The 223,487-nt window shown below is 63.2% G+C and carries 217 protein-coding genes and 3 pseudogenes (1 of these 220 running past the window's edge); 93 read left to right on the top strand and 127 right to left on the bottom strand.

What is annotated here, in order from left to right:
* Positions 1–2,448: beta strand repeat-containing protein (locus C5P05_RS19215; RefSeq protein ID WP_157979397.1), on the top strand; the 2,448-nt coding region annotated here is incomplete at its 5' end.
* A 56-nt stretch (positions 2,449–2,504) separates the two neighbouring features.
* Here the strand turns inward: C5P05_RS19215 and C5P05_RS19220 are convergent.
* Positions 2,505–4,433: an EAL domain-containing protein gene (locus tag C5P05_RS19220; RefSeq protein ID WP_114971450.1), complete on the bottom strand. Its 1,929-nt coding sequence runs from the start codon at positions 4,431–4,433 to the stop codon at positions 2,505–2,507.
* Between the two features lie 25 nt (positions 4,434–4,458).
* On the bottom strand, positions 4,459–5,190 hold the full coding sequence (locus C5P05_RS19225; protein ID WP_232834583.1) for a transglutaminase-like cysteine peptidase: 732 nt from the start codon (positions 5,188–5,190) through the stop codon (positions 4,459–4,461).
* A 176-nt stretch (positions 5,191–5,366) separates the two neighbouring features.
* On the opposite strand from C5P05_RS19225, the gene C5P05_RS19230 reads away from it, so the two are divergent.
* Positions 5,367–7,199 (top strand): TolC family outer membrane protein, encoded by a 1,833-nt coding sequence (locus C5P05_RS19230; protein ID WP_114971452.1) that lies wholly within the window; start codon positions 5,367–5,369, stop codon positions 7,197–7,199.
* A gap of 142 nt (positions 7,200–7,341) precedes the next feature.
* Here C5P05_RS19230 and ssb read toward each other — a convergent pair whose 3' ends face one another.
* Positions 7,342–7,839 carry a single-stranded DNA-binding protein gene (ssb, locus tag C5P05_RS19235; protein WP_114971453.1) on the bottom strand — a complete coding sequence of 166 codons (498 nt, stop codon included), beginning with the start codon at positions 7,837–7,839 and terminating at the stop codon, positions 7,342–7,344.
* Between the two features lie 73 nt (positions 7,840–7,912).
* Positions 7,913–9,109 carry an MFS transporter gene (locus C5P05_RS19240; RefSeq protein WP_114971673.1) on the bottom strand — a complete coding sequence of 399 codons (1,197 nt, stop codon included), beginning with the start codon at positions 9,107–9,109 and terminating at the stop codon, positions 7,913–7,915.
* A gap of 202 nt (positions 9,110–9,311) precedes the next feature.
* On the opposite strand from C5P05_RS19240, the gene uvrA reads away from it, so the two are divergent.
* On the top strand, positions 9,312–12,362 hold the full coding sequence (gene uvrA, locus C5P05_RS19245; protein WP_198674791.1) for an excinuclease ABC subunit UvrA: 3,051 nt from the start codon (positions 9,312–9,314) through the stop codon (positions 12,360–12,362).
* Positions 12,363–12,380: 18 nt separating this feature from the next.
* Here the strand turns inward: uvrA and C5P05_RS19250 are convergent, their stop codons facing one another.
* Positions 12,381–16,019, bottom strand: a complete 3,639-nt coding sequence (locus C5P05_RS19250) for an EAL domain-containing protein (RefSeq protein ID WP_198674792.1) — start codon at positions 16,017–16,019, stop codon at positions 12,381–12,383.
* Between the two features lie 148 nt (positions 16,020–16,167).
* Entirely contained in the window at positions 16,168–17,865 is a 1,698-nt protein-coding gene (locus C5P05_RS19255; protein WP_114971456.1) for an AMP-binding protein, read from the bottom strand.
* A 166-nt stretch (positions 17,866–18,031) separates the two neighbouring features.
* On the opposite strand from C5P05_RS19255, the gene C5P05_RS19260 reads away from it, so the two are divergent.
* Positions 18,032–19,600 carry an ATP-binding protein gene (locus C5P05_RS19260; protein ID WP_114971457.1) on the top strand — a complete coding sequence of 523 codons (1,569 nt, stop codon included), beginning with the start codon at positions 18,032–18,034 and terminating at the stop codon, positions 19,598–19,600.
* A 5-nt stretch (positions 19,601–19,605) separates the two neighbouring features.
* Here the strand turns inward: C5P05_RS19260 and C5P05_RS19265 are convergent, their stop codons facing one another.
* The 4 genes from C5P05_RS19265 to pyrF all read right to left on the bottom strand — a co-directional run bounded on the left by C5P05_RS19265 (position 19,606) and on the right by pyrF (position 23,432).
* Positions 19,606–20,580, bottom strand: coding sequence for a succinylglutamate desuccinylase/aspartoacylase domain-containing protein (locus C5P05_RS19265; protein WP_114971458.1), 975 nt, complete (start codon positions 20,578–20,580; stop codon positions 19,606–19,608).
* 2 nt (positions 20,581–20,582) lie between these two features.
* Positions 20,583–21,560: a Bug family tripartite tricarboxylate transporter substrate binding protein gene (locus C5P05_RS19270; protein WP_114971459.1), complete on the bottom strand. Its 978-nt coding sequence runs from the start codon at positions 21,558–21,560 to the stop codon at positions 20,583–20,585.
* 93 nt (positions 21,561–21,653) lie between these two features.
* Positions 21,654–22,544, bottom strand: a complete 891-nt coding sequence (locus tag C5P05_RS19275; RefSeq protein ID WP_114971460.1) for a LysR family transcriptional regulator — start codon at positions 22,542–22,544, stop codon at positions 21,654–21,656.
* 30 nt (positions 22,545–22,574) lie between these two features.
* Positions 22,575–23,432 (bottom strand): orotidine-5'-phosphate decarboxylase, encoded by an 858-nt coding sequence (pyrF, locus tag C5P05_RS19280; protein WP_198674793.1) that lies wholly within the window; start codon positions 23,430–23,432, stop codon positions 22,575–22,577.
* A 100-nt stretch (positions 23,433–23,532) separates the two neighbouring features.
* On the opposite strand from pyrF, the gene C5P05_RS33785 reads away from it, so the two are divergent.
* Together C5P05_RS33785 and C5P05_RS19285 are read left to right on the top strand one after the other, a co-directional pair.
* The gene (locus C5P05_RS33785; RefSeq protein ID WP_157979398.1) at positions 23,533–23,697 is read left to right on the top strand and encodes a hypothetical protein; all 165 of its coding nucleotides are present in this window, start codon (positions 23,533–23,535) and stop codon (positions 23,695–23,697) included.
* Positions 23,698–23,756: 59 nt separating this feature from the next.
* Entirely contained in the window at positions 23,757–24,716 is a 960-nt protein-coding gene (locus C5P05_RS19285; protein ID WP_114971462.1) for a cation diffusion facilitator family transporter, read from the top strand.
* A 16-nt stretch (positions 24,717–24,732) separates the two neighbouring features.
* Here C5P05_RS19285 and C5P05_RS19290 read toward each other — a convergent pair whose 3' ends face one another.
* The 9 genes from C5P05_RS19290 to C5P05_RS19330 form a co-directional block, all read right to left on the bottom strand.
* Entirely contained in the window at positions 24,733–25,701 is a 969-nt protein-coding gene (locus tag C5P05_RS19290) for a PDR/VanB family oxidoreductase (RefSeq protein WP_114971463.1), read from the bottom strand.
* Positions 25,702–25,710: 9 nt separating this feature from the next.
* Entirely contained in the window at positions 25,711–26,787 is a 1,077-nt protein-coding gene (locus tag C5P05_RS19295; protein WP_114971464.1) for an aromatic ring-hydroxylating oxygenase subunit alpha, read from the bottom strand.
* A 139-nt stretch (positions 26,788–26,926) separates the two neighbouring features.
* Positions 26,927–27,403 carry a MarR family winged helix-turn-helix transcriptional regulator gene (locus tag C5P05_RS19300; protein ID WP_114971465.1) on the bottom strand — a complete coding sequence of 159 codons (477 nt, stop codon included), beginning with the start codon at positions 27,401–27,403 and terminating at the stop codon, positions 26,927–26,929.
* 12 nt (positions 27,404–27,415) lie between these two features.
* Positions 27,416–28,021, bottom strand: a complete 606-nt coding sequence (thpR, locus tag C5P05_RS19305) for an RNA 2',3'-cyclic phosphodiesterase (RefSeq protein WP_114971466.1) — start codon at positions 28,019–28,021, stop codon at positions 27,416–27,418.
* The gene (locus tag C5P05_RS19310) at positions 27,981–28,190 is read right to left on the bottom strand and encodes a CsbD family protein (protein ID WP_114971467.1); all 210 of its coding nucleotides are present in this window, start codon (positions 28,188–28,190) and stop codon (positions 27,981–27,983) included. The genes thpR and C5P05_RS19310 overlap by 41 nt, the downstream gene beginning before the upstream one ends.
* A 119-nt stretch (positions 28,191–28,309) precedes the next feature.
* Positions 28,310–29,254, bottom strand: coding sequence for a uracil-DNA glycosylase (locus C5P05_RS19315; RefSeq protein ID WP_114971468.1), 945 nt, complete (start codon positions 29,252–29,254; stop codon positions 28,310–28,312).
* An 18-nt stretch (positions 29,255–29,272) separates the two neighbouring features.
* Positions 29,273–29,740: a ribosomal protein S18-alanine N-acetyltransferase gene (rimI, locus tag C5P05_RS19320; RefSeq protein WP_114971469.1), complete on the bottom strand. Its 468-nt coding sequence runs from the start codon at positions 29,738–29,740 to the stop codon at positions 29,273–29,275.
* A 10-nt stretch (positions 29,741–29,750) separates the two neighbouring features.
* Complete coding sequence (tsaB, locus tag C5P05_RS19325; protein ID WP_114971470.1) at positions 29,751–30,533, bottom strand: tRNA (adenosine(37)-N6)-threonylcarbamoyltransferase complex dimerization subunit type 1 TsaB; 783 nt, start codon at positions 30,531–30,533, stop codon at positions 29,751–29,753.
* A gap of 66 nt (positions 30,534–30,599) precedes the next feature.
* Complete coding sequence (locus tag C5P05_RS19330) at positions 30,600–31,631, bottom strand: DMT family transporter (RefSeq protein ID WP_114971471.1); 1,032 nt, start codon at positions 31,629–31,631, stop codon at positions 30,600–30,602.
* An 80-nt stretch (positions 31,632–31,711) separates the two neighbouring features.
* On the opposite strand from C5P05_RS19330, the gene dacB reads away from it, so the two are divergent.
* From dacB to C5P05_RS19355, 5 genes are all read left to right on the top strand, one after another.
* The gene (dacB, locus tag C5P05_RS19335) at positions 31,712–33,130 is read left to right on the top strand and encodes a D-alanyl-D-alanine carboxypeptidase/D-alanyl-D-alanine-endopeptidase (RefSeq protein WP_114971472.1); all 1,419 of its coding nucleotides are present in this window, start codon (positions 31,712–31,714) and stop codon (positions 33,128–33,130) included.
* A complete protein-coding gene (locus tag C5P05_RS19340; protein ID WP_114971473.1) occupies positions 33,130–33,393 on the top strand; it encodes a GGDEF domain-containing protein in 264 nt (87 codons plus the stop codon). The genes dacB and C5P05_RS19340 overlap by 1 nt, the downstream gene beginning before the upstream one ends.
* Positions 33,394–33,428: 35 nt before the next feature.
* Complete coding sequence (locus C5P05_RS19345; RefSeq protein ID WP_114971474.1) at positions 33,429–33,683, top strand: SemiSWEET transporter; 255 nt, start codon at positions 33,429–33,431, stop codon at positions 33,681–33,683.
* Between the two features lie 145 nt (positions 33,684–33,828).
* Positions 33,829–35,388 carry an alpha/beta hydrolase family protein gene (locus C5P05_RS19350; protein ID WP_114971475.1) on the top strand — a complete coding sequence of 520 codons (1,560 nt, stop codon included), beginning with the start codon at positions 33,829–33,831 and terminating at the stop codon, positions 35,386–35,388.
* 20 nt (positions 35,389–35,408) lie between these two features.
* Positions 35,409–36,107 carry an OmpW/AlkL family protein gene (locus tag C5P05_RS19355; RefSeq protein WP_114971476.1) on the top strand — a complete coding sequence of 233 codons (699 nt, stop codon included), beginning with the start codon at positions 35,409–35,411 and terminating at the stop codon, positions 36,105–36,107.
* A 12-nt stretch (positions 36,108–36,119) separates the two neighbouring features.
* On the opposite strand, the gene C5P05_RS19360 is transcribed toward C5P05_RS19355, so the two are convergent.
* The 6 genes from C5P05_RS19360 to C5P05_RS19385 form a co-directional block, all read right to left on the bottom strand.
* Complete coding sequence (locus tag C5P05_RS19360; protein WP_114971477.1) at positions 36,120–37,034, bottom strand: pirin family protein; 915 nt, start codon at positions 37,032–37,034, stop codon at positions 36,120–36,122.
* Between the two features lie 21 nt (positions 37,035–37,055).
* Entirely contained in the window at positions 37,056–37,448 is a 393-nt protein-coding gene (locus C5P05_RS19365) for a RidA family protein (protein WP_114971478.1), read from the bottom strand.
* Positions 37,445–39,103, bottom strand: a complete 1,659-nt coding sequence (locus C5P05_RS19370; RefSeq protein WP_114971479.1) for an AMP-binding protein — start codon at positions 39,101–39,103, stop codon at positions 37,445–37,447. Before C5P05_RS19370 ends, C5P05_RS19365 begins: the two co-directional genes overlap by 4 nt.
* 129 nt (positions 39,104–39,232) lie before the next feature.
* A complete protein-coding gene (locus tag C5P05_RS19375) occupies positions 39,233–40,465 on the bottom strand; it encodes an acyl-CoA dehydrogenase family protein (protein WP_114971480.1) in 1,233 nt (410 codons plus the stop codon).
* Between the two features lie 4 nt (positions 40,466–40,469).
* The gene (locus tag C5P05_RS19380) at positions 40,470–41,324 is read right to left on the bottom strand and encodes an enoyl-CoA hydratase family protein (RefSeq protein WP_114971481.1); all 855 of its coding nucleotides are present in this window, start codon (positions 41,322–41,324) and stop codon (positions 40,470–40,472) included.
* Positions 41,321–41,818 carry a MarR family winged helix-turn-helix transcriptional regulator gene (locus tag C5P05_RS19385; protein ID WP_114971482.1) on the bottom strand — a complete coding sequence of 166 codons (498 nt, stop codon included), beginning with the start codon at positions 41,816–41,818 and terminating at the stop codon, positions 41,321–41,323. Before C5P05_RS19385 ends, C5P05_RS19380 begins: the two co-directional genes overlap by 4 nt.
* A 261-nt stretch (positions 41,819–42,079) precedes the next feature.
* Here C5P05_RS19385 and C5P05_RS19390 point away from each other — a divergent pair, with 261 nt between their 5' ends.
* From C5P05_RS19390 to C5P05_RS19400, 3 genes are read left to right on the top strand one after another with little or no spacing between them, the layout of a single operon-like run.
* Positions 42,080–44,434, top strand: coding sequence for a bifunctional salicylyl-CoA 5-hydroxylase/oxidoreductase (locus C5P05_RS19390; RefSeq protein ID WP_114971483.1), 2,355 nt, complete (start codon positions 42,080–42,082; stop codon positions 44,432–44,434).
* Positions 44,435–44,439: 5 nt separating this feature from the next.
* Positions 44,440–45,219, top strand: a complete 780-nt coding sequence (locus C5P05_RS19395; protein ID WP_114971484.1) for an SDR family NAD(P)-dependent oxidoreductase — start codon at positions 44,440–44,442, stop codon at positions 45,217–45,219.
* A gap of 41 nt (positions 45,220–45,260) precedes the next feature.
* The gene (locus tag C5P05_RS19400; RefSeq protein WP_114971674.1) at positions 45,261–45,695 is read left to right on the top strand and encodes an acyl-CoA thioesterase; all 435 of its coding nucleotides are present in this window, start codon (positions 45,261–45,263) and stop codon (positions 45,693–45,695) included.
* Here C5P05_RS19400 and C5P05_RS19405 read toward each other — a convergent pair.
* The 19 genes from C5P05_RS19405 to C5P05_RS19495 form a co-directional block, all read right to left on the bottom strand.
* Positions 45,686–47,344 (bottom strand): ATP-dependent acyl-CoA ligase, encoded by a 1,659-nt coding sequence (locus C5P05_RS19405; RefSeq protein WP_232834585.1) that lies wholly within the window; start codon positions 47,342–47,344, stop codon positions 45,686–45,688. The two genes, C5P05_RS19400 and C5P05_RS19405, sit on opposite strands and share 10 nt — an antisense overlap.
* Positions 47,334–48,062 (bottom strand): ABC transporter ATP-binding protein, encoded by a 729-nt coding sequence (locus C5P05_RS19410; RefSeq protein ID WP_114971486.1) that lies wholly within the window; start codon positions 48,060–48,062, stop codon positions 47,334–47,336. The genes C5P05_RS19405 and C5P05_RS19410 overlap by 11 nt, the downstream gene beginning before the upstream one ends.
* Positions 48,059–49,858: an ABC transporter permease subunit gene (locus tag C5P05_RS19415; protein ID WP_232834586.1), complete on the bottom strand. Its 1,800-nt coding sequence runs from the start codon at positions 49,856–49,858 to the stop codon at positions 48,059–48,061. Before C5P05_RS19415 ends, C5P05_RS19410 begins: the two co-directional genes overlap by 4 nt.
* Positions 49,855–50,910: a branched-chain amino acid ABC transporter permease gene (locus C5P05_RS19420; protein WP_114971488.1), complete on the bottom strand. Its 1,056-nt coding sequence runs from the start codon at positions 50,908–50,910 to the stop codon at positions 49,855–49,857. Before C5P05_RS19420 ends, C5P05_RS19415 begins: the two co-directional genes overlap by 4 nt.
* 75 nt (positions 50,911–50,985) lie before the next feature.
* On the bottom strand, positions 50,986–52,146 hold the full coding sequence (locus C5P05_RS19425; RefSeq protein ID WP_114971489.1) for an ABC transporter substrate-binding protein: 1,161 nt from the start codon (positions 52,144–52,146) through the stop codon (positions 50,986–50,988).
* Between the two features lie 40 nt (positions 52,147–52,186).
* A complete protein-coding gene (locus tag C5P05_RS19430) occupies positions 52,187–53,338 on the bottom strand; it encodes an ABC transporter substrate-binding protein (RefSeq protein ID WP_114971490.1) in 1,152 nt (383 codons plus the stop codon).
* Positions 53,339–53,414: 76 nt separating this feature from the next.
* A complete protein-coding gene (locus C5P05_RS19435) occupies positions 53,415–53,915 on the bottom strand; it encodes a V4R domain-containing protein (RefSeq protein ID WP_157979400.1) in 501 nt (166 codons plus the stop codon).
* A gap of 27 nt (positions 53,916–53,942) precedes the next feature.
* Positions 53,943–54,428, bottom strand: coding sequence for an aromatic-ring-hydroxylating dioxygenase subunit beta (locus C5P05_RS19440; protein ID WP_114971492.1), 486 nt, complete (start codon positions 54,426–54,428; stop codon positions 53,943–53,945).
* The gene (locus tag C5P05_RS19445; RefSeq protein ID WP_114971493.1) at positions 54,425–55,750 is read right to left on the bottom strand and encodes an aromatic ring-hydroxylating dioxygenase subunit alpha; all 1,326 of its coding nucleotides are present in this window, start codon (positions 55,748–55,750) and stop codon (positions 54,425–54,427) included. Before C5P05_RS19445 ends, C5P05_RS19440 begins: the two co-directional genes overlap by 4 nt.
* Positions 55,751–55,784: 34 nt before the next feature.
* The gene (locus C5P05_RS19450; RefSeq protein ID WP_114971494.1) at positions 55,785–56,516 is read right to left on the bottom strand and encodes an SDR family oxidoreductase; all 732 of its coding nucleotides are present in this window, start codon (positions 56,514–56,516) and stop codon (positions 55,785–55,787) included.
* Positions 56,513–57,316: a cyclase family protein gene (locus C5P05_RS19455; RefSeq protein WP_198674794.1), complete on the bottom strand. Its 804-nt coding sequence runs from the start codon at positions 57,314–57,316 to the stop codon at positions 56,513–56,515. Before C5P05_RS19455 ends, C5P05_RS19450 begins: the two co-directional genes overlap by 4 nt.
* 18 nt (positions 57,317–57,334) lie before the next feature.
* Entirely contained in the window at positions 57,335–58,588 is a 1,254-nt protein-coding gene (locus C5P05_RS19460; protein WP_114971496.1) for an SDR family NAD(P)-dependent oxidoreductase, read from the bottom strand.
* Entirely contained in the window at positions 58,585–59,760 is a 1,176-nt protein-coding gene (locus C5P05_RS19465) for a thiolase family protein (protein ID WP_114971497.1), read from the bottom strand. The genes C5P05_RS19460 and C5P05_RS19465 overlap by 4 nt, the downstream gene beginning before the upstream one ends.
* Positions 59,761–61,407 (bottom strand): AMP-binding protein, encoded by a 1,647-nt coding sequence (locus C5P05_RS19470; RefSeq protein WP_114971498.1) that lies wholly within the window; start codon positions 61,405–61,407, stop codon positions 59,761–59,763. It lies immediately after the preceding gene.
* A gap of 8 nt (positions 61,408–61,415) precedes the next feature.
* A complete protein-coding gene (locus tag C5P05_RS19475; RefSeq protein WP_114971499.1) occupies positions 61,416–61,898 on the bottom strand; it encodes an aromatic-ring-hydroxylating dioxygenase subunit beta in 483 nt (160 codons plus the stop codon).
* The gene (locus tag C5P05_RS19480; protein WP_114971500.1) at positions 61,895–63,253 is read right to left on the bottom strand and encodes an aromatic ring-hydroxylating dioxygenase subunit alpha; all 1,359 of its coding nucleotides are present in this window, start codon (positions 63,251–63,253) and stop codon (positions 61,895–61,897) included. The genes C5P05_RS19475 and C5P05_RS19480 overlap by 4 nt, the downstream gene beginning before the upstream one ends.
* Positions 63,254–63,288: 35 nt before the next feature.
* Positions 63,289–64,296, bottom strand: coding sequence for a PDR/VanB family oxidoreductase (locus C5P05_RS19485; protein WP_114971501.1), 1,008 nt, complete (start codon positions 64,294–64,296; stop codon positions 63,289–63,291).
* Between the two features lie 15 nt (positions 64,297–64,311).
* Positions 64,312–65,814 (bottom strand): indolepyruvate oxidoreductase subunit beta family protein, encoded by a 1,503-nt coding sequence (locus tag C5P05_RS19490; protein WP_114971675.1) that lies wholly within the window; start codon positions 65,812–65,814, stop codon positions 64,312–64,314.
* 13 nt (positions 65,815–65,827) lie between these two features.
* On the bottom strand, positions 65,828–68,023 hold the full coding sequence (locus C5P05_RS19495; protein WP_114971502.1) for a thiamine pyrophosphate-dependent enzyme: 2,196 nt from the start codon (positions 68,021–68,023) through the stop codon (positions 65,828–65,830).
* A 162-nt stretch (positions 68,024–68,185) separates the two neighbouring features.
* Here C5P05_RS19495 and C5P05_RS19500 point away from each other — a divergent pair, with 162 nt between their 5' ends.
* Together C5P05_RS19500 and C5P05_RS19505 are read left to right on the top strand one after the other, a co-directional pair.
* Complete coding sequence (locus C5P05_RS19500) at positions 68,186–68,635, top strand: MarR family winged helix-turn-helix transcriptional regulator (protein ID WP_114971503.1); 450 nt, start codon at positions 68,186–68,188, stop codon at positions 68,633–68,635.
* A 93-nt stretch (positions 68,636–68,728) separates the two neighbouring features.
* Positions 68,729–70,795 carry a 3-hydroxyacyl-CoA dehydrogenase NAD-binding domain-containing protein gene (locus C5P05_RS19505; RefSeq protein WP_114971504.1) on the top strand — a complete coding sequence of 689 codons (2,067 nt, stop codon included), beginning with the start codon at positions 68,729–68,731 and terminating at the stop codon, positions 70,793–70,795.
* Here C5P05_RS19505 and C5P05_RS19510 read toward each other — a convergent pair.
* The 3 genes from C5P05_RS19510 to purE are packed head-to-tail and all read right to left on the bottom strand — an operon-like array spanning position 70,792 to position 73,579.
* A complete protein-coding gene (locus C5P05_RS19510) occupies positions 70,792–71,877 on the bottom strand; it encodes an L-threonylcarbamoyladenylate synthase (RefSeq protein WP_114971505.1) in 1,086 nt (361 codons plus the stop codon). The two genes, C5P05_RS19505 and C5P05_RS19510, sit on opposite strands and share 4 nt — an antisense overlap.
* Before the next feature lie 14 nt (positions 71,878–71,891).
* Positions 71,892–73,088 (bottom strand): 5-(carboxyamino)imidazole ribonucleotide synthase, encoded by a 1,197-nt coding sequence (locus C5P05_RS19515; protein ID WP_114971506.1) that lies wholly within the window; start codon positions 73,086–73,088, stop codon positions 71,892–71,894.
* A complete protein-coding gene (gene purE, locus C5P05_RS19520; RefSeq protein WP_114971507.1) occupies positions 73,085–73,579 on the bottom strand; it encodes a 5-(carboxyamino)imidazole ribonucleotide mutase in 495 nt (164 codons plus the stop codon). Before purE ends, C5P05_RS19515 begins: the two co-directional genes overlap by 4 nt.
* A 38-nt stretch (positions 73,580–73,617) precedes the next feature.
* Here purE and trxA point away from each other — a divergent pair, with 38 nt between their 5' ends.
* Together trxA and C5P05_RS19530 are read left to right on the top strand one after the other, a co-directional pair.
* Positions 73,618–74,526 carry a thioredoxin gene (gene trxA, locus C5P05_RS19525; protein ID WP_114971508.1) on the top strand — a complete coding sequence of 303 codons (909 nt, stop codon included), beginning with the start codon at positions 73,618–73,620 and terminating at the stop codon, positions 74,524–74,526.
* Positions 74,527–74,683: 157 nt separating this feature from the next.
* Positions 74,684–76,219 (top strand): alpha/beta hydrolase family protein, encoded by a 1,536-nt coding sequence (locus C5P05_RS19530; protein WP_114971509.1) that lies wholly within the window; start codon positions 74,684–74,686, stop codon positions 76,217–76,219.
* 68 nt (positions 76,220–76,287) lie between these two features.
* Here the strand turns inward: C5P05_RS19530 and C5P05_RS19535 are convergent, their stop codons facing one another.
* On the bottom strand, positions 76,288–77,304 hold the full coding sequence (locus C5P05_RS19535; protein ID WP_114971510.1) for a LysR family transcriptional regulator: 1,017 nt from the start codon (positions 77,302–77,304) through the stop codon (positions 76,288–76,290).
* A gap of 180 nt (positions 77,305–77,484) precedes the next feature.
* Between C5P05_RS19535 and C5P05_RS19540 the strand changes: the two genes are divergently transcribed.
* Genes C5P05_RS19540 through C5P05_RS19555 form a run of 4 tightly spaced genes read left to right on the top strand, consistent with a single transcriptional unit; the run spans position 77,485 to position 84,380 of the window.
* Positions 77,485–78,393, top strand: a complete 909-nt coding sequence (locus tag C5P05_RS19540; protein ID WP_114971511.1) for an alpha/beta hydrolase — start codon at positions 77,485–77,487, stop codon at positions 78,391–78,393.
* A 24-nt stretch (positions 78,394–78,417) separates the two neighbouring features.
* Positions 78,418–79,638 carry an efflux RND transporter periplasmic adaptor subunit gene (locus C5P05_RS19545; protein WP_114971512.1) on the top strand — a complete coding sequence of 407 codons (1,221 nt, stop codon included), beginning with the start codon at positions 78,418–78,420 and terminating at the stop codon, positions 79,636–79,638.
* A 50-nt stretch (positions 79,639–79,688) separates the two neighbouring features.
* Entirely contained in the window at positions 79,689–82,931 is a 3,243-nt protein-coding gene (locus C5P05_RS19550) for an efflux RND transporter permease subunit (RefSeq protein ID WP_114971513.1), read from the top strand.
* 27 nt (positions 82,932–82,958) lie between these two features.
* On the top strand, positions 82,959–84,380 hold the full coding sequence (locus tag C5P05_RS19555; protein ID WP_114971514.1) for an efflux transporter outer membrane subunit: 1,422 nt from the start codon (positions 82,959–82,961) through the stop codon (positions 84,378–84,380).
* A 61-nt stretch (positions 84,381–84,441) separates the two neighbouring features.
* Here the strand turns inward: C5P05_RS19555 and C5P05_RS19560 are convergent, their stop codons facing one another.
* The 23 genes and pseudogenes from C5P05_RS19560 to C5P05_RS19670 form a co-directional block, all read right to left on the bottom strand.
* Positions 84,442–84,921, bottom strand: a complete 480-nt coding sequence (locus C5P05_RS19560; protein ID WP_114971515.1) for a hypothetical protein — start codon at positions 84,919–84,921, stop codon at positions 84,442–84,444.
* Positions 84,918–85,241, bottom strand: coding sequence for a (2Fe-2S) ferredoxin domain-containing protein (locus C5P05_RS19565; RefSeq protein ID WP_114971516.1), 324 nt, complete (start codon positions 85,239–85,241; stop codon positions 84,918–84,920). Before C5P05_RS19565 ends, C5P05_RS19560 begins: the two co-directional genes overlap by 4 nt.
* 10 nt (positions 85,242–85,251) lie before the next feature.
* On the bottom strand, positions 85,252–85,551 hold the full coding sequence (locus C5P05_RS19570) for a ferredoxin family protein (protein ID WP_114971517.1): 300 nt from the start codon (positions 85,549–85,551) through the stop codon (positions 85,252–85,254).
* A complete protein-coding gene (locus tag C5P05_RS19575; RefSeq protein ID WP_114971518.1) occupies positions 85,548–86,858 on the bottom strand; it encodes an FAD-dependent monooxygenase in 1,311 nt (436 codons plus the stop codon). The genes C5P05_RS19570 and C5P05_RS19575 overlap by 4 nt, the downstream gene beginning before the upstream one ends.
* 20 nt (positions 86,859–86,878) lie before the next feature.
* Complete coding sequence (locus C5P05_RS19580; RefSeq protein ID WP_114971519.1) at positions 86,879–87,988, bottom strand: electron transfer flavoprotein subunit alpha/FixB family protein; 1,110 nt, start codon at positions 87,986–87,988, stop codon at positions 86,879–86,881.
* A complete protein-coding gene (locus tag C5P05_RS19585; protein WP_114971520.1) occupies positions 87,985–88,833 on the bottom strand; it encodes an electron transfer flavoprotein subunit beta/FixA family protein in 849 nt (282 codons plus the stop codon). The genes C5P05_RS19580 and C5P05_RS19585 overlap by 4 nt, the downstream gene beginning before the upstream one ends.
* A 22-nt stretch (positions 88,834–88,855) precedes the next feature.
* Positions 88,856–89,194: a nitrogenase stabilizing/protective protein NifW gene (gene nifW, locus C5P05_RS19590; RefSeq protein WP_114971521.1), complete on the bottom strand. Its 339-nt coding sequence runs from the start codon at positions 89,192–89,194 to the stop codon at positions 88,856–88,858.
* Positions 89,195–89,199: 5 nt separating this feature from the next.
* Positions 89,200–90,000 (bottom strand): serine O-acetyltransferase, encoded by an 801-nt coding sequence (gene cysE, locus C5P05_RS19595; protein WP_114971522.1) that lies wholly within the window; start codon positions 89,998–90,000, stop codon positions 89,200–89,202.
* A complete protein-coding gene (gene nifV / locus C5P05_RS19600) occupies positions 89,997–91,166 on the bottom strand; it encodes a homocitrate synthase (protein WP_114971676.1) in 1,170 nt (389 codons plus the stop codon). Before nifV ends, cysE begins: the two co-directional genes overlap by 4 nt.
* A gap of 260 nt (positions 91,167–91,426) precedes the next feature.
* On the bottom strand, positions 91,427–91,834 hold the full coding sequence (locus C5P05_RS19605) for a hypothetical protein (protein WP_198674795.1): 408 nt from the start codon (positions 91,832–91,834) through the stop codon (positions 91,427–91,429).
* A gap of 48 nt (positions 91,835–91,882) precedes the next feature.
* On the bottom strand, positions 91,883–92,239 hold the full coding sequence (locus C5P05_RS19610) for a bleomycin resistance protein (RefSeq protein ID WP_114971524.1): 357 nt from the start codon (positions 92,237–92,239) through the stop codon (positions 91,883–91,885).
* Between the two features lie 34 nt (positions 92,240–92,273).
* Positions 92,274–92,705: a GNAT family N-acetyltransferase gene (locus tag C5P05_RS19615; RefSeq protein WP_114971525.1), complete on the bottom strand. Its 432-nt coding sequence runs from the start codon at positions 92,703–92,705 to the stop codon at positions 92,274–92,276.
* Positions 92,706–92,892: 187 nt separating this feature from the next.
* Complete coding sequence (locus C5P05_RS19620) at positions 92,893–93,297, bottom strand: GNAT family N-acetyltransferase (protein ID WP_114971677.1); 405 nt, start codon at positions 93,295–93,297, stop codon at positions 92,893–92,895.
* Positions 93,298–93,351: 54 nt separating this feature from the next.
* Positions 93,352–93,549 (bottom strand): annotated as a pseudogene (locus C5P05_RS19625) (DUF1737 domain-containing protein); the annotation flags it as partial.
* A 9-nt stretch (positions 93,550–93,558) separates the two neighbouring features.
* Positions 93,559–93,879, bottom strand: coding sequence for an antibiotic biosynthesis monooxygenase family protein (locus tag C5P05_RS19630; RefSeq protein ID WP_114971526.1), 321 nt, complete (start codon positions 93,877–93,879; stop codon positions 93,559–93,561).
* A gap of 110 nt (positions 93,880–93,989) precedes the next feature.
* Complete coding sequence (locus C5P05_RS19635) at positions 93,990–94,472, bottom strand: cupin domain-containing protein (RefSeq protein WP_114971527.1); 483 nt, start codon at positions 94,470–94,472, stop codon at positions 93,990–93,992.
* A gap of 38 nt (positions 94,473–94,510) precedes the next feature.
* The gene (locus tag C5P05_RS19640) at positions 94,511–95,230 is read right to left on the bottom strand and encodes a CPBP family intramembrane glutamic endopeptidase (protein WP_114971528.1); all 720 of its coding nucleotides are present in this window, start codon (positions 95,228–95,230) and stop codon (positions 94,511–94,513) included.
* Between the two features lie 345 nt (positions 95,231–95,575).
* Complete coding sequence (gene fdx / locus C5P05_RS19645) at positions 95,576–95,911, bottom strand: ISC system 2Fe-2S type ferredoxin (RefSeq protein ID WP_114971529.1); 336 nt, start codon at positions 95,909–95,911, stop codon at positions 95,576–95,578.
* Positions 95,912–95,959: 48 nt separating this feature from the next.
* Positions 95,960–97,834 (bottom strand): Fe-S protein assembly chaperone HscA, encoded by a 1,875-nt coding sequence (gene hscA, locus C5P05_RS19650; protein WP_114971530.1) that lies wholly within the window; start codon positions 97,832–97,834, stop codon positions 95,960–95,962.
* 37 nt (positions 97,835–97,871) lie between these two features.
* Positions 97,872–98,195, bottom strand: a complete 324-nt coding sequence (gene iscA, locus C5P05_RS19655; protein WP_114971531.1) for an iron-sulfur cluster assembly protein IscA — start codon at positions 98,193–98,195, stop codon at positions 97,872–97,874.
* Between the two features lie 11 nt (positions 98,196–98,206).
* The gene (gene erpA / locus C5P05_RS19660) at positions 98,207–98,539 is read right to left on the bottom strand and encodes an iron-sulfur cluster insertion protein ErpA (RefSeq protein ID WP_420130764.1); all 333 of its coding nucleotides are present in this window, start codon (positions 98,537–98,539) and stop codon (positions 98,207–98,209) included.
* Positions 98,540–98,633: 94 nt separating this feature from the next.
* A complete protein-coding gene (gene iscU, locus C5P05_RS19665; RefSeq protein WP_114971533.1) occupies positions 98,634–99,068 on the bottom strand; it encodes a Fe-S cluster assembly scaffold IscU in 435 nt (144 codons plus the stop codon).
* Positions 99,069–99,118: 50 nt separating this feature from the next.
* Positions 99,119–100,363 (bottom strand): IscS subfamily cysteine desulfurase, encoded by a 1,245-nt coding sequence (locus tag C5P05_RS19670; RefSeq protein WP_114971534.1) that lies wholly within the window; start codon positions 100,361–100,363, stop codon positions 99,119–99,121.
* 334 nt (positions 100,364–100,697) lie between these two features.
* Between C5P05_RS19670 and nifA the strand changes: the two genes are divergently transcribed.
* The 28 genes from nifA to C5P05_RS19800 all read left to right on the top strand — a co-directional run bounded on the left by nifA (position 100,698) and on the right by C5P05_RS19800 (position 122,247).
* Positions 100,698–102,404: a nif-specific transcriptional activator NifA gene (gene nifA / locus C5P05_RS19675; protein WP_114971535.1), complete on the top strand. Its 1,707-nt coding sequence runs from the start codon at positions 100,698–100,700 to the stop codon at positions 102,402–102,404.
* Between the two features lie 366 nt (positions 102,405–102,770).
* Positions 102,771–103,256 carry an SRPBCC domain-containing protein gene (locus C5P05_RS19680; RefSeq protein ID WP_114971536.1) on the top strand — a complete coding sequence of 162 codons (486 nt, stop codon included), beginning with the start codon at positions 102,771–102,773 and terminating at the stop codon, positions 103,254–103,256.
* Positions 103,257–103,383: 127 nt separating this feature from the next.
* Positions 103,384–103,857, top strand: coding sequence for a methyltransferase family protein (locus C5P05_RS19685; protein WP_114971537.1), 474 nt, complete (start codon positions 103,384–103,386; stop codon positions 103,855–103,857).
* 30 nt (positions 103,858–103,887) lie between these two features.
* Positions 103,888–104,187, top strand: coding sequence for a hypothetical protein (locus C5P05_RS33790; RefSeq protein WP_157979401.1), 300 nt, complete (start codon positions 103,888–103,890; stop codon positions 104,185–104,187).
* A gap of 133 nt (positions 104,188–104,320) precedes the next feature.
* Positions 104,321–104,776: a hypothetical protein gene (locus C5P05_RS19690; protein ID WP_198674796.1), complete on the top strand. Its 456-nt coding sequence runs from the start codon at positions 104,321–104,323 to the stop codon at positions 104,774–104,776.
* A gap of 127 nt (positions 104,777–104,903) precedes the next feature.
* The gene (gene nifB / locus C5P05_RS19695) at positions 104,904–106,499 is read left to right on the top strand and encodes a nitrogenase cofactor biosynthesis protein NifB (RefSeq protein WP_114971678.1); all 1,596 of its coding nucleotides are present in this window, start codon (positions 104,904–104,906) and stop codon (positions 106,497–106,499) included.
* Positions 106,500–106,537: 38 nt separating this feature from the next.
* Entirely contained in the window at positions 106,538–106,732 is a 195-nt protein-coding gene (locus tag C5P05_RS19700; protein ID WP_114971538.1) for a 4Fe-4S dicluster domain-containing protein, read from the top strand.
* Between the two features lie 28 nt (positions 106,733–106,760).
* The gene (locus C5P05_RS19705; protein ID WP_114971539.1) at positions 106,761–107,168 is read left to right on the top strand and encodes a HesB/IscA family protein; all 408 of its coding nucleotides are present in this window, start codon (positions 106,761–106,763) and stop codon (positions 107,166–107,168) included.
* A 17-nt stretch (positions 107,169–107,185) separates the two neighbouring features.
* Positions 107,186–107,755 carry a hypothetical protein gene (locus C5P05_RS19710; RefSeq protein ID WP_114971540.1) on the top strand — a complete coding sequence of 190 codons (570 nt, stop codon included), beginning with the start codon at positions 107,186–107,188 and terminating at the stop codon, positions 107,753–107,755.
* The gene (locus tag C5P05_RS19715) at positions 107,755–108,585 is read left to right on the top strand and encodes a 4Fe4S-binding leucine-rich repeat protein (protein ID WP_114971679.1); all 831 of its coding nucleotides are present in this window, start codon (positions 107,755–107,757) and stop codon (positions 108,583–108,585) included. The genes C5P05_RS19710 and C5P05_RS19715 overlap by 1 nt, the downstream gene beginning before the upstream one ends.
* Positions 108,578–108,940, top strand: coding sequence for a nitrogen fixation protein NifZ (locus tag C5P05_RS19720; protein WP_114971541.1), 363 nt, complete (start codon positions 108,578–108,580; stop codon positions 108,938–108,940). Before C5P05_RS19715 ends, C5P05_RS19720 begins: the two co-directional genes overlap by 8 nt.
* A 5-nt stretch (positions 108,941–108,945) precedes the next feature.
* Positions 108,946–109,224: a nitrogen fixation protein NifZ gene (locus C5P05_RS19725; protein WP_114971680.1), complete on the top strand. Its 279-nt coding sequence runs from the start codon at positions 108,946–108,948 to the stop codon at positions 109,222–109,224.
* Positions 109,225–109,226: 2 nt separating this feature from the next.
* Positions 109,227–109,574 carry a hypothetical protein gene (locus C5P05_RS19730; protein WP_114971542.1) on the top strand — a complete coding sequence of 116 codons (348 nt, stop codon included), beginning with the start codon at positions 109,227–109,229 and terminating at the stop codon, positions 109,572–109,574.
* A gap of 20 nt (positions 109,575–109,594) precedes the next feature.
* Positions 109,595–110,743: a cysteine desulfurase family protein gene (locus tag C5P05_RS19735; protein ID WP_114971543.1), complete on the top strand. Its 1,149-nt coding sequence runs from the start codon at positions 109,595–109,597 to the stop codon at positions 110,741–110,743.
* Positions 110,744–110,785: 42 nt separating this feature from the next.
* Complete coding sequence (nifT, locus tag C5P05_RS19740) at positions 110,786–111,013, top strand: putative nitrogen fixation protein NifT (protein ID WP_114971681.1); 228 nt, start codon at positions 110,786–110,788, stop codon at positions 111,011–111,013.
* Positions 111,014–111,015: 2 nt separating this feature from the next.
* Positions 111,016–111,276 carry a hypothetical protein gene (locus tag C5P05_RS19745; RefSeq protein WP_114971544.1) on the top strand — a complete coding sequence of 87 codons (261 nt, stop codon included), beginning with the start codon at positions 111,016–111,018 and terminating at the stop codon, positions 111,274–111,276.
* A gap of 2 nt (positions 111,277–111,278) precedes the next feature.
* Entirely contained in the window at positions 111,279–112,445 is a 1,167-nt protein-coding gene (locus tag C5P05_RS19750) for a DegT/DnrJ/EryC1/StrS family aminotransferase (protein ID WP_114971545.1), read from the top strand.
* Positions 112,446–112,455: 10 nt separating this feature from the next.
* The gene (locus C5P05_RS19755; RefSeq protein WP_114971546.1) at positions 112,456–113,313 is read left to right on the top strand and encodes an SIR2 family NAD-dependent protein deacylase; all 858 of its coding nucleotides are present in this window, start codon (positions 112,456–112,458) and stop codon (positions 113,311–113,313) included.
* A gap of 48 nt (positions 113,314–113,361) precedes the next feature.
* Positions 113,362–113,691, top strand: coding sequence for a 2Fe-2S iron-sulfur cluster-binding protein (locus C5P05_RS19760; RefSeq protein WP_114971547.1), 330 nt, complete (start codon positions 113,362–113,364; stop codon positions 113,689–113,691).
* 8 nt (positions 113,692–113,699) lie between these two features.
* Positions 113,700–115,361, top strand: coding sequence for a flavin monoamine oxidase family protein (locus C5P05_RS19765; RefSeq protein ID WP_114971548.1), 1,662 nt, complete (start codon positions 113,700–113,702; stop codon positions 115,359–115,361).
* A gap of 6 nt (positions 115,362–115,367) precedes the next feature.
* Positions 115,368–115,733, top strand: coding sequence for a hypothetical protein (locus tag C5P05_RS19770; RefSeq protein WP_114971549.1), 366 nt, complete (start codon positions 115,368–115,370; stop codon positions 115,731–115,733).
* Between the two features lie 2 nt (positions 115,734–115,735).
* On the top strand, positions 115,736–117,238 hold the full coding sequence (locus tag C5P05_RS19775; protein WP_232834595.1) for a protein adenylyltransferase SelO: 1,503 nt from the start codon (positions 115,736–115,738) through the stop codon (positions 117,236–117,238).
* Between the two features lie 364 nt (positions 117,239–117,602).
* A complete protein-coding gene (locus C5P05_RS19780) occupies positions 117,603–118,166 on the top strand; it encodes an amidase family protein (RefSeq protein ID WP_114971551.1) in 564 nt (187 codons plus the stop codon).
* Between the two features lie 24 nt (positions 118,167–118,190).
* Positions 118,191–118,925, top strand: a complete 735-nt coding sequence (locus C5P05_RS19785; RefSeq protein WP_114971552.1) for a GntR family transcriptional regulator — start codon at positions 118,191–118,193, stop codon at positions 118,923–118,925.
* A 7-nt stretch (positions 118,926–118,932) separates the two neighbouring features.
* Positions 118,933–120,594 (top strand): MASE1 domain-containing protein, encoded by a 1,662-nt coding sequence (locus tag C5P05_RS19790; RefSeq protein WP_114971553.1) that lies wholly within the window; start codon positions 118,933–118,935, stop codon positions 120,592–120,594.
* On the top strand, positions 120,566–121,240 hold the full coding sequence (locus tag C5P05_RS19795) for a response regulator (RefSeq protein WP_114971554.1): 675 nt from the start codon (positions 120,566–120,568) through the stop codon (positions 121,238–121,240). The genes C5P05_RS19790 and C5P05_RS19795 overlap by 29 nt, the downstream gene beginning before the upstream one ends.
* Before the next feature lie 211 nt (positions 121,241–121,451).
* Positions 121,452–121,679, top strand: a complete 228-nt coding sequence (locus C5P05_RS33795) for a hypothetical protein (RefSeq protein WP_157979402.1) — start codon at positions 121,452–121,454, stop codon at positions 121,677–121,679.
* A gap of 181 nt (positions 121,680–121,860) precedes the next feature.
* Positions 121,861–122,247 (top strand): hypothetical protein, encoded by a 387-nt coding sequence (locus tag C5P05_RS19800; RefSeq protein ID WP_114971555.1) that lies wholly within the window; start codon positions 121,861–121,863, stop codon positions 122,245–122,247.
* 38 nt (positions 122,248–122,285) lie between these two features.
* Here C5P05_RS19800 and C5P05_RS19805 read toward each other — a convergent pair whose 3' ends face one another.
* From C5P05_RS19805 to C5P05_RS19815, 3 genes are all read right to left on the bottom strand, one after another.
* A complete protein-coding gene (locus C5P05_RS19805; protein WP_114971556.1) occupies positions 122,286–122,732 on the bottom strand; it encodes a hypothetical protein in 447 nt (148 codons plus the stop codon).
* Between the two features lie 74 nt (positions 122,733–122,806).
* The gene (locus C5P05_RS19810) at positions 122,807–123,109 is read right to left on the bottom strand and encodes an antibiotic biosynthesis monooxygenase family protein (RefSeq protein ID WP_114971557.1); all 303 of its coding nucleotides are present in this window, start codon (positions 123,107–123,109) and stop codon (positions 122,807–122,809) included.
* Between the two features lie 20 nt (positions 123,110–123,129).
* Positions 123,130–123,774, bottom strand: coding sequence for a glutathione S-transferase family protein (locus C5P05_RS19815; protein ID WP_114971682.1), 645 nt, complete (start codon positions 123,772–123,774; stop codon positions 123,130–123,132).
* A gap of 140 nt (positions 123,775–123,914) precedes the next feature.
* Between C5P05_RS19815 and C5P05_RS19820 the strand changes: the two genes are divergently transcribed.
* The gene (locus C5P05_RS19820) at positions 123,915–125,471 is read left to right on the top strand and encodes a DUF2779 domain-containing protein (protein WP_157979403.1); all 1,557 of its coding nucleotides are present in this window, start codon (positions 123,915–123,917) and stop codon (positions 125,469–125,471) included.
* Positions 125,472–125,477: 6 nt separating this feature from the next.
* Positions 125,478–127,304 (top strand): thioredoxin domain-containing protein, encoded by a 1,827-nt coding sequence (locus C5P05_RS19825; RefSeq protein ID WP_114971559.1) that lies wholly within the window; start codon positions 125,478–125,480, stop codon positions 127,302–127,304.
* A 142-nt stretch (positions 127,305–127,446) separates the two neighbouring features.
* On the opposite strand, the pseudogene C5P05_RS34635 reads toward C5P05_RS19825, so the two are convergent.
* Positions 127,447–127,605, bottom strand: a pseudogene (locus tag C5P05_RS34635) (NIPSNAP family protein); the annotation flags it as partial.
* A gap of 184 nt (positions 127,606–127,789) precedes the next feature.
* Between C5P05_RS34635 and C5P05_RS19835 the strand changes: the two are divergent.
* Positions 127,790–128,212 (top strand): VOC family protein, encoded by a 423-nt coding sequence (locus C5P05_RS19835; protein WP_114971561.1) that lies wholly within the window; start codon positions 127,790–127,792, stop codon positions 128,210–128,212.
* On the opposite strand, the gene C5P05_RS19840 is transcribed toward C5P05_RS19835, so the two are convergent.
* The gene (locus C5P05_RS19840; RefSeq protein ID WP_114971562.1) at positions 128,140–130,941 is read right to left on the bottom strand and encodes a diguanylate cyclase domain-containing protein; all 2,802 of its coding nucleotides are present in this window, start codon (positions 130,939–130,941) and stop codon (positions 128,140–128,142) included. The genes C5P05_RS19835 and C5P05_RS19840 overlap by 73 nt on opposite strands.
* Positions 130,942–131,146: 205 nt before the next feature.
* Here C5P05_RS19840 and C5P05_RS19845 point away from each other — a divergent pair, with 205 nt between their 5' ends.
* From C5P05_RS19845 to C5P05_RS19855, 3 genes are read left to right on the top strand one after another with little or no spacing between them, the layout of a single operon-like run.
* The gene (locus C5P05_RS19845) at positions 131,147–131,602 is read left to right on the top strand and encodes a nuclear transport factor 2 family protein (protein ID WP_157979404.1); all 456 of its coding nucleotides are present in this window, start codon (positions 131,147–131,149) and stop codon (positions 131,600–131,602) included.
* The gene (locus C5P05_RS19850; protein WP_198674797.1) at positions 131,599–132,234 is read left to right on the top strand and encodes a methylamine utilization protein; all 636 of its coding nucleotides are present in this window, start codon (positions 131,599–131,601) and stop codon (positions 132,232–132,234) included. Before C5P05_RS19845 ends, C5P05_RS19850 begins: the two co-directional genes overlap by 4 nt.
* Positions 132,235–132,236: 2 nt before the next feature.
* On the top strand, positions 132,237–134,573 hold the full coding sequence (locus tag C5P05_RS19855) for a putative bifunctional diguanylate cyclase/phosphodiesterase (protein ID WP_114971564.1): 2,337 nt from the start codon (positions 132,237–132,239) through the stop codon (positions 134,571–134,573).
* 22 nt (positions 134,574–134,595) lie between these two features.
* Here C5P05_RS19855 and C5P05_RS19860 read toward each other — a convergent pair whose 3' ends face one another.
* Positions 134,596–135,786, bottom strand: a complete 1,191-nt coding sequence (locus tag C5P05_RS19860; RefSeq protein ID WP_114971565.1) for an MFS transporter — start codon at positions 135,784–135,786, stop codon at positions 134,596–134,598.
* Positions 135,787–135,860: 74 nt separating this feature from the next.
* Between C5P05_RS19860 and C5P05_RS19865 the strand changes: the two genes are divergently transcribed.
* Both C5P05_RS19865 and C5P05_RS19870 read left to right on the top strand, forming a co-directional pair.
* A complete protein-coding gene (locus C5P05_RS19865; RefSeq protein ID WP_114971566.1) occupies positions 135,861–136,589 on the top strand; it encodes a glutathione S-transferase family protein in 729 nt (242 codons plus the stop codon).
* Positions 136,590–136,618: 29 nt separating this feature from the next.
* Positions 136,619–137,524, top strand: coding sequence for a YihY/virulence factor BrkB family protein (locus C5P05_RS19870; protein ID WP_114971567.1), 906 nt, complete (start codon positions 136,619–136,621; stop codon positions 137,522–137,524).
* Between the two features lie 39 nt (positions 137,525–137,563).
* On the opposite strand, the gene C5P05_RS19875 is transcribed toward C5P05_RS19870, so the two are convergent.
* The 9 genes from C5P05_RS19875 to C5P05_RS19915 all read right to left on the bottom strand — a co-directional run bounded on the left by C5P05_RS19875 (position 137,564) and on the right by C5P05_RS19915 (position 144,268).
* Positions 137,564–138,001 carry an Ohr family peroxiredoxin gene (locus tag C5P05_RS19875; protein ID WP_114971568.1) on the bottom strand — a complete coding sequence of 146 codons (438 nt, stop codon included), beginning with the start codon at positions 137,999–138,001 and terminating at the stop codon, positions 137,564–137,566.
* Between the two features lies 1 nt (position 138,002).
* A complete protein-coding gene (locus C5P05_RS19880; RefSeq protein ID WP_114971569.1) occupies positions 138,003–138,254 on the bottom strand; it encodes an FmdB family zinc ribbon protein in 252 nt (83 codons plus the stop codon).
* 17 nt (positions 138,255–138,271) lie between these two features.
* Complete coding sequence (locus C5P05_RS19885; RefSeq protein WP_114971570.1) at positions 138,272–138,700, bottom strand: ArsC/Spx/MgsR family protein; 429 nt, start codon at positions 138,698–138,700, stop codon at positions 138,272–138,274.
* Between the two features lie 11 nt (positions 138,701–138,711).
* On the bottom strand, positions 138,712–139,584 hold the full coding sequence (locus C5P05_RS19890; protein ID WP_114971571.1) for an ankyrin repeat domain-containing protein: 873 nt from the start codon (positions 139,582–139,584) through the stop codon (positions 138,712–138,714).
* Complete coding sequence (locus tag C5P05_RS19895) at positions 139,577–141,304, bottom strand: nitroreductase family protein (protein WP_114971572.1); 1,728 nt, start codon at positions 141,302–141,304, stop codon at positions 139,577–139,579. Before C5P05_RS19895 ends, C5P05_RS19890 begins: the two co-directional genes overlap by 8 nt.
* Entirely contained in the window at positions 141,297–142,226 is a 930-nt protein-coding gene (gene draG, locus C5P05_RS19900) for an ADP-ribosyl-[dinitrogen reductase] hydrolase (RefSeq protein WP_232834587.1), read from the bottom strand. Before draG ends, C5P05_RS19895 begins: the two co-directional genes overlap by 8 nt.
* Positions 142,219–143,067 (bottom strand): NAD(+)--dinitrogen-reductase ADP-D-ribosyltransferase, encoded by an 849-nt coding sequence (locus tag C5P05_RS19905; RefSeq protein WP_114971574.1) that lies wholly within the window; start codon positions 143,065–143,067, stop codon positions 142,219–142,221. Before C5P05_RS19905 ends, draG begins: the two co-directional genes overlap by 8 nt.
* Positions 143,068–143,195: 128 nt before the next feature.
* A complete protein-coding gene (locus tag C5P05_RS19910; protein WP_114971575.1) occupies positions 143,196–143,804 on the bottom strand; it encodes a hypothetical protein in 609 nt (202 codons plus the stop codon).
* Entirely contained in the window at positions 143,801–144,268 is a 468-nt protein-coding gene (locus C5P05_RS19915) for a group II truncated hemoglobin (protein ID WP_114971576.1), read from the bottom strand. The genes C5P05_RS19910 and C5P05_RS19915 overlap by 4 nt, the downstream gene beginning before the upstream one ends.
* A gap of 377 nt (positions 144,269–144,645) precedes the next feature.
* Here C5P05_RS19915 and nifH point away from each other — a divergent pair, with 377 nt between their 5' ends.
* The 10 genes from nifH to C5P05_RS19965 all read left to right on the top strand — a co-directional run bounded on the left by nifH (position 144,646) and on the right by C5P05_RS19965 (position 153,523).
* Entirely contained in the window at positions 144,646–145,533 is an 888-nt protein-coding gene (gene nifH / locus C5P05_RS19920; protein ID WP_114971577.1) for a nitrogenase iron protein, read from the top strand.
* Between the two features lie 87 nt (positions 145,534–145,620).
* Complete coding sequence (gene nifD / locus C5P05_RS19925; RefSeq protein ID WP_114971578.1) at positions 145,621–147,084, top strand: nitrogenase molybdenum-iron protein alpha chain; 1,464 nt, start codon at positions 145,621–145,623, stop codon at positions 147,082–147,084.
* 94 nt (positions 147,085–147,178) lie between these two features.
* On the top strand, positions 147,179–148,735 hold the full coding sequence (nifK, locus tag C5P05_RS19930; protein ID WP_114971579.1) for a nitrogenase molybdenum-iron protein subunit beta: 1,557 nt from the start codon (positions 147,179–147,181) through the stop codon (positions 148,733–148,735).
* A gap of 74 nt (positions 148,736–148,809) precedes the next feature.
* Positions 148,810–149,157: a 2Fe-2S iron-sulfur cluster-binding protein gene (locus C5P05_RS19935; RefSeq protein WP_114971580.1), complete on the top strand. Its 348-nt coding sequence runs from the start codon at positions 148,810–148,812 to the stop codon at positions 149,155–149,157.
* A gap of 2 nt (positions 149,158–149,159) precedes the next feature.
* Positions 149,160–149,477 (top strand): hypothetical protein, encoded by a 318-nt coding sequence (locus tag C5P05_RS19940; protein ID WP_114971581.1) that lies wholly within the window; start codon positions 149,160–149,162, stop codon positions 149,475–149,477.
* Positions 149,478–149,505: 28 nt separating this feature from the next.
* On the top strand, positions 149,506–149,757 hold the full coding sequence (locus C5P05_RS19945; RefSeq protein ID WP_114971582.1) for a hypothetical protein: 252 nt from the start codon (positions 149,506–149,508) through the stop codon (positions 149,755–149,757).
* A 12-nt stretch (positions 149,758–149,769) separates the two neighbouring features.
* Positions 149,770–151,494, top strand: a complete 1,725-nt coding sequence (locus tag C5P05_RS19950) for an AAA family ATPase (protein ID WP_114971583.1) — start codon at positions 149,770–149,772, stop codon at positions 151,492–151,494.
* An 11-nt stretch (positions 151,495–151,505) separates the two neighbouring features.
* Positions 151,506–151,985, top strand: coding sequence for a ferritin-like domain-containing protein (locus C5P05_RS19955; RefSeq protein ID WP_114971584.1), 480 nt, complete (start codon positions 151,506–151,508; stop codon positions 151,983–151,985).
* Between the two features lie 24 nt (positions 151,986–152,009).
* Positions 152,010–152,396: a NifB/NifX family molybdenum-iron cluster-binding protein gene (locus C5P05_RS19960; RefSeq protein WP_114971585.1), complete on the top strand. Its 387-nt coding sequence runs from the start codon at positions 152,010–152,012 to the stop codon at positions 152,394–152,396.
* Between the two features lie 383 nt (positions 152,397–152,779).
* A complete protein-coding gene (locus tag C5P05_RS19965) occupies positions 152,780–153,523 on the top strand; it encodes a hypothetical protein (RefSeq protein WP_114971586.1) in 744 nt (247 codons plus the stop codon).
* Between the two features lie 79 nt (positions 153,524–153,602).
* Here the strand turns inward: C5P05_RS19965 and C5P05_RS19970 are convergent, their stop codons facing one another.
* Positions 153,603–155,639 (bottom strand): spermidine synthase, encoded by a 2,037-nt coding sequence (locus tag C5P05_RS19970; protein WP_114971587.1) that lies wholly within the window; start codon positions 155,637–155,639, stop codon positions 153,603–153,605.
* A 254-nt stretch (positions 155,640–155,893) separates the two neighbouring features.
* On the opposite strand from C5P05_RS19970, the gene nifE reads away from it, so the two are divergent.
* The 8 genes and pseudogenes from nifE to C5P05_RS20010 all read left to right on the top strand — a co-directional run bounded on the left by nifE (position 155,894) and on the right by C5P05_RS20010 (position 161,352).
* Positions 155,894–157,321 (top strand): nitrogenase iron-molybdenum cofactor biosynthesis protein NifE, encoded by a 1,428-nt coding sequence (nifE, locus tag C5P05_RS19975; protein ID WP_114971588.1) that lies wholly within the window; start codon positions 155,894–155,896, stop codon positions 157,319–157,321.
* Positions 157,322–157,323: 2 nt separating this feature from the next.
* Positions 157,324–158,724, top strand: a complete 1,401-nt coding sequence (gene nifN / locus C5P05_RS19980; protein WP_114971683.1) for a nitrogenase iron-molybdenum cofactor biosynthesis protein NifN — start codon at positions 157,324–157,326, stop codon at positions 158,722–158,724.
* A 25-nt stretch (positions 158,725–158,749) separates the two neighbouring features.
* A complete protein-coding gene (gene nifX, locus C5P05_RS19985; protein WP_114971589.1) occupies positions 158,750–159,160 on the top strand; it encodes a nitrogen fixation protein NifX in 411 nt (136 codons plus the stop codon).
* Positions 159,157–159,645 carry a NifX-associated nitrogen fixation protein gene (locus tag C5P05_RS19990; protein WP_114971590.1) on the top strand — a complete coding sequence of 163 codons (489 nt, stop codon included), beginning with the start codon at positions 159,157–159,159 and terminating at the stop codon, positions 159,643–159,645. Before nifX ends, C5P05_RS19990 begins: the two co-directional genes overlap by 4 nt.
* A 2-nt stretch (positions 159,646–159,647) precedes the next feature.
* Entirely contained in the window at positions 159,648–159,848 is a 201-nt protein-coding gene (locus tag C5P05_RS19995) for a CCE_0567 family metalloprotein (protein WP_114971591.1), read from the top strand.
* Between the two features lie 26 nt (positions 159,849–159,874).
* Complete coding sequence (fdxB, locus tag C5P05_RS20000; RefSeq protein WP_114971592.1) at positions 159,875–160,183, top strand: ferredoxin III, nif-specific; 309 nt, start codon at positions 159,875–159,877, stop codon at positions 160,181–160,183.
* Positions 160,184–160,252: 69 nt separating this feature from the next.
* Positions 160,253–160,615 (top strand): annotated as a pseudogene (locus C5P05_RS20005) (nitrogen fixation protein NifQ); the annotation flags it as partial.
* Positions 160,612–161,352: a YkgJ family cysteine cluster protein gene (locus C5P05_RS20010; protein ID WP_114971594.1), complete on the top strand. Its 741-nt coding sequence runs from the start codon at positions 160,612–160,614 to the stop codon at positions 161,350–161,352. The pseudogene C5P05_RS20005 and the gene C5P05_RS20010, both read left to right, overlap by 4 nt.
* Before the next feature lie 91 nt (positions 161,353–161,443).
* On the opposite strand, the gene iolB is transcribed toward C5P05_RS20010, so the two are convergent.
* The 7 genes from iolB to C5P05_RS20045 form a co-directional block, all read right to left on the bottom strand.
* On the bottom strand, positions 161,444–162,253 hold the full coding sequence (gene iolB, locus C5P05_RS20015; protein ID WP_114971595.1) for a 5-deoxy-glucuronate isomerase: 810 nt from the start codon (positions 162,251–162,253) through the stop codon (positions 161,444–161,446).
* Position 162,254: 1 nt separating this feature from the next.
* Positions 162,255–163,166 carry a myo-inosose-2 dehydratase gene (gene iolE, locus C5P05_RS20020; RefSeq protein WP_114971596.1) on the bottom strand — a complete coding sequence of 304 codons (912 nt, stop codon included), beginning with the start codon at positions 163,164–163,166 and terminating at the stop codon, positions 162,255–162,257.
* Between the two features lie 50 nt (positions 163,167–163,216).
* Entirely contained in the window at positions 163,217–165,085 is a 1,869-nt protein-coding gene (iolD, locus tag C5P05_RS20025; RefSeq protein WP_114971597.1) for a 3D-(3,5/4)-trihydroxycyclohexane-1,2-dione acylhydrolase (decyclizing), read from the bottom strand.
* A gap of 13 nt (positions 165,086–165,098) precedes the next feature.
* Positions 165,099–167,042, bottom strand: a complete 1,944-nt coding sequence (locus C5P05_RS20030; RefSeq protein ID WP_114971598.1) for a bifunctional 5-dehydro-2-deoxygluconokinase/5-dehydro-2-deoxyphosphogluconate aldolase — start codon at positions 167,040–167,042, stop codon at positions 165,099–165,101.
* Between the two features lie 7 nt (positions 167,043–167,049).
* The gene (locus C5P05_RS20035; RefSeq protein ID WP_114971599.1) at positions 167,050–167,835 is read right to left on the bottom strand and encodes an ATP-binding cassette domain-containing protein; all 786 of its coding nucleotides are present in this window, start codon (positions 167,833–167,835) and stop codon (positions 167,050–167,052) included.
* Between the two features lie 18 nt (positions 167,836–167,853).
* Complete coding sequence (locus C5P05_RS20040) at positions 167,854–169,011, bottom strand: ABC transporter permease (RefSeq protein ID WP_232834588.1); 1,158 nt, start codon at positions 169,009–169,011, stop codon at positions 167,854–167,856.
* Between the two features lie 61 nt (positions 169,012–169,072).
* Positions 169,073–170,110 (bottom strand): sugar ABC transporter substrate-binding protein, encoded by a 1,038-nt coding sequence (locus tag C5P05_RS20045; RefSeq protein WP_114971601.1) that lies wholly within the window; start codon positions 170,108–170,110, stop codon positions 169,073–169,075.
* Positions 170,111–170,331: 221 nt separating this feature from the next.
* Here C5P05_RS20045 and C5P05_RS20050 point away from each other — a divergent pair, with 221 nt between their 5' ends.
* The 3 genes from C5P05_RS20050 to C5P05_RS20060 are packed head-to-tail and all read left to right on the top strand — an operon-like array spanning position 170,332 to position 173,252.
* On the top strand, positions 170,332–171,201 hold the full coding sequence (locus C5P05_RS20050) for a MurR/RpiR family transcriptional regulator (RefSeq protein ID WP_114971602.1): 870 nt from the start codon (positions 170,332–170,334) through the stop codon (positions 171,199–171,201).
* A gap of 21 nt (positions 171,202–171,222) precedes the next feature.
* Entirely contained in the window at positions 171,223–172,218 is a 996-nt protein-coding gene (gene iolG, locus C5P05_RS20055) for an inositol 2-dehydrogenase (RefSeq protein ID WP_114971603.1), read from the top strand.
* Positions 172,219–172,229: 11 nt separating this feature from the next.
* A complete protein-coding gene (locus C5P05_RS20060; RefSeq protein WP_114971604.1) occupies positions 172,230–173,252 on the top strand; it encodes a Gfo/Idh/MocA family oxidoreductase in 1,023 nt (340 codons plus the stop codon).
* A gap of 124 nt (positions 173,253–173,376) precedes the next feature.
* Here the strand turns inward: C5P05_RS20060 and C5P05_RS20065 are convergent, their stop codons facing one another.
* From C5P05_RS20065 to pyk, 8 genes are all read right to left on the bottom strand, one after another.
* A complete protein-coding gene (locus tag C5P05_RS20065; RefSeq protein WP_114971605.1) occupies positions 173,377–174,216 on the bottom strand; it encodes an inositol monophosphatase family protein in 840 nt (279 codons plus the stop codon).
* Positions 174,213–175,289: an ABC transporter ATP-binding protein gene (locus C5P05_RS20070; RefSeq protein WP_114971606.1), complete on the bottom strand. Its 1,077-nt coding sequence runs from the start codon at positions 175,287–175,289 to the stop codon at positions 174,213–174,215. Before C5P05_RS20070 ends, C5P05_RS20065 begins: the two co-directional genes overlap by 4 nt.
* The gene (locus C5P05_RS20075) at positions 175,286–177,559 is read right to left on the bottom strand and encodes an ABC transporter permease (protein WP_232834589.1); all 2,274 of its coding nucleotides are present in this window, start codon (positions 177,557–177,559) and stop codon (positions 175,286–175,288) included. The genes C5P05_RS20070 and C5P05_RS20075 overlap by 4 nt, the downstream gene beginning before the upstream one ends.
* The gene (locus C5P05_RS20080; RefSeq protein ID WP_114971608.1) at positions 177,531–178,556 is read right to left on the bottom strand and encodes an ABC transporter substrate-binding protein; all 1,026 of its coding nucleotides are present in this window, start codon (positions 178,554–178,556) and stop codon (positions 177,531–177,533) included. The genes C5P05_RS20075 and C5P05_RS20080 overlap by 29 nt, the downstream gene beginning before the upstream one ends.
* 105 nt (positions 178,557–178,661) lie before the next feature.
* Positions 178,662–179,690: a LacI family DNA-binding transcriptional regulator gene (locus tag C5P05_RS20085; RefSeq protein WP_114971609.1), complete on the bottom strand. Its 1,029-nt coding sequence runs from the start codon at positions 179,688–179,690 to the stop codon at positions 178,662–178,664.
* Positions 179,691–179,714: 24 nt separating this feature from the next.
* On the bottom strand, positions 179,715–180,632 hold the full coding sequence (locus C5P05_RS20090; RefSeq protein WP_114971610.1) for a phosphoribosylaminoimidazolesuccinocarboxamide synthase: 918 nt from the start codon (positions 180,630–180,632) through the stop codon (positions 179,715–179,717).
* A 108-nt stretch (positions 180,633–180,740) separates the two neighbouring features.
* Entirely contained in the window at positions 180,741–181,805 is a 1,065-nt protein-coding gene (fba, locus tag C5P05_RS20095; RefSeq protein WP_114971611.1) for a class II fructose-bisphosphate aldolase, read from the bottom strand.
* 113 nt (positions 181,806–181,918) lie between these two features.
* Positions 181,919–183,352, bottom strand: coding sequence for a pyruvate kinase (gene pyk / locus C5P05_RS20100; protein WP_114971612.1), 1,434 nt, complete (start codon positions 183,350–183,352; stop codon positions 181,919–181,921).
* Between the two features lie 265 nt (positions 183,353–183,617).
* Here pyk and C5P05_RS20105 point away from each other — a divergent pair, with 265 nt between their 5' ends.
* On the top strand, positions 183,618–184,979 hold the full coding sequence (locus tag C5P05_RS20105; protein WP_114971613.1) for a CHASE3 domain-containing protein: 1,362 nt from the start codon (positions 183,618–183,620) through the stop codon (positions 184,977–184,979).
* Between the two features lie 11 nt (positions 184,980–184,990).
* On the opposite strand, the gene C5P05_RS20110 is transcribed toward C5P05_RS20105, so the two are convergent.
* The 14 genes from C5P05_RS20110 to C5P05_RS20175 form a co-directional block, all read right to left on the bottom strand.
* Positions 184,991–185,431 (bottom strand): CBS domain-containing protein, encoded by a 441-nt coding sequence (locus tag C5P05_RS20110; RefSeq protein WP_114971614.1) that lies wholly within the window; start codon positions 185,429–185,431, stop codon positions 184,991–184,993.
* Positions 185,432–185,568: 137 nt separating this feature from the next.
* The gene (locus C5P05_RS20115) at positions 185,569–186,153 is read right to left on the bottom strand and encodes a hemerythrin domain-containing protein (RefSeq protein ID WP_114971615.1); all 585 of its coding nucleotides are present in this window, start codon (positions 186,151–186,153) and stop codon (positions 185,569–185,571) included.
* Between the two features lie 16 nt (positions 186,154–186,169).
* Positions 186,170–187,756 carry a methyl-accepting chemotaxis protein gene (locus tag C5P05_RS35010; protein WP_114971616.1) on the bottom strand — a complete coding sequence of 529 codons (1,587 nt, stop codon included), beginning with the start codon at positions 187,754–187,756 and terminating at the stop codon, positions 186,170–186,172.
* A 3-nt stretch (positions 187,757–187,759) separates the two neighbouring features.
* Complete coding sequence (locus C5P05_RS20125; protein WP_114971617.1) at positions 187,760–188,596, bottom strand: SDR family NAD(P)-dependent oxidoreductase; 837 nt, start codon at positions 188,594–188,596, stop codon at positions 187,760–187,762.
* Positions 188,597–188,611: 15 nt separating this feature from the next.
* Positions 188,612–189,520, bottom strand: a complete 909-nt coding sequence (locus tag C5P05_RS20130; protein ID WP_114971618.1) for an NAD-dependent epimerase/dehydratase family protein — start codon at positions 189,518–189,520, stop codon at positions 188,612–188,614.
* Positions 189,521–189,539: 19 nt separating this feature from the next.
* Positions 189,540–189,950 (bottom strand): 5-carboxymethyl-2-hydroxymuconate Delta-isomerase, encoded by a 411-nt coding sequence (locus C5P05_RS20135; RefSeq protein ID WP_114971619.1) that lies wholly within the window; start codon positions 189,948–189,950, stop codon positions 189,540–189,542.
* A gap of 8 nt (positions 189,951–189,958) precedes the next feature.
* Positions 189,959–191,149, bottom strand: coding sequence for an ABC transporter substrate-binding protein (locus tag C5P05_RS20140; protein ID WP_114971620.1), 1,191 nt, complete (start codon positions 191,147–191,149; stop codon positions 189,959–189,961).
* A 67-nt stretch (positions 191,150–191,216) separates the two neighbouring features.
* Positions 191,217–191,921, bottom strand: a complete 705-nt coding sequence (locus C5P05_RS20145; RefSeq protein ID WP_114971621.1) for an ABC transporter ATP-binding protein — start codon at positions 191,919–191,921, stop codon at positions 191,217–191,219.
* Entirely contained in the window at positions 191,918–192,637 is a 720-nt protein-coding gene (locus C5P05_RS20150; protein WP_114971622.1) for an ABC transporter ATP-binding protein, read from the bottom strand. The genes C5P05_RS20145 and C5P05_RS20150 overlap by 4 nt, the downstream gene beginning before the upstream one ends.
* A gap of 13 nt (positions 192,638–192,650) precedes the next feature.
* Positions 192,651–193,631: a branched-chain amino acid ABC transporter permease gene (locus C5P05_RS20155; RefSeq protein ID WP_114971684.1), complete on the bottom strand. Its 981-nt coding sequence runs from the start codon at positions 193,629–193,631 to the stop codon at positions 192,651–192,653.
* Between the two features lie 17 nt (positions 193,632–193,648).
* Positions 193,649–194,500 (bottom strand): branched-chain amino acid ABC transporter permease, encoded by an 852-nt coding sequence (locus tag C5P05_RS20160; protein ID WP_114971623.1) that lies wholly within the window; start codon positions 194,498–194,500, stop codon positions 193,649–193,651.
* Positions 194,501–194,531: 31 nt separating this feature from the next.
* On the bottom strand, positions 194,532–195,344 hold the full coding sequence (locus C5P05_RS20165) for an SDR family NAD(P)-dependent oxidoreductase (RefSeq protein WP_232834591.1): 813 nt from the start codon (positions 195,342–195,344) through the stop codon (positions 194,532–194,534).
* Between the two features lie 147 nt (positions 195,345–195,491).
* The gene (locus tag C5P05_RS20170; RefSeq protein ID WP_114971625.1) at positions 195,492–197,255 is read right to left on the bottom strand and encodes an FAD-dependent oxidoreductase; all 1,764 of its coding nucleotides are present in this window, start codon (positions 197,253–197,255) and stop codon (positions 195,492–195,494) included.
* Between the two features lies 1 nt (position 197,256).
* Positions 197,257–198,051, bottom strand: a complete 795-nt coding sequence (locus C5P05_RS20175) for a shikimate dehydrogenase family protein (protein ID WP_114971626.1) — start codon at positions 198,049–198,051, stop codon at positions 197,257–197,259.
* A 140-nt stretch (positions 198,052–198,191) separates the two neighbouring features.
* Here C5P05_RS20175 and C5P05_RS20180 point away from each other — a divergent pair, with 140 nt between their 5' ends.
* The 7 genes from C5P05_RS20180 (at position 198,192) to C5P05_RS34060 (ending at position 206,295) form a co-directional block, all read left to right on the top strand.
* On the top strand, positions 198,192–199,019 hold the full coding sequence (locus C5P05_RS20180) for an IclR family transcriptional regulator (RefSeq protein ID WP_114971627.1): 828 nt from the start codon (positions 198,192–198,194) through the stop codon (positions 199,017–199,019).
* Positions 199,016–200,719, top strand: coding sequence for an FAD-dependent oxidoreductase (locus tag C5P05_RS20185; protein ID WP_114971628.1), 1,704 nt, complete (start codon positions 199,016–199,018; stop codon positions 200,717–200,719). Before C5P05_RS20180 ends, C5P05_RS20185 begins: the two co-directional genes overlap by 4 nt.
* 73 nt (positions 200,720–200,792) lie before the next feature.
* The gene (locus C5P05_RS20190) at positions 200,793–201,419 is read left to right on the top strand and encodes an NIPSNAP family protein (RefSeq protein ID WP_114971629.1); all 627 of its coding nucleotides are present in this window, start codon (positions 200,793–200,795) and stop codon (positions 201,417–201,419) included.
* A gap of 135 nt (positions 201,420–201,554) precedes the next feature.
* The gene (locus C5P05_RS20195) at positions 201,555–202,391 is read left to right on the top strand and encodes a sugar phosphate isomerase/epimerase family protein (protein ID WP_114971630.1); all 837 of its coding nucleotides are present in this window, start codon (positions 201,555–201,557) and stop codon (positions 202,389–202,391) included.
* Positions 202,392–202,569: 178 nt separating this feature from the next.
* The gene (locus C5P05_RS20200; RefSeq protein WP_114971631.1) at positions 202,570–203,742 is read left to right on the top strand and encodes an acyl-CoA dehydrogenase family protein; all 1,173 of its coding nucleotides are present in this window, start codon (positions 202,570–202,572) and stop codon (positions 203,740–203,742) included.
* Positions 203,743–203,752: 10 nt separating this feature from the next.
* On the top strand, positions 203,753–205,339 hold the full coding sequence (locus C5P05_RS20205) for an acyl CoA:acetate/3-ketoacid CoA transferase (protein WP_114971632.1): 1,587 nt from the start codon (positions 203,753–203,755) through the stop codon (positions 205,337–205,339).
* Positions 205,340–205,974: 635 nt separating this feature from the next.
* On the top strand, positions 205,975–206,295 hold the full coding sequence (locus C5P05_RS34060; RefSeq protein WP_232834592.1) for a DUF4145 domain-containing protein: 321 nt from the start codon (positions 205,975–205,977) through the stop codon (positions 206,293–206,295).
* Between the two features lie 355 nt (positions 206,296–206,650).
* Here the strand turns inward: C5P05_RS34060 and C5P05_RS20215 are convergent, their stop codons facing one another.
* Genes C5P05_RS20215 through C5P05_RS20225 form a run of 3 tightly spaced genes read right to left on the bottom strand, consistent with a single transcriptional unit; the run spans position 206,651 to position 209,605 of the window.
* The gene (locus C5P05_RS20215; RefSeq protein ID WP_114971633.1) at positions 206,651–207,001 is read right to left on the bottom strand and encodes an NIPSNAP family protein; all 351 of its coding nucleotides are present in this window, start codon (positions 206,999–207,001) and stop codon (positions 206,651–206,653) included.
* Positions 206,998–208,716 (bottom strand): FAD-dependent oxidoreductase, encoded by a 1,719-nt coding sequence (locus tag C5P05_RS20220; protein ID WP_114971634.1) that lies wholly within the window; start codon positions 208,714–208,716, stop codon positions 206,998–207,000. Before C5P05_RS20220 ends, C5P05_RS20215 begins: the two co-directional genes overlap by 4 nt.
* Positions 208,709–209,605, bottom strand: a complete 897-nt coding sequence (locus C5P05_RS20225) for an SDR family NAD(P)-dependent oxidoreductase (protein ID WP_114971635.1) — start codon at positions 209,603–209,605, stop codon at positions 208,709–208,711. The genes C5P05_RS20220 and C5P05_RS20225 overlap by 8 nt, the downstream gene beginning before the upstream one ends.
* 107 nt (positions 209,606–209,712) lie before the next feature.
* Here C5P05_RS20225 and C5P05_RS20230 point away from each other — a divergent pair, with 107 nt between their 5' ends.
* Positions 209,713–210,639, top strand: coding sequence for a helix-turn-helix domain-containing protein (locus C5P05_RS20230; protein ID WP_114971636.1), 927 nt, complete (start codon positions 209,713–209,715; stop codon positions 210,637–210,639).
* A gap of 29 nt (positions 210,640–210,668) precedes the next feature.
* On the opposite strand, the gene C5P05_RS20235 is transcribed toward C5P05_RS20230, so the two are convergent.
* Positions 210,669–211,520 (bottom strand): endonuclease/exonuclease/phosphatase family protein, encoded by an 852-nt coding sequence (locus tag C5P05_RS20235; RefSeq protein WP_114971637.1) that lies wholly within the window; start codon positions 211,518–211,520, stop codon positions 210,669–210,671.
* A 222-nt stretch (positions 211,521–211,742) separates the two neighbouring features.
* Here C5P05_RS20235 and C5P05_RS20240 point away from each other — a divergent pair, with 222 nt between their 5' ends.
* Both C5P05_RS20240 and C5P05_RS20245 read left to right on the top strand, forming a co-directional pair.
* Positions 211,743–213,248 (top strand): CHAD domain-containing protein, encoded by a 1,506-nt coding sequence (locus C5P05_RS20240; protein ID WP_114971685.1) that lies wholly within the window; start codon positions 211,743–211,745, stop codon positions 213,246–213,248.
* Positions 213,249–213,279: 31 nt separating this feature from the next.
* Positions 213,280–214,530 carry an MgtC/SapB family protein gene (locus tag C5P05_RS20245; RefSeq protein WP_114971638.1) on the top strand — a complete coding sequence of 417 codons (1,251 nt, stop codon included), beginning with the start codon at positions 213,280–213,282 and terminating at the stop codon, positions 214,528–214,530.
* A gap of 91 nt (positions 214,531–214,621) precedes the next feature.
* On the opposite strand, the gene C5P05_RS20250 is transcribed toward C5P05_RS20245, so the two are convergent.
* The 6 genes from C5P05_RS20250 to def all read right to left on the bottom strand — a co-directional run bounded on the left by C5P05_RS20250 (position 214,622) and on the right by def (position 219,211).
* Entirely contained in the window at positions 214,622–215,167 is a 546-nt protein-coding gene (locus tag C5P05_RS20250) for a phasin family protein (RefSeq protein WP_114971639.1), read from the bottom strand.
* Positions 215,168–215,362: 195 nt separating this feature from the next.
* Positions 215,363–216,577 (bottom strand): phosphoglycerate kinase, encoded by a 1,215-nt coding sequence (locus tag C5P05_RS20255; RefSeq protein WP_114971640.1) that lies wholly within the window; start codon positions 216,575–216,577, stop codon positions 215,363–215,365.
* 78 nt (positions 216,578–216,655) lie between these two features.
* Positions 216,656–217,006, bottom strand: coding sequence for an AzlD domain-containing protein (locus C5P05_RS20260; protein ID WP_114971641.1), 351 nt, complete (start codon positions 217,004–217,006; stop codon positions 216,656–216,658).
* The gene (locus tag C5P05_RS20265; protein ID WP_114971642.1) at positions 217,003–217,734 is read right to left on the bottom strand and encodes an AzlC family ABC transporter permease; all 732 of its coding nucleotides are present in this window, start codon (positions 217,732–217,734) and stop codon (positions 217,003–217,005) included. Before C5P05_RS20265 ends, C5P05_RS20260 begins: the two co-directional genes overlap by 4 nt.
* Positions 217,734–218,705 (bottom strand): methionyl-tRNA formyltransferase, encoded by a 972-nt coding sequence (gene fmt, locus C5P05_RS20270; protein WP_114971643.1) that lies wholly within the window; start codon positions 218,703–218,705, stop codon positions 217,734–217,736. The genes C5P05_RS20265 and fmt overlap by 1 nt, the downstream gene beginning before the upstream one ends.
* Positions 218,702–219,211 (bottom strand): peptide deformylase, encoded by a 510-nt coding sequence (gene def / locus C5P05_RS20275; protein WP_114971686.1) that lies wholly within the window; start codon positions 219,209–219,211, stop codon positions 218,702–218,704. The genes fmt and def overlap by 4 nt, the downstream gene beginning before the upstream one ends.
* A gap of 304 nt (positions 219,212–219,515) precedes the next feature.
* Here def and C5P05_RS20280 point away from each other — a divergent pair, with 304 nt between their 5' ends.
* The 3 genes from C5P05_RS20280 to C5P05_RS20290 all read left to right on the top strand — a co-directional run bounded on the left by C5P05_RS20280 (position 219,516) and on the right by C5P05_RS20290 (position 222,639).
* Positions 219,516–220,745, top strand: coding sequence for a LysM peptidoglycan-binding domain-containing protein (locus C5P05_RS20280; RefSeq protein WP_114971644.1), 1,230 nt, complete (start codon positions 219,516–219,518; stop codon positions 220,743–220,745).
* Between the two features lie 65 nt (positions 220,746–220,810).
* Entirely contained in the window at positions 220,811–222,040 is a 1,230-nt protein-coding gene (gene dprA, locus C5P05_RS20285; RefSeq protein ID WP_114971645.1) for a DNA-processing protein DprA, read from the top strand.
* 89 nt (positions 222,041–222,129) lie between these two features.
* Positions 222,130–222,639 carry a DUF494 family protein gene (locus C5P05_RS20290; RefSeq protein WP_114971646.1) on the top strand — a complete coding sequence of 170 codons (510 nt, stop codon included), beginning with the start codon at positions 222,130–222,132 and terminating at the stop codon, positions 222,637–222,639.
* Between the two features lie 11 nt (positions 222,640–222,650).
* On the opposite strand, the gene C5P05_RS20295 is transcribed toward C5P05_RS20290, so the two are convergent.
* Positions 222,651–223,487: the 3' portion of a DUF1631 family protein gene (locus C5P05_RS20295; RefSeq protein ID WP_114971647.1), read on the bottom strand. The gene runs 1,608 nt beyond the window's last position; only the last 837 of its 2,445 coding nucleotides appear in the window; the start codon falls outside the window, past its right edge — the gene reads right to left on this strand; its stop codon occupies positions 222,651–222,653.

Below are 223,487 nucleotides of genomic sequence, written 5' to 3' on the forward strand. Positions count from 1 at the left end.
GTGCCCGCAGGCGTCACCGGTTTTGCCGTCACCGTGCCAACCCTGACCGACTCCATCAATGGTGAGCCGATCGAGACCCTGGGCCTGACCATCGGCGGCGTCCAGGGCATCGGCGGCATCGTCGATATCGATCGTCCACCGGTCAACACCGTCCCCGCGGCACAGACGACGCTGGAAGACACCAACCTGGTGTTCTCGGGTGCGAGAACCATTACGGTGGCCGATGTCAATGGAGGCTCGTTGACGACGACTATCTCGGTAGGCAATGGCACCCTACTGGCGGTGACCGGTGGTGGCGCCACGATCACCAATAACGGCACAAGCACGGTGACAATCAGTGGCACGGCAGCGCAGATCAATGCAGCGCTGAACGGGCTGGCTTACAGGCCGACCGCTGACTACAACGGTCCAGCAACATTGACGGTTGCGACCAGCGACGGCACAGCAACGGACACCGATACCGTGGCTATCACGGTATCGGCAGTGGTGGATATTGCGAGCGACACGATCACGACGCTCGAAGACACTCCCATCACGTTTAACCCGATCACGGGCACCAACGGGGCCAGCCCAGACAATTTCGAGAATGCTGGACGTGCGGTTTCCGCCATCAACGGGACAGCAATTACAGTGGGCGGCTCAGTAGTGGTGACCGGCGGCACGGTGACGCTCAACGCAGACGCGACACTGACCTACACGCCGAACCTGAACTACAACGGCGCCCCAAGCTTTACTTACACCGTTTCCTCCGGTGGCGTAAGCGAGACGGCAAACATCAATGTCACCGTGGCTGCTCGTGTCGGTCTGAGCGTGCAGGACGTCCAACACTGGACCTTCAACGAAGGCAGTGGCACGACGACCACCAACATCTATCCGACGCCGGATCAAACTGGCACACGCACAGACGGCATCGCTGGCGGTACGAACCTCAGCCCTATCTTCACCTCCAGTGGTCACGAAGGCTCCGGCATGCAGTTCAACGGCATTTGGTCCAACACCAGTAGCACACGGGACGGAGGTTACGTAGCCTTGCCCACTTCCGTGACCAACCCGCTGCGCGGCGACGGCGCCGGGGCGGGTAGCGCGTCCCTGGTTTTCTGGATCAACACCACACAAACAGGTGGGACTATCGGATGGAACTCACCCAGCGTGATTGGCATGGAGAACAACGGTGGAACTGTCGACGTGCAATGGGGCTGGTTGAACAACACAGGGCGCATCGGATTCGGAATGGCCGACGATGCGGGCATCATGAGCACCAACCCGGTGAATGACGGCGCATGGCATAACGTGGCAATCAACCATAACTTCCAAACCGGCGCAACCGAAGTGTGGGTAGACGGAATTCTCAACAGTACAGGCACACTCCAGGCTGGCGCAATCATGCCGAACAACTTCCTGGGCTTCGGTGTCACGGCAGACGATGGTGCAGCCACCGATCGCTACTTGAATGGCAAACTTGACGACGTGCGCATCTACAACCGCGTGCTGACATCGTCGCAAATTCAGGCCATCTATGCGGTTGAAAGTACCAACTTGGGCGCCAGCGCCGTGCTCGACAATGATGGCGGTCCTGTACGATTCACCGTCACGGCGACCGACTATTCGCAAATCACCGTCAGCGGGGCTCCCATAGGGGCTACTTTGACCGACGGAGGCACTCACTCGACCCTCATCACAACGACGGGACAGGTGGTTGACATCACAGGCTGGGTTCAATCGGAACTGGCGGTAACCGGTCTTGGCACGACCTCTGCCATGCTTGAGGTCACAGCCACCGGCGTAGTGGCGGGCGACTCGACCACTCAGTACATCAACATCGTCACCGGTAGCACCGTATTTAACGGCAGCGCCGCCGCCAACACCCAGACTGGAACTGCGGCATCGGAATTCTTCTCGGGCATGGGCGGGAACGACACCATCAACGCGGGCGCCGGCGATGACCGCGTCTTTGGCGGTATTGGCAACGACACCATCAGTGGAGGCACCGGCAAAGACGTCATCGTCGGTGGCGTGGGTAACGACACCATGACGGGCGGCATCGTCGGCACCGCCGATTCTGATTCAGACGTATTCATCTGGTCTCTTGGCGACGCGGGAACTACGGCTACACCTGCCGTCGACACCCTTAATTTATTCACCACAGGCACTGCAGCCTCAGGCGGTGATGTGCTTAATTTAAAGGATTTGTTGACCGGCGAAGCAAACAACGGGACAAGCCTGGACAACTACCTGCACTTCAACTTCGCCGGCGGCAACACAACGCTGTATGTAAGTACTACGGGTGCATTTGGTGACAACAACCTGGTTGCGACCAACCCAGCAACAGTGACCAATAATGATGTCCAACAAATCGTGTTTACCGGTGTAAACCTTACATCAGGCTTCACATCGGATTCACAGGTCATCAATGACCTGATCAGCAAAGGGAAGCTGATTACGGACTGATGTATCGCTAAGTCATGCGCTCCAAGGAGTGGCCTGCTTGTGCAGGCCACTCTTTTTTAATCGGCTATGTCGCGAATAGCGGGGCCGGTTGCACCATCAAAACCCAAGACCTTTAGCGCTTCACGTTCTGCCAGGGTTGCCACGCCTTCAGCAATCACCTGCAGACCAATATTGTGGGCAATGCTGCACAGTCCTTTAAGGAATGCCTGGTTGCCGGCATTGCTATCGACGCCTCGAATGAAACTTGAATCCACCTTCAGATAGTCCAAGCCCAGATCATGCAGCAATCCAATCTGGTCGAAGTGATATCCAAAATGTTCAAGGCCCACGCGGCAACCAAAGACTTTAAGTTGACGACACAAATTACGAAAAACGCCGAGATGCTTCAATGCCCCGGTTTCAGCCACCTCTATCCACAGGCGAGGCGTCTCATTTCGTTGCGAACCCAGCAATTGCAAAAGTCTTGGGAGAAATTCTGGATCGGCCATCGAACTGCCAGAAAGATTGATGGCCAGGCCAACCAGTTCCGGATGTGCGTGCAACTCCTGAAGCCCCAGAGAAACAGCGACCAAATCAAGTTCGGGTGTCAGCCTGAGGCGCTCCGCAACAGGCAGAAAACGGCTCGCAGGCAACCAGTCGCCTTTTCCATCAAACATCAATCGGAGCGGACATTCACGGTGCATCAGTCCACCTGTTAGCCCTGCGACGGGAAAGGAAACAAGGCGCACCCAACGCTCGTCAAGCGCCTGACGGATCATTGTTGACCATTGCTGGGCCGTCAGAGGGAGCTGATCATCCTCGACCTGCACCTCGCAAACAGCATTAACCCCACCCGCTTGAGCACTGGCCAAAGCCCCGTCAACACGGGCAAGAAGGGTTCCGAGCTCCATCCCGTGGCCAAATTGTCCAACGCCGATCCACGCGGATGCATCATTTTGAACAAAGGGAGCAGCGACCTCGATCAGGTCTTTCAACAAGGCTTCGGAGATGGTCAGGCCATGCTCCTCGCCCGGAAGCATCACAGCAAAATCAGCGCCATTGAGCCGCCCACCCAGGCCCCCGCTGTACCCGGCAGTCCATCGACGGATGGTTTCAGCCGTACGCACCAAGAAGTCATCTGTGGCAGCCCGACCCAGGCGATGGTTGACGCCAGTCAGGTCAGCAAGGCGAACCAGAAGAAGTGCCCCCCCTGAAGCGTCTTCTGCATCCTCGACATCAAGTGATTGTTGCAATCGGGCCATGAAATGACTTCGATTGGCCAACCCGGTCAATGCATCGCAATTGGCCTCGCGGCGCATCACCTCCAGCCTTGCCGCCTCCTCGTCAAACATGGACTTCAATCTGCTGACTGTCGCGTTCATGGCCACCGCCAGTTGCCGAAGCTCCGGCACTTCCGGCTCCTCAATCGTGACGAAGCGCCTCTGGCTGATCGCGTTGGCTTGCCCAATGACGGCATCCAGAGGACGACGCAAACGACGCAACACCAGCGAGCCAAGATAGCCCCCGACGAGCCCGGCCAAGGTCAGGGCCATGACCATTTCATACGCACTCTTCCAAAGTGCACCGTAAGCAAAACGGCTGTGGCTGGCCAGCGTCACCATCCCCACCTGCTTCCAGCCATTGCTGATCTGGGCCTGACCAGACTCAGCCTTGATCGGCAGCATCCGTGCAAACCAGTCGGGCGCATCCGTCGCCCCCGCGGGTGCAACTCTCTCGACCACGACTTTACCTACAGGATCGGTCACACGAATCCACTCATAATGCCCGCCGTCAAACAACGAGGCAACAGCCAGCTCGACCATCGTGACATCCGGGTTGCTCAGACTAAGGGACAGCGCCAGCGCCGTGGCGTTGTCTGTGTTCTTGATGGAAAGCTGGGATTCAAGATAGCTGCGAGCACTCACAAGCGACGCGAGCAGCCCCCCACCCAGCGCCAGCAACATGCTGGTAATGATGGCAAGCCAAAGCTGACGATACATCGACATGGTGTTAATCCTCAATCAAACATCTTCATTCAAATCCTTCAGCGCGAGCGCGCTTCAACAGATCTTCCCAACGTGACAAACGACCGATGCCACCTATCTTCACATCACCTTTGCCAGGCGCACCCGTGAACACGCCTTCATTGTTAAAGCTGAAAACGGGTGAGAGATCAGGCCGACGGGATGCTGGCCGTATCTCGCTGATCAGATTGTCCAGTACCAGAGGCTCGGCATCCGGTTGCGCGTAGTACGCCAACACCATATGGGCCTGGGCGGACGCCACGTCCCCCGTGCCGGTCCGCGCGCGGACATAAACCAGGCGAAGTTTTTCGGGCGCCACGCCCACAAGGCGAAGCGTGAAGTACTTGGCGATCACGAAATCCTCGCAATCGCCGCGACCCAGGCCCAGCGTTTCCAATAGGGTTGCCCAGTAATCGGGTTGCCCCCAGATGACGGGGTCGTCCCCAAACGCAATCTGTCGGTTGAAGAATTCATTAACCCGTGTCATGCGCTCAACATCGGTTCCGCCTCCGCCTGCCGCGACCAAACTACGCCAACTCTGAAATCGCTGTGCCGCCACGTTGCCGCCGCGCTGGACGACCACCTCAAGCATCCGGTCAAAATCTGGCGCGGAATAGGACCACGATCCAAGCAGCAAGGCCAGCACAGTTCCCAGCAGCCATGACCTCACCCGGCCCCCGATGATCCCTACCGCAAGTCCTCGCCGAAAAAGGTGACCACTCAAAAGGCTTTCGTCCAATCAATCGTAAAAAATATGCAAAAAGGGGAATACCGTGGAGAAAGTCGCTGATTTACAGAGACATATTGTTACGTGTCACTCTATACTTCTTGCGATTAGCCCCTTGACAGACTGGTACTACACGCCAATCACAGCATGTAACTCCATGGGCATTGATAAATATCCATTGGACCAACATGATCTTAAAGCCATATCTACTCGCATTTGCCGCCGTTGGGCTGACTTTTGGGCAGGCCTCGGCACAGGCCCCCGGCACACTCAAAGACGCCGTCGAACGGGCCGTTTTGCAGAACCCAGAGGTAAAACTCAAGTATCAAAACCTGGAAGCGGCCCGAGGTGAACAGGATGCGGCCAAGGGAGGCTGGCGTCCCCGCGTCGATGTGGAAGTGAGCACCGGTCGACAGAGCACACTGACCCCAGCTTTGTCGTCCTCTCTCTCCTACACAGGATCCACTGCCTCTATTCAGCTGCGCCAAACCCTGTTTGACGGGTACGCAACCGCCAGCGATGTTCGTCGGCTCGGCCACAACCGGCAGGTCGCCTACTATGAACTGCTCAGTGCGAGTGATCGGCTCGCGCTTGAAGCGGCCCAGGCCTATCTGGATGTTCAGCGCTATCGCGAAACGCTGGCGTTGGCACGGGACAACTACGCCACCCATGCGGATGTTCATCAAAAGATCGGTAGCCGTGTTTCAGCAGGCGTGGGCCGTCGCGTGGATCTGGAGCAGGCTTCAGGCCGCATGGCCCTGGCCGAGTCCAATTGGTTGACGGAAGCCAGTAACTTGCATGACGTATCGGCCAGGTACCAACGATTGACCGGCGAAATCCCGGCCCTGGACCTGGCTCCCGGCCCCTCCCTGGATAAATTTTTGCCCGCTCGCACCCATTTATTGGCCGACTCCATTGCGAACAACCCGGATTTTCTGGCGTCTGTCTCCACCATCCGTGCATTTCGGGCCGATGCCGATTTACGCCGTGCAGCCAACTGGCCCACACTGGAGCTGCGCGCCCGCCAAAGCCTGGAGCGTAATCAAAGCGGCATTGCTGGCGACTACCGTGACAGTGCACTGCAACTGGTTCTGAATTACAACCTGTACCGAGGCGGGGCGGACAGCGCGCGGATTAACCAGTATGTGGCGAAACTCAATGCCGCTTACGAACTGCGGGACAAAGCCTGCCGGGATATTCGACAAACCAGCCAAATTGCCTACAACGACATTGGACGTCTGGAACAGCAGATTACTTTTCTTGCACAACACGAATTGTCGACGTCCAAAGCGCGGGAAGCCTACCGCCAGCAGTTTGACATTGGCCAGCGTTCACTGCTGGACTTGCTGGACACAGAAAACGAGCTGTTCCAGGCACGCATTGCACTGACCAAAGCCGAGTACGACCTTCGTTTGGCAAAAATCAGGGTCCTCGCCACCTCTGGCACCTTGTTGAATGCCTTGGAGCTTCGCCCTATCGACAACGAAGCCCCGCCGGCACCCGGCGGCAATGACAACGATGACGATCTCATGCGCTGCAGCACCGAGCTACCCGCCATGACCGTGCTCGACAAGGCAAGCCTCCCCAAGGTTGAAGTGGCGCAAGCCATTGTTTTGCCCCCCGCCCCGCGCGTTACGCCGGCCACTCCCACGCCAACAACCATGGGAGACTGCAAAAAAGTCCCTCAAGCCGTTGATGGATGGGTGGACGCGTGGAATCGCAAGGACGTCAATGCCTACTTGGGCGCCTACAGCAACAAATTTATTCCCGCCAAGGGCATGAGCCATGCCGCCTGGGCGGACTTGCGAAAGAAACGAATCAGCAAGCAAGGCGACTTCAAGGCCGTTCTCGGGAATGTTCGACAACTTCGTTGTGAAGCCAATGCAGCCGAAGTCGCATTTACACAAACATACGGCTCGGTCGACTACAAGGATGTTGTTGAAAAAACACTTTCGCTTGAGTTCACCAACGGCGCCTGGCGCATCACCCGCGAAACGGTCACCCAGGGCAAGACGTATTGACCAAGACCAAACCTGGGTTTTCCCCGTAAAAAAGCCCGCAACGTTGGACGTTGCGGGCTTTTTTACCGATGTACACACAAAAATGAAGGGCCTCAGCACTGAGGCTGCGACCCTTTATTTAAGAATCCTGGGTAACCTGCTCTCAGAACGGGATGTCGTCATCCATATCGTCAAAACCACTCGAAGGCTTGGCCTGCGCCGGCGCCTGACGTTGCGCCGGGGCTGCCGCTGCAGGCCGTGACGCCGGTGCGGGGCGCGAATAACCGCCGTTAGAGCTTCCATCATCGCCAGACGGTTCGCCCATGCCCTCACGGCCACCCAGCATCTGCATTTCATTGGCGATGATGTCGGTCGCGTACTTCTCGACACCATCCTTGTCAGTGTACTTGCGCGTCTTGATGCGGCCTTCCACGTACACGGGACGGCCCTTCTTCAGATACTGACCGACGATCTCAGCCAGCTTGCCGAAGAAGGTCACGCGGTGCCATTCGGTCTCCTCGACCATCTCGCCGGTCTTTCCCTTGTACTTGCTGCTGGTGGCAATCGTGATATTGGCCACCGGCTCACCGCTGGGCAGGTAACGGATTTCGGGGTCGCGCCCCAGATTGCCGACCAGAATGACTTTGTTAACAGATGCCATGGTTTTTCCTTACTCTTAATCAGTTGAGGACAGCGCGGGAAGTCTGTCCGGCAATTTACGCCAATTTGATTGATTATCCCGCCTTTGCTGCCAGCGCTGACGCGCCAGCCAGCGGAGCCCGCATGGGCCAGGCCACGAGCAGCCACAGCAACATAACGCCGGTACAGACCGCGAACAGGCCCTGCGCGCCCAAGTGCTTGACCAGCCAGCCGCCCATCGCGCCACCCACAAAAAAGCCCAGCGACTGCAGCGTGTTGTAAACCCCCATGGCCGCGCCGCGGGCATGAGCCGGCGCCACGCGCGACGCCATGCTCGGCTGACTGGCTTCCAGCACATTAAAGCCGCAGAAAAACACAAACAGCAGGCCCGCTAACGCGCCAACGCTCGGTTCGCCCGAAGCCACCACCCAAAAACCCGCCTGCACGAGCGCGATCAGACCGACGGCTGACAAAAATACCGCTCGCAGGTAGCCCCGCTTCTCCAGTGGGAACAAACTGGCGCCCATCACAAAAAATGACGCCAGCACAGCGGGCAGATAAACCCACCAGTGGTGCTCACGCGAAAGGCCAGCCTGCACCAGCAGGGCCGGCACGGCCATCCACATGGCCAGCTGCACCGCGTGCAGCACAAACACGCCAAAATTCAGGCGCAGCAAGGCGGGCAATCGCAAGACGTCCATCACACGGCCACGCGGCAGGTTTTTATGCTGCAGTGGCTCGGGCGGCACCCACCAGATCACCACGGCAACGCCCGCCAGCGCCAAGCCACCGGTCATGGCAAACAAGCCGGCAAGTCCGGTATGGGCCACCAACAAAGGGGCCACGACCAAGGAGAGCGCAAACATCAGCCCGATGCTGGCACCCACCAGCGCCATGGATTTGGTGCGCACCTCGTCGCGGGTTTGATCCGCCAGCAAAGCCGTCACCGCCGCCGAGATGGCGCCTGCGCCCTGCACGGCACGGCCGATGGCCAGCCAGGTCAGGCTGGGCGCCAGGGCCGCCACAAAACTGCCGACAGCGAACACCGCTAGGCCAAATACGATCACGCGTTTGCGCCCCAGCCGGTCAGACGCCAGTCCGAACGGGAATTGCAGCAGGGCCTGGGTCAGGCCATAAATACCCATGGCCAGGCCAATCAAGGCAGGATCGTCACCGCCGGGGTACTTGCCGGCTTCAATCGCGAATACCGGCAAAATCAGGAACAGCCCCAGCATGCGCAGGGCAAAAATAGTGGCCAGTGAAAAACTGGCGCGCCGCTCGACGGGCGTCATCACGCTGGCAACCGCGGCGCTTTTTCCAGCCAAGGGGGGATCAACTTGAGGCAAAACAGGGTTCTCCAACACACAATGCCGCGAACGACCACGGCAGCTGATGGACTGAATTGTCCCCGATCTGACCCACGCCCGAACCCGCCCGCGTGCCGACGTGGCTATCTTTCACTATCATGGTAGGTTTTCCCGAGCACATTTCACCTTGAACTCTCCCTCCGACGGCACCTACCTCGCGGCAGCCTTGCAGCAGCAGAGCATCAGCATTCGCGGTGCACGCACCCATAACCTCAAGAATATTGATCTTGATATTCCGCGCAACCAGTTGGTCGTCATCACCGGCTTGAGTGGGTCCGGCAAGTCCAGCCTGGCGTTTGACACCCTGTACGCCGAAGGCCAGCGCCGCTACGTGGAAAGCCTCTCGACCTATGCGCGGCAGTTTTTGCAGCTGATGGACAAGCCCGATGTGGATGTGATCGAAGGTCTGAGCCCGGCCATCTCGATCGAGCAAAAAGCCACCTCGCACAACCCGCGCTCCACCGTGGGCACGGTGACCGAGATTCACGATTACCTGCGTTTGCTGTTTGCCCGCGCCGGCACGCCCTTCTGCCCCGAGCACGATCTGCCGCTGCAGGCCCAAACCGTCAGCCAGATGGTGGACGCGGTGCTGGCCCTGCCCGCGGAGACCCGACTCATGATTCTGGCGCCGGTGGCGCGTGAAAAGAAGGGCGAGTTTCTTGACGTGTTTGCCGACATGCAGGCGCAGGGCTACGTGCGCTTTCGGGTCAATGGCCAAGCCTACGAATTTGACAACCTGCCGCAGCTCAAGAAAACCGAGAAGCACGATATTGACGTGGTGATCGACCGCATCAAGGTGCGCCCGGACAGCGAGCTGCAGGCCAGAGACCAGCTCCGCCAGCGCTTGGCCGAGAGTTTCGAAGCCGCCCTGCGGGTGGCCGGCGGTCGCGCCATTGCCCTTGAAATTGATAGCACCCCACGCAATGACGACGAGGGCTACAGCCCAAAAGAGCACTTATTCAATGCCAAATTCTCGTGCCCGGTGTGCAGCTACTCCATCAGTGAGCTGGAGCCGCGCCTGTTTTCCTTTAACTCGCCGGTGGGCGCCTGCCCGTCCTGTGACGGCTTGGGCATGCAGGAATTTTTCGACCCGACACGGGTGGTGGCCTTCCCAACGCTCAGTCTGGCCAGCGGCGCCATCAAGGGCTGGGACCGGCGCAACGGCTACTACTTTGCCTTGCTGGAGAGCCTGGCCAAACACTATAAATTTGACATCGACCAGGCGTTTGAATCGCTGCCGGGCGAGGTGCAAACCGCGGTGCTGCAGGGTTCGGGCGAGGAGGACATCAAATTCAGCTACGTGATGGACTCGGGCGCCTCCCAAGGCAAAAAGGTCAGCAAAAAACATCCGTTTGAAGGCATCATCCCCAATATGCAGCGGCGCTACAAGGAGACCGACTCGGCCCTGGTGCGCGAAGACCTGTCGCGCTACCGCAGCACCCAGCCCTGCCCCGAGTGCGCGGGCTCGCGGCTGCGGCGCGAGGCCCGGCACGTCAAAATTGGCGACGGCGCGCAAGCCCGCGCTATTTTCGAGATCAGCCGCTCCACCCTGCGCGATGCGCACGCGTACTTCAACAGTCTGCAGATGCAGGGCGCCAAGGGCGAAATCGCCGGCAAAGTGGTGCGTGAAATCGGCTTGCGCCTGAAGTTTCTCAATGACGTGGGCCTGAACTACCTGAGCCTGGACCGCAGCGCCGAAACGCTCAGCGGCGGCGAGTCGCAGCGCATTCGCCTGGCCTCGCAAATCGGCTCCGGCCTGACCGGCGTGATGTATGTGCTGGACGAACCCAGCATCGGCTTGCACCAGCGCGACAACGACCGCCTGATCGACACCCTGAAACACCTGCGCAACATCGGCAACAGCGTGCTGGTGGTCGAGCACGACGAAGACATGATGCGCGCCGCCGACCACATCATCGACATGGGCCCCGGTGCCGGGCTGCATGGCGGACGCGTGATGGCGCAGGGCACGTTTGACCAGGTGAAAGCCAACCCGAACTCACTCACGGGCCAGTACCTAGCACAAACGCTGAAAATTGCGGTGCCCAAGCGCCGTACACCCTGGCTGCCCACGGTTCATGCGGCCCATTCGGGCGACAAATACAAGTCGGCCCACCATGCACCCAGCCCGGCGGCCGCGCGCCGGGCCGAGCGCGAGGCCAACCACCTGGCCACACAAGGCGACATGCAATGCCTGCGCGTCATCGGTGCCAGCGGTCACAACCTGCGCGGCGTGACGGTTGAATTCCCGGTCGGCCTGTTCACCTGCGTGACCGGCGTGTCCGGCTCGGGCAAATCCACCCTGGTCAATGACACGCTGTACACGGCGGTGGCCCGCACGCTGTACCGTGCGCACGACGAACCGGCAGCACACGAAGCCATCGAAGGCATCGAGCATTTCGACAAGGTCATCAACGTCGACCAATCCCCGATTGGCCGCACGCCACGCTCCAACCCGGCGACCTACACCGGCCTGTTCACGCCGATTCGCGAACTGATGGCCGAAGTGCCGATGGCGCGCGAACGCGGCTACGGCCCGGGGCGCTTCAGCTTTAACGTGACCGGTGGCCGCTGCGAAGCCTGCCAGGGCGACGGCATGGTGAAGGTGGAGATGCACTTTTTGCCCGACGTCTACGTGCCCTGCGACGTCTGTGCCAGCAAGCGCTACAACCGCGAAACGCTGGAAGTACTCTACAAGGGCAAGAACATTGCGCAAATCCTCGACTTGACGGTCGAGGCTGCCTACGAATTCCTCAAGGCCGTGCCGACCATCGCGCGCAAGCTGCACACGCTGCTGGACGTCGGACTAAGTTACATCCGCTTGGGCCAAGCCGCCACCACGCTCTCCGGTGGTGAAGCCCAGCGCGTCAAGCTGGCGCTGGAGTTGAGCAAACGCGACACCGGCCGCACACTCTATATCCTGGATGAACCGACCACCGGCCTGCACTTTGCCGACATCGACCTGCTGCTGCGCGTGCTGCACCAGTTGCGCGATGCCGGCAACACCATCGTGGTGATCGAGCACAACCTGGACGTCATCAAAACCGCCGACTGGCTGATTGACATGGGGCCCGAGGGCGGCGCGGGCGGCGGCCAAGTGGTGGGCGTGGGCACGCCGGAAGACATTGCCGCCAACCCGGCCAGCCACACCGGGCGCTATTTGAAGCGCTTGCTGTGAGGATTGACAGAACGGCCCTTATGCCACTTGATACTGCCGCACGTACGCTTCAAAGCGCTTGGCCGGCAAGGGCTCACTGAAAAAGTAACCCTGCACTTCGTCACAGCCCTGTTCCCGCAAAAAGTCCAGCTGCCCCTGCGTCTCAACCCCTTCGGCAATGGTCGTGAAACCCAGACTACGGGCCAGCGCGATGATAGCGACGACGATGGCCTTGTCATCCGGGTCGTCAGTGATGTCGCGCACGAACGACTGATCAATCTTGAGCTTGTACACCGAGAAGCGCTTGAGGTAGTTGAGCGACGAGTAGCCGGTGCCGAAGTCGTCAATCGACATGCGCACGCCGAGCTGGTGCAGATTGTTCATGACAGCCATCGCGCCCATGGGGTCGTTCATCGCCACGCCCTCGGTCAGCTCAAGCTCCAGGTAGTGCGGCGGCAGCTTGGTCTCGGCCAGGACCTGCTTCACCAGATCCAGCAGACTCTCCTGACGAAATTGCACGGCCGAGAGGTTAACCGCCATCTGTTGCACCGGCAGGCCAGCATCCAGCCACACCCGCATCTGCTGCGTTGCAGTCCTGAGCACCCATTCACCGATCGGCAAAATCAAGCCGCTGTCTTCCGCGATCGGGATGAATTCGGCCGGCGATACCGTCCCCAGCGTGGGATGCTGCCAGCGCAACAAGGCCTCCATGCCGACCACGCGGCCATCATGCAGCGACACCTGCGGCTGGTACACCAGATGCAACTGCTGCAACTCCAGTGCGCGGCGCAAACCATTTTCCAGTTGCAGGGTGCGGGAAGATTGCGTCTGCATCTCCGGCGTGAAAAAGCGGTAGGCGTTGCGGCCGGCCTGCTTGGCACGGTGCATGGCGGTGTCAGCGCTCGTCGACAGCGTCTCAAAAGAATCGCCGTCCGTGGGGTAGAGGGCAATGCCGATGGAAAAGGTCATGGCCAGTTCTTGTTGATCGATGAGGTAGCGCTGCGATGTGATCTCCAACACCTTGCTCGCCACATGCGCCGCCCCCATCGCATCCACGTCGGGACACAGCAACACAAACTCGTCCCCACCCAGGCGGCACACGGTATCCTGCTCGCGCAGCACCGATTTCAGACGTTTCGCCACCTGGACCAGCAGCTCGTCGCCGGTGTGATGGCCCAGTGAGTCGTTCACATTCTTGAACCGGTCCAGATCCAGGAACATCAGTACCAGCGGTTCACCCTGGCGCTGCGCATGGCTCAACGCGCTGACGACCCGATCCCGCAACAAGCGCCGATTGGGTAGCCCGGTCAGCGGATCAAAATCGACCAGTAACCGGATACGCTCCTCATCTTTTTTATGCTTGCTGATGTCCGTGGCAACGGCAACATAGTTCGCCACCGCCCCGCTGCTGTCGCGCAGCAAACTGATGGAGAGCAACTCCGGATAGTGGGTTCCGTCCTTGCGACGGTTCCATATTTCGCCCTGCCACTGGCCATGGCCATGGAGGGACGCCCACATGCTCCGAAAGAAGTCCGCTTCATGCCGTCCCGAGGCCAGCATGCTCGGATTGCGACCCCGAGCCTCAGCCTCGCTATAACCCGTGATTTGGCTGAAGGCATGGTTGACCCGCACGATATGGCCCTGACTGTCCGTGATCACGATGGATTCGCTGCCTTGCTCAAACACCTTGGCCACGAGCTGCAGTTGCACCTCGGCGCGCTTGCGCTCGATGGCAATGGCCGTGAGGTGGGCCGCCATTTCAATCAGCGCAAGCTCATGGGCTTGCGGCATGGCCGGCGCCCGGTGGTAGATCGCAAAGGTACCGAGCACCTTGTTGCTGCCGGACCGAATCGGTTCGGACCAGCAGGCGGCCAGCCCCGCCCGCTGCGCAAGGTCCTTGTAATCAGCCCAGTAGGGATGCGTGGCGATATCACCGACGATGACACGCTGGCCGGTATAGGCGGCGGTGCCGCAACTGCCGGTCTGTGGCCCAATCGTCACCCCGTCGATGGCCGCGTTGTAGAAGTCGGGCAAATGGGGGGCCACGCCCGAACCCAGGTGCAGGCCGTCTTCATCCAGCAGCAAAATGGAGCACAGCGCGCCAGGCAGGGTGTCTTCAATTTTGAGGACGAAATCTTTCAAAACTTGCTCCAGCGGCACGTCGCTGGCCAATCGCTCCAGCATGAAGCTGCGCAAGGCATCCATTTGCTGGGTTTGCGCGCGCAGCGCCAGATCCAGCACGCGTGCCGCCTCGCGATCAAAATTCCTGAGCGCGTGGTCTATGTCTGACGCCATTTCAAGCATCAGTTTTTGCGCCGGCTCATCAAAGGCGTTGACCACGCCGAAATGCACATTGAACGCACCGACGACCCTGCCATCGCGGTGCAGCGGCAAGGCGGCCGACGCGGCCCAACCAAACTGCCGGGCCAATGGATGCCACAAGGCCGTGACGGGGTCGTTCAGGTAGTCCTGGCACCAGAACGGCTGGCCACGGCGCATGGCATCGCTCACCGGCCCCTGGCCTGATGCATCGTCAGCATCCATCGCGATATGGATGTCGCCCAGGCATTCAACGCCCACGCCATACGAAACCGTCGGCATGATCCTGCGGTCTTGCGGGTTCATCAGGCCGATCCAGGCCATGGTGGCGCCCCCGTGTTCAACGGCCGCCCGGCAGATCTGCTCAAACAGCTCGTGTTCCGTGACACAGCGCACGATGGCCTGATTACAGTCACTCAGCGCTGCGTAAAGTCCGGCCAGGCGCTTGAGTTGGGCCTCAGACACCTGGTGCGCGCACTCCATCTCATTGAGCTGGCGCTGCGTCTGGGCCAGCCAGCCCAGCACACTGTTCTCCATGCCCGGCGCGAGGCCAATGGCATGCGTAAAGTTGCCCTGACCGATACGGGCGATCTGCCCATGAACCTCATCCACAGACCCGCCCAACGTGGCCTGCAGGGTCTTGAAAGTACGCCAGAGCGACGCCAGCAGGCCCAGGCCCAGGAGCACAAAGGCGATGCGCAGCAGGATGGCGTTGTTTTCGGCTTCCTGAACGCCCAACAGGGTACGACGATCCACCGACTCCAGAAAGTCCTTGATGGGCCGCATGATGTCGGCCTTGAACTGGTGGTAAAAATCGTCATGCAGCATCTGGCTGGCCCGCAGACGCCGGGCATCCAGATTGGGACCGGCCGATTCAAACAAGGCCATGGCCGCGAACTCGATGGCCGTCAAGGTTTCCGAATCGGCCTTGGCTTTAGCCAAGCGGCTGAATTCGTCTTCTGTAAAACCCGCCTGCTGCATCATCGCCAGCAGCGCCACCTTGGCGCCACCGTTGGGCGCCGGGGGTTTGCCATCGGCCGTGGCCAAGTCCCAATAAATACCGTCGTAATTGAGCGGCCGCGGCTTTCTGCCGTCGCGGATGTCCAGAATCTCGAGGTAATGCTGCTTGTAGACGGCATTGCCGGTCAGCACGTAGGTGCGGACCATGCGGGTCAGATCATCGGAGGACTGTCGCAGCTCGGCCGCGAGCAGGCGCGACTGGTAACGTCGCGCATTGGCATGGTCAACCTGATCTTCCGAGTAAACGTAGGCGGAAAACACGGCGATCAGCGCACAGGCCAAAACCACAGCCATCCGCAGGCTGCGTGAAAAAGGGGACGTCGTGGTGGGGTGGATCATGAGGACGTGCTGGACAAACGAATGCCTGCACATTATCCACCGCTCAATATGACCAAACGATCAGGTTTTTCTCATCCCTTTATTTGCTATATATTTAATAGCTAATAACGCATATCGTACGAGGGCTATCGCCCTATTTCACTTTAAATTACGAGACCAAGCCCGCCGCAGCCGGGGCGGGCGCCTCGCGCAGCTGCCGGCGCAGGATCTTGCCGAGGTTGGTCTTCGGCAAGGGTTCTGTACGGAATTCGACGATCTTGGGCACCTTGTAGTCGGTCAGGTGTTGCCGGCAATGCGCGATCAAGGCGTCTTGCGTCAGCGCCGGATCGCTCTTGACCACGACGATCTTGACGACCTCGCCGGACTTCTCGTCGGGTACGCCGATGGCAGCCACTTCCGCCACGCCCGGGTGCATCGCCACCACATCTTCGATCTGATTCGGAAAGACCTTGAAGCCCGAGACCACAATCATGTCCTTCTTGCGGTCCGTGATCTTGAAGTAGCCGCGCTCGTCCATGAACCCCATGTCGCCGGTGCGCAGCCACTCGTCGCGGGTGAACACCTTCGCCGTCTCGTCAGGCCGGTTCCAATAGCCGGGCATGACCTGCGGACCCCGGATGCAGATCTCGCCCACCTCGCCAATCGGGAGTTCGTTGTCGCTGTCGTCAAGAACAGCGGCCTGCGTTGATGGAAACGGCATGCCGATGGTGCCGGTCCAGTCGGTGATGTTCAGCGGGTTGCAGATCGCACCTGGCGAGGTTTCCGTCAAACCGTAGGCTTCGATGATGGGCACGCCGGTCGCCTTCTTCCATCGCTCGGCCACCACGCGCTGCACGGCCATGCCGCCCGCACAGACAACTTTCAGGCCGTGCGTGTCAACCTCGGCGAATTCAGGCGTATCAAGCAAGGCCCGGTACAGCGTATTGACGCCGATGATGGCGGTGAAGCGGTATTTCTTGAGATCATGAATGAAGGCATGCATGTCCCTCGGATTGGTGATCAGGATGGTGTGTGCGCCGATCTTCATGAACACCAGGCTGGAGTTCAGCGCAAAGACGTGGTACAGCGGCAGCGGGCAGACCAGTGTCTCCTTGCCGTCCAACAGGTCGTGCGCGATCCATGCCCCCACCTGCTGCAGGTTCGCCACCATATTGCCGTGCGTCAACACCGCCCCCTTGGCAACGCCGGTGGTGCCACCGGTGTACTGCAAAAAAGCAATGTCGGCGTGGCTCAAGGGCACGTGATGCAAGGGCTGCGCACGCCCCGCGCGCAAGGCGGCGTTGAATTCGGTTGCGCCGTCTATCTTCCATTGCGGCACCATTTTTTTGACGTACTTGACCACCACATTGGTCAGCAGCTCCTTGACCACCGGAAACATGTCGCCGACTTCGGTGGTGATCACGGTCAGGTGCAGCGTCGGGTTTTTTTCCAGCACCAATTGCAGCGTGTGGGCAAAGTTCTCCAGCACCACGATGGCGACGGCGCCCGAGTCCTTGAGCTGGTGTTCCAGTTCGGGCGCGGTGTATTGCGGATTGACATTCACCACCACCAGACCGGCCCGCAACACGCCGAACAGCGCCACCGGATATTGCAGCAGGTTGGGGCTCATGATGGCCACGCGCTCGCCTTTGTTAAGCCCCAGCGTGTTTTGCAGATAGGCGGCGAAGTCGCGGCTGGCCTGATCCAGCTCGGCGTAGGTGATGGACGCCCCCATATTGCTGTAAGCGGGCAGCGGGGCGAAGCGGTCACAGCTGTGCCGCAGCACGTCCCGAAGCGATGCGAACTCGTGCAGTTCCACCTCGGCCGCAATCCCCGGCGGGTAATTCTTCAACCAGATTTTTTCCATGCTGAGCTCTCCTTTGGCTGGCCGGTGCCCCCCGACCGCGCAAGACTTTGAGTCTAGAAAGAAGGCACAGCATACGCTTGAGATTTCTCAACGCCGCCAATCGGCTCCGTCCGCAAGGCCAATTTGCATGACAATGCATAAAAAACACCTCAAATGGAGTTCGACCATGCAATTTGAAGATTTTGGATCGAACCGCCAGACCTCACCTGCGCGCCCGACGGCCGAATTAACGCCCCAAGACGCGCCCCAAGCCCCGAGCCCCGCTTCCACCAACGAGCGTTTTCTGACCCTTTGCACCGCCGTGGAAGCGGCCATCCAGGGCGACTTCAATGCCCCCTTGCCCCTGCAGGGGAACGACCGGCTGACCCGGCTGACGCGGCAATTACAACAGTTGTTCGGTCAGCTTCAGGACACGTCTGCGGCAACGACAACGGCGCTACCCGCAGCAGGCAGCACCGGGGGCGCGGCCCAGCCGGAACTCCACCGGGAAAACGCGCGCCTGAAATACCTGATCGCCAACACCCCGGCCATCATCTACAGCAGCGTGCCAACCGGCGATGGCACCATGACCTTCGTCAGTGACAACGCCTTGCGCGTGCTCGATTACCGGCCCGAGGAAATGGTGGCCGACCCCAGCTTCTGGTTCGATCACATCCACCCCGATGACGTGCCCACCATCTTCTCCAGTTTCGCCCTGATCTTTACCGAAGGCCAGCAAGCCTATGAATACCGTTTTCGCGCACGCGACGGTCGCTACCTGTGGATGCACGACACACTGCGCCTGATTCGCGACGCCGACGGCAATCCGCTGGAGGTGGTGGGCTCGCTGACCGACATCACGGACCGCAAGCTGATGGAAGCGGCCTTGCAGAAAAAGGGCGAGGAGCAACAGCAACTGATCAACCAGCTGCAGGAAGCACAGGCCCAACTGCTGCAATCCGAAAAAATGGCCTCCATCGGCCAGTTGGCGGCCGGCATTGCGCACGAGATCAACAATCCGATTGGCTTTGTCAACTCCAACATGGGGGCACTCAAGGGCTATGTGGACACCTTGTGCGAACTCACGGACAGCTTTAACCAGAGCGTGCAGGGCAGGTCGGGGCAAGAGGAATTGAAGGCAGAAATTGCCCAGCTCAGGAAACAGGCCGACTATGAATTCCTGAAGGACGACGCGGCCGACCTCGTCAAGGAATCGCTGGATGGACTCAAAAGGGTCAAGGACATCGTCCAATCCCTCAAGGACTTCGCCCACATCGGTGAGACGGATTGGCAACTGGCCGATCTTCATGCCGGCATTGACAGCACGCTCACGATTGCCGCCAACGAATTCAAGTACAAGGCCACGTTACAAAAAGCGTATGGAACGATGCCTCAGGTGAAATGCCTGGCCTCCCAGCTCAACCAGGTGTTCATGAACCTGATTGTGAATGCGGCGCACGCGATCCAGGACAAGGGCGTAATCACCATCCGCACGGGCAGTGAGAACGACTGGGTTTGGGTGGAGATTGGGGACAATGGCTGCGGCATGCCGCCCGAGATCATGAACCGGATTTTCGAGCCCTTCTTCACCACCAAGCCGGTGGGCAAAGGCACCGGCCTGGGGCTTTCACTGTCCTACAACATCGTGGCCAAACACGGTGGGCGCATTGAAGTGGCCAGCGAACTGGGCACGGGCACGCGCTTTACGGTGCATCTGCCCGTTAACCAGATTGTGGCGACTTCAGCCGCCGCCTGACGCCATTACAGCGGGCGGCGGCGCGCAAAGCGCACCACCGTGACCCCGGCACGCGCCTGGCGTGTGGACGGCATGACCAGCACACAGTCGTCATACGGTGTCACCACCGGCTCGCCGTCGTTCCAGCCGATCACGCTGCCGGCCCGCTCGATGATTTCCAGCCCGGTGTAGGGCGCGGCAAAGCGAAAATCGCTGCTTTTGGCCACCACCGGCCCGGTCACCTCCAGCGCCCACTGGCGTGGCGCATCGGACTGCCGCCAGCCCGGCAACAGGCGCTGCACGGCGGCGGCATCCAGCGTGCCGGCCGCGTGCAGAAAGCGCGCACACTGGTCCTGCGCCACCGTGCGGCTGGCCGGGTCGCCATGAAAACCGCACTCCACCAGCAGCGAGCGCGTGCCGTTGTCGGCATCGCTGGCGCCTTCGCCGAAGCGGCCAAAGTCGCGCATGCGCACGCCGTCCTGGTGGCCGGCGTCGATGACGATGTGCTCGGGCGCGCGCATCTGCCGCGCCAGCGCCAGGTTGCGCGCCTGCATGCCGGTCAGCAGCAGCGGCGCCGAGGGTTCGTGCATCGAATGCAGGTCCAGCAACCAGTCGGCCGGCTCGACAAACGGGCGCAGTGCCCCGGCGCGGCGCCGCTCCAGGGTGTCGGCCGCCGTCATGCGCTCCACGAGCCACTGGCGGTTCAGATCTTCCTCGACCAGGCGCGATGCATCCGGGTTGGCCGGGTCGAAGCGGTCGAAGGCGTCGAGGTTGCAGAAGGCCAGCGTCAATGCGCCCTGCTGCGGCCGCACACCAGCCTCCAGCAAACCCTTGAGCGCCCAGGCGCCGCAGAGTTCGTTGCCATGCACCAGCGCGCTGATCATGACGTGGCGCCCCGCCACACCGGAATCGAACCGCCAGACCCCGGGCGTGCCGGTGTTGCCCTCGCGCCAAGCCGAAATATCGGGGCAAGCCAGCGCAAAAGTCAGGGTATCGCCCACGCTTACTCCTTGATTTTGGCGAAAGCCACGATCTTTTTGTACTTGGCCGTCTCATCCACCAGGAACTTCGCCATGTCCACATGCAGCGGCGCAATGGCCGAGCCGGAGTCTTCGAGTTTTCTGCGCAAATCGGGCGATTGCAGCGCCTCGGCCAGCGCCTTGTTCAGCTTTGCCGCCACGGCTTCGGGCAACTTCGCCGGCGCCATCAAGGCAAACCAGGTGCTGATGTCGATGCCGCTGAGGGCGGGATTTTCAGCCAAGGCCGGAATATCAGGGCTCGCCGCCGAGCGCTTCTTCTCGGTGGTGCCCAGCGCCAGCACCCGGCCGCTCTTGATATGCGGCAGGCCGCTGGAGAGCACGAACACGCCGAATTCGATGTTGTTGCCCACCAAATCGTTGGCCAGCGGCGCCACGCCGCGATAAGGAATGTGCGTCATGAACAGGCCGCCCTGCGCCTTGACCATTTCACCCGCCAGGTGCAGCGAGGTGCCCACGCCCGAACTGCCGAAGCTGAACTTGCCAGGATTGCTCTTCACCAGGCTGATGAACTGGTCGACGTTCTTCACCCCGCTCTTCATGGAAGCCACCAGCACCATGGGCTGCGAGGCGATCAGGCCGATGGGCGTGAAGTCTTTCAGCTCGTACTTGACGGTGCTCGACACGAGGCGGTTGATGGCGATCTCGTTGTTCGCGCCGACCAGTAGCGTGTAGCCGTCAGGTGCGGCGTTCGCGACCTTTTGCGCGCCGATGCCGCCACCGGCACCGCCCACGTTCTCGATCACCACCGGGACACCGAGCCGGGTGGACAGTTCGGCGCCGAGCGTGCGCGCCGTCAGGTCCGTGCTGCCGCCCGGCGGGTAGCCGACCACGATGGTGATGGGTTTGGACGGGTAGTTGGCCTGGGCCCAGGTCGGAGCGCTGACCAGCAGGGCCAGGCCGCACAGAACGGCAGCGAAAGGGGGGCGGTGGAGCAGTTTCATGGCATGAATCCTTGGTGGAGTTCACTGAATTATGCGAAGTCCAGCAAACTCACTGGTGCTAAAACTGCACCAAGTCGTGCTATTTCGGCACCGTCATCCACTGACAAAGGCCTGCCAGACCCGCTCGGCCAGTGGACTCAGGCGCCGCTTGGGCCGGTACAGACGCACATCAAAACGCACCTCCATGCGCCGGTCGCCCGCCACGGCGAGTCGGCCGGCCTTGCAGTCGGCATGCACCATGGACCAGGGCAGCCAGGCCACGCCCAGTCCTTTGAGCACGTATTCGTACAGCGCGTCGGCCGAATCGCACTCGACACAGCGCTGCAGACTGGGCGCATGCGGGTTCTGCGACAAGTGGTCTTCCACCAGGCGCCCCAGCGCCAGACTGTGCGCGTAGGCGAGGTAAGGGGCGGCCTTGTCGCCAAAGGCATGCAGCGGCTGGCCCTGCACGTCGGCGCGCGCTACCGGCACCAGTTTGTCAGAGGCCAGCGTCAGGTGACTGAACTGCCGCGCGTCCATGCGCAAGGCCAGCGCCGGGTGATGGTAGATCAGCGAAAAATCGGCCTCGTGGCGTTCCAGCAGCAGCACCGTGTCGGCCAGCGCGCGCGTCACGATGCGCACCTCCGCGTCGAGCACCAACGGGCGCAGGCGCACCAGCCAATCAGCCACCAGGGTGCGCGCGAGGGTACGACCGGTGGCCAGGGTCACCGTGCGGGTCTGGCGCCCGACCACGCTGCGCAGTTCCTCCCGTGAGCTGTCGAGGTTGTGCAGCATTTGCTGCGCGGTCTCCAGAAAGCTCTCGCCGGCCACCGTCAGCCGCACCGGGCCGCTGCCGCGCTCCACCAGCGGCGTGCCGGCCCAGGCTTCCAGCGCCTTGATGCGGCGACCAAAGGCCGGATGGGTGACATGGCACAGTTCGGCCGCACGCGTGAAGCTGCGCGTCTGCGCCAGCGCGGCAAAGTCCTCCAGCCATTTGAGTTGCATGGCGGTGCGCCCCAGCAGGCTTGACCGGATTTACACGCGGGCCGCTTGCAGCAGGTCGCGCGTCTTGCTGGCCTCGCGGCGCGCCGCCTGCGCGAAGTCTTCGCCCGACGAGGCATACAGAATGGCGCGTGACGAGTTCACGATGATGGGCGCCAGGGTTTCGCCCACCGCACCGTTAGCACCCACGACCCCGCGCCAGCCGGCCTTGACCGTGGCCACGGCGTCGCCGCCCTGCGCACCCACGCCGGGAATGAGCAGCGGCAGGGTCGGCGCGACGACCCGCACCCGCTCAATTTCTGCCGGATAAGTCGCACCCACCACCAGCCCCAGCTGGCCATTGAGGTTCCAGGGACCTTGCGCCAGCCGCGCCACATGCTCATACAGCAGGGGCGACCCTTCGATGCTGGAGAGCCGCTGGTTCTGCAAATCGTCGCCGCCCGGGTTGGAAGTGCGGCACAGCAAAAATGCGCCTTTGCCGTGGTAGGTCAGGTAAGGCTGCACCGAATCAAAACCCATGAAGGGCGACAGCGTGACGGCGTCGGCCCCGTAACGCTCGAAGGCTTCAATGGCGTATTGCGTGGCCGTGCTGCCGATGTCGCCGCGTTTGGCATCCAGAATGATCGGCACCTGGGGCGCGGCGCGGCGCATGTGCGCCATCAGGCGCTCCAGCTGGTCCTCGGCGCGGTGCGCGGCGAAGTAGGCAATCTGCGGCTTGAAGGCGATCACCAGGTCGGCCGTGGCGTCCACTATTGATGCGCAAAAGTCGTAGATCTTGCTGGCGTCGCCTTTGAGCTTGCCAGGAAACTTGGTGGGTTCGGGGTCCAGCCCCACGCACAACATGGAACCGTTTTGGCGCTCGGCAGTGCGCAGCATGTCTAGGAAGGTCATGCCCGTATTGTAAGAAACACCGGCCCGCACCTGCTAAGCCGCCCTTAAGGCGAGGCCGCGAAGATAAGCCTACCGATTCACTTTACCCAGGAGCTTCCCCATGGATTCATCCCTCCAACTCTTCATCCGCCAGTTCGCTGGCGTCGTACTGGCCACCCTGGTGCCCGTCATCCTGATCGCGTTCATGTCGATTCCGGTCACGCTGGGCGGGCATCCCGGCGAGGCGAGCGCCGCCAATGCACCGTTCACGCAACACATGACCTGACGCCCATCGCGTCACCAACTCTGCCTACACTTGGTACTTCCAGACTCACCTCTCCGCCCATGAAATTCACCGAACTGGCCGATGACGCCGAAGATGCCCAGCACACCCCAGCCGAGCGCGCGGCCGCGGCCTCGCGCAGCACCTGGGTCAGCGTCGGTGTCAACCTGGTCCTGACCATCACCCAGATCGCTGTCGGCGTCGTGGCCAAGTCACAAGGCCTGATCGCCGACGGCATCCATTCGCTGTCCGACCTGGTGGCGGATTTTGTGGTGCTGTTCGCCAGCCACCACAGCCAGAAGGACGCCGACGAGGACCATCCCTACGGCCACCAGCGCTTCGAGACCGCCGCCTCGTTGGTGCTAGGCACGCTCCTGCTGGCGGTTGGCGTTGGCATGCTGTGGTCGGCTGTTCGGAAACTGGAAGCGCCCGAGACCGTGCAAACTGTCCATATCATGGCGCTGTGGGTCGCCGGTGGCGCGCTGGTGGCGAAAGAACTGCTGTTTCGCTACATGCTGGCCGTGGCCAAGCGCGTCAAGTCGAGCATGCTGGTGGCCAATGCCTGGCATGCGCGCTCGGACGCGGCGTCCTCACTGGTGGTGGGCCTGGGCATCATCGGCAACCTGGCGGGTTACCCGATCCTGGACCCCATCGCCGCGCTGATCGTGGGCTTCATGGTCGCCAAAATGGGCTGGGAATTCGGCTGGGACGCGCTGCACGACCTGATGGACCGCGCCGTGGATGAACAGGAAGTGCTGGCGATTCGCCAAACACTGATCGAAACCCCGGGCGTCAGTGACGTGCACGACGTGCGCACCCGCAAGATGGGCGACATGATCGTGGTGGACGCCCACATCGAGGTCGATGCCGCCATCACGGTCGAGGCCGGTCACGACATTGCCGTGGCAGCGCGCCAGCGGGTGCTGCAGCGCCATCGCGTGCTGAACCTGATGACGCATGTGGACCCGTGGCGCCGGCCGGATCTGGACCATGCAACGCCCGTGGCGCCTGCCAGCTTGTAACGGCTTTAGCAACGCCTCAGAGATCGAGCACCAGCAACGGTGTTTTGGAGCGAGAACAACACGGCGTGAACTGGTCGTTGGCGGCCTGCTCCTCGGGCGTCAGGTACATGTCCTTGTGGTCCGGCAGACCTTCGAGCACGCGCGTCAGGCAGGTGCCGCACACGCCCTGCTCGCAGGAAGTCTGCACTTCCACGCCCGCGGCGGACAGCGCCTGGGTCACCGTCTGGTCCTTGGGCACCCTGATGATCCGGCCCGAGCTGGCCAGTTTGACCTCGAAACTCGCGTCGCTCTCTGACTTGGCCACTTCGGCGGCGAAGAACTCGTAGTGCAATTGACTCTCGGGCCAGCCCTGCGCCCGCGCCGTGCCCAGCACCGCGTCCATGAAACCCTTGGGGCCGCAGACATACAGGTGCACACCTATTTGCGGCGCCACCAGCAAGGCGGCGAGGTCCAGCTTCTGGTCGGCACCACCGTCGTCAAAATGGAAATGCACCTGGGACGCGTAGGCGGACGAGGCAATGCGCTCATAAAAAGCCATGCGCTCGCGCGAGCGCGTGCTGTAGTGCATCTCGAAATCAGCGCCGGTGATGGCCAGCCGTTCGGCCATGCACAGGATCGGCGTCACGCCAATGCCGCCGGCCAGCAGCAGGCTGCGTGTGGCATCGTGCGCCAATGGAAAGTGGTTCTTCGGCGCGCTGATTTGCAGCAACTGCCCCTCCCCTACCTGCTCGTGCATGGCCTGCGAGCCGCCGCGCGAGGCCGGGTCGCGCAGCACGCCGATCAGGTAGCGGTGGGTTTCCTTCGGGTCATTGCACAGCGAATACTGGCGCGTCAGGCCATTGGGCAGCGCCACGTCCACATGCGAGCCGGCGGAAAAAGCCGGCAGCGGCCCGCCATTCACGTCGACCAGCTCGAAGGTGCAGATGTCGGCGGCTTCCGTCGCCTTGCGCGCCACGCGGACCGATAAGGTTGACAAAGCGTTCATGGTGAATCCTCAGGCGCTGGCGGCGGTAGTTGCGGTGGGAGTGGCGGTGGCGCTGGCACCCGACTGCTCTTGCGCCATCAGGCGGTCCAGGATCTTGCGCGACTGGACGCCACCGGCATCGATGTTGAGCATGAGCAGGGCGCGCTCGGGGTACGCCAGCAGGTTTTTCTGCTGCAGTTCCAGCATCTGCAGGTCTTCGCTGAAAATCTTGCCCTGGCCTTCGCGGATGGTGGCGGTGAGCGCCTTGTCCTTGGGGTTGAACTTGCGCGCCATGCCCCAGAAATAGTGGATCGAGGTTTCGGTCTCAGGCGTGATGAAGTCCACCACCACGGCGTAAGCCTTGTGCTCGGCCGGCGCGTCGTAGCCGCCCTTGCCTTCGTGCGCCACGCCGACTTCGATCATCACGTTGCTCGGTGGCGTGAAGCGGCAGATCTGCCAGCGGTCGACCGGCACGTCATCGGCCAGGTTATTGCTGCGCAGCGCCAGCCGCCAGAATGGCGGCGCCATGATGTTCTCCATGAAACGGCTGGTGATGACCTGCTCGCCTTCGACCCGGGTCTTGCAGGGTACTTCGTCGATTTCCTTCTGGCCGATGCTGGTGGAATGCACGTAAGTTTCGTGCGTCAGGTCCATCAGGTTATCGATCATCAGCCGGTAATCGCATTGGATGTGGAACAGGCCGCCGCCATAAGCCCACTCGGGGTTGTCGTACCAGTCGAGGTGGGGGATTTTGTCGGCATCGGCCAGAGCGGCATCGCCCGGCCAGACCCAGATGAAGCCGTAGCGCTCGACCACGGGAAAGCTGCGAATCGCGGGGAAGCCGCGTACGCGCTGGCCCGGCATGGAAACGGTCTTGCCGTCGCAACCCATCGCCAGTCCGTGGTAACCGCACACCAGCTTGCCTTCGGACACCGAACCCAGCGACAAAGGCGCACCCCGGTGCGGACAGAAATCCTCGACCGCGGCGACCTTGTTTTCTTCCCCTCGATAGAAGGCAATACTCTCGCCGCAGATTTTGCGACCCAGCGGCTTTTCGTCGATTTCATTGGGGGTGCAGGCGACGTACCAAGTGTTTTTCGGGAACATGATGATGACCTCATTCGGTTAAAAAATCCTGCGGCAGGCCCTGCAGGTGGGTTCCAGGCTCCGATTCAATATTCAGCATACTGAATGTAAATCATTGTACGGAATGACTATCCGCAATGGAAGTCAAAAAATCTAGGTATTAACCCTTGGCATCGGCTTCGTCCGGCTTGTTCTGCTGGTCATTCATATGCACGAACTTGCGCAGCAGGCGCATGAACTCGCGCTGCTCCGTTTGATCCAGGTTGTCCATCATGCCGAGGTACATGACTTCCACGCCCGGCCTGAGTTTCTGCAGCACCGCCTCGCCCGCTGGCGTCAGCGAGAGGCGGCGCTGACGGCGCGGCAGCACCTCGCGCAGGATCCAGCCCTTGGCTTCCAGCCGGGTGGCGATATCGGCCGTGCTGGAGGTGTCCAGCGCAATCAGCTGGGCCAGTGTCACCTGGTCGACGCCCGGCGTTTCATGCAGCGTGCGCAAAACGGCATACTGGATCGGCGTGACATGGCGACCATGCACTTCGTGAAATTTGGACACCGCAATCTGCTGGGCGCGGCGAATCAGATGGCCCGGCTCGTCGGAAAGCGCGAAGGTAGGCGGGGTGTCGGTGGTTGGGGTCATGGGTGGCGGCAATCAAAACAGATGGCGGGATTTTGCACCCGTGTCGCCGTACCGCTGCAATACCCGGTAGCGCTGGCGCACATCGCCGGTGGAGGCCATCAACACATAAGCCTCGACCTGCCAGTCCAGCGCCGGATGCAACAGCGGCGCCCGGGCTTGCGCCGCATGCCGCGCCAGTGTGAGGTGGGGCCGGAAGCGGCGCGGATCGGTGCGCAGACCCAAGCCCAACACAGCGTACCCCAAGTCGGCATACAAGTGCTGCAAGGCCTCCGGCACCGCCTCGGGGCACAACACCGCCAGCCCGTGCGGCCAGAGTTCGGGCAAGCCCAGGCGCAAATCGAACGGTGTGAACGGGACGGCCAGCCCGGCGCGCAATTCATCCAGCCGCTGGTGTGGCACCGACCCCATGAAATGCAGGGTGATATGCCAGTCCACGGGGGCGTAGCGGGCCGCATCGGCGGGCCAGTGCCACTGCTCGCAGTGCTTCGCCAAGCCGGCCTTCATCGCCTCGCCGGGCATCAACGCCAGGAACAGCCGCGCGGTGCCGGACGTTGGAGACAGATGGACGCGGGCAGTCTCAGGTTTTTTTAACGGCACGCTTGAGGGCGTCTTTGGCATCCTTGACGACTTCCTTGACGTCCCCAAGCACCTTCTCGGCTTTGCCCTCGGCCTGTTTTTTCAGGCCTTTCGCCTCTTGCTCCTTGTTGCCGACCAATTTCCCGGCTTCCTCCTGCACTTTGCCGGCCGCGTCTTTGATTGCGCCCTTGATTTGATTCTTGTTGACCATGGTTACTCCTTCAGTGATGTGGGCTGGACAGCCCAAACGGGAATCCAATCCACAGAATGAAGCCTGCCCATGGCGTGCACATTGAGAGAACGCAAAGACCAACAAACTGGTGGGCCGGTTCACCCCGCCTGTCGTATCACATCCAGCGCCAGACACAGGTCAGCCCAGGCGCGGGCCTTGTCCTGCGGGGTGCGCAGCAGGTAAGTCGGGTGGTAGGTCACCACCACCGGAATGCCCTGGTAGCGGTAAATTTGCCCGCGCAGCTTGCCAAACGGGATCTTGCTGCCTTCCGCCAGGCTGCCATGCAACAAGGTTTGGGCGGCAAAACGACCCATGGCCAGAATGACTTTGGGCCGCACCAGGGCGACTTCGCGGCGCAGGTAGTTTTCACAGATCGCGAGCTCCAACGCCGAGGGGTTGCGCACCACGGCGGGCCGGCATTTGACGACGTTGGTGACATACGCGGCCTGGGCCGCGCTGAGCACCGATGCCGCGTCGTCCGGGCCACGCCGGCTCACGCCGACGGCCTTGAGCATGTTGTCCAGCAATTGGCCGGTCTGATCAGCAAACGGCGCGCCCAGGCGCTCTTCGGCCTCCTCCGGGGGCTCGCCCACCACCAGCCAGTCCGCCTGAGCGGGAGCTTCGGCAGCGCCAAACACCGGTGCCCGCCGACCGATGCACAGCTGGCAGGCCTGGCAGCTGTGCACGGCGTCGGTTAGGGTCGCCCAATCCATGGCGGCAATGCCGTCGGCCAGCCCGGTGGACGCCCTGGTGTCAGTGGCATCAGACGGCGCGGCAGCGGCCCTGCCCACGCCTTGCGTTTTTAAGTATTTTTGACCTGCAGCCCCCGTGGACAGTGCGCTGACAGCTATCTCTTCAATAGCAGCGGCAGAGCGCACCTGAACTGCGGGCGGGGGCACCTCGATGACGGGGCGGGAAGTCTGGGCGACGCTTTGAGGGGCGTCAAGCACTGCCGGCTCGTCGGCCACGGCCTGTGGCAGCCAGACGCGCACACCCATTTCCTGCAGGATGGCGCGCTGGCGGGTGTCGAGGTCAAGACTCATGGGTGCATTCTTACAGACTCACAGCCGCAGGCTCATCACGACCGCGTGTTCGCGCTGACCCTGGACGGCGGGGTAATAGTTCTTGCGCAGGCCGACCCGACGATAGCCCTGGCTTTCGTACACTTTCATCGCGCGCAGGTTGCCGACCCGTACCTCCAGCCAGAGCCAGTCCGCCGCCTGCCCTTTGGCCCAGATCGCCAAGGCATCGAGCATGACGTGCGCCCAGCCTTGGCGCTGATAGTCGGGCGCCACCGTGATGTTGAGCAAATGCACCTCGTCCACGCCGTTCATGGCGATGAAATAGCCCAGCAGGGTCTCGTCCGCCATGAGCAGCTGGCCCTCGTAGCCCGAGGTGAGCGTGTCCAGAAAGTTGTCACGCGACCAGGGGTGGGCGTAGGCCTGTTGTTCCACCTGCAACACCGCATCCAGGCGCTGCAAGGTCAGCGGTTCAAACCGGACTTCGGCGGGTTTCGGGAGGGCACTCATGGATTGCAAGTCAGGTGGCCAGTGCGGCGGCCTTCTCGGCCGCGCGCTCGACCGTAGTTTTAGCCACTTTGTCGCGAATGTAAAGCGGCAGGGCCTGGTCCGCACGTACGGCAGCACCGGCCGCCAGCAGGGCGGGCGCCAGCCGCAGCATGGCGCTGGCGCTGGGCAAGGCATGGATCCGCTGCGTCACGGCGCTGGCGCCAGCGCCGGCCTCGACGGGGGCTGGCGGGGCGCCTGCAGGCCCGGGCAAACGCGCACCATAGGCCGCAAACACATTGCCGGCCAGGACCGAACCCGGCTCGTACACCAAATCTTCGGGGCAAATCAGGCTGTAGCCCCCGATCTGCCTCCACTGTCCGCTACTGTAAACATAGCTGCCGGCATACATCTCGTCCATGCGGGCATCCAGCAAGGCCATGACCTGGTAGGTCTCCAGCGCGGCCGCGTGCTGCCAGCGCGCCTCTTCGGCCACGCTGAGCAGGGTGTCGACTGGCAGCACGGGAACGTTCACGCCGAAGGCCAGCCCCTGCGCCACCGCACAGGCGGTGCGCAAGCCGGTGAAGGAGCCGGGGCCGCAGCCAAAAACAAACGCATCCAGCTGTCCGAACTGCAGACCGGCTTGCGCCATCAGCCGCTGGATGGTGGGAATGAGATGGGCCGAGGTCTGCGCGCCACCGGCGGCGGTTTCCTGCCACACCCGGGGCGACTCAAGCGCCTGGCCCGCGCCGTCCACCGTGCGCTGCACGGCGATGGACATGGTTTCGGTGCTGGTGTCAAAGGCGAGCAGGTTCATGGCGCGCCCTTGCGGCCGGCTCGTGCGTCATCCTTCAACACCGCAGGTTCAAAAAATATCATCAAATCAGCCTCCAGCCCTCACTGCATCTGCGCAAGTAGCTTCTTTTTTAATAGCAACAGGCACAACCGCCCGCACGCCGAACAAGATCCCCATCGTCACCAGCGCCAGGCCGGCCGCCAGGTTCCAGTGCAGGGGTTCACCCAAAAACAGCACCGCGCCCAAGGCCGAGAGGCCGGGCACCAGCGCCGTGATCATGGTGGAGCGCACCGGACCGTAGTGCTGGATCATCTTGGTGAAAGTGATGCCGGAGATCACCACCGAGCCCCAGCCCTGAAACACCGTCTGAAACATGAGTTCGCGCAGCGGCGCCGTGAACACATGGCCCTGCACCACCTCGCCCAGCAGCAGCGCCGCATACACCGGCACATAGGTTACAAAGGAAAAGGCCGTGATGGCGATGGTGGCGCGCACCGCATCCAGCGCATGGCGGCGCGCCAGCACGCTGTAGGTGGCCCAGCACAGCGCGGCGGTCATGAACAGCAGATCGCCCTTCCAGACCACGCCGCCATCAAAGGCGTGCAACAGGCTGGCGCCGCCCACCATCAGGTCGCCCAGCACGATCAGGGCCAGGCCCAGAGCGCGTAGCGGCGTGATGCGGTCGTGCAACACGATCATCGCCAACAGCGCCGTCCACAGCGGCAGACTGCCGGGCATCAGCACCGAGGCATGCACCGCCGGGGCAAACACAAAGCCGCTGTAGGCCAGCAGCGCATACAGCAGCCCGCCAAACAGGCCAACCGTGGCGGTCACCTTGAGCGAGAGCGGCGACAGGCCGAACAATGAGGAATGCCCCACGCCCTGCGCCCGGTCCCGGGATACCAGCCAGGCGCCCCAGGGCAGCAAGATCAGGCTGGCGCCGACGATGCGGCAAAAAGCAATGTCAAACGGGCTCAAGCTGCCACCGCGCGCCGGGTCGGCCGAGGCGCGGGCGATGATGATGAAGGAAGTCCAGATCAGCACCGTAACGATGGCGGCGGCCAGGCCGATCGTGCGGGGCGAAAACCTGCCGGACGCCGGTTGTAAAGAAGAAGGCATGGCCCGATTATCGGGGGCCGGCACGCACGACGCTACCGGCCGGGGGCAAAGGCCGGCAGAGGCGGCTTGATAATCGGGCCATGTCTTTACCGCATCGCCTGCTGGGCGTCGTGGCTGCTCTCGTCTGTAGCCTGACCCTGGCGCAACCCCTGCCCCCTGAAGTGGACGCGGCCCTGGCCCGCGCCCGGATCCCGCGCGACGCCGTCACCTTGCTGGTCGCCGACGCCGAGGGCCAATTGCCGCCGCGCCTGAGCCACCGCGCCGACATGCCCGTCAACCCGGCCTCCGTCATGAAGTTGGTGACCACTTATGCGGCGCTTGAGCTGCTGGGTCCGGCCTACAGCTGGCGCACGCCGGTGTATGTGAACGGCACGGTGCGCGATGGCACCTTGTTTGGCAATCTGTACATCAAGGGCCTGGGCGACCCCAAGCTGGTGGCCGAGCGCCTGTGGCTGCTGCTGCGCCGCGTGCAGGGCCTGGGCATCGGCTCCATCGCCGGCGACATCGTGCTGGATCGCAGTGCTTTCGAGCCTCTGGACGCGGACCCGGCCAGTTTTGACGGCGAGCCGCTGCGCCCCTACAACGCCGCGCCCGACGCCCTGCTGCTCAACTTCAAATCGGTGGTCATGACCTTTGTGCCGGACCTCGGTGCCAACACCGCCCGGGTGCAGTTCGAGCCGCCGCTGGCGGGGGTGCAGATGCAAAGCAGTGTGCCGCTGTCGTATGGCGCCAATGGGATGAATGGCGTCTGTGGCGACTACCGCGCCGCGCTCAAGGCCGACTTCTCCGACGTCTTGCGCATCCGTTTCGACGGGGCTTACCCGGCCAGCTGTGGGGAGAAAGTCTGGCCGGTGGCCTATGCCGACCCCGCCAGTTTCAGCGCGCGCGCCGTGGAAGGCCTGTGGCGCGAGATGGGCGGCAAGCTCGCCGGCACGGTGCACGAAGGCCGCGTGCCGACGCTGGCGCCGGTGTTGCTGCCGGCGTTTGAGATGAGCTCGCCCGCGCTGGCCGAAGTGATCCGCGACATCAACAAGTTCAGCAACAACGTGATGGCGCAGCAAGTTTTTTTGAGCTTGAGCCTGCCCACCGCCTCCCGCGAAGCCTCGCGCGAAGTGGTGCAGCGCTGGTGGACGCAGCGCATAGCCCCGAACGACGCGCCGACGCTGGACAACGGCGCGGGCCTGTCGCGCAACGAGCGCATCAGCGCCCAGGCCCTGGCGCGCCTGCTGCAAACCGCCTACCGCTCCCCCCTGATGCCGGAGCTGATGTCCTCGCTGCCCATCACCGGCGTCGACGGCACGCTCAAACGCAGCCGCACCCTGGCCCAGGGCAGTGCCCACCTGAAAACCGGCAGCCTGCGTGATGTGGCGGCGGTGGCCGGCTATGTGCACACGGCCAGCGGCAAGCGCTACGTGCTGGTCGCCATCGCGAACCACCCGAACGCCAATGCGGCACGCCCGGCATTTGAGGCTCTGATAGAGTGGGCGGCACGGGAATAATGAACCCGACCACTCGGCCCGACGTGACCCCCGACACAAAAACGCCCGAGCAATGGCGCGCCGACTTTGCCGTGGCGACGGTCCTGTTCGACTCGCTCCCGCTGCAGGCCACGCTGTCCGTTGGCGTCGCCAACTACCCCTACCACGGCAACTCGCCGGAAGAGCTGATCCGCTGCGCCGACCAGGCTCTGTACCGGGCCAAATCGGAGGGCCGCAACCGGGTTGTCCTGTTTGCGGCAGAATCTCCCGCCGTGCTTGCCTGAAGAGCGTCCGGCCTTGCTGCCCTATTGAAATCCATATGCCACTCCTCGATCTCATCGGTTTCGTCGCCGCCGTCCTCACCACCGCCAGTTTTGTACCGCAGGTCTGGCACACGTTTCAAACCCGGGACGTGCGCGGCATCTCGCTGGGCATGTACAGCGCCTTCACCGCTGGCGTGGCCTGCTGGCTGGTCTACGGACTGCTGCTGGGCGCCTGGCCGATCGTGATTGCCAATTGCATCACGCTGACCCTGGCGGCGGCCATTCTGGTGATGAAACTGCGCTACCGCTAACTTTCACGTCACATCCCCGGCAGGGGTTTACACCCCCCCTGCAATCTCCACGTTGATTGAGAATGAGCAACAAAGCAGAAAATAGCGCGGTCAGACTATTTTTTGCGTTGCTGGCTTTCCGCCTCAGCGATTCTGGAGACGGTGAATGATTTATTTCAAAGCTTCATGGGCCGCCTTGGGCGCGGCGCTTCTGGTCGTATCTTGCGGTGGCGGCGATGGGGACGCCCTGGGGACACAGAACACCAACCCGGCGCGTGGCGAACTGATGCAGACACCGCCGCCGCGCATCACCTCGATGAGCGCCGCTGACTTCACCGCCAAACTGCAGGCCAGCATGTCCGGCCTGGGCCTGCTGCAACTCGCGGGCACGCCGGTTTGCGGCGTCGATGTGCAGTACATGAAATACGGCACCGTGGGTGGCGTGAATGAAGCCACCAACGCCTCGGGCGCCTTGATGGTGCCCACCGGCAGCGCCCCCCAGTGCAGCGGCGCACGCCCGATCGTGTTGTATGCCCACGGCACCAACATCACCAAGCGCTACAACCTGGCGGACTTTGTTGACAACACGAACCCGGCCTATTCCGAAGGCCAGTTGCTGGCCGCCCTGTATGCGGCCCAAGGCTATATTTTGGTCGCCCCCAACTACGCCGGTTTCGACAGTTCGCCACTGAGCTACCACCCCTACCTGAATGCCGACCAGCAGTCCAAGGACATGATGGATGCGCTGTCCGCGGCCAAAAAGGCGCTGCCCGTCCTGCTGTCGCCCACCAGCGCCAGTGCCAAGCTGTTCATCACCGGCTACTCCCAGGGCGGCCACGTCGCCATGGCCACGCACCGCGCCATGCAGGCAGCCGGCATGCCAGTCACCGCCTCGGCTCCCATGTCCGGCCCCTATGCCCTGGCCGCCTACACCGATGCCATCTTCTACGGCAGCGTGCCCGCCGGCAGCACCTTGTTTGCGCCGCTGTTGGTGAACAGCTATCAAAAGGCCTACGGCAATCTGTACACCGCCGCGTCCGACTTTTATGAAGCCACCTATGCCACCGGCATCGAGTCGCTGGTGCCGGGGATTTATGACTTCACCACCGTCGTGACTAATGGCAAGTTGCCGCAGTTGACGCTCTTCAACAGCACGCCCCCCACGCCGGCCTTCGCGGCCATCACACCGCCGACCGGAACGGGCACGCCGCCCGGCGCCACCGACCCCTTGTTCGCGGCCGGCTTTGGCACCGCCAACCTGATCAGAAACACCGTTCGTTTGGGCTACCTGCAGGACGCTGCGGCCAACCCCGACGGGGTGCTTCCCGCGTTCACGACGGGGGCCACGGCGGCCAATCCGCAAAACCCGATTCGCCTGGCGGCAAAGCGCAACGACCTGCGTGGCTGGACGCCGGCCGCCCCGGTCCTGCTGTGCGCCGGCAGTGGCGACCCCACGATCTTCTACAGTCTAAACACCCAGGTCATGGCGGCTTTGTGGGGGCCCCAAGTGTCCGCGCAACTGGTCACGGTGCTGGACGTTGATTCGCCTACCACGGGTCCCAACGATCCGTTCGCCGCCGCCAAGGCAGGATTTGCCGCCGCCAAGGCCGATACCGCCAACGCCGCCGGCGTCAATGCCGTGGCGGCCGTGACCGCGGCCTACCATGGCGGCCTGGTGCCCCCGTACTGCAATGCGGCAGCGCGTGGCTTCTTCTCGCAGTTTTAGTCCGACGGAGGCCACAGCCCATGAAAGCAGCACTTCTCCCCTTGTCCATCGCGCTGGCACTGACTTGGGGTGCCTCTGGCAGCGCCCTCGCCCAATCCACCACTCTCAAGCTGGGCGGGCTGTGGCTCGATCCCCGCGCGTCGACCTCGACGCTATCGGGTCCGTTCACGCCCGTGGACGCCCTCAGCCTGAAATTTCCGAGCCAGACCACGCTGTATTTGAGTGCCGCGCGGGACATCAACGAGCACTGGGAGGCCGAGCTGGCCTTGTCTGCGCCCACGCTTGACATGACCCTGGTGGTGCTCAAGCCGGCGGCGCTGTCCGGTAGCACCGCGGCCCTGGACGGCGCCGTCGTCGCCAAAGTCCGGCAGGTGTCACCCACCTTGTTCGTCAACTACAAGCTGGGTGACAGCAGCAATCCTTTTCGCCCCTTTGTGGGCCTGGGGGTCAACTACACTTTTTTTGACAATGCCGACTCCACCGGGGCCTACGATTCCGTCAACGGCGGACCCACGAGCTTGAAGCTGGACGACTCGCTGGGCCTGGCGCTGCAACTGGGCGTTACGGCCAAGCTGGGCGGGCCGTGGTCGATCACGGGCTCATGGTCCACGGCGCAGGTCAAGACCAAGTTGACCACCAATACCCTGGGCCTGCAGCGCACCATGGACATCACGTTCCGCCCCTCCGTGTTCATTATTTCGGCCGGCTACAGTTTCTGAGCGGCCCGGGATCTACTCTGGCAAGGGAATGAACTCGATGTCGTCGCCCGGCACCTTGGGAAAGCATCCCGCCTTCCAGTCGCGCTTGGCCTCATCAATACGCGCCTGGCGACTGGACACGAAGTTCCATTCGATGAAGCGCTGACCCAGGTGCTCGCCGCCAATGATCGCGATGCGCGATTCCTTGGTGGCCTCCAGGACCACGCCCCGCGCGTCAGAAAAAACCGCCATGGCGTGCTCGGGAACGAGCGTGTCCCGCGCTTTCAGACTGCCCTGCGCCACATAGACCGCGCGCTCGTCGGCTTGGGGCAAGACGAGGGTTTGTCCGGCCTGCAAATGGGCTTCCACATACAGGGTCTCGGCAAAGACTTTGACCGGCGAGCTGACGCCAAAGGCCGTGCCCATCATCACGCGCACGGCCACCCCCTCTACGCTGATGGCTGGAATGACCGCTGCGGGATAGTGATGGAAGGCGGCATCGATCTCTTCGTCCTTTTCCGGCAGCGCCAGCCAAAGCTGCAAGCCATGCAGACGGTGCGGCACGGCCGTGACTTCCGGGCGCTCGCGCTCAGAATGCACGATACCGCGGCCCGCCACCATCAGATTGAGATCGCCGGGACGAATCGTCTGCAGGCTGCCGAGTGAATCCCGATGCAGGATTTCCCCTTCGAAGAGGTAGGTGACGGTCGCGATGTTGACATGCGGGTGCGGCCGCACGTTGATGCCTTGGCCAGCGGGAAATTCCGCCGGCCCCATGTGATCAAAGAAAATCCAGGGTCCCACCATCTTGCGCTGCGTTGTCGGCAAGCACCGGCGCACCGAGAATCCGCCCAGGTCCTTGTCGCGCGGCTGGATGATGAGTTCGACCGCGTCGCAGCCTTGCACTGCCGTGCAGTCCATCTCCACCTGTGTCGTGATATTGCTCATGGCTCACCTCCTGCCTTACGTTCAGTCCGGCAACACGGCCGTGACTTCAATCTCCACTTTGGCCCGCGCCTCCATCAGGGCGGCCACCTGCACGCAGCTCATGGCCGGGAAATGTCGCCCCATGACCTCGCGGTACACCGCCCCCAATTCCTTGAGGCGGGCGTTGTACTCGACGCGGTCGGTGATGTACCAGGTCATGCGCACCATGTGCTGCGGGCCGGCTTGCGCCTCTTCCAGCACGGCCACGATGTTGCGCAGGGTTTGCGCCGTCTGCGCAATGAAGTCGTCGGTTTCGAACTGCTGCTGCGCGCTCCAGCCGATCTGGCCGCCGACAAAAATCTGCGTGCCGCGGGCGGCGATGCCGTTGGCATAGCCCTTGGCGGGCGCCCAGCCCGGTGGTTGAAGTGTTTTCATAATTTGAGTTTAAAGCGCTGCAGTTTGCCGGTTTCGGTGCGAGGCAGCGCGGCCAGAAACACGATCTCGCGCGGGTATTTGTAAGGGGCAATGCTCGCCTTGACGTGATCCTGCAGCACCTTCACCAGGGCCGCGTCGCCCGTGAAGCCGGGCTTGAGCACACAAAAGGCCTTGACGATCATGCCGCGTTCGCTGTCGGGCTGGCCGATCACGCCGCACTCGGCCACCGCCGGGTGGCTGAGCAAGGCGTCTTCCACCTCGGGCGCGCCGACGTTGTAGCCGGCGGTGATGATCATGTCGTCGGCGCGGGCCTGGTAGAAAAAGTAGCCATCCTCATCCTTCCGGAAGGCGTCGCCGGGGTAGTTCCAGCCGTCCTTGACATAGTTGGCCTGACGCGCATCGTCCAGGTATTTGCAGCCGGTCGCGCCCTTGACGGCGAGGCGCCCGACCGTGCCGCGCGCCACTTCCTGGCCTTGCTCGTCCACCACCTTGGCGACGTAGCCCGGAACCACTTTACCGATGGCGCCGCGGCGCACCTGCTCCGGTGGCGACGAGATGAAGATATGAAACATCTCGGTGGCGCCGATGCCGTCCAGCAGCTCAATACCGCTGGCCGCTTTCCAGAGCTGGCGCGTGGCGTCGGGCAGTGCCTCGCCGGCGCTGACGCACAGGCGCAGACGCGGCGACTGCCCTCGTTTGCGTGCCTCGTCCGTCATGAAGGGCGCCATCTGGCGGTAAAACGTGGGTGCGGTATAGCAGATGGTGGCGCCGGTCTCAAAGATCAGCTGCGCCATGGCCTGCGGCGTGTAGGGAATGTCCGGGAAATAGACCGAGGCACCGGCCCACATCGGAAAAATCAGCAAGCCGCCGAGGCCGAAGGTGAAGGCCAGCGGCGGCGAGCCCATCACGATGTCGTCCGGCCTGGCCTGCAGCACCTGGCGCGGCCAGGTTTCGCAGGCCGCCAGCACGTCACGGTGGGTGTGCACCGCCGCCTTGGGCTTACCCGTGGTGCCCGAGGTGAAGGCCAGCAGGGCAATGTCGTCGCCGGACGTGGGACAGGCCTGGAACCGGCCGTCTTTCTGCGCGGCCAGCGCCTCCAGCGTGCCGGCTTCGCCGGTCCCTTCGTCTACCCACTCGCTGGTCCGGTGGAAAGGCACGATGGTCTTGAGCCCCGGGTATTGCACTTGCGCCAGTTGCAGCTCGGCCAGCAAAGCGGCGTCGCACAGAGCCACAGCCGGCTGCGCCTTGGCAATGATCTCGCCCAGTTCCTTGGCGCGCAGCAGCGGCATGGTCGCCACCGCAATCAAGCCGGCCTTCACCACCGCCAACCAGGCCAGCGCCATGCCGATCGAGTTGCCGCCGCGCAGCAGCACCCGGTTGCCGGGGACCAGGCCGAGGTCGCCCACCAGCACCTGGGCGATGCGATCCACGCGTGCTTTGGTCTCGGCATAACTCAGCGTCAGGCCGGGTGAGCGCAGCAGCGGGCGATCGGCAAAACCTTTGTCTACCGCTTTGTCCAGCAGCTCAGCCACCAGATTGAGCTGCGGCGTTTGCTGCAACGCCAGCAACTCGGGTAATTCGTAACGCAGCTCGGGCCACTGCCCGGCGGGCGGTAGACGGTCATGCACAAAGCGGTCGGTTTGGGCGGAACTCATGGGCAACCTCTCATTCCAGTTGGCAAGAAGGGCAGGAAGCCAAACTCTTCATTCGGCTTGTACCGAGCATCCTGTTCTCGCCCAGCCTCACGGCGAAGGCCAGGATCACAGACGATGCGGGTGGGGGCTTCATGACTTCAGCACCGCTTTGCCAATGATCAGTTGCTGCACTTCGGTTGCGCCTTCGTAAATGCGCAGCGCGCGGATGTCGCGGTACAGGCTCTCGATCTTGGTGCCGACCTTCACGCCCATGCCGCCGTGCAGCTGCAGCGCCATGTCGATCACGCGCTGGGCGTTCTCGGTGGCGGTCATCTTGGCCATGGCGGCGGCCACGGAATAAGCCTGCGCCTGGGCCGGCGTGGTCGTACCGACGCAGTCACGCAGCCAGGCGGCGCGGTAGGTCAGCAGCGCGCCGGCGTCGACCAGGGCCGCCATCTCGCCCAGCCTGGCTTGCGTGAGCTGAAAGTCGGCCAGGCGCTGGCCGAACATGGGACGCTGCTGGACGTAGGCCACCGCCTCGGCCAGGGCCCGGCGCGCCATGCCCAGCGCGGCGCCGGCTACCGAGGCACGGAAAATATCGAGCGTGCGCATGGCCAGCTTGAAGCCGCCGGTCAATTCGCCCAGTTGCGCGCTGGCCGAGAGGCGGCAGTCGACAAACTTGAGCGTGGACAGCGGGTGCGGCGCCATCACCTCGATGTGCTCGGACGCATCCAGCCCCGGCGTGTCGGCATCGACGATGAAGGCACTGATGCCGCGCGTGCCGGCGGCGGGCTCGGTCTTCGCAAACACGCAATAGAAGTCGGCGATGCCACCATTGCTGATCCAGGTCTTGCTGCCGTTCAGTGTGACTGCCGCCGTCTCTTTTAAGCCATTTTGGCCTCCAGCCCCTGTGGAATAAGCGTAAGTAGCTACTGTTTGCATAGCACCCACATCCGAGCCGGCTTCCGGCTCGCTCAAGGCAAAAGCGGCTATCTTGTCGCCGCGCGCCACCGCCGGCAGGTAGGCGGCCTGCTGTTCCGGTGTGCCGGCCAGGGTGATGGCGCCGCTGCCCAGGCCCTGCATGGCAAACGCAAAATCGGCCAGCGGCGAGTGATAAGCCAAGGTCTCGCGCAGGATCACCAGCGCGCGTGAGTCGAGCTGGTCGAGCGCGCCGCCGAACTGCGCCGGCACGCAATAACGCAGCCAGCCGGCCTCGCCCAAGCGGCGCACCCATTCCTTGCAGGCGCTGCGGTCGTCGCGCTCGTCGACCTGTTGTTGCGGCACCCAGTCACGCAACGCCTCGGCCAGGTTTTGATGCGCGGCGTCGAAGAACGGCAGAGTCAGGTGCGACGTGGGCGCACAAGGGGCTGTGGGCTGGGTCATGGCGTCAGTTCCCCTCAAAATGCGGCTTCTGCTTGGCGGAAAACGCCTCGTAGGCGCGCCGGAAATCCTGTGTCTGCATGCAGATCGCCTGCGCCTGCGCCTCGGCCTCGATCGCCTGCTCGATCGTCATGGCCCATTCCTGTTGCAGCATGGTTTTGGTCATGCCTTGGGCGAAGGTCGGGCCGACCGCCAGCTCGGCTGCCATGGCCTGTGCCTTGGCCAGCAGTTCGGCCGGCTCGTGCAGCGCGTTAAAAAAGCCCCAGGCCAGGCCTTCTGCGCCACTCATGGCGCGGCCGGTGAACAGCAGTTCCGACGCGCGGCCCTGCCCGATGACGCGCGGCAGCAGGGCGCAGGCGCCCATGTCGGCCCCGGCCAGGCCGACGCGGGTGAACAGGAAGGCGGTTTTGGTGTTCGCCGTGCCATAACGCATATCGCAGGCCAGGGCCATCATGGCGCCGGCGCCGGCGCAAATGCCGTCGATGGCGCCAATGATGGGCTGCGGGCAGATACGCATGGTCTTGACCAGATCGCCGGTCATGCGGGTGAACTCCAGCAGCTCGGGCATGCTCATCTTCGTCAGGGGGCCGATGATCTCATGCACATCGCCGCCAGAACAGAAATTGCCACCGGCGCCGGTGATAACCACCACCTTCACGTCGGTCGAATATTTCAAGGCCTCAAACAAGTTGCGCAACTCGGCATAGGAGTCAAAGGTCAAGGGATTTTTGCGCTCGGGCCGGTTCAGCGTGATGGTGCCGACACCCTCGCTGAAGCCCCAGGCAAAGTGCCGGGCCGCGTAGGTCGCGGTGGCGTCAAACTGGGGGCGCATGGGGTTGCTGGCGCCAATAAAGTGTTTCATGCGAGCTCCACGGCAGCGTTCGCCGCGTTTTGGGTGTGTGCCTTGACCTTTCCCAGGAGGCGGTGCAAGGTGGCGATTTCCTTGTCGTTCAGGCCGGCGAAGGCGTCCACGATCCAGGCTTCGTGCTGCAGCGCCATGTCGCGAAACTGCGTGCGCCCGATGGCCGTGAGCTTGACGCGAAAGGCGCGCCGGTCGCCCGGCACAGCCACCCGCTCTACCAGGCCTTCGCTGACCAGCTGGTCGGTGATGCCGGTGACGTTGCCGCCGGTCACCATCATGCGGCGCGACAGCTCGTTCATCTTCAGCCCCTCGGGCGCGCGCTCCAACTGCGCCAACAGGTCAAAGCGCGGCAAGGTGGTGTCGAACTGCTCACGCAGATGGGCGCGCACCTCGGTTTCGATCAGCTGGGTGCAGGTCAGCATGCGCAGCCACAAGCGCAGCGCCTCGGGGTGTTCGGCCGCGGTGGTGCCATGTAGGCGGGCTTCTTTGTCCATTTGAATAGTCTCCCTGTCTGTTATTGCTTGGAGTCGAATGAGACCCTGGCCGCTGGGGCCGCCGTTTGCACAAATTAGATTCAATGTCGAATATTTTAAGTCTAAACTATTTTTTGTCAACGCGGGTTTTCGGCTTGACGGCGCCTGACCGATTTGCTAAATTACTTTACGGTTAAATAATTGAAATTTAATTTAATTGATCGCAGCGATGCGCCTTCTGTTGGCACACCTCATTTTTTTACCCACTTCACGGGAGCATGTATGAACATTGTTTGCATCGGCGGCGGCCCCGCCGGCCTCTACTTCGGCCTGCTGATGAAGCTGCAAAATCCAGCCCACGACATCACGGTGGTCGAGCACAACAAGCCCTACGACACCTTCGGCTGGGGCGTGGTGTTCTCCGACGCCACCATGGACAACATGCGGCTCTGGGACCCGGTGACCGCCGCCGAGATCCAGCTCGCCTTCAACCACTGGGACGACATCGAGCTTGAATTCAAGGGCCAGGTCACCCGCTCGGGCGGCCACGGTTTTGTCGGTATCGGCCGCAAAAAACTGCTCAACATCCTGCAGCATCGCTGCGAGCAGCTCGGCGTCAAACTGGGGTTCGAGACCCACGTCGAATCCGACACCCAGTACCCGGACGCCGACCTGATCATTGCCAGCGACGGCATCTTCTCCGGCATTCGCGGCCGCTACGAGGAGGTCTTCAAGCCCGAGATCGTGGTGCGTCCGAACCGCTACATCTGGCTCGGCACGAACAAGCTGTACGACGCCTTTACCTTCCTGTTCGAGAAGACCGAGCACGGCTGGTTCCAGGCCCATATCTACAAGTTCGACGAGAACACCACCACCTTCATCGTCGAGTGCCCCGAGCAGGTCTGGCTGGCCCATGGGCTGGATCAGGCGGACCAAGCGCAATCCATCGCTTTTTGTGAACAGCTGTTTGCGGCCAACCTGCAGGGTGAGCGGCTGATGACCAATGCGCGCCATCTGCGCGGCTCTGCGTGGCTGAAGTTCCAGCAAGTCAAGTGCCAGCAGTGGTCGCACTTCAACGGGCGCAACCATGTCGTGCTGATGGGCGACGCCGTGCACACCGCGCACTTCGCCATCGGCTCGGGCACCAAGCTGGCCATCGAGGACGCGATCGAATTGACCCGCCAGTTCGGTGAACTCGGCGACACGCCCGTGCACATCCCGGCGGTGCTGGAGCGCTACCAGGCGCTGCGCAACATCGATGTGCTGCGTTTGCAAAATGCCGCGTGGAACGCGATGGCGTGGTTCGAGGTCTGCGGCGAGCGCTACTGCGACCAGTTCGAAGCACCGCAATTCATGTACTCGATGCTGACGCGCAGCCAGCGCATCAGCCATGAGAACTTGCGCTTGCGGGATTCGACCTGGCTGGGCGGCTACGAGCGCTGGTTCGCCGAACGCGCCGGGGTGACGGTGCCAGCCGGTCAGTCCGCACCGCCGCCGATGTTCACCCCCTACACGGTGCGCGGCCTGACCTTGAAGAACCGCGTCGTCGTCTCGCCCATGGCGCAGTACTCTGCGGTCGATGGCGTGGCCGGTGACTACCACCTGGTGCATCTGGGCGCGCGGGCCATGGGCGGCGCCGCGATGGTGTTCGCCGAGATGACCTGTGTCAGCGCCGAAGGTCGCATCACCCCGGGCTGCCCCGGTCTGTACACGCCCGAACATACCGTCGCCTGGAAGCGCATCACCGACTGGGTGCATGCCAACAGTGACGCCAAGTTCGCCATGCAGATCGGCCACGCCGGTGCCAAGGCGTCCACGCGGCTGGCCTGGGAGGGCATCGACCAGCCCTTGCCGGCGGGCAATTGGCCGATTGTCTCGGCCTCACCGCAGCAATACCTTGAGGGCATCAGTCAGACCTCGCGGGCCATGACGCGTGCCGACATGGATTTGGTTGTGACCCAGTTCGTCGCCAGCACGTTGGCGGCCGCCGAGATCGGGGTCGACTGGCTGGAGCTGCACTGCGCTCACGGCTACCTCCTGTCGAGCTTTATTTCGCCGCTGACCAATCAGCGGACCGATGAATATGGCGGCAGTCTGGCCAATCGCCTGCGCTATCCCCTGGAAGTGTTCTCGGCCGTGCGCGCGGCGTGGCCAGCCGAGCGTCCGATGTCGGTGCGCATCTCGGCCCATGACTGGGTAGAAGGCGGCATCACGCCCGACGATGCGGTGAAGATCGCACGGGCCTTCAAGGCCGCCGGCGCCGACCTGATCGACTGCTCTTCCGGCCAGGTCAGCAAGAAAGAAAAGCCGGTCTTTGGTCGCATGTTCCAAACCCCGTTTGCCGACCAGATTCGCCAGGAAGCCGGCATCGCCACCATTGCGGTGGGGGCCATCAGCGAGGCCGACCATGTCAACAGCATCATTGCCGCCGGTCGTGCCGACCTGTGCGCGGTGGCGCGCCCGCATCTGGCCAACCCAGCCTGGACACTGACGGAAGCCGCCAAAATTGGCTACAGCCGCGTCAACTGGCCCAAACAATACAGCTCGGCCAAGCCCCAAATGGAGGCGAACTTTCAGCGCGAAAAAGCCCAGGCCACCGCTGCGGCGATGTCGTCGGCCCGCGCTGAAAAGGTTTGAGAACCATGACAGCGTCATCGGGCTTGCAGGGGCATCATGCGCTGGTGACCGGTGGCGGTCGCGGCATAGGCGCGGCCATCACGCGTCAACTGCTCGCCGCCGGGGCGACGGTTACCGTGTTGGGCCGCCGCCTCGACGTCGTCCAGGCCCTGGCGGCCGAGCAGCCTGAGCGCCTGCATGCCGTCAACGCGGATGTGTCCGATGCGACGCAGGTGGCCGCGGCCTTCGCCAGCGCGCGTGAGCGCTTCGGACCCTTGGCCATCCTGATCAACAACGCGGGCCAGGCCGGCAGCGCGCCGTTTCTGAAAACCGATGTGCAACTGTGGCAACAGATGCTGGCGGTGAACCTGACCGGCACGCTCTTGTGCACGCAGGCGGCGCTGCCCGACATGCTGACAGGGGGCTGGGGACGCGTCGTCAACGTCGCCAGCACCGCAGGCCTGACCGGCTACGCCTACGTGTCGGCCTACTGCGCCGCCAAGCATGGCGTGATCGGCCTGACGCGGGCGCTGGCACTGGAGGTGGCGAAGAAGGGGGTGACCGTCAACGCAGTTTGCCCCGGCTACACCGAAACCGACATTCTGCTGGAGAGCATCGCCAACGTGGTCGCCAAGACCGGCCGCAGCTTGGAGACGGCACGGGCCGGGTTCGCCGCCGGCAACCCGCAGGGCCGCCTGGTGCAACCGGACGAGGTCGCCGACACCGTGCGCTGGCTGTGCGGCGAGGCGGCCTCGGCCATCACTGGGCAGTCCATCGCGGTTTGCGGTGGCGAGGTGATGGTCTGATCATGGCGCCCGATACCCAGAGCATCAAGGTGCAGCCAGACATGTCACAAACACCCCCCGTATTCAGTCGCGATCGGCTGATTCGCTTTTCCGACTGCGATCCTGCCGGCATCGTTTTCTACCCGCAGTATTTCGTCATGTTCAACGGGCTCGTAGAAGACTGGTTCAACGAAGGGCTGGGCCTGGGCTACCAGCGCACGGTGATTGAGCGCCGCATTGGCCTGCCCACCGTGCGCCTTGAAGCCGATTTCAAGGCGGTTAGCGCCATGGGGGATTGGGTGACGCTGTCGCTGGAGGTTGAACGCCTGGGGGGGAGTTCTCTGACGCTGCAACTGCGTTGCGTTGGCAGGGAAGACGCCAGCCTGCGCATGACGATGCGCCAGGTGATCGTCACGACGTCGCTTGACACCCACCGCGCTATGGAGATTCCTGCAGATATGCGTGCGGCCATTTCACGACAAGGCCCTCAGCGCTGAGGCCGCTGAGGCGAACGTCCAGGCGCCGCCGGCTGCCGGTCCCAGGTGCTGGCGCTAACCCCCTGCTCGCGCAGTTTGTACTTCTGCACCTTGCCGTTCTCGGTGCGCGGCAAATCAGTGACGATGTCAATGTAGCGCGGAATCGCGAAATACGGCAAACGGCTTTCGCAATACTGGGTCAGCTCGGCCGGATCCAGGGCCCGACCCGGGCGCGCTACTAGGGCCACCATGACCTCATCCTCGGCCAGTTCAGAACCTACCGGAAAGACCGCGGCCGTGGCCACATCCGGGTGACTCAGCAGAACTTGCTCGACTTCGTACGATGAGATGTTTTCACCGCGGCGGCGGATCGCGTCCTTGATGCGGTCGATGAATCGGAACGCGCCATCGGCCTCGCGCACCACCCGGTCACCGGTGTGAAACCATAAATTGCGCCAAGCCTCTATCGTCTTGTCCGGCATGCCGAAGTAGCCGCTGGCGAAGGCGAAGGGTTCGTCGGCGCGCAGCAGCAGTTCACCGGCCGTGCCGTCCGGCAGGCCGACGTCTTGCGCATCGACCACCCGTGCCTCGAAGCCGGGCTGTAGCCAGCCCATCACGCCGCGTCGCGGTGTGACGCCATCGTCCTTTGCGTGCCGCGTGGCGATGACGAAGTTGGTCTCGGTGGAACCGTAGCCTTCCAGCAGGTGCACGCCGGTGCGAGCGGCAAATGCTTCGCCGGCCGCGGCCGGAACACCGGGTCCAAGGCCGATGCGAACGCGGTGCGCCCGTTCTCCCGCACCTGGCGGCTGCGCCAGCAGGATCGGAACCATCGCGCCCAGCAGGTAGACCACCGTCGCCCCGCGCTGCTGCATGGTGGGCCAAAAACCCGAGGCAGAAAAGCGCGTCTCGAACACCACGCTGCAGCCGGTGATCATGGCCTGCGCCAGCGTGTTCAGGGCATTGATGTGAAACAGCGGCAGTGTGGTGCACAGCACATCGTCCGGCTGCAAGCCAAGAACTGCGGCACTGTTGACACCCCACCAGTAGTATTGCGCGTGCGAACAGATCACGCCTTTGGCGGGCCCGGTGGTGCCGGAGGTATAGATCAGGGCCACCGTGTCGCCGGGTAGCACCGCTGCGGGCGTTTCCTCGGCGGTGTCGGCGGTCGCCACCGGGTAAGCCTGGCAGGCGACACCGTCTATCGTCTCAGGCAGGGCCTGTCCGGCACCCACGACCCAAATGGATTGCAACGCCGTGGCTGACAGATGGGCCTGGGCCAGCCGGTCCAGGAAGCTTTCTTCGATCACCAGCAGGCGCGCGCCGCTATTGGCCAGAAAGTAGCCAATTTGCGGCCCCATGGAGGCCGTATTGATCGGCACGTTAACAGCGCCGAGCCAGGCCGAGCCGAGAAAGGCTTCCAGCAGCTCGATGCGATTGGCAGTCATCAACGCGACACGCTCACCGTACCCGATGCCGGCCGCTTGCAGCAGAGTGGCGTGGCGTGCCGCCACCTGGGCCGCCTCGTCATGCCGCCAGGCCTGCGTACCAACTTGCAAGAGCGGACGCGCGCCGAACTCGCGGGACTGCGATTGCAGCATCGCCACGACGGTTCGACTCGCCGGCGGCTGCCGGTTGTAGCTCGCTACGCTGGTATGGAGATCAGTCATCATGGACGCCACTGCCAAGGTAGGTGGCCTGAACCCGCGGATCGCTGGCCAGTTCGTGGGACGGGCCGGCCAAGGCGATCTCCCCGGTTTCGAGCACATAACCGTGATCCGAGCTGTCCAGCGCAGCGCGCGCGTTTTGCTCGATCAGCAGGATGGACACGCCCTCCTTGCGCAGCTCGCGCACAATGGCCAGGATTTCCTGCACGATCAGGGGCGCCAGGCCCAGGCTGGGTTCATCGAGCATCAGTAGGCGCGGCGCCGCCATCAGCGCGCGCCCGACGGCCAGCATCTGACGCTCGCCGCCTGACAGCGTTTCGGCACGCTGGGCGCGCCGCTCCGCCAGGCGGGGGAAACGCGCATACACCGCATCCAGGCGCTGTCGCATCGCGCTCCCAGCCAGCCGTTTTGAATAAGCGCCAAGCTGCAGGTTGTCCAGCACGGTCATGGCGCCGAACAGCTCGCGCCGCTCCGGCACCAGGCAGATGCCGCGCTCGACGCGGGCCTCGACATCGAGCCCGGCCAAGTCCTCGCCTTCAAAGCGCAGCGTCCCGGTGGACGGCAGCAAGCCCATCGCCGCCGCCAGCAGCGTGGTCTTGCCCGCCCCGTTGGGCCCGATGACCGAGACGATCTGGCCACGCTGCAGCGAGAGGGAGACCCCGCGCACCGCCTCGACCTGTCCATACGCGACGTGCAGATCGGAAATTTCCAACATGGCTGTCATACGCCATCTCCCAGATAGGCGGCTTGTACTTGCGGGTCGGCACGCACCGCCGCCGGCACGCCCTCGACCAGCTTGGCGCCAAAGTTCATCACCACCAAGCGGTCCACCAGTTTCATCACAAAGTCCATGTCATGTTCGACGATCAGGATCGTCACGCCTTCGTCGCGCAGCTTGCGCAGCAACTCACCCAAGTCCTGCTTTTCCTTGCGCCGCAGGCCGGCGGCGGGCTCGTCAAGCACCAGCAGCACCGGGTCCGCAGCCAGCGCGCGGGCGATTTCGAGTATGCGCTGCGTGCCCAGCGGCAGGCTGCCCGCCAGTTCGTCACCGCGCTCACCCAGGCCAATGCGTTCCAGCTGCGCCTGCGCCTCGGCGAAGATTTGGCGCTCCTCGGCGCCGTCGAGTCCGAGACCGGCGAGCAGCATGCCGCAGTTGGCGCGGGCGTGGGCACCGAGCGCCACGTTGTCGAGCAGACTCATGTGCGGGCGCAGCTTCACATGTTGAAACGTGCGCGCCATGCCCAGCCGGGCGATTTCGCGCTGCGAGCGACCCGTCACATCCTGGCCCAGAAACTGCACCCGGCCCGCGCTCATCGGCGCGGTGCCGGTGAGCAGGTTGAACATCGTCGACTTGCCGGCGCCATTGGGGCCGATCAGGCCGATGATCTCGGCGGCGTTGACGGCGAAGCTGACATCATTGACGGCGACCAGTCCGCCAAAACGCTTGACCGCCCGCTCCACGCTCAGCACCGGGGTGCCCCGCGACGGCAGTTGACGCCGCGCCAGCGGGGTCGCGGGAGCCTGTCGCGGCACTGCTTGAGGCTGGCGCGCGGTACGCCACTGGCGCCAGCGCGTCACGAAACCCATCAGGCCGCCGCGTGCATGGTGCAGCAGCAGGATGAACAGGGCGGCGAACACCACGGTCTCAAGCTGCGCGCCACGCTGGCTCAACAGCGGTAGCACATCCTGCAAACCATTCTTGAGCAGCATCACCAGCGCCGAGCCCACCAGCGCGCCGGCCAGCTGGCCCAGGCCGCCGGCCACGGCCATCAGCAGGTACTCGATGCTGGCGCGCACATCGAACGGCGAGGGACTGACAAAGCGGTTCATGTGCGCATACAGCCAGCCCGCCAGACCCGCCAGCAAGGCCGCCATGACGAACAAGCTGAGACGGACACGGAATGCATCGGCACCGACACTCGCCAGCAGCGTCGAGCCGCCGCGCAAGGCACGGATGGCGCGCCCCGCGCGGGATTGCAAAACGTTGTGGCTGAACAGGCAGGCCAGTCCGACCAGCGTCCAGATCAGGTAATAAATCGAGCGCGGGTCAGCCAGCGACCACGGCCCCAAGGCCAGAGGCGAAATATTCGACAAGCCGCTGTGCCGGCCCAAGGCCTCCACGTTGCCGAACAACAAGGCGATCGACAAGCCCCAGGCAATGCTCGACAAAGGCAGATAGTGGCCACTCAAACGCAGCGTCAGCGCGCCAATGGCAAACGCCGCCAGGCCGGTAAGTAGCAGGGCGAACAGCAGACCCAGCCACGGCGAAACACCCTGAGTGGTGGTGAGCCAGGCCGTGCCGTAAGCACCAATGCCAACGAAGGCGGCCTGGCCAAATGAGGTGGCGCCGCCCACGCCGGTCAGCAACACCAGGCCCAGGGCGACCAGCGCACCAATGCCAATGTCATTCAACAGCGAGATGCTGAAGCTGCCGAACACCAGGGGCAGCAGCGCCAGCGCGAGCACCACCAGCACCAGCATATTCCGGGAGTTAAAAATAGTCACAGGGGCGGCTTTCATTGGTCAATCTCCTCGGTCTCTTCCTCGGAATGCGTGGCCATGAACGAGCGCAGCATCAGCACCGGGATCAGCAGACTGAATACGATCACGTCTTTCAGCGCGCCGCTCCAGAACGAGGCAAAGCTCTCCAGCAAGCCGACCGCCAGGGCACCGATGGCCGTCAGCGGATAGCTGGTCAGCCCGCCAATGATCGCGGCCACAAAAGCCTTCAGGCCAATGATGAATCCGGAGTCGTAATACATGGTCGTCACCGGCGAGATCAGCACGCCGATCAGTCCCGCCAGCAGCGAGGCGCAGCCATAAGCCAGCAGCGCGGTGCGCGCCGGCCGGATGCCCACCAGGCGCGCGCCGATCCGGTTCACCGCGGTGGCACGCAGGGCCTTGCCCATCACCGTGCGCTCGAAGGCCAGGAAGAAGAGCCCGCTCAACACGATTGCGGAGGCGATCATCAGAATCACCTGGCCACTGACCGAGAAACCATCGCCCAAGGTGAGGGCCTGGCTGGTCAAGGGCGCGGTGCGCGAGCCCTCGGGTCCGAAGAAAAGCAGACCCAGTCCGGACAGCAGGAAGTGTAGCGCCAGCGCCGCCATCAGCAAGACCAGCGGCGAGGCATCGGCAATAGGCTGCAGCGCGATGCGCGCGATCAGCGGCGTGATCGGCACCACCAGGGCGACCGAGGCAATGATCTGCACCACGGGCGGCAGCGACTGGGCGGACAGGGCCCACGCCGCCAGACAAGGCAAGGCGGGCAACACGCCCCAGCCCAGCACCGCCATCGGGATGCGGCTGGCTTCGCCGCGCCGCAGCAGCGCGATCACCTCCACCAACACCGCCAAAACGGCCAGCGTCAACACCAGCCAGATGGTGGGTGGCAGACGGCCGGCCTCGAACGCCGCCAGCGTCAGTGCGGCGAACGCGGCAACGTCGCCGAAGGGGACAAACACCACCCGGGTCACTGAAAAAATAAGCACCAGACCCAGCCCGGCCAGCAGGTAGACCGACCCGTTGGCCAGTCCATCGATGGACAGGATGAGCGCCACGTCCCAGGTCATGATTGATTTCTCCTGCAGCCAGGCGGGAAAGAGTCCCGGGTCGGGTGTCGGTTCAGGGTGTTGGAGATAGACATGTCAGGGCGCCAGCTTCCACTGGCCTTTGTCGAGTTTGATGATCACGCGCGAGCGCTCGTCCAGTCCATAGCGTTCGCCGGGCTTGAAGTTGTAAACACCATGCGTGCCCACCAGTTCACGCGTCTGCGTCAGGGCCTCATACAGGGCGACCCGGAACTGGGGCGTGCCCGGCTCGCTCTTGCCCTTGACCCGGGCGACCGCATCGGCGAACAAGAGCCACGCATCAAAGGTGTAAGCCGCGAAGGCGTCGCTTGGCAGCGCCTGGTATTGGCGTTGATAGGCGGCACGAAACCCGGTGGCGACACGGCGGATCGGATTGTCCGCGGACAGCTGGTCGGCCACCATCACCGGACCGCTGGGCACCGACAAACCGTCGACCGAGGCGCCACCGACCCGGACGAAATCGGGGTTGATCAGCCCATGGGTGCCATAGAGTCCGCCGCGGTAGCCACGCTCGGTCAGCGCCAGATACGGCAGTGCGCCGGGGGTGCCGGAGTTGCCGGCGAACACCGCATCGGGCCGGGCCGCGACGATCTTCAGCACCTGGCCCACCACCGACGCATCCGAGCGTGCGTAGCGCTCGTTGGCCACGATCTTGATGCCGGCCGGCTCGGCCGCCTTCACCAGGGAATCGTAGGCCAGGTCACCCAGCGCATCGGAGAAGCCGATGAAGGCCACCGTCTTGACGCCCGAGCGCTTCATGCGCTCGACCACCGCCGTGACCATCAAGGGGAAGGGCTGCGACACGGTCACGGTCCAGAGCCCCTCCTCACCCGGCAGCGAGACCGGCGTCGGCGAGATCAAGGGCGTGCGGGTTTCGCGCGCCACGGCGGCAATGGCCATGGCCCCTGGCACGCCCGAGGTGCCGATCAGCACATCAACCTTGTCCTCGTTGACCAGCTTGCGCGCATTGCGCGCGGCGGTGGTCGGGTCGGACGCGTCGTCCATCACGATCAGCTGGACCTTCTGGCCGGCAATCGTCGTGTGCAGCGACGCGGCAACACGGATGCCCTTCTCGTAGGGGATCCCGAGCGCCGCAATGGGACCGGACAGCGAGCTGATGAAGCCGACCTTGAGGTCGGTCGCCATGGCGGGGGCTGCGACGGTCGCCATCGCAACGGCGGTCACCGCGATGGGCAAGATGTGGGACAAGATTTTCATCTGGGGGGTCACCGGGTAGGGTTGGATATGGGCAGGGGATTCAGGGCACGAGTTTCCACTGGCCCTTGTCCAGCTTGACCATCACGCGGGCGCGTTCGTCAGCACCGTAAGGCGTGCCGGGTTTGAAGTTCAGCACGCCGTGGGTGACGGCCAGTTCCTTGGTCGAAAGAACGGCATCGCGCAACGCAGCGCGGTACGGCGGCGACCCCGGCTCCATCTTGGGCGCGACGCGGCCAGCGGCATTCAGGAGCACCAGCCAGGCATCGAAGGCGTAGGCCGAGAAACCATCGGTGGTCGGTGCCTTGTGCACGCGTTCATAGGCGGCACGGAAGTCCAACGCAATCTTCTTGCTCGGATGGCTGGCGGGCAACTGCTCGGCCACGATCACCGGCCCGGTCGGCGCCAGCAAGCCCTGCGCCGATGCGCCGGCCACGCGGACAAAGTCCGCATTGATCAAGGCATGCGTGCCATAGATCGGACCGCGAAAGCCGCGTTCGGTCAGCGCCAGATAGGGCAGTGCACCGGGCGTGCCGGAGCCGCCGGTCATCACCGCCTCGGGCCGCGCCGAGACCAGCTTGATCATCTGGCCGGTCACCGAGGCATCGGTGCGCGCATAACGCTCGTTGTTGAGAACCTTGATGCCGGCAGGCTCCACGCTCTTCAGCAAGCCGTCGTACACCAGGTCGCCCCAGGAGTCAGAAAACCCGATGTAGCCGACCGTCTTGACGCCGGAACGCTTCATGGACTCGGCCACCGCGGCGATCATCAGCGACACCGGTTGCGCCGTGGTGACGGTCCACGCACTGTCGTCGCCAACCAGCGTCAGCGGCGTGACCGCCAGCATCGGCGTCTTGCTCTCGCGCGCCACGGCGGCAATCGCCATGGAGCCGGGGACGCCCGAGGTACCGATCAGCACGTCCACTTTTTCATCATCGACCAGCTTGCGGGCATTGCGCGCCGCAGTGGAGGGATCGGAAGCATCGTCCAGCTGGATCAACTGGATGGTGCGCCCGCCCACCGCGGCCTGGTAGGCGAAGGCGGCCTGAATGCCTTTGGCATACGGAATGCCGATGGAGGAACCAGGCCCCGACAAGGAGGTGACAAACCCGACCTTCAAGTCGGCCGCACTGGCATAGGCCGCAACACTCATGGCGAGGGACAAGCCGGCGAACTTTAGGAACTTTGACTTCATGATTTTCCTTTGGGTGAACAGTCAGACGACTGAGGGTTGGTGATACGGATAGGGAACTTGGGAGAGAACGATTAACTCAAGCCGGTACGGCTTCAAAGAAACAGGCGCCATTGCCGGCTTGCGCAGCACAAGACAACTCACGGACCTTGGCGCCGCCTGGATAGAGAGTTGAAATCAGGCCCTTGAACATCCCGGTGATGGCATGACAGACAGGCTTACCACGCTGCGCGGTACCGGCCACAAACGGACTATTGCGCACTGTGAGCTGCAATCCATTCGATGTTCGCTCGAACTGCCAGCAGCCCCAGCCCAAGGACGCTGCGGCGTCCTGCATGGTGCTTAACAACGTTGATTCATCGACGCCGGCTTGTGCCGCGTAAGCACGCACGCTATCGCTTCCGAAACGCGCCACAGATTGGCCCAGCGCCCGCAAGGCCTGCTCCCGGGTCTCTTGCGGCAAGTTGTCAAACAGGCCCATCAGCACATCGGTGCGCATCAGCAGGTATCGGCGCGACTGATCCAGCACCTGGCCGTTGGCGGTGTCGAAATGGAGCTTCTCATGCAAGGGAGTCGTCATGACCGGGTCCTCCAAGGTGTTGGCCATTCAGGGGAAGAGCTGGATCGCGACATGGGCCGCCTGCGCGTTCAGCAAGTCCACCCGCTTGAGCACGATGCGTAATTGGCCCTGCTCCAGCCGCAGCTGGTGGCGCCAGGCGCCGGTCAGCAGGGTTTGCTGCTCGCCGCGTGCCTCGGCGTAGAAAAATGGCGTGTACAACTCATAGACATTGCCACCGTGGTCCACAAGATCAACCTGCGGAAGTTGCAGCACATGCTGGCTGCGACTCACCGGCTGCTGGGAGAATGCCCTTGGGTTTTTCAGCCGCTCGATGCGTAAGGACAGCAGCAGCCGGTCCTCGTAGGCAATCGAGTTGTGATGCTGCGCATCGACCTGCTGCGCGCCTTGCAGCGGCACCCAGTAGTGACCGTCTGGGGCAAACAGGGCCAGCCATTCGTCATGGCGGCCGGCATTGAGCAGGCGCGCCTCGGCATGGACAAAGTCGATCAATTGGGCATGACTGGGCTGGCTCATGATGCCTCCTTCATGTCCAGGGTCATGTAGTGCGACCAGGCCCGAAACTGATTGCGCATCAGCAACTCGTTGGTGCCATTGGTGGTGATAGTGCTCTGGCCGATTTCAGCGGGATCGAATCCCCGGTGCAGGCTAACCCACTCGTTGCCGGGGGAGCGCAGGCCGTCCTGAATCGTCTCGAACAGATGGGCGTCGTCATGCGCCACCACCGACATGGGCGAAAACACCAGGCGGTTGTAGGTCAGTGCGCGTTCGAACAGCAAGTCCGGTGCGCCCATCGCCCGAAAACTCCAGGCTTCGATCAGGGTCCGGTCCACGCCTAGCGGCCGGATGACGCGAATTGCCAAGGGTGATCCCTTGACCGCCAGGCTGGGGAATAAAACGGCGTTCTGGGGCGAGTGGTCCAGCACCTCACGCGTGCGTGTCTCGCCGTGTGCCGCCACCATGGCCGCAACGTAATCCGGCGGCGGCTCGTAGCCGGAGTGAATGCTGAAGTTCACGCCCAGCAGGCTATGGCCATTGGCATAGACACGCCCGCCCATGCTGTCAAAAAAATCGTAGCTGGCGCCAAACGGAAGTATTTGTTCCATCGACATGGGCTTCGGGCTACCCTCGGGCTGGCCCGTCCAGACTTTTTGTGCCGCATGCACGGCCGACTCGTGCGTGGAGACCGGATGCACCGTGTCGTTGATGTTTTCCAGGTACATCTTCCAGTTGCAATGGATGACGTTGCGCAACACGCCGCCCTCCACCTGCAGCTGACCCGTGGGTGAGCGATCCACCATATTGTCAATGGCGTCCAAGGCATCGCCAAAGTACGCTTTGAAATCCGGGCCGCCATCGTTGAGTTTGACAAAGACGAAATCCCGATAGACCTCAACATGCTGCAACGCGGTCATGCCGCGGCCCGATTCACACTGCTTCAGGCCGGTGCCCTCATACCCGCTCTTGAGGGGCACGGCCAGGGGCGCCCCGTCGAGCTTGTAGGTCCAGGCGTGGTAGGGGCAGCGCAAGAATTTTCCCGCGTTGCCGCAGTCCTCGCCGGCCACCTTGGCGCCCTTGTGGGCACAACGGTTGTAGAGCACGCGAATGCTGGCGTCAGCCTGGCGTATCACCAACAAGGAGCGGCCCGCGATGTCCAGCGTGATGTAGTCGCCCGGCTGGGGCAACTGACTGGCGTGTGCGATGAAGGTCCAGGTGTTGGCAAACAGATGCTGCTGCTCCAGCGCAAACAGTTCGGGGCTCAGGTAGACGTCGCGGTGCACGCGGTCCGGCTCCACCAGTTGGCGAATTTCCTGAGGTTGATCGGCGTAAGACTTCATGCGCAAAGCTCCATGGGTTGACTGGTTCGCGTGGCTAGAGATTCAGACTGCCGACACTGGTGCCGCCGCAGACATAGAGCACCTGGCCAGTGACAAAACTGTTCAATGGATCGATAAAGAAATTCACGGCGCGCGCCACGTCGGCGGATTCGCCGAGGCGTTTGACGGGAATCGCCGCGGTGAGCGCCTGCTCCTTGTCGCTGCCGGCTGGCACCACGTCGTGAAACATATCGGTGCGGATCGGGCCGGGCGCGACCACGTTGACGGTGATGCCCTGCGGTGCCAGTTCCAGCGCCCAGGTCCGCGCCATGCCAAGCATGCCGGCTTTGGTGGCCGAGTAGCTGGTGCGCGTGGCCAGGCCGAGCGCGGCGCGCGAGGACAGCAACACCAAGCGGCCGAATTGCGCGGCACGCATCGCCGGCAGCGTGGTCTGCACGAGCTGAATCGCGCAGCCCAGGTGCAGATTGACCAGGGCATCCAGATCGTCGAGTTGGACGTCGGCCAAGAGGGCCGGACGAATCACGCCGGCGTTGTGGACGACCGTGGTGACCTCGAAGCGCCGCGCCAACTCCACCATGGCCTGGGCGGTGGCGGCACGGTCGCACAGATCGACCTCGATGCTGTGCAGACGCGCGTGTTCAAAGTCGCAGGCACGTCGAGCCAGCGACACCACCTCGTAACCCTGCGCCAGCAGATGCTCGCAGATGGCCTTGCCGATGCCCGCGCTGCCACCGGTCACGACAGCAACTTTGTGCGCGGGCGTCATGGCGCGCTTTCCACCAGCGCCAGCACGCGCAAGGGGCTGCCGCTGCCCTGTTCGATCTTCAAGGGCGCGCTGAAAATCAGGGCGCCGGTGGGCGGCAGCTGGTCCAGATTGGTCAGGCACTGCAGGCCATAGCGGCCGGCGCCGTGCATCAGGCTATGGCAAGGATAGGGCGGGCGCAGGTGGTAGCCCTGACCGGCATCGGTGCCGATTGCCTCGGAGCCGAAACCCAGCACACCGCGCTGCTCGACCATGAAACGCACGGCTTCGGTACTCGGGCCCGGTGTGTGCTGGCCAGCCTCGTCAAAATTTTGATAGGCCTCGGCGTCCTTGCCGACCGACCAGCGTTTAGACCAGTCCGTGCGCATCAGCACCCAGGCCCCGGCCGGGATCTTGCCGTGCGCGGCTTCGAAGCACTCAATGTCTGCCACGGTCATGAGGTAGTCGGGATCGGCCGCCGTCTGCATGCTGCAGTCGATCACGCAGGCGGGCGCGACGAAATGCTGCACCGGGATGGTGTCCACCGCGTTGTTGGGTAAGTCACGGCCCGAAATCCAGTGGATCGGTGCGTCGAAGTGGGTGCCGGTGTGCTCGCCGCAGGTGAAGTTATTCCAGTACCAGCCCGGGCCGCGTTCGTCGTAGCGTGACACTTCCTCAATGCGGAATGGCGAGCACTGGCCCATTTCGGGCGGCAGCGCGATTTGCGGGAATTCAGGGCTCAGCGTTTGCGTCAGGTCGATGACCTTGATCTGGCCGCTGGAGAGCGCGACGGCCAAACTGGCGAGAAGTGATGTGTTTTTCATGCTCATGCTCCGTTTCTGTCAGTTGCCACCCAAGGCCAGTTCACGTTCGAGGACCTTGGGGTTGTCGCGCCAGCGCTGCAGCCACTCCTGGGCGATGTCACCGGGGTAAACATCCTCCACGCCGTCACGCAAGGCCTTGACGATGGCGGCGGCCAGGGCCGCCGGCGTCAGCTTGGGCTGCGGCATCTGCTGGTTCCACTCCTCGTTGATCGGGCCGGGAAAGACATTGACGACCCGGATGCCGGCCGGCCGCATCTCGGCGCGCAGGCATTGCGCCAGGGAATGCGCCGCCGCCTTGGAGGCCGAGAAGGTGCCGTGCGCCGGGTAGTTGGCCAGGGCGTAGATCGACAGCACATTGACCCAGGCCGTGGCATGCGTCGCCCCGTCGTTGGCGCGGCCTCTGAGCGCCGGACCGAAGGCCTGCGCCAGCCGTAAGAGCCCGAAGTAGTTGATCTCCATCTCCAGCTTGGCGACATCGGTACCGCGCCGCGCGCTGATGCCGAAGGTGCGGTGCACTTCGGCGGTGTTGATCACGATGTCCACCTTGCCGCCAATCTGCCCGGCCAGTTCGCTCACGGAGCGCTCGTTGCCCACATCCAGCGGCACCAGGGTGACCTGCGGCAGCGCGGCGATGGCGTCGAGCCCCACCACCTTTTTCCAGGGCTCGGCATGACCGACCCAGATGATGTCGGCGCCGGCCTTGACCAGCGCCTGCACGACCGCCTGGCCGACCGCGCTCTTGCCGTCCGTCACCAGCACCTTGCGAAATTGAGGGTCGCTGGCCATCTCGCGCAGCAATTTATCGTCTGTCATGTGAACACTCTCCTGGTCTGGAAATCCAATCAATACCGCTTGCCCGGCGCGGTCAAGCCGCGCGCCGACGCGTACCCGCTGCGGCGCATCGCCGACGTCGCCATGCAGATGCACCATCACCGACGGGCCGGCGTCGAGCTGCACCATGCCGAGTCGCCACGGCAGGCGTTCGCTGAAGTACAGGTCGTTGCTGTGGTGCAGCGTGGTACTGGCCAGCAAGCGGCCCGCACCGGTTTGCTCGCGCCATTTCAGCTGCGGCGACAGGCAGCGGTGGCAGGCCTCGCGCGGCGGGTATTGCACGGCAGCACAGGCCTCGCACACCTGCAACTCGAAGCGCCCTTCGGCAGCGGCGGCGGTAAGGCCCAGCGCCACCCGACCACGTGCGCTGGGCGGCAGATTGAGCTGCGGCGTGCGCAGCACCGGGTTCTTGCGCGGCGGCTTCATGAACGGCGGGCTCATACCGATCTCCCCAAAATGACCGCGCCGGTACACAGGCAACGGTCGTAGGTCACCATGCCAAAGCCGGCGACCAGGCCCAGCTGGGCATCGGGCACGGCGCGCGCCTCGGCCGCATCGGTCAACTGGCGAATCGCCTCGACCAGGCCGAGAAAACCGCCCGCCGCGCCGGCCTGCCCGACCGACAGCTGTCCGCCGCTGGTGTTGTTGGGGAAGCTGCCGTCATGCGTCATGGTGTGCGAGCGCACGAAGCTGGCGCCCTCCCCTTTCTCGCAAAAGCCCAGATCCTCGAACTGCATCATCACGATCACCGGGTAGTCGTCATAGGTCTGCACAAAGTCGATGTCCGCCGGCGTCACCCCCGCCTGCGCATACAGCTCGTCGCGGTCCACGCGCCAGCCGCCGCGCAGCATCACGGGATCGGCGGCAAAGGCGTTGTGGCGTTCGATGGCGCCGCGCAGCAGCACGTGCTTGAGACCCAGCTCGCGCGCCTTGGCCTCGCTCATCACCAGAAAAGCGTCGGCGCCGGCACAAGGCATCACGCAGTCGAACAGATGAATCGGGTCGCTGATGGCCTTGGCCGCCAGGTACTCGTCCAGGCTCAGCGGCTTCTTCATCAGCGCGTTCGGATTCTTGAGCGCGTTGCTGCGCTGGTCCACCGCGATGCGGCCAAAGTCTTCACGCTTCGCGCCGTAGCTCTGCATGTAGTGGGCAGTGATGAAGGCAAACATCGAGTTCGGCCCACCGGCGCCATAGGGGTAAGTGGCGTCGCGCGCAAAGTCGCTGAAGGAACCCAGGGTCTGGCGGAAGGAATCGACGTGGTTGGTGTCGGCGCCGATGCAGGCGACGATCTCGGCATCGCCTGCCTGCACCGCACGCGCGGCGCGGCGCAAGGCCATCACGCCCGAGGCGCCGCCGGTGGGAATGTGATCCAGCCAGCGCGGGCTCAGGCCCAGGTGCTGGGTGACGCCCACCGCCGTGTCAGGGGCCATCGAGAAGCTGCTGATGGTCAGGCCGTCGATCTGCTCCTTGGCGATGCCGCTGGCCTGCACCAGCGCCTGCAGCGCCTGGCCGATGAACCAGTGCGCGCCGTGGATTGAATAGCGTTGGTAGGGGACCGTGACCGGCACCGCCACGGCGATGCCTTCGTAGGATTTGCGTTGCTTCATCGTCATTCAGCCCTGGCGCTTTTTCATGGCGCTGGTATCGACGCAGTTCGGCTGGCCGAGCACCTGGGATGCCAGGACTCGCAGCTCGCCGCGCTGCACCTTCTGCGAAGCGGTCAAGGGCAAGGCCTCGACAAAGGCCACATGACCCGGCGCCTTGTAATAGGCCAGGCGCGCCAGACACCAATTGACGATGTCCTGCGCCGCGGCGAGGCGCGCGGCCGGATCCGACGCCACGTCGGGCGCCACGACACAGGCCAGCACCTCGTCGCCGCGCACCGGATCGGGCACCGCGGCGACCGCCGCCGTTCGCACCAGCGGGTGCTGCAGCAACACGCTCTCCACCTCTACCGCCGAGATATTCTCGCCACTGCGCCGGATCACATTCTTGCGCCGGTCAATGAAGTGCAAATGCCCGCCGGCATCGCGCTGGACAATGTCGCCGGTGTGAAACCAGCCGTCAGCCCAGGCCTCACTGGTAGCGGCCTCGTCTTTCAGGTAACCGGCGAAGAAGCCGTACCGTGGATCGGCACCGGCATGGCGCACCAGCAATTCACCCGGCTCGCCCGCCTTGGCCTCGCTGCCGTCGTCCGCGACCAGCCGGACTTCTATCCCGGCGCCCTCCCGGCCGAAGCAGCTGCTGCCGATCAAGCGCGGCTCCTGGCTGGCCATCACCACCGCGCCGGCGCCGGTCTCGGTCATGGCCCAGGCCTCCAGCAGGGGGAAGCCGAAGCGCTGCTCGAAGGCGGCGTGCAGGCTGCGATCGACCCCGGCGCCAAACCCGAAACGCACCTGGCGCGCGCGGTCGTCGGCGCTGGCCGGGGCCTTCATCAGCATGGCCGGCATCACGCCGAGGTAGTGCACCACGCTGGCACGGGATTCACGCACGCTGCGCCACCAGCTTCTGGGGTGGAAGCGATCAAGCGGGATCAGGCAACCGCCGGTCAGCACCATCGCCATGGTCGAGTAGGCCATCGCGTTCATGTGCACCAGCGGCAGCGGCGTGATCATGCGCTCCAGCCCGGGGCGCAAGGCGGCCAGGCCGCCAACGCTGGCATACCAGCGCCCGGCTTCCAGAAAATAGCGGTTCGGCAGTATGCAGCCCTTGGGGCGCCCGGTGGTGCCCGAGGTGTAGAGCAGCGCGCACTCGCTCAACGCGTCCGGTGCGCGGCCAACCTGGGGCGCCGGGTAAGGCGCTACGGCGGGTTCCTCGCCATCTGCCATCACGAACAGCGAGCGCCCGGCGGCGGCGGCGGCCGCGCGCAGGTCGGCGTGGCGCGGCATCAGTGCCACGGCCATCGCGATCTCGGAGTGACCGATCAGGTACTCCAATTCGGCGGCGCGCAGATCGGGGTTGATAGGCACCACCGACACCCCCAGGCCGTTGAGTGCAAACCAGTGCACAAAGAAGGCGGGCCGGTTCTCCAGCAGCAGGCCGATCCGATGGCCGTGACCGTAACCCGCCGCCGCATACTGCGCACGCAGCGCGACAATGCGCGCCTGGGCCTGGGCATAGGCCAGCTCACCCGCGGGCACACCGTAGATATCCGCCGTCTCGGGCAACATGCAGAGAAAGGGTTGCGGCCCCCAGGTGGCGGCCGTGGCGGCAAAAGCAGCGGCGACGGTCACGGCGGGAGGAGTCACGGAAGAGGGCATGGCGGGACTCACATGAAGAGGTTAATGTTGGCAAAGGCCGCGTCGCTGTTGAGCAGATCGACCCGCTTGAGCTGGATGCGCAGGCTGTTCCCCTCGCTCACCAGCTCATGGCGCATCCAGCCGACGAACAGGGTCTGCTCGTCACGCCGGGTCTCGACATAGTGAAACGCGGTGCGCAGCACCCAGCGGCCGGCAGCCGGGTCGGCCGACTCGAGGGTGGGCTGTTGCAGCAGGTGGTGGCAGCGGCTCTTGGGTTGCTGCGAGAAGGTGCGCGCACCGCTCAGGCGTTCGATGCGCACGCGCAGCAGCAGCTTGTCTTCATACAGCAGCGAGGTGTGCAGGCGGGCGTCGGTCTGCCCGGGCTCCAGCGGCATCCAGTAATGGCCGTCGTCGGTGAAGAGCTGCAGCCAGTCGTCGAAACGCTGCTCGTCCAGCAGGCGCGCCTCGGCGTAGACAAAATCGGTCAATTGCTGGTCGGTGAAGCTGCTCATGCCGGGTTCTCCTGCGTTTGCAGATCTGTTGGTGTCGCCGCCGCCATGAACTTGGCCCAGGCGCGGTATTGGTTGCGCATCTGCAACTCGTTGGTGCCGTTGGTCGCCACGTTGACCTGGCCATGCTCGGCCGGGTCATACAGCCGGGACACGTTGATCCAGTCGCGGCCCATCGATTGAAGACCCTCCTGGGCACGCTCGTACATCTCCAGGTCATCGTGGCCGACCACCGAGGTGGGGGCGTTGACCAGCCGGTTGTACATCAGCGTGCGTTCCAGCAGCATGTCGGGTGCGCCCACCAGGCGGAAGGTCCAGCTCTCGACCAGGGTCTTGTTGGCCGCGATCGGCTTGAACAGGCGCAAGGTCTGGATCGGCCCCTTGACCATGATGTTCGGAAAGTACACCGTGTTGTGCCGTACATCGCCGAGGATGGCCTTGGCGCGCTCCTCGCCATAAGCGGCGACCATTTGCTCGCGATAGCCGGGCACGGCCGAGTAGTCGGCGTGAATCGAATCGGATACACCGGTGTGGCCGTGACCATTGTCCCAGACCCGAATGCCCATGTTCTCGAAAAATTCGTAGGGGTTCATGAAGGGCGCGAACAGTTCCACAGCCATCGGCTTGGGCGTGCCGGCCGGTGCCTGCTGCCACACCTTGACCGCGGTTCCGGCGGAAGACTCGTGGGCCACCATCGGGTGGCAGGTGTCGGTCTGGTTGTCGACCAGCATCTTCCAGTTGCAGTTGTGCATGTAGCGCAGCACGCCGCCGGCCACTTCCAGCTTGCCTTCGGGCGAACGGTCGACCATGTTGTCGATCGTCGACAACGATTCGCCAAAGTAGTCCGCAAAGCCGATGCCCGTCGGGCTGAGCCGGCAAAACACGAAATCGCGATAGACCTGCACGGCCTCCACCGCCGCCATGCCCTGGCTTGCTTCGCAGCTGTCGAAGCCGGTGTTTTCGTAGCCCTTCTTCAGCGGCATGGCCAGCAGTTTGCCGTCGGTCTTGAAGGTCCAGGCGTGGTACGGGCAGCGGAAGAACTTGCCGGTGTTGCCACAGGCTTCGCCGGCCACCTTGACACCCTTGTGCGGACACCGGTTGTGCAGCACCTTGATGCTGCCGTCGGCCTGGCGCACCATGACCACGGGTTGGGTGCCAACGGTCGTGGTGGTGAAGTCGCCCCCTTTGGGCACCTGGCTGGCGTGGCCCACATAGACCCAGGTGTTGGCGAACAGCTGGCTCATCTCCAGCTCGAACAGTTCCTGATCGATGTAGAGATCCTTGTGCGCTTCGGCCGCGCGCACGAGATTGGCAATTTTTGCGGCGACGGCTTCGGGCGGGCCTTGGTATTTGCTCATGGACTGTGTGTCTCCTCTTGTTGGTTGTTCATCGTCTACAAGTCCAGCACCAGGCGTTGGCCCTTGCAGCGCGAGATGCAGGTCTGGATCACGTTGCCGGCTCGCTTCTCGCTCTCGGACAAGACATAGTCGCGGTGGTCGGGTTCTCCCGCCAACACGGCAACCGCGCAAACGCCGCATTCACCGCGCTTGCAGTCGAACATCGGATCACAGCCGGCCTCGATCAGCACGTCAAGAATGCTTTTGTCGGCCGGCACGGTAAAGGTCTGTCCGCTGGTTTCCAACACCAGCTCGAAGGCATGGTCACCGGCTACGGGCGTTGGCGCGGTAAAGAGCTCGAAGTGCACGCGTTCGGGCGGCCAGCCGCACGCATGCGCTTGCGCCAGCACCGCATCCAGCATCACCTTGGGGCCGCACACATGCAGCCGGTCAGCCGGCGCGCAGGCGTCGAACAGCGCGGCGATGTCCAGCGGCGCACCGCTTTCGTCATCGGCGTGCACCCGCAGGTCGTCCCCGAGCAGCGCCTGCAACTCGGGCAGGAAGGCCATCAGCGCGCGGCTGCGACCGGCATAGTGCAGCCGCACCGGCGCGTCTTCGGCGCGGCGCTGTGTCGCCATGCTGACCAAGGGCGTAACGCCAATGCCCCCCGCCACCAACACGGTGCGGCCGTCGATGGGGCTGAGCGCGAAGTCGTTGCGCGGTGGCTCGACGGTGAGGGTTGCACCGACACTCACCTGCGTGTGCATCCAGCGCGAGCCGCCGCGCCCGTCATCCTCACGCCGCACGGCGATCAGGTACTCGGTCGGCGCGGCCGTAGCACCGGCGTGGGTGTCGAGATTGATCAGCGAGTATTGGCGCCAGTCCACCTGGCCATCGGGCAGCATGACTTGCACCTTGATGTGGGCGCCGGCCTGGTAGGCCGGCAGGGCCGAGCCGTCAAGCGCGCCGAGGCGCAACAGGCGGATCAGCGGGTTCAACAAGCGCGTTTCCTTGACGTGCAGCACCAGTGGGTGGGAAGCGTGGGGGGCGTGGGATGAAGTCATGGGACGTCCTTCTTGTCAGACCAGGGCGTGACGCCGTAGCGCGGCATGCAGCTGCTTACCGTGCTCGTCGGCCAGCGCCAGATCCCGCAATTCGCGCAATGTGGCGGGCGCCAGGGTGGGGCCGGCGCGCTTGACCGCGGCCATCAGGGTCTGGTAGTTCGCGAGTCCGCGTGCATGGGTGTCGCCATAGCCTTTGACCAGGCGCTGGCACTGCGCCAACTCGACCGCCAGGGCAGGATTGTGCGCAGCGGCGGTGGCGATGTGCGCCAGCCATTGCTCGATGCGCTGCGTCTCCCATTGAAAACGCAGACTGGAACGGCGCCAGACACGCAGCCGCGCGAGACCGTAGAGCATCAGATAGCCGCCCAGTGAACTCGTGGTGACGATGCGGCCTTCACGGGTGAAGCGCGCCAGCAGCTTGTGCGCCCAGTGCGGTTGCAGCAGCCAGCGGCCCAGGCCGGCGGGCAGGGTTTCGCAGATTTCCTCCATCCGCGGGTGCATGAATTCGTTGATGGCCAGTTGCTGTCCCGCTTTGATATGGACTTCACTGCGCACCCGCTCGAAGCGCGTCTTGCGGGTCTTGAGGTCGGCCACGCGGATCGTGTCTTCATACGACATCCACAGCGCCAGATGGCGCGCGGTCTCGCGCAGCAATTTGCCATCGGTGTCGCAAGGCAGCGCCCGCACGGTGGCCAGACGGTCCAGGTAGAGCGTGGCGTAGGCGGGATCCTGGTAGTCCATCAGGCGGCGCACGCCTTCGATCAACAGGGGCTGTGCGTCGGCGGGAAACTGGCTGCGGACCCGCTCCAGCAGGGCCGCCACCTCGGGGTGGCGCGGCCGGGGCGCAGGCGCCGGCAGTTGTTGGCTGCTCGCAGGCTCGCTCGTCTGTGCGACAGGAGGCTGGGCGTAGGCCGCGCCGAAGGCGAGCAGGCTGGACTTGACACCGACACCGCCGCGCGCGATCGTGGCTTCGAATTGCGTGCGACTAAAGGGCAATACGCCTGAGGCCGACAGCGCCCCGAACAGGACGGCGCTGACCATGCTGCCTGTCTGCTCGGCGGCCTGGGCCATGTCGAAACGCACGAACTGCTTGGCCGCCCGCGTGGCGTGGGCGATGAGCTCGGCGCTGTCGGCGCGGCCGTCGCCCATGGCGGATTTTTCGACAATCGAATACACCCGGTGGGTTGACGCAATCAGGGTCGTGCGCTGCGGCGTGACCAGCCCGCGCTGCACCGCGCGGCCGGCCTCCATGAGCTCGGAGGCCAGCACCACATCCACGTCGCCCGGCAGCGGCATCAAGGCCAGCACCGGCTGGCCGCCATCCTGCGCCGCCTGGGCCTGGGGATAGAGTTCAACGTAGTAAATGGTGGCGCCGGTGCGCTGGGCGACACCAGGCACCGAGGTGGTTTGCGCGATGTAGCCGCAGTGCTCGCCGAGATCGACGAGCCAGTCGGCCAGCACGCCGCCGCCCTCACCGCCCATGGCGAGGATAGCGATCTTGATGGGTTGAACAGTCATGGCAATGGAATCCTCAGAAGGCATAGCGCTCAAGGCGGCGCTGTGCGCGCGCCTGCAGCAGTCCGATGACGGCGCCGCGCACGCGCTCGCTCACACGGTCCCAGCGGGTCGGGTTGCTCACGATCTCCGCGCGGTAGAAGGAGGGACAGAGCACGGCCGCGTGCGCGACCTCGCCGCACAGGCCGCAGCCGACGCAGCTGTCGAGCACGGTGGCCACCGGGTCGGTGCGCAGGGGATCGGGGTTGGTCTTGATCGACAGCGAGGGGCAGCCCGACAGGCGGATGCAGGAATGGTCGCCGGTGCAGGTGTCCGGATCGACACCGAAGCGCTCGCGCACCACGCGCTTGCCGTCCGCGATGGCCTTGCGCACTTTGGGCTTGTCGCGCCGCTGCTTGTTGAGCATGCATTCGCTCTGGGCGATCAGGACCTTGGGCCCCTTCTCGGCGGTCGTGAGCGCCTCGCGCAGGGTGCCCATCATGGTCTTGAGGTCGTAGGTACGGCGCACCACCTTGACCCAGTTGGCACCCACACCGCGCGCCGCCTTCTCGATGGCGTGGTTGGTGCTGCGCGTCGGGTTCTGCGCGGTGGACGAAAGGATGTCCTGACCGCCGGTGGCGGCGGTGTAGCTGTTGTCCACCACGATGGTCAGGTTGTCGCTGCGGTTGAACACCGCGTTGGCGATACCGCTGGTCAGTCCGTTGTGCCAGAAGCCGCCATCGCCCATGACCGAGATCGCGCGCTTGCCCGCCGGCACATTCAGGGCCGCAGCGCCGGCCGTTCCCAAGCCATAGCCCATGGTGGTGTTGCCGAGGTTGAACGGCGGCAGGATCGAGAACAGGTGGCAGCCGATGTCGGCGCTGATGTGGTGCTCGCCCAGCTCTCGCTCCACCAGTTTCACGGCGGTGAAGATCGGGCGCTCCGGGCAGCCGGTGCAAAAACTCGGCGGGCGCGACTGCAAGCTGGCGTCCAGTGGCAGGCGCGGGCTTGGCGCGTCCGCCAGCACGGTGATGGGCGCGAACGAGGCGTCGGCGACCAGCGGGATGATCTTGCGCACGACGGGCGCGGCCGGCACCGGTTCGAGCCGGCCATAGGTCTCCAGAAAAGCGCGTGCGCCCTGGAGGACGGCGGCCGTGGTGTATTCGCCCGCGACCGGCAGCACGTCCTTGCCATGCAGCGCGGTGAGCGAGCCCGCCTGGCGCAGGATGGCCGCGACGTTCTGTTCGACGAAGTTGGGCTGCCCTTCCTCCACCAGCAGGATGGCGCGCTTGCCCTCGCAGAAGCGCAGCAGCTCCGAGTCGATCAACGGGTAGGCGACGTTCATCACGTACAGCGGCACCTGGGAGTTGCCATACACATCGGCCATGCCGAGCTGCCCGAGCGAGCGGATCAGCGTGTTGTAGCAGCCGCCTTGCACCACGATGCCGATGTCATCGGCATCGGCGGCGAAGAATTCGTTGAGCCCACGCTCTTCAATGAAACGCACCGCGGCCGGCCAGCGCTGCGTGATCTTTTCCTGCTCATGCACAAAGCTCGCCGGCGGCAGCACGATGCGGCTGACGTCTCGCTGGGGGTTCTCCATTGCTTCCTGGATGGTGAATTGCGGCCGTACATTGTCGGCAGCCACGAACTGACCATGCACATGGCAAGAGCGAATGCGCAACTGCAGCATGACCGGGGTATGGCTGGCTTCGGACAACTCAAAGCCAACCTTGACCGCCTGCACGATGCTGGGCAGGTTGGGCCGCGGGTCCAGCAACCACATCTGCGATTTCATCGCAAAGGCGTGGCTGCGTTCCTGCATGATGGAGGAGCCCTCGCCATAGTCCTCCCCCACGATGATCAGGGCGCCGCCGGTGACGCCGCCGGAGGCGAGATTGGCCAGTGCATCGGACGCCACGTTGGTGCCGACGGTGGCTTTGAACGTGACCGCGCCGCGCAGTGGGTAGTTGACGGAAGCGGCCAGAGTGGCCGCGGCGGTCGCCTCGCTCGCGCTGTTTTCGAAACGGATGCCATGCTCGGACAGGATGTCCTGCGCATCGGCCAGCACATCCATCAAGTGAGAAATAGGCGAGCCCTGATAGCCGGCGATGTAGGCCACACCCGACTCCAGCAGTGCCTTGGTAACGGCGAGAATGCCCTCGCCGCTGAACACCTCGCCGGCGCCAAGACGGAGCCTCTTTACTTCTTCAACGAATGAACGTTCAGCCATAAATTTCCTTCAACTGCGTGCGATCGACATGACAACGTATGATTCTGGATGAAGTTTACTTCTGAATTGTTTTTATGTAAACATATCCAAAATCATCGTTTACCCTTACATGCAAGGCTTGTGCCAGAAAAATGGAGTAGCGCCGCTATGATGCAAAACACTATGTCCCTCACCCCAGAACTACCTTTTGTAGACGACTACCTGGCGGCCTTGCTGGCCCAGGCCAGCGCACTGATTTCCACGGAATTTCATGCCGTGGTTCGAGCCAGCGGCTTCTCCGTCAGCGAGTGGCGAATCCTCGCGACGCTCACCGATGGCGACGGCATGAGCATCGGGGAGCTGGCCCAGATTTCGGTCACGAAGCAGCCGACGGTGACGCGCCTGCTGGACCGCATGGAAGCCAAAGACTATGTGGAACGATTCGCGCACGAAACGGATCGGCGCATCACGATGGTGCGTATCACGCACCAAGGCCAGACAATCCTGACCGATCTGATCCGTCAGGCCAAGGAACATGAACATCGGGTGCTGGAGCCTTTCGGCCACAAGCAGGCAGAGGATCTCAAGGCGACATTGCGCAAGATCATCGAGCTTCACCGGCCAGCTTCCTAACCGGCCTCCTGGCCCGTCTCCTGACCGGAGACCCGGGTACTCCAGCGCTGCTCATCCAGGGCCATCACCCCCCATCTCGAACCGCCGCATACCATGAACACCACACTCTTTGAACTCCAGGGCGCCGTCGCCGTGATCACCCTCGACCAGCCGCCCGTCAACAGCCTGGGCCACGCGTTGCGCCAGCGCATCGTGGCGGCGCTGGACGCCGCCCTGGCCGACCCCGCCGTGCGCGCCATCGTGCTGACGGGTAAGGACAAGGCCTTTTCCGCCAGCGCCGACGTGAGTGAATTCGGCAGCCCGCTGCAACTGGCCGAGCCGCTGTTGGGCCAGGTACTGGCGCGCGTGGAGAGTTGCAGCAAACCCGTGATTGCCGCCCTCGGTGGCGTGGCGCTGGGCGGTGGGCTGGAACTGGCGCTGGCCTGCCACGGCCGCGTGGCGCTGGACACGGCCAGACTGGGCCTGCCGGAAATTCTGTTGGGACTGATCCCGGGCGCCGGCGGCACACAACGCCTGCCGCGCCTGACCGGCATGGACACCGCACTGGCCCTGATTCAGAGCGGCCAGCCGCAAAGCGGCCGACAGCTGGCCGAGTCGGGACTGCTGGACCAGGTCGTGACCGAAGGACTGATGGAAGCGGCCAAGGCCTTGGCCCTTGCGTTGGCCGATCAATTGGCGAAGCACGGCACGCCCTTGCCCCGCGCGCGCGACCAGCAGCTCGATCCCGCCAGCACGCAAGCCCTGCTGACCCGCCAGCGCGAGAAATTGAGCCCGCGCCAGCAACTGCAACCGGCCTACACCGCCTTGCTCGACGCGCTGGCTGCCGCGACAACGCCGTTTGAAGAGGGACTGAAACGCGAGCGCGAACTGTTCCTGCGACTGCTGAACAGCACGCCGGCGAAGGCGCTACGCAATCAGTTCTTCGCCGAGCGCGAGGCGGCCAAACTGGCGGCTGCGCTGCAAACCAACCCGCGTTTTGTGCAGACTGTGGCCGTGATTGGCGCCGGCACCATGGGCGCCGGCATTGCCATTTGCGCGCTGGACGCCGGGCTGAACGTGATCCTGCTGGAGCAGGACGAGGCCGCCCTGCAGCGCGGCTGCCAGCGCGTCGCCGAGCACTACCGAAGCCGCGTGAGTGCTGGCAAGCTCAAGGCCAGTGTTGCCGCCGCCAGCGAAGCCCGTCTGAACCCCAGCACCGACTGGGCGCAACTGTGTCAGGCCGACCTGGTGATCGAAGCCGTGTTCGAGGACCTGGCTGTCAAGCAGGCAGTATTCCGGCAGATCGACTTGCATGCCCGCATGGGTGCCGTGCTGGCGACCAACACCTCCTACCTGGACGTGGACGCCATTGCAAATGTCACGGCCCGCCCGCAGGAGGTGCTGGGCCTGCATTTCTTCAGCCCGGCCAACGTCATGAAGTTGCTCGAAGTGGTGCGCGGCACCCACACCGCCCCCGACGTATTGGCCACCGGTATGGCCCTGGGCAGAACGCTGAAGAAGCTGCCGGTGCTCACCGGCAATGCCTTTGGCTTCATCGGCAACCGCATCTACAACGCCTACCGCAAGCAGTGTGAGTTCATGCTGGAAGACGGCGCCTGGCCCGAAGACGTGGACCGCGCGCTCACTGACTTTGGCTTTGCCATGGGCCCGTTTGCCGTGGCCGATCTGTCGGGGCTGGACATTGCCTGGCGCATGCGCCAGGCGGCAGCCGCCAGCCGTGATCCGCGCGAGCGCTATGTGGCCATCCTCGACCGGCTGTGCGAGCAAGGCCGGCTGGGGCGCAAGAGCGGCGCCGGTTACTACAACTACGAAGGCGGCAAACAGGTCAAGAGCAGCGACGCCGTGGTGCGCAGCCTGATCGAGCAGGCCTCGCAGCAGCGCGGCCTGACGCGCCGCCCGCTGGGCACCAGCGAGATCCAGCGCCGCGCCCTGCTGGCCATGGTCAACGAAGCGGCGCTGCTGCTGGCCGAGGGCGTGGCCAGCCGTGCCAGCGACATCGACGTGGTGCTGGTGCAAGGCTATGGCTTTCCGCGCTGGGAAGGCGGCCCGGTGTTCTGGGCACGCCAGCAAGACCGGGCAGCGCTGGAACAGGATCTGGATGGGCTGGCCGAGATCAGCGGCCCCGGTTTTGTCCGGTGCGCTCAGGCGCTGACACCTTAGGCCGACGCTCTTTGCAGCCGGTCGCGCACGCCATCCCACTCGGGAGTTTCGGGTGGCGTCTCGATCCAGATCAGTTTCACGCCCTGGTTGTCAAAATCGCGCAGCACGGCGAACAGCTGCTGAGCGGTAGCGTCCGCGTCGTCGGGCATACGTCGGCGCAGTACCTTGCTGGAAGGGGTTTTGAGGATGGCGCGGGAATAGGTGGCGATGAGCGGGCTGGCCGCAGTCGTGTCGATATCGGCGCCCAACAGGTCCAGCGCCGTCTGCAGGGCGCGGGCATCCATCAGGCGCACCCTGGCATTCGGCGCGTAGTGGGATTCCAGGGTTCCAGAGGCCCGTGGCGCAGGTGCAGTGTGCGCTTTCAGCTCATCTTTCAATAGCACTTTCTGGCCGCACACGGCCTGTACCTGCTCGCGGGTGATGGCGCCCGGTCGCAGCAGCACGGGCACGCCGCGCGTGCAGTCGATGATGGTGGACTCGATACCCACCGCGCAGGGGCCGCCGTCCAGAATCAGCAGGTCCGCGCCGAATTCGCCCTGCACGTGCGCGGCGGTGGTCGGGCTGACGCGGCCGAACTGGTTGGCGCTGGGCGCGGCAACACCCCAGACGGGGCGCATGGCTTGTTTCGCAGGCCATGCGGCTGGCGAAGCTTGCCGGTTTTGTTCTGCTACCGCGTTTTTTCCCGGCTCCAGGCAGGCCTTGAGCAGCGCCTGCGCCACCGGGTGCGAGGGACAGCGCAGGCCGATCGAGTCCTGGCCACCGGCCGCCGCCGCCGCCACGCCTTCGCGGCGCGGCAGGATCAGGGTGAGCGGGCCCGGCCAAAAGGCCTGGATGAGCAGGTGGGCAAAGTCCGGCACATGGTCGGCAAAGTGCGCCACGCCGGCCTCGTTGAGCACATGCACGATCAGGGGATGGTCTGCCGGTCGGCCTTTGGCCGCAAAAATCTTGGCGACGGCGCTGTCGTTTTCGGCGTCGGCGGCCAAGCCGTAAACCGTCTCGGTTGGCAAGCCCAATAGCTCGCCAGCCCTGATTCGATCTGCACCAGCCGCTATGGATTCAGCAGCCAATCCATCCAGGATCATGATCGAGTCCGCACTCAAAACGCCTCAATGCCGAGGATGGCCGCCGCCGCCAGGGCCGTGGCGCGCACCTCGGCCACCGTGGCACCGGTCAGGGTCAGGTGCCCCATCTTGCGGCCCTTGCTGGCCTTGAGCTTGCCGTACAGCTGCAAGTGGGCGCCGGGCAGCGCCAGCACCTGATCCCAAGGCGGCGTCTTGTTATCGACCCACAAATCGCCCAGCAGATTGAGCATGATGGCCGGGCTGTGCTGGCGCGGCTGCACCAGCGGCAGGCCGGCCAGGGTGCGCACCTGCAGATCGAACTGCGAGAGATCGCAGGCGTCCAGGCTGTAGTGGCCACTGTTGTGCGGGCGCGGCGCCATCTCGTTGACGATCAGCTTGCCCAGCGCTTGGGCCTCGGCCGTGCCCTCGTGCAGGATGAAAAACTCCACGCACAGCACGCCCACGTACTGCAACTCTTCCGCGATCGATTTAGTAGCTACTACCGCTTGTTCCGCGAGGGCTGGAGGCAGATTTCCTTCAAAAGCCTCGGTCACCGCCAGAATTCCCTCGCGGTGCAGGTTCAACTGCACCGGCAGATTGACACAGGTACCGTCCCAGCCGCGCGCCACGATCACCGAGCACTCGGCTTTCAGCGGCAGCATCTTTTCCAGCACGCAAGTCACGTTCTTGAGTTCGTCCCAGCCGCTGGCGAGCTCGGCCCGGTTGCTCACGCGCACCTGGCCCTTGCCGTCGTAGCCCATGCGCGCGGTCTTCAGGATGCCGGGCAGCAAGTCTTCGGTCACGGCGGCCAGTTGGGCCGCGCTTTCGATCACCGCGTAAGGCGCGCACGGCACGCCACAGCGCACAAAATGCGCCTTCTCCTTGACCCTGTCTTGCGCAATACCCACGGCCTCGGCACTGGGCGCCACCGGCCGGGCGGAGCCCAAGGTCATCAGGGCGGGCGCCGGCACGTTTTCAAATTCGGTGGTGATGGCGGCGCAGCGCTGCATCAGCTGCGCCAGGCCCTGCTCGTCCAGGTAATCGGTCTGGATGTGGTAGTGGCTCACCAGGCCCGCTGGGCTGATCACGTCGGGGTCCAGCACCACGGTGAAATAACCCATGGCCTGGGCCGCCTGCACGAACATGCGACCGAGCTGCCCGCCACCCATCACGCCCAGCGTCGCCTGTTGACCGCTGGCCGCGCTACCCGGCAAAACCGTCTGGCGGCTCATAGCACCGGCGGCAGCGTCATGCCACGGGCGATTTCGGTTTGTTCGGCGCGAAAGGCGTCGAGTTTGGCGCGCAGGGCCGGGTCGTCATTGGCCAGCATGGCCACGGCAAACAAGGCGGCGTTGGCGGCGCCGGCGGCGCCAATCGCAAAGGTGGCCACCGGTATGCCCTTGGGCATTTGCACAATGCTGTGCAGCGAATCCACGCCCGACAGATGCTTGCTGGCCACCGGCACCCCCAGCACCGGCACCGTGGTTTTGGCCGCCAGCATGCCCGGCAGATGCGCCGCGCCGCCAGCCCCGGCGATGATGGCCTTGAGGCCCCGGCCCACGGCGGCTTCCGCGTAGGCAAACATATCGTCCGGCATGCGGTGCGCCGACACCACGCGGGCGTCATGAGGGATACCAAACTGTTGGAGAATGTGGACTGCGTGTTGCATGGTGTCCCAGTCGGAACTGGAACCCATGACGACGCCGATTTGAATATGTTTCATAGTGCCGAATTTTACTTACTCACCCCGAGCTACCCAAAATGATGAACGTAACTGCTGATAACTTCAATGCCGAACTGCTGGACGTCTCGATGCACACCCCGGTGCTGGTTGACTTCTGGGCGCCCTGGTGCGGCCCCTGCAAAGTGATCGGCCCGATTCTGGAAAAGCTGGAAACCGACTACGCTGGCCGCTTCAAGCTGGTGAAGATTGACTCGGATCAGGAGCAGGAACTGAGTCAGGCTTTTGGCGTTCGCAGCATTCCGACCTGCGTGCTGATGTACCAGGGCAAACCGGTGGACGGCTTCATGGGCGCCTTGCCCGAAGGCAAGATCAAGGAGTTTCTGGACAAGCATCTGCCCGAAGGCGACGTGCTGGAGGCCGAAGTCACCAGCGTTGAAGTTGGCGACGCACCCGACGCCAACGACCCGGAGGCGATCCACGAGGCGCTGCACCAGGCCGTGCTGAAGAACCCGGACGATGAAAACGCCCGTTTTGAATACATCAAGCACCTGCTGCTGCTGGACCGCGATGACGACGCCAAGGTGGCTTTCGCGCCCGTGATTGCGAAAACCGGGCTGGTGCGGCGCTTTGATTCCCTGCAACGCTGGATGAACGCTATTGATTTCGCAGCTGATCGCGCTGATTTGACGGGGGCTAGCGTCGGATTTGATGCAAAAATTGCGCTGAACAAGCGCGACTTCGATAGCCGCTTCGCCAAGGCGCAAGTCCTGATGGCAACGCAAGACTGGACCGGCGCCATGGACGAACTGCTGGAAATCCTGATGCGCGACAAAGCCTGGGCCGACGATCTGGCGCGCAAGACCTATATCGCCATTCTGGACATCATCGAGCCCGCGCCGATCAAGGTCGCCGACGGCCAGATCCCCCCGGTGGACCCCACGGTCGCCACCTACCGCCGCCGCTTGAGCAGCGTGGTGCTGAGCTAAATAGCCAGGCGGCTTCTGGAGAGCCGCTTCACAAATATTGTGGGCGGCTCGGTAGTTACCCTCGCTACGGCTTCTTCCTATCGCAGCTACTATTTTCAACTTAAAAATAGTACGAGCGTGCTATTTTTAAACTCAACAACAACAAAGGAAACATCGAATGAGCTATTTCAAGGCTTTATGGGCCGCCCTGGGCGCGACGCTGCTGGTCGCAGCATGTGGTGGTGGCGGGGATGGGGGCACCAACACCAACCCGGCGCGCGGCGAGCTCATGCAGAATCCGCCGCCGCGCATCGCCTCGATGAGCGCCGCCGACTTCAGCGCCAAACTGCAGGCCAGCACCAGCGGGCAAGGCCTGCAGCAGTTGGCGGGCACGCCGGTGTGCGGCGTCGATGTGCAGTACATCCGCTACGGCACCGTCGGCGGCACAGGTGAGGCCACCCATGCCTCGGGCGCCTTGCTGGTGCCCACCGGCAGCGCGCCCCAATGCACGGGTGCGCGCCCGATCGTGCTGTATGCCCACGGCACCAACATCACCAAACGCTACAACCTGGCGGACTTCACCGACAGCACCAACCCGGCCTATTCGGAGGGCCAGTTCCTCGCCGCCCTGTATGCAGCCCAGGGCTACATCGTGGTGGCGCCCAACTATGCCGGCTACGACAGCTCTTCCCTGGGCTACCACCCCTACCTGAATGCCGACCAGCAGTCCAAGGACATGATGGACGCGCTGACCGCCGCCAGGAAGGCGCTGCCGGGCCTGCCCTCGCCCACCAGCGCCAGTGCCAAGCTGTTCATCACCGGCTACTCGCAGGGCGGCCACGTCGCCATGGCCACGCACCGCGCCATGCAGGCCGCCGGCATCCCGGTCACCGCCTCGGCCCCCATGTCCGGGCCTTATGCGCTGGCTGCCCAGTCTGACGCGACTTTCTATGGCAACGTGAACGCTGGCGGCACCGTCTTTACGCCCTTGATTTTCACGAGCTTTCAAAAGGCCTACGGCAATTTGTACAGCAGCCCGTCCGACATTTATGAAAGCGCTTATGCCACCGGCATCGAGTCGCTGCTGCCGGGAATTTACGACTCCACCACCGTGTTCAGCAGTGGCAAGCTACCCCAGTTGGCGCTCTTCAGCAACACCGCGCCGCTACCCGCTTATGCAGCAATCACGCCGCCGACCGGCACCGGCGCCACCGATGCCTTGTTCGCCGCTGGCTTTGGCCCCGCCAACCTGATCAAGAACAGCGCACGCTTGAGCTACCTGACGGACGCAGCGACCAGTCCCGATGGCGTGGTGCCGGCGTTCACGACCGGCGCGCCCGCGGCCAACCCGCAAAACCCGATCCGCGCGGCGGTCAAGCGCAACGATCTGCGGGGCTGGACGCCGACGACACCGGTGCTGCTGTGCGGCGGCAATGGCGATCCGACCGTGTTCTATAGCCTGAACACTGGCGTGATGGGTGCTTTGTGGGCACCTCAAGTGGCGGCGCGCCTGGTCACGGTGCTCGACATTGACTCAGCCGTTGGCACGAGCGATCCGTTCGCTGCGGCCAAGGTGGGGTTTGCCAACGCCAAGGCCGCAACCATCGCCGCCGCAGGCGCCAATGCAGCCGCCGTCGTGACCGCTTCCTACCATGGCGGTTTGGTGCCGCCGTACTGCAACGCGGCAGCGCGTGGCTTCTTCTCGCAGTTTTAACCGACCGTGCTGGCTGTCACCGGTACAGGGGTACGGGTGACAGTCAGTCTTGTATTTCGGTATTCGCCTCACACCGCGTCGGCGGTCTCCGCTTTTTCAGCTTTTTCCGCTGCATCCACAACCGGCTCTTTGACCGCCGCCCAGCCGCGACACATCTCGGCGGGCAAGGAGCTTTTGCGGTTGATCAAATCATGTTTGGCAAACAGCTCGGCGATCCAGTCGACGAAGACGCGCACCTTGTTGCTCAGGTGCCGATTCGGTGGGTAGACCACATAGATCGGTTTGGCCTCGGTGCACCAGCCGGTGAACAGCGGCTCCAGCGCGCCGCTGCTGATGTGGTTCTGCACCAGGAAGCTCAAGGTAAACAGGACGCCCAGACCCGACAGCCCCGCCACAACGCCGGCGTTGGAGTCATTGACCGCGAGCTGGTGACGCCCTTCGACTTCCACCACTTCGCCATCCTTGTGCATCTTGAGGACATACAGCTTGTTATTGCTCGTCGACACATAGCGAATCGTGTGATGCCCGTTCTCGAGTTCGCCCGGATGCTGCGGTACGCCGTGGCGCTGGAGGTAGGCTGGGGACGCACAGGCCATCACGTAAAACTCGCCAATCCGCCGCGCCACCAGTGACTGGTCCGTGATCTCGCCGGCACGCACCACGCAGTCCACATTTTCGGCAATGATGTCGACCGGCCGGTCGCTGACGCCCAACTGCAGCTGGATGTCCGGATAGCGCGCATAAAAGTCCGGCAGCGCCGGAATAATGACGGCCAGGCCCAGGGACGAAGGAACATCCACCTTCACTTTGCCGCGCGGGCTGGCCTTGGCACGCGACATGCTCGACTCCAGCTCATGCACCTCGCCCAGCAAGCGGCTGGCCTGCTCGTAATAGGCCGCGCCGTCGACGGTGACGGTGACCTTGCGCGTGGTGCGGTTGAGCAATTTGGTGTCCAGCTCTTTTTCCAGGTCCTGGATCAGGCGGGTGACCGTGGCTTTGGGCAGGTGCATCGAGTCGGCGGCCTTGGTAAAGGTGCCGGCTTCGACGACACGCACAAAAGCCTGCATGGCGGAAAATTTGTCCATGAAAATCCTGTCGGGTTAAGGGCTGGCCTCAAGGGTTTATCAGACGAGAAGCGTCGATTGCGGGTCGATTGTTTCTCTGGTGAAACAAAGTATAAGCAAAACGGCTATTTATTGTCCGGCCGATCCACCCTACATTCTGCTGCATCGCAACAAACTGGCGCCGCCTGGCGGCTTGACAAGATGCACGGCCTTCACACCTCCCCTTCCAGCACGCCTGCGGCGCGGCCGCAAGAGGTGGACAAACAGATCACTATTTCGCTGAACCGGCCCTTGGGCGTGCGCTTTTACGGCGGTCGCAGCGCGCTGGCCGCCTCTGCGCCTGTCCCCCTGGTGCTTCATTTTCATGCGGGTGCTTTTGTCGGCGGCTCGCTGGATAGCGGCTCGTGCATCCCGCGCCTGCTGGCCCAGGCCGGGGCGGTGGTCATGTCGATTGACTATCCGCTGGCACCGGCCCAGCCTTTTCCACAAGCGGTGGAAACCGGTTACGCGGCGCTGGTGTGGGCCTGGAAAGCCCGCCACAAGCTGGCCGGCAAGGGTGCGCCTATTTTCGTCGCGGGCGAGGAAGCCGGCGGCAACCTAGCAGCCGCCGTCACCCTGATGGCGCGCGACCAGCAGCAAACTGCGCTGGCCGGGCAAATTTTGTTGTCCCCGATGCTGGACCCCTGCATGGCCACCGCGTCCTTGCGCTGTGCCGATGCCGGCCCGGTCGGTTGCCTCTGGGCCGATGGCTGGCACCAGTACCTGTCGCGCCTGGAGCAGGCCAGCCATCCCTATGCCGCGCCAGGCCATGCGCTGCGCCTGTCCGCGCTGCCGCCGACCCTGCTGCTGACCGCGCAGGACGATCCCCTGCGGGACGAATCGCTGGCTTATGCCGAGCGCTTGCGCAACGCCGGGCGCCTGGTGCATGCCACCGTGCTGCCCGGCCCGACCGGTTGGCCCAGCAGCTACCTGCAGCCCGCCAGCCACGAGGCGGCCTGGGCGCCCGCCGTGCGGCAGCAGTTCAGCGCCTTCTTCGACGGCTTTTCGGACCGTGCGGCAGCGGAATTCACGGCTAAGCTTTTTTCTTCACCCCCTGTTTCAGTTTCGTAATTCCATTTTTCGAGGACCTTCATCATGCAGAAAATTCAACTCCACACCCCTCGACACCGCCTGCTGGCCGTGGTGCTGGCCGTCCTGGCCGTGGCGGGCATCGCCGGCGCCGTGCTGGGTGTCTCCCGTTCCGAGGCTCAACCCGGTGCAGCGGCCGAGGCGCCGGCGACACCGGTGTCCGTGGCCACCGTCGTGCAAAGCGAGGTGGCAGCCTGGGACGAGTTTTCCGGCCGGCTCGAAGCCGTGGAGCGGGTCGATATCCGCTCGCGGGTGGCCGGCACGATCCAGGCCGTGCACTTTCGGGAGGGCGCGCTGGTCAGCAAAGGCGAGCTGCTGCTGACCATCGACCCGGCGCCTTATGCCGCCGAGGTGGAGCGTGCCGATGCCCAGGTGGCGGCGGCCCAGGCCCGGGTGACGCAGGCCAAGGGCGAGCAGGAACGGTCGCAGCGCCTCTGGACCGAGCAGGCCATCTCCAAGCGCGAATTGGATGAGCGCGTCAACGGCCAGCGTGAAGCCGATGCCAATTTGCGCGCCGCCCAGGCGGCCTTGCAAACGGCGCAACTCAGCCTGGGCTACACGCAGTTGCGGGCGCCGGTGTCCGGTCGCGTCGGCAAGCTGGAAGTGACCATCGGCAACCTGATTGCAGCCGGCCCGGGCGCACCGGTGTTGACCACGCTGGTGTCGGTCAGCCCGATTTATGCGAGCTTCGACGCCGACGAGCAGGTGGTCGCCAAGGCCCTGAAGGATGTTGGCGTGAAGGGCGAGCGCAAGCTGGAGCGCATCCCCGTGCAAATGGGCACCGCCGCCAGCACCGACACGCCGTTTGCGGGCCGCCTGCAACTGGTCGACAACCAGGTCGACCCGAAGAGCGGCACCGTGCGCGCCCGTGCCGTGTTCGACAACAAGGATGGCCAGCTGATACCCGGCCAGTTTGCGCGCATCCGCATGGGCCAGGCCACCCAGGGCACGGCGCTGTTGATCAACGAGCGCGCCGTCGGCACCGATCAGAACAAGAAATTCGTGCTGGTGGTCGGCGCCGACAACAAGGCGATGTACCGCGAAGTCACGCTGGGTGCGTCGGTCAACGGCCTGCGCATCGTGAAGGACGGACTGGCGGCCAATGAACGCATCGTCGTCAATGGCCTGCAGCGCGTTCGCCCGGGCGCCCTGGTGGCGCCGCAGGTGGTGGAGATGTCGGCCAAGGCCGAACTGGCCAAGCCGGTCCTGCTGGCCGCGAAATCATGAGCCGGCGCCTGAACCCGAGCCCGCCATTGACCTGAACCAGAAGAATTGCCATGAATCTTTCCAAATTTTTTATCGACCGGCCGATTTTTGCCGGCGTGCTGTCCTTGCTGATGCTGATTGCCGGCCTGGTCGCGCTGCGCGGCCTGCCGATTTCGGAGTATCCGGAAGTGGCGCCGCCGACGGTGGTGGTGCGCGCCCAGTACCCGGGCGCCAACCCGAAAGTGATTGCCGAGACGGTGGCCACACCGCTGGAGGAATCCATCAACGGGGTGGAAGGCATGCTCTACATGAACAGCCAGGCCACCACCGACGGTGTGATGACGCTGGCCGTCACCTTCAAGCTGGGCACCGACCCCGACAAGGCGCAGCAGATGGTGCAAAACCGCGTCTCGCAGGCCGAGCCGCGCCTGCCTGAAGAGGTGCGCCGGCTGGGCGTGAGCACGGTCAAGAGCTCGCCCAACATCACGATGGTGGTGCACCTGGTGTCGCCCAATGACCGTTACGACATCAACTACCTGCGCAATTACGCGGTGCTGAATGTCAAGGACCGGCTCGCGCGCATCCAGGGCGTGGGACAGGTGCAGGTTTTTGGCGGCGGCGATTATTCCATGCGCGTCTGGCTGGACCCGCAAAAAGTCGCGCAACGCGGCCTCTCGGCCAGCGATGTGGTCAGCGCCATTCGCGGCCAGAACGTCCAGGCCGCGGCCGGTGTGGTCGGTGCCTCGCCCGGGCTGGAGGGGGTGGACATGCAACTGTCGATCAACGCCCAGGGGCGCTTGCAAAATGAAGAAGAGTTCGGCGACATCATCGTCAAGACCGGTGCCGACGGCGCGGTCACGCGGCTGCGCGACATTGCGCGCCTGGAGCTGGGCGCCGCCGACTACGCGCTGCGTTCGCTGCTGAACAACAAGCCGGCCGTGGGCATGGGCGTGTTCCAGGCGCCGGGTTCCAACTCGCTGGATATCTCAGCCGAGGTGCGCAAGACCATGGACGAGCTTGCCAGGAACATGCCCGAGGGCGTGGAGTACCGCATCGCCTACGACCCGACGCAGTTCGTGCGCGCGTCCATCAAATCGGTGATCACGACCCTGCTCGAAGCCATCGCGCTGGTGGTGCTGGTGGTGATCTTGTTTTTGCAAACCTGGCGTGCCTCCATCATTCCGCTGCTGGCGGTGCCGGTGTCGGTGGTCGGCACCTTTGCCGTGCTGCACTTGCTGGGCTTTTCCATCAACGCGCTCAGCCTGTTCGGGCTGGTGCTGGCCATCGGCATTGTGGTGGACGATGCCATCGTGGTGGTCGAAAACGTGGAGCGCAATATCGAGAGCGGTTTGACGCCGCGCGAGGCGACCTACCGCGCCATGCGCGAGGTGTCGGGCCCGATCATTGCAATTGCGCTGGTGCTGGTGGCGGTGTTTGTCCCGCTGGCGTTCATCAGCGGCTTGACCGGCCAGTTCTACCGCCAGTTTGCGGTGACGATTGCGATATCGACCGTGATTTCGGCGATCAATTCGCTGACCTTGTCGCCGGCCCTGGCCGCCTTGCTGCTGAAGAGTCACGATGCGCCCAAGGATGCGCTGACGCGCGGCATGGACAAGGTCTTTGGCCGCTTCTTCGCCGGCTTCAACCGCCTGTTCAGCCGCGGTGCCACGGGCTACAGCACGGGTGTGACAAGCGCGATCTCGCGCAAGACGCTGATGCTGGTCTTGTACCTGGTGCTGGTCGGCGCGACGGTCGGCATCTTCAAGCTGGTGCCCGGCGGTTTTGTGCCGGCGCAGGACAAGCAGTACCTGATTGGTTTTGCGCAGTTGCCGGACGGCGCCACGCTGGATCGGACCGAAGACGTGATCAAACGCATGGGCGAGCTCATGAAGAAGAACCCGAACGTGGAGGATGCGATTGCCTTCCCGGGCCTGTCGATCAACGGCTTTACCAACAGCTCCAACTCGGGCATTGTGTTTGCCACGCTCAAGCCGTTTGCCGAACGTAACCGCAAGGACCAGAGCGGCGGCGCGGTGGCCGGACAACTCAACCAGGCTTTCGGCAGCATTCAGGACGCCTTCATCGTGATGTTCCCGCCACCGCCGGTGGAGGGCCTGGGCACGACGGGGGGTTTCAAGCTGCAACTGGAAGATCGCGCCTCGCTCGGTTATGAGGCCATGGACACGGCGGTCAAGGCCTTCATGGGCAAGGTCGCGCAGGCGCCCGAGCTGGCCGGGATTTTTACCAGCTGGCAGGTCAACGTGCCGCAGCTGTATGCCGACATCGACCGCACCAAGGCGCGCCAGCTCCATGTGCCGGTGACGGATATTTTCGACACCATGCAGATCTACCTCGGCAGCCTGTACGCCAACGACTTCAACAAGTTTGGCCGCACCTACAGCGTGCGCGTGCAGGCCGACGCCGCCTACCGTGCGCGGGCTGAAGACGTGGGCCTGCTCAAGGTGCGCTCCACCACCGGCGAGATGGTGCCGCTGTCGGCGCTGATGAAGGTGCAGTCCAGCTTTGGCCCCGAGCGCGCCATGCGCTACAACGGCTACCTCTCGGCCGACGTGAGCGGCGGCCCGGCACCGGGTTACTCGTCCGGCCAGGCGCAAGCTGCGGTGGAACGCATTGCGGCCGAGACCTTGCCCAAAGGCATCAGCTTTGAGTGGACCGAGCTGACCTACCAGGAAATCCTGGCCGGCAACTCCGCCGTGCTGGTGTTCCCGCTGGCGATTCTGCTGGTCTTCCTGGTGCTGGCGGCGCAGTATGAAAGCCTGACCTTGCCGGTCGCGATTATTCTGATCGTGCCCATGGGGCTGCTGGCCGCGATGACGGGCGTGTGGCTGTCGGGTGGGGAGAACAATGTCTTCACCCAGATCGGGCTGATGGTGCTGGTGGGCCTGTCGGCGAAGAACGCCATCCTGATCGTGGAGTTCGCGCGGGAACTGGAGTTTGCCGGGCGCACACCGGTGCAGGCCGCCATCGAGGCCAGCCGCCTGCGTTTGCGCCCCATCCTGATGACCTCGCTGGCCTTCGTGATGGGTGTATTGCCGCTGGTGCTGTCAACCGGCGCCGGTGCGGAGATGCGTTCGGCCATGGGGGTGGCGGTGTTCTCCGGGATGATTGGCGTGACGGCGTTTGGACTGTTTCTCACGCCGGTGTTTTACGTGGCACTTCGCCGCCTGGCGGGCAACCGCCCGCTCAAACTGCATGGCGAAGTGCCGCACCTGGATGGCTTTGCCACCAGCCACGCGGCGGGCGGTGCGCCTGGCCATGCCCAGCCCGCTGCGGCCATCGGACACCACGAATAACAAACCATGAAAACCCAGGAGTTCCTCATGAACCAGACCTCTTCCAAGCGGCGCCTGGCGCTGCTGCCGCTGCTCGCCGCGCTGGTGCTGGCCGGCTGCGCGACCAGCGCGTCTATCGATGCGTCCAGCCTGCCGGCGGCACCCACGACCTTCAAGGAAAACACCGCTCCTACCGCATCGAGCATCACGTCAATCAACCCGGCGAGCACACCAGCCCAGGCGCAAGGCCTGTGGTGGAAAGTGTTCTCCGATCCGGTGCTGGACCAGCTGGTCGACCAGGCCGGCCGCAACAACAACAGCGTGCAAGTGGCAGCCGGTCGCCTGGCACAGGCCCGCGCGATTGCCGGCCTGACCGACGCCAACCGTTCCCTGCAGGTGGGCCTGGGCGCCGGTGCCACGCGCCAGAATAATTCAACGACCGGCAATGTGGCTCAAACCGTGGTCAGTGCCGGCGCCAACCTGTCGTATGAAGTGGACCTGTTCGGCAAGCTTTCTGCCGCGTCGAACGCCGCCGCACTGGATGCCCAGTCCCGCGAAGCCCTGCTGCGCAGCACGCAACTGCTGGTGCAGGCCGATGTGGCCCAGACCTACCTGAGCCTGCGCGCCATCGACAGCGAACGCACCCTGGTGCGCGAGACGCTGCAGGCCTACCGCAATACTTTGCGCCTGACGGAAGTGCGCTTCAAGGAAGGCGATGTAGCCGAGCTGGATGTGGCGCGCGTGCGCTCTGAAGTGGCGTCCACCGAATCCGAAGCCTTCGCACTCGACCAGCGCCGCGCCCAGCTCGAACATGCGCTGGCCGTGCTGGTGGGCGAAGTCGCCTCCCGCTTTCAGGTCACGCCCACCGAATGGGCGACGGCCTTGCCCGCCATACCGGCCGGCGTGCCCAGCACCGTGTTGACGCGCCGGCCCGATATCGCGGCGGCCCAAAGCAGCATGCAGTCCGCCCAGGCGCGCGTCGGTGTCGCCCAAGCGGCCTGGTTCCCCAGCTTTTCGCTGACAGCCAACGGCGGCTATGCGGCGCCCGAGCTCAAGGACTTGTTCACGATGTCCGCCCAGGCCTGGGGCGTGGGCGCACTGCTCTCCTTGCCGCTGTTTGACGGCGGCCGGCGCGAAGCCGGTGTGCAAAATGCGCGTGCCGAACTCGACATCGCTTTGGCCAATTACCGCGAGCAGGTGCTGGTCGCCTTCCGGGATGTGGAAGACCAGCTGGCTTCGCTGCGGCTGCTGGCCGAGCAGTCCGAAGCGCAGTCGCGTTCGGTTGCGTCGAGCAGCCGCGCCACCGTGCTGTCGGACTCGCGCTACCGCAATGGCTTCGTCAGCCAGCTCGAACTGCTGGATGCGCAGCGAAGTGAGTTGCGCAACCGCAGGCAGGCGCTGCAGGTGCGAGCGGCGCAGTACTTGGCCACGGTCGGGCTGATCCGTGCGCTGGGGGGTGGCTGGGCTTGAATTACCAGGTCATCGGATGCTCGAGATAACTGTTTCTCGGGCGGGTACGCAGGCTATAGCGTCAGGTGGATTCGCTCAACAGTGCTTCAATAACGCTGGCGCCCAGGTGGTCATCCGGGTCCAGCAGGCGCAAGCGTGCCACCAGGGCGGTGGCGCTGTCGCGCTCACCGCGGCGCAGCTGAATAAAAGCCAGCGCCTTGAGCGTAAAGAGCCAGAAGCGCGCCGGTCCGGGAACCGAAAAATCCGTGGCCCCCGGCAACACCGTTTGCCAGTCAAGCGACAGCTGCGCCGCTTGCGCCGCCGCAGCCAGCCCCTTGCTGGCCGCCTGCAACGCCAGGTCCAGCTCGCCGCGCCCGGCATGCATCTTGTAAAGCATGTAATACACCGGCAACTGATCCGGCGCGGTGGCCACCGCGGTCCACAGCGCGGCTTGCACCTGCGCGGGCAGCGCATTGCGCGCCACATCGATCAGGTGCTGCACGGCGGGTGACACCGTCCCGCCAAACAATTCGACCGATTCGATCCCGGTACCCAGATTCACCAGACTGTCGCCGGTGCCAGCAGGCGCGCGACCGGCGTGCCGCCTTCGAGGTGGCTGTTGAAAATTTCTTCAACATCGCTGGGCGCCACACCGCTATAGAGAACCGCCTCGGGATAGACCAGCACATTAGGCCCTTTTTCGCACGGCCCCAGGCAACCCGAATAGGTGACGGCGATCTTCTCGTAAGCCTGGCGCTTTTGCAGTTCGGCCCAGAAGGCCTGCAACACGGCACTGGAACCTTTGGCAGCGCAGGAGCCGCGCGGATGCTCGGCCGGCCGGTTCTGGTTGCAGACGAAGACGTGGCGTTGGGGTTTGCTCATGGTGTTCCCTTTAACCGAACTTGAACAAAATGCCGTGGCCGCCGCGCGGATATTCCCAATCCACGTTGAGGTGCTCGCTGCAAATGATGCGGCAGCTGCCGCATTCCAGACAGCCGTCGGTGATCAGGGTCACGCTGCCATTACCTTCGGTCTTGTAGCACGAGGCCGGGCAGACAAAGGTGCAGCTCTTGACGACGCAGACGTTGGTGCAGATGTCGGCGTCCTTGATTTTGATGTGCGGCCGGCCCGCGTCGACGCGGTAGCGGTTCTGGAAGAGTTTCTCTTCGACATTGACGGCAATGGCATTCATCGGATGGCCTTCCAGAGTTTGTACGCGTCACCCACCAGGCCGGTGAGCTTGCGGGTCTTGCGGAAGCTCGCGAATATTTCGCGCTCTTTGGTCTTCTTGTCCACACCGTCCACTGTGATCATGGTGCGGGCGGCTTGCGCCACCATGTCGGGATAGCTGGTGAAGAACTGAGGGTTCTTGTGCAGCACGGCGGGCATGTCGCGGTATTTGTAGAGGTCCTTCATCACAAAGCTGGCATCGAGCGCGGTCTTGTAGGGCTTGAGCGCGCCGGTGCGGAAGCCCTTGCCGGCGGCCTTGGCCGCAATCACCGTCTCGGCGGCGAGTCGCCCGGTGGTCATCGCCAGGTTCGAGCCTTCGCGGTGCACGGCATTCACAAAACCGCCCGAATCCCCGACGATCATCCAGCCGTTGCCGTAGATCTGCGGTATGGCGTGAAAGCCGCCCTCGGGGATCAGGTGCGCGCAGTATTCCTTCATCTCGCCGCCTTCGATCAGCGGGGCGATGGCGGGGTGGCGCTTCATCTGCTCCAGCAAGGTGTAAGGGCTGGTGCGGTTCGGGTTGTTCTTGAAATCGCCCAGCATGCAGCCGACACCGATGGTGATCGATTCCTTGTTGGTGTAGAGAAAACCGGTGCCCATCATGCCGTCGGTGATGCGCCCCACCATCTCGATCACCACGCCGGATTCCTCGCCGATGTTGAAGCGCTGGCGGATGGTTTCTTCCGGCATGAAGAGAATCTCTTTCACGGCCAGGGCCACGTTGCCGGCCGGAATCTCGGGATGAAAACCGGCCTTGCGCGCCAGCGTGGAGTTCACGCCATCGGCCAGGATCACGACGTCGGCAAAGACCTCGCCCTGCAGGCGGTCGCAACTCACGCCGACCACCTGGTCGCCGTCCATGATCAGGTGGTTCACCGTGGTTTCGCAGATCAGCAAGGCGCCGGCTTCGCGCACTTTGGCGCTGAACCATTTGTCGAACTGCGCGCGCAGGATGGTGTAACGGTTGTAGGGCGGCTTGTTGTAGTCCTCGCTGCGGATGTGCGTGCCGACGAAGGAGGTCTCATCCAGCAGCCACATGCGCTGCTCGATGATGTGGCGCTCCAGCGGCGCGTCGTCGCGGAAGTCGGGAATGATCTCTTCCAGCGCCTTGGCGTAGAGGATGGCGCCCTGCACGTTTTTGCTGCCGGGGTATTCGCCGCGCTCGATCTGCAGCACCTTGAGCCCGGCCTTGGCCAGGGTGTAGGCGGCGGCGTTGCCGGAGGGGCCGGCGCCGACGACGATGGCGTCAAATTGGGATGGTTTTTTCATCTCGTTCTCCTGTAAGCGGATCAGGCGACCTGGCGGCTGCGCAGCGCCAGATGGGCGGCGAAGGCTTGCGTCAGCGCGGGCAGCACCTGCATCGCGTTGCCGACAATGCCGTAGTGCGCGAAGTCGAAGATCGGTGCGTTGACGTCGGTGTTGATCGCCACGATCACATCCGAACTCTCGCAGCCCACGCGGTGCTGGACCGCGCCGGAAATGCCGGCAGCGATGTAGAGCTTGGGTCGCACGGTCTTGCCGGTCTGGCCCACTTGCCGATCGGCCTCGACCCAGCCGGCCTGCACACAGGGCCGTGTGGCTCCGACCTCGCCGCCGAGCACGCGGGCCAGCTCGAACACCATCTTGAAGTTTTCCGGATTCTTCAAGCCCTTGCCGCCGCTGACGATGACGTCGGCATACGGCAGGTTGATCTTGTTGCTGTGGGCGTCGGCGATGAAATCGAGCAGCTTGGTGACGATCTGCGTCTCCACCATGCCGAGCGTGTCATAGGTGATCTCGCCGGTGCGGCTGGCGTCGGCCGGCGGCATCAGCATGACGCGCGGCCGCACGGTGGCCATCTGCGGGCGGTAGGCCAGCGTCATGATGGTGCAATAGAGCGAACCGCCAAAGGTGGGGCGCGTCGCGGCCAATGCCTTGGAGGTCGGGTCAATGTTGAGTTCGGTGCAGTCGGCGGTCAGGCCGGTGAGCAGCGTGGTGGCGACCGAGCCGGCCAGGTCACGACCCATCGAGGTGGCGCCGAGCAGCATGATTTCCGGCTGGTATTTATTGACCAGGTCGGTCAGGCCCTTGGTGAAGGGCTCGTTGCGGTAGCCCTTGAGCACCGGGTCCTGCATGATGTAGGCCTTGTCGGCGCCAAAGGTGAAGGCCTCGGCGGCGAACTTCTCCAGCGACTCGTCAAAGCCGCCGAGCAGGATCGCGCTGACCGGGCAACCCAGCTTGTCGGCCAGCTTGCGCGCTTCGCCCACCAGCTCCCACGAGACGCTGTGGACATGGCCGCGGTCGTGTTCGATGAAGACCCAAACGCCTTTGTAGGCCTTCAGTTCGTCGGACAACTCCACATTGCGGCGGCCGGCCGGGCGCTTGGCCGGGGCTGCGGCGGGGGTAGGTGCTTGGCTCATGTCATCTCCTTCATCAGCAAATCGGATTCCAGCGTCGGGTGGCGCGTGAAAATCTTCTGGATCAGATTGAGCGACAGGTCGCGCAGGCTGGAGGTCTCCAGGTCCAGCATCTCGGCCTTCTCGCTGCGTGGTGTCGGGCCGAAGACCTTGCTCACCACGGTGGGCGAGCCCTTCAGGCCGATCTTGTCGAAGTCCTCGATGCCGGCCTGCTCCTTGCTCCACTTGCGCACCGGGTAGGCGGCAGCGTGGATCATGGCGGGCAGGTTGGCAAAACGCATCTCGTTGGTGTTCTCCAGCATCGTGATCAGGCACGGCAGCGAGGTTTTGAGCACCTGCACGCCCCCTTCGGCGCGCCGCTCCACCGTGATGGTGCGTTTTTCCTCATCGACCTCGACGATGCGTGAGACATAGGTCAGCAACTGCAACCCCATGCGTTTGGCGATGCCGGGGCCGACCTGGGCGGTGTCGCCGTCGATGGTCTGCTTGCCGGTGAACACAATGTCCACCGCCTGCTCCTTGGCGATCTGGCGCACGCCGGCGGCCAGCGCATAAGAGGTGGCCAGCGTGTCGGCACCGGCGAAAGCGCGGTCGGTCACCAGCACGGCGTCGTCGGCGCCAAAGCTGATGCACTTGCGCAAGGCTTCTTCGGCTTGCGGCGGGCCCATGCACAGCATGGTGACCTTGCCGCCGAACTTGTCCTTGAGACGCAGGGCCTCTTCCAGCGAGAACAGGTCATACGGGTTGACGATGGCCGGGACGCCCTGGCGCATGATGGTGTTGGTGACCGGGTGGACGCGAATCTGCGCCGAATCGGGAACCTGTTTGATACAAACGACGATGTGCATGGCAATGCTCCTGGTAGTCCTTTTAGGCGACGGCGCGCTGTGGCATCGACGCCTTGAGGCTGTCGAGCGTCACATGCTGGCGGCCGTTGGTGTCCTGGAACACCTTGAACACTTTTTCCTGTGCTGGCGTCGAGGTGACGAAATCCGCGTAGGCCTTGACCAGCTGTTCGCGGTACAGGGTGTAGAGGCCCACCTCGTTGGTCTGCACCAACAGGTTCTCCTGGCGGATGTACTGGAAGAATCGCTTGAGGATGTGCAGCCGGCTGACGTTGACCACATGCTGGTCGAAGGGCACGCCGAAGTACTGCAGAAAATCCTCGGCTGAGGACAGCGCCTTGAGTTGTTGAAGGAAGTTTTCCATCGGGCTTACTCCATGGTGGATGTTTGAAGAAAGGATTGCGCGAATCCCGGCTCGGTGCAGTGGTCGTCGCAGGCACCACAGGGCGCCTCAGCCGTGGCGAAGATGCGGCTTTGCGCCTGCTGCGTCCGCTCCAGTTGCGCCACGCGGTCCAGCAGGCAGGCAATCGCCTTGCCAACCGGATCGGGAATCAGGTGGTGATCGAGGTCAAAGCCGTGGGTGGTGCGGCGGCGCGGCGCCACCACGCGGCCCGGAATGCCGACCACGGTGGCGTCCGCCGGCACGGCGTCAATGACGACGGAGTTGGCCGCCACACGCGCCCGGTCACCGACCATGATCGGTCCCAAAATCTTGGCGCCGGCGCCCACCACCACATGGTTGCCCAGAGTGGGATGGCGCTTGCCGATGCGCCAGCTGGTGCCGCCCAGCGTCACGCCGTGGTACAGCGTGACATCGTTGCCGACCTCCGCCGTTTCACCAATCACGACGCCGGTGCCATGGTCGATGAAGAAGCGCGCACCGATGCTGGCGCCGGGGTGAATATCCACCTGGGTCAGCCCGCGCGCGATAAAGGAAATACAGCGCGGCAGGTAGCGCCAGCCGCGCCCCCACAAGGCATGCGCCATGCGGTGCAGCGCGATGGCTTGCACGCCCGGGTAAATGGTCCAGACCTCAAGCAGGTTACGCGCGGCCGGATCGCGCTCCAGCACACAACGCGCATCCTCGCGCAGCAGCGACCACCAGGTGCGCTGAGACACGCCCGGTTCATTGGCCGGCTCGGCGCGCAGGGATTTTGGGTTGGGTTTCATGCCTGACCCAGGGCCACGGTATGGACCGTGAGCGGCGCAAATGACGTGTAGGAATCACGCAAGAAACCCCGCAACTCGTCCGGGGTCGCTTCCTGTTTCACGCGCATGGCGTGGTCGCGGATGCGCGCCAGCACGCGGCCGGTCAGCGCATCGTCGTCCAGCACCACGCCCAGCAGTCCGTAGGCCTGGCGCACCGCCTGCGAACCGGAATGCTTGCCCAGGACAGTGCGCCGCTGGCGGCCGAGTTCCGACGGATCAAAACTCTCGTAGGTGGAGGCATTTTTCAGCAAGCCATCAATGTGGATGCCGGACTCGTGGGTGAACACGGCGTCACCCACAATGCTTTTATTGAAGGCCACTTGCCGACCCGAGGCCCGCGCCACCAGACGTGAGATAGGCATCAGCGCCTGCGTGTCCACGCCGGTGTCGGCCTGGTGCAGGTGGCGCACACCCATCACCACTTCTTCCAAGGCGGCATTGCCGGCACGTTCGCCCAGGCCGTTCACCGTGGTGTTGGCATGCGTGGCGCCGGCGCGCAAGGCCGCCAGGGTGTTGGCGGTGGCCATGCCGAGGTCGTTGTGGGCGTGGATTTCGATCTCGAGATCCACCGCTTCACGCAGGCGCGCAATGGCGTCATAAGTGGTGAAGGGGTCGAGCACGCCGAGGGTATCGGCAAAGCGGATGCGACTGGCGCCGCAGGCCTGGGCACGCTGCGCCACCAGGGTCAGAAAGTCGGCGTCGGCGCGCGAAGCATCTTCGGCGCCGAGTGAAATCTTGCGGCCGCTGGCAACCGCTTGTTCGATCACCCGCGTAACCTGCGTCAACACCCATTCGCGCGACTGGCGCAGCTTGTGGCGCAAGTGAATGTCCGATACCGGGATCGAGAGGTGAATGATGTCGGCCTGGCAGCGCAGTGCACTGGCCAGGTCGCCCTCCGTCAGGCGGCCCCAGACCATCAGGCTTGAGGGCAGTTCAAGGGCCGCGATGGCGTTGATGCAGTCAATCTCTTCCTCGCCCATGGCGGGGATGCCGATCTCCATCTCCGGCACCCCGGCTGCGGCCAGCGCGCAGGCAATCGCGCATTTCTCATCGACCGTGAACGCCACCCCGGCGGTCTGCTCGCCGTCGCGCAGCGTGGTGTCGTTGATGATGAGGTTGAGGGGCATGGTGTGGCGTCCTTTGCATAGCTTCATCGCAAAGTTCATGCCACCAGTTTTTGGGCCTGTCAGCGTCGTGGGGGACAGACAGCGGGACGGGTTTGTCGGGTATCGGGCCGGCGGCCCGGTTTAGCCACTAACTATGGTTGTCGGAAATGTGTTGTTTCGGACAGAGTTCGGTGAGACTGGCATGAGAGCCGCACCTACAGCGGCCTGACAAAGCAAAAAAGGCCACAACCCTTCGGTTGTGGCCTTTTTTAAAGCGAAAGCTACTTGACCCCAGCGACCTGCCTGTCGTGTTTTTGCCGGTAAACCGCTTTGCTGTCCCGACTGGCTTCGCGGTTGAGCTGCTTGCGCTCTTGCACGGTGACTATGCCGTCGGCCTTGACCGTTTGTTTGTCGGCCTCAAGCTTCGCTTCGCGTTTTTCGAGACGAAGCGCTTCTCTTTTGTTCAGCTGCCCCGAGGCAACGCCCTGCTCAATGCGCTTTTCCTGATTCGCCTGACGCTGATCCAGGCGCGGGGTAGCCGTCGTGGTTTGGGCGAAAGCGGCGCCGCTGGCAGCCAGAACCAGCGCGGTGATCAAAGTCTGAATTTTCATCATGAATTCCTTGTTGATTGAAGCATGGAGACCATCCCCATGAGAACGTAACGCCAGACTCGACAGGGCGGACGACATGCACATTGCAAATGTCTTGTAAACGGCCCGCTCCTTTCGATGCATGTTTCATTCGGCAAAGGTGATGAGATTTCCATCCGGATCGAGGACGGCGAACTCCTTGGCACCCCATGGCTTTTCATCAAGAAGTGCGTTTGGGTGCACGATGCCTGCGGTAGTGCATACCGCGTAAAGGGCATCCAGCCCCTGCACGCGAATCCTGCAACTGGTGTTCTCGGCGATGTGTCTTTCATCGCAGGCCCAGAAGTGAATATGCACTGTGTCACGCGACACGATGCCGTAGACGCCCTGCTCCATGTGCACTCTGTTGAAACCGAGGTGAATGCGGAAGAACTCAACTGAGCGCTCGATATCGAGCGATGCAAGCACGGGCGTTGCGGCGACGAATTGCGTTTCGGTGGACATGATTCAAACCTTTTTTTTGCGCCTGAACATCGGCTCAGTCTTCACTGACCAGCCCTGACTCAAGGGCTTGGGCTGGATTCGCGAAGATGGCCATCGCAGTCGTCATGCGTTTGAAGCCAAACTTGCGGTAGAAGGGTTCCTTGCCGGGAACCGCGTACAGGATGATCTTCTTGTGATTTTTGGAGAGAATCACCAGCGTCGACACAATCGCTTTGCCGACACCGGCGCCTTGATGGCCCGGGTGAACGGCGACGTCGCAGAGGTAAGCGCAATCCACACCATCGGCCAGTACCCGACCGGCGCCGATCAGCCTCCCCGCATCGTAGACAAAGCACTTGAACATGCTGGCGGCAAACACGGTCTTCAAGACTGCCGCATTCTTGTTGCCCAGCGGGGCGACGCGGTAGAGGTCGGAGAGCTCGTCCCAGTCGATGTTATCCAGGGCGTAGCGCCATTCGAGGGCCATGGGACTACCTCATGGCCTTGTCGAGAAGCGACAAGCCCTGCGCCTCCTGCCCCGTGCCACGAGCCGCACGCAACTGAAAACGCGTCTCGACATCGAACTCAGCCAACATCAGGGTGCTCATTTCATAACTCCTTCAAAAAATCAAAAATCATCGGGCGAAATCGCTCGCAATTGGGCAAAACGCAATTCATAGCCGCGCAGATTGCGCGCGCCGCCGCTCCATGGCAATGGAAGACTGCTCGAAGCCGAGCTTGGCGAAGAACTCAGAAGCCCCTTCGCGCCCGGCGCGCAATACCCATGTAATTTTGGGATTGGAGCCCGTTGCCTGCCCGACCAAGCGACGACCAATGCCTTTTCCCCGATGCGCTGCGGTAACTACAACCATGGAGAGATAGCCGTTTGATTGGCTGTCCGTGATGCCGCGAGCGAAGCCGACGACGCGGTTTTCAATGACCGCGACTTCTGCGATCTGCGACGCTTCGACCAGTGCAGCGAATTGATGGAGATCGCCGACGCGATCTTTCCAGCCGCTGGCCATGAGTAGCTCGTGAACGCTTTGGACTTCTTCAGGTCGCACTCGGCGGAGTTCCATAGCGCCTAACGAGGTGAACTCAACTGAGCGCGCAATATCGAGCGATGCAAGGATGGACGGCCATACGATGGCTTGCGCAACGATGACCCTTTCGCCGTTGAAGGTGGCAGAGGGCGAACCATAAAGCACATAGCCGATCGCTATGGCTTCACTGACCCTGCGACAAAACGCCGCGTCGTCTGGCCCGGTGAGTAAGCGGTAGGTCGGCAAATCGTCTGGTGGTTGCGCCGATGGAAGATGAGTACCGTTCATGAGATTGCCCTAAACGACAGATGATGGGGAAGCAGAAAGCGCCTCGTAATGTGTCACAAACGGTTCACGCTCCAGCAAATAGTTGTCATCTTCCGGAAAGTAGCGCGCCCGCTCGTAGTCCGGCCCGGCGAACGCCCGGATAGCATCGAGCGAATCCCAATACGTGAGCAACAAGAAGTGCGCAACATCACCCTCAATGCGACGAAAAACGTGCACACCTTGGTTCCCTGGCGTGGAAGCGTATTCACTCAAGCCAGTGCGGAGTAGGTAGGCATGATAGGCATCAGCCTGCTTTGCGGGAACACGGCCATGCCAGGTTCTTGCAATCATGATGGGTCTCCTCGGTTCTTTGGGTTGCACCATATTCAGAAGCCAGGCAAGTCACCAGACTGCCAACAGGGCGAGAGGCGGATTTTATGAAACTGCGCACGCCCTGCGCTTCAATAAGGCGTTCCATTCTTGTGTGCGTACTGCCATTTCCCGTCATTCCCCAATGCGGCTTGCAAGTCGTCGTCCGGGTAGGTCGCGGCATCGCCAGCGCTGCGGTCGCCGACTTCGAGATAAAGAACATCGGTGTTGGTCCGGTTCACGAGTTGATGCGCGTTCCCCGTACCGGCTTTGAAGCCCGCGCACATGCCCGGAGAAAGCGGTGTCTCGCCTTGGTCCGCGATGAGCACCGGGTGTCCCTCCAGGATGTACAAAAATTCGTCTTGCTTCGTGTGGGCGTGGAGAAGGGCAGAGCCTGCGCCCGGAACGAGGCGCGTCAGGTTCACGCCGAAGTTCGACAAACCGAAGATGTCACCCAGCGGTCGTTTCTCCCGGCCCGCCATGCGCGATGCAAACGGCTCTGGGTAGTTGGAGGGCTTGGTTCGGGGTGCTGCATCCAGGGCAAAGATGGCGGCGGGGAACTCGGTATTCGGCATGGAGACTCCGGGGTGTTGATGGCCGTTTTAACGCTGAGTCAGGCTTGGTTGTGTGCCTGCCGTGCATATATAAACTCGATGAGATTCAATGCCAAATGTGCGATGAAGGGTGCGAGAACACCGCCTCGCCAATAATACAAACCAACAAACGTACCGCCGGCTACAACGCCGGTTAGCAGCATGTACCAGAAGCCACCCGCCCAATGCAGAAGACCAAAGAATGCGCAGGTGAGCATCACTGCCCCAAGCGTGCCGAGGTGCGTGGCGAGGAGCGGGAGGGCAACGCCCCGGTACAGGGTTTCTTCGACCAGTGGCGCCAGCAGAACATTTGCAATGAAAAATAGAACTATGCTGCTCGAAACGGCGGGTAGTACTGCCCCGGGAGGAACGAAGTCACCGACCGTGCGCTGCAAAGTTTCAAGTAATGGGGCCAACCAATACAGATACAAGATGGCCAATAGAGCCCCAGCAAGCAAACCGACAGCGACATCCAAAAATGCTTTGCTGAATTCAGGCAGCAGCCACGCGGCTTTGACTTGAGGTGCGAAGCGTGTCAAGAGAAGCGAAAGGCCCACCAGCATCCCAAGCAAGATATGTGGCACCAGCGCAGCGACACGTTCTGGTATTTGTGATTCTGGAACTCCTCGGACACTCATCCATATCGAGGCACTAACAATGCCCAACAGGAACAACGCTGGCCCCGCTGTAAGCAACAACCATGCTTTGCGGGGGATGGTCGTGAGCAATTGAATGGGCATGGAATGAAAACCTAACAAAAATTGGACTGAACCACTATAGCCCGGCCATCCCTGCCAATGTCTTGGTGGCAAAACCTACCGTATGACGGTTGAGGTCTTGCAGCGCTTGGGAGACGGATATGCTGCTATTTTTATAGCTGCTTGCGAACTATCCATAAGGGATAGAGGCCACTTTGCTTCATGAAAATATGAAGAGGATCTGTTTGGACTGCAACGTGATGGACGCTGGCGGCAGGAGCGATCCGTGGCGCCTGGATTGCCGCGCTGCGCTCGCAATGACGGTCCAATGACAGGCCCATGACAGGCCCATGACGGGTTTGTGCAGCGGGAACGCGGAATGAGCCCTCAATGCTCCCGCGCATGGTTGCGCGTGTGGCGCGGAAACTCCACCGTGATGTCGGTATCTTTGAGCTTGACGCAACAGGCCAGCCGCGACTGCGCTTCCAGGCCCCAGGCGTGGTCGAGCTGGTCGTTCTCTTCGTCGTCCGGTTCTTTCAGCGAGGCGCCGCCTTCTCGCACGTACACATGGCAGGTGGCACACGCCGCCACCATCTCACAGGCATGCTCAATCGCCACACCAGCGGTAAGCAGACTCTCGCACAGCGAGGCACCGCGCTTGACTTCGAAGTCGCGGCCTTCGGGGCACAAGTCGGGGTGAGGCAGTAGGTGAATGTGCGGCATGTGAGAGCTTGGTAGGTTTGGGACGAGGAACCGGCGCGAGGAATAGACTCAGGCCAGGCTGTCCATGGTCTGGCCGGCGAGGGCCTGACGGATGGAGGCGTTCATGCGCCGCGCGGCGAATTCATCGGTGACGGCGCCGAGTGCGACCGTCGCGAGACGCAGCTCTTCCACCGGCGCCTCTGTTTCCAGCATGTCGCCGACAACAAACATGGCCTTGCGAATGGCGCTTAGTTCTACCGCCGACAGCAGCGCGGCGTCCGTGTGCAGTGCGGCTTCGGTGGCATCGAGCATGCGCCGTGCATCGACCTGGGCCTCGCGCAAGGAGCGCAGCAGCATGTCTTCTTTCGACGAGCCAATGGCATCCTGCAGCATGGCCGATATTTGCGTGTCGGCCAGGCCATACGAAGGTTTGACCTCGATGTGGGCCTCGATGCCGCTGGCTTGTTCACGCGCCGTAACCGAGAGCAATCCGTCGGCATCAATCTGGAAACTGACGCGGATGTGCACCGAGCCCGCAACCGCCGGAGGAATACCGCGCAGCTCGAAACGTGCGAGGGAACGGCAGTTGGCGACGGTCTCGCGTTCACCCTGCACCACATGCAGCGACATCGCGGTTTGGCCGTCCTTGAAGGTGGTGAATTCCTGGGCACGTGCCATCGGCAGCGTTGAGTTGCGCGGGATGATCTTCTCGACCAGGCCGCCCATGGTCTCGATGCCGAGTGACAGCGGACAGACATCGAGCAACAGCCATTCGTCGCCGCTGCTGTTGCCGGCCAGCACATTGGCCTGCAAGGCGGCGCCAAGCGCGACCACCTGGTCCGGGTCGATGTCGACGAGTGGCTCGCGGCCGAAGAATTCGCGCACGGCATCGCGGGCGATCGGCATGCGGGTGGAGCCGCCCACCAGCACCACGCCGGTGATGTCGGCAGTGCTCAGTTTGGCATCGCGCAGCGCGCGCTTCGTGGCGCCCATGGTGCGGGCGATCAGCATGGCGCCAAGTTCGGCAAACTGGGCGCGCGACAGGATGGCCAGTTGCGCCTTGCCGTCGGCATGGGTGAGGGACAGGACCGAAGTCTCATGCTGCGACAGCGCCTCTTTCGCCGCGCGGGACGCGGCCAGCAGACTGCGCTGGGAACCCGGTGGCAAGGCGGCCAGGCCGTCAATGCCATGCTGCGTACAGAACCACTCGGCGATGGCGTGGTCGAAGTCGTCGCCGCCCAGGGCCGAATCACCGCCAGTGGACAAGACCTCAAACACGCCCTTGGTCAGACTGAGGATGGAGATATCAAAAGTGCCGCCGCCCAGGTCGTAAATGGCAAACGTGCCTTCCGCCGCTTTGTCCAGTCCGTAGGCAATGGCTGCAGCGGTGGGCTCGTTGAGCAGGCGCAAGACGGTGAGGCCGGCCAGACGCGCGGCGTCCTTGGTGGCCTGGCGCTGCGCGTCGTCGAAGTACGCGGGCACGGTGATCACGACGCCGGCGAGCGGGCCACCGAGCGAGACTTCGGCGCGTTCGCGCAAGGCGGTCAGGATTTCAGCCGAAACCTGCACCGGCGAGCGCTCGCCGGAGATGGTCGTGATGCCGACCATGCCGGGGGCATCGGTAAAGCGATAGGGCAAACCAGCCGAGCCTTTCAAATCCGCCAGGCTGCGGCCCATGAAACGTTTGACCGAGACGATGGTGTTTTCAGGATCTTCAGCCTGGCTCTCCTGTGCCTCGCGGCCCACCACAATGCCGTTGCCTGGCAGATAACGCACGACCGAGGGCAGCAACATGGCACCGTCCTCGTCCGGCAGCGCACGCGCCACGGCGCTCTGCACGGTGGCGATCAGCGAGTTGGTGGTGCCCAGGTCGATGCCAGCGGCCAGCCGGTGCTGGTGCGGCGCGGCGCTCTGACCGGGTTCGGCGATTTGCAGTAGTGCCATGTTGGGACCTTAGGTGAGGAGCGTGGGGGTCATGTCTTTAGACGGCGAAGCTCTCGCCACAGCCGCAGTTGGCTTTGGCGTTCGGGTTGTTGAACTTGAAGCCTTCGTTCAGGCCTTCGCGCACGAAGTCGAGTTCGGTGCCGGCCAGCATGCCCAGGCTGCGCGGGTCGACGATGACTTTCACGCCGTGAGTCTCGAAGCATTCGTCATCGGCGTTGGCCGCATCGACGAATTCGAGTGCGTAGGCAAAGCCGTTACAGCCGCTGGTCTTGACCGCCAGGCGCAGGCCGATGCCGCTGCCGCGTTTGGCCAGGGATTTCTCGACGTGGCGCGCCGCCGCAGGAGTCAAGGACACACTCATGACATCACCTCCTAAACAGAGAAAGAACTGCCGCAGCCACAGGTGGTCTGGGCATTGGGGTTTTGAATGACAAAGCGCGAGCCTTCCAGGCCATCCTCAAAGTCAACCCGGGCACCCAACACGTACTGCAGGCTCATGGCATCCACCACCAGGGCAACCCCTTCGGTGACGATTTGCGTATCGTCTTCGGCGACCTGATCGTCAAAGGCAAAACCGTAAGAGAAACCCGAGCAGCCGCCACCGGTGACGTACAAGCGCAGCTTGAGGTTGGGGTTGCCCTCCTCCACGATCAAGTCGGCCACTTTGGCGGCGGCCGAGGGGGTGAATTCCAGCTGGCTGGGCATGACGCCGGGCAGGGTGGGACTGGCAATGGTCAGAGCTGCTTCCATTTTGAATTCCTTGGTTGGGTATGCGGTGTGGCGGTGGATGGGGGGAGACTCAACGCGTGCTGGAGGCGCAGGCGGGCTGTTCGGAGACCAGGGTGCCGCCGCCGGCGGGGTGGCGCGAACGGAAGTCGGCGACCGCGGCCTTGATGGCGTCTTCGGCCAGGATCGAGCAATGAATCTTGACGGGCGGCAGGGCCAGCTCTTCAGCGATGTCGGCGTTCTTGATGGCCAGCGCCTCGTCCAGCGTGCGCCCACGCACCCATTCCGTGACCAGCGAACTCGACGCGATGGCCGAGCCGCAGCCGTAGGTCTTGAACTTGGCGTCCTCGATCACGCCTTGGGCATTAACGCGGATCTGCAGCCGCATCACATCACCGCAGGCAGGCGCGCCCACCATGCCGGTGCCGATGCTGTCGTCGCCGGCCTCGAAGGCGCCGACGTTGCGTGGGTTTTCGTAGTGGTCAACGACCTTGTCACTGTATGCCATGGAGTTCTCCGTATCGGGTGTGGGGGTGGACGGGCTGGTTGAGCCGGGACTCAGTGTTCTGACCACTGGATGGAGTTGAGATCGACGCCGGCCTGCACCATGTCCCACAGCGGGCTCATGGCGCGCAGTTTGGTGACAACCTGGGTGACTTGTTCGATCGTGAAATCAATGTCTTCAACCGTCGTGAAGCGGCCGATGGAGAAGCGCACCGAGCTGTGGGCCAGCTCGTCGCTGCGGCCCATGGCGCGCAGCACATAGCTGGGCTCCAGACTGGCCGAGGTGCAGGCCGAACCCGAGGACACGGCCACGCCCTTGATCCCCATCAAAAGCGACTCGCCCTCGACGTAGTTGAAGCTGGCATTCAGGTAGTGCACGGCCCGGTGTTGTTCGTCGCCGTTGACCACGACCGCGTCCATCTTCTGGAAGCCGGCCCAGAGCCGGTCGCGCAGCGCGCTGATGCGGGCATTGTCAGCCACCATGTTTTCGCGCGCCAGCCAGAAGGCCTCGCCCATGCCGACGATCTGGTGCGTGGGCAAGGTGCCCGAGCGCATGCCACGCTCGTGGCCACCACCATGCATCTGCGCTTCGATGCGCACGCGGGGTTTGCGCCGCACGTAGAGTGCGCCAACGCCTTTGGGACCGTAGATTTTGTGCGCCGACAGCGACATCATGTCGATCGGCAATTGATCCAGATCAATGGCGACCTTGCCCGCTGCCTGCGCGGCATCGACATGAAACAGCACGCCCTTGGCGCGGCAAATGGCACCGATGGCAGCCACGTCCTGAATGACGCCGGTTTCGTTGTTGACGAACATCACCGAGGCCAGGATGGTGTCGGGGCGCAACGCGGCTTCAAACACCGCCAGATCGAGCAGCCCGCTGGGCAGCACCGACAACACGGTGACCTCAAAGCCCTCGCGCTCCAGCTCACGCATGCTGTCCAGCACCGCCTTGTGCTCGGTCGCCAGCGTGATCAGGTGCTTGCCCTTGCCTTTGTAGAAATGGGCGGCGCCTTTGATGGCCAGGTTGTTCGACTCGGTGGCGCCCGAGGTCCAGGCGATCTCGCGCGGGTCGGCGTTGATCAGTGAACAAACCTGCTCACGGGCCAGCTCCACGGCCTCGTCGGCGGCCCAGCCGTAGGCATGGGAGCGGCTGGCGGGGTTGCCATAGATTTCCGTCAAATAGGGAATCATCTTGCTCGCCACGCGCCGATCTACCGGTGTGGTCGCCGCGTAGTCGAGGTACACAGGGGGGGCGGCGCGGAAATGGGCTTTGTCGAGGCTAGGGTCCGTCATGGCTGGCTCCTGAGAAAAGAGGTAGGTCACCCTTCCTACCGCAATTTCGGTGCCATGCGTTTTGTCGCATCAATCAAGGCTCTCGTCGCAACGATTGTTGCTTTTGTGAGCGAGCGGCATCGCATGTCCCAACGACCTTGTCTCGTTTGTCGGTAACAGCATGTTTCAGTCGCGTCCGTTGTGTCGCTTTGGGTATTTTTGGTACGTTTCTTGCACGAATTACGCCCAGAGGCCGTTGCACAGTCGCTGTGTCCCATTCCTGGTGCGTACCAGTGTCCGGGCGCGGTGTAATTTGATGTAGCAGGCCCGATGTTGCACACAACTGGGGCTCTACATGGTGAACACACAAATGACGGAAGCTCGCCGCGAGCTCAACGCGATTTATGAAGTCAGCAAGACGCTGGCCACTTCGCTGGACGTTGACAAGACCTTTCGCGAAGCCTTGAACTACCTGTTGCACGCCTTCGACTGGCGGCGCGCCTTTGTGGTGCTGGGCGAACCCGAGGGCCGGCTGCGCGGCATGTGCGCCGTCGGCCTCACACGCGAGGAACAGCAACGCCTGCAGTTCCAGTCCGGCGAAGGCATCGTCGGGCGCGTCTACGCCAACGGCATCCAGGTCATTGTGCCCGACGTGCACGCCGAGCCGCTGTTCCTCAATCGCACCGGTGGCGCCGACCAGACCCCGGGCGTGCCCGTGGCCATGCTGGTCACCCCCATTCGCGCCGACCGCCGAACCATCGGTGTGTTGGCCATTGATTGCCTCAACCCCGGCGAGCGCCGCGGCTTCTCGGACGACCTGCAGTTACTGAAAATGGTGGCCACGCTGATGGGGCAGGCGCTGCTCTTGCACCGCAGCGTCAGCGCCGCGCACAACACCATGCAGGATGAGGTGCGCCGCAAGGACAAGATGCTCAAGCCCAGCCAGCAGATTGATCAGGTGGTGGGCGTCTCCGCACCGATGCAGGAAGTTTTCGACCAGGTCCATCAGGTCGCACCGGCCCGCACCACCGTGCTGCTGCGCGGCGAGAGCGGCACCGGCAAGGAAGTGATTGCGCGCGCCATTCATAACCTTTCGCCGCGCAAGCGCGAGGCCTTCGTGCGGGTCAATTGCGCCGCGCTGACCGAGTCGCTGCTGGAGAGCGAATTGTTCGGCCACGAAAAAGGCGCCTACACCGGCGCACTGGGGCAACGCAAGGGCCGCTTCGAGCTGTCGCACGGCGGCACCTTGTTCCTCGACGAAATCGGCGACATCTCGGCCTCCTTCCAGGCCAAGCTGCTGCGCGTGCTGCAGGAGCGTGAGTTCGAGCGCGTTGGCGGCACGGCCGTGGTGAAGGTGGACGTGCGCCTGATTCTTGCCACCAATCGCAACCTGGAACGCATGGTGCAGGCCGGCGAGTTCCGCGCCGATCTCTACTACCGTATCAACGTGGTCAGCATCCAGCTGCCGCCGTTGCGCGAACGGCGCGAGGACATCCCGGCCATGGCGCAGCATTTTCTGGAGCGTTTCAACCAGGAAAATGTGCGCACCACGCAATTCAGCCCGGCCGCCATGCGCGTGCTCGCCAGCTGCTACTGGCCCGGCAATGTGCGGGAGCTGGAAAACTGCGTGGAGCGCACCGCCACCATGGCGCATGACGACGTCATCACCGACCTGGCCTTTCCGTGCCAGGGCAACCGCTGCCTGACCCAGGTGCTGCACCACATCGACCGCGAAGATGCGGTGCGCCCTGCCCGTCTGGCCGATATTCCCATCACCGAAGTGCCAATGGCACCGGCGCACCCTCATCATGAGGCCGCACCGCCATTCCCGGCCGATGTCACACCAGCCTCGGTTGCGGTCGCCGATGACGCCGCTACGGTCGACCATGATGACGCCGTGGTGCCCGACGACGGCAAGCCCGACGGCGAACGTGATCGCCTGGTCTGGGCCATGGAGCGCTGCGGCTGGGTTCAGGCCAAGGCCGCGCGCCTGCTGAAAATATCGCCACGCCAGATGGGCTACGCGCTGCAAAAGAACGGGATTGAAGTCAGAAAGTTTTGAAACCGCGTGACACCCCGAACTCGATGCCCATATTCAGCGGGTCGGGGTCGTGTTCTACGAGCGGAAAGCCTGGGGTTCATAGTTTCATCGCCGGCATTGGTGGGTGGCAGGATCAAGGTAGCTTCGCAGTGGGAGTGGTCTTTCGGCAACCTCGCCCAATTCCGGATTCAGGCTGTTTGACGCCTAGAATCGACTGAAAACAATCAGCGGTGTTTGTCGAATTCTTTATACCTGTATGAAAGTTTGAAAAAACCGCCAAAACCAAGGCTGCCAGCCGTTCTCAGGAGGAATTCATGACCAGTTTATCCCGCAGGTTTTGCGGTATACATTACGTTATGCAACACAAACCTGATTCGGAGAGTTCATATGTCTTTTGAAGATTCCCAGCAGACTGAACGCGTGACCCATGCAACATTGGTGTTCGAGCGCGAGGTTCCCACGACCGTCGAGAAGGTATTTGCAGCTTTCGAAAACGCAAAAATTCGGTCGGAGTGGAGTGCGCCATCAGACACCGCCACCATCATCTATGACCAAGAAGATTTTCGAGAAGGAGGCGAGGATCGTTACCGTTGCGGCTCTAAATCTAACCCCAACATTCACGGTACTACCCGCTACCTTGAAATCATCCCAGATCGTAGAATTGTCTCCAGCGAGACGATCTCGATGGATGGAAAGCGCCTCTGCGCTTCACTTATTACTCTTGAACTTGCGCAATCTGGCAGCAGAACAAAGCTACGAAGCACCAGCCAAGTTGCGTCATTCATTGGTCAGGACATGATCAAGGGAACTGAGACCGGAAACAATGGTTCACTGGATAGCCTGGTCAACTACTTTTCCAGAGATCAAGCGTGAATCGTGTGCTTTGGGCGCGAGTGCTGCATAACCTGTTGCTCGTCACGGACACGCAGCAGCAGGTTGCCGCTTCACGGCGCATGCTGCGTGCCCGACAGCGCCGACGTTAGGTCGCTCAATTACCCACATGCACTCCACCGATTCCAAAGACAACGCAGGTGTGATTGCACCCGCTCCTGTCCTGTACGGCGCAGCCCTCGCCATCGGGCTTGCAGCGGAGCAAATTGCACCAACCCAATTGCTGTCGTTTCCGATCAGTGCTTGGCTAGGGGCTGCCTTCATCGCAGTCGCCGTAGCCATAGTGGCCTCAGCATTCAAGGCCCTCGCTCAAGCGCACACAGCTTTCGATGCACGGAAGTCCACCACCAGGATTGTCACAACCGGAGCGTTCCGCCTCAGTCGCAATCCAACGTACTTGTCCCTCACGCTCCTGCTCATCGGCGTCGCGTTCGCAACCTCGTCGCTCTGGGTGTTGGTGTCGGTCATTCCGGCCGTCGCGGCAACTCAGTGGGGCGTAATCCTACGAGAAGAGCGTTACCTCAAAGCAAAGTTCGGTGAAGGCTACAGTAGCTATGCCTCGAAGGTTCGTCGTTGGCTGTGACGCAGCGACCTAACTCAAACGTTAACTGGCATGAAAAAGGTCCTTTGGCCAACAATCTGGTTAGCGGCAATCGCTTTACTCGCAGCGGGCCTTGCTGCGATTTCAGAAATAGGTTTCTGGTGGTCATTCTTGATCGTTGCCGGTGCAATCCTCATCAACGGATGGGTGGCAACTTTTGAAGATGATCTACCGGGCAGCTTTAACAATCCCGATGGCACATCTACACCCCGTTACGCGATTGTTGCGGGTTGGGGTTTTCGGGTTCTAGGCGCTGTGCTTGCGCTCTTGTGCATTGGTGTGCTGTCCCTTCACTTCTTCGGTTCACCATGACGCCACGACCAGTTAACCTGTTGATCGAATGGACCACCAACGGCGACCTACACTGCCGCCATTCTTCAACAGTGAGTGCGCCGTTGTCTTCCACTCATCGCCAACGTTGGGCACTATAGAGCATTACGTCCAGATGCCACTCAAATACTTTGCCTCCTTGGGAACCGCCAAGATTGTGCTCTGGTGCTATCTCATCTGGTATCTCGTCACGGTGGTCAACCACTTTGATCCGTCGCCAGCAATTTGGCTCAACTCTCTCGGTATCAGTGCCGTCATCGGCATCGCGCTCGTCCTGAGCGTTGGTGGTCAAGCCCTTCGCGTCGCCGATCGTTGGCAAACCATTCGCCTATTTCTCATGCCATTCTGCGTATCCAGCTTTTCATCCCTGATCAAGGGGCATGGCTTCGTTCTCATCGTGCCGCCCAATCGCTCGGAACAACTCGTCTCATTCGGGGCTTGCGCCGCGTTCCTGCTTGTCGTCTTGGTTCTCAAGAGAATCAATCGCGTGGTGCACGCCCAGCCAGGCGCTTCAGCTGCCCGACCACCTTTGTCATCTTTGTCGCATCACGGACAGCAGACCCTGAAATAGCGCGGCATCCCGGCAACGCCTGTGTGCCACATGCTACAAAGCCAAGGCAAAACCACCGGTTTTCGGGTGGCATGAATATAGCTATAGAACCCTTATGCGGCCATGGTCGGTCGCGAAAAGGGTTTCCATGCACGCAAGCGCAAACACCGGTTCATTGCCAGCTACGACTTATGTCAGTATCGGCCAGATCAAATCACTTGGGGCCGCACTCGAACTGCCGAAAAGCAGTGGTGGCTGCGATACGCTCGATGACGAAAGCAAGGCCACTTGCGGAACGTCAGCCGGCCCGGACGACATGCCGCAAGAGATCTGGGACAAGGTCAAGAACCACCCTTGCTACTCCGAAGAAGCCCACCACCACTACGCCCGCATGCACGTTGCCGTCGCGCCGGCCTGCAACATCCAGTGCAACTACTGCAATCGCAAGTACGACTGCAGCAACGAGTCGCGCCCCGGCGTGGTCTCGCAGAAACTCACGCCCGAGCAGGCCGTCAAGAAGGTCGTGGCCGTAGCCAGCGAGATTCCGCAGATGACGGTGCTAGGCATCGCCGGCCCCGGTGATGCACTGGCCAACCCGAAAAAGACTTTCGACACCTTCCGCATGTTGCAGGAGCAGGCGCCTGACATCAAGCTGTGCATGTCCACCAACGGCTTGGCATTGCCGGAGCTGGTCGATGAAATCTGCCAGTACAACATCGACCACGTGACTATCACCATCAACATGGTGGACCCGGCGGTGGGCGAAAAGATCTATCCCTGGATCTTCTGGAACCACAAGCGTGTCACCGGCTACGAAGCCTCCAAGATCCTGCACGAGCAGCAGATGAAGGGCTTGGAGATGCTCACCGCGCGCGGCGTGCTGACCAAGATCAACTCGGTGCTGATCCCCGGCATCAACGACGAACACCTGATCGAAGTGAACCGCGAGGTGAAGAAGCGCGGCGCCTTCCTGCACAACATCATGCCCCTGATCTCCGAAGCGGAGCACGGCACCGTGTTCGGCCTGACCGGCCAGCGCGGCCCGTCGGCTTCCGAGCTCAAGGCGGTGCAGGACGCCTGCATGGGCGGCGCCAACCTGATGCGCCACTGCCGCCAGTGCCGTGCCGATGCCGTTGGCCTGCTGGGTGAAGACCGCAGCGAAGAGTTCACCATGGACAAGCTGGAGCAGATGGAAGTCGTCTATGACCTCGACAAGCGCAAGACCTACCAGGACAAGGTCGAAGTCGAACGCCAGGCCCAGCATGCCGCCAAGCAGGAAGCATTGGCCACAGCCAGCGCAATGACGGTCGGCGACGACCTCCAGGTCCTGGTCGCTGTGGCCACCAAGGGTGGCGGTCGTGTCAACGAGCACTTTGGTCATGTCACCGAATTTCAGGTGTTCCAGGTCTCCTCTACGGAGGCGCTGTTTGTGGGCCACCGCCGGGTCGACCAGTATTGCCAGGGCGGCGAGGGTGACGACGAACAACTGCCCTCGGTCGTGCGCGCCATCAACGACTGTCACGCGGTACTGGTGGCCAAGATTGGCGCCTGCCCGAAAGACGACCTCACCGCAGCTGGCATCGAAGCCGTCGATCAGTATGTGGGCGAGTTCATTGAAAAAGCCGCGTTGAGCTGGTTCAACGACTACCGCAGTCGTGTCGCCAGCGGCGCGGTAACGCACCAGAACCGCGGTGACGCCCAGATTCGTCAGGGCGCTTTTACCAGCGTTGCCGAAGCAGCCTGAAGTTACACATCTATTACCCACCATAAAGGAGAGCCACCATGCCACTCAAAATCATCGCGTCCACCTGCACCGCTTGTTCCGCCTGCGAGCCGGAATGCCCTAACGTCGCCATCCGCGAAAAAAATGGCACCTACGTCATTGACGTCAAAAAGTGCACCGACTGCGAGGGTCACTTTGACGAACCCCAGTGCATCGCCGTGTGCCCCGTCGACGGCTGCATCGTCAAAGCCTGACCCTTCATCACCAGAGACCTTCAACATCATGTTGCCCAACGTCACCATCACCCCCGCCGCGGCGAAGTTCATCAACCGCATCGTGCGTTTCTCCGGTCTGCCCGCCGGCGCGGGCTTGCGCCTGGCCGTGACCCCGGGCGGCTGCTCCGGCTACTCGTCCGAGTTCAGCGCCGAAGCCGCGCCGGCGGCGGGCGAGCAATTGCTGGAGGTCGGTGGCGTACGCCTGTTTCTGGGTGCCGAGAGCCGCTTGATGCTACAAGGCATCACGATTGACTTCACCGAGACCGCCACCCAGTCGGGCCTGTCCTTCATCGACCCGAACAAGGAAGCCTGTGCTTGCAGCACTGCCGAGACGGCGCCCAAGGTCGGCGTGACCAAGATCGAAATCAGCGCCATTGGTCGCGGCCGTCCGGCTGCGCCCATTCTGGCCTCCTGAGCAAAGCAGGCATCACCATGGATGCGATCAACCCTGGCTTTGATGACGACTGGTCGGCCTTTGCCGCCAGCGCCCTCGGCGGGGGCTTGAGCCCGCAAGTGGAGGCGCTGATTCAGCAAGCCGGGCTGCTGCGCCATCGTCCGCTGGAGGCGCTGCCCTTGCTGCAGCAGGCTCGCGCCGCTGCGCCAAGCCACCCGTCGCCTTTGATCGCGCTCTATCGCTTTTACTTCTATGGCCACCAATTGACCCAGGCCCGCGCCGTGGCCGAAGATGCGCTGGCCATTGCGCGCACTGCCTTGGGCTCCAATTTTGGCGATGAGGCGCCCTGCGACGACGCGGCACGCCACGACGCTGCCGTGCGCTTTTATCTGTTCACACTGAAAGGCCTGGCTTATCTGAACCTGCGCCTGGGCGACCTGGACGAGGCACGCCTGATGCTGGGTGAATTGCGCCGGCTTGACCCGCAAGACCGTGTTGGCGGCGCCTTGCTGTCGCACGTCCTCGTTCGCCACGAAAAGGGGGATGACACTGAAACCGGAACGGCCTACCCGGTACGCGGCTGGAGCGGCACCGGGCCGCGCGCATGATGAACGCCGCCGTCATCACCCCCACCCCGCGCGTTGGCAATCTGCGCGCGCCGGCGGGCGACATCCCGTCGCAGCACTGGCAGGGCGGGCCGGTCAACTGCGGCAATTGCTGCTACATCGATCTGCGTGCACTGCCCGGCGAGCAGGGTTGCGAACCCGGCCATGCCTGTATGCAGGATGTTTATGCGCTACGCATTGACCGCTTTTTCCGCTGGCATCCGGCACGGGGCGATGAACAACTGACCCATGCCTATTTTGAGGTGCGGGCCATCGCCGCGCGCCACGCCAGCGTGTTTCGCCTGCCCACCTTGATTGACGACCCGGATGAAACGGTGCGCCTGCAGATCGCGCTGCGCCTGCCACTGGCGCAACTGATACGGCTGGCCAAGGACCCCCACCGCGAGGTGCGCATCCGTGTCGCGCAGCGCCTCGCACCCATCGCACTGGCAGCGCTACGGGATGACCCGGATTACGGCGTGCGTGAGCTGGTCGCGCTGCGTCTGCCGCTCGCCATATTGCCGACCATGGCGACGGACGCTGACCGCGCCGTGCGCATGCGCGTCGCACAGCGCCTGGAGATGCCTGCGCTCTTGCGCATGGCGGACGACAGCGCGCCGGAGGTGCGCCGCATTGTGGCCGAGCGCCTGCCCGCGCCGCTGCTGTCGCGCCTGGCCAGTGATGCCGACTGGCGCGTGCGCTGGGAAGTGGCGCAACGCGCCGATGCCGCCACGCTGGACACGCTGCGTAATGACGAAGATGAGGAAGTGCGCCAGACCGTACGAGAACGGCAGGCGCGTGAAATAACCCGGATTGGAGGTGCCCATGGCTGATATCAACCGCGACGATGATGTGATCGAACTGGCCTCCCCGCCCCGCTTCAGCTACGGCGAGCGGGTGGTGGCGCGTTCGGTGGTGCGTAACGACGGCACCTACAACGGCAAAGACATCGGCGAGGTGCTGGTGAACAAGGGTGAGATCGGTTACGTCATCAACATCAATACCTTTCTGCAGCAGTTCTACATCTACGCGGTGGACTTCGTCGATTCCGGCCACCGCGTCGGCATGCGCGCCAAGGAGCTTTGCACGCTGGACAACCTGCCCGACGACGTGCTGGAGCAGCTGGGGGGTAAATCCGCCGCGCTGCAAGGACTCGGAAACGCCACGCCACTTGAGGAGAAGCCATGAATGCAATGACCGGTATCGAACCCCGTGAACCTGCTTATGCCTGGGGCCAGCGCGTCATTGCGCTGGACGACCTGGTGAACGACGGCAGCTACCCCGAGCGCCCGGTGGACGCGATGCTGGCCGCACGCGGCTCGATCGGCGAAATCGTCAACATCGGCCATGCGCAAGACTTGAACGAACCGGTGTACCTGGTGCAGTTCGAGGGCTGCGTGGTCGGCTGCCTGGAAATTGAACTGGTTCCCGCGCCGCATGGCCTGCTGCCCGAGACTGGGGAGCTGATGTGAACATGACGGCTGCTGCTGTGACTGCACCAGCCAGCGGCCAGGTGCGGGACCTGATGCAGCACCGCCTGGAGCGGGCGCTGCGGGAGCGCGTGCGCTACCGCTATGTGCAGCCGCTCGTGTTGCGTGAGGGTGAGAACTTTCGCATCCAAAGCCCGTGCTGCTCGCGCAATGTGGACCCCAGTGGCGGCCTGATCGATATCGCGTTGCTGATCCCACATACAGGAGGCAACTGGTGCCTGTGTGCGCGTGACCATGTCAACAACACGTGGGTCTCGCGCTTTCAGGATGAGCCGCTGGACGTCTTGCTGGACCTGCTGTGTGTCGACGACGAACGCCAGTTCTGGCCCTGAACTGCATCGCGGCCATCACCATGATTTACCTCGACCACAACGCCACCACGCCGCCCGCACCTGCGGTCATCGCGGCCATGCTGCCGGTGCTGTCCAACCTGTGGGCCAACAGCTCGTCGCAGCACGGGCCGGGGCAGGAGGCCAAGCGCGCGTTAGGCACTGCGCGCGCCACCGTGGCACGCGTATTGGGCTGCAAACCGGTCGAAGTCATCTTTACCAGCGGCGCCACCGAATCCAACCACATGGCGGTGCGCGGGCTGCTCGCCATGGCCGCTCCCGGCCGTCGTCGCGTCGTGTTCAGCAGTGTTGAGCATGCGGGCCACTTGCGCCTGGCGCGTGCGCTTGCCGACAGCGGTGTTCAAGTGGACTTCATGCCCGTGCTGGCGAACGGCACGCTCGATCTGCCGGCGGCAAAAGCGCTGATTGGCCCGGACGTGGCCCTGGTCTCGCTCATGGCGGCCAATAACGAGACCGGCGTGCTGATGCCGGTGAATGAGGTCGCGGCACTCACGCAGGCCGCCGGGGCGCTGTTGCATGTGGACGCCACCCAGTTCATCGGCAAGCTGCCGTTTAATTTTTCCAGCTTGGGTGCGGACGCGGTGTCGCTGTCGGCCCACAAGCTGCAGGGCCCCAAGGGCGTGGGCGCGCTGTTGTTGCGCCAAGGCATCCCTTTTGCACCGCAAACGCTGGGCAGCCAGGAACGCGGTCGGCGCGGCGGTACCGAGAACCTGGCCGGGATCGTCGGATTGGCGGCGGCGCTGGAGCTGTTGGGTGATATCGGCCTGGAGGCCGCGCGTTTAACCATGCTGCGCGACACGCTTGAAAGCGGACTAGCCCGCGCACTGCCAGACACCCACATCTGGTGCCAAAACGTGGCCCGCCTGCCCGGCACCAGTTATCTGCGCTTTGGCCAACTGTCGGTTGATGTGGTGTTGCAGCGCCTGGAGCGCCTGGGCGTGGCGGCATCCAGCGGCGCGGCCTGCTCCTCCGGCGGCAGTGAACCCTCGCATGTGCTGACGGCCATGGGTGTGCCGGCCGAAGAAGCGCTGGCCGCCGTACGCCTGTCGCTGGGCCGCACCAGCACCCTTGAAGACGTGAGCTACCTGTTGAATGCGCTGCCGCCCTTGTTGGCGCCGCTGCTGCATGAAGAAATATTGACTGCTCCTTAAAGCGAACCTTGAACCCATGTTTACACCCCACAGGAGCCGATGATGAAACTGATGATCCGCAAAGACAGCAAGGGCACCTTGACTGGTTATGTGCCCAAAAAAGATCTGGAGGAACCCATTGTTTCCATGGTCAACCCCGGCATGTGGGGCGGTCTTGTGACACTGGGCAACGGCTGGCAGTTCGATCTGCCGGCCATGCCCGCCGACACGCCACTGCCCATCACGGTAGAAGCGCGTCGCATGCCGCTGACTGAGGACGCTGGAGATTAATCATGGCACTCACCCCTGACTATCTGCGCAGCGCTTGTGAAGTGATCGGTGCCGCGTCCACCTTGTGCGACGCGGCGTCGATTCTGCGGGCGCGCGACCCGGCCCTGCGCGTTGTGCTGGTGGACGCGATGGACATGCGCGATGAAACCCCGGCCCAGTGGCTGGGCTCGCGCCGGGTCTACCTGGCCACCTCCAACGGCCATTGCTGGTCCATCACCGAACAACCTGAAGAAGCGACGGCGCTGATTCTCACGCAGGACTGACCATGGAAATCGATGCCATCTCCCTGTTTGAACCCGAGTGCGGTGGCCGCGAGATTGAGCTCGTCTGTGCCGTGCTGCAGTCGACGCGCTGGGGCGACGGCCCCATGCTTGAATCGTTTGAACAAGCCTTTGCCGGCTGGGTCGGACGCAAGCACGCGGTGGCCGTCGGCAGTGGCACGCTCGGTGTCTGGATTGCACTGCGCGCCATGGGCATTGGCCCCGGCGACGAGGTCATCTGCACCTCACACGCCTGGCACCAGGTGGCACAAGCCATCACCTTGACCGGCGCCACGCCGGTGTTCGCCGACATCAACTACTGGACCGGCAGCCTGAGCCCCGAAAAAGCCGCACTCAAGATCAGCCCCCGTACCCGCGCCATCCTGGCCGGCAACACCAACGGCCACCCGGCCGACTGGGAGCCGTTGCGCGCCTTGGCCGATGCGCATGAATTGGCGCTCATTGAAGACAGCAGCGAGGCCCTGGGCTCGCGCTACAAGGGCCAAACCGTGGGCACTTTCGGCGACGTTTCGGTGTTCGATTTCTCGGCGCCCTCGGCCCTGTGCACCGGCGAAGGCGGCATGCTGGTCACCGATGACGATGAACTGGTGCATGAGCTGCGTTACCTGCGCCAGCGTCGCATTGCTGACCGCAACTCGGTCTCGGTCGGCTCCCGGGTGCCCCTGCAGGCCGGCATGAGCGAGCTCACCGCCGCACTGGGCCTGGCCCAGCTGGCCGGTCTGGATGAACGTCTGGCCCAGCGTCTGGAGGTGGTGGCCTGGTACCAGGAGCACATGCAGAGTTTTGAAGGCGTCAAGCCGCCCTACATCAGCGAGGACGTGGACGAAGTGCACTGGATGCTTTATGTGGTGCACCTGGGCAAACGTTTTTCGGGCAGTTCCCGGGCCCAGATGATCGACGACCTGCACTCGTCTGGCATCGAAACCGTCGCCTACAGCCATCCGCTGCACCAGCAGTTTTTCTACATGAACACAGGCGATGGCATCGGCCGCCAACGCGGCCAACTGCTGCGCGACACCGACCGCATCGCTGACCGCGCGTTGGCGCTGCCGCTGCACACCCAGCTTGATGAAATCCAGGTCAAGTACATCGTCACAACGCTCAAGGACACCGCGACCAACGTGGGTGCCGGGGCGGCTATTTACCTTTAAGGACCAGACCATGACTGCTTCGAACCACGACTTGATCAACGAGATCGCCCGCAGCCTCGACACGGGTGCCATCATTCCCTATCTCGGCCCCGATATGCTGTCGCTGTGCAACGACCTCCAGGTACCCGCCACGCCCCAGGCGCTGGCCGAGAGCATGACCGGCAAGGTCAGCGTACCGCACAAGATCCGCAAGCGCCTGACCCAGGCCGCGCAGTTCATCGAGAACTTCAAACACCGCAAGTCGGTGGTGCATCTCATGAACGAAGCTTTTGCCAGCACGCCCGCGCCCTCGCCTCTGCATCTGGCCCTGGCCGGCAGCGGCGCCGGACTGTGGGTCGACACCTGGTATGACGACACCTTTGCCGCCGCGCTGGCGCAGCTGCCGGCCAAGGGCAGTTGGGCGCAGGTGCAGGGCCTGTCGCAGTCCGAGCACTTCGGCCAGTGGACCGGCGTCTACGACGAAGATGGCGCTTTGCTGGCAGAGCTGCCAAACGATGTCGCACGCCTTCTCTACAAGCCCATCGGCAGCCACGGCCCGGTCGGCAACTACCTGGTGTCGGACAGCGATTACGTCGAGGTACTGACCGAGATTGACATCCAGACGCCGATTCCGGCAGCGGTGCAGGCCTGGCGCAGTGGCCGCAACTTCCTGTTCCTGGGCTGTCGTTTTGACGACCAGCTGACGCGCTGCTTTGCGCGCCAGATCATGAAGCGTTCCTCCGACCGCCATTGGGCCGTGCTGCCTGACGAACCCACACGCATGGAGGCACGCTTTTTGCAAGAGCAGAACATCACCCGCATCGACATGCCGCTGGCGCAGTTTGCCGATGCCTTGATGGACGCCATGCAACCGGCCCTCGCCGCCTGACACTTTTCCCTTGTTTCCCTTCCTTTCCCAACTCACTCAAAAATCATCATGACAACACTCTCTACCCCTGACGCGACACAAACCACCATGGTTACCATGACCGTCATGCCTTCCGGCAAGTCCTATGAAGTTGCCACCGGCACCACCTTGCTGAAGGCCCTGCAAGCCGCCGGCGAGCCGATCAAGAGCAAATGCGGTGGCGAAGCCAAGTGCGAAACCTGCCACGTCTTCGTGTCTTCGGGCCGCAAGACCCTGTCCAAGATCAAGCCCGCAGAAAACGAAAAACTCGACGGCATGGTCGGCATCAGCTCCAACTCCCGGCTGGCTTGCCAGGCAGTGATCGGTACCGAGCCGATCACCGTGGAATTGATTGCCTGACGCCGACCATGGCCGAGCCGATACCCTTCCCCGTGAGCCGGGTGTTTGATGTCGCCATCGTCGGCGCCGGCCTGTGCGGCTTGGCGCTGGCGCGCCAACTGATCGCGCGCGGCCTGGATGTGCAAGTGATCGAGGCACGCGAACGTTTAGGCGGGCGCGTGTACACCGAGCACTGCCAAGCCACCGGTCAGGCGCTGGACCTCGGCCCCACCTGGTTCTGGCTTGACACCGAGCCGCGCATCACCGCGCTGCTGACCGAACTGGGCCTGGCCAGCCAGCCCCAGCATGACCCGGGCGATGCGCTTTGGCTCACCGACCCCAACCGCGAACCCGAACGCCGCGTCGAGCCCGGCGGCGTGCATGTCGGCGCCCACCGCATCGAAGGCGGTTCGGCCCGTCTGGTCGAAGCCCTGGCGGCCGCACTGCCGGACGGCTGCGTGCGTATCGGTGTGGCGCTGCAAGCGCTACGCGACCGGGGCGCATTCATCGAGTTGCTGCCAACCATCGGACACCCCTTGCGGGCACGCCAGGTGGTGCTGGCACTTCCACCGCGCCTGGTGCACGAGCGACTTCAATTTGATCCACCGCTGCCCGCCGCCGTGTCGGAGGCGCTGGCCGCCACACCGACCTGGATGGCGGCGCAAGCCAAGTCGCTGACGACGTTTGCGCAGCCGTTTTGGCGCACGGCAGGTCACTCCGGCAACGCCTTTGTGCGCCATGCCCAGGCCGTGCTGGGCGAGGTGTTTGATGCCAGTGAAGGTAAAGCCGGCAAAGATCACGCAGGCACCGGCCACGCCGGCGCCCTGGGCGGCTTTGTCGCCTTGAACGCGGCGCAGCGCGACAACTTCAAACGCGGCCTGCCGCTGCTGATCGACAGCCAGCTGGCGCAACTTTTTGGCCCCGAGGCGCAGGGCGGCCACCCCTTCCTGCAAGACTGGGCCGAAGAACCCTGGACCTGCAGCGCCACCGACCGCGCCAACCCGCCCGAGCCCCCGCAGGCCGACCCCGTGTTGCGCCAGCCGCTGTGGGCCGGCCGTGTGTTTCTGGGCGGCAGCGAAACAGCGGCGCATGGTGCCGGCCACATGGAAGGCGCACTCGAAGCGGCCGACCGCATCGCCCATGCCTTGGCCCGACCCCAGGTGAGCGCCAGCAGCGCACCGATGAGAAGAACCCTGCATCTGACGCGGCCTGCTGACAGCACACGGGCCGAGGCCATTGGGACGTTTGCGGCCAGCGTGCTGGCGCTACGGGGACGGGCGCCGGAACGCTATCGCCTGCACCTCACCCGGCTGTTGTCGAGCCAGCAGTCCGAGCTGCTCACGCAGCGCGCCTTGCTGGCTGCGGCCGACCAGGTCTATAGCGAAACGCTGGCACGCCTGGACCAGCTGCTACCGGCGCTGGATGCGGCCAGCGCCGAGGTGGCCAGCGGCCGCCATGCACTGACCACCACGCTGCTGGCGCCTTTTGAGGGCTGGAACAAGGGCTTGCTGGACGCTGCACTGAGTTTTAACGGCACCTCCTGTGCGCTGTCCAACTTCCCGCAGGAACACCAGCCTGACGCCGAGACGCTGCGCGCCATCACGCTCGACCTGGCGGCGGCCTGGCGCGAGTTCGCACTTGAACTCAACACCCGGCTGCTGGTGGCCGCCAGCAGTGCGGCCATTATTTAAAGACCCATGACGCACATCATCAACACGGCCCTGCTGGGCCTCATCGAACAGGCCGGCACGGCAGTCGCCACGCTGGTCGAAGGGCTGGAACGGGACGAACTGCTGCGCTCGCGCCTCACCCGCGTCGAGGTGCTGCGCCAATTGAAAACCTTGGCCGACAGCGTTGGCCAGCTTGAACCCGCGGCGCGCTCCGAGATGCCGGAGCTGGACTGGACCGGCTGGGACGCCATGCGCCCACGCTTTTCCGGGCCGGCGGGTCAATCGCTGGACGAGGCGCTGTGGTTCGCCTGCGCATCGCTGGTGCCCGCCACCCTGCTGTGGCTGCGCGTTTACCAACAGAGCCAGCCGACCCAGTTTCGAATGGCACCGTGAGCATGGTGCTGGCAGACCGCTGCGTCATGCCCGAGGCGATGCGGGCTTTGGCGGCACCGCGATTCGGCGCGCTCAGCGCACCTTTTATGCAGCCGGTGATCGCGCGGCCGCTGCCCAACCCACAGTTGTTGTACCTGAATACCGGCTTGGCGCAAGACCTCGGCCTGGACCGGTCATGGGGTGACAGCCCGGCCGCGCTGCCCTTGCTCGCCGGCAATGCGCCGTGGCCAGGACAGACCGCCTTCGCCAGCGCCTATGCCGGTCATCAATTTGGCGCCTGGGTGCCCCGGCTCGGTGATGGCCGCGTGCTGACCCTGGCCGAATGGCAGGCGCCCGATGGCGGGCCGGTCGAGCTGCAACTCAAGGGCGCCGGCCCCACGCCTTACGCGCGCGGCAGCGACGGTCGCGCCACGCTGCGCTCCTCGATACGCGAACTGCTGGCGTGCGAAGCGCTGCATGCGCTGGGCGTGCCGACCACGCGCGCCCTGGCGCTGGTCGGCTCCAGCCTGGCGGTGATGCGCGACGAGCCGGAAGCCGCCGCCGTGCTGAGCCGCACCGCCCCCTGTTTTGTGCGTTTTGGCCACTTTGAATTTCACGCCCGCCATGGCTCGCCGCAACAGCTGGCCGCCCTGGCCGATCACGTCATCGAACATCACTTTCCCTATCTGGTGCAGCAGCCGCAACGCCATGCCGCCTGGCTGGCCGAGGTGATTGAACTCACGGCCGCGCTGTTCGCCCACTGGCAGACGCTGGGCTTTTGCCACGGCGTGCTCAACACCGACAACCTGTCGGTGCTGGGCCTGACGCTGGACTACGGCCCCTATGGTTTCATGGAACGTTTTCGGCCGCACCATGTGTGCAACGCGTCCGATCATGAGGGGCGTTATGCCTACACCGCGCAACCGACCATCGGGCGCTGGAACTGCGCGCGCCTGCTGGAGGCCTGCCTGGGCCTGCTCGACAAGCAGCCCGAAATGGCCCGCGAACAGGCTGCGGCGCTGCTGCTGTACTACGACGAGATCTACCGGAGTGAAGTGATGCGCCGCTGGCGCGCCAAGCTCGGACTGCGCGAGGTCCGTGCCGGGGATGCCGGCCTGCTGAACCGCTGGCTCACACTGCTGCAGCGCGGCAAGGCCGATTTCACGCTGGCCTTTCGCAACCTCGCCGGCGCCATTCAAATAGACCCGGCCGAGACTCTGATCCTGCTGCCGCCCGGACAGGATGCCGCGTTGGGCGACTGGCTGAATGACTGGCGCGCCCGCCTGGCGAGCGAAGGCGCTGTGCCGACTGAGCGGGCGGCTGCGATGCGCCGCGTCAATCCCCGTTACGTGCTGCGCAACCACCTGGCCCAGGCGGCGATTGAGGACGCGCAGCGCGGCTCAAGCACGAAACTTCAGCGCCTGCTGGCCGTGCTGGCCCGGCCATTTGACGAGCAGAAAGGCGCAGAACACTATGCAGCGCCGCAGCGGGAGGGAACAGAGCTGGAAGTGGGGTGTTCGGCTTAGAGGCGCGCGAACAGTGCTACATATTACATAGCTACTTACGCATACTGCATGCGGGCTAGAGTCTGGTTTTGTATAAATCAGGACCAACACATGCCAGCAACCGAACTCATCGTCACATCGGTTGGCAAAGTTGATGACAAAGAATTGCCGGTTCAAAAACCAATCCACTGTCCTCAAGATCACGTAGCCTGTGTCTACCATCCAATCGGTTGCGTCATGGCTTCCAACCATGACCCCAACAGGCCCGCCTCCGGGTCTGCTGCCTGCCCCCTCAATGCGTCTCTTGTGAGTACATGACACGACAGCAAGAATTGGCACAGTTAATGCATCCAATCTTGGATACAAGATTGGATGCATTAAAAGGATGCCACCCACAACTTCCCCTCATAACTGCCAGGTGCAGGCCTGGATTTCCCGCTGTGACAAGCCGCTTCTTCAGAGTGCCAGCGGTCCGCTGGCGGGCCTGCGTTTTGCGGTCAAAGACAACATGGATGTGGCGGGTTTGCCCACCACCGCCGCCTGCCCGGCGTTCAGCCACACCGCTGCAACGCATGCCGTCGTGGTGCAAAAACTGCTCGATGCCGGTGCATCGCTGCTGGGGAAAACCAACCTGGACCAGTTTGCCTGCGGCCTCAACGGCACGCGCTCGCCAGCGCAAAGCGTGGACTGCGCCTCGATTTTTGCCCGCACCGTGGCGGTGGCCGCCAGCGTGTTGCAGGCCAGCATGGGCTATGACCCGCTCGACCCCTACTCGCGCAAGTTGTCTTTGGCCACACAGGCCTGGGCTGGCAATTTCCGCTTTGGCGTGCCGTCGGCGCTGGAATTTTTTGGCGACACCGCGGCACAAGCTGCGTTTGCGCAGGCCGTGCAGCGCCTGGTGGCCATGGGCGGCACGCCCGTGTCCATTGACTCGAACCGACGTGCTTGAGCAACACTGATAGAGTTCTTCCCGATGCATACGCCGACCCGACCACCTGCCCCTGGCCCCGAAAAAACGGCGCACCGCTCGCGTGCTGATGACGTGTATGAACAGCTCAAGCGTGACATTGGCGAGTTCAAGCTGGTACCGGGTGACCGCTTCACGGAAAACGAGATCAGCGAACGCCTGGGCGTGTCCCGCACGCCGGTTCGCCAGGCGCTGTTCCGCTTGCAGCAGGAAGGCTATGTCGAGGGGCTGTTTCGCAGCGGCTGGCGCGTGCTGCTTTTTGATTTCGACCAATTCGAGCAACTCTACGACCTGCGCATGGTGCTGGAGACCACGGCGGCGCACCGCCTGTGCGAGGACGGCCTGCACCCCAGCGCACCTGTGAACCATGCCTTGCGCGATGAACTGATGGCGATCTGGCTGGTGCCGGAGGCGCAGCGCAACACGGACGCCGTGCAGGTGAGCCAGTGGGACGAGGCCTTTCATGGCGCGTTGGTGGCGGCGGCGGGCAACGCCGAGATGGCGCGTGTGCACCGGGACGTGACCGATCGCATCCGCATCATCCGCCGGCTTGACTTCACCAAACAGGCCCGCATTGAAGCCACTTACGACGAGCACGCCAAGATCCTCAAGGCCATCCAGCACAAGCGCGGCGACCAGGCGGCCATGCTGTTGCGCGCGCACATCGAGACCAGCCAGGCCGAGGTGCGCAAGATCACCCTGCATCAGGTGCATCTGGCGCGGCAGGGCGGCATGCGCTGAGCGACAAATGAAACCGGGCTTCACTCTTGCCGCCCGTTTGACGGGTGTCACCTTGTTGTATGCCGCCGCGGCGATAGGAGGGCTGATGTATGCCGTTGTCGGCAGCACGGTCACGCTGGTCTGGGCGCCGAGCGGGATCGCGCTGGCTGCGCTCCTGGCCTATGGCTACCGCCTGTCTTTCGGAATTGCTCTGGGTGCCTTTCTGGCGAATGCATGGACCGGCATACCGCTTGCCGCCGCCGCAGTCATCGCCATGGGGAACACCCTGGAGGCCTTGGTCGGCGCATTTCTCCTGGTTCGCCTGGCCCGCTTTCGCAATGCCCTGGACCGACGTCGGGACGTATTCGCATTAATCGTGCTGGCCGCCATTTTCAGCACGATGTTGAGCGCTTCTATCGGCGTGGCCACCCTGGCCCTGGGTGGCATCGTGTCCCTGGGAAACTACGCCACGGTGTGGATGAAATGGTGGTTGGGGGACATGATGGGGGTGCTGGTGGTGGCACCGCCCCTGCTGGTCTGGCTCAGCCGGACGCGTCCGGCCCTGTCGACCCCGAAAGCGGTCGAGGCCTTGTGCCTGGTGGCGGCACTGGTGCTGGTTTGCCACAAGATTTTTGGCGCGCCGGAATTGGCCGTTCATGGCTACTACCCTGCGTCGCTCGCCGTCTTTCCGTTCATCATTTGGGGCGCGCTGCGCTTTGGCCCGTGGGGCGCCAGCCTGGTCACGCTGGTTGTCTCGATACTGGCGATTTGGGGCACGACCCGGGGAACCGGACCGTTCGTGGTCGACCAGCCCGTGGACAGCCTGATGCGCTGGTGCGCCTTCGCCATCGTCGTGGCGGTGACCGGCCTCCTGCTGGCCGCCTCCGTGGCCGAGCAGCGGCGCGCGCAGGCGGAGCTCAAAAGCTCGCATGACGGCCTGGAACAACGGGTGAAGGAACGCACGCAAGATATTGCCGAGATCAATACCGACCTGCGGCGGGAAATGGCGGCGCGCCGGAGCCTGGAAAACGCGCTGATCCGCGTCAGCGAAGAACAGCAGCAAGCCATCGGCCGGGAATTGCATGATGGGCTGGGCCAGCACCTGACCGGCCTCGCCCTCTTCAGCGCGACCTTGCAGCACCAGTTGCACGAGCGGGCGCAGCCGGAGGCCGAAGCAGCAGGCCGGATCGTCGACCTGATCAACCAGGCGACGGCCATGACCCGCGCCGTGGCCCGGGGCCTCTACCCGGCGGCACTGGAGGTTGGCGGCCTGCCCGCCGCGCTGGAGCAGTTGGCGGAGCACACCCGCTCGCTGCAAGGCATGACCTGCGTATTTCGCTGCGATGCGGACCTGCAGGTGCGCGACCCGTTGGTCGCCATCAACCTGTACCGCGTCGCCCAGGAAGCCGTCAATAACGCGCTGAAATACAGCCAGGCCAGCCATCTGCGGATTGACCTGACCCGCGTCGAGGACCGGCACCGGCTGTGCATCAGCGATGACGGCATCGGCGCCGACCCCGAGCGCATCTGGCGGGGCCAGGGCTTGGGCATGCACAACATGCGTTACCGGGCCAGCCTGCTCGGCGGCACCTTCGCGATCGAGAAAAATGCCCACAGAGGCACCACCGTTGCCGTCATTTATCCGCACCAGGGGGAGCACCATGAGCAACAACGACAACACGGCGCGTAAGCCGGAAAAAACCCGCATCATGATGGTGGACGACCATCCCCTCATGCGCGAGGGCATGGCCCGGTTTCTCAATCTGCAGGAAGATCTCGACCTGTGCTGCGACGCGGGCAGCGTCGAGGAGGCACTGGTTGCGGTGGCCGAGTGCAATCCGGCCCTGGCGATCATCGACATCTCGCTCCATGACGAGTCGGGGCTGGATCTGATCAAGACCCTGCGACGCCGTTACCCCGCACTGGCGCTGCTGGCCATGAGCATGCACGATGAATCCGTTTTCGCGGAACGCGCCTTGCGTGCCGGCGCCAATGGCTACCTCATGAAAAAGGAGGCCACCGGGAACATCCTGCTGGCCGTGCGCCGGGTGCTGGCCGGTGATATCTACCTCAGCGCCGCGATGCACAGCCAACTCTCGCAGCGCTTACTGGCGCCCCAGGCCGGCGCCCCCGGCCCGATCGCCGGCCTGAGCGAACGCGAGTTCGAAATTCTGCACCTGCTCGGGCTCGGCTTCGGCACCCGCCAGATCGCCGACAAGCTCAGCCGCAGCATCAAGACCGTCGAAGCCCACCGCGCCAGCCTCAAGGACAAACTGCAGCTGAAAAGCGGCGCGGACCTGGTCCGGTTTGCGATTCAGTGGCTGGAAGACCGCTAAGGCGACACGGCCCCGCCCTAGGGGAAGCCCCTATCCCAAAATAAGGGTTTCCCCAAGCCCGAAACGGGACCCTCCCCGATGGTCCGCCCCGCGCGCGGGCGATACAGTGGGCTTCGGGCTATGGCGGCGGCGAGAACTCATCCTCCATGAGGTCATGGCCTGGGATGCCCAAGCCAAAATATTCAGGAGCTGAATATGAAAAAGAAACCCCATGCCGGAGACAGCGAACGGCAGCGCCGGCCTATCGCTTCCATCGCACTGGGGTCCAGATCCGTCAGGAGCACGCTTTGAAGTCGCCATCCGCATTGCCCGATACCGCGCCTCCGGCAGTGTGGAACTGCTTGTCTTTCATGAGGACGCCGGTCTGAGCGCCGTGGTGATGCCAGACCGCTTGCGAGTCGACAGCCACATCAGCCCCCCTAGGCCGGCCCCGCCCTAGGGGAAGTCCCTATCCCAAAACAAGGGTTTCCCCAAGCCCGAAACGGGGACCCTCCCCGATGGTCCGCCCCGCGCGCGGGCGATACAGTGGGCCTCAGGTCATGACAACGGCGGCCATCCCTCCGTGATGCCGTCATGACCCAAGCGAGGTCACCCGGTTCGATACAGAAAGGAAAAATATCATGATCAAGCCAAAATACTATCTTGTTGCAACAACGCTCATTCTTTTGTCATGGGCACCCCACGCGGGCGCCGGGCGCCCGGGGAGTACGCCCGCGCCCGTGATCGAAAGCGCGGAGATCGATCCCGTGCAGCATCGTGTCACGCTCACCGGCAACTTCTTCGGCGGCCGCACGCCGGTGCTCACACTCGGCAAGCACCGGCTTGAGGTCAGCGAATCGACCCCGACCCAGGTGGTGGCGAAGCTGCCGCTGCACCTGCGTCCCGCGACCTATCGGCTGTTGATCAACAACGCGAAGTCGTCCACCGATGCGGCATCGCTTTATCTGCAAATCCCCTGGGGTTCCTCGGCGCAGGTTGCGTCGTCAATCGACTCACCCTTAAAGTGAAGGAGAGGGGCCGTGTTGCCACAAGGGTGGCATCAGCCTCAACCCCCGCCTGCGCCGACGATGAGATTGAACACCTCGCGCAACAGGAGCAGCTCGCTCATCGCGCTCCCGCGCAATTCGCTGATCGGCTTGAACACGCCGCCGAGCGCTTCAATCGCTTCTTTCGGCGCTTCGAAGGTGGTGAAGCGCAGCAGGTGGATGCGCACCGGGCCGGTCTCGGTTTGCGCCCAATGGTTGAACGCGCTGACCTGCACCAGTTCATCGGGATTCAGGCCGCAGCGCTCGATCACGGCCAGTCTGACGGCGTCGCCTGAGTACGCAGGGCCGATATCGGCCGGCGCCGCCATCGGGGCTGCGGATGCCGGCAGGGCTTCGGGCCAGAGCAGGCTCTTGTTGTCCCAGCGCGGGAACAGCAGCGCCGTGCTGTAGCTGTCGAAGTGCGTGAGGATCACGCGGTTGTGGGCAAAGATGTCTTGTGTCGTCATGGTTCAATTCCTTGGTCAAATCACCCTCTAGCCACCGCGCAGCAAGCGCAAGCAGCTATCAAAAATGTAGTTTGCTACAGCACCACCTCAAAACCCTCAAACTGCGGCGGCCCCAGGTAGAGGCCGCGCTGCTGGCCGGCGTTGGCATGGGCGGCGCGGAAGGACTCGGAGCGGGTCCAGGCTTCAAATGCGGCGGCGCTGTCCCAGGTGGAGTGCGAGACGAACACGGTCGCTTCCGCATTGCCCGGCCCTTGCAGCAGATTGAAGGTCTGGAAACCCGGCACCTCGGCCAGACGGCTGTCGCGCTGGCGCCAGACCTCGATAAATTCAGCCTCGCGGCCGGGTGCGATACGAAAGCGATTCATGGCGATAAACATGGGGGTGGTCCTTTCAAAAATTAGCGATAACCTTCTTCGCGCAACACACGCTGCACCACCGGCCGGGCGCGCACCAGCTGGTAATGCGCGGCGCAACGCGGCGGCAGGGTCAGGCCGGTTTTGTCGGCCCAGAACTCGACATAAAACAGCGCCGCATCGGCGATCGAGAAGTCGGCACCGATGGCATAACCGGTCTCGGGCAAGCGCGCTTCAATGACGGCAAAGGCCTCGGCAATGATCTCGCGTCCGCGCGCCTGAATGCCTGGTTGCCACGCCGCGCGGTCCGAGTCGGCCAGCCCCGCCGGCAGATAACGCTCGGTGGTGAAGATGCGCGTGTAGCCCTGGCCATGCACCGTGCCCACCACATAGTCCATCAACTCAAGCGCCAGCGCGGCCAACAGCGGGTCTTCGGGCAGCAGGCGTTTGCGCGGATAGCTGCGCGCCAGCCAGTAGGCAATCGCCTGAAACTCGGTGAGCGCGCGGCCCTCGTCCAGCACCAGGGTCGGGATCGTGCCTTTGGGGTTGAGCGCCAGGTAGTCGGGCCGGCGGTGGTCGCCGGCCGGCATGTTCACAATGGTGACCTCAAACGGCAACTCCAGCTCTTCGAGCAGGATATGGATGCCGGTCGAGCAGGAGCCGGGTGTCATGTAGAACTTGAGTGTCATGTCCTTTACCAAGCAAGATGCGTGACAGCACGGTCGACCTTGCACGTTGCTTGCTAACACACAGTTGGCGCGGGCTGTGCCCGCATCCGGGTCGTTCGCGTGTACTCTTTGTCGTATTCTTGTGTCACCTTTGTCTGCTTATGCCCATCGTTTCTACACCCATGCTGAACCACGATGACCTGCGCCGCTGGCGGGCCTGCACGCGCCGCTTCTGGCTCCACCGTCGGGGCGAGCACGCTGCTGCAGTGCCATGCGCCACGGGCAAGGTCCACGCGGTGGCCACGGATGCGAGCGCCGAAGCGGCGGTGATCCACGGTCCGGGCATCGACGCGGCCTTGCGCGCCTCGTTTCCCGGCGCCCAGGTCATTGCCGCGCCCAACACCCCCGCCGAGTGGAACGCCGCCATGCAGCACACCCTGGACTGTCTGGGCTCGGACCGCGTGGCGCCCGAAGGCTGGGCAATTCTGGGCGCCTGCCTGACCAGCGAGGACCGGGCCCAGGTGCGCATCGACGTGCTGAGTTGTGGCGAGCGCGGCCTGCGTCTGTTCAAGGTGCGTTATGCCACGGTCGGCGACGAGGCCGATGTGGATGCGGTGGCGTTGTGGACGCATGTGGCGGCGCGCTGCGGTTTGCGGGTGCAGCATGTCGGCTTGCTGCTGGTGGACACCGACTTCATCTACCCCGGCCACGGTTGTTACGCCGGCCTGTTCCGCGAGGTGGACCTGGCACCGGTGCTGGGCTCGCGCCCGGTGGCGGCCTGGCTGACGGCCATGCGGGACTGCGCACGCGGGCCGCAACCACCGGCCTCGCCGGGGCTGCACTGCACCCAAAGCGGCGGCTGTGAATTCATCCACGACTGCCAGGCCTGCACACAAACCGCAAGCGCCTTGCCGCCTGCTCCGCTGGCAAGCCTGGAAGTGGTGGGCCGCGCGTTGGCGGCCGAGTTACGTGAAGAGGGCCATGTGGATCTGCACAGCGTCGCGCTGCCACGTTTCAGCAATACACGCCACCGCCGCGCCGTGCGCGCCATCCAGCAAGGCAGACCGGTGCTGGACCCAGAGGTCGCCGCCCTGATGCAGGCCCTGCCCTACCCGCGCCACAGCCTGCGCCTGGACACCATCGGTTTTGCCGTGCCCGTGTGGGCCGGCACCCGGCCCTACCAGGTGCTGCCGTTTCAATGGACGTGCGATGTGCAAAGCGCTGCCGGCGACTGTGCGCGCCATGCTTTTCTGGCCGATGGCGTGGGCGATCCGCGCCGCGTGTTTGCGCTGACGCTGTTGCAGGCCTTGGGCAGCACCGGCCCCGTGTTCGCCTACAACGCGGGCTTTGAGCGCAACCGCCTGCGCGAACTGGCGCAGCACTTTGACGATCTGGCGCCCGCACTCGAAGCCGTGTTGCCGCGCATCGTCGATCTGTTTCAACTGGCCCGGGCGCACTATTACCACCCGGTCATGGCTGGCTCGTGGTCGTTTAAATCGATCAGCCGCGCCGTGGCGCCTGAGCTGCTGCTGGACAGTCTGGACGAGATCCAGGCGCCATCGGCTCAAGCGGCTTTTGCGTGCTCGCTGCAGCCGGGCCTGGATACGCTGACCCGGCAGCAGTTGCGTACCGCCCTGCTGACCCATGGCCAGCGCCAGACTGAAGTCTTGCGCCGCATGCTGGCCGTGTTCGATGGCGCCCCCCATTTTCTGGATTGATTCACCATGACAAATCGCCTGGCCACCCAACAGTCGACCTATCTGCTGCAGCACGCTGAGCAGCCCGTGGACTGGTACCCCTGGGGCGACGAAGCGCTGGCGCTGGCCAAACGCCTGGACAAACCGATCCTGCTGTCGATCGGCTACGCGGCCTGCCACTGGTGCCATGTGATGGCGCACGAATCGTTTGCCGATGCGAGCACCGCCGCCGTGATGAACGAGGGCTTTGTCAACATCAAGGTGGACCGTGAAGAGCGCCCTGACATTGATGCGGTCTACCAGATGGCGCATCAGCTGTTGCGCCGCAGCGGTGGCGGCTGGCCGCTGACCATCTTCCTCTCCCCGCAAGGCGTACCGTTTTACAGTGGCACCTATTTTCCGGGCGCCGCACCCGAGGGGCAGGCCACTTTTCGCAGTGTGCTGAGCTCGGTCAGTACCGTCTGGAGCGAGCAGCGCGAAGCGCTGACGCGGCAGGACCAGGCCTTGCGTCTGGCGTTGGCCGCCACCGTGCCACAGTTCGATGCCAACGCCATGCTCGATGCCCCGGTGCTCACGCAGGCGCGCCAGCAGCTGGCTGCCGCCTTCGACCCGGTGCAAGGTGGCTTCGGCGCCGCGCCCAAGTTCCCGCACCCGAGCGAACTGGGCTTTTTGCTGCGCCGCGCGCGTGAGGAAGGCGACAGCCAGGCGCGCGACATGGCGCTGCTCACGCTGCGCAAAATGGCCGAGGGCGGCCTGTACGACCAGATTGGTGGCGGCTTCTTTCGCTACAGCGTGGATACGCAGTGGCGCATTCCGCACTTCGAAAAAATGCTGTGCGACAACGGCGTGCTGCTGGCCTTGTACGCCGATGCGCTGACGCTGGCGGGCGAGCCCTTGTTCCGCCGTGTCGTCGAAGACACCGCGAGCTGGGCTTTGCGCGAGATGCAGGCGGCCAGCGGCGGCTTTCATGCCTCCTTGGCGGCCGACGATGCGCAAGGCCGTGAAGGGCACTTCTATGCCTGGGAATCCGAGCCCTTGCGCCTGGCGCTCTCGCCCAATGAATGGGACGTGTGCGCCGCTCACTGGGGTCTGCTTGATGCGCCCAACTTTGAAGGCAGCCACTGGCACCTGTTTGTGGCGCGCTCTGCCGCCGTGCTGGCCGGCACCTTGCAGCAGCCTGAAGTGCCGCTGCAGGCGCTGATCACTGGCGCCCGCGCCAAGCTGCTGATAGAGCGCGACAAGCGCGAGCGCCCGGCGCGCGACACCAAGTTGCTCACCGGCTGGACCGCGTTGATGAGCACCGGCCTGGCGCGCGCCGCCGCCGTGTGCCAGCGCCCCGACTGGTTGCAGGCGGCGCGCCGGGCGCTGGCGTTTATCCGGACCGAGCGCTGGCAGGACGATGGCCGCACCTCCGGGCGCCTGCAGTCCTTGCCCGGCCAGGACGCCTTTCTGGATGACCATGCGTTTTTGCTGGAAGCGGTGCTGGCACTGCATGACGCCGACCCGCAGCCGGATGACCTGCTCTTTGCCGAGGCCGTTGCCAAGGCCATGCTGGCGCAGTTCGAGGACCGCGACGTGGGCGGTTTCTTTTTTGCCCGCCACGATGCACCGGCGCTGATTCATCGACTCAAGACCGGACTGGACGCCGCCACGCCCTCGGGCAACGGCACGGCCGCGCTGGCGTTGCTGGCCCTGAGCGAGAAGCTCGATGCACCGCAGGCGGCCAGGTACAGGACGGCAGCCGAACGCTGCGTGCGCGTGTTCGCCGCCACGGTGCGCAGCGACCCGGCAAGCCACACGCGCATGCTGCAGGCGGCTGTCCGCGCCCGATCAGGATTTGACCGTCCTATTTAAGAGGTCAAGCGGTCACCGTGTCCGCTGGACCGGCAAATTGGGGGCGCAAAAACACAACAGTTCCGCCCCGCTTTTTTTGCCAGGTACATGGCGTTGTCCGCGCCATTGAGGATGTTGTCTGCCGCTTGGGGATCAGCCCGCGTCACGCAAAAACAGGACGAAAAAAGCTGCGCTCGTAGCTGAGGATGCAATGAGTTTCCTCGGCGTACTTGAACGCCGCTTGGCAGTCAGGGTCTTGAAATGACTTCGCGCGGTACTCCTCATACAAAGCAAGAGACGGGAATGTAAACATCGCGAGTGCTTCGCGAGAAAAAACGCTATGCATACTATAGCTGTCTGCGCAGACTGCACGGGGGCTGGATCTCATTTTTATATATAAACGATGCCCCATGAATACCCCTGCGCGTGCAAGACGCAAAGAACTGCAAAAACGCTGGACTGGCCTCGTCGATAAAATTTGCCGATCACTCGTTTCATTCCACACCATGATCCATATTCGCGAAATCGATCATCTTGTGCTGCGCGTTGTCCATCTTGACAACATGCTGCGCTTTTACTGCGACGCGCTGGGCTGCACCGTGGAGCGACGCCAGGATGACATAGGCTTGGTGCAATTGCGCGCGGGCCGATCAATCGTCGATCTCGTGCCGGTCGATGGCCAACTCGGCCGGGCTGGCGGCGTAGCGCCGGGAGCGGAAGCGCGCAACCTGGATCATTTCTGCTTGCGGGTAGAGCCATTCGACGAAGCTGGCATTCGCAGCCATCTGGAAGCGCTGGGCATCAAGGTGGGCCCCGTCGCTTCACGCTACGGCGCAGAGGGGGAAGGCCCCTCCATCTATCTCACAGATCCGGAAGGCAATGTTGTCGAGCTCAAGGGCCCGCCCGCCTGCGGCGTCGCAAAAACATAACAGTTTCGCCCGGCTTTTTTCGCCAGGTACATGGCGTTGTCCGCGGCATTGAGGATGAGTTCGGCCGCATCGCCATCCGCCGGAAAGAGCGCAACCCCGATACTGACTCCCACGGTCGCTGTGCTGCCCCCAATCAAAAACGGCTGGGCGATGGCGGCGAGGATGTTGTCTGCCACGCGCACCACGTCATTGCCATGGTGCAGGTTCGGCAGAATCACGGTGAACTCGTCACCACCCAGGCGCGCCACCGTATCGCTCTCCCGGACCTGCGCACGCAGGCGCTGGGCGACTTCAATCAGCAAAGCATCCCCGGCCGCGTGACCAAGTTGGTCATTGACCTCCTTGAAGCGGTCGAGGTCCAGGAACAACAGGGCGCCCGACAGCCCGTCCCGCCGCGCCAGTGCCAGGGCCTGCCCCAGGCGGTCGAAGAAAAGGCCGCGGTTGGGCAGATCGGTCAGCAGGTCGAAGTTGGCTGTGTGCCGCATGCTTTCTTCCGCGCGCTTGCGGTCGGTGATGTCCTCCAGGATGGCGACGTAATGGCTGACTTGTCCGCTGCCATTGAGCAAGGGCGTCACGGTCTGGTTGACCGTGTAACGCACGCCGTCGTGGCGCGCGTTGACAATGTCGCCATGCCAGGTTCTACCACCCTGGATCGTCTGCCAGAAACGTTGGTAAAAGTCGGCATCCTGAACCCCCGAGCTGAATAATTTCGGGGTCTTGCCGACAATTTCATCAGGGGCATAGCCTGACAGCTGCGCAAAGGCACGATTGGCCCAGAGGATGTTGGCGCCGGCGTCGGTGATGAAGACGGCATTGGCCACGCCCGCAAGTGCGGTATCGAGCAAGGTCAACCATTCCTGTTGCAGAGCGGACTCAAGCGAGACGCCCAGACGGGCGGCGATGGCCGCCAGGCGCGTCGGAAGTTGCGCGCCTTCAAACTGGTGGGCATCGCGCGCATACAGGCAGAGAATGCCCCAGGTTTCGCCACGCAATACCAGGGGCAGCAGGAGAATCGACCGGGAGCCATGGGCATCGGCGACGGTGACTGCCTTGCACGACTGGCATTCCCGATCAGCGCTGCTGACGATCTGCCAGTGGCCGCTGCGAATCACGCGGCCTGCGGGCAGGCAGCACCCGGGTTCACCCTCCCAGCGCAGGCTGCCGCGGCGCAAGGGGTCGAGCAGGCCCTTGTCAGCCCCGTCGGCGCTGGCGAGCATGCTGATCCGCCCATCCTTATCGGCACGGCCGACCCAGGCGGCCGCCAGATCGAATACCGACAGAATGTCATCACAGAATATCTGGGCGATCGATTCCGGGTTCATCTGCCACTTGAGCAGCACCGTGTCGAGGTGCCGAAAAATATCTTCCACTGCCTTGGCGCAGTGTTGTTCGGTCACATCCTTGGCATAGACCGCAATGCTCGCCACGGTACCGGACACGTCCTTGACCGGATAGATGTTGTTGTCGAAGAAAATGGCGCCGCGCCGGTCCTGCAAATGCATGGGCTCGCCCGTGCTGACGACCTGCTGCACCGCCGCCCGCCGGGTGGCGGCCAGATCGGGCGGAATCAGATCAAAGAAATTCTGATTTGTCATGGATTGCGGCGTCTGGCCAAAGCGCTCGGCGGCAAAGACATTGATCGCCAGAATCCGGCCTTGCGGATCGAGCAGCAGGACAGACTCGTCGCTGGCATCGAGCAGGGCGCGGATCCGCGCCCTGCTTTCGTGCAAGGCCTGCTCCGCGTGCTGGCGCTCAGCCAGTTCTTTCTCCAACTGCGTGTTGGTCTCGCGTAGCTCGACGGTGCGGCGTGCCACCTCTTCTTCCAGAGACGCCTTGTGGCGCGCCAACGCGGTGTCCCGCGTTTCAAGATGCCCCAGCATTTCGTTAAACCCGCCCGCCAGTTCGCCGATTTCGCAGCTGCCGTCCACCGGCAGCCGCTGCGCCCACCCACCGTCACCTTGACCGATGGCGCGCATGGCAGTCACCGTCCGCCGCAAGGGCCGGGTAATGCTGCGCGCCATGAGGGCGGCGAAGGTCAGCAGCACAATGCCGACCCCGGCCACCAGCAGCAGGTTGCGCACGGCCTGCTTGCGCACCGTGGCGTCCACATCGTCGATGTAGACCCCGGAGCCAATCACCCAGCCCCACGGTTCGAATTTCTTGACGTAGGAAAGCTTGGGGTAGAGCTGCCCGGTGACGCCGCCTCCTGCCGTAGGTTTTGGCCAGTCGTAGGTGACATAACCCGTGCCGCCCTGCTTGACCACCTCGACAAAGGCAACAAAGAGATTCTTTTGACCGCCTGTGACCGCAAAGTCACCATCCGCTCCAGCCCGCTGGCGGGTGGCGTGGTTGAACTGTGCGGCGTCCAGCACCTGGCCATCGAGCGAAGGCACGGTCGGATGCATGATCATCCTGGGAAACGGCGTCCCCAGGTCATTGAGCCAAAAGTACTCGACCTCGTCGTAGCGCATGGCCTTGATGGTGCCGATGGCGGCAGCCTGGGCCGCGGCCTGCGTGAGCTCACCCTTTTTTTGCAGGGCATGAAAGTGGGTCAATACGCTGAACCCGCTCTGAACCAACTGCCGGGTACTGTGCTCTTTCTCCTGCCAGAGCGTGCCACGCAGCATCAGGATGTCCATGACGCTGCTCACCACGATGCTACCGATCAGCATGGCGACAATCGTCCAAATCCGGCTGCGCACGCTCAGACGGGTCAAAAAAGAAGACATTGTTTTTTCTCAACGACGAATTAAGGACCGCTTGGTGCGGAACGCGTCTCTCGAAGCGGAGACTCACCCCCATCGGGCCAAGTATCGCAGTTTGGGATTGCCAATGAACGTTGAGATTTATGGCATCACTTGTCAATCTGAGTCGGCTATGATGAATTGCGGAGTGGTATGGCGCCATTGCCTTTGACGACAAATGGGAGATGAAATGACTCGAACCGGTAAGAAGCTTGGCTTGTTGGTTGCGGCGCTTGCGCTGCCCTGTTTATTCGTGTCGTCGGCGCTGGCCGGCCCGCTTGACGAAGCCAAGGCGCAGGTCCACCTCAATGCCGTTGCCGCGGGTGACCTGGATGCGCTGATGCGAGCCTACCCAGAAGACGCCTATATGGACTGGGTCGGCGGCCCACTTGATGGCCGCTATCGCGGCAAGACGGCCATCGAAGCCGTGTGGCAAAAATTCATTGCACTCAACGCCGGCAAGCCGCGCCCGGTCAAGCTCAGCAAGCTGGAGGCCTATGCGAATGCGAAGGGCACCACGGTAGAAGTCAAGGCAGAGTATGGCGGCACGCCGCCCGTCAAAGTGTTGCACCTGCTCACTTACCGGGATGGAGACCTTGCCACTGAAATCTGGCAGATCGCACCCGCCATTCAGCTTACGCCATGACCCGTGCCACTTCGGCCGGAATTGCAGCAGTCCTGTTCATTTGCGTCAACGCGCTCGCTGGAGGCCTTGAGGCCACGGTCTCGACGCCAGCGGGCAAGCCGGTGGAAGATGCCGCCGTCGTCATTGAACCAATTTTGGGCGCCGCTCCCAAGCCTCGCAGAATAGCGACCATCGAGCAGCGCAATCGCGAATTCATGCCCTATGTGACGATTGTCCAGACCGGAACGCTGATCGAGTTTCCCAATCACGATCCGGTCAAGCATCACATCTATTCTTTTTCACCCGCCAAACTTCTTGAAATCAAGCTCTATGCCGGCAAGCCGGTGCAGCCGGTGCTGTTCGACAAGCCCGGCGAAGTGGCGCTGGGCTGCAATATCCACGACTGGATGGAAGCCTATGTCCTGGTTGTCAACTCGCCCTATTTCGCCAAGACCGGCCGCGATGGCAAAGCCCTGATTCGCAACCTGCCCGCCGGTCACTACCGGCTGCGGGTATGGCACCCGCGCCAGAAGGCCGAAGGTCCACAGCGCGACATCGAGATTGGCGGCACGACGACCCGGCTGAAGCTGTTGGCCGATGTCACGCCAGGCGTCGTGAAACCGAAGCCGCCGGTTGAATCCGACACCTATTAACCATGATTTGGCGCTCTCTTCAACAGCGCATCGTCGTCGTTTTTGTCGGCTTGCTGGTCCTGGTCATGGCGCTGGTCATCACGCTGGTGACCCGCAGCAACCAACGGATTGTTGCCAGCGAGGTGACGCGGGAACTGGCGGCCGGCACCCATGTGTTCAAGCGCCTGATTGAGCAAAACCAGCGCCAGTTGGAAACCGCCGCAACGGTGCTGTCCGGGGATTTCGCCTTCCGCGAGGCAATTGCCACACAAGACAAGTTGACGGTGCGCTCGGTTCTTCGCAATCACGGACTGCGGATAGGCGCCCAGGTGATGATTGTGATCAGCCCCGACGGACGGCTGATTGCCGATACGCAGCAAGAAGCCGCCTCGCCCCCTTCATTCCAGTTCCCGGACCTGCTGGCCAGCGCCGGATCGGCGGGCAAGAGCGCCGGATTCAGGCAAATGAACGGTGTGCTTTACCAGATCGTGCTGGTGCCCATTCTGGCCCCGAAACTCATCGCCTGGGTGGCCATGGGGTTTCAGGTGGATGACTTGTGGACGCGCGGCCTGTCAGAAGTGACCGGCTTGACCGTGAGCGTCATCCGCCACCGGGGGTCGGAAGCGACGCTGCTGGCCTCGTCGCTTGACCATCCAGGGCGTGCGGCGCTTGCCCAATCCTTGCCCGCGCCCTCAGGCGATTCCATGACGGAATTGTCTATCGGCGACGAGCATTACCGGACCCTGCAAATACCGCTCGGACTCGAGGTTTCGGTGTTGCTTCAACGCTCGCTGGAGCAGGCGCAAGCCCCTTTCCATTCATTGCAGACCGTGTTGCTGTTGGTCGTGCTGGGAGGGATCGTCGTATTCACCTTCGGCAGCATCATGCTGGCGCGCAGAATTGTCAGACCGATCAACGAGCTGTCGGTCTCGGCGCGGCGCATCGAGGGTGGCGACTACAGCCAGCCCGTACCGCGGCTGCCTTCCGATGAAATCGGCCAGCTGGCGAGGAGCTTCGATCACATGCGCGAGCGGATCGCCAGCCGCGAAGAGAAAATTCTCCGGCTCGCCTATGAAGATGCCCTGACCGGCCTGCCCAACCGCACCCGTTTTCTGGAAGTGTTCGACCAGTTGCCCGCCGGTGGCCGCGGCGCCGTTGCGGTGCTTGATCTCGACCGCTTTGCCTTGATCAACAATGCCCTAGGTCATCCGGTGGGGGACCGCCTGTTGGTCGAAATCGGGCTGCGCCTCAGTCAGATCAGACCCGCCCCTCACTGTGTGGCACGGCTTTGGGGCGACGAATTCTCTTTCCATCTGGACGGGGCCGACAGAGGCGCAGCGACCGCCTTTGCGCATTCGGTGCTCGACCAATTGCGCGATCCCATTACGCTGGAAGGCCAGCGACTGGATGTGGGCGGCAGCCTTGGCATCGCGCTGTACCCGCAGGACGGCCGGGATGCCAGCACACTGCTCAGGCGTGCCGAGCTGGCGATGGCTGCGGCCAAGCGGCGCCACAACGGCTTTGCCTTCGCGGCCGATATCGGCGGCGAGCCGCCACACGAACAGTTATCCCTGATCGGCGAGATGCGCGAGGCACTGGCTCGCCAGGAGTTCGTGCTTTACTACCAGCCCAAACTGGACATGACCAGCGGCGCAATCACGGGCGCGGAAGCACTGCTGCGGTGGCGGCACCCCTCGCGCGGGCTCATTCCGCCGATACGCTTTATTCCGTTTGCGGAACAGACGGGATTCATCCGCGAGATCACGCCCTGGGTCCTGGAACGAGTGGTTGAGCAGACCGCGCGCTGGCACCGCGCAGGACTGTCGATTGTCGTCTCCGCCAATCTTTCGACGCTCGACATCCTGAACCTGGAACTGGTGAATCATGTCCGACGCCTGCTGGCGCAACACCAACTCCCGCCGGGCAACCTGTGCCTTGAAATTACCGAGAGCGCCCTGATGGAGGAACCCGAACTGGCGTTGGCACACCTGAGCGAACTGGCATCGCTCGGAGTCAAACTTTCCATCGACGATTACGGCTCTGGCCAGGCATCGCTGGCCTACCTGAAGACCTTACCGGTCGACGAACTGAAAATCGACCAGTCATTTGTGACGGCCGTTGCCGATTCGCCGAAAAATGCGGCCATTGTCCATTCCACGATTGTGCTGTGCCACGCGCTCGGGCTCACGGTGACCGCCGAAGGCGCAGAGACACCTCGCGACCTGTCCTGGCTGGCCGGCCACGGCTGCGATGTGGCCCAAGGCTATGGCATCGCCCGGCCCATGCCGGCGGATGAATTGCCCGGCTGGATCGCCGCTTTCAGTGCACAACCCGCGGCTGACCCTGCCATGTCAATTTAGCAGCCGAAGTCCATCAGGCGTGTCACGTTCGCAGCCTGTGCCAGGCGTCACCCGTCAGCACCATGGCGCCCAGCAGTCCCGCCCCCAAGGTCAGGGCGATGATGACTTGGCGGGTATCGCCCTGACCGGCAAACACGCCCACCACCAGCCCCGCCAGGGGCTGCGTCAGGTTGTTCAGCAGAACAATAACGCCGGTGGTTTTACCCAGGTCGGCGGCTGGAATGACTTTTTGGCGGCGGCTGCGAATGTAGACACTGAACATCTTGTCGAACCCCACGACCAGCAGAAACCCGGCCGCGTAGCTCCACAGGCCCGTGCCATAGGCCGTGAGCAGCCCGCCCAGAAGAATGCAGACATAAGACAGTGGCCCCATGGTCTTGAGCGGCAGCGCTGTGCGCGCGATCACCAGGAGAATGCTCACCGTGGCCACCGCGCCTGCCATTTGCAGCACGGCATAGTCATCGCCCGAGCGCTGATACTGCCCGGTCACCATCACCGCCGAGGTGGCCAGGGTCACGCCGACAACCAGGTTGACGCCGGCCGCCAGGACAATGAGTTGCATCAGCCCGGGCAGGTGCCAGACGTGCACCAGCGCGGTCTTGATGGGTTGGGCCCAGTGTTGCCCGTGCACGGACTGTGGCGCCGCAAGCTGCACGGTACTGACACGGCGCCACAAGCCCATGGCCGCGTCAGCCAGCAAAAACAGGGCCGCCGTCGCAGCCACCACGCCCTGCCAGGGCCACCAGCCCAGCGCCAGGGCCGCCAGCAGGGGGCCGAGCACCATGCCCAATTGATCGGCGATCTGTGCGTGGGCCAAAACCTTTTCGAGCCTGTCATCGCGAAAGACTTGCGGCAGCATCACTTCACGGGCCATCAGGCCCTGGGTAGTGAGCACGCCACAAAGCGCCGACAGAGCCACCAGCCAGCCAATGCCGCCCAGCAGTTCGGCGGCGACCACACCGCCGATGCAAACGAAGGCCCGCAGCATCTGGCTGATACGCAGCAACTTGAGGGGCGACATCCTGTCGCACAGCGCCCCGCACACCGGAAAGGCCAAAAACCGGGGCAGTGTTTCTACAAAAAAAGCCAGACCGGACCAGGCGGCGCTCTGGGTGGTCTGGAACACCACCAGCGGCACCAGGAACAGCAGGATCTGGTCAGCCAGTCGGGACAGGAAGAGGGATGAAAAAAATGCCAGGTGGTCAGTACGCATCAAAGAATCCGGAATATCCGATGGACTCTACCTGACCGGGTCGCCTGAATCGGTGCGAATGACTATAGTCAGCCATGGCTTACCAACTCCATTACTGGCCCAGCATCCAGGGCCGCGGCGAATTTATCCGCCTGGCGCTTGAAGCGGCCGGCGCACCGTATGTGGATGTCGCGCGCGGCGACGCCTCCGACGGACAGGGCCTGCCGGCCTTGTTCCATTACCTGGAGGACGAGTCTGTCGCCCGGCCGCCGTTTGCCTGCCCGGTGCTAGTGGACGGTCAGCAGGTGATCGGACAAACCGCCGCCATCCTGCTGTACCTGGGCCCGCGGCTCAAGTTGGTGGGCGCCAGTGTTGCCGACCGCCTGTGGACGCATCAAATCCAGCTCACCATTGCCGACGCGGTGGACGAGGCGCACAACACGCACCATCCAGTGGGCACCGGCCTGTACTACGAAGAGCAGGAGGCGGAAGCGTCCCGGGCCGCAAAGGAATTTCGCACCGAACGCATTCCCAAATTTCTTGTCTGGCTGGAGACCGTGCTGATGCGCAACCCCAAAGGGAACAAACATCTGGTGGGCGCGCGCCTGAGCTATGCCGACCTGTCGCTGTTCCAGCTGGTCGAGGGCCTGCTCTATGCGTTTCCCAAGGCGACGACGCGCGCCTTGAAGAAGACGCCGCTGGTTTTGGCGCTGCATGAGCGCGTCGCGCAACAGCACCGCGTGTCGGCCTACCTGCGCAGCGAGCGCCGCATTCCCTTCAACGAGGACGGCATCTTCCGGTACTACCCGGAACTCGATGCTTGAGGCCTGACCGGTCTCACACCCCTGCCCCCATGCAACTCTTTGGTCGCCACGACACGCAAATTCTCAGGCATCCCGGGGCATTCGCCGTCCGGACACTGAAGGCGTTTCGCGCCAACCAGGGCTTGCTGCTGGCCGGGGCCGTCGCGTACTACGCCTTGCTGTCGATCGTGCCAATGCTCATCCTCACGGTGATTGCGCTGTCGCACTTTGTCGAACAGGCGGCGCTGCTGCAGACCCTGGGCCGCTACCTGGAGTGGCTGGTACCGGGACAGTCCAGGGCGATCGTCGCAGAGCTGGCGAACTTCCTGCTGCACCGCGATGTCCTCGGCTGGGTGTTGCTGGGCAGCATGCTGTTCTTCAGTTCGCTCGCCTTCACGGTGCTGGAGAACGCGATGTCGGTGATCTTTCACCACCGTGTGGCGATACGACGGCGCCATTTCCTGATTTCCGCTGTCATTCCCTACGGCTACATTCTGTCGCTGGGCCTGGGGCTGCTGTTGGTGACGCTGGTGGCGGGCAGCCTGCAGGCGATGGGCCAGCACCGGGTGGAGTTTCTGTGGCGCAGCTGGTCGCTCGGTGGACTGTCCGGCGCGCTGCTGTACCTGCTCGGCCTCGCGGGCGAGATCTTTGTACTCACTTCGGTCTACCTGGTCATGCCGGTCGGCCGCCCGTCGCTGCGCCACGCACTGCTGGGCGCCGTAGCCGCAGCTTTGCTGTGGGAACTGTCCCGCCATGTACTCGTGTGGTATTTCACGACGCTGTCCCAGATCGGCACCGTCTACGGATCGCTGACCACCGCGATCGCCGTGCTGCTGAGCTTTGAGGTGGCGGCGACCCTGTTGTTGCTGGGCGCGCAGGTGATTTCGGAATACGAGCGCCTGGCGGTGGAGTCAATCGACACACCCCCGAAACCGTTCACGACTGACGCCCGGTAAATTTATCCAAGGCCGAGCGGTCATACCTCACCGCAACGCTCATGCGGTCACGGGCGTGTCCAGCACCGCCTTGAGGTTCAGGCTCATATTGGTCTTGGTCGCGTCGGCGTAGGGACAGATCCCCTTGGCGCGCTCCATCAGGCTGTCGGCAGTGGCCTGGTCCAGCGGGCCGGCCATAAAGGCGGTAAGACTCAGCGCCATGCGGTAGGCGCCTTCGAAGTTGACATACATCGACAGCGCGGCTTCGATGTAGCAACCGCGCAGCGGCAGTTTGTCGGTTTTGGCGATGTGGCGAATGGAGTGTTCGAAACAGGCCGCAAACGCGCCCGCGAACAATTGCTCGGGGTTCGGCCCTTCGCCGCTGCCGCCCATCTCCTTGGGCACAGCGAGTTTGAGTTTGAAGCTGCCGTCTTCGGTTTGTATCTGGCCTGCGCGACCGCCCTGGGTCAGCATGGTGGTTTTATAAACGAGGTCCATATCAGATGTTCTTCTTTCCTTGAAGCAGCTTGGCCTTGTCGGATGCGCTGTAGTGGTCGAGGTGGCCCTGGGCGGCGGCGACGCGGCGGTGCGCCATGCGGATGGCTTCGATCTTGCCGGCCGGCGCTATGCGCGAGAGACACTTGTCCAGCGCCGTGCTGCCGCACTGCGGGCAGGCGGGCGTACCGTCAGCGCGCACCAGGGCTTCAAATGGGTGGCCGCAGGCCCGGCAGTTGTAGTCGTAAATGGGCATGGTGATCTCCTAGGGATTCAAACGGGGGCGGCACAACGCTCAGCGGGGGATGCGCAGCCTTCCCCTGTCGAGGTAGATGCAGGGTTCGTGCCAAGGTCAACCCACACATCGACAGCAGTGGTGTCAAAGCCGACATGGCGGCTGTGGTTGTCGCTGCGCTGCATCAGCGGCCGGCGGATCAACAGCGGCTCGTTGAGCAGCAGTGCCAGCGCGACAGCCTTGTCCAGCGCTTCAGGCTGGATCTCACCGCTTTTGACGCGCGGTGCGGCGCGGTTAAACCAGTCGGGTACCGGCAGCGGTGCGAGAAAAGCCAGCAGGCTCTCCTTTGTCCAGTGGGCCGTCAACAGGTTGCGCCGCTCCAGCGTGTGACCGGCCGCTTCCAGCGCCGCGCGCTGGCGGGCGTTGCCGCCGCAGCCGGGTTTCTCGAAAAAGACAATATGGGTCATGCTCCGTCCTTTCAATCGGCGGTGGACAGCGCGGGTCCGCGCCGGGTGGCGGCGCGCAACAGCTGCAGGCATTCAAGGCTGGCGGCCATGTCGAGCGCGCTGAAGTCATCTTGCGAGACCCGGTGCGGGTCAGCGCCCAGCGCCAGCAGCGTGGCCACCACGGCGGCTTTGCCGGAGGACGCGGCGTACATCAGCGCGGTGGCCTGCACCAGGTTGGCGTGGTCAAGGGGAACGCCCCTGGCGACCAGCGTGCGGATCAGCCCCGGCTCGCCGTGGACGCAGGCCAGCCACAGGGCGTTGTTGCCATCGTGGTTGACCGCGTCCAGCGGAACATTCAAGTCCAGCAGCGCCTCCACCATGGCGCCGGCGCCGCGCCAGGCGGCGTGCATCAGGGGCGTGTTGCCATGCTGTCCGGCGGCCCCGGGCCGGGCCGGATCAAAACCTTCGGCGCTCAGCCAGGCGACCAGGGCCGGGGGCACGGCTAACGAGGCGGAGATGATCGGGGCGCTGGAGACGAGGGGCGTGGCCAATGGGCCGGGCAACAGATCAGCCGGTTGCTGCGGTCCGTGCAGCTGGCCGTGTCGATCGATCGCGGTCCAGCCGCCAACCAGGTCCGCCACGTCGCTAAAGCCGAAGTCGCTGAACATGTTCGCCCAGGTCTGGCTGGCGTTGCCGTGGTAGCAGTAGATCAAGACCGGCCGGTTTTTTGACTCGCGCATCAGCAGGGATTCGTGGTTGCGCCCGTCCAGGCGGGTGCTGCCCGCGAGGTGGCTCAGCCCGTGGTGGCGCGCTTCGCGTGCATCCAGCAGCAAAGCGTCGGGGCGCACCGCCAGCCAGGCACAAACTTGCTCGGGGTGCAGGCGCTGGAAGCGTTTTTCAGCCATGGTCGGTTCCTTTTCGGTCGGTCAACAAATGGGCATAGGGCGGCTCGGTGGCGATGCGCACATCGTTCAGGGGCAGGCCCACGGTGAAGTGATAAACAGACTGCAGCGGCGCGCTGGCGGCGGACTCCGGCAGGCCAATCAACTGGTGCAATGCGTCGTCAAAAAAGCAGCCAATGCCGGTGCCGCGCAGATCCATCGCTTCGGCTTCCAGATACAGCACCTGGCCGATCAGGCCGGCCTCCTGCAGCCGCTGGCGGTAGGCGGCCGCGTCCGGCAGCGGGCTGAATTCGGCCAGCAGCGCGAAGCCCAGGATGGCGTCCGATCCCAGGGCCTGGTGGCAGTTCAGGGTGCGCAAGGTGCCGGCCAGGGCCGGGTTCTCGGCCAGGCGCAGCAGCGGTGTATCGGCCGGGGCGTCGGGCACGGGACGCAAGTCCAGTGTGGCCGGCAGGGTGCGGCGGAGCAGTTCGCATCCTGCGTCGCTGCGCGGCAGCAGGTAAGCGCCCGGCGCCAATCCATCCACCCGGTGCGCGAACAAGAGCACATGCACGCGCGGCTGGTCAGGCCCGGCGTCAAACGGTAGGCGGGCCGGGTGCAGGGCGCGCAGCAGTGGCCAGAGCTGGGCCAGGGGCATACGGGCGTGGGCGTCAAAACGCTGGGCGCTGCGGCGCTGGCGGATCAGTGTGGCGGCGGGCTGGGTGCTGCGCGGCACGTCGTCGGGAAGAGCCTGGGCGGCAGAGCGTTCTGCGCCGTGTCCCCCGCCCGCTGCGCGGTCTCCTCCTTGACCGGCACAGGACGCTCTGCCACCCAGGCTCCCGAGCGCTTCCGGTGGCATGTCTTGCACCCGGGTCGCCGCAACCACCGCGTCGATCACCGGCCAGCGGTACATGGGGTGGCGGTCGAGCCGGTTGGGCAGACCCTGCCAGTTCGTGGGCACGGGCCAGTCCCACGGAGCGTTGTCTACCGCGCTGGTGTCGTTGTGCAGCAACTCAAATAAGACGTCCGGCTCTTCGCGCTCGGCGGCACCGAAGTCGGACTCGCGGTCCAGCCCGAGCAAGGCGGCGAGTTGGGTCGTGCTGCCCGCTACCGGCTGCAGGCGCCAGCCCAGCACGGCGGCGGCGTAGCGCAGTGCACCGATGGCGTGGCCGACATCAAGCTGGCAATAACGAAAGGCGCGTTCACCGTATTTCCAGGCTTCGCGCCATTGAATGCTGGTGAGGGCGATGAAGGCGCGCGCCGGCGACTTGGCAGAACCCTGCTGCGGCGCGAAGGTAGCGCGCGACTCCAGCGCATGCTCGCGCGCCGCGTAGTGAAACACCCCATCGACGAGGTCCTCAGCACCCTGGCAGACCAGCCAGGCCTCGGTCGGGTGCAGGTTGCCGCTGGAGGGATTCACGCGCATGGCCCAGCGGTCCGGGCCGTATTGTTTCCAGGCCGACAGCGCGAAACTGAGTTCAAACAGCAGACCGAGGGTCTCGCGATCCAGCGCACGCGGCGCGATGCGGCCGGGCTCGAACAGGTCGGCCCAGGGCGTCGCAAGTTCATCGGCCTTCAAGGGCAGCGCGGTCAGCGGAGCACCGGTGTAGCGGCGAAACGGGTCGGGCTGGGCGTCCCAGTCCAGCGTATCGGGGCCGGCGGCGTAGCCGTTCAGCCGGTGTTTGGTGCGCTCGTGATACGACTGCGCCACGGTCAGGGCATCTTGGGGTGCGATGACATCAGACATGTTCTGACTCCTTCAAACCTTGGGCCAGCGCCAGCAGGCCGCTGGCCTGGTCGGTGATGGCCTGCACGGTGGCAGGCTGCAGCCGGTGCAACCAGTGCGGCGGCAGCCGGGAGGCACCGCAGCGCGCACCGGCCAGCATGCCGACCAGCGCGCCGGTGGTATCGGCATCATCGCCCTGATTCACGGTGGCGACCAGCGCGGCCTCAAAGTCCTCATGCAGCGTCAGGAAGTTCAGCACGGTCTGCGCCGTGTCCACCACATACGCAGTGGCGCGGCCACGGTAAGGGGTGAAGCCGAAGGCCGGGTTCCCGTTCGTCCAGGCCTCAACCCAGCGCCGGCACTCGGTGTGATCCGCACCCAGCAGCAGCAGGCGCAGCAGTTGGCCAATGCCCAGCGTGGCCGCGTCGGACAGCGGGTGGTGGTGGGTCAGGTGCGCCTGGGCGATGGACAGACGCTCAAAGGCGGCGTCGTTGCCGAGTGTGGCCAGCACCACGGGCAGGTTGCGCATCAGCGCGCCATTGCCGGCGTCGCCCGGGTTGTACGGGCCGGCCAGCGTGCCCTCGTGCAGAAAACGCAGGATGCCACGCCGGCAGGTGTTGCCGCAGTCCACCGGCTTGCCCTGCAACCATAAAACAAAGGCCTGGCCGATGCTGCGCACCAAAGTCTCGTCATCACCGGCATGGCGGCTCAGGGCGGGCGCGCCGCCCTGCAGCAGCGCGGCGCCCAGCGCCAGGCTCATGGTCGTGTCGTCGGTGACCTGGCCGCGCGCCAGCTTCAGCCAGCCGCCGCCGATGATCTCGCGGTGCACCCCGTACGCCAAGACGATCTCACGCGGGCGCATGAACTCCACCGTCGCGCCCAGGGCGTCCCCGATGGCCAGACCCAGGTAGGCACCGAGGACCTTGTCGAACAGCTCACGCATAACGCGCCACCACCTCATAGTCGCCGCCGAGCGCCAGCACCTCCTGCTCGCCTTGCAGCACATGGCCCGGCAGCAGGCCGGGAAACACCAGCACCTTGCAGGCCGGCACCTGTACCTCAAAAACCCAGTCGCCAAAACAGGCGGCGTCCTCGTACGACAGGCTGAACGACACCAGGTTGTTCAAACGCACCGTGCAGCGCCGGTCCTGCAGGCGGCCCGCGATCAGCTGCTCCTCGCAGCGCGTGCTGCCGCGCCACAGGCGCAAGTGCCGGGCAGGCATCACACGGCCCGGCAGCGGGAAACGCCGCAGCGCCCATTGGCAGAATTCGTACAGCAGGTCCAGCTGTTGATGGATGTTGTTGTTGGTGTGGCGACTGGCGGTTTTTTCTTCCAGATAGGCCACCCAGGCCGGCGACGGAAAGCGCGCCAGCGGCGCCTTGTGGTAACCGGGCACCAGGCCAAAGCGGCTTTCGACCCAGCCCTTGAGTACCGCACCGGCCGGGCCATTGGCGTCCATGCCCCAGCCCTGCAGCAACTTGCGCCAGCTGCTGCGCCAGCGTCGCTGCTCGGCCACGCCCATGGCGGCCAGCTCATGGGGCTCGGGTTTGCGCAGGCCGAACGCGATGGCCAGATAGTGCACAAACATGTCGCGCGCCTCGTTCAGGTCGCGGCTGCGGTCCAGCAACGCGAACAGGCCCGGCTGGGCCTCGCGCGCACCGGCGATGGCCAGGCGTGGCGGGTCGGCATTGAACGCGGTACTGGCCAGCACCGGCGCCGGCACACCGACCAGGTTGGTGCTGTACCAGCGATGGGGCTGGTCGAGTTCATCGTCCACTGCCATGGGCAACTGGGTTTGATCGGATGGATTCCGTCGCGAGCGAATCGAGGTTGCTGCGAGAAGCGCAGCCGTACTCCCGTACGGCGAGCATCACAGCTGCAAGATCGGTTCGCGCAGCAGGAAGACACCGATCAAACCGGACGGTTTTCGTTAGGATTCCGCACCGGTCCCATCAGTGCCAGACCTTCGGCGTAGGTAATGGTGTCGAAGGTGATGTCGTACTTAAGCGCAGCGTCCGCCACGGCGTCGAGCTTGCCGGCAGTGTCTTTCTTCTTGAGGTCATTTTTTTCAAGGTACAAAAGGCTCAGCATTTCGTTGTAGACGGTGGATTCATCAATCGGCAACACATAGAACATGGCGCCCTTGTACGGCACCTGGTACTTCTTGGACAGATCAATGTTGTTGCAGAAAAGGAAGTATTTGCCGCCTGCGCTGAGGGTATCGCCCAGCACTTCAGCCACATCTTTCAGGTACTCGAAGCTCAACAGGTAACCGGCAAAAAACGGAATGTGCTTTTCGCCGACGTTGGCGATGGACATCACCTGACCGCAAAGCAGCTCCGGGGGACGCGCCTCGTCAGCCAGTTTGGGGGCAAAGCGCAGCGCCAATTCACCGCGAAAGCCGATGCGACCGGGCTTGGCTGTAGGTGCTTTGACCAAGGGGTTGAGCATTCTCCCCTCGGTTTCGAGCCGCGCAAATGCGGTGTCGTCGATCTCTTTAAGGGCTAGTGTGGCGGTCATGAAGATTCCTTCGTTGTGGTAGAAATAATTGAGGGGGTTGCGGGGTTGGGGCCGGTGTTGCGCATCCAGTCGGCCGTTTTGAAAAATGAACTCATCAATGCCTCCCGCAAGGCGGGCGCGGCGCCAACGTCCTCAAGCGCGGCGCGCATGCAGGCCAGCCAGGCATCGCGCTCCGACACGCCAATCGAAAAACCGGTATGGCGCATGCGCAGACGCGGGTGGCCGCGCTGGGCCGAATAGTCTTTCGGCCCGCCCAGCCATTCGCACAGGAAGAGCACCAGAACGCCCTTGGTCGAGGTCAGGTCGGGCTCGTGCATGGCGCGGATGCCGCTTGCGTCAGGCCGGGTATCCATATGCCGATAAAAAGCATTCACGAGCCGCACGACGCCGGCCTCGCCGCCAAGCATCTCGAAGTGTGGTGAGGGCAACAGCGTGGGCTGGGTGTTGGCGGTAGCGGTGTTCATAGCCTCTCTATGAGCAATGACCGTACCAGGCCTATACCGGGCTTGTTGCCCTGCAAACGCGACACAAACCAGTCCTGCGGGCCGCCGACACCGGAATTTTTGCGACACGGCGCGCCGTTTTGTCGGGAAATGAACAATGTGCAAAAAGCCGGTTTCAATGCCTCCTGGAACATCGTTTTCCCTCTGTGAGGCAAGCCATTTTCAGCACCCTGCCGAGCGCTACAAAAGCATGGCACGGAAGCTGCAGTAGTGAAGCTGCGCGGACACAAGTCCGGCCGATACGTGACCACCTAACAAGACTTACAGGCACGTCAGGCTGACATGGTCGCGGCTTCGCAACCTTCGGCTTTTTAACCCTTCCTTATTGGAGCACTGTAATGGCTAAACTTCGGCAAATCGCCTTCTACGGCAAAGGTGGCATCGGCAAATCCACCACATCACAAAACACCCTGGCAGCGCTGTCTGACCTCGGCCAGAAAATCCTGATCGTCGGCTGCGACCCCAAAGCCGACTCCACACGTTTGATCTTGCACGCCAAGGCGCAGGACACCATCCTGTCGCTGGCAGCGGAGGCCGGTTCGGTGGAGGATCTGGAGCTCGAAGACGTGATGAAAATTGGTTACAAGGACATCCGCTGCGTGGAGTCCGGTGGCCCAGAGCCAGGCGTTGGCTGTGCTGGCCGCGGCGTCATCACCTCGATCAACTTCCTGGAAGAAAACGGTGCCTATGACGGCATGGACTATGTGTCCTACGACGTGCTGGGTGATGTGGTGTGTGGCGGTTTTGCCATGCCCATCCGCGAAAACAAGGCGCAGGAAATCTACATCGTCATGTCCGGCGAAATGATGGCCATGTACGCCGCCAACAACATCTCCAAGGGTGTCCTGAAATACGCCAACTCCGGTGGCGTGCGTCTGGGTGGCCTGGTGTGCAACGAGCGCCAGACCGACAAGGAATACGAACTGGCCGATGCGCTGGCCGGCATGCTGGGCACCAAGCTGATCCACTTCATCCCACGCGACAACGTCGTGCAGCACGCTGAACTGCGCCGCATGACCGTGATCGAATACGCCCCTGACTCCAAGCAGGCCGGCGAATACCGCACCCTGGCTTCGAAGATCCACAACAACGCCGGCAACGGCACGATCCCCACCCCGATCACGATGGATCAGCTGGAGGACATGCTGATGGAATTCGGGATCATGGAAGCGATCGACGAGTCGGCAGTCGGCAAGGCCGCAGCCGCAGCCCTGGCTGCTGCCTAAGAGGTACCAGGCCCGGCCTGATTTGCCGCAAGATGAATCGGGTCGGGTCTAAGTGCTAGACAAAAACATTTACTACTGGAGTTCCCCATGACTGCCACCGTTGAAGAGCGCAAGGCCGCGAACAAGGCCCTGATTGATGAAGTGCTGAAGGCTTATCCCGAAAAGATGGCCAAGAGGCGCGCCAAGCACCTGGGCACGTTTGAAGAAGGCAAGCCCGATTGCGGCGTCAAGTCCAATATCAAGTCACTGCCTGGCGTAATGACGATTCGCGGTTGCGCCTACGCTGGCTCCAAAGGCGTGGTGTGGGGCCCGATCAAGGACATGGTCCACATCAGCCACGGACCCGTAGGCTGCGGCCAATATTCGTGGGCTGCCCGCCGCAACTACTACATCGGCACCACCGGCATCGACACCTTTGTCACGATGCAGTTCACCTCCGATTTCCAGGAGAAGGACATTGTCTTCGGTGGCGACAAGAAGCTAGACAAGATCATCGACGAGATCCAGGAACTGTTTCCCCTGAACAAGGGTATCTCGATCCAGTCCGAGTGCCCGATCGGCCTGATCGGTGACGACATCGAAGCGGTGTCTAAAAAGAAGAGCAAGGAATACGTTGGCAAGACCATCGTGCCCGTGCGCTGCGAAGGTTTCCGCGGCGTGAGCCAGTCACTCGGTCACCACCTGGCCAATGACGCCATCCGCGATTGGGTGTTCGACAAGGTCGAGGCCGACAAGCACCCCACATTTGTGTCGACCCCCTACGACGTGGCCATCATCGGTGACTACAACATCGGTGGCGACGCCTGGTCCAGCCGCATCTTGCTTGAAGAGATGGGTTTGCGCGTTATTTCCCAGTGGTCCGGCGACGGCACCATCGCCGAGATCGAGAACACGCCCAAGGCCAAACTCAATGTGCTCCATTGCTACCGCTCGATGAACTACATCAGCCGGCACATGGAAGAGAAGTACGGTATTCCATGGGTGGAATACAACTTCTTCGGTCCTACCATGATCGAGAAGAGCCTGCGCGAGATCGCCGGCCACTTCGATGAGACCATCAAGGCCAAGGCCGAGCTGGTGATTGCCAAGTACAAGCCGCTGATGCAGGCCGTTGTTGACAAGTTCAAGCCGCGCCTGCAGGGCAAGACCGTCATGCTGTACATCGGCGGCTTGCGCCCCCGTCACGTGATTGGCGCCTACGAAGATCTCGGCATGGAAGTGATTGGCACCGGCTACGAGTTCGGCCATAACGACGACTACCAACGCACCACCCACTACATCAAGGACGCCACGCTGATCTATGACGACGTGACCGGCTTTGAGTTCGAGCACTTCGTTGACAAGATCAAGCCGGATCTGGTTGGTTCCGGCATCAAGGAAAAGTACGTATTCCAGAAGATGGGCGTGCCGTTCCGTCAGATGCACAGCTGGGACTATTCCGGCCCGTACCACGGTTATGACGGCTTTGCCATCTTCGCCCGTGACATGGACATGGCCATTTCCAGCCCGATCTGGGCCCTGACCAAGGCGCCCTGGAAAAAAGCAGCCTGAACCCCGGTGGCCGGTGTGTACCGGCTACCTTTCCCGATGACTAACGAGGTCGGTGACCTGACCTCGTTTCAACCGATAACTTTTGGAGCCCGTCATGCCTCAATCAGCCGACAAAATCATCGACCACGAACTGCTGTTCCGTGAACCCGAGTACCAAGAACTCCTCAAAAACAAGAAAGAGTTCGAGTTCAACCACACCGACGAAACCATCAAGTCCATCGTCGAATGGACCAAGACCGAAGACTACAAGCAGAAGAACTTCGCCCGTGATTCACTCACCGTGAATCCGGCCAAGGCCTGCCAGCCGCTGGGCGCTGTGTATGTTGCCAACGGCTTCGCCAAGACGCTGAGCTTTGTGCACGGTAGCCAGGGCTGCGTGGCCTACTACCGCTCGCATTTCTCGCGCCATTTCAAGGAGCCGACCTCCTGCGTCAGCTCCTCCATGACCGAGGATGCAGCCGTGTTCGGTGGCTTGAACAACATGGTCGATGGCCTGGCCAACGCCTACAGCTTGTACAAGCCCGACATGATCGCGGTATCGACCACCTGCATGGCCGAAGTCATTGGTGACGACGTTGACGCTTTCATCAAGACCAGCAAGCAAAAAGGCAGCATCCCCGAAGAATTCGATGTGCCGTTCGCCCACACACCAGCCTTCGTTGGCAGCCACATCACGGGCTACGACAACGCGCTGATGGGCGTGCTGCGCCACTTCTGGGACGGCAAGGCCAAGACCACCGAACCCCTGGTTCGCGTACCCGACGAGAGCATCAACTTCATCGGCGGCTTTGATGGCTTTGTGGTGGGCAACATGAAGGAAATCCGCCGGATTTTCGATCTGTTCGGCGTCAAAGTGAACATCATCTGCGACCCGTCCGGCAACTGGAACACACCGACCGATGGCGAGTTCCGCATGTACGCCGGCGGCACCACCAAGGAAGAAGTGATTGCGGCACTGCATGCCAAAGCCACCATCGTATTCCAGGAATACTGCTGCGAAAAAACCACCAAGTTCATCCGTGAACATGGCCAGGAAGTCGTCGTGCTCAATGCGCCCGTGGGCGTGAGCGGTACCGACAAGTTCCTGATGGAAATCTCGCGCCTGACCGGCAAGCCGATTCCTGCGGTTCTGGAAAAAGAACGCGGCGAAGTGGTTGATGCCATGGCCGACAGCCAGGCTCACTTGCATGGCAAGCGCTTTGCCCTGTATGGCGATCCGGACCAGATGCTGGGTTATTCACAGTTCCTGCTGGAGCTCGGTGCCGAGCCGGCCCACGTCGTGGCCACCAATGGCGGCAAAGAGTGGGAGATCAAGATGCAAGCCCTGTTTGACGCGTCACCCTACGGTGCCGGCTGCAAGGTGTATCCGAAACGCGACCTGTGGCATTTGCGCTCGCTGCTGTTCACGGAGCCGGTCGATTTCATGATTGGCAACACCTATGGTAAGTTCCTGGAACGCGATACCAAGACACCGCTGGTGCGCCTGGTGTTCCCGATCTTTGATCGTCACCACTACCATCGTTATGCCACCTGGGGTTATGACGGCGCCATGCGCGTGCTGGTGATGCTGCTGGATGAATTCTTCGAAGCGCTCGACGGCAACACCATGGAAATCGCGAAGACCGATTACAGCTACGACATCATTCGTTAACCTGCCAAAAAGGGCTGGGACTCAGGTCCCGGCCCTTTTTTTGTGACCTACCTTTTCCCCGATCCGAGGACATCATGGCCAATGTAACCTTTAGCTCTCCCCGCATGAAGAAGGACTTGACGGTGTATGCCATCGCAGGCGACACCAAGACGCTGCTCGCCGTCGCCAAGGCCAACAACGTGCCGCTGGAATTTGAATGTGAAAACGGCGAGTGTGGCTCCTGCCAGCTGCAGGTCACGGTGCTCTCCGACAAAACGCCCATGGGCATGGCCCTGACCGAGAAAGAAAAGACGGTCCTGCGACTCGCCGGCAAGATCACCGCACAACAGATCGCAGACGCTGAAACCAAGGATCTACCTCCCCCATGGCGACTGGCATGCCAGTTCGTCGTCCGCAACGAAGACATTCTGGTCACGTTTTAGCCATGGACGCCGCCTACATCAAGACCACGCAGGATGGTCGCAAGGTTGAGGTGATGGATGGCTGGGTCTGTCTCGATGGTGTGCGCGAGGCGGACAGCCTGATCCCGATGGACGAGCATCCGAACCGGCAAGCCATCACCAAGGCGGTCCCCGGTGCGACCCATGCGGCCGGGCGTTTGCCGTTCACGCTGGCGGAAGCTGCCATGGCGCAAAACGCCCTGTCGGCGGCGCAACGGGATTTTGACGCCAGTCCGGCGGGCATCACACAGCGTCTGCGCCGCGCGGTGTGGGTCAAAGCCACCAACGAAGGCGTGGATTGAGTTTGAGACACCTCACCGGGAGATTGCCATGATCTTTGTTGTTGAACTCCCTAATCAAGGCTATCCGCGCGCCTGGTTTGCCTTTGACAAGGAAGATTTTGTCCGCAAGCTGGAAACGCTGGCCACTTCCCAAGGGGAACGCTATGTCTACTGGAACGAGGCGGAAGCGGTGGCTGCCTTTGAAGGCAACGACCCGCTCATCGCCGGTAAAGCACTTTGGCGTGCAAGGCATGCGCTGCATGAACAGTTGGTGGCGCTTGACGTGCTGACGGACGACTAGGGCGGGGCTTGCATGAAGCTGCGCGTCGAACGTTCGCATGCCCACACGCTGGCGACTGAGTTTCCCGAACTGGCGGCACTGACGGACCAGCTGCGCTTTGGTGCGCACGCCGAAATCGGGCTGCAGCAACTCTCGCCGGGTGTTCTCGAACGCCTGGGCCAGCTGTGGAACCACGGCGGCGCCAATCAGAGCCGCCGCGCCGCCCAGCTGGACTCCTTGCGCCATGTGTTGCACGACCACCCCGGCGTGCGCTTTAGCGAGGAGACGCTGGAAAAAGTGGTGCCGGCCTTTGTCAGCTACATTGCCGCCGACGCCCGCTGCGGCTGGTTGTTCAGCGCCGACACCGACAGCCAGCCCCTGGCCTGGTGCCCGACCCGCATCGACTACATGCCGGCGTCCAACGACGAGACCGGCAAAGTCCTGATTGAGCTGAAAGCCAATGCCAAGGCCGGCGTCATCATGCAGACCCTGCGCTTGACCGGTGGTGACGTCAAGGGCCGCAGTGTGCCCGAGATGCTGCTGTCGCGCGGCCTGGTGCGTGAATCAGCGGCCCTGATGGCGGCTTATGAAATGACGGTAGAACGCTACTTCGACTGGCGCGCCCAGAGCGGTGCGCAGTTTGAGGGTCGCGGTACCGCCTTCCACGCGCAAGATCCCAGCGCCACCCACCGTGACGCCGACTGGATGCGCAAGGACGTGGTGATTCTGTCGGCGCAAGGCGGTGCGGCGCGACTGGTTAACGACGAAGGCGTGCTGCAGCAACGCAACCCCAGCCTGGAGACGCCGGGTGAAGTGCTCTCCAACTACCTGTCCAAGGCAGCCAAGAGCAACCACTATGACGCCGAGGATGAAGTGCTGGCCCTGCACGCCGAGTTGCAGCAGCGCCCCGGACTGTTCAAGCGCCTGCCGGTGCATCCGCTCATCCTGATGTTCCATCTCGACCTGCACCACCATGTGTGGGTGCATGTGAATGACCTCGCACCCTATGTCTACCAGCCGCAGCTCAAACACAAGCTGGTGCTGCCGCCCGAGCAGACCGATTTGATCGACATCCTCACCGCCGAGATGGACGTCTTGATGGACGACATCATCGCCGGCAAGTCCGGCGGCACCACCGTGCTGTGTGCCGGCCCGCCCGGTGTGGGCAAAACGCTCACGGCCGAGGTCTATGCCGAAATCATCCGCCGGCCACTCTACCGCGTGCACTCCGGCCAGCTTGGCCTCAACGTCACAACGATGGAGGCATCCCTGAAGGAAATCTTGCTGCGGGCGCAGCGCTGGGGTGCGGTGCTGCTGATTGACGAGGCCGACGTTTACATCAAGCGCCGCGACGACAACCTGACCATGAACGCCGTGGTCGGGGTGTTTCTGCGCGTGCTGGAGTACTTCAACGGCCTGCTGTTTTTAACCACCAACCGCATCGACGATATTGATGAAGCCATCGTGTCACGCTGCATCGCGCTGATCCGCTACCACCCGCCGGATGCGACCGGACGGCGCCGCATCTGGCAGGTGATGGGCGAGCAGTTTGCACTGGGCCTGGAGGAAGGCATGCTGGACAAACTCCCCGCCTTGTTTCCGGCGGCGACCGGACGCGACATCAAGGGCCTGGCCAAGCTGGTCGCCAAGTATTGCCACCACAAACAGGTCGAGCCGACGCGCGACGTGTTCCTGCGCTGCGCCATGTTCCGCGGCCTGGATCCGGCTGCGCCCATGGCAACTGAAACAGGCATTTGACAAAGGAAACTATGAAAACCGTAGAAGAATTTTTAGCCCACACCATCCAGCTGGAAAGCGAGGCTGCCTTGCGTTTCGGCCAGCTCGCCGATGCCATGACCACGGCTGGCAACAAAGAGGTGGGGCGTCTGTTTCGCCGCCTGGCCGACTACTCCCTGCTGCATCTGGGCGACGCCCGCGCCCGTGCCGGCTTTCGCACCTTGCCCGAGATGAAGGCGGGCGAGTACCGCTGGCCCGACGTCGAAAGCCCCGAAGCGGCCGCGATCTGGGCGGCCGACCCCTTCATCGGTATTGAGCAGGCGCTGCAGGTGGCGCTGGATGCGGAGAGTGCCGGTCTTGACTTTTACGCCGAGGTCCTGGCCTCCACCGACGACCCGGAAATCCGGGTGCTAGCCAAGGAGTTTGTCGAAGAAGAAGCCCAGCACGTCGCCGAACTGAAGCGCTGGATGCAATTGCACCTGAGCGGCCAGGCGCTGCCGACTGAGGGCTGAACGGCCTCACGCGGCTCCAGCATCATGAAAATTGCGGTCGCCACCCAGAACAGCTGGACCCAGGTTGGCGGCCACGCCGGCCAGACCCGGGACTGGCTGGAATTCGACTGCCAGCCGGGTGAGCCACTACCCGAGCCCCAGCGCGTCCTGCTCACCAAAGAGCAACTGCTGCACCATTTTCAGGACGATGGCCCGCACCCCCTTCATGGCGTCGAAATCATGATCGCCGCCAGCGCGGGTGACGGCTTTATGCGCCACATGGAGAAATGGGGCGCCCAAGTCTTGTTGACCGGCGAGACTGATCCGCTCATGGCGCTGAAGAAAGTCATGTCCGGCGAAGCGCTGCCCGATACCCGCTTCGACGTCACCACCACTTTGTGCAAGCTGCGGGATCTGTTCTCGCGTTATTGACTTGGCAAGCTGCCTGGTCGGCCGGGTGACGATAAGTCGCATCCGGCAACAACGGCATCCGCAGTGCGAGACATATTTACATGCATTTTAGGCCTGTAGCCCTCGTCCAATAAGCGCAAGTAGCTACGTATTTTATAGCAATCCGATTTTGACGAATGTTGCTTGCCTGGCGTTAACCGGCCAGTGACAGTGACTACCGGGCGGCGGACGAATGCGCAGATTCTTGCCAGCGCCGGTGGGCCTCGATCAGGAGAATCCATGATGCGTCATCCCCAACAGAGCGCACCAGACCGCAGGGCTGTACACCCCGCAATCCCAATATCCTGGGGGTGTACTATCCGAATTTGTCACAAGGAACAATCGTGAAAGTCATGACGACCCCCATGATCAAAGTTCTCGCTGTGTCGTGGCTGTTGGCACTGGCGGCCTGCGGTGGCAGCGGGAATAGTGGCACTCCGCCTGCACCGCTCATCAGTGCGGAAGGGCTGTGGGCCGGAAGCACCAGCACATCCCGTACGGTGACGGGTATTGTTCTTGACAACGGCACCTATTGGCTTCTTTATTCGGTGCCCAATGTCAGCGCCCTCACTGCCGGTTTTATTCAGGGCACCGGTACCTCGCTCAACGGCAGTTTCTCCTCTTCCGACGGCGTGGACTTCAATATCTCAGGGCAGGGTATCAACAACGCCACGGTGTCCGCAAGCTACGCGACCAAGCAAAGTCTCAACGGATCAGCCACCTACGCCAACCCCAACTCAACTTACACATTTACGAGCGCGTATAACGCGGACTACGACAAAACCCCAAGCCTGTCAGCGATCGCCGGCAACTATTTGGGCATCGCTTCCGTTGCAGGCAGCAATGAGGCGATAACGATGGTGATCAATCCGCAGGGCCTGGTTGCCGGCACCGGAACCAGCAGCTGCCAATATGCCGGACTCGTCGTGCCACGCGCCAAAGGCAATCTATACGATCTATCGCTTGTGATCAGCGGCAGCAATTGCGCCACCGGCACGAGTTCCGTCACCGGCATTGGCTACTTTGACGCGGGCGCAAAGCGTCTCTACCTGGCCGCGCTCAACAGCGCCCGAAGTAACGGTCTCGTCTTCGACGGCGTCAAACCTTGAACTTTGCTGGCCGCTTGCTTTTTGAGCTGCGTCGGGATCGATCCAGTCAGCCCTGCCATTCAACCGGCCATGCGCCTCGCTATTGCAGGATGGAGAAGATGCTGCTGTAGTCATCTTTCCATGGCTGGAATCCAGGAGAATCGGCAATGCTCGTTGCGCCGGCCAGCCGTGGATCTTTGAACAAGGCCGCGTCAGCGCTGATCAGTGCCCAGCGGGAACGCAACACCAGTTTTTCAGAATTCCCCTCGGAATCAACCAGGCGAACCTCCTTGCCGAAATGATTGGCTGCCGTCTTCATGACTGGCCGCAAGTCCAGGAACCGGTTGGTAATGTGCACCACCAGCACGCCGTCGGACTTGAGGTGCCTGAAATACTGGGCAAAGGCTTCTTGCGTCAGCAAATGGATGGGCACCGAGTCGCCAGAGAAAGCGTCCACCACCAGCACATCGAACCGTTGCGCGGGCTCTGTCTCCAACTGCAAGCGGGCGTCGCCAAGAATGATGTCAGTGGCGGCCGCGGTGCGCGAGAGAAAGCTGAAATTTTTGCGCGCGATGTCGATCACCATGGGATCAATCTCGTAGAGCCGGAAGTAATCATCCTTGCGCCCGTAGCTCACCAGTGTGCCAACGCCCAGGCCAATCACCCCGACCCGCATTGGCCCTTGTGCGGCCTTGAGCTGCATCGCCTTGCCAGCGCCACCGTCCGGGCTGTAATAGGTGGTGGGCTGGTCCAGTTGGTCCGGCGCGGTGTTTTGTCGGCCATGGACGATTTGTCCGTGAAACATGGATCGATAGCCGACCTTTTCGTTGTGAAAGACTTGCAGGGTGCCGTAGAAATTGCGCTCGGTCAATTCTGCGCCGCTGGTCTCTTCCCGATGGTCGTCGATGCGAATCCAGGCCAGGCCCAGCAGCACGACCGCCGTGAAGGCGATGCTGGCGTGACGCCGCCGAGGGCGTGAAAATTTCGTTTTGGGGATGATGGCAACGGTAGCCACCAGTCCGGTTAGCAAAATGCCAATCGACAATTCGTAATTGCTGTTAAACCAATAGGGCGCGATGACGCCGACAAAAAAACCACCGACCACCCCGCCCACCGCCAACATCAGGTAGTAGCCGGTCAGGTGGCTGGGGTGCGGTTGCAGACGGGCGAGTTCGCCATGACACACCATGCATGCCACGAAGAACGCCGTCAGGTTGATCCCCATGGCGACGGCGAGGGGAAGTTCGTTGATCCCCAGGGTGGGCAGGTAGGCCAGGGCACCCAACCCCAGCACCAGCAACGGGAGAAACACTTTGCGCCGGTACCAGCCATGGCGCTCAAAGCTCATGATGAATGAAAGCAGGTACAAGGCCAAAGGTGCGACCCAGATCATGGGGATGGGGGCAATGTTGGTGGTGAGGAAACTGGTGTCGGCCACCATCAAAATCGACGGACAGGCCGCCAGGGCGGCCCACAGCACCTTGTGCGTCCAGCGCGGCGCGGGGCCGTCGTGATGGGTTGGCTCGACGATGGGAACGCCATGGCGTCCACGCCAGGCCAGGAGTGCGCAGGCGGCGACAAAACACGCATACAAACCCGACCACAGGTAGGACTGCCAGAGGGTCGGGAAGATCGGTTCTACCGCCACCGGGTAAGCCAGCAGCGCCAGCATGGAGCCAAAGTTGGACAAAGCGAACAAGCGGTACGGCACCAGGCCCGAACGCTCCCGTGCAAACCAGGCCTGCAGCAGCGGTCCCGTGGTGGACAGCACAAAGTAGGGCAAGCCGATGGACACGGTCAGCAAGCCAAGGATGCGCAAGGTGGGATTCTCGGCGCCCGTTGGCTTCCAGTCCAGACTCGGGCTGATCGGGATCAGCAACAAACTGACCAGCAGCAAACCGCCGTGCACCAGGCTTTGGCGAGAAGGACTGAGGTAGCGGACCACCCAATGGGAGTAAAAATAGCCCAGCAACAAGACCAGCTGGAAGAACAACATGCAAGTCGTCCAAACGGCTGCCGAGCCACCAAACCAGGGCAAAATCATCTTGCCAATCAAGGGCTGTACCTGGAACAGCAGGAAGGCGCTGAGAAAAATGGTGAGACCATAGTGAACGGTCAGGCGCAGGTCAATTTTCATGGGTTGTCGTGTTGATCCGTGGCGAAAGCGCCTCCTAGCAGTGCGCGCAGTGTACAGGTCCAACTTTCGCGCCAAGGTCGATTCTTCTGGCCAGGACAGCCCCCTGTCGCAAACCGTTTGTCGCAATTCCTTCAAACCGGCCAAAGCGCGGCGCCAGCCGCTGCCATTTCGCGCATAAGCCGCTGTTCAGAGCAGTTTTTGCCCTGGCACCCAAATTGCAATGAGAAGACTAACCACCATGTCAGGAGTCTTCCATGTCAGTCTCGCTCAAGGCCAAAATCGCCGAAGTGTTCGAAGAACCTGGCTGTGACAAGAACCAGGGCAAGAGCGAAAAGGAACGCAAAAAGGGTTGCACCAAGCAGCTCAACCCCGGCGCCGCCGCCGGTGGCTGCGCTTTTGACGGCGCCAAGATTGCGCTGCAGCCGGTCGTGGACGTGGCCCACCTGGTGCACGGGCCGATTGCCTGCGAGGGCAACTCGTGGGACAACCGGCACAGCGCCTCCTCCGGTTCGCAGCTCTACCGTACCGGCTTCACGACCGACATCAACGAGCTCGACGTCATCTACGGCGGTGAGAAGCGCCTGTTTAAATCGATCCGCGAGATCGTCGAGAAATACGACCCGCCGGCGGTCTTTGTTTACCAGACCTGCGTGACCGCGCTGGTCGGTGACGACATTGAAGCAGTGTGCCAGCGCGCGACCGAAAAGTTCGGCAAACCGATCATTCCGGTCAATGCGCCCGGCTTCGCCGGTCCCAAGAACCTGGGCAACAAGCTCGGCGCCGAGGCCTTGCTGGACTATGTCATCGGCACGGTTGAGCCGGAGTTCACCACCCCTTACGACATCAACATCATCGGCGAGTACAACCTGGTCGGCGAGTTGTGGCAGGTCAAGCCGCTGCTGGACGCGCTGGGCATCCGCATCCTCTCGTGCATCTCGGGCGATGGGCGTTACAACGAAGTCGCCAGCGCACACCGGGCCAAGGTGAACATGATGGTCTGCTCCAAGTCGATGATCAACATCGCGACCAAGATGGAACAGCGCTGGGGCATTCCCTACTTCGAGGGTTCGTTCTACGGCATCGGCGACATGAGCGACACCTTGCGCCAGATCGCCAAACTGCTGGTGCAGCAAGGCGCACCCGACGACTTGCTGGAGCGCACCGAGCGCCTGATCGAAGTCGAGGAAGCGCGTGCCTGGAAACGCATCGAACACTACAAGCAACGTCTCACCGGCAAGCGCGCGCTGCTGATCACGGGCGGCGTCAAGTCCTGGTCAGTGGTGGCGGCCTTGCAGGAAGCAGGGCTGGAGATTGCCGGCACCAGCGTCAAGAAGAGCACTAAAGAAGACAAACAAAAGATCAAGGAAATCATGGGCGACGACGCGCACATGATCGATGACATGACGCCGCGCGAGATGTACAACATGCTGCGCGACGCCCGCGCCGACATCATGTTGTCCGGTGGCCGCTCGCAGTTCGTGGCGCTCAAGGCGCGCATGCCCTGGCTAGACATCAACCAGGAACGGCATCACCCCTACGGTGGGTATGAAGGCATGGTCGAGCTGGTGCGCGAGATTGACCGCGCCATCTACAACCCGGTCTGGCAGCAGGTGCGCATCCCCGCGCCCTGGGGTGACGATGGCGAAACCCTGGGTGCGGTGTCACCTGTCGGGAGGGCATGAACATGGCGCGCGTTGTTGAATCCAAAAAAGCCTGCACGGTCAATCCGCTCAAGATGAGCCAGCCGCTGGGCGCGAGTTTTGCCTTTCTTGGGCTCGATGCCTGCATGCCGGTGATGCATGGCTCGCAGGGCTGCACCTCGTTTGGCCTGGTGCTGCTGGTGCGCCACTTCAAGGAAGCGATTCCGCTGCAGACCACGGCCATGAACGAGGTCACCTCCATCCTCGGCGGCTACGACAACATCGAGGCCGCGCTGCTCAATATCCGCAAACGCGCCGCACCCAAAGTCATTGCCATCTGCTCCACCGGCCTGACCGAAACCAAGGGTGACGATGTGGACGGCTACATCGTCACGGCGCGCAAGCGCAAGCCCGAGCTGGATGACACCGAGATCGTCTACGTCTCGACGCCCGACTATGTGGGCGCCTTCGAGGATGGGTACAAGCACGCCATCACCGCCATCGTGAAGACATTGGTGAAGCCGCTGCCGGTGAAGGCGGACCAGATCACCCTGCTGCCCGGCAGCCATCTGTCGCCGGGTGACATTGACGAGTTGCGCGAGATCATCCAGGCCTTTGGCCTCTCGGTCATCGTGCTGCCCGATATTTCCGGCTCGCTCGACGGTCACATTCCGCCCGACTGGCGCGGCACCACGCTGGGCGGCACGACCGTGGAAGAGATTCGCGCGGCCGGCGCATCAAGCTTCACCATCGGTGTGGGCGAGCAGACGCGCGAAGGCGCCGAGGCGCTGCAAACCATTGCCGGCACGCCGCTGGAAATCTTCGAGCGCCTGACCGGGCTGGAGGTGAACGACCGCCTGCTGCAACGCCTGGCGCAGCTCTCCGGCCGCGCCGTGCCGGCCAAATACCGGCGCCAGCGCAGCCAGCTGCTCGATGCCATGCTCGATGGCCATTTCTACACCGGCGGGGTCAAGGTAGCGATTGGGGCCGAACCCGACCTGCTGCTGGCGGTGGGCAGTCTGTTGCACGAGATGGGCGCCGAGCTGCGCTGCTGCATCAGCACCACCAAGTCCCCCGCGCACGCGCTGCTGCCGGCTGAACAAGTCGTGCTGGGTGACCTGGAAGACCTGGAGACGGGTGCTGCCGACTGCGACCTGCTGATCACCCATTCGCATGGCCGTCAAGCCGCGGAACGCCTGAACAAGCCCTTGTTGCGCATCGGTTTTCCGGTGTTCGACCGCATCGGCAACGCGCACCGCCGCATGGTGGGCTACCGCGGCACCATGGACCTGATTTTCGAGATTGCCAACCTCATGATCGACCGGATTGAACACCACCATCCAGGCGACTGGCCGCTGACGCCCGAGGCCCGGCGCGCGGCGACCGGCGTGCCAATCGCCAATTCAACCCTCACCCCCACGAACCTGGCCACGGCCAGTGCCTGACTCAACTTCAACCCAGGAGTGCCTTATGAAAATTGCCTTCGCCACCCAGGACAAAGAGCGCGTTGACGCGCACTTCGGCTGGGCCAAGAGCATCGTTGTTTATGACGTCTCGCCCGAGGGGCATCGCTTTATCGAGAGTTTCGACTTCGGCGACAAGCTGGAGGAGGACGGCGACGAGGACAAGCTCGCCCCCAAACTGGACGCCATCAAGGACGTCGCCATTCTCTACGTCGCCGCCATCGGTGGCTCCGGCGCGGCGCGCGTGGTGGCGATGAAGATCCATCCCATCAAGGTGCCGCAGCCCGAGTCGATCGCCGAGATTCTGGAAAAACTGCAGGTTGTGCTACAGGGCACGCCACCACCCTGGCTGCGCAAGGCGCTGGCCAAGGACAGCGAACGTTCTTTCAACTTTGAAGATGACGAGGTAACCCCATGACTGAAGAAACAAGCGTTGTTGAGGCCCCCGCCAGCGACGAGACCCTAATGGCATTGCCCTTTGTGCAGCAGTTGGTCAAGCAGCTGCGTGCGCAGGACATCCACGGCACCTGGGAGGGCAAGACCGACCTGGAATTGCTGAAGCCCTATATTCACACGGCCGAAGAGCGCCGCGCCTTGCCGATCCTGGGCGACCCGGACCCCGAGACGCTGTGGCATCTGGAGATTTTCTACAACGCGATCGCCGTCGCCATCGAGCGCGAAACCGGTCAGATGGTCTCGCCCATGATGAAGATGAGCCACGAAGGTTTTGGCCGCATGGTCTTGATCGCCGGCAGGCTGGTCGTGGTCAACAAGCAGCTGCGCGACGTGCACCGCTTTGGCTTTCCGTCGCTGGCCAAGCTGTCCGATGCCGGCACCAAGTTCCTGGACGAAGCGGTCGTCATGATCCGGACCTACCCGGATGTGGCGCAATACGGAGCCTGACCATGAGCCATGACGCCGACGAACTCAAAACGCGATTGAAGAAGCTCAATGCGCGGGCCACGCAGGCCAAGATGGACCTGCATGACCTGTCCGAGGAGTTGCCCACCAACTGGGAAAAGATTCTTGAAATCGCCCAGCACTGTCACGACGCCCATGCCGCGCTGATGGACGCGCGCAAAGCCGCGGCAGCCGCCGCCGCTTGAAAACCTCCTGCCAAGGATAGACCGCCATGAGCACTACTTTTAGCGTTACCCTGCCCAGCGGCGCCACCTGGACGCCGACCTTTGTCGCCCAACTGGACGAAGAGAAATGCATCGGCTGTGGCCGCTGCTTCAAGGTCTGCCCGCGTGGCGTGCTCGAACTCGTCGGCCTCAACGAAGACGGTGAATACGTCCGCGTGGACGAGGATGACGACGATGACGAGGAATACGAAAAGAAGGTCATGACCATCGCGCACCAGGCGCTGTGCATCGGCTGCACGGCCTGCGCCAAGATCTGCCCCAAGAAGTGCTATACGCACGCCGCCGCCGAGGTGTGAGAGGAGCGCCCGATGGACACGCAAGCGATAGTGGCGACCCCGGACTGGCATGCACTGGCTGATCGCATGGAGACCCGGCGCGACGAAATTGTCGATCTGATGAGCCTGCTGCGCGATCATGCCGATCCGGCCGCAGGTTCTCCCGCCGACGTGGACTCGGTGGCCTGGGCCATTGCCTGTGCCAGCCTGGGCGATCAACATCTGTGGCAAGACCTCGGTCTGCCGTCACGGCGTGAACTCTCGATGCTGATCGAGCACTGGTTCCCGCAACTCGCCGCCCGCAACACACACAACATGAAGTGGAAGAAGTTCTTCTACAAGCAGTTGTGTCTGCGCGAGGACTTGCTGATTTGCAAGGCGCCGACCTGCGGCGTCTGCTCCGACTATGGCCTGTGTTTCGGCCCGGAAGAGGCGTCAAGCGTTACGCCGTGAGCAACACTGCCGAACACGGCCCGCAGGCCTTTTTCCGCGACCTGCGTGCCGCGTTTGGCCACACACTGCAACACACGGCCAATGCACCGGGCATCGAGTCCGCGCTGCAGCAGGCCTGGGACAGTTTCGACGGCAATGTCGCGATCCAGTGCGAGGGACAGCCCCCGATTGCCTGCCACAAGGGTTGCCCGAGCTGCTGCACCCTGCGTGTCGGTGTGCTGGCAGCCGAGGTCTTCATGGTCGCCGCCTACCTGCGTGCCACGGCAAAGGCGCTGCAAGGCCACAGCATCGACCTGATGGCGCGGGTGCGCGCGGCCGATGCCGCCACCCGCGGTCTGGACGAGGTGGCCCGCGTCGGCCTGAACCGGCGCTGCGCGTATATCGAGCAAGGCGTCTGCCTCATCCACCGTGTGCGCCCGCTGGCCTGTCGGGGCCATGCCTCATACGACAAGCGTGCCTGCGTCGAAGCGGCGGCGGGGCGAGCGGATGAAGTGCCATTTTCCGAGCCGCACCAACTGGTTCGTGGCCTGGTGCAATCGGCGCTGCAGGCGGCGCTGCGCGGTCACGGCCTGGCGTGGGGGGTCTATGAATTCAATCACGCCTTGGTGCTGGCACTGGACGACGCGCGCGCCACTACCGACTGGCTGGCGGGCGGCGACCCGCTGGCCGCTGCCGCCATTGATGCGGAGCAGCGCGACGCCATGGCCGCCTGGTTCGACGAGGTCGCAAGCCCGTGATTTGAGCGCCACCCGGTATTGCTGCATATTTGATAGCTTCTTGCGCAAGCAGAAAATGGGCTACAGGCTGATTTCTTACATAAACCCGCACTCACCCCGCCTTTAGCATCCATTCATGCGCCGGGTCGTTCTTGAAGACCCAGAAACGGTTCGGCCCGGCCATCACGTTGAGGTAATACAGGTCGTAGCCATGGGGTGCGACCACCGGGTGGTAGCCGCGCGGCACCATCACCACGTCGTGGTTCTCCACCGCACAGGCCTCGTCCAGGCTGCGGTCATCCGTGTACACCCGCTGAAACGCAAAACCCTGCGGCGGGTTGAGACGGTGGTAATAGGTTTCTTCCAGCTGGGTTTCCAGCGGTGGTTGTTCGACATCATGCTTGTGCGGCGGGTAGCTGGACGAGTGGCTGGCCGGCGTCATGACTTCGACCACCAGCAGGTGGGCGGCACTGGGGTCGTCATGCGGCAGGATGTCGCATACGTAGCGGGTGTTGGTACCTTGGCCGCGCACGCTGCGGCGCATGCTGGCGGGGTCGAGTACACGCACCTGGCGTGCCTCGGCACCGCCGGGCGCACTGCACAACGCCAGCTCGGCATCCCGCTCGGCGCGCACCATCACCGTTTTTCCGACGGGCACATACACGGCGGCCGGCGACACTTCTTCGAACACGCTGTTGCGGATGCCCAGATGGGGAAACGCCTGACCGTCCACCGTCACTTCGACGGTGCCGGTGAGCACCACCAGGCACAACTCGCGGCTCCCGGTTTGCAGGCTCTCGGTTTCGCCCGCCGCCAAACGCAGGGCGCGAAATCCCACATGGGTCCAGCCCGCACGCTCGGGTGTGATATTGACGATCTCACGCCCGCTGGGCGCGGCCTTGGCAAGCAGGGGGCTGACCATTTCAGGCTCCTTGGCTCAAGCGGTCAACGATGCCGCGCAAGGTGTCATAACCCTTCTTGGCATACTCGTAACTCGGGGCCACGGCCGGATCTTGCTCGGCCTCGACCACCAGCCAGCCTTCATAGCCGGCATTTTTCAGCGTAGACAACACGGAGGCGTAGTCCAGTGCGCCATCGCCCGGCACCGTGAAGGTGCCGTTGATCACACCGTTCAAAAAACTCCAGCCGTCGTTGCGCGCCTGCGCAATGACCTTGGCACGCACGTCCTTGCAGTGCACATGGACCACGCGCTTGACGTGTTTCTGCAGCAACTCGACCGGATTGACAGCACCGCCAAAGTAGGCGTGCCCGGTGTCAAACAGCAGGAACACTTTAGCCGGATCGGTCAGGTCCATGAGCTTGTCCACGTCAGCGGGCGACTCCACGTAGGCGCCCATGTGGTGGTGGTAGGCGAGCCGGATGCCATAGGTTTTGATGAGGTGCTCGCCAAATGCGTTGAGACGCTCGGCGTAGGCTTGCCACAAGGCCTCGCTGGCAAAGCGCGGGCGCCTGGAAACGGGCGTATCGATCTGACCCTGAATGGTGTCGGCGCATTCGCCATACACCACCACCGTGACGCCGTTGTATTGCAGCTTGCTCATGTGCGCCTGGCAGCGCTCGATCTCGGCCTGAACCGTGTCATTCCCCAGAAAGCCGGAATACCAGCCCGACACGCAGGCCAGACCAAACTCATCCAGCTTGGCTTTCAGGCCGGGACCATCCTTGGGGAATTTGTTACCCAGCTCAAAGCCTTCATAGCCAATTTGCCGGCCTTCGGCAAGTGCCGTTTCCAGCAGGGTTTCACCGCCCAGCGAGGGCAGGTCGTCGTTCATCCACGACAGGGGGTTGATGCCGATGCGTACGTTCCAGGTCATGACAGATTTTCTTTCTTGGACAGGTTCAAGGGATAGATGAGACACAGGCGCTAAAGACGCTGTTCCTGCTTGGCGACGAGGTAGCGTGCGTGCGCGGCGTTCACTTCCGCGCGCTCGGAGACTTCAGGGATCGCCACCTCCCACCAGCATCCGCCGTCATCGGTGGTTCGGGCATGCGTGGTATCGATCACCAGCACCTGCGTGCCGGTGGCGGCCCGGGCGCCGGCCATGGCGACCTTGAGCTCAGCCACGTCTGTCACATGCACGGCATCCGCGCCCATGCTGCGGGCATGCATGGCGAAATCAATGGTGGAGAGATTGCCGCCTTCGGGCACGCAGTCGTCGAGCATGTTGTTGAAGTGCGGACTGCCGCTGGCCTGCTGCAGGCGTTCAATGCAACCATAACCGCGGTTGTCCAGCACCACGATGATGAGCTTCTTGCCCAGCATGACCGAGGTGGCGATCTCGGAGTTCATCATCATGTAGGAGCCATCGCCCACCATGACGATAACTTCCTGCCCGGGTCGCGCCAGCTTGACGCCCAGGCCGCCGGCGATCTCGTAGCCCATGCACGAGTAGCCATACTCCATGTGGTAGTTTCCCGGCAGAGAAGCGCGCCAGAGTTTGTGCAGTTCGGCCGGCAAGGTGCCTGCGGCGCACACCACCACATCTTGGCTACCGCTGTCGCCGCCTGCGTCATTGAGCGAATCGCGCACCGCGCCGATCACTTCGGCGTCGTAGGGCAACACATCCGTCGGGACCGCGGTGGTGAGTTCGGTGACGCGTGCCCGCCACTGCGCCGCTTGCGTTGTAGCGCGCGCCGACCAGGCCGGGTCGGCCTGCCAGTCGGCGACGGCGGCGCTGAGCTGGCCTAAGCCAACGCGCGCATCGGCCACCAGCGAGGTGCCGTGCCACTTGGCGGCATCCACGCTGTGGACGTTGAGGCTCAAGATTTTCGCCTTGGCAAACAAGCTGTGCGAGCCGGTGGTGAAGTCCTGCAAACGGGTACCAATCGCCAGCACCACATCGGCCTCAAGCGCCAGCGCATTGGCGGCTGGTGAGCCAGTCACGCCCACCGCGCCAAGGTTGAGCGGGTGGTCCCACGGCAAGCTGCTCTTGCCGGCTTGCGACTCGACAACCGGCACGCCATGGGTTTCAGCAAATGCACGCAAGGCACCCCAGGCCTGGCTGTAAAGCACACCGCCACCGGCCACGATCAGCGGTTGCCGGGCACTGCGCAGCAGGGCCACTGCACGTTCCAGTTCAAAGGCATCGGCCGGGGGACGGCGAAAGCGGATCAGCTCGGGTTGCAAGAAATTTTCCGGGCAATCGAAGGCCTGGGTCTGCACGTCCTGCGGCAAGGCCAGACACACCGGGCCACAGGTGGCGGGGTCGGTCATCACCTGAATCGCCCGTGGCAAGGCGCTGAGGATTTGCTGCGGCGCGGTGATGCGGTCGAAATAACGCGTCACGGGCCTGAACGCGTCATTGGCACTGAGGTCGCCCTGCGCGAAGTCTTCAATCTGTTGCAGCACCGGGTCGGGCGCGCGCGCGGTAAAGGTATCGCCCGGCAACAGCAACACCGGCAGGCGGTTGACATGGGCCAGTGCGGCGGCCGTCACCAGGTTGGTGGCGCCGGGTCCTATGCTGGTGGTCACGGCCATGATGCGCTGGCGGAACTGCGCCTTGCTGTAGGCAATCGCGGCGTGTGCCATGGCCTGCTCGTTGTGCGCGCGGTAAGTGGGCAGCGCGCCGCGACTGGCCCAGAGCGCCTCGCCCAGGCCGGCCACATTGCCGTGGCCAAAGATCGAGAACACGCCCCCGCAATAAGGCTGGATGCTGCCGTCGTTCATTTCTACACGCAGGGCGGCCAGGTGGCGCACCAGCGCCTGGGTCATGGTGAGTCGGAGGGTGGTCATACGCTGGGTCGTTTCAGGATGAATGCTGGTGCCGGCTGCGCCAGGCATCCACAAGATAGGCAAAGTTCTGTGCAACCTCGGTCACAAAGGCAGCATCGTCGATCTCCTTGCGCAGCCAGCGCAGCGATGCAGCGGCCCACAAAGTACGTCCCACCATGAAGCCCTTGACGATGGGGTTGGTGGCCACGGTAAAGCTGTCGGCCAGCACTTGCAAGGGCTGGTTCAGGCCCAGGATGACCGCGCCCCGGCAATGCGGGTCGCGCTCGACCACCAGTGCCGCCAGGGCCGACCAGCCCTGCGCTTGCATGGGGGCAAGCTTCCACCACTCCGGCTTGACACCCAGGTTGTAGAAGCGCTTGACGGCGCGCAGCACGGCGGCGTCTTCGGTGCCGGCCGGCGTCATGGCCGGCGGGCAGATGATTTCCAGCAGCAACTCGTTGCCGCTTTCACGCGTGGCTTCCCACAGCTCCAGTACCTTTTGCTCCTGCTCCAGGCGCAGCTCAAACGGGTCGTCCGGGTGGTAGTGCACCAAGCACTTCACCACCTGCTCGGTGGGCCAGTGAATCAGGGCACTGCCGATGGAACGCGTGCCGTCAAAGCGCAAGGGCCGCGAGCCGGGCAGTTCGACCGGCCGCCCCACCCACCAGCCGCGCCCGGTGGCACTCGCCAGCGCGTGGGCGCCATAGTCACCGCCGTCGATCAACACACCAGTGTGCCCCTGCAGCTGGTGGCTGCGCTCGACCTGTTCGGCGGTCTGGACCAGCAGCTTCTTGAGTGCCGGAATGCGAGACTCCTCTGCCCCCGCTTCGCGGGTCAGGTCAAAAAACTGGCTGCGGTGGTCAAAAGCCATCACGCACAGCTCGCGCCAGTCGGGCCGCGCCACGGTCACGCGGTGCAGATGCGCCAGTTGCTGGTCGGCGTCGACCTTGGGGTTGCGGCTGCCACCGAACCAGTGATCGAGTTCGGCCGGTGTCGGCATGGCGGCCGAACAGGCGTGGCGCGACACGACGATGGCGCCGCAGGCATTGGCCACCCGGGTGGATTCCCGCCAGTCCTTGCCCTGCAGCAGGCTGGCCATCAGGCCGGACAGAAAGGCATCGCCCGCACCCAATACATTGAGCACCTCGACCCGCTCGCCTGGGTAGGTGGGCGCGTCATCGATGGCGACCGGTATGGCACCCTCGATCACGCTGCAGCCCGAGGCGCCGCGTTTGACCACCAGGGTTGCCGCGCTGAGCGCGCGCACCGCGCGCAGGCTGGCCATCAGGTCACCGGCCACCCCACCGGCGATGAAAAACTCTTCTTCGGTGCCCACCAGCAGGTCGAACTCGGGGAGCATGTCCTGCAGCTCCCGCGTTACCTTGGCATCGGCCACGTAGCGGTTCTCACCGGCGCCGCGTGCGGTCAGCCCCCACAGCACGGGGCGATAGTCGATGTCCAGCACGCGTACCACGCTGTGGCGCTTTGCATACGCCAGTGCCGCCTGCGAGGCGCGGCGCGTGCCCGGTGTGGACAAGTGTGTTCCGGTGATGGCCAATGCGCGGCATTGGGCGATGAATTGCTCATCAATCTGGTCCGCCGCCACCGCCATGTCGGCGCAGTTTTCGCGCACGAACAGCAAGGGGAATGTGTCACGGTCCTTCAAGCCCAGCAACACCAACGCGGTCAAACGCTGCGGATCGACCTGCACCTGACTGATGTCGCAACCGGTCTGTTGCAGCGTCTCGGTGAGAAAACGCCCCATCTGCTCATTGCCAACGCGCGAGATCATGGCGCTCTTGAGGCCCAGGCGCGCGACGCCGAAAGCGAGGTTGGCAGAACTGCCGCCCAGGTACATGGCCAGGCTGCGCGCATCTTCCAGCCGGCTGCCGAACTGCTGGGCATAGAGATCAACCGCCAGACGCCCGAGACAGGCCAAGTCGACGGTTCGGTGGAGGGGGAATTTCAGTGTTGTCATCATGGCCTCAAATCGTCACGCCATCGAGTTCGGCCATGAGTTTTTGCATTTCTTCGCCGCCCGCCATCATGTCCAGCACCTCGTCCTTGCTGACATCCTGCTTCAGGTAAGTGCCCAGGGACTTGCCGCGATTGAGCAGCGTGAAACTGTCGCCAATCGGGTAAGCATGGTTCACATTGTGGGTGATGAAAATGACGGAAATGCCGCGCAGGCGCGCTTTGGAAATCAGCTTGAGCACGTTGACCGACTGCTTGACCCCGAGCGCCGCCGTGGGCTCGTCCAGAATCAGCACCTTGGCCCCGAAATGAATGGCGCGCGCAATCGCCAGGCATTGCCGCTCGCCGCCGGACATGGTGCCTATCATCTGGTCGGCGTCCCGAATCCGGATGCCCATTTCACGCAGTTTTTCGCTCGCCGTCCGGGCCGCCAGTTCGTGGTCCATGACCGGCAACAGGCCGAAGATTTTCCGGGTCGGCTCCCGGCCCATGAAGAAGTTGCGCGCCACACTCATCAGCGGCACCAATGCCAAGTCCTGGTAGACGGTCGCAATGCCCAAGTCCAGTGCCTCGCGCGGCGAGCCAAAACGCACCGGCTGATCCTCGAACAGGTAAGTGCCCTTATCCGGCGCGTGGACGCCGGCCAGCGTTTTGATGAGGGTGGATTTGCCGGCCCCGTTGTCGCCCAGCAGGCAATGCACTTCACCACGGCGCAGGCGCAGCGTCACGCCGCTGAGGGCGATCACAGAGCCAAAGTACTTGCTGATGTCTTCGAGTTGAAGAATGTAGTCACTCATGCTGTTTCTCTGTGCGTGTCAGCGCTTGCCCAAGGCAAAGCGCTTGCGAACGTAGTTGTTGAAAATCACCGCAATCAGGAGCATCAGGCCGAGGAAAACGCGGTACCAGTTGTTGTCGATGCTGGTGTAGCCGATGCCGATTTGCACCATGCCGAAAATCAGCGCGCCAAAGGCGGCCCCGACCACCGAGCCATAACCGCCGGTGAGCAGGCAGCCGCCGATGACCGCTGCAATGATGGCCTCGAACTCTTTTTGCAGGCCGCGGTCGGCGGCCGCGGAGCCGGCATCCGCCACTTGCAGAATTGCGAAAACAGTAGAGCAAAAAGCCATCAACATGAACAGGCCAATCTTGACACGGGCCACCGGAATGCCCACGTTTTTGGCCGCGTTGGCGTCACCGCCCACTGCTTGAATCCAGTTGCCAACGCGCGTGCGGGACAGCACAAAAGCGCCCACGCCCGTCAGCGCCAGCCACCACAACACGACTTTGGGCAGACCAATCGCCAGCGCCGTGCCATCGTCGCGGGCGGCGAGCAGTCCCGCATGGGCCAGCGCGTCAAACAGCCAGGTCAATGTATAGCCGTGAAACAGCAAGGACACCAGCGGATCGTTGGCAATCATGTCACGCAGCACCAGATCGCCGTTGGTGCTCAGAATGGTCTTGCCGGTGAAGATCACCGAGACGGCGAGCGAAAGCCCGCGCAGGATGAAGAAGAAGGCCAGCGTCACGATGAAGGATGGCAGCCCGGTGCGCACCACCAGCCAGCCATTGAGCCAGCCCAGCGACAGGGCCACCCCAAAGGCAAACAGGGCGGACAGCCAGATCGGCCAGCCCCAGTAGAGGGCGGGGATGGCCAGCAGCATGCCGCCGAAGCCAATCATGGAGCCCACCGAGAGATCGAATTCGCCGGCAATCATCAGCAGCGCGGCACCAACCGCCAACACGCCCAGGTAGGCGGCCACCGTGCTCCAGTTGACGATGCCTTCGGCGCTGAACATGCCCGAGCCGCCGGCGCTCAGGCCAAAAATCATAAACACCAGCACGGCGCCGGCGAGGGCGCCAAATTCAGGGCGAGACATCAGCCGGCGAGCAAGGCTGACCTCCCTGACCCGGTCATCATCCAATACGGTGGACGCGGGCTTCATGGCATGTTGGTTCATAGAAGTAGCAATCATTGAGGGTCAGACCTTGCTTGCAGGTAAGGCAGACGAATCAGCCTGCCTGCAGCTAAAAAAATTAACGATATTGACCGGCGTACTTTTCGACCTTGGCGATGTTGTCCTTGGTCACAAAGCCCGGGCCGGAGCCGATATGGCGCGCACCGTAGGCGGGGACCAATCCATATTCATTGAATCGGGCCGTGCTCTTGCTGTTGGCCTTGACCGCGGCGGCGACCTTGGTGAGGTCCGTGCTGTTGGTGGCCTTCATGGTGGCCAGCACGGCGACCGGAATGTAGCCCTGCAGGTAGGGCTGCTGGTCGATGGCAAACTTCACCGAGCCGTCCTTGATGCCCTTGGAGATTTCATCGGACAGGTCGAAGGTGGCCATCCACAGCTTGCCTTTCTGTCCGCCTTTTTCCAGCGCCTTCAGCGTCGGGTGAGCCGAGGTTGGGCCCAGTGTCAGCACGGCCTGGGTTCCGGGGTTCTGGCGCAGGTAGGCAGAAACCTTGGCTTCGATGCCGGTCGGATCGTCGCCCGAGTCAATCGTGCTTTTCTTGAAATCCGCGCCAATGGCCTCGGCAAAGCCACGGCAGCGCTCGAAGGAAGCGGGGTTGGTGGCGTAGTGGTTGACGCACAAAAAGCTCTTGATGCCGTCGGCCTTGGCGCGCTCGCCAGCGCCCTTGCCGGCCGCATATTCGGGTTGGCCGACATGCATGACGGCGCCCAGCTTTTCGCTTTGCTCCGGGGTGCCCGAGTTGATGGTGATCACCGGGATCTTCTTGTCAGTGAGCTTCTTGATGGCGCCCTGCAGCACGTTGAAATCGGCAATCGTGACAATGACGCCGTCATAACCCTGGGCCGCGGCTTGCTCAATCAGGCGGGCCATGTCGGCTAGGTCACCATTGGGCGGATTGCGGTAATCCACGCGCACACCATAGTCCTCGCCGGCCTGTTTGACAGAATTCTTGATGGTGTTCCACCACGAGTCGGAGTCCGGTGCATGGCTGATCAGGGCGAACTTGCTTTGGGCGGCCGCCAGGCTGCCAGTGACCACCAAGGCACTGACGAGCAGAGTCTTGAGGAAGGCCTGACGGGAATACTTGAATGTTTTCATGTTGTCTCCTGCAAAGAAATGAAGGGCCGAAGTTGCCGAAAGCTCAGGGCTACCGGGCAACGGACGCGGAGGCGCCGCGATCTACGAAAAATTTTACTGAGCTTTCTTAAAAATAGAAATATATTTCTGATTAGGACAAACCCTATAACAAGTTTTCTTTTTTTCTAACTTGTTAGATAATTCTTTCGAAATCCGACTTCCCCCGAAATGAAACGACCCCTATGACCTCTGAGTCCCGCCCTCCCGTCACCGAAGAAGCACTGATCAAAGCCATCGCGCGTGATTTCGAGGGGCTGAGCCGACAGCTCAAGGCCATCGCCCGCCATGTGGAGCAACACCGCTCCCAGCTGGGCATTCAGTCCATCCAGGAGGTGGCGCAGTACTGCGATGTGCAGCCCTCGGCCGTGATTCGTTTTGCCAAACATTTTGGCTACAGTGGATTCACGGCAATGCAAAAGCTGTTTCGCGACGGCTTGGCCCAGCAGATTTCGCCCAGCCGCAACTACCAGTCCCGCATCCGCCAGGCGATCGAGTCCGGTGCGCGGGATCTGAGCAGTGCCGAGATCGCGCACGCCCTGATCGGCGGCGGTATCGCCGGCATGGAAGAGCTGCAGCGCTCGCTGCAGGAGCCGGCCTTTGAAGAGTCGGTGAAGTTGCTGGCCGGCGCCGAGACCGTCTGGCTGATGGCGTCGCGGCGCTCTTTCGCGGTCTCCACCTACCTCGCCTATGCCTTGCAGCACACCGACAAGCGGGTGCAACACATCACCTCCATGGGCAGCATGCAGGACGGCCAGTTGCGCGGCATGCAGCAGGGCGATGTGATGATCGCCATTTCCTTTGCGCCGTATGCGGAAGAGACGCAGAGCATCGTGCAGCAAGCCCACGAACGCGGTGCCCGCATCATCGCCATCACGGACAGTCGTCTGAGCCCCCTGGCGCGCCTGGCCACCTGTTCGCTGCTGGTGCAGGAAACCAGTGTCTTCGGCTTTCGCGCCCTGACCAATTCCATGGCGGTCGCGCAAAGCCTGTTCATGGCCCTGGCCTACCGTCTTGAACTCGATTACCAACCCACCCGCGCCCAAGCGCTCTGATCTCTCCTGAAAGCCTCCTCCATGAAAAAAGTAGCCCTGTTTGGCGCCGGTCGCATCGGCCGCATCCACGCCGCCAACCTCTGTGCCTTGGCCGGCATCGAGCTCGTGGCCGTCAGCGACCCGGTCGCCTCGTCCTGTACGGAGCTCGCGCAAACCTACGGCGCCCGCGTCGATTCGATCGACAACATCTTTGCCGATCCAAGCATCGACGCCATCGTCATCGGCAGCCCGACCACGACCCACAGCGAGCTCATCACCCGTGCCGCCCAGGCCGGCAAGCACATATTTTGCGAAAAACCGGTGGATCTGTCGGCCAGCCGTGCCCAGGCCTGCGCCGAGGCCGTGGCCCGCGCCAATGTGGCCTGCATGATCGGATTCCAGCGCCGCTTTGATCCGACCTTCAACGAGGCCAAGGTACGCCTGGACCGGGGCGACATCGGCAACCCGGAAATGCTGGTGATCACCAGCCGCGATCCCGGCGCGCCGCCCGTGGACTACATCAAGAACTCGGGCGGCATTTTCCGGGACATGCTGATCCATGACTTCGATGTGTTTCGCTGGATTTTGTGCGGCGACGGCGACGAAGCCGCCTGGCTCAGCGCCACCGGCTCTTGCCTGACCGATCCGGCCATTGGGCAGGCTGGCGACATGGACTGCACCGCCGTCACTATCAGAACCAAAAAAGGGCGTTTGTGCCAGATCAACACCACACGCCGTGCCGCCTATGGGTATGACCAGCGCTTTGAGGTGATCGGCGCCACCGGCATGCTGCAGTGCGGCAACCATCGCCCCAGCGAGGTGACGCAGGCCGACGCGCTCGGCACCCGCGTTGACAACCCGGAAGCCTTCTTCCTGCAGCGTTATGCGCAGGCCTACCGTCTGGAGATCGAACACTTCTTTGCGCAACTGCAGTCGGGCGGCCCCTGCCGCACCACCATCGGGGATGGCGTGCGGGCCCAGGTGCTGGCTGACGCCGCCGCGCACAGCGCGGCGTCCGGCCAAGCGGTGGAATTTTGAACGGACACAACATGCCATCCAGAATTTTGAAAGTGGGCATCGCCGGCCTGGGCCGGCTGGGCCAACGCCACGCGCAGGCGCTGGCGTTTCGCACCCGGCATTGCGAACTGGTCGCCGCCTGCAGCCCGGTGGCCAGTGAACGTGCATTCGCCGGCGAACAACTCGGGGTTACGCGCTTGTACGAGGACTTCGACGCGTTCATTGCCGACCCCGAACTCGATGCCGTCGTGCTGGTCACGCCGACCTCGCTGCACGCCGACCAGGCGATTGCGGCACTGAAGGCGGGCAAGCATGTGTTCGTGGAAAAACCCCTGGCCCTGAATGTCGAGGACTGCGAGCGGGTGTTGACCGTGGCGGAGCAGCATCCGGCACAGGTTGCGATGGTGGGCTTCGTACGGCGCTTTGACCCCAGTTATCTGAATGCCTATGCGAGCGTTGCTGCGGGCGAGATCGGGCGCCCCTTCCTGGTTCGCTCGCAAACCTGCGACCAGAATGACCCGGACGGCTTCTTCGTGCGTTTTGCCTCCACGTCAGGCGGCATCTTCATGGACTGCAGCGTGCACGACATCGATCTGGCGCGCTGGATGTTGGGTCGCCCCAAGGCCTTGCGGGCCTTTGCCAGCGGCACCATTGCGCTGCATCCGGCGCTGGCCGAGTTTGGCGACGTGGACAACGGCATGGCCATCGTGGAGTTTGAAGGCGGGGCGCGGGCGGTGCTGTACGCCTCCCGCACCATGGCGCACGGACACGAGACCAGCACCGAAGTGATTGGCACGGCCGGCAAGCTGAGCGTCGGCGAACACGCCGCCAGCGATCGCGTGGTGCGCAGCGATGCCCATGGCGTGCGCCACGCCGTGGTGAAGGATTTTTACGAGCGTTTCGAGACCGCTTTTGCGGCCGAGATGGCGGCTTTTGTCGCCGCCTGCCGGGGCGAACAAGCCTTGACCTTGACACTCGCGGACGCGCTGGAAGCCAGCCGCATCGGCCTGGCCATCACGCGATCACTGCACAGCGGCCTGCCCGAGGCGGTCTGAAACGGCCCCGGCGGGTCTGGTCACTCCGTTCGCCGCGGCACGGCACGGCAAAAGTATGCTATTTATTTTATAGCTACCTACGCACAACGGACGAGGGCTAGCGCCTGTTTTTGTCAAAAATAAGTCACAAGTCACCTTTGGCCTGAACCGACCCCTCGCGGGGAGCAATCAGCTCAAGTAGCGTGGCATACAAGTGCGTCCCAGCGGCGATGATGGGATTGCCCTCGTGCAGTCCGTTGTCGGCCAGGAAATCGTTCACCTCGCCGCCGGCTTCGCGCACCAGCACGATGGCCGCCAGGCAGTCCCATGAATTGATGTGCGGTTCGTAATAACCAATGAGCCGGCCGGCGGCGACGTAAGACAGCATCAGGGCGCCGGAGCCGTTGCGGATGAACATGCCGCCGTCCGACAGCAGCCGGTCGAGAAACGGCACAAAAGCACTGACGGGCACGCGGTGCGAGAAACCCACGCCCAACACGCCGTCGCTGACATGCGTCGCGCTGTGCGCTCGCATGGGCTGCTGGTTGACAAAAGCGCCCTGGCCCGCGCAGGCGTGGAACATCTCGTCGCTGTTGGGATCAAACACCACGCCGATGACAGGCTGCCTCGCGTGCATCACCGCGATGGACAGGCACCAGGCGTGCATGCCGTTGACAAAACAGGCGGTGCCGTCAATCGGGTCAATGACCCACAGGTAGGCGGCGTCGGGCCGGTCCAGCCCGCCCTCCTCGCCCAGAAAGCCGTCATCCGCAAAGCGGGCCAGCACTTGCTCGCGGATATAGAGTTCGGTATCGCGGTCGGCCGCGCTGACCATGTCCTGCAAGCCCTTGGACTCGATCACCAACTGGTCGCGGTGACGGAACATGTCCAGGGCCTGCTGCCCGGCCTGGCGGGCAATGGCTTGTGCCAGCGCATAGCGCGCGGCAATGCCTTCACGGGTCCGTGTTGGGGGATCGGTTGTCATGCGCGGCCCCCCACGATGCAGACGCCATGGTCGGCAAAACGGATGCCGACATCGGCGCCCACGGCCAGCGGTCGCTGCACATCGGACTGGCGCACAAACAAGGCCCCCAGCGGGGATTCCACCGCGTACTGCATTTCGGTGCCCAGAAACGCCGCGTGGCGGACCTGGCCCACCAGCATGTCCATCGCCGTGGCGGGCGCGAGCTGCAGCGCATCGGGGCGCACCGCCACCCGGATCTCGCCCCGGTAGGCGCGCGAGTTGACGAGTTGCAACATCAGGCCGCCAACCCGGCAGTCGGCCCGGCCCGCGGACGGCAGACCCAGCACTTCCCCGGTAACGAGGTTGGCATCGCAAATGAAGTCGGCCACAAATTCGTCCGCCGGGGTGTCGAACAGTTCACGCGGCGTGCCTTGCTGCGCAATGCGCTGCTGGTTCATGACGATGATCTGGTCGGACACGGCGAGCGCCTCTTCCTGGTCGTGGGTGACATACACCGCCGTGAGCTGCAGCCGCTGCTGGATCTCGCGGATCTCTTCGCGCACGCGCCGGCGCAGTTTGGTGTCCAGGTTGGACAGCGGTTCGTCGAGCAGCAATACCTGCGGTTTGAGCACCAGGGCGCGGGCCACCGCCACGCGTTGCTGTTGCCCACCCGAGAGCTCACTGGGCAGGCGCGGGCCATAGTCGTTCAAGCCCACCAAGCGCAGGCCCTCCATGGCCTGCTCTCGGGCATCAGCCTTGCGGGCGCCACCCACCTCCAGCCCGTAGGCCACGTTCTCCAGCACCGTCATGTGCGGAAACAGCGCATAGGACTGAAACACCATGCTGACGTTGCGCTCAATCGCGGATTGCTGGGTCACGTCCTGGCCGGCGATCAGAATGCGCCCCCGGCTCACATGCTCAAGCCCGGCGATCAGGCGCAAGGTGGAGGTTTTGCCGCAGCCACTGGGGCCGAGCAGCGTGACCAGCGTGCCTTGGGGGATGCTGAAAGACACGTCGTTGACGGCCACCACCTGGCCGTAGTGTTTGCTGACGCGCTCAAAGACCAGCGCGCCCGGCGGTGTCGTAGGACTCATGATTCACCCTTTATGGAAAATGCGGAAACCGGCGTCGCAGGCAGGGCTGAGCCCCCTAACCCATCCACCCGGTCGACCCGACGCAGGCGGCTTTTGCCGATCAGGCTTTGTGCCAGCAAGACAATCACCAGCATGATCATGATCAAGGCGCTGGAGTAGGCGATGGCGATGCCGTACTGGCCGTTTTCGACCAGGCCGACGATGTAGGCCGTCGCCATGTTGTATTTGGCGCTGACCAGGAAAATCACCGCGCTGATGGAGGTGATGGAACGCACAAAGCTGTAGACCAGTGCCGCACTCAGGGCCGGGCGCATCAAGGGCAGAATCACCCGCCGCGCCGTGGTGAAGCTGTTGGCCCCCAGCATGGTCGAGGCTTCGTCCAGGCTGCGGTCGAGCTGGCTCATGGCCGCCATGCCGCCGCGCAGGCCCACCGGCATGTTGCGGAACACAAAACACAGCACCAGGATGGCGGCGGTGCCGGTCAACTCGATCGGCGGCACGTTGAACGCCAGGATGTAGCTGATGCCGATCACCGTGCCCGGAATCGCGAAGCTCAGCATGGTGGCGAACTCAAAGACCGACTTGCCGGCAAAACGCTGGCGCACCAGCAGCCACGCGGCCAGCAGCCCGAGCGCCGCGGTCAGCGGTGCCGAGATGCCGGCAATCATCAGGCTGGTGAACAGCGAGTCCCAAGCGGTGCCGACCCAGCGCAGCCCGCTCTCCCCGGTCTCGACGCCAAAGGCGCTGCTGTAGTGGCGCAGCGTGAAGCTGTTGTCGCGGCCCCACTGGTTGACAAAGCCCCCGCCCAAAATCATGCCGTAGAGTACCAGGGTGAAACTGGTCCACAGCGTGGCCACCACGGCGAGCACGACCGACAGGCGCCGGTCCAGCCCCACATGCTGGCCGTTGTCGGCCTTGCCGGTGACCGTGGTGTAGGACTTGTTGCCCAGCCAGTGGCGCTGCGCCAGGAAGGCGCTGACCGCAAACAGCAGCAGAATCAGCCCCAGGCCGGCGGCGCGACCACCATCGTTCTGCGCCCCGACGATGGCAAAGTAGATCTCCGTCGAGAGCACGCCAAAGTTGCCCCCCAGCACCATCGGGTTGCCGAAGTCGGCCATGCTCTCGATGAAGGCCACCAGAAAGGCATTGGCCAGGCCGGGACGCATCAAGGGCAGGGAGATGCGCCAGAAGGTGGTCCAGCGCGTGCCGCCCAGGGTTTGCGAGGCTTCTTCCACCGAGGGATTGACCCCCTCCACCACCCCGATCAGCACCATGAAGGCAATTGGGGTGAAGGACAACAGTTGCGCCAGCCACACGCCGTAAAAACCATACAGGCCGCGGCCGGCGGGCACATCGAACCAGGCGGACACCCAGGCCGTCACCACGCCGCTGCGGCCAAACAGCAGGATCAACGCCAGCCCGATCACAAACGGCGGCGTGATGATGGGCAAGACCGTCAGCGCGCGAAGGATGCGCTTGAAGCGGAATCCGGTGCGCGTGACCACCAGGGCAAAACTCAGTCCTAGCAAAGTGGCGCCCGTGGCCGTGCACAGCGCGAGAAACAGCGTGTTCCAGGCCACGCCGCAACGGCGCCCGCCGCTGACGCAACCCAGCGACCAGACGCGGGCGTCGGCCACGCGGGCCCAGGCCGCCTGCAGGCTGAAGCCCGCGTCCTGCTCAAACGCGCCGGCCAGTACCCGAAACACCGGGAACATCACAAACAGGCCCACCAGCGCCGCCAGCATGGCAATCACGCCGCAAACGAAAACATCCCCCCGGCAGGCGCCCATCCAGGCGGCTCCGGTACTGAGTACAAACACGGCGCTGGTGGTGAACAGCAGCGCCCCCCAGCCCAGACCGGGCAGCCCGGCGGCGGAAGGACCCCAACCCAGCCAGGCCAGCCAAAGCAGTGCCGCCAGCGCCAGTGCTGTCAAACCCACGCCTTTGGCAGGGCGCGGCAGCGGCGCCAGACTGAGCAAGCCGACCAGCGCCGGCCACAGCACCAGAGGCAGCAGACTGAAACGCTGGAAACCCAGCACCTGCCACAGCGCCGCCGCCGTCAGATCAGTTCCAGGCCAGCCCGCGCCGAGCCATTCACCGCCAAACAGCCCCGCCTCCTGCGCGTGCCACGGCGCCAGCACGCTGGCCACCAGGGCCAGCAACAGCCAGCCACGTAAAGACTTCATCACAAGCCGCTCTCTCTTGTTGGTGATCTCCACCCGGTCGGGCGGAGAGGGCTGTTCAGCGCGGTAACGAGAAGATTTCGTCATCCCAGCGTTTCAGCAAGCGCCTGCGCACCTCGTCGCTGCCGTATTTGGCAAAGTCGTAGTTGATGGTTTTGACGCTCTCCAGGCGCGGCGCCTGGGGCGGGATCGATGCCGTCTTGTTCGAGGGCACCTGGAAGGAGCCGGCTTTGACGGCCAGCGACTGCACTTCCGGACGCAGCGCGAATTCGTAGAAACGCTTGGCCGCAGCCATGTTCTTGGCACCCTTGACAATGCTCATGGAACCAATTTCGTAGCCGGTGCCCTCGCAGGGCGAAACCACAGACACAGGGAAACCGGCGATGGCTTCCTTCAGCAAATCGTGCTGAAACGTCACGCCCACCGCGGTTTCGCCGCGCGCCAGGGCCTTGGCCGGGGCCGATCCGCTCTTGGTGTACTGGCTCACGTTGTCATTCATCTTCTTCATGAACGCGAAGGCCTCGTTCTCGCCCTGCAACTGCACCAGGGTGGCGATGGTGGTGTAGGCGGTGCCGGATGAATTCGGGTTGGCGATTTGCACTTCGCCCTTGTAAGCCGGGTTGATCAAGTCCTTCCAGCACTTGGGTGCCGGCACGTTTTTCTGCTTGAGCACTTCGGGGTTGTAGCCAATGCCCAGCAGCCCGGCATAAATGCCCACGGTGCGGTAGCCGGAATTCTCGGCCTGCTTTTGCGCCCAGGGTTGCAGCTGGTCGAGCTGCGGCGATTTGTAAACCTCGGTGAAACCATCGCCGGCGGCCTGCAGATGCGGGTCCCCCGTGCCGGCCCACCAGATGTCGGTTTTGGGATTGCTGGCCTCGGCGCGGATTTGCGCAAAGATCTCGCCCGAGCTTTTGCGCACCATGGAGACCTCAACCTGGGTCTCTTTCACGAACGCATTGCGCATCAACTCGCACCACTCGCTGTCGGCGGCGCAGAGCACGTTCAAGCGCTCCGCAGCCTGGCCTGCCAGCGGCAGCAGCAAGAGCGAGGACAAGACAAGGTGTCGGGGTAATTGGCGTTTCATGGTTTGTCTCCAGGATCAGTCACGGATTGATGCAAACGCGTTGCACACGTGTGCAATGTAGAGCAAATCAGCGCGAATAAGACCTAGGGTCTTCCCTGACAGCGTTTAAGAACGTGAGGACGCGCGCGTCACCAGCGTCACCGGCAATTGCAGCATGCGCCCGGGCATGTCGGGCTCTGCCATGCGCTCGAACAGACAGGCCACTGCGCTTTGCGCCAACGCATTGACGTCTTGGCGCAGCGTTGTCAGCGAGTATGCGGACAAGCCGGCCATCGGAATATCGTCAAAGCCGATCACCTGCAAATCTTCGGGTGCGCGCAGGCCAAAAAACTGGCGGGCACCATCGACCAATCCGCAAGCCAGGACGTCGTTGGCACAAAAAACGCCATCTGGCCGGGTCTGTGCATCCGCCAGCAAGGCGCGCGTGGCGTCGAACCCGCCAGCGTAGGTGGCGCCGGAGGCATGGATGTTGCGCAAGACGACTTCACCGGCTTGCACTGCGGGTGCGAGGGTCTGGACGAAGCCCTCGCCCCGTAGTCGTGCGCTGTAGGTGGCCATGTCGGAACTGAGAAACACCAGCTTGCGCGCGCCGCTGGCCAGCAGTGCACGGGCAGCCACCGCGCCCCCTTCAAAATGGTCGCTGTTGACCACATCAACGCCTTCCAGATCGGGCGCGCGGTTGATCATGGCCACGGGAACACGCAGACGCAAATACTCTTTCGCCAACTGGATCGGCGGCGTGCCCGAGGTCAGAATGACACCGGCAATGCGGTATTGCAGCAGGTGTCGCAAGGATTTCGCGAGCTGGGCGGGCTCACTGGCGTCCATCAGCAAGGGGGCCAGCGAGCGCAAAGCCAGCTGGTGCGTGATCGGCCCGAGCAGGCTTTGCAAAAACGGGTCGTCAAAGCCCTTGACCACCACTCCCACGAGGTTACTCTGGCGCTGGATCACACCCCGCGCCAGCATATTCACCTGGTAGCCCAGAGCCTCCGCGGCGCGTTGCACTTTGTCACGGGTTTCAGGCGATACGCTGGCGCCCTCGGTAAAGGTGCGCGACACTGCCGAGCGGGAAACGCCGGCCTTGCGCGCGACGTCGGCAGCGGTAATCCAGGCGGAAGGGTTTTGTGGGGGCACGGTCGCGGCCTCCCAATCGCGTGCTTAAGCAGCCTGTCCCATGAGCCGCTGCATGGCTTCCTGGTATTTGGCGGCGGTCTTGGCAATCACTTCATTGGGCACACGCGGCGCCGGCGGGGTTTTGCTCCACGGTTTGCCGTCCACCTGCGCCTGCTCCAGCCAGTCACGCACAAACTGCTTGTCGAAACTGGGCGGGTTGGTGCCTTCCTGGTAGCTCTCAGCCGGCCAGAAGCGTGAGGAATCGGGTGTCAGCACCTCGTCCATCAGCGTCAGTGTGCCGTCGGCGTCCAGGCCGAACTCAAACTTGGTGTCGGCGATGATGATGCCTTTTTTGGCCGCGATCTCGCTGGCCGCCTTGTAGATCTGAATGCTGATGTCACGGATGCGGGTCGCCAGGTCCAGTCCGATCATGTCCACCGTTTGCTCGAACGTGATGTTCTCGTCATGGTCGCCCACGGCCGCCTTGGCGGCCGGCGTGTAGATGGGTTCGGGCAGCTTGGAGGCATTCTTCAGCCCGGGCGGCAGCTGGACGCCGCACACCGCCTGATTCTCCTGGTATTCCTTCCAGCCACTGCCGGCCAGATAACCGCGCACCACAGCTTCCACCGGCAAGGGCTTGAGGCGCTTGACCAGCATGGAGCGGTCCGCCACCTGCGGTATTTCGGCCGGCGTGACCACGCTCTCTGGTGCTTCGCCCGTCAGGTGGATGGGGCAAATATTCAAGCCACGGGGGCCTAGCTGGTCGAACCAGAACAGCGCCATTTGCGTCAGCAGCGCGCCTTTGCCGGGGATGGGCTCGCCCATGATCACGTCAAAGGCGCTCAGGCGGTCGCTGGCGACCATCAGGATGCGGTCGTCGCCCACGGCGTAGTTGTCGCGCACCTTGCCACGGGCAAGCAGGGGCAGGGAGGTCAGCATGGAGGTGTGCAGGGCAGCAGTCATAGCGGGCAATCAGGGCGTAAAGGACGTTTGAGGACGTGGTGGGCAAAACAAAGAGCCCGCTGCGGTGCATTCACCGGCAGCGGGCCCTGATTATCGCAATTACAAAGATCAGTGAACGACTTGTGCCAATTCACCCCGTGCATATTGCCCGGCCACCGTAAAGAGGCTGTGACTCTTGATCTTCGATGCCTGGCCTTCGCAACCGAACTCCATGTAGCGCTGCTTGCACAGCTGTTTGGCGGCTTCACGGGCTGGTTTGAGCCAGTCGCGCATGTCGAATTTATCCGGGTTTTGCGCCATGAACTTGCGCACAGCGCCCGTCATGGCCAGGCGAATGTCGGTGTCGATGTTGATCTTGCGCACGCCGAACTTGATGGCTTTCTGGATTTCTTCCACCGGCACGCCGTAGGTTTCCTTCATGTCGCCACCGTACTCACGAATGATGGCCAGCAACTCTTGCGGCACGCTGCTGGAGCCGTGCATTACCAAATGGGTATTGGGAATGCGGCGGTTGATTTCCTTGATACGGTCAATCGCCAGAATGTCGCCTGTGGGCTTGCGCGTGAACTTGTAGGCGCCATGGCTGGTACCAATGGCGATCGCCAGCGCGTCGAGCTGGGTGCGCTTGACGAAGTCGGCCGCCTGCTCAGGGTCGGTCAGCAGCTGGTCCATGGTCATGGTGGCTTCGGTGCCGTGGCCGTCTTCCTTGTCGCCCTTCATGGTTTCCAGCGAACCCAGGCAGCCCAGCTCGCCCTCCACCGTGACGCCTGTGGCATGGGCCAAATCCACCACTTTACGGGTGACTTCCACGTTGTAGTCGTAGCTGGCAATGGTTTTGCCATCGGCCATCAGGGAGCCATCCATCATCACCGAGCTAAAGCCCAGGTTGATGGCGCCTTGACATACCTCGGGGCTTTGGCCGTGGTCCTGGTGCATCACCAGCGGGATGTGCGGATAGGCCTCGATGGCCGCCGCGATCAGGTGCTTGATGAAAGCCTCGCCCGCGTACTTGCGGGCGCCCGCGCTGGCCTGCAGAATGACCGGCGCGCCGACTTCTTCTGCGGCCTGCATGACGGCCTGAACCTGCTCCAGGTTGTTGACGTTGAAAGCTGGAATGCCGTAGCCGTTGATGGCTGCGTGATCCAGCAGCTCGCGCATAGAGACAAGTGCCATTTTGATATCCCCCGGGATGTTGGTAACCGCTTGGTAACTAGTACCGATGAGCCGGATTTTACCGTTCCCGACCTCTAACTGCACTCAAGCCAGGCAGACATTCGTAACAAAAATCACGACACCCGGCAAATCTTGAGCATATTGGTACCCCCCGGCGCACCCATGGGCTCGCCACAAGTGATGGCGTAAACGTCGCCACTTTGAACAATGCCACGGGTTTTCAGATGATTCTCGGCCTCAGACAGCGCGGTATCGCGGTCGGTACTGGTGTCGATGAACAGCGGACGCACATTGCGGTACAGCGCCATTCTGCGTTGTGTCGCCACCTTGGAGGTGAGCGCATAGATAGGCACTTGAATCAGATGCCGGCTCATCCACAGCGCGGTCGACCCACTGTCGGTCATGGCCACGATCGCCTTGGCACCCAGGTGATGGGCGGTAAACAGCGCGCCCATGGCGATGGACTGGTCGATGCGCTTGAAGGTCTTGCCGGTGAAATCGGCTTCCAGCTTGAAGTCTTCGTGCCCTTCTGCGGCATGGCAAATGCTGGCCATCTCGATCACCGTTTCCAGCGGGTAGCGGCCCGATGCGGTCTCGGCCGATAGCATCACGGCGTCCGTGCCGTCCAGCACCGCGTTGGCCACGTCGCTCACCTCGGCACGGGTTGGCACCGGGTTGGTGATCATGGATTCCATCATCTGCGTCGCAGTAATCACGACCTTATCGTGCTCACGGGCCAGCTTGATCATGCGTTTTTGCAGGCCCGGCACGGCCGCATTACCCACTTCCACAGCCAGATCGCCGCGCGCCACCATGATGCCGTCACTGGCGAGCAAAATTTCTTCCAGGCGCGGAATCGCCTCGGCGCGCTCGATCTTGGCGATCATGCCGGGCCGGTGCCCATATTCGGCGGCGGCCACATTGCACAGCTGGCGTGCCATTTCCATGTCGATGGCATTCTTGGGGAAACTCACGGCCACGTAGTCAGCCTGGAAGCTCATGGCGGTACGAATGTCGTCCATGTCCTTGGCGGTGAGCGCAGGCGCCGTCAGCCCGCCGCCCTGCTTGTTGATGCCCTTGTTGTTGGACAACTCGCCACCGAGCTTGACGGTGGTATGGACGGCCTCACCGATGACGGCATCGACCGTGATCACGATCAGGCCGTCGTTCAGCAGCAGCACATCACCGGCCTTCACTTCGCGCGGCAGCGCCTTGTAGTCCAGCCCCACGGCATCGACGTCGCCCAGCTCAGTGCGCGCGGCGTCCAGCACAAACTTGGCGCCGGGCACCAGCACCACCTTACCGTCGGCAAACTTGCCAACCCGAATTTTGGGGCCCTGCAGGTCGGCCATGATGGCCACCTCGCGGCCCACGCGCTGCGCCACTTCACGCACCAGATGCGCCCGGTCAATATGATCTTGCGCCGTGCCGTGGCTGAAGTTCAAGCGCACCACATTGACGCCCGCGCGAATCATCTGCTCCAGCAAGGCCGGATCACTGGAAGCTGGGCCAAGAGTGGCGACGATTTTGGTTGCGCGACGGGTCATGAAACTGTCTCCTTGTAATTAAGTTCCAATTTTTACACGGAAGTAGTTACATGCCAGCGACAGCTTGAGGGGCTCCCAATGAGATTTCCGGGGGCAATGTTTGAAAATGGCTTTGGCGCCCCCAGTGACTACATTGGGATGGAGGTTGACGTGCAAGTGCACAAACGCAGTTGAGTCCCTCGCCGGAATCCACGCTTGATATCTGTCAACGGCGTTTGTTCGAATGCAGGCAAAGAATGACCAGCTTTACCAATGAGGGCTGAGCATGGATACTTTTGGGATCATCAAAAGCAATCGTCTTGCCTTCTGGTTTGCCTGTCTCGCTGCTTTAGCCATCCTGTTCGTCAGTGAACGCTCCTACCACAAGGCGGCCAGAAGTCTGGACGAGCTGCGCACGATGGGTCAGGCGCGCATGAACATCCACCGTCTGGAGCGCGGCCTGCTCAATGCAGAAACGGCCCAGCGCGGCTACCTGCTGACCCACCGCCAGGAGTACCTTGAGCCGTATCAAAAGGCGCGCCAATCAATTGCAGAGGCGCTGCAGTATCTGGATCAACGCTACAAGGGCGATGCGCAAGCCAAAACGCTGCTGGAAAAACTGCACACCTTGACCGAATCCAGGCTGTCCGAGCTGGCCCTGACGCTGCGCCTGTATGACGAGGGCAAGGCGAAGACGGCCGTGGAAATGGTATTGAGCGGCATTGGCCGGGAGCAAATGATGGACACGCTGGCCCTTACCGATGACCTGCTTCGGCAGGAGTCATTGCGATTCGAGGAAGGCCGAACCAACATCGACACCACGCTCTTGCTGAGCCGGATCGGTCTGGCGGCTTTTTGCGCCCTCGTGATCCTGGCACTTCTTGTCTATTCGCGAAAAAACGCCACCCTCATGCAGCAGCAACTGAAGATAAAAAACCAGGTGCAATTCGAGCGCGACCAACTGGAGATGGAGGTGAGCCGGCGTACTGAGTCCCTGGCCCAATTGACGCACCATCTTCAAACCAGCCGCGAAGACGAGCGCCGACGCCTGGCGAGCGATTTGCACGACGAATTGGGCGCGCTGCTGACCTCCGCCAAACTCGATGTGGCGCGCATCAAGCCGCGCTTGACCGACGCGGCGCCAGCAGCCCTTGGCCTGCTGACGCATCTGGTGGACACGCTCAACAACTGTGTTGCGCTGAAGCGCCGCATCGTCGAGGGACTTCAACCGTCATCACTGAGCCACCTCGGCCTGGTGGCGACACTCGACATCCTGGCGCGCGAACTGTCCGCGCAGACCGGCATTGAGGTGCACCGTGATCTGAATCCTGTGAAACTGGAGGCGGCCACCGAGCTGGTCATTTACCGTGTCGTGCAGGAGTCGTTCACCAATCTCACAAAATACGCACAGGCACACAATGTCTGGCTTACTCTAGGGACACGCGGCGGCTTTGCGCAGGTTTCGGTGCGGGACGATGGTGTCGGCTTCGACACCGCCAGGCAACCCAATTCTGCACATGGACTGGCGGGAATGCGCTTTCGAGTCGAGGCGGAAGGCGGCTCATTTGGAGTCGAGTCGGCACCCGGGAAAGGCACCCTGATACGGGCAAGCTTGCCGGAATCGGCGAATCACACGCCGCAGGATTAGGGCCCTGGCTTTCAGCCGCGTTGGCCGGTGATGTAGTGCTCCAGCTGCTCTATCGTGAGTTTCTGCTCAGAGATGATGTCCTTTACCAGATCGCCGATGGAGATGAGGCCGAGCAGCTTGCCATTATCAACAACCGGCAAGTGGCGCAGCCGGTTGTTGGTCATCAGCGCCATGCATTCTTCGCTGGTCTGTGCGGGTTTAACGAACAACACCGGTGTGGTCATGACGTCGCGCACCAGCGTCAACGCCGAGGTGCGCCCCTTGAGCGCAATTTTGCGGGCATAGTCGCGTTCCGTCACGATGCCGACAATCGCCTCGCCGTCCATCACCAACAAGGCGCCAATGCCTTTGTCAGCCATGCGCTGGAGCGCCTCAAACACCGAGTCATCGGGCCTGACGGCGTGGACCGTCGGATCTGCTTTGGATTTGAGAATGTCGGCAACAGCGGTCATGTTTTATTCTCCTCCAACAATGATGTCCATGCAGGTGCGAGTTTCATCCCATATCCACCGGCATGGCAAGGGGTCTGCGTCAATTATCCGGTACTTTCGCGTCGATCACGGCGGCCGCTGAGCCCGCCAATGTGGTCCTAGCCCTCGCCCAAACCAATCGGTGAAGGTGCCCGCATCACAATGCGCGTGAACAGCCGGTCATAGGCCGGGTCGCGCGGGTATTTGCCCGTGAGGGGATCACAGTTGGTGGCAAAAGCGGCATCGAGCTCTTTCCAGTCCGCCTCAGTCAACACCTTTTGGGCGCTCGGGAGGATCACCGTCTCTTCCAGCCGCATGTGCTCCAGATAAAAAGCAATGTACTTTTTAGCCGACTCCCCAAACGCCTCACGTCTGGAATCACCAACCAACTCCCAAGCCAGCAGCAAATGCTGCAACTCGCGCACGGCTGACTCACCACCGACATGGTCTTTTTCGAGCTGTTCAATCACCGCCAGCATATCCGGCGCCAGCCGGACCACCCGGGGGAAAAGCAGCTCGGATTCTTTGGTGTGATGCAGGCGCTCGGGAAACTCATCGATGTAGAACAGCATCGCACGCAATACATCGAAAAAATTCTCCGGATCCTTCCCGGACCCGTGCTCGACCATCATGCCGAGCGAACGCAACATGGCGGCCAAGGCGGCGTGCTCGTCGCGAATGATTTGAATACTTTCATGTGTCATGTCGTTCTCCTGGGTTTTAAGGTAGCTTGGCAGGCGCCTGACCCGCGCGTTGTGCCGAGCGCAGTTTGAACACCGCCACCGTGCCGACCAGGTTCTGCGCCTGCCCTTTCAGGCTGCTGGCGGCGGCGGCCATTTCTTCAACCAGCGCAGCGTTTTGCTGGGTGATCTGGTCCATTTGCACAACCGCTTCACCAACCTGGGACACGCCCTGGCTCTGTTCACTGCTGGCGGCGCTGATTTCCTCCATCAGGTCGGTTACACGTTTGATGGCACTCACAACCGCGCTCATGGTGACGCCCGCCTGATCCACAAGAACCGTTCCGTACTCAACCCGCTCCACACTGGCATGGATCAAGCTCTTGATCTCCTTGGCCGCATCTGCCGAACGTCCGGCCAGACTGCGCACCTCGCTGGCCACCACCGCAAAGCCGCGCCCCTGCTCACCGGCGCGGGCGGCTTCCACCGCCGCATTCAGGGCCAGGATGTTGGTCTGGAAGGCAATGCCGTCAATGACGGTGATGATGTCGGAGATTTTCCTGGCGCTGTCATTGATACCCTTCATGGTGCTCACCACCTGTGCCACCACCTCACCTCCCTGAACCGCCGTGCTGCTCGCGCTCAGGGCCATCTGGTTCGCCTGGACGGCGCTGTCGGCGTTTTGCTTGACGGTGGCGCTGAGCTGTTCCATGGCGGCGGCCGTCTCCTCCAGGGTGCCGGCCTGCTGTTCGGTGCGGGCTGAGAGTTCATGGTTACCGCAGGCAATCTGCGCACTGGCGGTGGCCACGCTTTCGGCATCCTGGCGCACCGCACTGACCACATGGGCTAGCGACGATAGCATTCGCTGCAGGGCTGCCAGCACACTGTCTGTGTCGGCGTCGCGCACATGCAGCCGGGCGCTCAGATCACCATCGGCAATGCGGCTGACGGCTTGACACAGCTCGGCGGGTTCGGCCCCCAGTGCGCGTGAGAGGTTGCGGGTGATCAGCCTGGCGACGGTTGCGCCCACCAAAAGCATCAACAACGCCATGCCCAACATGAGGGCCATCGTGGTACGCGCTGTCTCTGTGGACGCATGGGCTTGCGTGTCGACGATTTCCTTCTGCAACACCCGTGAATCATCGACGGCGTTGAAAATGACGTTCTGCACGTTGCGCACATCGCCGGTCAGCAGGCGGCTGGGTTCCGCCTTTTCGCCGTTGTCGACGAGTTTGAGAACGTGATCGAGCGCGGCGTTGTAGGGCCCCCAGTTGTCGTTGATTGTCTTCAGGTACTCAAGTGCTTTGGGCGCCGACATATTGCTTTCAAGTTGCGCAAAGAGCTTCACGTTGGCGATCCGCAGTTCACCAATCCTCTTCTTCTCGCCATCGGTGAAATCCATGTCTTCGCTCATGACGATGTTGCTCGCCGCGCGGGCGATGGCGTTGAAATTGTCAGAGAGCTCGGTGAACTGAGCCATCTTGACCATGCGGTTATTGGCCACATCGTCCAGCCCAGCGGCCAGTGCGCGCATTTTGAGCGCACCAACGATCGCAATCGCGATTCCGATCAGGACGAGCGCACCAAAGCCAAGGGTCAAGCGGGATGCAACTTTCATGTCGTGCATGGGCTATTTCGATCGAACCGGCACGTCCGCCACCGGTGGCGCGCCCGGCCGACCCGGAATCAGCGTGAGCATGTGGTCGGAAATGCCGCCGTCCACCACCAGGTTGTGCCCCGTCACATAGGACGCCGCGGCACTGGCGAGGTAGGCCACGGCCGCGCCCACGTCCTCCGCCCGGCCGATGCGGCCGAGCGGCACCAGCGCCTGGCGCTGCTGCAGCGTGGCCTCGTCCTGGTACACCGGCTCGGTCAGCGGGGTGCGGATCATGCCGGGGCAAACAGTGTTGACGCGAATGCCCTCAGGCGCCCATTCCTGCGCCAATTGCCGGCACAGCATGATGAGCGCGGCCTTGGCCGCCGAGTAGGCGCCATAGCCCGGATGCGGCGTGAGGCCCGACATGGACGCCACTGCCGTGATGCTGCCGCGCGTGCGCGCCAGCTGTTCGCGCGCCGCCTGGGCCAGCAACAAGGCGGAGCGGGTATTGAGGTTGAAGGTGCGATCCCATTGCGCCACCGGCAGATCGGCCAGACGGCCGGGGCCGGAGGCGCCGGCATTGCAAATGAGCGCCGTCAAATCGCCGCCTTGGGTTCGGGCCTGCGCCACCAGGGCGGTGCACTCGGCCGGGTCGGTGATGTCGCCGGCCACGCCCTTGGCGGTGGCGCCGGCGGCCCGCAGTTCGTCCACGAGTTTGTCCAGCCGTTCACCGGGCTGGGAGGCGGCCGCGCTGATGTGGATGCGCGCACCGTCTTTGCGGGCCTGCTCGATCAACGCGAAACAGATGCCACGGCCAATGCCACCGGTGGCGCCGGTCACCAGGGCATGAATGGGAGGGGAAGTGTTCATGGAATGCCTTTTAGCTCAGGGTTGCACGGCAGCCTGCGCCCGGTAGAACTGCAGGGTGGCGGCAATGCCTTGCGCCAGCCTGGTTTGCTGGCGCTGTGGCAACAGCGCGTCCAGCCCGTCTTCGGTGATACCGGGTGCAATCGTCAGCGGCGGGCCGTCGGCGCTCAATTGGGCGTCGGGCGCCTGGCGCCGGATCTCCGCCATCACCTCGTCCACGGTGACGACCTGGCCGACCAGGTTGTAAACAGGAGCACCTTGCGCCGGCGCCAGCAGCGCCGCTTCGAACGCCTGCGCCACGTCATCCACATAAATCAGGCCAGAGGCACCGGTGTAGCCGATGGTGTAGGGCTCGCCCCGCACAGCGGCGCGGCAGGCCAGGCTGGGGCCGGCACTCACGCCCGTTTCCCGTCCCGGGCCGTAGACGACAAAGGGCCGAAAACCAATGCTGGCCAGTTGGCGATCATGCCAATAAGCCCGCGCCGAACCTTCGACCGCCAGCTTGAAGGCGCCGTAATGAGTCGCGGGCTGCGGGTGCCGCGCATCCTGCGGGCCATAAACGCCGGCCGAGCTGGCATACACCACCTGGCCCAGCCCCAGCGCGCGGGCGGCGTCAAACACATGGAGCGCGCCGATCAGGTTGATCTCGGCGCCACGCACCGGGTGCGCGCTGCAATCGGGCGTCAGCACGCCGGCCAGGTGGACCACGCCGTCGCAGCCCCGCATCGCCGCCTGCACATCTTCCGCATGGCGGATGTCACCAACCCGCCAGTCCAACTGATTCGCCACATCGCCGGCAATTGTCGCCACCGTCTGCCGATTCGCATGGATGTCGAACACCCGCACCGCTACGCCGCGGGCGATCAGCCGGCGGATGATCCAGGCCCCCAGAAATCCGCTGCCACCCGTCACCAGTACACGTTTCATCGATTGTTTTCCAGAGTCGTCACGTTACCCTGCACACCACAGCTTCTGCGGGGTCGTCCGTGACGGCGAGGTTGTTTTTGTAAATGCTGACTTCGGCATCAAACTCGGTGACTTCCAGCTGGCAGCCCAGGCGCCGGGTCTTGAACAGCGAGTCCATGGTTTGCAGCACGGCTCCGAACAGCTCCCGGCTGATGCGCTGGCGCAAGGCCAGGTTGCGACCCGGTGCGATACGCACGCTGATATTGACAAAGCCGTTTTCAGCCTCGCCATTGCCAATCCGGTACTGCGCCACAGCCCGGGCGAAGGTGCGAATACCCCACACCGGGAAGATGCCCGAATCGACCACGGCCTGGTGGACGGCGTCCACCAGGCACGCGTCGGTCACGACCGTTTCCAAGTTTGCGCTGTAGTCAATCTGGATGTGCGGCATGGCCGGTCTTACATCTTGCACAGCGGCGATGCGGCGGGCGTCAGCGACGCCGCAAAGGTCTGCTCGATCACCGGGCGCAAGGCGCCGTCCACCATCTTGGCACGCGCCACGAAGTTGGGCAGCAGCAACTGGTTGTCGGCGGCCCGCATGGTGACGTTGCCGTAGAGGGTGTCGAGCGTGGCGCCGCGCAGGGCTTTGCTGACGTCGGCCGGCTTCACGCTGCCGGCCTTCTTCACGCCGTCAAACATCACTTGGGCGCCGTTGTAGGCCTGGCCTTCGTTGTCGGTCGGCAGGCGGTTGAACTTGGCCTTCCAGGCCGCGACGAAGGCCTTGTTGCGCGGGCTGTCGATGTCGGCCGTATAGGCCGTGGTGCCCGGGGTGCTCTCCAGCGCTTTGCCAGTGGCGTTGATCATGAAGTTCTGAATCAGCGAATGACCAATCAGTTTTGTCTTCGGGATCAGGCCGAATTCTTCCGCTTGCTTGACGAAGGCGATGGCGTCGCGGCCGGTCTCGGCCACCCAGATGGCATCCACGTTGGCGGCCTTGAGCTGCGCGATGTAGGGCGAGAAGTCCTTGGTGCCCATTGGCACGTACAGACTCAGCGGCACGCTCTTGCCGGAGGCTTCGGCCGCCTTCTTGAACGACTCACCCGAGTCGCGGCCCCACACGTAGTCGGCAGCCAGCACGGCAAAGGTTTTTTCCTTCAGGCCCTTGGCCCACTCATTGATCATGGCGATGTCCATGGCATCCGAATGGTTGGTGCGGAAGCTGCGCGCCTTGCAGGTGTCGCCGGTGAGCTTGTCGGACTTGCTCGCCACGATGAAGTAGGCCGCATCCCAGCGCTCCAGGTTTTGCGCCAGCGCCAGCGAGATGGACGATGGAATGGCGCCAATCAGCAGGTTGTGGCCATCGCGCGCCAGTTTCTCGGCGACGCGGCGGCCGGCATCGGGCGTGCCTTCGTCGTCGCCGGTCTGCACCTCGACCTTGCGGCCATCCACACCGCCCCTGGCATTGGCTTCATCGATGGCAAACTGCACGGCGCGGATCACTTCCTCGCCCTGCTGGGCGAACACGCCCGACTTGGACGAGACCAGGCCGACCTTGACCGGCTCTTTGCCTTGCGCCAGTGCCGCCAGGGGCAGCGCAGCGGTCAGGGCCAGGGCCGCGAGTGCACGCGGCAGGGTTTTCATCTTGAACATGTTGTTGTCTCCTGAATCAATCAAACCGGATACGGTCCGGCTACCGTTACTTGCCCTAAAAATTGCGTTAAACCATGACGTGCGTTTCGAGATTCAGCAGGCTCTCGCGCGTGTTCTCCACCGGACCGTGCGCCACCACCGCGCCTTTGGCCATGGCGCAGTAGCGCTCGGCCACCCGCACCACCAGACTCATGTTTTGTTCGATCAGCAGCAGCGCGGTGCCTTGGGCCGCCACCTGCTGAAAGATGCGCGCCAGCAGGTCCACGATCACCGGCGCCAGGCCTTCGGTGGGCTCGTCCAGCAGGATCAGCGCCGGGTTGGCCATCAGCGCCCGGCCCACCGCCAGCATCTGCTGCTGGCCGCCGGACAGCGCCGTGCCCGGCGTGTGAGCACGCTCTTGCAGAATGGGAAACAGCTTGTAGACCTCGGGCACGTTCCAGTGCCCTTTGCGGCCGACGGCAGCACCGAGGATCAGGTTTTCTTCCACCGTCAGATTGGCCACGATGCGCCGGCCCTGCGGCACCACCACCACGCCTTGCTGGGCGGCGATGTAGGGGCGCGGCTTTTGCAGCGCGTAGTCGCCCAGATGGATGCGCCCGCCCTTGAGCGCGGCCAGCCCCAGAATGGTGTTGACCACCGTGGTCTTGCCGACGCCGTTGCGGCCAATCAGCGCCACGCGCTCGCCCGGGTTCACCGTCAGGCTCAGGTTGTGCAGGATGTGGGCCGAGCCATAAAAGGCGTTGACGTTTTCGAGTTTCAACAAGGCGGTCATGCGGCGCTCCCGAGATAGGCTTCACGCACGCGCGGATCGGCGCGCACGGCGGCCGGCTCGCCACTGGCGATGACCCGGCCCAATTCAAAGACGGTGACGACATCGGAGATGCCGAACACCACGTCCATGTCGTGCTCCACCAGCAGCACCGACACGTCCCAGCGCGAGGTCAGCGCCTTCAGGTGCTTCGCCAGGTCCATCGATTCCTTGACCGACAAGCCGGCCATGGGCTCGTCCAGCAACAGCACGCTGGGGCGGCCCACCAGCGCCAGCGCCAGGTCCAGGCGGCGCTGCTCGCCATAACCCAGGTCATCGGCGATCACATGGGCCATGGGCATCAGGTCGAGTTCCTTGAGCACGGCGTCGGCGTCGGCGTTGGAATCGGCCACGCCCATCTTGTGCGAGGCCAGCTCGACCTGTTTGCGCACCGACATCTGGCCAAAAATACTGGTGCGCTGAAAGCTGCGCGACAGGCCGCGCAGGCGCCGCGCCGTGGGGCCGAGTTCGGTCACGTCCTGGCCGCCCAGCTGCACCTTGCCGCGCGTCAGGCGCACCCGCCCGGTGATGGCGTCGATCACCGTGGACTTGCCGGCGCCGTTCGGGCCGATCAGGCCGCGGATCTGGCCGCGCTCCAGCGTGAGCGACACGCCGTCCACTGCCTTGACGCCGCCGTAGTGGATGGCCACGTCGTCGGCTTGCAAAACATAGTCAGTCATCTTGTGTCTCCAATCAGTGCCCGGCCGGAGCCTTGGCGGTGGGAAGGGTTTTCTTGCCCTTGCGCAGGCGCTCCAACGCGCCGGCAATGCCGGTGGGCGAGAACACGATCACGGTGATCAGGGCGATGCCGAAAATGGCCATCCAGTGGTTGGCGAAGTCGCCCAGGATGTCCTTGGCCAGGAAATACACCACGGCCCCCAGCGCCGGGCCCCACAAGGCCTTGTAGCCCCCGACCACGACCATCATCAGCGCCACACCCGACAGGCTCCAGTGCAGGTTTTCCGGCGAGACAAAGCCGGTGTTCAAGGCCGACAGCAAGCCGGCCAATCCGGTCACGGTGGCCGACAGGGCATAGACCGCGGCGCGCGGCAGCAGCGTCTGGATGCCGATGAAGCGGGCACGCTCCTCGTTGTCGCGCACGGCTTCGGTGATGCTGCCAAAGCGGCTGCGCAGCAGCAAGGTCAGAAGCAGCATCACAAGCACCAGCGTGGTCCAGCACAGCAGGAAGATGCTGGCCGGCTTGAGCAACTGGGATTGCGCCACGCCAAACAGGGTGGCCGGCCACTCGATGTTCATGCCGTCGGCGCCGCCGGTCAGGCCGCGTGAACGCGAGGCCGTGAGGTAGAACATCTGGCCGATGGCCAGCGTCAGCATGCCAAAGGCCACGCCCGGCACACGCACGATCACCAGGCCCATGAGAAAGGCCATCAGGGCCATGCCCGCCAGGGTGAGCACGATGGCGGCTTCGGCCGGCATGAGCTTCAGCTGCAGGATGATGCCCACGGCATAGCCGGAGAAACCAAAAAACAGCGCATGGCCGAAACTAACCATGCCGTTTTGCCGCAGCAGCAGGCCGACCCCGATGGCAAACACGGCGTAGATGATGGCTTGCGTCAGCAGCGACAAGACCGTGCTGGAGCTGACGCCACCCGCCACGGCGGCACCCAGGGCCAGCGCCCCGACGGTGCCCAGGCTGATTCGTTGAATCGACATGTGAATTTCTCCTTCAATCAAGTGCGGCTGCCGGCAAACCCGGCGGGTTTCCAGATCAGGATGGCGACCATCAGCACAAAAGGCAGCAGCGCCGCGACGTCCGGCAGATACACCGCCCCGAGCGCCTGGATCATCCCCAGCACCATCGCCGCGATGAAGGCGCCGGCCAGCGAGCCCAGGCCGCCGACCACCACCACCACGAATGAATCGATGATCACGTCGCTGCTCATGGACGGCGACAGCGACAAAAACGGCGCGGCCACCACACCGGCGAGACCGGCCAGCGCGGTGCCCAAGCCGACCACGCCGGCGCTGAGCGCGTCGGTGTTGACGCCCTGCATGGCGGTGGTGGTGGGGTCAGTGCTGGCAGCGCGCACGAACAGGCCGACCTTGGAGTAGCGCAGCCACAGGCTCAGGCCCAGCGCCACCAGCGCGCCGACGCCGATCACGGCGATGCGGTAGGCCGGCACGGCCGTGCCCAGCAGATCGACCGAGGTGTTGAGCGCCGCCGGTGCGACCATCGACAGATTGCTCTTGCCCCAGACGGTCTGCACAAAGTCTTCAATCACCAGCAGCAAACCAAACGTGACCAGCACCACGCTCAAGGGGTCGCGGTCCTGCAGCAGGCGAAAACCGTAGCGGTCCAGCAGCACGCCCAGCAGCGCCATGATGGCCGGCGCGGCCACCAGCGCGACCCAGAAGTTGCTGTGGCTGGCAATCGAATAGCCGAGGTAGGCGCCCAGCATGTAGAGCGAGCCGTGGGCGAAATTCACCACGCGGCGCAGGCCGTAAATCAAGGCCAGGCCGGAGCACATCACGATCAGCAAGGCGCCGTAGACCAGGCCGTTGAACAGGTTGATGGTTAACACTTTGTTGTCTCCTCGTTTTGATAGGGATGGCTCACGTCACGGCCTGCGCCAGTGCTGGCAAGACCGATTCCGTCGCCCCAAAAGCGGTCCAGCCGCCGTCCACCGGCAGCACCGCGCCGGTGATGTAACTGGCCCGGGGCGAGGCCAGAAAAACAATCGCTTCAGCTATCTCGGCCGGCTCCGCCATCCGGCCCAGTGGCGTGCGGTGGGCGATGCCCTTGGCGTCAATGGCCGCTTGGCGTTCGAGTTCCGCCACCATCGCCGTGCGCACATAGCCCGGCGCCACGGCGTTGACGCGAATGCCCGCACGCGCCCATTCGCTGGCCATGGCGCGCGTCATGCCCAGCACGCCGGCCTTGGCCGCGCTGTAGGCATTGCGCGAAGGCAAGCCGATGCTGCTAGCAATCGAGCCCAGGTTGACGATGGCGCCGCGCGCTTGGCCCGGCTTCGCTTGCGCCTGCAGCATGACGTGGGCGACCGCCTGGCTCATCAGGAAGGTGCCGCGCAGATGCACAGCCAGCACGCGGTCGAAGGCCGCGACGTTTTGCGCCACCGTGGGGCCGGTCTGGTCGCCGATGCCGGCGTTGTTGACCAGGGCATCAATCCGTCCAAATCGGGCCAGCACCGCCGCGACGGCGGCCTGCACGCTGGCCTCGGAGCTCACGTCACAAGCCACGCCGAGGTGCTGCGCGCCCAGCTCGGTGGCGCGGGCCTGGGCGGCAGCGCCACGCAAGTCCAGCAGCGCCACGCAATACCCGTCCGCAACGAGTCGCTGCGCGGTCGCCCAGCCGATGCCATCAGCAGCACCGGTGACGATGGCGACCGCTTCATTCTGTTGTTGCATGCTTGTTTTCTCCATGTGGTTTAAAGCGGACGGACCATGACAGTCCGGCTTCAAGAGTGCTGAATTTTGAAGGGCCGGTCAGCGAAATCCAGCAACGATTCGGGCCGAAAACAGGACATTTCATGCACGCCTTCCTTGGTGTTTTCCCTAGGCCGACGCCTGCGCCCGTGCCACGGCGTGGCGTGCCGCCAGGTAGCCAAAGACCAGGCCCGGACCAATCGTGATGCCGGGGCCGGTGTAGACCCCGCCCATGATCGAGTGCATGTCGTTGCCGACCGCGTACAGACCAGCAATCGGCCGTTCGCCAGCGCCCAGCACGCGGGCGTCGGCATCGGTGGCGAGCCCGGTGGAGGCGCCAATGTCGCCGGGGTACAAACGCACCGCGTAGAACGGCGCTTGCGTCAATGCGCCGAGGGTGGGGTTCTTGCCGGGCCAGGCGGCGTCGCCGATGTTCTGCTGGTAAGCCGTCACGCCACGTTGAAAATCCGGGTCCACGCCGGTCTGGGCGTAGGCGTTGATCTTCTGGACGCTGGTCTGCAAACCTGTGGCATCCATGCCCAGCTTGCGCGCCAGTTCGGCCAGCGTGTACGCTTCGGTCAGGTAGCCGTCGGCCAGGAAGGGTGCCAAGCCTTTTCCACCCGGTTTGGCGCCCGGGCGCACCATGCCGAGGCCGTATTTGCGCAGGGCCTCGGCATCGCAGATCAGGTAGGCGGGAACGGCGGGTTTCGTCGTGGTCGCGGCTGTGCTCTGGTTGGACTGCTGCATGCCGAGCGCAAACAGGTGGTAGGACGTGCTTTCATTCACGAAACGCTCGCCCGCCTGATTCACCGTCAGCATGCCGGGCTTGGCGCGGTCCATCACGAAGTGCGGAAACACCGCCTGACTGCCATCCGCGCGCTTACGCAGTGAGACAGGCGCCCAAAAAGCGTGGGTGTCACCGCCGGTGCCGTAATGCGCACCGAGGCCACGCGCCAGATCATGCGCATCCCCCGTGTGGCCGGGCGCCGCCGGACACCAGCACGGGTCCACGCCCGGCAGCATGGCCTGACGCAAGGCCGGGTGCCGGTTGAAACCGCCGCTGGCCAGGATGACGCCGCCGCTGACCCGCACCGTGCGGCGTTGGCCGTGTTGCAGCAGCGTGACCGATTCCACATCGTCCGCGCTACGCCCGATCTTGGCCAGCGAGGTGTTCAACAACAAGGAGACCTTGCCGCGCTGGGACAGCGAATACAGCAAACGCCCCACAAGCGCATTGCCCATCACCAGGCGCGTGCCGCGCGGGTAGCGCAAGCGGTCAGCGGCGTGACGCAGAATGATCTTGACCGCGTGTTGGAGCGACGCCAGCGACTTCGTCATGCCCAGCAGGTGGTTGATGTCGGTACGGTCGATCATCATGCCGCCCAGCACGGTGAACTCTGGGATGGGCGGGCGAATCAGCTTGAACAAGTCACCCAGCAAGCGGCCGTCGAACGGCAGCGGCTCCAGCGCGCGGCCGGCCAGGGTGGAGCCACCCAGATCGGAGATGTAGTCCGGGTGCTTGGCGTAGGGGCGGTATTGGACCTGCGAATTCGCCTCGATGTGTTTCACCGCCTGCGGCCCGTGGTCCAGAAAAGCCTGGCGCAGCGCCGCCGGCGTGCGCTCGCCCACGGCGTTGTTCAGGTAACGCGCGGCTTCATTCAGCGTGTCGCTCGGGTTCACCGTGGCGGCGTGGTGCGTGCCCGGCACCCAGGTGGTGCCGGCCGACCAGGCGGTGGTGCCGCCCACGTAGCCGGTGTGCTCGACCAGCAACACGCTGGCGCCGTCGATAGCGGCAAACAGCGCCGCCGACAGGCCGGCACCGCCGGCACCAATGACGACCACGTCATAGCGCGCGGACTCAGGCAGGGCCGTGAGATCAGTCAGGACCGGCATCTCAGGCCCCCAGCAGAAAGTCAACCATCAGGTCGCGCACGCGGCCAAACATGTGGGCGCCGGTCATGGTGCCGCAGCCCCTGGCGCGCGCCGCGGCAATCAGCGGCGTGATGGCCGGCGCGGTGATCACGCACGCCACAAACATGTTGGCGCTGATCTGCGCCACGTCCAGCGGATAGGGATCTGACTCTTTCATGCCCACCGGCGTGGCGTTGATGACGAGATCGAAGCCGCTCGGGTCGGCCGTGCCATGCGCCACCGGACATTGGTTCAGGCCGGCCAGGCGGTTGACCAGCGTGCTGCGGCGGATCGTGTCCTCGTCGTGGATCGCCAGTGCGCTCACGCCCGCCATCACCAGCGCATGGGCAATGGCCGAGCCGGCGCCGCCGGCGCCCACCAGCAAAGCCTTTTTGCCTTCGGGCGGGCAGCCGTTGTCACGCAGGGCCGCCACAAAACCCAGGCCGTCAAACATGTCGCCGTGCCAGCTGCCATCCGGGTTGCGGCGCATGGTGTTGACGGTGTGCAGGAACGCGGCGCGGTCCGAGGTGGTGGCGCACAGCTCAAAGCAGGCGAACTTGTGCGGCACGGTGACGATGATGCCGTCCACGTTTTTCGCCAGCGACACGCCCGCCACCCAGGCCGCCAGATCCTGAGGCGCCACATGGGCCGGCATGACGTAGGCGTTGTGCCCGCGCTCGTGGTAGGCCAGGGTGACATCCGCGGGTGATTTGACCTGGGCAATCGGGTCGCCCACGATGAAGTGGACGCGTGTGGCGCCGCTTAAAAGTTGTGACATGGCTGTTTAATCCGTGAGGTGTTGGACATGAGAGTTTCTCGAAAGAGGCCGCATCTTACATAAAAGTGGAATACTATTCAACTATTGAATTAAATTCTGTTTTGCAATAAAATTCAATCCATCAAATGGAGTAACCCGTCATGAATGGCGTACTGGAACGAACCTTGGGCATCCTGGAGCTGTTGGCACAGCACGGGCACGGCCTGGAACTGGCGGCGATTGCCGACCAGCTCAACATCCCGCGCAGCGGCGCGCACCGCCTGCTGACCGACCTGGTGCGCTGCGGCTATGTGCGCCAGGCGCGTGACCACGGCGACTACGTGCTCACCACCAAACTGGTGGCCATGGGCCTGAGCTACCTCAGCAACACCGGCATCGTGGACATCGCCCAGCCGCTGCTCGACCGCCTGGCCGAGGTCTCGGGCGAACTGGTGCGCCTGTCGGTCATCGACGGCGACCGCCTGACCTGGGTGGCGCGGGCCCAAGGCGCGCGCCAGGGCCTGCGCTACGACCCCGACATGGGCAGCGACGCGCGCCTGAGCTGCTCCGCCTCGGGCCACGCCTGGATGCTGGCGCTGCCGGACGAAGCGGCTTTGGCGCTGGTCGCCCAGCAGGGCATTGGCCAGTCGAGTGAGTACGGCCCGAACGCGCCGGCCACGCTGCAGGCCGTCATGGACTGCGTACACGAGGCGCGTGCGCAAGGCTATAGCCTGACGCAGGAGACCTTCACGGCCGGGCTGAACGCCATGGGCGCGCCGGTGCGCCTGAACGGGCAGCCGCCCCTGGGCGTGATCACCATCGCCGGCCCGACGGTGCGCTTTACCGAAGAAAAAATGCGCGCCCTGGCGCCTGAATTGCTGTCGACGGCCGCGCAACTGGCGGCTGCCAGCGGGGCCTCGCCCTTCTTCAACAAGCGCCTGCCCGCCGTGGGCCGGCAAGCACTGGCGCAGCCGATTTACGCCTTATGAAAGTGCTTGATCTGCTCGTGATTGGCTCCGGCGCGGGGGGCCTGTCGGCCGCCGTGACCGCAGCCCACCTCGGGCAGACGGTGTTGGTGGTGGAGAAAGACCCGTGCTTTGGTGGCACCACCGCCTGGTCCGGCGGCTGGATGTGGATTCCGCGCAACCCGCTGGCCAGCGAGGCCGGCATCCAGGAATCCATTGAGAAACCGCTCTCGTATTTGAAACATGAACTGGGCGCGCAGTTTGACGAGGCCCGCGCCCGCGCGTTTCTGAACAACGGCCCGCGCATGGTCGAGTTCTTCCGCAGCAAGACGGCGCTGCAGTTCACCGACGGCAACAGCATTCCCGACTTTCACGGCCGCACGCCCGATGCGTCCACCGGCGGGCGCTCGCTCTGCGCCGCACCGTTTGACGGGCGCCGGCTGGGCCGCCACATCGAGCGACTCAAACCGCCGCTGCCGGAGACCACCTTGTGGGGCATGGGCATTGCCTCGGGCGCGGAGCTGAAGCATTTTCTGAACGCCATGCGCTCGCCCACCTCGTTTTGGCAGGTAACGAAATTGGTGCTGCGCCACTTCCGCGATGTGCTCGTGCACCGGCGCGGCATGCGCCTGGTCAACGGCAATGCGCTGGTGGCCGGGCTGGCCGCGTCGGCTTTGGAAGCCGGTGTGGAAATTCGCACCGGCAGCCCGGCGCGGCGGCTGTTGACCGAGCAGGGCCGCGTGGTCGGCGCAGTCATCGGCGGCCCGGACGGCGACGTGGAAATCCGCGCCCGTTGCGGCGTGGTGCTGGCCTGTGGCGGCTTTCCATTCGATACGGAGCGCAAAAAAGAATTGCTGCCGCACGCCCCGACCGGCCAGGAACACTGGTCGGCCGCCTCGCGCGGCAACAGCGGCGACGGTCTGCGCCTGGGTGAAGCGGCCGGTGGCGTGGTGGCGCGCGATCTGGTGCAGGCGGCGGCGCTGGCGCCGGTGTCCCTAGTGCCGCAGGCGGATGGCAGTTTGGCGCATTTTCCGCATTTGATCGAACGGGGCAAACCAGGGCTGATCGCTGTCACCCGAGCGGGTCGACGCTTTACCAACGAAGCGGATTCCTATTACGACTTCATGCGGAATCTGCTGGTCGTCACGCCGGCGGGTCAACCGGTGCAGGCCTGGCTGGTGTGCGACCACCGCTTTATCCGCCGCTATGGTCTGGGCGCGGCCAAGCCGGCGCCGATGCCGCTGGGCCGAATGCTTAAAAACGGCTATCTAAAGCGCGGTCACAGCCTGAGTGAACTGGCCCGGGCCTGCGGCATCGACGCCGCGACCCTGCAGCAAACCGTGTTGCGCTACAACCTGCAGGCGCTCAAGGGCCGGGACGATGACTTTGCCAAGGGCGAAACGCCATACAACCGCATGCAGGGCGACGCCACTGTGGCTCACGCCAACCCCTGCATGGCGCCGATCGAACGCGGCCCGTTCTACGCAGTGCGCGTGGTGCCCGGCAGCCTGGGCACTTTTGCCGGACTCCAGGTCAACGCCAGCGCCCAGGTGCTGGACGCCCGGGGCCTGCCGATTGCCGGCCTGTACGCCGGCGGCAACGACATGAACAGCCTGATGGGCGGCCACTACCCCAGCGGCGGCATCACGCTAGGCCCGGCCATGACCTTCGGCTACATCGCCGCGCACCATGCGGCGGGCGTCGAAATCACCAGAAATTTATAAGAAATTGGCCTCTAGCCCCCGTGAAATAAGCGCATATAGCTCTCATTTGAATAGCAAACCAGAAGGAACCCTGATGTATTACGAACTCGCTACCATGACCCTGCCTTTTGGCACAGCCGGCCAAGCCGCCACCAACGTGCAGGCCTACGCTGCTGAACCGCAAGCCCAAGGCGAACTACTGGGCTGCTGGTTCACCGACATCGGCACGCTCAATCAGATGATTGTGCTGCGCGGTTTTGCCGATCTGACCAGCCTGCAGGCCGAACGCGAGCGCACCCAGCAGAGCGCCAATCCTTTCGGCTGCGGCGACGTGTTCCAGAGCCTGGAGCAGCACAGCTACAAGGGCTTCCCGTGGATGAAGCCGGTGCGCCCCAGCGCTGAATCAGGCGTCCAGGGCCCGGTGTACGAGATCCGCACCTACGGCATCAAGGTCGGTGGCGTGCAGCCCACCATCGACCTGTGGCAACAGTACGTGCCGCCACGCGAAGCCCTGTCGCCCTGCGTTGTCGCCATGGTCGCGCTGGACGGCCCGCTGCGCTTCACCAACATCTGGTCCTACCCGACACTGGACGCGAGGTCCAAGGCCCGCGCCGACGCCGTGGCCCAAGGCATCTGGCCCCCCAAAGGCGGCCCGGCGTTTCTCACCACCGCCATGAGCTCGACCATTGCCATGCCCACGGCCGTGTCACCGTTGAAGTAAACCGCAACCTGTCATTGCGCGCAAAGCGCGGCAATCCATGACCCCTGGATCGCCACCTCGCTGCGCTCCTCGCGATGACGGTTCAGGGTTCGTGCGCAGTTCCGAAGCGGAACTGGCATCTCAAAAGGAATCACCATGCGCATCTACTCTCTTGCCTATCTCACCTCCAACACGCTGACGCCCCCGCAAGCCGTGCGTCTCGCGGGCGAACTGGGCTATGCCTTTGTCGGCCTGCGCCTGCTGCCCAATGCGCCGGGCGCGCCGCAGCAGTTCCTGATCGGCCAGCCCGAGGTGCTGCGCGAGACCGTGGCGGCGCAAAACGACACCGGCGTCGGCGTGTTTGATCTGGAGATCATCCGCATTGCCGAAGGCTTCGATGCGCGCAGCTACCTGCCGCTGCTGGAAGCCGGTGCCGCGCTGAAAGCCAAAGCCGTGCTGGTGGCCGGTGACGACACCGACGAGGCCCGCCTCAGCGAGAACTACGCACGTCTGTGCGAACTGATGCAAGCCTACGGCCTGAGCGCCGACCTCGAATTCATGCCCTGGACCGCCGTGCCCGATGCCAAGGCCGCACTGCGCGTGATCAACGCCGCCGGCCGTCCGGGCAACGCCGGCATTCTGGTGGACGCGCTGCATGTGGCGCGCTCCGGCACGACGCTGGGCGACATCCGCGCCATCCCGCGCGCGCTGCTGCACTACGCGCAGATCTGCGACGCGCCCACCAGCGCCCCGCCGCCCAAAGGCATCGGCCGCACCTTCACGGTCGAAGAAATGATCCATACCGCGCGCTGCGAACGGCTGCTGCCGGGCGAAGGCGGCATCGAGCTCTCAGACCTGTTTGCCGCCCTGCCACAGGACCTGCCTGTGAGTGTGGAAGTACCGCATGAAAAGCGGCTGGCAGAACTCGGCCCAACCGAATGGGCACGCCAGGCGCTGGCCGCAAGCCGTGCGCTGCTGGAGCCGCAAGGCTGAGTCACCCCGCCTGACGCCTCTGGAGTTCACCGTGCCAAACCGTCCTGACCCGATCTCCCGCCTGCCCTTCTTCTTTGGTGCGCGCTGGTTCAGCAGCGCGTGATGCGGGTTCGCCCTGTGTCCGCGCCGGATGGGGCCGCCTGCCCCATCACCTTTGAATCAAAGCTGGAGAAACACCATGGACTTTTCCCTGAACGACGAACAAAAAATGATGATAGCCACCGTACGTCGCTTCATCGCCGAAGAACTCAAACCGCTGGAAGACGAGATTGAAAACCAGGGTTTCCTGGCGCCTGAAAAAGCCCAGGCCATCCACGACAAGTCAAAGGAACTGGGCCTGTACGCCCTCAACATCTCCGAAGAATTAGGCGGCGGCGGTCTGTCCAACCTGGACCGCATCCTGTGCGAGGAGCAGTTCGGCCACACCACCGACATCCTGATCCGCCGCGCCTTTGGCAACATCTACGAGCCGCTGCTGGTGTGCCAGGGCGAGCAGGTGAACCGCTGGCTGAAACCCACGGTCGCCGGCGAGCGCACCTGCGCCATTGCCATCACCGAATCGGGCGCCGGCTCGGACGCGGCCGGCATCAAGACCCACGCCAAAAAAACCCAAATCAACGGGAAGGACGGCTGGGTGCTCAACGGCAGCAAGCACTTCATCAGCGATGGCGAGTGGAGCGATTTTTTCTTGGTCTCGGCCAAGACGGGTGAGAAAGAAATCTCCATGTTCATGGTGGACAAGGGCTTGCCCGGCTTTGTCGTCGGCAAGGACCAGAAGATGATGGGCATTCGCGGCACGCCGCATCTGGAACTGTTCTTCGACAACGTGGCACTGGAACCGATCGCCTTGCTGGGCGGCGAGGGCCAGGGCTTCAAGCTGGCCATGGGCGCGCTCAACGTGGTGCGCCTGGCGCAGGTGGGCGCGCGCGCCGTCGGCAAGGCCAGCCATGTGCTGGAACTGATGGTGGATTACGCCAAGGAGCGCCAGCAGTTTGGCCAGAAGATCGGCGACTTCCAGCTGGTGCAGCAGATGCTGGCGGACAGCGCCATCGAGATCAACGCCGCCCGCTGGATGGTCTACCACGCCGCCTGGATGCTGGACCAGGGCTTTGACGCGCGCGAGCAAATCGCCATGGTCAAGGTGCATGCCGCCGAAACGCTGGGCCGCGTGGTGGACCGCGCGGTGCAGATCTTTGGCGGCATGGGCTTTTGCAAGGAACTGCCGATCGAGCGCTATTACCGCGACGCGCGCATCTACCGCATCTTCGACGGCACCAGCGAAATCCACCGCACCGTGATCGCCCGCAGCGTCATGAAAAAAGGCGCGGTCTTGTTTGACGTGAACCGCTGAGGAGCACACGATGAGCAACAACAAATTTATGAGCGCGGCGCAGGCGGCCGAACTGATTCGCGATGGCGACACCGTGGGACTGATGGGCGGCGGCGGCGGCCTGATGGAAGCCACTTGCCTGTTCGAAGCCGTGCAGGCGCGCTTTCTGACCACCCAACAACCACGCCATCTGACCCTGGTCCACGCCTTGGGCATTGGTGACAAGAAGACCAAGGGCATGAACTGCTTTGCCCACGAAGGTCTGGTCCGCAAAGTGATTGGCGGCCACTGGGTCTGGTCGCCCGCGATGCAGCGCCTGGCCGAGGAAGAAAAAATCGAGGCCTACATCCTGCCCGGTGGCGTCTCCAGCCAGCTGATGCGCGAGATCGGCGCCGGCCGTCCCGGCTTGTTCACCCACGTCGGCTTGGGCACGGTGTGCGACCCGCGTCAGGGGGGCGGCCGCATGAACGCCTCGGCCCAGGACGACTTGGCCGAGGTGGTGCAGATGGACGGACGCGAGTACCTGCGCTACAAACCCTTTCCCATCCATGTGGCGCTGGTGCGCGCCAGCAGCGCGGATGAAGACGGCAACATCAGCTTCGAGCACGAGGCGGCGAATCTGGACGCCCAGTCGCTCGCACTGGCGGCGCGCAACAGTGGCGGCAAGGTGATCGTGCAGGTCAAGCAACGCCTGCCGCATGGCGCCCTGAAAGCGCGCGAGGTGCGCATTCCGGCCGCCTGGGTGGACGCCATCGTGGTCGACCCCGAGCAGAAAGCCAGTTACGACATCCCCTTTGATGCGGCCTTGAGCGGCGAGCTGACGGGCGCAGCGCGCCTTGACGGCGAGCGCGCCGACCACGCGGCCGAAGTGGCTGCGGCACAAGAGGCCTTCAGCGAACGCCAGGCCGTGGCCCGCCGCGCGGCGGTTGAACTGTTCAACACCGACAAGGTCCGCCCGGTCGTCAACTACGGTGTGGGCGTGCCCGATGCCGTGGCCAAACTGATTGCCGCCCGCGGCGAGCAGCACCGCATCTACCAGACGATTGAGCACGGTACTTACGGCGGCACGCTGCTGGACGGCGTGCTGTTCGGCTACGCCCGCAACGCCTCCGCCATGCTGGACGCCGCCACGCAGTTCGACTTTTACGCCGGTGGCGGCCTCGACATTGCCTTTCTGGGCTTTGGCGAGTTTGACGAACAGGGCAGCGTCAACGTCTCGCGCCTGGGTGGCTTAACGGTAGGCCCGGGCGGCTTCATCGACATCGCGCAAAACGCGCGCAAGGTCGTTTTCTGCGGCACGTTCGCAGCCAAGGGCGTGAAGCTGCAGACCGGCGAAGGCCAGATGCGCGTGCTGGCCCAAGGCAGTGTGAAGAAGCTGGTCAAAGCCGTGGACCAGATCACATTCAGCGGCCCGCAAAGCCTGGTGCGCGGGCAGACCGTGCTGTACCTGACCGAGCGCGCCAGCTTTCGCCTCACCTCTGAAGGCATCGAGCTGTACGAGATCGCCCCCGGCATCGACCTGCAGCGCGACGTGCTGGACCAGATGGACTTTGCACCGCGCGTGGCGGCTGATGTTTCCGTCATGCCGACGCGGCACTTCACGGCCAGCGAACGCTAAGGGATAAAACTGGGCATTCACAGAACGCATATGGCTGGTTCCAACCAACCCCGAGCGCTCGGTCACGTTGGCTACGTCTACTACTACTCTGCAGCGTTACCTGCCGGTCGCGGTAGATGCTTTAATGGGCGGTCTCGGCCAAAACCTGTTTCCCGCATATAACGGCTTTGTGACCATCCGAACCTGATTTCAGAAGGTAAAAAAAGGCAAAATTTAACATGCAGGTTAAGCTGTAGCCATCAATTACTTCAGGGATAAAAAATGGCTGAGCTAGTGGCTGACTGCCCAAGATGTGGTGCAACGAAGACTACGTTTGATGTCTGTGGCTCTAATCCAAGAGGTACTGGCCGTGAAGATTGGCAACGCATCTATGAAACGTATTGTGTATGCAGACATTGCCACCGCGCCACTTTGTTTGTGTTGAAAATGGCTGATTACAACGCTCACCAAGTTTTCGCTACTAAGGGATTGGCAGCATCCAATGGATCTATCAATTCCTATTTTTCCATTCAGAGCTACATCAGCCTGAAAGATATAACGTGGACCCTCCGGAGTACCTCCCTCCAGAAATCGACGCAGCGTTTCGTGAAGGTGCCACTTGCTTAGCGGTCAAGTGCTTTAACGCTGCAGGAACGATGTTTAGACTCTCTGTCGACCTTGCTACGCAGGAACTTTTACCCCCCGCCAGTGAAGTGGGAGGGCCAAATGGTCGTCAGCGGCGCGACCTTGGATTACGTCTCCAATGGTTGTTTGATAACGGAAAGCTACCTGAGGAGCTGCACGACCTCGCGCACTGCATCAAAGAAGATGGAAACGACGGCGCCCACAGAGGAACACTTTCCGAGGCCGATGCCGAAGACATGCTGGACTTCACCGTACACCTGCTTGAACGCCGCTACACGCTTCCCAAACGCATTTTGGACGCAGCGGCACGTAGGGCGGAAAGGTCTCGCTGATCACTCCGCGAAATACTCGAACTGCTATTGCCTTTACCCGGCAACGCCACGACTGAGTATTGATCCCACGTGCCTGATTGACTTCTTGAGTCCATGCTGATGTGTCAGGCCAAAGACCGTTTTGGGTCGGAACCTGCCCGTCACGCCGAAAACCTGAAAGACTGTTTCCAGTCTTCAGCGGGTATTCGGCACCACCTGTCTGACCGCCCAGTGTCTATCGATTACGGGGTCGCCCGCGCGTCCGAATCAAACACCAGCCTCCTTCGCTATTGCAGCCATTCAAGGAGGGAATGTTGATCGGAGAAATCAATTCGATGGTGTCCCACAAGCCCTCCGACCAGCTCAGGGCGAAAGCTTAAAGCTTCAAACCATGTCCGCGCAGGCTGGGCATCTCCACCGCCCTGATCAGCCGCGTTTCCTGCGCCGTGATCAGGTGCTCTGAGGCTGACAGATAAGCAGGGAAATCAGGGTGCGCATCACGCGCCTTGCAGCGCCGTTCGTAGTCGGCCAGGTCGTCATAGCCCCACAAGTGCACAAACTGATTCTGCGGCCCGACCAGGCTGGTGTAGAAGCCGACCGGGTGGCCCAGCGTCTGCAGCAGGAGGGGCATGGCGAGGCGGTCGAACACCTCCAGAAACTCGCCCATCTTGCGCAGCTTGATGGTGTAGATGCGGTGGTCGATCAGCGGTTTTTCCAGGTAGTTCATGCCCTGGCTCCCGAGTTCAATCCGGCCTTGTCGGCAATGTGGTGGGCGGTGATAAAGCCGAACGTCATGTTAGGGCCGTGCGTGATGCCGGCGCCGGGGTAGTTGCCGCCCATGACGCTGGCGCGGTCGTTGCCGACGGCGTACAAACCGTCAATGGCCGAACCGTCTCGCTTGAGCACTTCGCCTACCACGCTGGTCTGGATGCCGTCGAAAGTGCCAAGGTCGCCCATGATGACCTTGACCGCGAAATACGGGCCTTTGAGAACCGGCGCCACGCACGGGTTGGGTTGGTTCTCGGGGTCGGCCAGATAGCGGTTGAAGGCAGTGCGGCCGCGACCGAAAGCCGGGTCGTCCCCCCTGACTGCGCCCACGTTGTACTCGCGCACGGTTTGCTCCAGTCCGGCGGGGTCGATGCCGGTCTGGCTGGCCAAATCGGCCAGCGTGTCGCCCTTGACCAGGTAACCGTTGCGGATGAGGCCACCCAGCGGCATGGGCGAGGGCTTGGCGTAGCCGAGACCGTACTTGCCCATGGTGGCCTTGTCGCAGACCAGCCACATGGCGGTTTCCTTCTGCCCTTCGCAGGCCCGGATCATGGCGGCGCCGACGTCGTGGTACGAGTTGGTCTCGTTGGTGAAGCGCTTGCCGTTTTTCAGCACGCCGATGATGCCGGGCTTATAGCGGTCCAGCAGGTGCGGGAACACGCCGAATTCGCCGTTGCCATAGGGCACGCGCGACACCGGCATCCAGGCGGCCGAGTCCTGGAAGCGGATGTCGACCACCCCGCCCACGGCTTCCGCCATGTGGGTGCCGTCCCCGGTGTTGGCTGTCGGTGTTGGCGACAAATGCTCGCCACCGCGCGCCAGGTGCGGGTAGGCCTTGGCGATGCGCTGGATGTCGTGCGGAAAACCGCCGCAGGCCAGCACCACACCTTGCCGGGCGGTGATGCGGTACTCGCTGCCCTCGCCGCCCACCCGCACGCCGATGGCCTTGCCTTTGTCCATCAGGATTTCCTTGGCCGGGCTGCTGGTGAAAATGGGAATGTTCAAGTCCAGCACCGATTTGGCCAGACGCGCCGCCAGCGCATTGCCGCTGGTCACGTTGATGCCGCGGCGGTACAGCGCCAGCTCCTTGATATGGGTGACCAGGCGCTTGGCAACATAGATGAACGAGGTCAGCGATTGGGTGGCCTGAAAGAAGTGTTTCAGGTCGGCGTTGGACGAGTTGAACATCATGCCGATGAAGGTGATGGTCTTGAGCGGCGGCTTCAGGCGCGCCATGTCCTTGCCCAAGCCGCGGATGTCGAACGGTGCGGCCAGGATGGAGCGGCCGATAGCCACGCCACCGGGCTCGTCGGGGTGGTAATCGGGGTAGAGCGTGGGGATGAATTGCATCGCCGTTTCGCGTTCGAAGAACTCGACCATCTTCGGGCCGTTGTCCAGAAACGCGTCGACCGCCGCTGCGTCATAAAACGCGCCGGTTTCTTGCATCATGTAGGTGCGCACCGCCTCGCGCGTGTCGGCCGGATTCTGCTGGCGACCATGCGGGCCGAGCGGAATCCACAGCACGCCGCCCGACAGTGCGGTGGTGCCGCCGAACACCGGTTCCTTTTCCAGCACGACCACATCCAACCCGCGCTTCTTGGCCGTGATGGCGGTGGCCAGGCCGGCCGCGCCGGAGCCGATGACGATCAAATCGCATTCGAAGTTTTTAGACATGTGTTTCTCCAACAGCATCAGAAAGGTTGGCGTCCGCCCCCTCGGGGGGCAGCGCAGTACACGCCGTGACAAGCGTGGGGGCCACGTTGTAGCCGGGGCGCGGCACCATGTCCATTAGCATGGAGGACATGCCGCCATCCACGGCCAGCTCGGCCCCATTGACATAGGCGGCGCGCGGGCTGGCCAGGAACAGCGCCACATCGGCGATGTCTTGCGGTTCGCCAACGCGCCGGCTTGCAGTCACGAGCGCACGTTTGGCTTCAAAACCGGGTTCCTCATAGAACTTGGCGGACAGCGCGGTGCGGATCATGCCGGGGCAGATGGCGTTGCTGCGGACACCAAACGGCCCCCATTCCACCGCCATCTGACGCGACAGCAACAGCACGCCGGCCTTGCTGGCGCTGTAGGCACCGCTGTTGGTTTGCGGCGTGAGGGCGGAAATCGAGGCCACGTTCACGATGCTGCCGCGACCCGCCTGGCGCATCTGCGCGCTGAAGGCACGGGCGCACAGCAGGTAGCCGGTCAGGTTGACGGCCAGCACTGCGTTCCAGTCGGCCAGGCTGACATCGGCCAGGCCACCCGGGCGCAACATGCCGGCGTTGTTGATAAGGGCGTAACACGGCCCCAATTCAGCCAGTACGCGTTGCGCAGCGGCGTTGACACTGGCCTCGGAGGAGGTATCGCAGGCCACGGCCAGGGCGGTGGCGCCCCCGGTCACGAGTTCAGCGGCGACTTTTTGGCAACCGGCCGCGTCGCGATCCAGCAAAACCACCTTGGCGCCGGCCCGAGCCAGGCTGCGGGCGATGGCCGCACCAATGCCACTGGCGGCGCCGGTAACGACACACACTTGGCCATCCAGTTCGAGCCAATGAGGGCGAGAATCAGTCATGAAATTTCCTCCAAATTCGATGATCGATTGTTCGCGGCCGCAGCCTCGGCCAGTTTGACAATTCACGCCGGAATCAAGACAATTCGTGCGTCTTCCAGGGGCTACATGTGACAACCCGGGTTATCCCTAACTACGCGCTGTACGGCGTCCAGGCTCAGCCCAGTTGGCAGAGTTCGTTCGACTTCGAGTGGATTCCGCAGCGCTCCCGCCCCTACAACTGGAAGATCCGGCCGCACAAGCACGATGCGTTCATCCAAATTCTGTACTTGACGCATGGCTCCGGCGAAGTGTCGATGGACAATGCCAAGGTTCTGGTGACCGCGCCCTGCCTGCTGCTGATTCCTGCACAAACCGTGCATGGGTTCAGCTTCTCGGAAGATGTGAACGGCCCCGTCGTCACGGCGGCGCAGCGGCCACTGGAATCCCTGGTGAGCGTGGCGATGCCGGAGCTGCTGCCCCTCATCCGCAAGCCCGCGATCATTTCGCTGGTGGATGCCAGTCGCCAGGCCGAGGCGCTGATGCCGCTGTTTCTGGCAATCGAGCGCGAAGCCCATCTCCAGGCCGTCGGTCAGGTGAACGCCGGCATGGCCTTGCTGGCGGCGGTGTGCGTGCAGGTGGCGCGCCTGAGCCATGTGAATGAGGCTACGCCCATGAGTGGGAGCTCGCGCAGGACCCTGCAGATTGAAAAGTTCCGGGCCTTGGTGAATGAAGACTACAAGAAGCACCGGCCGATCACGGCCTACGCCGACCAGCTGGGCATCACGCCGGGGCAGTTGTCGCGTTTATGCCGCGAGGTGCTGGGCATTTCCAGCCTGGACGTCATCAACGCCCGCCTCGTCCACGAGGCGCAGCGTGAACTGATCTACACCACCAACAGCATCAAGCAGCTGGCCGATAGCCTGGGCTTTGCTGACGAGACTTACTTCGGTCGTTTCTTCCGCAAACACACGGGCGTGAGTCCGCGCGAGTTTCGGGCGAAAGCGCTGGAGGCGATGCTGCTGCCGGAAGGCGCCACGCCGCGGCCTGGCGCGTAGTTTCGAACTTGACGCGGCGCCACCCCGCTTCAGGTCAGAACCAGCAGAACCGGCTGGTGGTCCGAGGCGTCGCTGGTCGGGTCCACGCGCACGTCTTGCACGCGGGACGCCAGATCCTCGCTCACGAAGATGAAGTCGAACGTGAACGGCGGGCCGGGCCATTGTTCTTTGTCGAACAGCCCTACGGTTGGCGCGTGCGCCTCGTTGCGATGCGTGAGTTCCCAGGCATCCCGATACGGTGGCGTCGCATCGTCGATGGCGGCGAGCAAGCGCATCCGCTCGGCCGACTCGGGCCGACAGTTGAAGTCACCGGTCAGGATGGATGCGGCAGCCCGCGGCACGGCGCAAAACGGGCCGTCGGTCGGCGCGCCGGGTCGCGGGCTGCGCGCCTGGGCCACGGCCTCCCGATGCAGGTCGCGCAGCCGCTCGATCTGCGCCGCGCGCTGAAGGCGGGAATAGTATTCGAGGTGCGTGGTGGCGACGCGGATCAGGCCCACGGGCGTGTCGAGCGTGGCTTCGAGCGCGATCCTTTGCATGCAGGAAACGCCGGGGTCAGCCGGCCAGGGCAAGAGGTGGCGCCAGACCTGCAGCACCGGATAGCGCGAAAAAATCATGTTGCCGAAAGCCCGCCGCCCGCCTGTGGGGTGAGGTGTGTCGGTGGCCACGCCAGCAATGGCCGTGTAAGCCGGCAAGCGGTCAGCCAGTCCCTTGAACTGGTCGCTGCCATCGCAGCCTGGCAGTTCGGGGTAGCCGGCCGACAGCTCCTGCAGGCACAACACATCGAACTCTGCTAAGCGGCGGGCATGGGCCACGATCCGGTCGAGGTCCACCCGCTCATCGGCCCCGCGTCCCCATTGAATATTCCACGTAATGAGCTTCATATCCCCGGTCCAAACAATCTGCGAAAGCAAACTGGATAATAAGAAAGAAGACCCGTTGTGGTCAACATCATGGGCACTTTGGACTCGACTTTGGGTCACCATTGGGGCATGCTCACCAAGCATCGTCCGGAACATCCACCACGCGGGCGCAAGGCCGATATGGACGCATTCCTTCAACTCGAATGAATACCATCTTGAAAATTTGAACAGGGAATGAAATCCATGAAACCAGCCGCACGCCCCCACAGTCCAGAGGAAATTGAACTCAAGCTGGCGCTGCCAGGTGCCAACCCGTCCAGTCTGGCCAAACAACTGGCCCGTTCGCCCGTATTGGCACGGCGCCAGCCGACTCACCAGCACTTGCACAACGTCTACTACGACACGCCCGAGCAGCACTTGCGCCAGCAGCGGATCGCGCTGCGCATACGGCGCGTTGGCAGCGAGGCCAAGCCGAAGTGGCTGCAAACCCTCAAGACGGGCGGCCGCAGTGACTCGGCGCTGAGCCAGCGTGGCGAATGGGAAACGCCGGTACCCAATGCCAACTTGTCTCTAAAAGCGCTCAACGCCACGCCCTGGTCGGGCATCGATCCTGACGGCAGCCTGTTTCAGGCCTTGGCACCAAGCTTTGTAACGAGCTTCGAGCGCACCATTTGGCTGGTACGCAAACGCGATGGCAGCGTGGTCGAGGTGGCGTTGGACCTGGGTCATATCGTGGCGGGCGACAAGACCACCCCGATATGTGAGCTGGAGTTTGAACTGAAAGCAGGCCAGCCGGCCGCATTGTTCGACATCGCCCAGCAAATTGCCCGCACCCTCGCGGTACTGCCGGCGACCATGAGCAAGGCGGAGCGCGGCTACGCCCTGGCACAGGATGGGCTGGACACGCCGCTACGTGCGCAGCCCCCGCGGTTGACGTCGGAGCTGTCCGTGCTGGCGGCGGCGCAACGCGTGCTCAGCGAGATGTTCTGCCAGTTCACCCGCAACCTGAACGCGCTACGCAGCTCGGACGATCCCGAGGTGGTGCACCAGGCCCGGGTCGGCTGGCGGCGCTTCAAAAGTGCCAGCCGCCTTTTTCGGCCCGTGTTGGCGCTCGACGCGATGCCCTCCCGACAGCCGCTGCAAACGCTTCTAAGTTGCCTGGGTGAACTGCGGGATATCGACGTGGCCCGCACTGAGACGCTCCCGCCCCTGGCCGAAGCCTATGCGGCGGGCAACGAGCGGCGGGCGCAGGCATGGCAAGCCATGACACAGGCCTTGACGCAAGGCGCCGAACTCCAGCGAAAAGCCGTGCGCTATGCACTGCAGGAGCCGAGCGTTGGGGCGAGCCTGCTGGCAACCACACAATGGCTGGAAGGCTTGACGGCGTCGCCAACTGCGGGAGATGCGGTGACTGAATCCAAGCTGTCGCTGCGCCGCTGGAGCAGGCGCCGCATTGACCGTCTGCATGCGCAATTCAAGCGCGCTCTGAAGGACGCCTGCGACCCCGAGAGTCAGCACCGTGCGCGCATTCTCGCCAAGCGCATGCGCTACGGCATTGAGGCGCTGCGCAGCCTGCTGCCCAAGAAGCGGGCACAGCGCTGGGGCCAACAGGCCACCGGTCTGCAGACCAGCATCGGGACAACACGCGATCTCATGCAGGCGGCGACACTGGTCGCCCGGCTGGAACTGGACCGGGGGCTGGCGGAATTCCTGCGCGGTGTTGCGGCGGGATCGGTCGCGCGCCCTTGAACAGGCAAGCCCAAGACGCACTGGAGACCTCATGGAAGATCCCAATTTAGCGCTTCGCTTCGCCGTGGCCATCGGACTCGGCGTGTTGCTGGGCCTGGAACGTGAGCGCACTAAGGGTGAGGATGGCGGAGCTGGCGTGCGCACCTTTGCACTGATCTCACTCAGCGGCGCCATCGCGGGCTATCTCGGGGAGAACCTGGGGCTGGACTGGCTGGCGCTGGCGATGTTCATCGCCGTCGCCGCGCTCATCATCGGGATGTATGTGGTCACGGCGCAGCGCGGCGACACCGGCATCACCACCGAGGTGTCGGCACTGCTGGCGTTCCTGCTGGGCCTGTTGTGCGCCCATGGCCGGCTCCAGCTGGCGAGCTGGGTCGCCGTCGCGATGGCCTTGCTGCTCGCGCTCAAAGACTGGCTGCATCAGCTCGCCAGCCGCATCAATGCAACCGACGTGGAGGCGACCCTCAAGTTCAGCATTGTCACGCTCATCATCCTGCCGCTGGTGCCAGACGTCAACTACGGGCCACCACCGCTGGATGTCATCAACCCCTACAAGATCTGGCTGATGGTGGTGCTGATCTCGGCACTGAACTTCAGCAGCTACCTGCTGATCAAGATCGTGGGTGCCGAGCATGGCGTCGGCCTGGCCGGCCTGCTCGGTGGGCTGGCCTCAAGCACTGCAGTCACCCTCGGGTTCTCGCAGCGTAGCCGGCAAACCGACGCGGACGCCTCGGCGCTGGCGCTTGGCATCGTACTTGCCTGGACGGTGATGTTCTTCCGTGTCGCGATCATGACCGCGCTGATCAGCTGGGAGCTCGGACGCCAGATCGCCCTGGTGATCGGCTTGCTGTGCGTGGCGAGCCTGGGGGCATGCTATTGGTTGTGGTCTCGAAACAAGCGGCGCGAACGCGGAGAAGTCAAACCCGGCAGCAATCCTTTTGAGCTCGATGAAGCCATCAAGTTCGGCTTGCTGTTCGGCGTGGTGCTGCTGGTCGCCAGAGCGGCGCAAGTCTATCTGGGAGATATGGGCCTTTATATTGCGGCCGCAGTCGCGGGCCTGACCGACGTTGACGCCATCACGCTCGCCATGGCCAACCTGGTTCAGAGCGATGCCTCAAACCTGCAGGTTGCGGCACGCGCCATTGTGATCGCCGTCATGGCCAACACCCTGACCAAAAGTGGCATGGCGATTGGACTGGGTTCGTCCGAACTGCGGCGCATCACCCTGCCGATTGCCGGCCTGCTGCTGGTGACGGGTACAGCCGGGGCCATGCTGCTGTAAAGAAGCCGGCCTGCCTGCGCAGGCGGAGCCGGGCCAAAAAAAAGCACCCGAAGGTGCCGTTTCAAGGTTGGTGCCGTGAGGCAGCGAACCCTTAACGCGTCTTTGAAACCGTCGTGGCGGCATTGACTGCCTGCGTGGTCACGGCCGTGAAGTTCGACTCGGCCAATTCCACGGCCTTTTTGGCGGACCGCTTGGCCGACTCGATGACGTTCTGGCTGACGTTCACCGCGCTCCTGAAAGCGGCGACGGTGGACTGGGTTCCCGCAGGGGCGTTCTGTGCCAGGTTCTCCACCAGGTCGACCAATGCGGTCTGCGCTTGGGCGATCTGGGCCTCACCCGCTTTCGAAAATTCGGACCCGGTTTCTGCCACAACGCTGTAGACATTGCGGCCATAGGCGATGGATTTCTCAGTCAGCGGCTGGATAAGACCGACTTGCAAGGCCGCCAGCTGCTGCGGGTGTTTGGCGCCCAGGAGGGCTTGGGTATGACCGAAGGACCCCATAAACAAATCCCTGGAGGCAGCCAGATTCAGCGCAACCAGCTTTTCGAAGCTGGCATAGGCCCGGGTCGTCAGGCCCTCCAGCATCTTTAGGTTGGCTTGGCGGGCAGCAATGAGTTGTTCGACGGTGTAGGTCATTATTTCAATGTTCACTGGTAGGTTAAATTTCCGGGCGGTCCAACACCATCTGAAATTTCTTTACAACTGATGCCAGAGGACTGCATTTGAATTGGCAACCCGATTCAGGAAGTTGCGCTATCGCAACAAAAAATCAGTTTCCAACACATCCATCCGTGCGCATTGATGGTCCCATTTCTCGGACTCGCTCGCCGCCTATGACGAGGCGCCGGACGGTAGTTCTGCTGCGCGGCGGCTCAGTATCTCGAACGCCGGCAGGGTTTTGCCCTCCAGCACCTCCAGGAATGCGCCACCGCCGGTCGAGATGTAGCCCACCTGTTTTTCAATGCCATATTTGGCAATCGCCGCCAGCGTATCACCACCGCCAGCAATGGAAAACGCGCTGGACTCGGCAATGGCGTGGGCAATCACCTTGGTGCCGTTCTCGAACGCGGCGAATTCGAATACGCCGACCGGGCCGTTCCAGACGATAGTGCCGGCCGCCTTGAGTTGCGCCGCAAGCAACTTCGCGGTCTCTGGGCCGATGTCCAGAATCAGGTCGTCGTCCGCCACGTCGGTGGCGGCTTTGACCGTGGCCACGGCATCCGCCGCGAAGGTCTTGGCGGTCACCACATCGGTCGGGATCGGCACCGCAGCTCCGCGGGCTTTCATGGCTTCAATCACCGCTTTCGCGTCGGCCAGCAAGTCCGGCTCAGCCAGACTCTTGCCGATCTTCAGACCGGCCGCCAGCATGAAGGTGTTGGCGATGCCGCCGCCAACGATGAGCTGGTCCACCTTGTCGGCCAGGCTTTTCAAAATGGTCAGTTTGGTGGAAACTTTGGAGCCCGCCACAATCGCGACCAGCGGCCGCTTCGGATTGGCCAGCGCCAGCGTGATGGCGTCCATCTCGGCGGCCAGCAGCGGGCCGGCACACGCCACTTTGGCGAACTGGGCAATGCCGTAGGTGGAGGCCTCGGCCCGGTGCGCCGTGCCAAAGGCGTCGTGCACAAAAATGTCGCACAAAGCGGCCATTTTCTTTGCCAGTTCTTCCTTGTTTTTTTTCTCGCCCGGGTTGACGCGGCAGTTTTCCAGCATCACCAGCTGGCCCGGCTGCACGCTGACGCCCTCCACCCAGTTGGCGACCAGCGGCACCTCGCGCCCCATCAGCTCGGCCATGCGTTGGGCCACCGGCGCCAGCGAGTCAGAAGGCTTGAACGCACCCTCGGTCGGGCGGCCCAGATGCGAGGTCACCATGACGGCGGCACCGGCGTCCAGCGCCATCTGGATGCAGGGAATGGAGGCGCGAATGCGGGTGTCTTCGGTGATCACGCCGGCATCGTCTTGCGGCACGTTGAGATCGGCACGGATAAACACACGTTTGCCAGTGACTTGGCCTTGCGCGCACAGGTCGGAAAAGCGGATGACGTTCATGGAAAACCCCTAACAGTAAGTTGAAAAACAATGAGCCGAATTGTAGGAGCGCCCTGCAGGCCAGGACACCCAAGCAAGCTACCAGCCCAGGCCCAGATGCAGCGGTAAATACACCGCCATGCCCATCACAATGGTGCCCAGCACGGCCTGCCCGGCGCCCTTGCGCCAGAAAAACCAGGCAGCGCCGGCGGCCACGGCGAACAGCCGGGCGTCTTGCCAGGTGCTGATGAAGTGGCCCTGCGTCATCACCATTTCCGGCACGATGACGGCGGCCAGCGCGGCAATCGGTGCGTATTGCAGCCCGCGCTGGGCCCAGTGCGGCAAGGTCCAGGGCTTGCTGGAGATAAAGAAGAACGAACGGGTGATCACCGTGACGCCGGCCAGACCGATGATGATGACAACGTTCCAGAGCTCTGTGCTGCCGGTCATGATGCTTGCCCGGAGTTCAGGCGAGTCTCTTCCAGCATGAGGCACAGCGCCACCGCTGCCGCAATCGCCACCAGGATATTGAGCTTGAAAGGCAAGGCAAACGCGGCAACGGCCGCCGCACCCGCCACCCCGGCCGACACCAGGCGTAGCCGACTTGATGCCAGCGAACACAAAATGCCGAGCAGCGCCAGGATGCCGGCAAAGCCCAAACCCCAATGCGTGGGAATGAAGTTGGCCAGCACCACGCCCAGCACACTGCAACCGACCCAGCTGACCCAGTTCACGCCGCAGTTACCCGCCAGGTAAGCCTGCTGGGCGCGCCGCTGCGCCGCATCGCCGCCGTGGTGGGGGAAGCGCCGGGTAAACAGCACATAGCTCAGGTCGGCTGTGAGGTAGCCGGTGACGAGCCGCTGCCACAAGGGCAGGTGCATGACGTAGGGCCGCAAATGGGCGCTGAACACCACAAAGCGCAGGTTGACGCAAAACCCGGTGGCCAAAATGACCCACATCGGGGCGCCCACCGCGAGCAGCGGAATCGCCGCCAGTTGCGAACTGCCGGCGAAAACGAGCACGCTCATCAGCAATGCTTCGGTCAGGCTCATGCCGGACTTCATCATGGCCACACCTGTCATCAAGCCCCAGGCGGCCAAGCCGGGGGCCGCCGCCAGTGAGTCCAGCGCGCCTTGACGGAATTCTGGGTGCCGGTAGTTGCTGCGTTGAAAAAACACTAGCTGGCACGCTTCGCAAACGCCATGCCGGGCTGCAGATCAAAACCGCGCACGAAGTCCGCTACGCCCAGGCGCTTCCCCCCCGGGCGCTGCAACTCGGCAATGCTCACTATTGAATTCATAGCTACTACCGCAATACCCTCGGCGGCTACAGCCAGAATTGATCCAAATTCCGCACCAGCAGGCGGCGTCCCTGCTCCGACACCTGCGGCCCAGATTTTGAGGGTTTCACCCTGCACTGTGGCGGTGGCAACGGGGAAGGGGTTGAAGGCGCGCACCCGGCGTGCAATCAGCTCGGCCGGCTGCGCCCAATCAATCGCCGCTTCGTGTTTTTCAATCTTGTGGGCGTAAGTGACACCTTCTGCCGGCTGCGGCACTGGCTTCAAAGCGCCAGCCGCCGCCAGTTGCAGGGCCTCAAGCATCAGCCGCCCGCCCAAAGCCGCCAGTTGGTCGTGCAAGCTGGTCGTGGTGTCGCTCGCCGCAATCGGCAGTTTTTCGACCAGCAGCATGTCGCCGGTATCCAGCCCGGCGTCCATTTGCATGATGGTGACGCCGGTCTCGGTGTCGCCCGCCTCAATCGCCCGGTGAATCGGTGCCGCGCCGCGCCAGCGGGGAAGGAGCGAGGCGTGAATATTGAAACAGCCTTGGGCAGGCGCATCCAGTACCCATTGCGGCAGGATCAGGCCATAGGCCGCGACCACCATGGCATCGGCCTGCGCCGCGTCGATGGCGGCCCGCGCCGCAGCCGCATCGTCGGGATACTTGCCGTCCAAGCGCAGGCTGCGCGGCTGCGCCACCGGAATGCCCTGGTCGAGGGCGTATTGTTTGACGCTGGAGGCGTGCAACTTCATGCCGCGCCCGGCGGGGCGGTCGGGCTGCGTCAGCACCAGCACAATCTCGTGGCCCGCCGCGTGCAGGCGCTCCAGGGCAACCCGGGCGAACTCGGGCGTGCCCGCAAAGATGAGTCTCACCGCTCTTCCTCGCGCAAGGCCTTGAGCATTTTTTTCTTGATGCGGCTGCGCTTCAGCGGCGACAGGTATTCGACAAACACTTTGCCCATCAGGTGATCCATCTCGTGCTGAATGCAGACCGCCAACAGGCCGTCGGCTTCAATCACATGGGATTGACCCTCGCCGTTGAGCGCGCTCACCGTGACGGCGTCAAAGCGCTGCACCCCGTCGTAGACACCCGGCACCGACAGACAGCCTTCTTCGTTGAGGTGGGTCTCGGTGCTGGTCCAGAGCGTTTGCGGGTTGATGAGCACCAGCGGCTGATCGCGCTCTTCGGACACGTCAATCACAATCAGGCGTTCGTGCACATCCACCTGCGTCGCCGCCAGACCGATGCCTTTGGCCTCGTACATGGTTTGCAGCATGTTCGCAATGAGCGTCTGGATGCGAGCGTCCACCGCCTGTACCGGTTTGGCCACCGTGTGCAGTTTGGGATCGGGAAAACAAAGAATGGGGAGTGAAGCCATGTTTTTAATCGGTTGGGGATGGGGCACCTTGCTGCGCGACTGCGATTTGTCCCGCAAAACTCCAGGATCGCTGAGGACAGGGCCAACTCACTTCGAGTCGCGACGATCTATCCGGCAAGATTTCAATAATGTCGTTATTTTCGCTACTTTTGACCGGTCCGGCACAGGTCAAGCCGAGAAAACGTTGCCCAATCAAGGGCTTGAGCGCAAAATCGCGCGTGATTTATCAAGATTTTCTCCGGGCTGGCAACGCGGCAACTCGTCCTCCCGGACCGACCCAACGGCATTTGCAGTGCCGCGAAATATGACAAAAAACATAATGGTGAATTCCAACGTTGCCTTCCGAACCACCCTCGCCGCCCTGGCGACGCTGACCGGCACCTTGATGGCGCCACCCGTGTGGGCCCAGAATTACCCGATCACGCCAGGCCAGAAGGCCACGGCGGCCCAGGTCGCGCAAGCCGGTGTGCCCTTGAGCGAATTGGCGGCCAACGCACCGGACAACTACACCGTTAAACGGGGTGACACGCTGTGGGCCATCTCCGGCCTGTTCCTGAAAAGTGCCTGGCGCTGGCCCGAGCTGTGGGGCATGAACCTGCAGGACATCAAGAATCCGCATCTGATCTACCCCGGCCAGATGCTGTACCTGGAGAAAAAAGACGGCCGTGCGACCTTGCGCACCCGGCTGTCGGCCAACGGTGACGTGCCAACCAACACGGTGCGCCTATCGCCTCGCACCCGCTACGAAAGCCTGGCCAGCGACGCCCTGCCGACGCTGAAGAGCCACCTGATTGAGCCCTTTCTGGCGGAACCGGTGATCGTGGACGAAAACGGGCTCAAGGCGGCACCGCGCATTGTGGCGACGCAAGAAGGCCGGGTGTTGCTGACCCGTGGCGACCGCGCCTACGCCCGAGGTCAAGCCGACACCGTGCTGGTGGATGAACCCAGCCAGAAGCAAAAGGCCTACCGCGTGTTTCGCAACGCCACGCCCCTGAAGGACCCGGTGACGGCGGAGGTTCTGGGTTACGAAGCGCAATATGTCGGCAAGGCCTTGCTGGCCCGTGGCGAGTCCACCCAGGAATCGACCGGCAAAGATGGAAAGCCCCGCACGGACATTGTTCCGGGCACGATCGACATCATTGCGGCCAAGGAAGAGATGCGCGTCGGCGACCGGCTGCTGCCTGAGCCTGAGCGCCAGTTCCTGAGTTACGCCCCCCACGCGCCGCAAAACAAGGTCGACGCCCGCATCGTCTCGGTGTACGGCAGTGCTGTCGTCAATGCGGCGCAAAACCAGGTGGTGGTGGTCAATCTTGGCACCCGGGATGGCATTGAGAGTGGGCACGTCCTGGCCATCCTGACCAGCGGGGCACGCCTGATCGACAAGACCGACGAGGCCCGCACCGAGCTGAAATTGCCGGATGAGCGCAACGGTTTGCTGATGGTGTTCAAGACGTTCGAGAAACTCTCGTACGCCCTGGTGCTGGAGATCACGGAGGGTGTCAAGGTGGGTGACCGGCTGGTCAACCCGCGCTAGTACGATGACCCCCACGCTTGTCACGATGTTTACTGCGTACAGAAATTACACATTCAAGTCGATTGATGGAGCGTGACGAACTTGGCAGCTGGCTGCGTCTGACGCTCACGCCCGGCGTTGGCAACAGCACGGCGCGCAAATTGCTGGCGGCCTTCGGCTTGCCCGAGACCGTGTTCAGCCAGTCGGCGGCGGCGCTACGCCAGGTGGTCAGCACGGCACAGGCCATCAGCCTGCGCGCGGAACCGCCTGAGCTGGCCGAGCTGCTTGAGCTCACCTGGACCTGGCTGCAGGATGCTGGCGGCGGCCGGGCCCGGCGCCACATCCTGGTTCTGGGGGACGCCGATTACCCGGCTTCGCTTCTGAGCATCGAAGACCCGCCACTGATGCTGTACCTGCTGGGCGCTGGCAAATTTACATCAAACAAGCCATCAGCCCCCGAGGATATTGCGCATATAGCTATAAATACTATAGCAAACACCCTGGCAGCCAGTCTGGCACAAAGCATTGCCGTGGTCGGCAGTCGCAACCCCACGCCGCAAGGGGCGGCCAACGCGCGGCATTTTTCCAAGGCGCTGGCGCAAGCCGGCCTGACCGTGGTGTCCGGTCTCGCCCTGGGGGTCGACGGCGCTGCCCACGAAGGCGCGCTGGACAGCCTGGCGCCCGGCTCAGACCGGCTGGCCACCGTGGCCGTGGTGGGCACCGGGCTGGACCGGGTTTACCCCAAAAGTCACCTGGAACTGGCACACCGTATCGCCCAAAACGGGCTGCTCATCAGCGAGTACCCGCTGGGCACCCCGCCCTTGGCCCCCAATTTCCCCAAACGCAACCGCCTCATTGCCGGTCTGGCGCAGGGCACCCTGGTGATTGAGGCGGCCATGAAGTCAGGCTCACTCGTCACCGCACGACTGACGGCCGAACAAGGCAAGGACGTCTTCGCCATTCCGGGCTCCATTCACTCCACCCAGGCACGCGGCTGCCACGCGCTGATCAAGCAGGGGGCCAAGCTGGTGGAATCGGCGCAGGATGTACTGGAAGAAATGAAAATCGATGACGGCTCCGAACATGCTATTGATTCAATAGCCTCCAGCACAGATTCCGAAACGGCCGACGGCCTGTTTGCGACAGAAGATACGCTGCTGACGGCGCTGGGCTTTGATCCCGTCGGACTGGACGCACTGCAGGCCCGCTGCAGCCTGGACACGGCCAATCTGCAAGCCCAATTAATGACACTGGAGCTCGCCGGGCAGGTGGCACGCCTGCCCGGCGGCCTGTTCCAGCGCATGGTCCCCGTATAAAGCCGGAATTGGGCCTGAATTGGCCGCCAAGTCCACTTTGGCAAGCACCTTGGTGGAACAGGAATCCCCATTCGCGCTATATTGGAGTCATGTTTGAAGTGCTTGTCTTCGTTTACGAAAATTATTGGCGCGGCGATGCCTGCCCTGAATTGGCCCACCTTGAGCGCAAGCTGAATGCCGTGGGCTTCGAGGCCGAGGAAATTCAGGACGCGCTCACCTGGCTGAACGACCTGAATCTGGCGGCCCGGGGCCTGCAGCGGCCCGACCCTGACCATGGCACGGGTGGCGCCACGGCGCTGTCCGACATCAAGTCATGGTCGCCCTCACCCCTCAGCATGCGCGTGTACTCGACGGCCGAGCAGGACCATTTGGGCGCGGATTGTCTGGGGTTTGTCACTTTTCTCGAAACCTCGGGCGTGCTGCCGGCGCCCATGCGCGAGATCGTGATCGACCGCGCCATGGCGGCGCCCGCAGACCCCTTACCCCTGGACGATTTCAAAATCATCGTGCTGATGGTGTACTGGAGTCTGGGTGAAGAACCCGATGCACTGGTGCTCGACGAGTTGTGCGATGACAGCTCTCACCGGCTGGCCCACTGAGGCCAGGTCATTCAACCCAACAGCCGCTCCGGATTGGCTTCCAGCTTGACCAGCGCATCACGCGTGGCGCGCACGGTGAGTGTTTCCTCTTCTTGCGGTAACAGCAGACCGGCCTGCAAATAGGCGGCCAGGCGACCGGCCTGTATCAAATAGCTGTGACCATCGGTTGAAGCAAACAAGGTCAGATGTTTGCGGTCACTGCGCCAGACGAATTGCACCTGGGTCACCCGCCCGTTGTGGTCCAGCGTAAACCAAGCGCCCAATTCCAGCTCTTGTGCCCACGCCAGCATGGCCGCGGTCGGTCTGGAGCCACCGTCAGCCACTACATCAATCCTGGAGGATTCAATGCCCAGCATCAATTCAATGCTCTGGGCATCCAGTGGCAGATCCCCCATGCCGTCATCGCTGACGAAGTCTTCGAGGTTCGCCAGGCGCTGCGCCATGACCTGAATCTGCTCGTCCGGAATGGCCTGGGTCTTGGACAGGAAAGCATCCGCCAGAATATCGCTGACCGTCTTGATATGAGCCTCTTGCTCAACCGGTGCCACGCCCAGCAGGGTCATGCCTGAACGCAATTTTTGCAGAAGCTGTGGCAAATCCTGAATGACACGGGCACGATCGCTGCGGTTGGGCTTGGCGCTAGCGGCCCAGACAAGGTCGGTGGCCGATTTTTTGAATGCCAGGGTCTCTGGATGCTGCGGTCCCTTGCGTACCGCGGCCATGGCCAGCACCTCGGCCCAGACTTTGAAGAGGAACTCACGAATCTCATCACGCACCGGAATGTCCTTGAGCATGTTGCGCATTTCGATCGTGTACTGGATGGTCAGGGTTTCCTTCTCTTCCACCTG

This window comes from Rhodoferax ferrireducens, from assembly GCF_003347515.1.
In the GTDB taxonomy this organism is placed as follows: domain Bacteria; phylum Pseudomonadota; class Gammaproteobacteria; order Burkholderiales; family Burkholderiaceae_C; genus Rhodoferax.

What these genes read in the sequence shown, in the direction of transcription:
- C5P05_RS19220 (WP_114971450.1), bottom strand. Translation starts at nt 4,433, where the DNA reads ATGTCGATGTATCGTCAGCTTTGGCTTGCCATCATTACCAGCATGTTG.
- C5P05_RS19230 (WP_114971452.1), top strand. Translation starts at nt 5,367, where the DNA reads ATGATCTTAAAGCCATATCTACTCGCATTTGCCGCCGTTGGGCTGACT.
- ssb (WP_114971453.1), bottom strand. Translation starts at nt 7,839, where the DNA reads ATGGCATCTGTTAACAAAGTCATTCTGGTCGGCAATCTGGGGCGCGAC.
- C5P05_RS19240 (WP_114971673.1), bottom strand. Translation starts at nt 9,109, where the DNA reads ATGACGCCCGTCGAGCGGCGCGCCAGTTTTTCACTGGCCACTATTTTT.
- C5P05_RS19250 (WP_198674792.1), bottom strand. Translation starts at nt 16,019, where the DNA reads ATGATCCACCCCACCACGACGTCCCCTTTTTCACGCAGCCTGCGGATG.
- C5P05_RS19255 (WP_114971456.1), bottom strand. Translation starts at nt 17,865, where the DNA reads ATGGAAAAAATCTGGTTGAAGAATTACCCGCCGGGGATTGCGGCCGAG.
- C5P05_RS19260 (WP_114971457.1), top strand. Translation starts at nt 18,032, where the DNA reads ATGCAATTTGAAGATTTTGGATCGAACCGCCAGACCTCACCTGCGCGC.
- C5P05_RS19270 (WP_114971459.1), bottom strand. Translation starts at nt 21,560, where the DNA reads ATGAAACTGCTCCACCGCCCCCCTTTCGCTGCCGTTCTGTGCGGCCTG.
- C5P05_RS19275 (WP_114971460.1), bottom strand. Translation starts at nt 22,544, where the DNA reads ATGCAACTCAAATGGCTGGAGGACTTTGCCGCGCTGGCGCAGACGCGC.
- pyrF (WP_198674793.1), bottom strand. Translation starts at nt 23,432, where the DNA reads ATGACCTTCCTAGACATGCTGCGCACTGCCGAGCGCCAAAACGGTTCC.
- C5P05_RS33785 (WP_157979398.1), top strand. Translation starts at nt 23,533, where the DNA reads ATGGATTCATCCCTCCAACTCTTCATCCGCCAGTTCGCTGGCGTCGTA.
- C5P05_RS19285 (WP_114971462.1), top strand. Translation starts at nt 23,757, where the DNA reads ATGAAATTCACCGAACTGGCCGATGACGCCGAAGATGCCCAGCACACC.
- C5P05_RS19290 (WP_114971463.1), bottom strand. Translation starts at nt 25,701, where the DNA reads ATGAACGCTTTGTCAACCTTATCGGTCCGCGTGGCGCGCAAGGCGACG.
- C5P05_RS19295 (WP_114971464.1), bottom strand. Translation starts at nt 26,787, where the DNA reads ATGTTCCCGAAAAACACTTGGTACGTCGCCTGCACCCCCAATGAAATC.
- C5P05_RS19300 (WP_114971465.1), bottom strand. Translation starts at nt 27,403, where the DNA reads ATGACCCCAACCACCGACACCCCGCCTACCTTCGCGCTTTCCGACGAG.
- thpR (WP_114971466.1), bottom strand. Translation starts at nt 28,021, where the DNA reads ATGCCAAAGACGCCCTCAAGCGTGCCGTTAAAAAAACCTGAGACTGCC.
- C5P05_RS19310 (WP_114971467.1), bottom strand. Translation starts at nt 28,190, where the DNA reads ATGGTCAACAAGAATCAAATCAAGGGCGCAATCAAAGACGCGGCCGGC.
- C5P05_RS19315 (WP_114971468.1), bottom strand. Translation starts at nt 29,254, where the DNA reads ATGAGTCTTGACCTCGACACCCGCCAGCGCGCCATCCTGCAGGAAATG.
- rimI (WP_114971469.1), bottom strand. Translation starts at nt 29,740, where the DNA reads ATGAGTGCCCTCCCGAAACCCGCCGAAGTCCGGTTTGAACCGCTGACC.
- tsaB (WP_114971470.1), bottom strand. Translation starts at nt 30,533, where the DNA reads ATGAACCTGCTCGCCTTTGACACCAGCACCGAAACCATGTCCATCGCC.
- C5P05_RS19330 (WP_114971471.1), bottom strand. Translation starts at nt 31,631, where the DNA reads ATGCCTTCTTCTTTACAACCGGCGTCCGGCAGGTTTTCGCCCCGCACG.
- dacB (WP_114971472.1), top strand. Translation starts at nt 31,712, where the DNA reads ATGTCTTTACCGCATCGCCTGCTGGGCGTCGTGGCTGCTCTCGTCTGT.
- C5P05_RS19340 (WP_114971473.1), top strand. Translation starts at nt 33,130, where the DNA reads ATGAACCCGACCACTCGGCCCGACGTGACCCCCGACACAAAAACGCCC.
- C5P05_RS19345 (WP_114971474.1), top strand. Translation starts at nt 33,429, where the DNA reads ATGCCACTCCTCGATCTCATCGGTTTCGTCGCCGCCGTCCTCACCACC.
- C5P05_RS19350 (WP_114971475.1), top strand. Translation starts at nt 33,829, where the DNA reads ATGATTTATTTCAAAGCTTCATGGGCCGCCTTGGGCGCGGCGCTTCTG.
- C5P05_RS19355 (WP_114971476.1), top strand. Translation starts at nt 35,409, where the DNA reads ATGAAAGCAGCACTTCTCCCCTTGTCCATCGCGCTGGCACTGACTTGG.
- C5P05_RS19360 (WP_114971477.1), bottom strand. Translation starts at nt 37,034, where the DNA reads ATGAGCAATATCACGACACAGGTGGAGATGGACTGCACGGCAGTGCAA.
- C5P05_RS19365 (WP_114971478.1), bottom strand. Translation starts at nt 37,448, where the DNA reads ATGAAAACACTTCAACCACCGGGCTGGGCGCCCGCCAAGGGCTATGCC.
- C5P05_RS19370 (WP_114971479.1), bottom strand. Translation starts at nt 39,103, where the DNA reads ATGAGTTCCGCCCAAACCGACCGCTTTGTGCATGACCGTCTACCGCCC.
- C5P05_RS19375 (WP_114971480.1), bottom strand. Translation starts at nt 40,465, where the DNA reads ATGACCCAGCCCACAGCCCCTTGTGCGCCCACGTCGCACCTGACTCTG.
- C5P05_RS19380 (WP_114971481.1), bottom strand. Translation starts at nt 41,324, where the DNA reads ATGAAACACTTTATTGGCGCCAGCAACCCCATGCGCCCCCAGTTTGAC.
- C5P05_RS19385 (WP_114971482.1), bottom strand. Translation starts at nt 41,818, where the DNA reads ATGGACAAAGAAGCCCGCCTACATGGCACCACCGCGGCCGAACACCCC.
- C5P05_RS19390 (WP_114971483.1), top strand. Translation starts at nt 42,080, where the DNA reads ATGAACATTGTTTGCATCGGCGGCGGCCCCGCCGGCCTCTACTTCGGC.
- C5P05_RS19395 (WP_114971484.1), top strand. Translation starts at nt 44,440, where the DNA reads ATGACAGCGTCATCGGGCTTGCAGGGGCATCATGCGCTGGTGACCGGT.
- C5P05_RS19400 (WP_114971674.1), top strand. Translation starts at nt 45,261, where the DNA reads ATGTCACAAACACCCCCCGTATTCAGTCGCGATCGGCTGATTCGCTTT.
- C5P05_RS19405 (WP_232834585.1), bottom strand. Translation starts at nt 47,344, where the DNA reads ATGATGACTGATCTCCATACCAGCGTAGCGAGCTACAACCGGCAGCCG.
- C5P05_RS19410 (WP_114971486.1), bottom strand. Translation starts at nt 48,062, where the DNA reads ATGACAGCCATGTTGGAAATTTCCGATCTGCACGTCGCGTATGGACAG.
- C5P05_RS19415 (WP_232834586.1), bottom strand. Translation starts at nt 49,858, where the DNA reads ATGAAAGCCGCCCCTGTGACTATTTTTAACTCCCGGAATATGCTGGTG.
- C5P05_RS19420 (WP_114971488.1), bottom strand. Translation starts at nt 50,910, where the DNA reads ATGACCTGGGACGTGGCGCTCATCCTGTCCATCGATGGACTGGCCAAC.
- C5P05_RS19425 (WP_114971489.1), bottom strand. Translation starts at nt 52,146, where the DNA reads ATGAAAATCTTGTCCCACATCTTGCCCATCGCGGTGACCGCCGTTGCG.
- C5P05_RS19430 (WP_114971490.1), bottom strand. Translation starts at nt 53,338, where the DNA reads ATGAAGTCAAAGTTCCTAAAGTTCGCCGGCTTGTCCCTCGCCATGAGT.
- C5P05_RS19435 (WP_157979400.1), bottom strand. Translation starts at nt 53,915, where the DNA reads ATGACGACTCCCTTGCATGAGAAGCTCCATTTCGACACCGCCAACGGC.
- C5P05_RS19440 (WP_114971492.1), bottom strand. Translation starts at nt 54,428, where the DNA reads ATGAGCCAGCCCAGTCATGCCCAATTGATCGACTTTGTCCATGCCGAG.
- C5P05_RS19445 (WP_114971493.1), bottom strand. Translation starts at nt 55,750, where the DNA reads ATGAAGTCTTACGCCGATCAACCTCAGGAAATTCGCCAACTGGTGGAG.
- C5P05_RS19450 (WP_114971494.1), bottom strand. Translation starts at nt 56,516, where the DNA reads ATGACGCCCGCGCACAAAGTTGCTGTCGTGACCGGTGGCAGCGCGGGC.
- C5P05_RS19455 (WP_198674794.1), bottom strand. Translation starts at nt 57,316, where the DNA reads ATGAAAAACACATCACTTCTCGCCAGTTTGGCCGTCGCGCTCTCCAGC.
- C5P05_RS19460 (WP_114971496.1), bottom strand. Translation starts at nt 58,588, where the DNA reads ATGAGCCCGCCGTTCATGAAGCCGCCGCGCAAGAACCCGGTGCTGCGC.
- C5P05_RS19465 (WP_114971497.1), bottom strand. Translation starts at nt 59,760, where the DNA reads ATGACGATGAAGCAACGCAAATCCTACGAAGGCATCGCCGTGGCGGTG.
- C5P05_RS19470 (WP_114971498.1), bottom strand. Translation starts at nt 61,407, where the DNA reads ATGCCCTCTTCCGTGACTCCTCCCGCCGTGACCGTCGCCGCTGCTTTT.
- C5P05_RS19475 (WP_114971499.1), bottom strand. Translation starts at nt 61,898, where the DNA reads ATGAGCAGCTTCACCGACCAGCAATTGACCGATTTTGTCTACGCCGAG.
- C5P05_RS19480 (WP_114971500.1), bottom strand. Translation starts at nt 63,253, where the DNA reads ATGAGCAAATACCAAGGCCCGCCCGAAGCCGTCGCCGCAAAAATTGCC.
- C5P05_RS19485 (WP_114971501.1), bottom strand. Translation starts at nt 64,296, where the DNA reads ATGACTTCATCCCACGCCCCCCACGCTTCCCACCCACTGGTGCTGCAC.
- C5P05_RS19490 (WP_114971675.1), bottom strand. Translation starts at nt 65,814, where the DNA reads ATGACTGTTCAACCCATCAAGATCGCTATCCTCGCCATGGGCGGTGAG.
- C5P05_RS19495 (WP_114971502.1), bottom strand. Translation starts at nt 68,023, where the DNA reads ATGGCTGAACGTTCATTCGTTGAAGAAGTAAAGAGGCTCCGTCTTGGC.
- C5P05_RS19500 (WP_114971503.1), top strand. Translation starts at nt 68,186, where the DNA reads ATGTCCCTCACCCCAGAACTACCTTTTGTAGACGACTACCTGGCGGCC.
- C5P05_RS19505 (WP_114971504.1), top strand. Translation starts at nt 68,729, where the DNA reads ATGAACACCACACTCTTTGAACTCCAGGGCGCCGTCGCCGTGATCACC.
- C5P05_RS19510 (WP_114971505.1), bottom strand. Translation starts at nt 71,877, where the DNA reads ATGATCCTGGATGGATTGGCTGCTGAATCCATAGCGGCTGGTGCAGAT.
- C5P05_RS19515 (WP_114971506.1), bottom strand. Translation starts at nt 73,088, where the DNA reads ATGAGCCGCCAGACGGTTTTGCCGGGTAGCGCGGCCAGCGGTCAACAG.
- purE (WP_114971507.1), bottom strand. Translation starts at nt 73,579, where the DNA reads ATGAAACATATTCAAATCGGCGTCGTCATGGGTTCCAGTTCCGACTGG.
- trxA (WP_114971508.1), top strand. Translation starts at nt 73,618, where the DNA reads ATGATGAACGTAACTGCTGATAACTTCAATGCCGAACTGCTGGACGTC.
- C5P05_RS19530 (WP_114971509.1), top strand. Translation starts at nt 74,684, where the DNA reads ATGAGCTATTTCAAGGCTTTATGGGCCGCCCTGGGCGCGACGCTGCTG.
- C5P05_RS19535 (WP_114971510.1), bottom strand. Translation starts at nt 77,304, where the DNA reads ATGGACAAATTTTCCGCCATGCAGGCTTTTGTGCGTGTCGTCGAAGCC.
- C5P05_RS19540 (WP_114971511.1), top strand. Translation starts at nt 77,485, where the DNA reads ATGCACGGCCTTCACACCTCCCCTTCCAGCACGCCTGCGGCGCGGCCG.
- C5P05_RS19545 (WP_114971512.1), top strand. Translation starts at nt 78,418, where the DNA reads ATGCAGAAAATTCAACTCCACACCCCTCGACACCGCCTGCTGGCCGTG.
- C5P05_RS19550 (WP_114971513.1), top strand. Translation starts at nt 79,689, where the DNA reads ATGAATCTTTCCAAATTTTTTATCGACCGGCCGATTTTTGCCGGCGTG.
- C5P05_RS19555 (WP_114971514.1), top strand. Translation starts at nt 82,959, where the DNA reads ATGAACCAGACCTCTTCCAAGCGGCGCCTGGCGCTGCTGCCGCTGCTC.
- C5P05_RS19565 (WP_114971516.1), bottom strand. Translation starts at nt 85,241, where the DNA reads ATGAGCAAACCCCAACGCCACGTCTTCGTCTGCAACCAGAACCGGCCG.
- C5P05_RS19570 (WP_114971517.1), bottom strand. Translation starts at nt 85,551, where the DNA reads ATGAATGCCATTGCCGTCAATGTCGAAGAGAAACTCTTCCAGAACCGC.
- C5P05_RS19575 (WP_114971518.1), bottom strand. Translation starts at nt 86,858, where the DNA reads ATGAAAAAACCATCCCAATTTGACGCCATCGTCGTCGGCGCCGGCCCC.
- C5P05_RS19580 (WP_114971519.1), bottom strand. Translation starts at nt 87,988, where the DNA reads ATGAGCCAAGCACCTACCCCCGCCGCAGCCCCGGCCAAGCGCCCGGCC.
- C5P05_RS19585 (WP_114971520.1), bottom strand. Translation starts at nt 88,833, where the DNA reads ATGCACATCGTCGTTTGTATCAAACAGGTTCCCGATTCGGCGCAGATT.
- nifW (WP_114971521.1), bottom strand. Translation starts at nt 89,194, where the DNA reads ATGGAAAACTTCCTTCAACAACTCAAGGCGCTGTCCTCAGCCGAGGAT.
- cysE (WP_114971522.1), bottom strand. Translation starts at nt 90,000, where the DNA reads ATGAAACCCAACCCAAAATCCCTGCGCGCCGAGCCGGCCAATGAACCG.
- nifV (WP_114971676.1), bottom strand. Translation starts at nt 91,166, where the DNA reads ATGCCCCTCAACCTCATCATCAACGACACCACGCTGCGCGACGGCGAG.
- C5P05_RS19605 (WP_198674795.1), bottom strand. Translation starts at nt 91,834, where the DNA reads ATGTCGTCCGCCCTGTCGAGTCTGGCGTTACGTTCTCATGGGGATGGT.
- C5P05_RS19610 (WP_114971524.1), bottom strand. Translation starts at nt 92,239, where the DNA reads ATGTCCACCGAAACGCAATTCGTCGCCGCAACGCCCGTGCTTGCATCG.
- C5P05_RS19615 (WP_114971525.1), bottom strand. Translation starts at nt 92,705, where the DNA reads ATGGCCCTCGAATGGCGCTACGCCCTGGATAACATCGACTGGGACGAG.
- C5P05_RS19620 (WP_114971677.1), bottom strand. Translation starts at nt 93,297, where the DNA reads ATGGAACTCCGCCGAGTGCGACCTGAAGAAGTCCAAAGCGTTCACGAG.
- C5P05_RS19630 (WP_114971526.1), bottom strand. Translation starts at nt 93,879, where the DNA reads ATGATTGCAAGAACCTGGCATGGCCGTGTTCCCGCAAAGCAGGCTGAT.
- C5P05_RS19635 (WP_114971527.1), bottom strand. Translation starts at nt 94,472, where the DNA reads ATGCCGAATACCGAGTTCCCCGCCGCCATCTTTGCCCTGGATGCAGCA.
- C5P05_RS19640 (WP_114971528.1), bottom strand. Translation starts at nt 95,230, where the DNA reads ATGCCCATTCAATTGCTCACGACCATCCCCCGCAAAGCATGGTTGTTG.
- fdx (WP_114971529.1), bottom strand. Translation starts at nt 95,911, where the DNA reads ATGCCGCACATTCACCTACTGCCTCACCCCGACTTGTGCCCCGAAGGC.
- hscA (WP_114971530.1), bottom strand. Translation starts at nt 97,834, where the DNA reads ATGGCACTACTGCAAATCGCCGAACCCGGTCAGAGCGCCGCGCCGCAC.
- iscA (WP_114971531.1), bottom strand. Translation starts at nt 98,195, where the DNA reads ATGAGTGTGTCCTTGACTCCTGCGGCGGCGCGCCACGTCGAGAAATCC.
- erpA (WP_420130764.1), bottom strand. Translation starts at nt 98,539, where the DNA reads ATGCCCAGCCAGCTGGAATTCACCCCCTCGGCCGCCGCCAAAGTGGCC.
- iscU (WP_114971533.1), bottom strand. Translation starts at nt 99,068, where the DNA reads ATGGCATACAGTGACAAGGTCGTTGACCACTACGAAAACCCACGCAAC.
- C5P05_RS19670 (WP_114971534.1), bottom strand. Translation starts at nt 100,363, where the DNA reads ATGACGGACCCTAGCCTCGACAAAGCCCATTTCCGCGCCGCCCCCCCT.
- nifA (WP_114971535.1), top strand. Translation starts at nt 100,698, where the DNA reads ATGGTGAACACACAAATGACGGAAGCTCGCCGCGAGCTCAACGCGATT.
- C5P05_RS19680 (WP_114971536.1), top strand. Translation starts at nt 102,771, where the DNA reads ATGTCTTTTGAAGATTCCCAGCAGACTGAACGCGTGACCCATGCAACA.
- C5P05_RS19685 (WP_114971537.1), top strand. Translation starts at nt 103,384, where the DNA reads ATGCACTCCACCGATTCCAAAGACAACGCAGGTGTGATTGCACCCGCT.
- C5P05_RS33790 (WP_157979401.1), top strand. Translation starts at nt 103,888, where the DNA reads ATGAAAAAGGTCCTTTGGCCAACAATCTGGTTAGCGGCAATCGCTTTA.
- C5P05_RS19690 (WP_198674796.1), top strand. Translation starts at nt 104,321, where the DNA reads ATGCCACTCAAATACTTTGCCTCCTTGGGAACCGCCAAGATTGTGCTC.
- nifB (WP_114971678.1), top strand. Translation starts at nt 104,904, where the DNA reads ATGCACGCAAGCGCAAACACCGGTTCATTGCCAGCTACGACTTATGTC.
- C5P05_RS19700 (WP_114971538.1), top strand. Translation starts at nt 106,538, where the DNA reads ATGCCACTCAAAATCATCGCGTCCACCTGCACCGCTTGTTCCGCCTGC.
- C5P05_RS19705 (WP_114971539.1), top strand. Translation starts at nt 106,761, where the DNA reads ATGTTGCCCAACGTCACCATCACCCCCGCCGCGGCGAAGTTCATCAAC.
- C5P05_RS19710 (WP_114971540.1), top strand. Translation starts at nt 107,186, where the DNA reads ATGGATGCGATCAACCCTGGCTTTGATGACGACTGGTCGGCCTTTGCC.
- C5P05_RS19715 (WP_114971679.1), top strand. Translation starts at nt 107,755, where the DNA reads ATGAACGCCGCCGTCATCACCCCCACCCCGCGCGTTGGCAATCTGCGC.
- C5P05_RS19720 (WP_114971541.1), top strand. Translation starts at nt 108,578, where the DNA reads ATGGCTGATATCAACCGCGACGATGATGTGATCGAACTGGCCTCCCCG.
- C5P05_RS19725 (WP_114971680.1), top strand. Translation starts at nt 108,946, where the DNA reads ATGACCGGTATCGAACCCCGTGAACCTGCTTATGCCTGGGGCCAGCGC.
- C5P05_RS19730 (WP_114971542.1), top strand. Translation starts at nt 109,227, where the DNA reads ATGACGGCTGCTGCTGTGACTGCACCAGCCAGCGGCCAGGTGCGGGAC.
- C5P05_RS19735 (WP_114971543.1), top strand. Translation starts at nt 109,595, where the DNA reads ATGATTTACCTCGACCACAACGCCACCACGCCGCCCGCACCTGCGGTC.
- nifT (WP_114971681.1), top strand. Translation starts at nt 110,786, where the DNA reads ATGAAACTGATGATCCGCAAAGACAGCAAGGGCACCTTGACTGGTTAT.
- C5P05_RS19745 (WP_114971544.1), top strand. Translation starts at nt 111,016, where the DNA reads ATGGCACTCACCCCTGACTATCTGCGCAGCGCTTGTGAAGTGATCGGT.
- C5P05_RS19750 (WP_114971545.1), top strand. Translation starts at nt 111,279, where the DNA reads ATGGAAATCGATGCCATCTCCCTGTTTGAACCCGAGTGCGGTGGCCGC.
- C5P05_RS19755 (WP_114971546.1), top strand. Translation starts at nt 112,456, where the DNA reads ATGACTGCTTCGAACCACGACTTGATCAACGAGATCGCCCGCAGCCTC.
- C5P05_RS19760 (WP_114971547.1), top strand. Translation starts at nt 113,362, where the DNA reads ATGACAACACTCTCTACCCCTGACGCGACACAAACCACCATGGTTACC.
- C5P05_RS19765 (WP_114971548.1), top strand. Translation starts at nt 113,700, where the DNA reads ATGGCCGAGCCGATACCCTTCCCCGTGAGCCGGGTGTTTGATGTCGCC.
- C5P05_RS19770 (WP_114971549.1), top strand. Translation starts at nt 115,368, where the DNA reads ATGACGCACATCATCAACACGGCCCTGCTGGGCCTCATCGAACAGGCC.
- C5P05_RS19775 (WP_232834595.1), top strand. Translation starts at nt 115,736, where the DNA reads ATGGTGCTGGCAGACCGCTGCGTCATGCCCGAGGCGATGCGGGCTTTG.
- C5P05_RS19780 (WP_114971551.1), top strand. Translation starts at nt 117,603, where the DNA reads ATGCCACCCACAACTTCCCCTCATAACTGCCAGGTGCAGGCCTGGATT.
- C5P05_RS19785 (WP_114971552.1), top strand. Translation starts at nt 118,191, where the DNA reads ATGCATACGCCGACCCGACCACCTGCCCCTGGCCCCGAAAAAACGGCG.
- C5P05_RS19790 (WP_114971553.1), top strand. Translation starts at nt 118,933, where the DNA reads ATGAAACCGGGCTTCACTCTTGCCGCCCGTTTGACGGGTGTCACCTTG.
- C5P05_RS19795 (WP_114971554.1), top strand. Translation starts at nt 120,566, where the DNA reads ATGAGCAACAACGACAACACGGCGCGTAAGCCGGAAAAAACCCGCATC.
- C5P05_RS33795 (WP_157979402.1), top strand. Translation starts at nt 121,452, where the DNA reads ATGCCGGAGACAGCGAACGGCAGCGCCGGCCTATCGCTTCCATCGCAC.
- C5P05_RS19800 (WP_114971555.1), top strand. Translation starts at nt 121,861, where the DNA reads ATGATCAAGCCAAAATACTATCTTGTTGCAACAACGCTCATTCTTTTG.
- C5P05_RS19805 (WP_114971556.1), bottom strand. Translation starts at nt 122,732, where the DNA reads ATGACGACACAAGACATCTTTGCCCACAACCGCGTGATCCTCACGCAC.
- C5P05_RS19810 (WP_114971557.1), bottom strand. Translation starts at nt 123,109, where the DNA reads ATGTTTATCGCCATGAATCGCTTTCGTATCGCACCCGGCCGCGAGGCT.
- C5P05_RS19815 (WP_114971682.1), bottom strand. Translation starts at nt 123,774, where the DNA reads ATGACACTCAAGTTCTACATGACACCCGGCTCCTGCTCGACCGGCATC.
- C5P05_RS19820 (WP_157979403.1), top strand. Translation starts at nt 123,915, where the DNA reads ATGCCCATCGTTTCTACACCCATGCTGAACCACGATGACCTGCGCCGC.
- C5P05_RS19825 (WP_114971559.1), top strand. Translation starts at nt 125,478, where the DNA reads ATGACAAATCGCCTGGCCACCCAACAGTCGACCTATCTGCTGCAGCAC.
- C5P05_RS19835 (WP_114971561.1), top strand. Translation starts at nt 127,790, where the DNA reads ATGATCCATATTCGCGAAATCGATCATCTTGTGCTGCGCGTTGTCCAT.
- C5P05_RS19840 (WP_114971562.1), bottom strand. Translation starts at nt 130,941, where the DNA reads ATGTCTTCTTTTTTGACCCGTCTGAGCGTGCGCAGCCGGATTTGGACG.
- C5P05_RS19845 (WP_157979404.1), top strand. Translation starts at nt 131,147, where the DNA reads ATGACTCGAACCGGTAAGAAGCTTGGCTTGTTGGTTGCGGCGCTTGCG.
- C5P05_RS19850 (WP_198674797.1), top strand. Translation starts at nt 131,599, where the DNA reads ATGACCCGTGCCACTTCGGCCGGAATTGCAGCAGTCCTGTTCATTTGC.
- C5P05_RS19855 (WP_114971564.1), top strand. Translation starts at nt 132,237, where the DNA reads ATGATTTGGCGCTCTCTTCAACAGCGCATCGTCGTCGTTTTTGTCGGC.
- C5P05_RS19860 (WP_114971565.1), bottom strand. Translation starts at nt 135,786, where the DNA reads ATGCGTACTGACCACCTGGCATTTTTTTCATCCCTCTTCCTGTCCCGA.
- C5P05_RS19865 (WP_114971566.1), top strand. Translation starts at nt 135,861, where the DNA reads ATGGCTTACCAACTCCATTACTGGCCCAGCATCCAGGGCCGCGGCGAA.
- C5P05_RS19870 (WP_114971567.1), top strand. Translation starts at nt 136,619, where the DNA reads ATGCAACTCTTTGGTCGCCACGACACGCAAATTCTCAGGCATCCCGGG.
- C5P05_RS19875 (WP_114971568.1), bottom strand. Translation starts at nt 138,001, where the DNA reads ATGGACCTCGTTTATAAAACCACCATGCTGACCCAGGGCGGTCGCGCA.
- C5P05_RS19880 (WP_114971569.1), bottom strand. Translation starts at nt 138,254, where the DNA reads ATGCCCATTTACGACTACAACTGCCGGGCCTGCGGCCACCCATTTGAA.
- C5P05_RS19885 (WP_114971570.1), bottom strand. Translation starts at nt 138,700, where the DNA reads ATGACCCATATTGTCTTTTTCGAGAAACCCGGCTGCGGCGGCAACGCC.
- C5P05_RS19890 (WP_114971571.1), bottom strand. Translation starts at nt 139,584, where the DNA reads ATGGCTGAAAAACGCTTCCAGCGCCTGCACCCCGAGCAAGTTTGTGCC.
- C5P05_RS19895 (WP_114971572.1), bottom strand. Translation starts at nt 141,304, where the DNA reads ATGTCTGATGTCATCGCACCCCAAGATGCCCTGACCGTGGCGCAGTCG.
- draG (WP_232834587.1), bottom strand. Translation starts at nt 142,226, where the DNA reads ATGCGTGAGCTGTTCGACAAGGTCCTCGGTGCCTACCTGGGTCTGGCC.
- C5P05_RS19905 (WP_114971574.1), bottom strand. Translation starts at nt 143,067, where the DNA reads ATGGCAGTGGACGATGAACTCGACCAGCCCCATCGCTGGTACAGCACC.
- C5P05_RS19910 (WP_114971575.1), bottom strand. Translation starts at nt 143,804, where the DNA reads ATGACCGCCACACTAGCCCTTAAAGAGATCGACGACACCGCATTTGCG.
- C5P05_RS19915 (WP_114971576.1), bottom strand. Translation starts at nt 144,268, where the DNA reads ATGAACACCGCTACCGCCAACACCCAGCCCACGCTGTTGCCCTCACCA.
- nifH (WP_114971577.1), top strand. Translation starts at nt 144,646, where the DNA reads ATGGCTAAACTTCGGCAAATCGCCTTCTACGGCAAAGGTGGCATCGGC.
- nifD (WP_114971578.1), top strand. Translation starts at nt 145,621, where the DNA reads ATGACTGCCACCGTTGAAGAGCGCAAGGCCGCGAACAAGGCCCTGATT.
- nifK (WP_114971579.1), top strand. Translation starts at nt 147,179, where the DNA reads ATGCCTCAATCAGCCGACAAAATCATCGACCACGAACTGCTGTTCCGT.
- C5P05_RS19935 (WP_114971580.1), top strand. Translation starts at nt 148,810, where the DNA reads ATGGCCAATGTAACCTTTAGCTCTCCCCGCATGAAGAAGGACTTGACG.
- C5P05_RS19940 (WP_114971581.1), top strand. Translation starts at nt 149,160, where the DNA reads ATGGACGCCGCCTACATCAAGACCACGCAGGATGGTCGCAAGGTTGAG.
- C5P05_RS19945 (WP_114971582.1), top strand. Translation starts at nt 149,506, where the DNA reads ATGATCTTTGTTGTTGAACTCCCTAATCAAGGCTATCCGCGCGCCTGG.
- C5P05_RS19950 (WP_114971583.1), top strand. Translation starts at nt 149,770, where the DNA reads ATGAAGCTGCGCGTCGAACGTTCGCATGCCCACACGCTGGCGACTGAG.
- C5P05_RS19955 (WP_114971584.1), top strand. Translation starts at nt 151,506, where the DNA reads ATGAAAACCGTAGAAGAATTTTTAGCCCACACCATCCAGCTGGAAAGC.
- C5P05_RS19960 (WP_114971585.1), top strand. Translation starts at nt 152,010, where the DNA reads ATGAAAATTGCGGTCGCCACCCAGAACAGCTGGACCCAGGTTGGCGGC.
- C5P05_RS19965 (WP_114971586.1), top strand. Translation starts at nt 152,780, where the DNA reads ATGATCAAAGTTCTCGCTGTGTCGTGGCTGTTGGCACTGGCGGCCTGC.
- C5P05_RS19970 (WP_114971587.1), bottom strand. Translation starts at nt 155,639, where the DNA reads ATGAAAATTGACCTGCGCCTGACCGTTCACTATGGTCTCACCATTTTT.
- nifE (WP_114971588.1), top strand. Translation starts at nt 155,894, where the DNA reads ATGTCAGTCTCGCTCAAGGCCAAAATCGCCGAAGTGTTCGAAGAACCT.
- nifN (WP_114971683.1), top strand. Translation starts at nt 157,324, where the DNA reads ATGGCGCGCGTTGTTGAATCCAAAAAAGCCTGCACGGTCAATCCGCTC.
- nifX (WP_114971589.1), top strand. Translation starts at nt 158,750, where the DNA reads ATGAAAATTGCCTTCGCCACCCAGGACAAAGAGCGCGTTGACGCGCAC.
- C5P05_RS19990 (WP_114971590.1), top strand. Translation starts at nt 159,157, where the DNA reads ATGACTGAAGAAACAAGCGTTGTTGAGGCCCCCGCCAGCGACGAGACC.
- C5P05_RS19995 (WP_114971591.1), top strand. Translation starts at nt 159,648, where the DNA reads ATGAGCCATGACGCCGACGAACTCAAAACGCGATTGAAGAAGCTCAAT.
- fdxB (WP_114971592.1), top strand. Translation starts at nt 159,875, where the DNA reads ATGAGCACTACTTTTAGCGTTACCCTGCCCAGCGGCGCCACCTGGACG.
- iolB (WP_114971595.1), bottom strand. Translation starts at nt 162,253, where the DNA reads ATGGTCAGCCCCCTGCTTGCCAAGGCCGCGCCCAGCGGGCGTGAGATC.
- iolE (WP_114971596.1), bottom strand. Translation starts at nt 163,166, where the DNA reads ATGACCTGGAACGTACGCATCGGCATCAACCCCCTGTCGTGGATGAAC.
- iolD (WP_114971597.1), bottom strand. Translation starts at nt 165,085, where the DNA reads ATGACCACCCTCCGACTCACCATGACCCAGGCGCTGGTGCGCCACCTG.
- C5P05_RS20030 (WP_114971598.1), bottom strand. Translation starts at nt 167,042, where the DNA reads ATGACAACACTGAAATTCCCCCTCCACCGAACCGTCGACTTGGCCTGT.
- C5P05_RS20035 (WP_114971599.1), bottom strand. Translation starts at nt 167,835, where the DNA reads ATGAGTGACTACATTCTTCAACTCGAAGACATCAGCAAGTACTTTGGC.
- C5P05_RS20040 (WP_232834588.1), bottom strand. Translation starts at nt 169,011, where the DNA reads ATGATTGCTACTTCTATGAACCAACATGCCATGAAGCCCGCGTCCACC.
- C5P05_RS20045 (WP_114971601.1), bottom strand. Translation starts at nt 170,110, where the DNA reads ATGAAAACATTCAAGTATTCCCGTCAGGCCTTCCTCAAGACTCTGCTC.
- C5P05_RS20050 (WP_114971602.1), top strand. Translation starts at nt 170,332, where the DNA reads ATGACCTCTGAGTCCCGCCCTCCCGTCACCGAAGAAGCACTGATCAAA.
- iolG (WP_114971603.1), top strand. Translation starts at nt 171,223, where the DNA reads ATGAAAAAAGTAGCCCTGTTTGGCGCCGGTCGCATCGGCCGCATCCAC.
- C5P05_RS20060 (WP_114971604.1), top strand. Translation starts at nt 172,230, where the DNA reads ATGCCATCCAGAATTTTGAAAGTGGGCATCGCCGGCCTGGGCCGGCTG.
- C5P05_RS20065 (WP_114971605.1), bottom strand. Translation starts at nt 174,216, where the DNA reads ATGACAACCGATCCCCCAACACGGACCCGTGAAGGCATTGCCGCGCGC.
- C5P05_RS20070 (WP_114971606.1), bottom strand. Translation starts at nt 175,289, where the DNA reads ATGAGTCCTACGACACCGCCGGGCGCGCTGGTCTTTGAGCGCGTCAGC.
- C5P05_RS20075 (WP_232834589.1), bottom strand. Translation starts at nt 177,559, where the DNA reads ATGACGAAATCTTCTCGTTACCGCGCTGAACAGCCCTCTCCGCCCGAC.
- C5P05_RS20080 (WP_114971608.1), bottom strand. Translation starts at nt 178,556, where the DNA reads ATGAAACGCCAATTACCCCGACACCTTGTCTTGTCCTCGCTCTTGCTG.
- C5P05_RS20090 (WP_114971610.1), bottom strand. Translation starts at nt 180,632, where the DNA reads ATGACTGCTGCCCTGCACACCTCCATGCTGACCTCCCTGCCCCTGCTT.
- fba (WP_114971611.1), bottom strand. Translation starts at nt 181,805, where the DNA reads ATGGCACTTGTCTCTATGCGCGAGCTGCTGGATCACGCAGCCATCAAC.
- pyk (WP_114971612.1), bottom strand. Translation starts at nt 183,352, where the DNA reads ATGACCCGTCGCGCAACCAAAATCGTCGCCACTCTTGGCCCAGCTTCC.
- C5P05_RS20105 (WP_114971613.1), top strand. Translation starts at nt 183,618, where the DNA reads ATGGATACTTTTGGGATCATCAAAAGCAATCGTCTTGCCTTCTGGTTT.
- C5P05_RS20110 (WP_114971614.1), bottom strand. Translation starts at nt 185,431, where the DNA reads ATGACCGCTGTTGCCGACATTCTCAAATCCAAAGCAGATCCGACGGTC.
- C5P05_RS20115 (WP_114971615.1), bottom strand. Translation starts at nt 186,153, where the DNA reads ATGACACATGAAAGTATTCAAATCATTCGCGACGAGCACGCCGCCTTG.
- C5P05_RS35010 (WP_114971616.1), bottom strand. Translation starts at nt 187,756, where the DNA reads ATGCACGACATGAAAGTTGCATCCCGCTTGACCCTTGGCTTTGGTGCG.
- C5P05_RS20125 (WP_114971617.1), bottom strand. Translation starts at nt 188,596, where the DNA reads ATGAACACTTCCCCTCCCATTCATGCCCTGGTGACCGGCGCCACCGGT.
- C5P05_RS20130 (WP_114971618.1), bottom strand. Translation starts at nt 189,520, where the DNA reads ATGAAACGTGTACTGGTGACGGGTGGCAGCGGATTTCTGGGGGCCTGG.
- C5P05_RS20135 (WP_114971619.1), bottom strand. Translation starts at nt 189,950, where the DNA reads ATGCCGCACATCCAGATTGACTACAGCGCAAACTTGGAAACGGTCGTG.
- C5P05_RS20140 (WP_114971620.1), bottom strand. Translation starts at nt 191,149, where the DNA reads ATGTTCAAGATGAAAACCCTGCCGCGTGCACTCGCGGCCCTGGCCCTG.
- C5P05_RS20145 (WP_114971621.1), bottom strand. Translation starts at nt 191,921, where the DNA reads ATGACCGCCTTGTTGAAACTCGAAAACGTCAACGCCTTTTATGGCTCG.
- C5P05_RS20150 (WP_114971622.1), bottom strand. Translation starts at nt 192,637, where the DNA reads ATGACTGACTATGTTTTGCAAGCCGACGACGTGGCCATCCACTACGGC.
- C5P05_RS20155 (WP_114971684.1), bottom strand. Translation starts at nt 193,631, where the DNA reads ATGTCGATTCAACGAATCAGCCTGGGCACCGTCGGGGCGCTGGCCCTG.
- C5P05_RS20165 (WP_232834591.1), bottom strand. Translation starts at nt 195,344, where the DNA reads ATGCAACAACAGAATGAAGCGGTCGCCATCGTCACCGGTGCTGCTGAT.
- C5P05_RS20170 (WP_114971625.1), bottom strand. Translation starts at nt 197,255, where the DNA reads ATGCCGGTCCTGACTGATCTCACGGCCCTGCCTGAGTCCGCGCGCTAT.
- C5P05_RS20175 (WP_114971626.1), bottom strand. Translation starts at nt 198,051, where the DNA reads ATGTCACAACTTTTAAGCGGCGCCACACGCGTCCACTTCATCGTGGGC.
- C5P05_RS20180 (WP_114971627.1), top strand. Translation starts at nt 198,192, where the DNA reads ATGAATGGCGTACTGGAACGAACCTTGGGCATCCTGGAGCTGTTGGCA.
- C5P05_RS20185 (WP_114971628.1), top strand. Translation starts at nt 199,016, where the DNA reads ATGAAAGTGCTTGATCTGCTCGTGATTGGCTCCGGCGCGGGGGGCCTG.
- C5P05_RS20190 (WP_114971629.1), top strand. Translation starts at nt 200,793, where the DNA reads ATGTATTACGAACTCGCTACCATGACCCTGCCTTTTGGCACAGCCGGC.
- C5P05_RS20195 (WP_114971630.1), top strand. Translation starts at nt 201,555, where the DNA reads ATGCGCATCTACTCTCTTGCCTATCTCACCTCCAACACGCTGACGCCC.
- C5P05_RS20200 (WP_114971631.1), top strand. Translation starts at nt 202,570, where the DNA reads ATGGACTTTTCCCTGAACGACGAACAAAAAATGATGATAGCCACCGTA.
- C5P05_RS20205 (WP_114971632.1), top strand. Translation starts at nt 203,753, where the DNA reads ATGAGCAACAACAAATTTATGAGCGCGGCGCAGGCGGCCGAACTGATT.
- C5P05_RS34060 (WP_232834592.1), top strand. Translation starts at nt 205,975, where the DNA reads ATGTTTAGACTCTCTGTCGACCTTGCTACGCAGGAACTTTTACCCCCC.
- C5P05_RS20215 (WP_114971633.1), bottom strand. Translation starts at nt 207,001, where the DNA reads ATGAACTACCTGGAAAAACCGCTGATCGACCACCGCATCTACACCATC.
- C5P05_RS20220 (WP_114971634.1), bottom strand. Translation starts at nt 208,716, where the DNA reads ATGTCTAAAAACTTCGAATGCGATTTGATCGTCATCGGCTCCGGCGCG.
- C5P05_RS20225 (WP_114971635.1), bottom strand. Translation starts at nt 209,605, where the DNA reads ATGACTGATTCTCGCCCTCATTGGCTCGAACTGGATGGCCAAGTGTGT.
- C5P05_RS20235 (WP_114971637.1), bottom strand. Translation starts at nt 211,520, where the DNA reads ATGAAGCTCATTACGTGGAATATTCAATGGGGACGCGGGGCCGATGAG.
- C5P05_RS20240 (WP_114971685.1), top strand. Translation starts at nt 211,743, where the DNA reads ATGAAACCAGCCGCACGCCCCCACAGTCCAGAGGAAATTGAACTCAAG.
- C5P05_RS20245 (WP_114971638.1), top strand. Translation starts at nt 213,280, where the DNA reads ATGGAAGATCCCAATTTAGCGCTTCGCTTCGCCGTGGCCATCGGACTC.
- C5P05_RS20250 (WP_114971639.1), bottom strand. Translation starts at nt 215,167, where the DNA reads ATGACCTACACCGTCGAACAACTCATTGCTGCCCGCCAAGCCAACCTA.
- C5P05_RS20255 (WP_114971640.1), bottom strand. Translation starts at nt 216,577, where the DNA reads ATGAACGTCATCCGCTTTTCCGACCTGTGCGCGCAAGGCCAAGTCACT.
- C5P05_RS20260 (WP_114971641.1), bottom strand. Translation starts at nt 217,006, where the DNA reads ATGACCGGCAGCACAGAGCTCTGGAACGTTGTCATCATCATCGGTCTG.
- def (WP_114971686.1), bottom strand. Translation starts at nt 219,211, where the DNA reads ATGGCTTCACTCCCCATTCTTTGTTTTCCCGATCCCAAACTGCACACG.
- C5P05_RS20280 (WP_114971644.1), top strand. Translation starts at nt 219,516, where the DNA reads ATGACAAAAAACATAATGGTGAATTCCAACGTTGCCTTCCGAACCACC.
- dprA (WP_114971645.1), top strand. Translation starts at nt 220,811, where the DNA reads ATGGAGCGTGACGAACTTGGCAGCTGGCTGCGTCTGACGCTCACGCCC.
- C5P05_RS20290 (WP_114971646.1), top strand. Translation starts at nt 222,130, where the DNA reads ATGTTTGAAGTGCTTGTCTTCGTTTACGAAAATTATTGGCGCGGCGAT.